The organism is Sulfurimonas sp. (genome assembly GCF_028714975.1).
GTDB lineage: Bacteria > Campylobacterota > Campylobacteria > Campylobacterales > Sulfurimonadaceae > Sulfurimonas.
Window position 1 is genome coordinate 1 of sequence record NZ_JAQTLH010000004.1, and the last position, 230,686, is coordinate 230,686.

The 230,686-nt window shown below is 36.9% G+C and carries 233 protein-coding genes, 6 tRNA genes and 1 other RNA gene (1 of these 240 cut by a window edge); 140 read left to right on the forward strand and 100 right to left on the reverse strand.

Features of this window, described 5'->3' with window-relative positions; genetic code table 11:
- Positions 1-308 precede the first annotated feature (308 nt).
- Both PHQ93_RS04630 and PHQ93_RS04635 read left to right on the forward strand, forming a co-directional pair.
- Positions 309-1,007: a Bax inhibitor-1/YccA family protein gene (locus PHQ93_RS04630; RefSeq protein WP_299941468.1), complete on the forward strand. Its 699-nt coding sequence runs from the start codon at positions 309-311 to the stop codon at positions 1,005-1,007.
- Positions 997-1,398, forward strand: coding sequence for a thiamine-phosphate pyrophosphorylase (locus tag PHQ93_RS04635; RefSeq protein WP_299941471.1), 402 nt, complete (start codon positions 997-999; stop codon positions 1,396-1,398). The genes PHQ93_RS04630 and PHQ93_RS04635 overlap by 11 nt, the downstream gene beginning before the upstream one ends.
- Positions 1,399-1,581: 183 nt before the next feature.
- Here PHQ93_RS04635 and PHQ93_RS04640 read toward each other — a convergent pair whose 3' ends face one another.
- From PHQ93_RS04640 to soxC, 5 genes are all read right to left on the reverse strand, one after another.
- Positions 1,582-2,589 carry an MBL fold metallo-hydrolase gene (locus tag PHQ93_RS04640; protein ID WP_299941474.1) on the reverse strand — a complete coding sequence of 336 codons (1,008 nt, stop codon included), beginning with the start codon at positions 2,587-2,589 and terminating at the stop codon, positions 1,582-1,584.
- Between the two features lie 113 nt (positions 2,590-2,702).
- On the reverse strand, positions 2,703-2,996 hold the full coding sequence (gene soxZ / locus PHQ93_RS04645) for a thiosulfate oxidation carrier complex protein SoxZ (RefSeq protein WP_299941477.1): 294 nt from the start codon (positions 2,994-2,996) through the stop codon (positions 2,703-2,705).
- 58 nt (positions 2,997-3,054) lie between these two features.
- Positions 3,055-3,510 carry a thiosulfate oxidation carrier protein SoxY gene (soxY, locus tag PHQ93_RS04650; RefSeq protein WP_299941480.1) on the reverse strand — a complete coding sequence of 152 codons (456 nt, stop codon included), beginning with the start codon at positions 3,508-3,510 and terminating at the stop codon, positions 3,055-3,057.
- A gap of 41 nt (positions 3,511-3,551) precedes the next feature.
- Positions 3,552-4,688 carry a c-type cytochrome gene (locus PHQ93_RS04655; RefSeq protein ID WP_299941483.1) on the reverse strand — a complete coding sequence of 379 codons (1,137 nt, stop codon included), beginning with the start codon at positions 4,686-4,688 and terminating at the stop codon, positions 3,552-3,554.
- A 9-nt stretch (positions 4,689-4,697) separates the two neighbouring features.
- The gene (gene soxC, locus PHQ93_RS04660) at positions 4,698-6,038 is read right to left on the reverse strand and encodes a sulfite dehydrogenase (protein WP_299941485.1); all 1,341 of its coding nucleotides are present in this window, start codon (positions 6,036-6,038) and stop codon (positions 4,698-4,700) included.
- A 262-nt stretch (positions 6,039-6,300) separates the two neighbouring features.
- On the opposite strand from soxC, the gene PHQ93_RS04665 reads away from it, so the two are divergent.
- The gene (locus tag PHQ93_RS04665) at positions 6,301-6,741 is read left to right on the forward strand and encodes an MOSC domain-containing protein (RefSeq protein ID WP_299941488.1); all 441 of its coding nucleotides are present in this window, start codon (positions 6,301-6,303) and stop codon (positions 6,739-6,741) included.
- Positions 6,742-6,870: 129 nt separating this feature from the next.
- Here the strand turns inward: PHQ93_RS04665 and PHQ93_RS04670 are convergent, their stop codons facing one another.
- From PHQ93_RS04670 to PHQ93_RS04685, 4 genes are read right to left on the reverse strand one after another with little or no spacing between them, the layout of a single operon-like run.
- Entirely contained in the window at positions 6,871-7,551 is a 681-nt protein-coding gene (locus tag PHQ93_RS04670) for a methyltransferase domain-containing protein (RefSeq protein ID WP_299941491.1), read from the reverse strand.
- Positions 7,548-8,345, reverse strand: coding sequence for a metal ABC transporter permease (locus tag PHQ93_RS04675; protein ID WP_299941494.1), 798 nt, complete (start codon positions 8,343-8,345; stop codon positions 7,548-7,550). Before PHQ93_RS04675 ends, PHQ93_RS04670 begins: the two co-directional genes overlap by 4 nt.
- A gap of 1 nt (position 8,346) precedes the next feature.
- Positions 8,347-9,111 carry a metal ABC transporter ATP-binding protein gene (locus PHQ93_RS04680; RefSeq protein ID WP_299941496.1) on the reverse strand — a complete coding sequence of 255 codons (765 nt, stop codon included), beginning with the start codon at positions 9,109-9,111 and terminating at the stop codon, positions 8,347-8,349.
- Positions 9,108-10,034, reverse strand: a complete 927-nt coding sequence (locus PHQ93_RS04685; RefSeq protein ID WP_299941498.1) for a metal ABC transporter substrate-binding protein — start codon at positions 10,032-10,034, stop codon at positions 9,108-9,110. Before PHQ93_RS04685 ends, PHQ93_RS04680 begins: the two co-directional genes overlap by 4 nt.
- 109 nt (positions 10,035-10,143) lie before the next feature.
- Between PHQ93_RS04685 and secG the strand changes: the two genes are divergently transcribed.
- From secG to murU, 8 genes are all read left to right on the forward strand, one after another.
- Complete coding sequence (secG, locus tag PHQ93_RS04690) at positions 10,144-10,476, forward strand: preprotein translocase subunit SecG (protein WP_299941501.1); 333 nt, start codon at positions 10,144-10,146, stop codon at positions 10,474-10,476.
- Between the two features lie 96 nt (positions 10,477-10,572).
- On the forward strand, positions 10,573-11,130 hold the full coding sequence (gene frr, locus PHQ93_RS04695; protein ID WP_299941504.1) for a ribosome recycling factor: 558 nt from the start codon (positions 10,573-10,575) through the stop codon (positions 11,128-11,130).
- A 15-nt stretch (positions 11,131-11,145) separates the two neighbouring features.
- Entirely contained in the window at positions 11,146-11,754 is a 609-nt protein-coding gene (gene pyrE, locus PHQ93_RS04700; protein ID WP_299941508.1) for an orotate phosphoribosyltransferase, read from the forward strand.
- 15 nt (positions 11,755-11,769) lie between these two features.
- A complete protein-coding gene (locus tag PHQ93_RS04705) occupies positions 11,770-12,867 on the forward strand; it encodes a glycoside hydrolase family 3 N-terminal domain-containing protein (protein ID WP_299941511.1) in 1,098 nt (365 codons plus the stop codon).
- Positions 12,867-14,336 (forward strand): sodium:solute symporter, encoded by a 1,470-nt coding sequence (locus tag PHQ93_RS04710; protein ID WP_299941514.1) that lies wholly within the window; start codon positions 12,867-12,869, stop codon positions 14,334-14,336. The genes PHQ93_RS04705 and PHQ93_RS04710 overlap by 1 nt, the downstream gene beginning before the upstream one ends.
- On the forward strand, positions 14,329-15,435 hold the full coding sequence (locus tag PHQ93_RS04715) for an anhydro-N-acetylmuramic acid kinase (RefSeq protein WP_299941517.1): 1,107 nt from the start codon (positions 14,329-14,331) through the stop codon (positions 15,433-15,435). The genes PHQ93_RS04710 and PHQ93_RS04715 overlap by 8 nt, the downstream gene beginning before the upstream one ends.
- On the forward strand, positions 15,428-16,366 hold the full coding sequence (locus PHQ93_RS04720) for a phosphotransferase (protein WP_299941520.1): 939 nt from the start codon (positions 15,428-15,430) through the stop codon (positions 16,364-16,366). The genes PHQ93_RS04715 and PHQ93_RS04720 overlap by 8 nt, the downstream gene beginning before the upstream one ends.
- Entirely contained in the window at positions 16,363-17,025 is a 663-nt protein-coding gene (murU, locus tag PHQ93_RS04725; RefSeq protein WP_299941523.1) for an N-acetylmuramate alpha-1-phosphate uridylyltransferase MurU, read from the forward strand. The genes PHQ93_RS04720 and murU overlap by 4 nt, the downstream gene beginning before the upstream one ends.
- On the opposite strand, the gene PHQ93_RS04730 is transcribed toward murU, so the two are convergent.
- Positions 17,012-17,158, reverse strand: a complete 147-nt coding sequence (locus PHQ93_RS04730) for a hypothetical protein (RefSeq protein WP_299915811.1) — start codon at positions 17,156-17,158, stop codon at positions 17,012-17,014. The two genes, murU and PHQ93_RS04730, sit on opposite strands and share 14 nt — an antisense overlap.
- A gap of 113 nt (positions 17,159-17,271) precedes the next feature.
- Here PHQ93_RS04730 and PHQ93_RS04735 point away from each other — a divergent pair, with 113 nt between their 5' ends.
- On the forward strand, positions 17,272-18,258 hold the full coding sequence (locus PHQ93_RS04735; RefSeq protein WP_299941526.1) for a lytic murein transglycosylase: 987 nt from the start codon (positions 17,272-17,274) through the stop codon (positions 18,256-18,258).
- 143 nt (positions 18,259-18,401) lie between these two features.
- Here the strand turns inward: PHQ93_RS04735 and PHQ93_RS04740 are convergent, their stop codons facing one another.
- The 5 genes from PHQ93_RS04740 to PHQ93_RS04760 form a co-directional block, all read right to left on the reverse strand.
- Positions 18,402-18,644, reverse strand: a complete 243-nt coding sequence (locus PHQ93_RS04740; protein ID WP_299941529.1) for an iron oxidase oxidoreductase — start codon at positions 18,642-18,644, stop codon at positions 18,402-18,404.
- 114 nt (positions 18,645-18,758) lie between these two features.
- The gene (locus PHQ93_RS04745; RefSeq protein WP_299941531.1) at positions 18,759-19,595 is read right to left on the reverse strand and encodes a D-hexose-6-phosphate mutarotase; all 837 of its coding nucleotides are present in this window, start codon (positions 19,593-19,595) and stop codon (positions 18,759-18,761) included.
- Positions 19,574-20,860: a sugar MFS transporter gene (locus PHQ93_RS04750; protein WP_299941534.1), complete on the reverse strand. Its 1,287-nt coding sequence runs from the start codon at positions 20,858-20,860 to the stop codon at positions 19,574-19,576. Before PHQ93_RS04750 ends, PHQ93_RS04745 begins: the two co-directional genes overlap by 22 nt.
- Positions 20,850-21,680 carry an HAD-IIB family hydrolase gene (locus tag PHQ93_RS04755; RefSeq protein WP_299941537.1) on the reverse strand — a complete coding sequence of 277 codons (831 nt, stop codon included), beginning with the start codon at positions 21,678-21,680 and terminating at the stop codon, positions 20,850-20,852. Before PHQ93_RS04755 ends, PHQ93_RS04750 begins: the two co-directional genes overlap by 11 nt.
- Complete coding sequence (locus tag PHQ93_RS04760) at positions 21,677-23,305, reverse strand: cation:proton antiporter (RefSeq protein WP_299941540.1); 1,629 nt, start codon at positions 23,303-23,305, stop codon at positions 21,677-21,679. Before PHQ93_RS04760 ends, PHQ93_RS04755 begins: the two co-directional genes overlap by 4 nt.
- A gap of 140 nt (positions 23,306-23,445) precedes the next feature.
- Between PHQ93_RS04760 and PHQ93_RS04765 the strand changes: the two genes are divergently transcribed.
- The 7 genes from PHQ93_RS04765 to PHQ93_RS04795 all read left to right on the forward strand — a co-directional run bounded on the left by PHQ93_RS04765 (position 23,446) and on the right by PHQ93_RS04795 (position 34,208).
- Positions 23,446-25,074, forward strand: coding sequence for a CTP synthase (locus PHQ93_RS04765; RefSeq protein WP_299941542.1), 1,629 nt, complete (start codon positions 23,446-23,448; stop codon positions 25,072-25,074).
- 13 nt (positions 25,075-25,087) lie between these two features.
- Entirely contained in the window at positions 25,088-26,692 is a 1,605-nt protein-coding gene (gene recJ, locus PHQ93_RS04770) for a single-stranded-DNA-specific exonuclease RecJ (RefSeq protein WP_299941545.1), read from the forward strand.
- A 204-nt stretch (positions 26,693-26,896) separates the two neighbouring features.
- The gene (locus tag PHQ93_RS04775) at positions 26,897-28,426 is read left to right on the forward strand and encodes a DUF3373 family protein (protein WP_299941548.1); all 1,530 of its coding nucleotides are present in this window, start codon (positions 26,897-26,899) and stop codon (positions 28,424-28,426) included.
- 329 nt (positions 28,427-28,755) lie between these two features.
- Positions 28,756-30,231, forward strand: a complete 1,476-nt coding sequence (locus PHQ93_RS04780) for an FAD/NAD(P)-binding oxidoreductase (protein ID WP_299941556.1) — start codon at positions 28,756-28,758, stop codon at positions 30,229-30,231.
- 299 nt (positions 30,232-30,530) lie between these two features.
- Positions 30,531-30,854 carry a cytochrome C gene (locus tag PHQ93_RS04785; RefSeq protein ID WP_299941558.1) on the forward strand — a complete coding sequence of 108 codons (324 nt, stop codon included), beginning with the start codon at positions 30,531-30,533 and terminating at the stop codon, positions 30,852-30,854.
- A 155-nt stretch (positions 30,855-31,009) separates the two neighbouring features.
- Positions 31,010-31,984, forward strand: coding sequence for an MBL fold metallo-hydrolase (locus tag PHQ93_RS04790; RefSeq protein WP_299941561.1), 975 nt, complete (start codon positions 31,010-31,012; stop codon positions 31,982-31,984).
- A gap of 85 nt (positions 31,985-32,069) precedes the next feature.
- Positions 32,070-34,208 (forward strand): hypothetical protein, encoded by a 2,139-nt coding sequence (locus PHQ93_RS04795; RefSeq protein ID WP_299941563.1) that lies wholly within the window; start codon positions 32,070-32,072, stop codon positions 34,206-34,208.
- Here PHQ93_RS04795 and fliI read toward each other — a convergent pair.
- Entirely contained in the window at positions 34,195-35,505 is a 1,311-nt protein-coding gene (fliI, locus tag PHQ93_RS04800; RefSeq protein WP_299941566.1) for a flagellar protein export ATPase FliI, read from the reverse strand. The genes PHQ93_RS04795 and fliI overlap by 14 nt on opposite strands.
- 27 nt (positions 35,506-35,532) lie before the next feature.
- Entirely contained in the window at positions 35,533-36,117 is a 585-nt protein-coding gene (gene folE, locus PHQ93_RS04805) for a GTP cyclohydrolase I FolE (protein WP_299941568.1), read from the reverse strand.
- Positions 36,118-36,615: 498 nt separating this feature from the next.
- Between folE and PHQ93_RS04810 the strand changes: the two genes are divergently transcribed.
- Positions 36,616-37,683: a sulfatase-like hydrolase/transferase gene (locus PHQ93_RS04810; RefSeq protein WP_299941571.1), complete on the forward strand. Its 1,068-nt coding sequence runs from the start codon at positions 36,616-36,618 to the stop codon at positions 37,681-37,683.
- Between the two features lie 94 nt (positions 37,684-37,777).
- On the opposite strand, the gene PHQ93_RS04815 is transcribed toward PHQ93_RS04810, so the two are convergent.
- Positions 37,778-39,700, reverse strand: coding sequence for a ribonuclease J (locus tag PHQ93_RS04815; RefSeq protein ID WP_299941573.1), 1,923 nt, complete (start codon positions 39,698-39,700; stop codon positions 37,778-37,780).
- Positions 39,675-40,475: a 16S rRNA (adenine(1518)-N(6)/adenine(1519)-N(6))-dimethyltransferase RsmA gene (gene rsmA, locus PHQ93_RS04820; RefSeq protein WP_299941575.1), complete on the reverse strand. Its 801-nt coding sequence runs from the start codon at positions 40,473-40,475 to the stop codon at positions 39,675-39,677. The genes PHQ93_RS04815 and rsmA overlap by 26 nt, the downstream gene beginning before the upstream one ends.
- A gap of 208 nt (positions 40,476-40,683) precedes the next feature.
- Between rsmA and hisF (PHQ93_RS04825) the strand changes: the two genes are divergently transcribed.
- From hisF (PHQ93_RS04825) to rlmN, 3 genes are read left to right on the forward strand one after another with little or no spacing between them, the layout of a single operon-like run.
- Entirely contained in the window at positions 40,684-41,445 is a 762-nt protein-coding gene (gene hisF / locus PHQ93_RS04825) for an imidazole glycerol phosphate synthase subunit HisF (RefSeq protein WP_299941578.1), read from the forward strand.
- On the forward strand, positions 41,442-41,984 hold the full coding sequence (locus PHQ93_RS04830; RefSeq protein WP_299941581.1) for a purine-nucleoside phosphorylase: 543 nt from the start codon (positions 41,442-41,444) through the stop codon (positions 41,982-41,984). The genes hisF (PHQ93_RS04825) and PHQ93_RS04830 overlap by 4 nt, the downstream gene beginning before the upstream one ends.
- The gene (rlmN, locus tag PHQ93_RS04835; protein WP_299941584.1) at positions 41,981-43,051 is read left to right on the forward strand and encodes a 23S rRNA (adenine(2503)-C(2))-methyltransferase RlmN; all 1,071 of its coding nucleotides are present in this window, start codon (positions 41,981-41,983) and stop codon (positions 43,049-43,051) included. Before PHQ93_RS04830 ends, rlmN begins: the two co-directional genes overlap by 4 nt.
- 508 nt (positions 43,052-43,559) lie before the next feature.
- On the opposite strand, the gene PHQ93_RS04840 is transcribed toward rlmN, so the two are convergent.
- Positions 43,560-44,480: an RluA family pseudouridine synthase gene (locus PHQ93_RS04840; RefSeq protein WP_299941587.1), complete on the reverse strand. Its 921-nt coding sequence runs from the start codon at positions 44,478-44,480 to the stop codon at positions 43,560-43,562.
- An 82-nt stretch (positions 44,481-44,562) separates the two neighbouring features.
- Here PHQ93_RS04840 and purB point away from each other — a divergent pair, with 82 nt between their 5' ends.
- The 6 genes from purB (at position 44,563) to PHQ93_RS04870 (ending at position 52,031) form a co-directional block, all read left to right on the forward strand.
- On the forward strand, positions 44,563-45,891 hold the full coding sequence (purB, locus tag PHQ93_RS04845) for an adenylosuccinate lyase (RefSeq protein WP_299941590.1): 1,329 nt from the start codon (positions 44,563-44,565) through the stop codon (positions 45,889-45,891).
- Positions 45,892-46,035: 144 nt separating this feature from the next.
- On the forward strand, positions 46,036-48,402 hold the full coding sequence (locus PHQ93_RS04850) for a ribonucleoside-diphosphate reductase subunit alpha (RefSeq protein WP_299941593.1): 2,367 nt from the start codon (positions 46,036-46,038) through the stop codon (positions 48,400-48,402).
- Positions 48,399-48,761, forward strand: a complete 363-nt coding sequence (locus PHQ93_RS04855) for a hypothetical protein (RefSeq protein ID WP_299941596.1) — start codon at positions 48,399-48,401, stop codon at positions 48,759-48,761. The genes PHQ93_RS04850 and PHQ93_RS04855 overlap by 4 nt, the downstream gene beginning before the upstream one ends.
- A 73-nt stretch (positions 48,762-48,834) precedes the next feature.
- Positions 48,835-50,220 carry a Do family serine endopeptidase gene (locus PHQ93_RS04860; RefSeq protein ID WP_299941598.1) on the forward strand — a complete coding sequence of 462 codons (1,386 nt, stop codon included), beginning with the start codon at positions 48,835-48,837 and terminating at the stop codon, positions 50,218-50,220.
- Positions 50,221-50,229: 9 nt separating this feature from the next.
- Positions 50,230-50,652 carry a thioredoxin TrxC gene (gene trxC, locus PHQ93_RS04865; RefSeq protein WP_299941600.1) on the forward strand — a complete coding sequence of 141 codons (423 nt, stop codon included), beginning with the start codon at positions 50,230-50,232 and terminating at the stop codon, positions 50,650-50,652.
- 101 nt (positions 50,653-50,753) lie between these two features.
- Positions 50,754-52,031, forward strand: a complete 1,278-nt coding sequence (locus PHQ93_RS04870; RefSeq protein ID WP_299941602.1) for a citrate synthase — start codon at positions 50,754-50,756, stop codon at positions 52,029-52,031.
- 10 nt (positions 52,032-52,041) lie between these two features.
- On the opposite strand, the gene PHQ93_RS04875 is transcribed toward PHQ93_RS04870, so the two are convergent.
- The 4 genes from PHQ93_RS04875 to ruvC all read right to left on the reverse strand — a co-directional run bounded on the left by PHQ93_RS04875 (position 52,042) and on the right by ruvC (position 55,684).
- A complete protein-coding gene (locus PHQ93_RS04875) occupies positions 52,042-52,353 on the reverse strand; it encodes a pyrimidine/purine nucleoside phosphorylase (protein ID WP_299941604.1) in 312 nt (103 codons plus the stop codon).
- A gap of 143 nt (positions 52,354-52,496) precedes the next feature.
- On the reverse strand, positions 52,497-53,462 hold the full coding sequence (locus PHQ93_RS04880) for a PAS domain-containing protein (RefSeq protein WP_299941606.1): 966 nt from the start codon (positions 53,460-53,462) through the stop codon (positions 52,497-52,499).
- A gap of 90 nt (positions 53,463-53,552) precedes the next feature.
- A complete protein-coding gene (locus PHQ93_RS04885) occupies positions 53,553-54,875 on the reverse strand; it encodes an ATP-binding protein (protein WP_299941610.1) in 1,323 nt (440 codons plus the stop codon).
- 329 nt (positions 54,876-55,204) lie between these two features.
- Positions 55,205-55,684, reverse strand: a complete 480-nt coding sequence (ruvC, locus tag PHQ93_RS04890; RefSeq protein WP_299941612.1) for a crossover junction endodeoxyribonuclease RuvC — start codon at positions 55,682-55,684, stop codon at positions 55,205-55,207.
- 109 nt (positions 55,685-55,793) lie between these two features.
- Between ruvC and dnaA the strand changes: the two genes are divergently transcribed.
- The 5 genes from dnaA to queF all read left to right on the forward strand — a co-directional run bounded on the left by dnaA (position 55,794) and on the right by queF (position 62,637).
- Positions 55,794-57,104, forward strand: coding sequence for a chromosomal replication initiator protein DnaA (gene dnaA, locus PHQ93_RS04895; protein WP_299941615.1), 1,311 nt, complete (start codon positions 55,794-55,796; stop codon positions 57,102-57,104).
- 166 nt (positions 57,105-57,270) lie between these two features.
- On the forward strand, positions 57,271-58,338 hold the full coding sequence (gene dnaN, locus PHQ93_RS04900; RefSeq protein ID WP_299941617.1) for a DNA polymerase III subunit beta: 1,068 nt from the start codon (positions 57,271-57,273) through the stop codon (positions 58,336-58,338).
- A 181-nt stretch (positions 58,339-58,519) separates the two neighbouring features.
- Positions 58,520-60,832, forward strand: a complete 2,313-nt coding sequence (gyrB, locus tag PHQ93_RS04905) for a DNA topoisomerase (ATP-hydrolyzing) subunit B (RefSeq protein ID WP_299941619.1) — start codon at positions 58,520-58,522, stop codon at positions 60,830-60,832.
- Between the two features lie 15 nt (positions 60,833-60,847).
- The gene (locus tag PHQ93_RS04910; RefSeq protein ID WP_299941622.1) at positions 60,848-62,260 is read left to right on the forward strand and encodes a GGDEF domain-containing protein; all 1,413 of its coding nucleotides are present in this window, start codon (positions 60,848-60,850) and stop codon (positions 62,258-62,260) included.
- Positions 62,260-62,637, forward strand: coding sequence for a preQ(1) synthase (gene queF / locus PHQ93_RS04915; protein WP_299941625.1), 378 nt, complete (start codon positions 62,260-62,262; stop codon positions 62,635-62,637). Before PHQ93_RS04910 ends, queF begins: the two co-directional genes overlap by 1 nt.
- On the opposite strand, the gene PHQ93_RS04920 is transcribed toward queF, so the two are convergent.
- The gene (locus PHQ93_RS04920) at positions 62,626-63,861 is read right to left on the reverse strand and encodes a CCA tRNA nucleotidyltransferase (protein ID WP_299941628.1); all 1,236 of its coding nucleotides are present in this window, start codon (positions 63,859-63,861) and stop codon (positions 62,626-62,628) included. The two genes, queF and PHQ93_RS04920, sit on opposite strands and share 12 nt — an antisense overlap.
- A 175-nt stretch (positions 63,862-64,036) precedes the next feature.
- Between PHQ93_RS04920 and typA the strand changes: the two genes are divergently transcribed.
- The 5 genes from typA (at position 64,037) to PHQ93_RS04945 (ending at position 68,708) form a co-directional block, all read left to right on the forward strand.
- A complete protein-coding gene (gene typA, locus PHQ93_RS04925; RefSeq protein ID WP_299941632.1) occupies positions 64,037-65,839 on the forward strand; it encodes a translational GTPase TypA in 1,803 nt (600 codons plus the stop codon).
- 115 nt (positions 65,840-65,954) lie between these two features.
- Complete coding sequence (locus tag PHQ93_RS04930; RefSeq protein WP_299941634.1) at positions 65,955-66,215, forward strand: hypothetical protein; 261 nt, start codon at positions 65,955-65,957, stop codon at positions 66,213-66,215.
- A 112-nt stretch (positions 66,216-66,327) separates the two neighbouring features.
- Positions 66,328-67,350: a ribonucleotide-diphosphate reductase subunit beta gene (locus tag PHQ93_RS04935; protein ID WP_299941637.1), complete on the forward strand. Its 1,023-nt coding sequence runs from the start codon at positions 66,328-66,330 to the stop codon at positions 67,348-67,350.
- Positions 67,337-68,077 (forward strand): carbon-nitrogen hydrolase family protein, encoded by a 741-nt coding sequence (locus PHQ93_RS04940; protein WP_299941639.1) that lies wholly within the window; start codon positions 67,337-67,339, stop codon positions 68,075-68,077. The genes PHQ93_RS04935 and PHQ93_RS04940 overlap by 14 nt, the downstream gene beginning before the upstream one ends.
- The gene (locus tag PHQ93_RS04945) at positions 68,061-68,708 is read left to right on the forward strand and encodes a protein-L-isoaspartate(D-aspartate) O-methyltransferase (protein ID WP_299941641.1); all 648 of its coding nucleotides are present in this window, start codon (positions 68,061-68,063) and stop codon (positions 68,706-68,708) included. The genes PHQ93_RS04940 and PHQ93_RS04945 overlap by 17 nt, the downstream gene beginning before the upstream one ends.
- A gap of 15 nt (positions 68,709-68,723) precedes the next feature.
- Here PHQ93_RS04945 and PHQ93_RS04950 read toward each other — a convergent pair whose 3' ends face one another.
- Positions 68,724-69,398 carry a hypothetical protein gene (locus tag PHQ93_RS04950; protein WP_299941642.1) on the reverse strand — a complete coding sequence of 225 codons (675 nt, stop codon included), beginning with the start codon at positions 69,396-69,398 and terminating at the stop codon, positions 68,724-68,726.
- 146 nt (positions 69,399-69,544) lie between these two features.
- Between PHQ93_RS04950 and PHQ93_RS04955 the strand changes: the two genes are divergently transcribed.
- The 5 genes from PHQ93_RS04955 to PHQ93_RS04975 all read left to right on the forward strand — a co-directional run bounded on the left by PHQ93_RS04955 (position 69,545) and on the right by PHQ93_RS04975 (position 73,556).
- Complete coding sequence (locus PHQ93_RS04955) at positions 69,545-70,378, forward strand: FAD-dependent thymidylate synthase (protein ID WP_299941644.1); 834 nt, start codon at positions 69,545-69,547, stop codon at positions 70,376-70,378.
- Positions 70,379-70,382: 4 nt separating this feature from the next.
- A complete protein-coding gene (locus PHQ93_RS04960; RefSeq protein ID WP_299941646.1) occupies positions 70,383-70,595 on the forward strand; it encodes a hypothetical protein in 213 nt (70 codons plus the stop codon).
- A gap of 106 nt (positions 70,596-70,701) precedes the next feature.
- Complete coding sequence (locus PHQ93_RS04965; RefSeq protein WP_299941649.1) at positions 70,702-71,259, forward strand: alkylphosphonate utilization protein; 558 nt, start codon at positions 70,702-70,704, stop codon at positions 71,257-71,259.
- Positions 71,260-71,299: 40 nt separating this feature from the next.
- Positions 71,300-72,463 carry a GGDEF domain-containing protein gene (locus PHQ93_RS04970; protein ID WP_299941652.1) on the forward strand — a complete coding sequence of 388 codons (1,164 nt, stop codon included), beginning with the start codon at positions 71,300-71,302 and terminating at the stop codon, positions 72,461-72,463.
- Positions 72,464-72,482: 19 nt separating this feature from the next.
- Entirely contained in the window at positions 72,483-73,556 is a 1,074-nt protein-coding gene (locus tag PHQ93_RS04975; RefSeq protein WP_299941655.1) for a dGTP triphosphohydrolase, read from the forward strand.
- Between the two features lie 53 nt (positions 73,557-73,609).
- Here the strand turns inward: PHQ93_RS04975 and rpsU are convergent, their stop codons facing one another.
- Positions 73,610-73,822, reverse strand: a complete 213-nt coding sequence (gene rpsU / locus PHQ93_RS04980) for a 30S ribosomal protein S21 (RefSeq protein WP_294879578.1) — start codon at positions 73,820-73,822, stop codon at positions 73,610-73,612.
- Between the two features lie 442 nt (positions 73,823-74,264).
- Between rpsU and dnaG the strand changes: the two genes are divergently transcribed.
- A complete protein-coding gene (dnaG, locus tag PHQ93_RS04985; protein ID WP_299941657.1) occupies positions 74,265-75,917 on the forward strand; it encodes a DNA primase in 1,653 nt (550 codons plus the stop codon).
- Here the strand turns inward: dnaG and PHQ93_RS04990 are convergent.
- Positions 75,907-76,923 (reverse strand): hypothetical protein, encoded by a 1,017-nt coding sequence (locus PHQ93_RS04990; RefSeq protein WP_299941660.1) that lies wholly within the window; start codon positions 76,921-76,923, stop codon positions 75,907-75,909. The genes dnaG and PHQ93_RS04990 overlap by 11 nt on opposite strands.
- A gap of 90 nt (positions 76,924-77,013) precedes the next feature.
- Here PHQ93_RS04990 and PHQ93_RS04995 point away from each other — a divergent pair, with 90 nt between their 5' ends.
- The 9 genes from PHQ93_RS04995 to PHQ93_RS05035 all read left to right on the forward strand — a co-directional run bounded on the left by PHQ93_RS04995 (position 77,014) and on the right by PHQ93_RS05035 (position 88,568).
- The gene (locus PHQ93_RS04995) at positions 77,014-78,273 is read left to right on the forward strand and encodes a DEAD/DEAH box helicase (protein WP_299941663.1); all 1,260 of its coding nucleotides are present in this window, start codon (positions 77,014-77,016) and stop codon (positions 78,271-78,273) included.
- Between the two features lie 51 nt (positions 78,274-78,324).
- Positions 78,325-79,305 carry an argininosuccinate synthase domain-containing protein gene (locus tag PHQ93_RS05000; protein ID WP_299941666.1) on the forward strand — a complete coding sequence of 327 codons (981 nt, stop codon included), beginning with the start codon at positions 78,325-78,327 and terminating at the stop codon, positions 79,303-79,305.
- A gap of 44 nt (positions 79,306-79,349) precedes the next feature.
- On the forward strand, positions 79,350-79,766 hold the full coding sequence (locus PHQ93_RS05005; protein ID WP_299941668.1) for a hypothetical protein: 417 nt from the start codon (positions 79,350-79,352) through the stop codon (positions 79,764-79,766).
- 88 nt (positions 79,767-79,854) lie between these two features.
- Entirely contained in the window at positions 79,855-81,414 is a 1,560-nt protein-coding gene (locus tag PHQ93_RS05010) for a flagellar hook-length control protein FliK (protein WP_299941670.1), read from the forward strand.
- 148 nt (positions 81,415-81,562) lie between these two features.
- Complete coding sequence (locus tag PHQ93_RS05015; protein WP_299941672.1) at positions 81,563-82,228, forward strand: FlgD immunoglobulin-like domain containing protein; 666 nt, start codon at positions 81,563-81,565, stop codon at positions 82,226-82,228.
- A gap of 10 nt (positions 82,229-82,238) precedes the next feature.
- Complete coding sequence (locus PHQ93_RS05020; RefSeq protein WP_299941675.1) at positions 82,239-83,498, forward strand: flagellar hook protein FlgE; 1,260 nt, start codon at positions 82,239-82,241, stop codon at positions 83,496-83,498.
- Between the two features lie 130 nt (positions 83,499-83,628).
- Positions 83,629-86,415: a flagellar hook-basal body complex protein gene (locus PHQ93_RS05025; protein ID WP_299941677.1), complete on the forward strand. Its 2,787-nt coding sequence runs from the start codon at positions 83,629-83,631 to the stop codon at positions 86,413-86,415.
- 48 nt (positions 86,416-86,463) lie between these two features.
- A complete protein-coding gene (purT, locus tag PHQ93_RS05030; RefSeq protein WP_299941680.1) occupies positions 86,464-87,627 on the forward strand; it encodes a formate-dependent phosphoribosylglycinamide formyltransferase in 1,164 nt (387 codons plus the stop codon).
- 2 nt (positions 87,628-87,629) lie between these two features.
- Positions 87,630-88,568: a D-2-hydroxyacid dehydrogenase gene (locus tag PHQ93_RS05035; protein ID WP_299941683.1), complete on the forward strand. Its 939-nt coding sequence runs from the start codon at positions 87,630-87,632 to the stop codon at positions 88,566-88,568.
- On the opposite strand, the gene PHQ93_RS05040 is transcribed toward PHQ93_RS05035, so the two are convergent.
- Complete coding sequence (locus tag PHQ93_RS05040) at positions 88,548-88,709, reverse strand: hypothetical protein (protein WP_299941685.1); 162 nt, start codon at positions 88,707-88,709, stop codon at positions 88,548-88,550. The two genes, PHQ93_RS05035 and PHQ93_RS05040, sit on opposite strands and share 21 nt — an antisense overlap.
- 1 nt (position 88,710) lies before the next feature.
- Here PHQ93_RS05040 and PHQ93_RS05045 point away from each other — a divergent pair, with 1 nt between their 5' ends.
- The 5 genes from PHQ93_RS05045 to PHQ93_RS05065 all read left to right on the forward strand — a co-directional run bounded on the left by PHQ93_RS05045 (position 88,711) and on the right by PHQ93_RS05065 (position 92,606).
- Entirely contained in the window at positions 88,711-88,965 is a 255-nt protein-coding gene (locus PHQ93_RS05045; RefSeq protein ID WP_299941688.1) for a DedA family protein, read from the forward strand.
- Positions 88,966-88,993: 28 nt separating this feature from the next.
- Positions 88,994-90,601, forward strand: coding sequence for an FAD-dependent oxidoreductase (locus tag PHQ93_RS05050; protein WP_299941692.1), 1,608 nt, complete (start codon positions 88,994-88,996; stop codon positions 90,599-90,601).
- Positions 90,591-91,292: a 2Fe-2S iron-sulfur cluster-binding protein gene (locus PHQ93_RS05055; RefSeq protein ID WP_299941695.1), complete on the forward strand. Its 702-nt coding sequence runs from the start codon at positions 90,591-90,593 to the stop codon at positions 91,290-91,292. Before PHQ93_RS05050 ends, PHQ93_RS05055 begins: the two co-directional genes overlap by 11 nt.
- 154 nt (positions 91,293-91,446) lie before the next feature.
- The gene (locus PHQ93_RS05060; protein ID WP_299941698.1) at positions 91,447-91,944 is read left to right on the forward strand and encodes a YajQ family cyclic di-GMP-binding protein; all 498 of its coding nucleotides are present in this window, start codon (positions 91,447-91,449) and stop codon (positions 91,942-91,944) included.
- An 11-nt stretch (positions 91,945-91,955) separates the two neighbouring features.
- The gene (locus PHQ93_RS05065) at positions 91,956-92,606 is read left to right on the forward strand and encodes an AsnC family protein (RefSeq protein ID WP_299941701.1); all 651 of its coding nucleotides are present in this window, start codon (positions 91,956-91,958) and stop codon (positions 92,604-92,606) included.
- Between the two features lie 7 nt (positions 92,607-92,613).
- On the opposite strand, the gene PHQ93_RS05070 is transcribed toward PHQ93_RS05065, so the two are convergent.
- Positions 92,614-93,900: a sensor domain-containing diguanylate cyclase gene (locus PHQ93_RS05070; RefSeq protein WP_299941704.1), complete on the reverse strand. Its 1,287-nt coding sequence runs from the start codon at positions 93,898-93,900 to the stop codon at positions 92,614-92,616.
- A gap of 137 nt (positions 93,901-94,037) precedes the next feature.
- Between PHQ93_RS05070 and PHQ93_RS05075 the strand changes: the two genes are divergently transcribed.
- A tRNA-Ser gene (locus PHQ93_RS05075) sits at positions 94,038-94,125 on the forward strand.
- A gap of 155 nt (positions 94,126-94,280) precedes the next feature.
- Here PHQ93_RS05075 and PHQ93_RS05080 read toward each other — a convergent pair.
- Together PHQ93_RS05080 and PHQ93_RS05085 are read right to left on the reverse strand one after the other, a co-directional pair.
- On the reverse strand, positions 94,281-94,574 hold the full coding sequence (locus PHQ93_RS05080; RefSeq protein ID WP_299941706.1) for a type II toxin-antitoxin system RelE/ParE family toxin: 294 nt from the start codon (positions 94,572-94,574) through the stop codon (positions 94,281-94,283).
- 1 nt (position 94,575) lies between these two features.
- On the reverse strand, positions 94,576-94,875 hold the full coding sequence (locus PHQ93_RS05085) for a type II toxin-antitoxin system Phd/YefM family antitoxin (protein WP_299941709.1): 300 nt from the start codon (positions 94,873-94,875) through the stop codon (positions 94,576-94,578).
- Positions 94,876-95,024: 149 nt separating this feature from the next.
- On the opposite strand from PHQ93_RS05085, the gene PHQ93_RS05090 reads away from it, so the two are divergent.
- Both PHQ93_RS05090 and PHQ93_RS05095 read left to right on the forward strand, forming a co-directional pair.
- Positions 95,025-97,823 (forward strand): SUV3 C-terminal domain-containing protein, encoded by a 2,799-nt coding sequence (locus PHQ93_RS05090; protein ID WP_299941712.1) that lies wholly within the window; start codon positions 95,025-95,027, stop codon positions 97,821-97,823.
- 87 nt (positions 97,824-97,910) lie between these two features.
- Positions 97,911-98,480, forward strand: coding sequence for a hypothetical protein (locus PHQ93_RS05095; RefSeq protein WP_299941715.1), 570 nt, complete (start codon positions 97,911-97,913; stop codon positions 98,478-98,480).
- Here PHQ93_RS05095 and PHQ93_RS05100 read toward each other — a convergent pair.
- From PHQ93_RS05100 to PHQ93_RS05115, 4 genes are read right to left on the reverse strand one after another with little or no spacing between them, the layout of a single operon-like run.
- The gene (locus PHQ93_RS05100; RefSeq protein ID WP_299941718.1) at positions 98,458-99,267 is read right to left on the reverse strand and encodes a hypothetical protein; all 810 of its coding nucleotides are present in this window, start codon (positions 99,265-99,267) and stop codon (positions 98,458-98,460) included. The genes PHQ93_RS05095 and PHQ93_RS05100 overlap by 23 nt on opposite strands.
- Positions 99,268-99,300: 33 nt before the next feature.
- Complete coding sequence (locus PHQ93_RS05105; protein ID WP_299941721.1) at positions 99,301-99,822, reverse strand: YgjP-like metallopeptidase domain-containing protein; 522 nt, start codon at positions 99,820-99,822, stop codon at positions 99,301-99,303.
- A complete protein-coding gene (gene dbpA / locus PHQ93_RS05110) occupies positions 99,810-101,180 on the reverse strand; it encodes an ATP-dependent RNA helicase DbpA (RefSeq protein WP_299941724.1) in 1,371 nt (456 codons plus the stop codon). The genes PHQ93_RS05105 and dbpA overlap by 13 nt, the downstream gene beginning before the upstream one ends.
- Positions 101,180-101,371, reverse strand: a complete 192-nt coding sequence (locus PHQ93_RS05115) for a YwbE family protein (protein ID WP_299941728.1) — start codon at positions 101,369-101,371, stop codon at positions 101,180-101,182. The genes dbpA and PHQ93_RS05115 overlap by 1 nt, the downstream gene beginning before the upstream one ends.
- A gap of 88 nt (positions 101,372-101,459) precedes the next feature.
- Between PHQ93_RS05115 and PHQ93_RS05120 the strand changes: the two genes are divergently transcribed.
- The gene (locus tag PHQ93_RS05120; protein WP_299941731.1) at positions 101,460-101,666 is read left to right on the forward strand and encodes a hypothetical protein; all 207 of its coding nucleotides are present in this window, start codon (positions 101,460-101,462) and stop codon (positions 101,664-101,666) included.
- On the opposite strand, the gene PHQ93_RS05125 is transcribed toward PHQ93_RS05120, so the two are convergent.
- From PHQ93_RS05125 to PHQ93_RS05135, 3 genes are read right to left on the reverse strand one after another with little or no spacing between them, the layout of a single operon-like run.
- Positions 101,663-101,920, reverse strand: coding sequence for an EscU/YscU/HrcU family type III secretion system export apparatus switch protein (locus tag PHQ93_RS05125; RefSeq protein WP_299915027.1), 258 nt, complete (start codon positions 101,918-101,920; stop codon positions 101,663-101,665). The genes PHQ93_RS05120 and PHQ93_RS05125 overlap by 4 nt on opposite strands.
- Complete coding sequence (locus PHQ93_RS05130) at positions 101,917-103,188, reverse strand: flagellar hook-length control protein FliK (RefSeq protein WP_299941734.1); 1,272 nt, start codon at positions 103,186-103,188, stop codon at positions 101,917-101,919. Before PHQ93_RS05130 ends, PHQ93_RS05125 begins: the two co-directional genes overlap by 4 nt.
- Before the next feature lie 2 nt (positions 103,189-103,190).
- Positions 103,191-104,372, reverse strand: a complete 1,182-nt coding sequence (locus PHQ93_RS05135; protein WP_299941737.1) for an MFS transporter — start codon at positions 104,370-104,372, stop codon at positions 103,191-103,193.
- Positions 104,373-104,563: 191 nt separating this feature from the next.
- Here PHQ93_RS05135 and PHQ93_RS05140 point away from each other — a divergent pair, with 191 nt between their 5' ends.
- From PHQ93_RS05140 to PHQ93_RS05150, 3 genes are read left to right on the forward strand one after another with little or no spacing between them, the layout of a single operon-like run.
- The gene (locus tag PHQ93_RS05140) at positions 104,564-105,478 is read left to right on the forward strand and encodes a DUF234 domain-containing protein (RefSeq protein WP_299941740.1); all 915 of its coding nucleotides are present in this window, start codon (positions 104,564-104,566) and stop codon (positions 105,476-105,478) included.
- On the forward strand, positions 105,474-107,570 hold the full coding sequence (locus PHQ93_RS05145; protein ID WP_299942073.1) for a Tex-like N-terminal domain-containing protein: 2,097 nt from the start codon (positions 105,474-105,476) through the stop codon (positions 107,568-107,570). Before PHQ93_RS05140 ends, PHQ93_RS05145 begins: the two co-directional genes overlap by 5 nt.
- 6 nt (positions 107,571-107,576) lie before the next feature.
- The gene (locus PHQ93_RS05150; RefSeq protein ID WP_299941743.1) at positions 107,577-108,101 is read left to right on the forward strand and encodes a GNAT family N-acetyltransferase; all 525 of its coding nucleotides are present in this window, start codon (positions 107,577-107,579) and stop codon (positions 108,099-108,101) included.
- On the opposite strand, the gene PHQ93_RS05155 is transcribed toward PHQ93_RS05150, so the two are convergent.
- The gene (locus PHQ93_RS05155; protein ID WP_299941746.1) at positions 108,102-108,854 is read right to left on the reverse strand and encodes a TIGR04219 family outer membrane beta-barrel protein; all 753 of its coding nucleotides are present in this window, start codon (positions 108,852-108,854) and stop codon (positions 108,102-108,104) included. It abuts the gene before it with no gap.
- On the opposite strand from PHQ93_RS05155, the gene PHQ93_RS05160 reads away from it, so the two are divergent.
- A complete protein-coding gene (locus tag PHQ93_RS05160) occupies positions 108,853-109,029 on the forward strand; it encodes a hypothetical protein (RefSeq protein WP_299941749.1) in 177 nt (58 codons plus the stop codon). The two genes, PHQ93_RS05155 and PHQ93_RS05160, sit on opposite strands and share 2 nt — an antisense overlap.
- Positions 109,030-109,208: 179 nt before the next feature.
- On the opposite strand, the gene tpx is transcribed toward PHQ93_RS05160, so the two are convergent.
- From tpx to PHQ93_RS05190, 6 genes are all read right to left on the reverse strand, one after another.
- The gene (gene tpx / locus PHQ93_RS05165) at positions 109,209-109,712 is read right to left on the reverse strand and encodes a thiol peroxidase (protein ID WP_299941752.1); all 504 of its coding nucleotides are present in this window, start codon (positions 109,710-109,712) and stop codon (positions 109,209-109,211) included.
- Between the two features lie 118 nt (positions 109,713-109,830).
- On the reverse strand, positions 109,831-110,808 hold the full coding sequence (tsaD, locus tag PHQ93_RS05170) for a tRNA (adenosine(37)-N6)-threonylcarbamoyltransferase complex transferase subunit TsaD (protein WP_299941753.1): 978 nt from the start codon (positions 110,806-110,808) through the stop codon (positions 109,831-109,833).
- On the reverse strand, positions 110,805-111,872 hold the full coding sequence (dxr, locus tag PHQ93_RS05175) for a 1-deoxy-D-xylulose-5-phosphate reductoisomerase (RefSeq protein ID WP_299941754.1): 1,068 nt from the start codon (positions 111,870-111,872) through the stop codon (positions 110,805-110,807). The genes tsaD and dxr overlap by 4 nt, the downstream gene beginning before the upstream one ends.
- 1 nt (position 111,873) lies before the next feature.
- Entirely contained in the window at positions 111,874-112,629 is a 756-nt protein-coding gene (locus PHQ93_RS05180) for a phosphatidate cytidylyltransferase (protein ID WP_299941756.1), read from the reverse strand.
- Positions 112,630-112,668: 39 nt separating this feature from the next.
- Positions 112,669-112,974, reverse strand: a complete 306-nt coding sequence (locus PHQ93_RS05185) for a hypothetical protein (protein ID WP_299941759.1) — start codon at positions 112,972-112,974, stop codon at positions 112,669-112,671.
- 129 nt (positions 112,975-113,103) lie between these two features.
- On the reverse strand, positions 113,104-114,429 hold the full coding sequence (locus PHQ93_RS05190) for an NFACT family protein (protein WP_299941762.1): 1,326 nt from the start codon (positions 114,427-114,429) through the stop codon (positions 113,104-113,106).
- Between the two features lie 259 nt (positions 114,430-114,688).
- On the opposite strand from PHQ93_RS05190, the gene PHQ93_RS05195 reads away from it, so the two are divergent.
- Genes PHQ93_RS05195 through PHQ93_RS05205 form a run of 3 tightly spaced genes read left to right on the forward strand, consistent with a single transcriptional unit; the run spans position 114,689 to position 117,537 of the window.
- Positions 114,689-115,282: a cytochrome C oxidase subunit II gene (locus PHQ93_RS05195; RefSeq protein WP_299941765.1), complete on the forward strand. Its 594-nt coding sequence runs from the start codon at positions 114,689-114,691 to the stop codon at positions 115,280-115,282.
- Positions 115,279-116,919: a cbb3-type cytochrome c oxidase subunit I gene (locus PHQ93_RS05200; RefSeq protein WP_299941767.1), complete on the forward strand. Its 1,641-nt coding sequence runs from the start codon at positions 115,279-115,281 to the stop codon at positions 116,917-116,919. The genes PHQ93_RS05195 and PHQ93_RS05200 overlap by 4 nt, the downstream gene beginning before the upstream one ends.
- A 21-nt stretch (positions 116,920-116,940) precedes the next feature.
- Positions 116,941-117,537 (forward strand): hypothetical protein, encoded by a 597-nt coding sequence (locus PHQ93_RS05205; protein WP_299941769.1) that lies wholly within the window; start codon positions 116,941-116,943, stop codon positions 117,535-117,537.
- 4 nt (positions 117,538-117,541) lie between these two features.
- On the opposite strand, the gene PHQ93_RS05210 is transcribed toward PHQ93_RS05205, so the two are convergent.
- On the reverse strand, positions 117,542-119,509 hold the full coding sequence (locus PHQ93_RS05210; protein ID WP_299941772.1) for a GGDEF and EAL domain-containing protein: 1,968 nt from the start codon (positions 119,507-119,509) through the stop codon (positions 117,542-117,544).
- A 125-nt stretch (positions 119,510-119,634) separates the two neighbouring features.
- Here PHQ93_RS05210 and PHQ93_RS05215 point away from each other — a divergent pair, with 125 nt between their 5' ends.
- From PHQ93_RS05215 to PHQ93_RS05280, 14 genes are all read left to right on the forward strand, one after another.
- Entirely contained in the window at positions 119,635-120,051 is a 417-nt protein-coding gene (locus PHQ93_RS05215) for a hypothetical protein (protein WP_299941775.1), read from the forward strand.
- Positions 120,052-120,082: 31 nt separating this feature from the next.
- On the forward strand, positions 120,083-122,023 hold the full coding sequence (locus PHQ93_RS05220) for a TonB-dependent receptor (protein ID WP_299941778.1): 1,941 nt from the start codon (positions 120,083-120,085) through the stop codon (positions 122,021-122,023).
- Between the two features lie 9 nt (positions 122,024-122,032).
- A complete protein-coding gene (locus PHQ93_RS05225) occupies positions 122,033-122,845 on the forward strand; it encodes an ABC transporter substrate-binding protein (protein WP_299941781.1) in 813 nt (270 codons plus the stop codon).
- Positions 122,842-123,567: an ABC transporter ATP-binding protein gene (locus PHQ93_RS05230; protein ID WP_299941784.1), complete on the forward strand. Its 726-nt coding sequence runs from the start codon at positions 122,842-122,844 to the stop codon at positions 123,565-123,567. Before PHQ93_RS05225 ends, PHQ93_RS05230 begins: the two co-directional genes overlap by 4 nt.
- Complete coding sequence (locus PHQ93_RS05235; RefSeq protein WP_299941787.1) at positions 123,560-124,522, forward strand: iron ABC transporter permease; 963 nt, start codon at positions 123,560-123,562, stop codon at positions 124,520-124,522. The genes PHQ93_RS05230 and PHQ93_RS05235 overlap by 8 nt, the downstream gene beginning before the upstream one ends.
- Positions 124,519-126,135, forward strand: coding sequence for a YcaO-like family protein (locus tag PHQ93_RS05240; RefSeq protein ID WP_299941790.1), 1,617 nt, complete (start codon positions 124,519-124,521; stop codon positions 126,133-126,135). Before PHQ93_RS05235 ends, PHQ93_RS05240 begins: the two co-directional genes overlap by 4 nt.
- Entirely contained in the window at positions 126,132-126,560 is a 429-nt protein-coding gene (locus PHQ93_RS05245) for a hypothetical protein (protein ID WP_299941792.1), read from the forward strand. Before PHQ93_RS05240 ends, PHQ93_RS05245 begins: the two co-directional genes overlap by 4 nt.
- A gap of 56 nt (positions 126,561-126,616) precedes the next feature.
- Entirely contained in the window at positions 126,617-126,973 is a 357-nt protein-coding gene (gene arsC, locus PHQ93_RS05250) for an arsenate reductase (glutaredoxin) (RefSeq protein WP_299941794.1), read from the forward strand.
- 106 nt (positions 126,974-127,079) lie between these two features.
- Positions 127,080-127,301: a hypothetical protein gene (locus tag PHQ93_RS05255; RefSeq protein ID WP_299941796.1), complete on the forward strand. Its 222-nt coding sequence runs from the start codon at positions 127,080-127,082 to the stop codon at positions 127,299-127,301.
- A complete protein-coding gene (locus tag PHQ93_RS05260; protein ID WP_299941798.1) occupies positions 127,298-128,623 on the forward strand; it encodes a DUF4041 domain-containing protein in 1,326 nt (441 codons plus the stop codon). The genes PHQ93_RS05255 and PHQ93_RS05260 overlap by 4 nt, the downstream gene beginning before the upstream one ends.
- 10 nt (positions 128,624-128,633) lie before the next feature.
- On the forward strand, positions 128,634-128,990 hold the full coding sequence (locus tag PHQ93_RS05265) for a hypothetical protein (RefSeq protein WP_299941801.1): 357 nt from the start codon (positions 128,634-128,636) through the stop codon (positions 128,988-128,990).
- Positions 128,920-129,432 (forward strand): hypothetical protein, encoded by a 513-nt coding sequence (locus PHQ93_RS05270; RefSeq protein ID WP_299941804.1) that lies wholly within the window; start codon positions 128,920-128,922, stop codon positions 129,430-129,432. Before PHQ93_RS05265 ends, PHQ93_RS05270 begins: the two co-directional genes overlap by 71 nt.
- A gap of 45 nt (positions 129,433-129,477) precedes the next feature.
- The gene (locus PHQ93_RS05275) at positions 129,478-130,299 is read left to right on the forward strand and encodes a hypothetical protein (RefSeq protein WP_299941807.1); all 822 of its coding nucleotides are present in this window, start codon (positions 129,478-129,480) and stop codon (positions 130,297-130,299) included.
- A 95-nt stretch (positions 130,300-130,394) separates the two neighbouring features.
- Positions 130,395-131,186 (forward strand): Fic family protein, encoded by a 792-nt coding sequence (locus PHQ93_RS05280; protein ID WP_299941810.1) that lies wholly within the window; start codon positions 130,395-130,397, stop codon positions 131,184-131,186.
- Here the strand turns inward: PHQ93_RS05280 and PHQ93_RS05285 are convergent.
- Entirely contained in the window at positions 131,173-131,328 is a 156-nt protein-coding gene (locus PHQ93_RS05285) for a hypothetical protein (RefSeq protein ID WP_294881648.1), read from the reverse strand. The two genes, PHQ93_RS05280 and PHQ93_RS05285, sit on opposite strands and share 14 nt — an antisense overlap.
- Before the next feature lie 367 nt (positions 131,329-131,695).
- Here PHQ93_RS05285 and PHQ93_RS05290 point away from each other — a divergent pair, with 367 nt between their 5' ends.
- From PHQ93_RS05290 to PHQ93_RS05330, 9 genes are all read left to right on the forward strand, one after another.
- Positions 131,696-131,827, forward strand: coding sequence for a hypothetical protein (locus PHQ93_RS05290; protein WP_299941813.1), 132 nt, complete (start codon positions 131,696-131,698; stop codon positions 131,825-131,827).
- Positions 131,828-131,951: 124 nt separating this feature from the next.
- Entirely contained in the window at positions 131,952-133,337 is a 1,386-nt protein-coding gene (locus tag PHQ93_RS05295) for a cobyric acid synthase (protein WP_299941816.1), read from the forward strand.
- A gap of 68 nt (positions 133,338-133,405) precedes the next feature.
- A complete protein-coding gene (locus PHQ93_RS05300) occupies positions 133,406-133,699 on the forward strand; it encodes a nucleotidyltransferase family protein (protein ID WP_299941819.1) in 294 nt (97 codons plus the stop codon).
- The gene (locus tag PHQ93_RS05305) at positions 133,696-134,040 is read left to right on the forward strand and encodes a DUF86 domain-containing protein (RefSeq protein ID WP_299941822.1); all 345 of its coding nucleotides are present in this window, start codon (positions 133,696-133,698) and stop codon (positions 134,038-134,040) included. Before PHQ93_RS05300 ends, PHQ93_RS05305 begins: the two co-directional genes overlap by 4 nt.
- Positions 134,041-134,330: 290 nt before the next feature.
- The gene (locus tag PHQ93_RS05310; RefSeq protein WP_299941813.1) at positions 134,331-134,462 is read left to right on the forward strand and encodes a hypothetical protein; all 132 of its coding nucleotides are present in this window, start codon (positions 134,331-134,333) and stop codon (positions 134,460-134,462) included.
- 126 nt (positions 134,463-134,588) lie between these two features.
- A complete protein-coding gene (locus PHQ93_RS05315) occupies positions 134,589-135,092 on the forward strand; it encodes a bifunctional adenosylcobinamide kinase/adenosylcobinamide-phosphate guanylyltransferase (RefSeq protein WP_299941825.1) in 504 nt (167 codons plus the stop codon).
- A complete protein-coding gene (locus PHQ93_RS05320; RefSeq protein ID WP_299941828.1) occupies positions 135,089-135,814 on the forward strand; it encodes an adenosylcobinamide-GDP ribazoletransferase in 726 nt (241 codons plus the stop codon). Before PHQ93_RS05315 ends, PHQ93_RS05320 begins: the two co-directional genes overlap by 4 nt.
- On the forward strand, positions 135,811-136,356 hold the full coding sequence (locus PHQ93_RS05325; RefSeq protein WP_299941831.1) for a histidine phosphatase family protein: 546 nt from the start codon (positions 135,811-135,813) through the stop codon (positions 136,354-136,356). Before PHQ93_RS05320 ends, PHQ93_RS05325 begins: the two co-directional genes overlap by 4 nt.
- A 32-nt stretch (positions 136,357-136,388) precedes the next feature.
- The gene (locus tag PHQ93_RS05330) at positions 136,389-137,444 is read left to right on the forward strand and encodes a nicotinate-nucleotide--dimethylbenzimidazole phosphoribosyltransferase (protein ID WP_299941834.1); all 1,056 of its coding nucleotides are present in this window, start codon (positions 136,389-136,391) and stop codon (positions 137,442-137,444) included.
- Positions 137,445-137,446: 2 nt separating this feature from the next.
- Here PHQ93_RS05330 and PHQ93_RS05335 read toward each other — a convergent pair whose 3' ends face one another.
- The 7 genes from PHQ93_RS05335 to PHQ93_RS05365 form a co-directional block, all read right to left on the reverse strand.
- Positions 137,447-137,701, reverse strand: coding sequence for a Txe/YoeB family addiction module toxin (locus tag PHQ93_RS05335; protein WP_299941837.1), 255 nt, complete (start codon positions 137,699-137,701; stop codon positions 137,447-137,449).
- The gene (locus PHQ93_RS05340) at positions 137,701-137,952 is read right to left on the reverse strand and encodes a type II toxin-antitoxin system Phd/YefM family antitoxin (RefSeq protein ID WP_299941842.1); all 252 of its coding nucleotides are present in this window, start codon (positions 137,950-137,952) and stop codon (positions 137,701-137,703) included. Before PHQ93_RS05340 ends, PHQ93_RS05335 begins: the two co-directional genes overlap by 1 nt.
- 69 nt (positions 137,953-138,021) lie before the next feature.
- Positions 138,022-138,228, reverse strand: a complete 207-nt coding sequence (locus PHQ93_RS05345; RefSeq protein ID WP_299941844.1) for a hypothetical protein — start codon at positions 138,226-138,228, stop codon at positions 138,022-138,024.
- Positions 138,225-139,979, reverse strand: a complete 1,755-nt coding sequence (locus PHQ93_RS05350; protein ID WP_299941846.1) for a Na/Pi symporter — start codon at positions 139,977-139,979, stop codon at positions 138,225-138,227. The genes PHQ93_RS05345 and PHQ93_RS05350 overlap by 4 nt, the downstream gene beginning before the upstream one ends.
- A 64-nt stretch (positions 139,980-140,043) precedes the next feature.
- The gene (locus tag PHQ93_RS05355) at positions 140,044-140,949 is read right to left on the reverse strand and encodes a DMT family transporter (RefSeq protein ID WP_299941849.1); all 906 of its coding nucleotides are present in this window, start codon (positions 140,947-140,949) and stop codon (positions 140,044-140,046) included.
- 31 nt (positions 140,950-140,980) lie between these two features.
- Positions 140,981-142,813: an ATP-binding cassette domain-containing protein gene (locus PHQ93_RS05360; protein WP_299941852.1), complete on the reverse strand. Its 1,833-nt coding sequence runs from the start codon at positions 142,811-142,813 to the stop codon at positions 140,981-140,983.
- 10 nt (positions 142,814-142,823) lie between these two features.
- Positions 142,824-143,357, reverse strand: coding sequence for an alpha/beta hydrolase (locus PHQ93_RS05365; protein ID WP_299941855.1), 534 nt, complete (start codon positions 143,355-143,357; stop codon positions 142,824-142,826).
- Positions 143,358-143,492: 135 nt separating this feature from the next.
- Between PHQ93_RS05365 and PHQ93_RS05370 the strand changes: the two genes are divergently transcribed.
- The gene (locus PHQ93_RS05370; protein WP_299941858.1) at positions 143,493-144,884 is read left to right on the forward strand and encodes an HD domain-containing phosphohydrolase; all 1,392 of its coding nucleotides are present in this window, start codon (positions 143,493-143,495) and stop codon (positions 144,882-144,884) included.
- 35 nt (positions 144,885-144,919) lie between these two features.
- On the opposite strand, the gene PHQ93_RS05375 is transcribed toward PHQ93_RS05370, so the two are convergent.
- Both PHQ93_RS05375 and gltX read right to left on the reverse strand, forming a co-directional pair.
- Complete coding sequence (locus PHQ93_RS05375) at positions 144,920-145,837, reverse strand: sensor domain-containing diguanylate cyclase (RefSeq protein ID WP_299941861.1); 918 nt, start codon at positions 145,835-145,837, stop codon at positions 144,920-144,922.
- An 81-nt stretch (positions 145,838-145,918) separates the two neighbouring features.
- Positions 145,919-147,307: a glutamate--tRNA ligase gene (gltX, locus tag PHQ93_RS05380; RefSeq protein WP_299941864.1), complete on the reverse strand. Its 1,389-nt coding sequence runs from the start codon at positions 147,305-147,307 to the stop codon at positions 145,919-145,921.
- Positions 147,308-147,398: 91 nt separating this feature from the next.
- Here gltX and PHQ93_RS05385 point away from each other — a divergent pair, with 91 nt between their 5' ends.
- The 4 genes from PHQ93_RS05385 (at position 147,399) to ppsA (ending at position 151,779) form a co-directional block, all read left to right on the forward strand.
- Complete coding sequence (locus tag PHQ93_RS05385; RefSeq protein WP_299941867.1) at positions 147,399-148,235, forward strand: peptidyl-prolyl cis-trans isomerase; 837 nt, start codon at positions 147,399-147,401, stop codon at positions 148,233-148,235.
- The gene (locus PHQ93_RS05390) at positions 148,236-148,673 is read left to right on the forward strand and encodes a dCMP deaminase family protein (RefSeq protein WP_299941870.1); all 438 of its coding nucleotides are present in this window, start codon (positions 148,236-148,238) and stop codon (positions 148,671-148,673) included.
- A gap of 3 nt (positions 148,674-148,676) precedes the next feature.
- Complete coding sequence (locus PHQ93_RS05395) at positions 148,677-149,219, forward strand: iron-sulfur cluster assembly scaffold protein (protein WP_299941873.1); 543 nt, start codon at positions 148,677-148,679, stop codon at positions 149,217-149,219.
- A 175-nt stretch (positions 149,220-149,394) separates the two neighbouring features.
- Positions 149,395-151,779 (forward strand): pyruvate, water dikinase, encoded by a 2,385-nt coding sequence (gene ppsA / locus PHQ93_RS05400; protein WP_299941876.1) that lies wholly within the window; start codon positions 149,395-149,397, stop codon positions 151,777-151,779.
- 290 nt (positions 151,780-152,069) lie between these two features.
- Here the strand turns inward: ppsA and PHQ93_RS05405 are convergent, their stop codons facing one another.
- The 4 genes from PHQ93_RS05405 to PHQ93_RS05420 all read right to left on the reverse strand — a co-directional run bounded on the left by PHQ93_RS05405 (position 152,070) and on the right by PHQ93_RS05420 (position 156,746).
- A complete protein-coding gene (locus tag PHQ93_RS05405) occupies positions 152,070-152,486 on the reverse strand; it encodes a hypothetical protein (protein ID WP_299941879.1) in 417 nt (138 codons plus the stop codon).
- Positions 152,487-152,608: 122 nt separating this feature from the next.
- Positions 152,609-153,142: a hypothetical protein gene (locus tag PHQ93_RS05410; RefSeq protein WP_299941883.1), complete on the reverse strand. Its 534-nt coding sequence runs from the start codon at positions 153,140-153,142 to the stop codon at positions 152,609-152,611.
- Positions 153,142-153,948 carry a TIGR04255 family protein gene (locus tag PHQ93_RS05415; protein WP_299941886.1) on the reverse strand — a complete coding sequence of 269 codons (807 nt, stop codon included), beginning with the start codon at positions 153,946-153,948 and terminating at the stop codon, positions 153,142-153,144. The genes PHQ93_RS05410 and PHQ93_RS05415 overlap by 1 nt, the downstream gene beginning before the upstream one ends.
- Positions 153,949-154,175: 227 nt before the next feature.
- Positions 154,176-156,746: an HAD-IC family P-type ATPase gene (locus PHQ93_RS05420; RefSeq protein WP_299941889.1), complete on the reverse strand. Its 2,571-nt coding sequence runs from the start codon at positions 156,744-156,746 to the stop codon at positions 154,176-154,178.
- Between the two features lie 105 nt (positions 156,747-156,851).
- Between PHQ93_RS05420 and PHQ93_RS05425 the strand changes: the two genes are divergently transcribed.
- The 8 genes from PHQ93_RS05425 to PHQ93_RS05460 all read left to right on the forward strand — a co-directional run bounded on the left by PHQ93_RS05425 (position 156,852) and on the right by PHQ93_RS05460 (position 162,500).
- Positions 156,852-157,121 carry a hypothetical protein gene (locus PHQ93_RS05425; RefSeq protein ID WP_299941891.1) on the forward strand — a complete coding sequence of 90 codons (270 nt, stop codon included), beginning with the start codon at positions 156,852-156,854 and terminating at the stop codon, positions 157,119-157,121.
- 61 nt (positions 157,122-157,182) lie between these two features.
- On the forward strand, positions 157,183-158,442 hold the full coding sequence (locus PHQ93_RS05430; protein WP_299941894.1) for a hypothetical protein: 1,260 nt from the start codon (positions 157,183-157,185) through the stop codon (positions 158,440-158,442).
- A gap of 215 nt (positions 158,443-158,657) precedes the next feature.
- Positions 158,658-159,536, forward strand: coding sequence for a metal ABC transporter substrate-binding protein (locus tag PHQ93_RS05435; protein ID WP_299941897.1), 879 nt, complete (start codon positions 158,658-158,660; stop codon positions 159,534-159,536).
- Positions 159,533-160,279 carry a metal ABC transporter permease gene (locus PHQ93_RS05440; RefSeq protein ID WP_299941900.1) on the forward strand — a complete coding sequence of 249 codons (747 nt, stop codon included), beginning with the start codon at positions 159,533-159,535 and terminating at the stop codon, positions 160,277-160,279. The genes PHQ93_RS05435 and PHQ93_RS05440 overlap by 4 nt, the downstream gene beginning before the upstream one ends.
- Complete coding sequence (locus PHQ93_RS05445) at positions 160,276-160,587, forward strand: hypothetical protein (RefSeq protein ID WP_299941903.1); 312 nt, start codon at positions 160,276-160,278, stop codon at positions 160,585-160,587. Before PHQ93_RS05440 ends, PHQ93_RS05445 begins: the two co-directional genes overlap by 4 nt.
- On the forward strand, positions 160,580-160,906 hold the full coding sequence (locus PHQ93_RS05450; protein WP_299941906.1) for a DUF309 domain-containing protein: 327 nt from the start codon (positions 160,580-160,582) through the stop codon (positions 160,904-160,906). The genes PHQ93_RS05445 and PHQ93_RS05450 overlap by 8 nt, the downstream gene beginning before the upstream one ends.
- A gap of 14 nt (positions 160,907-160,920) precedes the next feature.
- Positions 160,921-161,673: a DUF481 domain-containing protein gene (locus PHQ93_RS05455; RefSeq protein WP_299941910.1), complete on the forward strand. Its 753-nt coding sequence runs from the start codon at positions 160,921-160,923 to the stop codon at positions 161,671-161,673.
- Between the two features lie 32 nt (positions 161,674-161,705).
- Complete coding sequence (locus PHQ93_RS05460) at positions 161,706-162,500, forward strand: mechanosensitive ion channel domain-containing protein (RefSeq protein ID WP_299941913.1); 795 nt, start codon at positions 161,706-161,708, stop codon at positions 162,498-162,500.
- On the opposite strand, the gene PHQ93_RS05465 is transcribed toward PHQ93_RS05460, so the two are convergent.
- Positions 162,497-163,600: an MFS transporter gene (locus PHQ93_RS05465; RefSeq protein ID WP_299941916.1), complete on the reverse strand. Its 1,104-nt coding sequence runs from the start codon at positions 163,598-163,600 to the stop codon at positions 162,497-162,499. The two genes, PHQ93_RS05460 and PHQ93_RS05465, sit on opposite strands and share 4 nt — an antisense overlap.
- A gap of 110 nt (positions 163,601-163,710) precedes the next feature.
- Between PHQ93_RS05465 and PHQ93_RS05470 the strand changes: the two genes are divergently transcribed.
- The 5 genes from PHQ93_RS05470 to PHQ93_RS05490 all read left to right on the forward strand — a co-directional run bounded on the left by PHQ93_RS05470 (position 163,711) and on the right by PHQ93_RS05490 (position 169,709).
- The gene (locus PHQ93_RS05470; protein WP_299941918.1) at positions 163,711-164,199 is read left to right on the forward strand and encodes a PAS domain-containing protein; all 489 of its coding nucleotides are present in this window, start codon (positions 163,711-163,713) and stop codon (positions 164,197-164,199) included.
- Complete coding sequence (locus tag PHQ93_RS05475) at positions 164,168-165,487, forward strand: methyl-accepting chemotaxis protein (protein WP_299941920.1); 1,320 nt, start codon at positions 164,168-164,170, stop codon at positions 165,485-165,487. The genes PHQ93_RS05470 and PHQ93_RS05475 overlap by 32 nt, the downstream gene beginning before the upstream one ends.
- 153 nt (positions 165,488-165,640) lie before the next feature.
- Positions 165,641-167,137 carry a DUF4080 domain-containing protein gene (locus PHQ93_RS05480; protein ID WP_299941924.1) on the forward strand — a complete coding sequence of 499 codons (1,497 nt, stop codon included), beginning with the start codon at positions 165,641-165,643 and terminating at the stop codon, positions 167,135-167,137.
- 29 nt (positions 167,138-167,166) lie between these two features.
- Positions 167,167-167,790 (forward strand): transglutaminase-like cysteine peptidase, encoded by a 624-nt coding sequence (locus PHQ93_RS05485; RefSeq protein ID WP_299941927.1) that lies wholly within the window; start codon positions 167,167-167,169, stop codon positions 167,788-167,790.
- The gene (locus PHQ93_RS05490; protein ID WP_299941930.1) at positions 167,787-169,709 is read left to right on the forward strand and encodes a LapD/MoxY N-terminal periplasmic domain-containing protein; all 1,923 of its coding nucleotides are present in this window, start codon (positions 167,787-167,789) and stop codon (positions 169,707-169,709) included. The genes PHQ93_RS05485 and PHQ93_RS05490 overlap by 4 nt, the downstream gene beginning before the upstream one ends.
- Before the next feature lie 17 nt (positions 169,710-169,726).
- Here the strand turns inward: PHQ93_RS05490 and PHQ93_RS05495 are convergent, their stop codons facing one another.
- On the reverse strand, positions 169,727-170,167 hold the full coding sequence (locus PHQ93_RS05495; protein ID WP_299941933.1) for a hypothetical protein: 441 nt from the start codon (positions 170,165-170,167) through the stop codon (positions 169,727-169,729).
- Positions 170,168-170,336: 169 nt separating this feature from the next.
- On the opposite strand from PHQ93_RS05495, the gene pta reads away from it, so the two are divergent.
- The 7 genes from pta (at position 170,337) to PHQ93_RS05530 (ending at position 176,729) form a co-directional block, all read left to right on the forward strand.
- Positions 170,337-172,418 (forward strand): phosphate acetyltransferase, encoded by a 2,082-nt coding sequence (pta, locus tag PHQ93_RS05500; protein WP_299941936.1) that lies wholly within the window; start codon positions 170,337-170,339, stop codon positions 172,416-172,418.
- Positions 172,415-173,617 (forward strand): acetate/propionate family kinase, encoded by a 1,203-nt coding sequence (locus PHQ93_RS05505; protein ID WP_299941939.1) that lies wholly within the window; start codon positions 172,415-172,417, stop codon positions 173,615-173,617. Before pta ends, PHQ93_RS05505 begins: the two co-directional genes overlap by 4 nt.
- 233 nt (positions 173,618-173,850) lie before the next feature.
- Entirely contained in the window at positions 173,851-174,057 is a 207-nt protein-coding gene (locus PHQ93_RS05510; RefSeq protein ID WP_299941942.1) for a hypothetical protein, read from the forward strand.
- On the forward strand, positions 174,047-174,364 hold the full coding sequence (locus tag PHQ93_RS05515) for a hypothetical protein (protein ID WP_299941945.1): 318 nt from the start codon (positions 174,047-174,049) through the stop codon (positions 174,362-174,364). The genes PHQ93_RS05510 and PHQ93_RS05515 overlap by 11 nt, the downstream gene beginning before the upstream one ends.
- A gap of 129 nt (positions 174,365-174,493) precedes the next feature.
- Positions 174,494-175,117, forward strand: a complete 624-nt coding sequence (gene upp / locus PHQ93_RS05520) for a uracil phosphoribosyltransferase (RefSeq protein WP_299941948.1) — start codon at positions 174,494-174,496, stop codon at positions 175,115-175,117.
- Positions 175,118-175,120: 3 nt separating this feature from the next.
- Entirely contained in the window at positions 175,121-176,008 is an 888-nt protein-coding gene (locus tag PHQ93_RS05525; protein WP_299941951.1) for a class I SAM-dependent methyltransferase, read from the forward strand.
- 64 nt (positions 176,009-176,072) lie between these two features.
- Complete coding sequence (locus PHQ93_RS05530) at positions 176,073-176,729, forward strand: carbonic anhydrase (protein ID WP_299941953.1); 657 nt, start codon at positions 176,073-176,075, stop codon at positions 176,727-176,729.
- Here the strand turns inward: PHQ93_RS05530 and asnB are convergent, their stop codons facing one another.
- Together asnB and PHQ93_RS05540 are read right to left on the reverse strand one after the other, a co-directional pair.
- Entirely contained in the window at positions 176,730-178,535 is a 1,806-nt protein-coding gene (gene asnB, locus PHQ93_RS05535) for an asparagine synthase (glutamine-hydrolyzing) (protein ID WP_299941956.1), read from the reverse strand.
- The gene (locus PHQ93_RS05540) at positions 178,535-179,125 is read right to left on the reverse strand and encodes a class I SAM-dependent methyltransferase (RefSeq protein WP_299941959.1); all 591 of its coding nucleotides are present in this window, start codon (positions 179,123-179,125) and stop codon (positions 178,535-178,537) included. Before PHQ93_RS05540 ends, asnB begins: the two co-directional genes overlap by 1 nt.
- 126 nt (positions 179,126-179,251) lie before the next feature.
- Between PHQ93_RS05540 and PHQ93_RS05545 the strand changes: the two genes are divergently transcribed.
- Positions 179,252-180,202, forward strand: a complete 951-nt coding sequence (locus tag PHQ93_RS05545; protein WP_299941962.1) for an NAD(P)-binding domain-containing protein — start codon at positions 179,252-179,254, stop codon at positions 180,200-180,202.
- A gap of 8 nt (positions 180,203-180,210) precedes the next feature.
- Here the strand turns inward: PHQ93_RS05545 and PHQ93_RS05550 are convergent, their stop codons facing one another.
- From PHQ93_RS05550 to topA, 5 genes are read right to left on the reverse strand one after another with little or no spacing between them, the layout of a single operon-like run.
- Entirely contained in the window at positions 180,211-180,615 is a 405-nt protein-coding gene (locus tag PHQ93_RS05550; RefSeq protein ID WP_299941965.1) for a thioredoxin family protein, read from the reverse strand.
- A gap of 5 nt (positions 180,616-180,620) precedes the next feature.
- Complete coding sequence (locus PHQ93_RS05555) at positions 180,621-181,784, reverse strand: cation:proton antiporter (RefSeq protein WP_299941967.1); 1,164 nt, start codon at positions 181,782-181,784, stop codon at positions 180,621-180,623.
- Between the two features lie 8 nt (positions 181,785-181,792).
- Complete coding sequence (locus PHQ93_RS05560) at positions 181,793-182,635, reverse strand: biotin synthase (RefSeq protein WP_299941970.1); 843 nt, start codon at positions 182,633-182,635, stop codon at positions 181,793-181,795.
- Positions 182,628-183,152 carry a metallophosphoesterase family protein gene (locus PHQ93_RS05565; protein ID WP_299941972.1) on the reverse strand — a complete coding sequence of 175 codons (525 nt, stop codon included), beginning with the start codon at positions 183,150-183,152 and terminating at the stop codon, positions 182,628-182,630. The genes PHQ93_RS05560 and PHQ93_RS05565 overlap by 8 nt, the downstream gene beginning before the upstream one ends.
- 7 nt (positions 183,153-183,159) lie before the next feature.
- A complete protein-coding gene (topA, locus tag PHQ93_RS05570; RefSeq protein ID WP_299941975.1) occupies positions 183,160-185,376 on the reverse strand; it encodes a type I DNA topoisomerase in 2,217 nt (738 codons plus the stop codon).
- A gap of 208 nt (positions 185,377-185,584) precedes the next feature.
- Between topA and PHQ93_RS10730 the strand changes: the two genes are divergently transcribed.
- The gene (locus tag PHQ93_RS10730; protein ID WP_367278375.1) at positions 185,585-188,011 is read left to right on the forward strand and encodes a flagellin; all 2,427 of its coding nucleotides are present in this window, start codon (positions 185,585-185,587) and stop codon (positions 188,009-188,011) included.
- 129 nt (positions 188,012-188,140) lie between these two features.
- On the opposite strand, the gene PHQ93_RS05585 is transcribed toward PHQ93_RS10730, so the two are convergent.
- The 16 genes from PHQ93_RS05585 to fliD are packed head-to-tail and all read right to left on the reverse strand — an operon-like array spanning position 188,141 to position 204,712.
- Positions 188,141-190,138, reverse strand: coding sequence for a 6-hydroxymethylpterin diphosphokinase MptE-like protein (locus tag PHQ93_RS05585; RefSeq protein WP_299941978.1), 1,998 nt, complete (start codon positions 190,136-190,138; stop codon positions 188,141-188,143).
- Between the two features lie 9 nt (positions 190,139-190,147).
- Positions 190,148-190,900 carry an imidazole glycerol phosphate synthase subunit HisF gene (gene hisF, locus PHQ93_RS05590; protein ID WP_299941981.1) on the reverse strand — a complete coding sequence of 251 codons (753 nt, stop codon included), beginning with the start codon at positions 190,898-190,900 and terminating at the stop codon, positions 190,148-190,150.
- On the reverse strand, positions 190,894-191,523 hold the full coding sequence (hisH, locus tag PHQ93_RS05595; RefSeq protein WP_299941983.1) for an imidazole glycerol phosphate synthase subunit HisH: 630 nt from the start codon (positions 191,521-191,523) through the stop codon (positions 190,894-190,896). The genes hisF (PHQ93_RS05590) and hisH overlap by 7 nt, the downstream gene beginning before the upstream one ends.
- The gene (locus PHQ93_RS05600; RefSeq protein ID WP_299941985.1) at positions 191,513-192,649 is read right to left on the reverse strand and encodes an N-acetyl sugar amidotransferase; all 1,137 of its coding nucleotides are present in this window, start codon (positions 192,647-192,649) and stop codon (positions 191,513-191,515) included. Before PHQ93_RS05600 ends, hisH begins: the two co-directional genes overlap by 11 nt.
- On the reverse strand, positions 192,646-193,602 hold the full coding sequence (locus PHQ93_RS05605) for a class I SAM-dependent methyltransferase (RefSeq protein WP_299941988.1): 957 nt from the start codon (positions 193,600-193,602) through the stop codon (positions 192,646-192,648). Before PHQ93_RS05605 ends, PHQ93_RS05600 begins: the two co-directional genes overlap by 4 nt.
- A gap of 24 nt (positions 193,603-193,626) precedes the next feature.
- Positions 193,627-194,181: a GNAT family protein gene (locus tag PHQ93_RS05610; RefSeq protein ID WP_299941990.1), complete on the reverse strand. Its 555-nt coding sequence runs from the start codon at positions 194,179-194,181 to the stop codon at positions 193,627-193,629.
- On the reverse strand, positions 194,178-195,476 hold the full coding sequence (locus PHQ93_RS05615) for a DegT/DnrJ/EryC1/StrS aminotransferase family protein (protein ID WP_299941992.1): 1,299 nt from the start codon (positions 195,474-195,476) through the stop codon (positions 194,178-194,180). The genes PHQ93_RS05610 and PHQ93_RS05615 overlap by 4 nt, the downstream gene beginning before the upstream one ends.
- Positions 195,473-196,423, reverse strand: a complete 951-nt coding sequence (locus tag PHQ93_RS05620) for a Gfo/Idh/MocA family oxidoreductase (RefSeq protein WP_299941993.1) — start codon at positions 196,421-196,423, stop codon at positions 195,473-195,475. The genes PHQ93_RS05615 and PHQ93_RS05620 overlap by 4 nt, the downstream gene beginning before the upstream one ends.
- On the reverse strand, positions 196,420-197,436 hold the full coding sequence (locus PHQ93_RS05625; protein WP_299941995.1) for a hypothetical protein: 1,017 nt from the start codon (positions 197,434-197,436) through the stop codon (positions 196,420-196,422). Before PHQ93_RS05625 ends, PHQ93_RS05620 begins: the two co-directional genes overlap by 4 nt.
- Entirely contained in the window at positions 197,436-198,470 is a 1,035-nt protein-coding gene (gene pseI, locus PHQ93_RS05630; protein ID WP_299941996.1) for a pseudaminic acid synthase, read from the reverse strand. The genes PHQ93_RS05625 and pseI overlap by 1 nt, the downstream gene beginning before the upstream one ends.
- Positions 198,451-199,839, reverse strand: a complete 1,389-nt coding sequence (pseG, locus tag PHQ93_RS05635) for a UDP-2,4-diacetamido-2,4,6-trideoxy-beta-L-altropyranose hydrolase (RefSeq protein ID WP_299941999.1) — start codon at positions 199,837-199,839, stop codon at positions 198,451-198,453. The genes pseI and pseG overlap by 20 nt, the downstream gene beginning before the upstream one ends.
- Positions 199,840-199,853: 14 nt before the next feature.
- Positions 199,854-200,399 carry a Uma2 family endonuclease gene (locus PHQ93_RS05640; RefSeq protein WP_299942002.1) on the reverse strand — a complete coding sequence of 182 codons (546 nt, stop codon included), beginning with the start codon at positions 200,397-200,399 and terminating at the stop codon, positions 199,854-199,856.
- A 33-nt stretch (positions 200,400-200,432) separates the two neighbouring features.
- A complete protein-coding gene (gene pseF, locus PHQ93_RS05645; protein WP_299942005.1) occupies positions 200,433-201,128 on the reverse strand; it encodes a pseudaminic acid cytidylyltransferase in 696 nt (231 codons plus the stop codon).
- The gene (pseC, locus tag PHQ93_RS05650; RefSeq protein ID WP_299942008.1) at positions 201,128-202,255 is read right to left on the reverse strand and encodes a UDP-4-amino-4,6-dideoxy-N-acetyl-beta-L-altrosamine transaminase; all 1,128 of its coding nucleotides are present in this window, start codon (positions 202,253-202,255) and stop codon (positions 201,128-201,130) included. The genes pseF and pseC overlap by 1 nt, the downstream gene beginning before the upstream one ends.
- Positions 202,256-203,263, reverse strand: coding sequence for a UDP-N-acetylglucosamine 4,6-dehydratase (inverting) (pseB, locus tag PHQ93_RS05655; RefSeq protein ID WP_299942011.1), 1,008 nt, complete (start codon positions 203,261-203,263; stop codon positions 202,256-202,258).
- A gap of 57 nt (positions 203,264-203,320) precedes the next feature.
- Entirely contained in the window at positions 203,321-204,712 is a 1,392-nt protein-coding gene (gene fliD, locus PHQ93_RS05660) for a flagellar filament capping protein FliD (RefSeq protein WP_299942014.1), read from the reverse strand.
- Positions 204,713-204,887: 175 nt separating this feature from the next.
- Here fliD and fliS point away from each other — a divergent pair, with 175 nt between their 5' ends.
- Together fliS and PHQ93_RS05670 are read left to right on the forward strand one after the other, a co-directional pair.
- A complete protein-coding gene (fliS, locus tag PHQ93_RS05665) occupies positions 204,888-205,250 on the forward strand; it encodes a flagellar export chaperone FliS (protein ID WP_299942017.1) in 363 nt (120 codons plus the stop codon).
- Positions 205,250-205,504 carry a hypothetical protein gene (locus tag PHQ93_RS05670; RefSeq protein ID WP_299942019.1) on the forward strand — a complete coding sequence of 85 codons (255 nt, stop codon included), beginning with the start codon at positions 205,250-205,252 and terminating at the stop codon, positions 205,502-205,504. Before fliS ends, PHQ93_RS05670 begins: the two co-directional genes overlap by 1 nt.
- On the opposite strand, the gene PHQ93_RS05675 is transcribed toward PHQ93_RS05670, so the two are convergent.
- Together PHQ93_RS05675 and PHQ93_RS05680 are read right to left on the reverse strand one after the other, a co-directional pair.
- Positions 205,499-206,194 carry an SDR family oxidoreductase gene (locus PHQ93_RS05675; RefSeq protein WP_299942021.1) on the reverse strand — a complete coding sequence of 232 codons (696 nt, stop codon included), beginning with the start codon at positions 206,192-206,194 and terminating at the stop codon, positions 205,499-205,501. The two genes, PHQ93_RS05670 and PHQ93_RS05675, sit on opposite strands and share 6 nt — an antisense overlap.
- The gene (locus PHQ93_RS05680) at positions 206,191-206,724 is read right to left on the reverse strand and encodes a hypothetical protein (protein ID WP_299942023.1); all 534 of its coding nucleotides are present in this window, start codon (positions 206,722-206,724) and stop codon (positions 206,191-206,193) included. Before PHQ93_RS05680 ends, PHQ93_RS05675 begins: the two co-directional genes overlap by 4 nt.
- A gap of 71 nt (positions 206,725-206,795) precedes the next feature.
- Here PHQ93_RS05680 and PHQ93_RS05685 point away from each other — a divergent pair, with 71 nt between their 5' ends.
- Positions 206,796-207,134, forward strand: coding sequence for an Hpt domain-containing protein (locus tag PHQ93_RS05685; RefSeq protein ID WP_299942025.1), 339 nt, complete (start codon positions 206,796-206,798; stop codon positions 207,132-207,134).
- 43 nt (positions 207,135-207,177) lie between these two features.
- Positions 207,178-207,275, forward strand: an RNA gene (ffs, locus tag PHQ93_RS05690) — signal recognition particle sRNA small type.
- Between the two features lie 83 nt (positions 207,276-207,358).
- Here ffs and PHQ93_RS05695 read toward each other — a convergent pair.
- Positions 207,359-207,586 carry a hypothetical protein gene (locus PHQ93_RS05695; RefSeq protein WP_299942027.1) on the reverse strand — a complete coding sequence of 76 codons (228 nt, stop codon included), beginning with the start codon at positions 207,584-207,586 and terminating at the stop codon, positions 207,359-207,361.
- A 67-nt stretch (positions 207,587-207,653) separates the two neighbouring features.
- On the opposite strand from PHQ93_RS05695, the gene rpmI reads away from it, so the two are divergent.
- Positions 207,654-207,845, forward strand: coding sequence for a 50S ribosomal protein L35 (gene rpmI / locus PHQ93_RS05700; RefSeq protein ID WP_299914933.1), 192 nt, complete (start codon positions 207,654-207,656; stop codon positions 207,843-207,845).
- 107 nt (positions 207,846-207,952) lie between these two features.
- The gene (rplT, locus tag PHQ93_RS05705; RefSeq protein ID WP_299942029.1) at positions 207,953-208,312 is read left to right on the forward strand and encodes a 50S ribosomal protein L20; all 360 of its coding nucleotides are present in this window, start codon (positions 207,953-207,955) and stop codon (positions 208,310-208,312) included.
- Positions 208,313-208,338: 26 nt separating this feature from the next.
- On the opposite strand, the gene PHQ93_RS05710 is transcribed toward rplT, so the two are convergent.
- From PHQ93_RS05710 to PHQ93_RS05735, 6 genes are read right to left on the reverse strand one after another with little or no spacing between them, the layout of a single operon-like run.
- Positions 208,339-210,033 (reverse strand): response regulator, encoded by a 1,695-nt coding sequence (locus PHQ93_RS05710; RefSeq protein ID WP_299942031.1) that lies wholly within the window; start codon positions 210,031-210,033, stop codon positions 208,339-208,341.
- Positions 210,033-212,009, reverse strand: a complete 1,977-nt coding sequence (locus tag PHQ93_RS05715) for a methyl-accepting chemotaxis protein (protein WP_299942032.1) — start codon at positions 212,007-212,009, stop codon at positions 210,033-210,035. Before PHQ93_RS05715 ends, PHQ93_RS05710 begins: the two co-directional genes overlap by 1 nt.
- Before the next feature lies 1 nt (position 212,010).
- Complete coding sequence (locus PHQ93_RS05720) at positions 212,011-212,298, reverse strand: hypothetical protein (RefSeq protein ID WP_299942033.1); 288 nt, start codon at positions 212,296-212,298, stop codon at positions 212,011-212,013.
- A 54-nt stretch (positions 212,299-212,352) separates the two neighbouring features.
- Positions 212,353-213,537, reverse strand: coding sequence for a replication-associated recombination protein A (locus PHQ93_RS05725; RefSeq protein WP_299942034.1), 1,185 nt, complete (start codon positions 213,535-213,537; stop codon positions 212,353-212,355).
- A gap of 2 nt (positions 213,538-213,539) precedes the next feature.
- A complete protein-coding gene (locus PHQ93_RS05730) occupies positions 213,540-214,508 on the reverse strand; it encodes a pseudouridine synthase (protein ID WP_367278377.1) in 969 nt (322 codons plus the stop codon).
- Positions 214,505-215,467: an SIS domain-containing protein gene (locus tag PHQ93_RS05735; protein ID WP_299942036.1), complete on the reverse strand. Its 963-nt coding sequence runs from the start codon at positions 215,465-215,467 to the stop codon at positions 214,505-214,507. The genes PHQ93_RS05730 and PHQ93_RS05735 overlap by 4 nt, the downstream gene beginning before the upstream one ends.
- A gap of 83 nt (positions 215,468-215,550) precedes the next feature.
- Between PHQ93_RS05735 and PHQ93_RS05740 the strand changes: the two genes are divergently transcribed.
- The 3 genes from PHQ93_RS05740 to PHQ93_RS05750 are packed head-to-tail and all read left to right on the forward strand — an operon-like array spanning position 215,551 to position 218,453.
- Positions 215,551-216,285 carry an ATP-binding protein gene (locus PHQ93_RS05740; RefSeq protein WP_299942038.1) on the forward strand — a complete coding sequence of 245 codons (735 nt, stop codon included), beginning with the start codon at positions 215,551-215,553 and terminating at the stop codon, positions 216,283-216,285.
- Positions 216,286-216,287: 2 nt separating this feature from the next.
- Positions 216,288-217,652 (forward strand): NAD(P)H-hydrate dehydratase, encoded by a 1,365-nt coding sequence (locus PHQ93_RS05745; protein WP_299942040.1) that lies wholly within the window; start codon positions 216,288-216,290, stop codon positions 217,650-217,652.
- Between the two features lie 21 nt (positions 217,653-217,673).
- Positions 217,674-218,453, forward strand: coding sequence for a thiazole synthase (locus tag PHQ93_RS05750; RefSeq protein ID WP_299914922.1), 780 nt, complete (start codon positions 217,674-217,676; stop codon positions 218,451-218,453).
- On the opposite strand, the gene PHQ93_RS05755 is transcribed toward PHQ93_RS05750, so the two are convergent.
- From PHQ93_RS05755 to PHQ93_RS05765, 3 genes are all read right to left on the reverse strand, one after another.
- On the reverse strand, positions 218,450-219,364 hold the full coding sequence (locus PHQ93_RS05755) for a diguanylate cyclase (protein ID WP_299942042.1): 915 nt from the start codon (positions 219,362-219,364) through the stop codon (positions 218,450-218,452). The genes PHQ93_RS05750 and PHQ93_RS05755 overlap by 4 nt on opposite strands.
- Positions 219,361-224,082 (reverse strand): PAS domain S-box protein, encoded by a 4,722-nt coding sequence (locus tag PHQ93_RS05760; protein WP_299942044.1) that lies wholly within the window; start codon positions 224,080-224,082, stop codon positions 219,361-219,363. Before PHQ93_RS05760 ends, PHQ93_RS05755 begins: the two co-directional genes overlap by 4 nt.
- A 78-nt stretch (positions 224,083-224,160) precedes the next feature.
- Positions 224,161-224,457: a hypothetical protein gene (locus PHQ93_RS05765; protein WP_299942046.1), complete on the reverse strand. Its 297-nt coding sequence runs from the start codon at positions 224,455-224,457 to the stop codon at positions 224,161-224,163.
- 160 nt (positions 224,458-224,617) lie between these two features.
- Here PHQ93_RS05765 and PHQ93_RS05770 point away from each other — a divergent pair.
- From PHQ93_RS05770 to PHQ93_RS05800, 7 genes are all read left to right on the forward strand, one after another.
- A tRNA-Pro gene (locus tag PHQ93_RS05770) sits at positions 224,618-224,695 on the forward strand.
- 23 nt (positions 224,696-224,718) lie between these two features.
- Positions 224,719-224,795 (forward strand) — tRNA-His (locus PHQ93_RS05775).
- 43 nt (positions 224,796-224,838) lie between these two features.
- A tRNA-Arg gene (locus PHQ93_RS05780) sits at positions 224,839-224,915 on the forward strand.
- Positions 224,916-224,929: 14 nt separating this feature from the next.
- Positions 224,930-225,006, forward strand: a tRNA-Arg gene (locus PHQ93_RS05785).
- 24 nt (positions 225,007-225,030) lie between these two features.
- Positions 225,031-225,114, forward strand: a tRNA-Leu gene (locus PHQ93_RS05790).
- Between the two features lie 240 nt (positions 225,115-225,354).
- Positions 225,355-225,933 (forward strand): DUF4337 domain-containing protein, encoded by a 579-nt coding sequence (locus PHQ93_RS05795; RefSeq protein ID WP_299942047.1) that lies wholly within the window; start codon positions 225,355-225,357, stop codon positions 225,931-225,933.
- Positions 225,926-226,510: a hypothetical protein gene (locus PHQ93_RS05800; protein WP_299942049.1), complete on the forward strand. Its 585-nt coding sequence runs from the start codon at positions 225,926-225,928 to the stop codon at positions 226,508-226,510. The genes PHQ93_RS05795 and PHQ93_RS05800 overlap by 8 nt, the downstream gene beginning before the upstream one ends.
- Before the next feature lie 27 nt (positions 226,511-226,537).
- Here the strand turns inward: PHQ93_RS05800 and PHQ93_RS05805 are convergent, their stop codons facing one another.
- Both PHQ93_RS05805 and PHQ93_RS05810 read right to left on the reverse strand, forming a co-directional pair.
- Complete coding sequence (locus PHQ93_RS05805; RefSeq protein WP_299942051.1) at positions 226,538-227,044, reverse strand: hypothetical protein; 507 nt, start codon at positions 227,042-227,044, stop codon at positions 226,538-226,540.
- 140 nt (positions 227,045-227,184) lie between these two features.
- Positions 227,185-227,835, reverse strand: a complete 651-nt coding sequence (locus PHQ93_RS05810; protein ID WP_299942053.1) for an MqnA/MqnD/SBP family protein — start codon at positions 227,833-227,835, stop codon at positions 227,185-227,187.
- A gap of 103 nt (positions 227,836-227,938) precedes the next feature.
- Between PHQ93_RS05810 and PHQ93_RS05815 the strand changes: the two genes are divergently transcribed.
- The 4 genes in view from PHQ93_RS05815 to PHQ93_RS05830 are tightly spaced (at most 22 nt apart) and all read left to right on the forward strand, a layout consistent with a single transcriptional unit that may run on beyond the window.
- Positions 227,939-228,160, forward strand: coding sequence for a MoaD/ThiS family protein (locus PHQ93_RS05815; protein ID WP_299942055.1), 222 nt, complete (start codon positions 227,939-227,941; stop codon positions 228,158-228,160).
- 3 nt (positions 228,161-228,163) lie between these two features.
- On the forward strand, positions 228,164-228,601 hold the full coding sequence (locus PHQ93_RS05820) for a molybdenum cofactor biosynthesis protein MoaE (protein WP_299942057.1): 438 nt from the start codon (positions 228,164-228,166) through the stop codon (positions 228,599-228,601).
- A complete protein-coding gene (locus tag PHQ93_RS05825; RefSeq protein ID WP_299942059.1) occupies positions 228,598-229,809 on the forward strand; it encodes a molybdopterin molybdotransferase MoeA in 1,212 nt (403 codons plus the stop codon). Before PHQ93_RS05820 ends, PHQ93_RS05825 begins: the two co-directional genes overlap by 4 nt.
- 22 nt (positions 229,810-229,831) lie before the next feature.
- Positions 229,832-230,686, forward strand: partial view of an OprD family outer membrane porin gene (locus PHQ93_RS05830; RefSeq protein ID WP_299942061.1) — the 5' portion only. Its footprint extends 645 nt past the window's final position; 855 of the gene's 1,500 nt are visible here — the first part of the coding sequence; its start codon is at positions 229,832-229,834; the stop codon falls past the right edge of the window.

The following is a 230,686-nucleotide window of genomic DNA, read 5'->3' on the forward strand; positions in this document are numbered from 1 at the left end:
TGCTTAGTTTTCAATGATCTCAAACTATCTAAAAACCTCTACTTAAGGCTTCTTCAGGTCCTAAACTTTAGGTCTCTGTGTTTGTGGATGGGAATTATAGACAAATGATTCTTAGGAGAGGCTTAAAACATCGCAAGTGTTTTAAAAAGATTTTTAAAATGTTAAGTTTGTTAAGTTTTTGTAATACTGTTTTCTTATAAACTCCCCTATTTACTTGTCTGTTGCTATTTATTAACTCTTTATGTATAAAATTCTTAAACATACAAATATGTAAATTATTTTGTATTACATATATAAAGGAAGAAAATATGGGACTTTATGATCGTGATTACGCAAGGGGAAATGCATCTACTTATAGCAGTTATGTTAAAAGTGAAGCAGAAATTGTTTCTTTTGTAAAAGAGACATATAAACTTTTTGCAGCCTCTATGATGGCTGGAGCTGTTGGGGCTTATGTGGGTGTTCCTATGGCCGGAACAATTCAAGCATTCTTTTGGCCTCTGTTTTTCTTAGAGATGGGTTTATTGATTGGTTTACATTTTGTAAAACATAAACCGGGCATTAATTTAGCCGTAATGTTCGGTTTTGTATTTATGACTGGACTTATGCTTGCACCTCTGTTGTCTCGTACTCTTGGAATGAGCGGTGGAGCTACTATTATAGGAAACGCGTTTGCAATGACCTCTGTTGTATTTGGGGCAATGAGTTTTTATGCAATTAAAACTACAAAAGATTTTACGGGATATACAAAACCTCTTATGATTGCTTTATTGGTAATTGTCGGTTTTTCTATTCTTAATATCTTTTTAGGCAATCCAATATTACATGTAATTATCTCAGGTGCTGTTGTTGTACTATTTAGTATTTTGGTAATCTTTGATACGCAAAATATTATGCAAGGCGGTTATGAAACTCCGATTGACGGTGCAATTGCTCTGTACTTAGATTTTTTAAATATCTTTACTGCCCTGCTGCAACTATTTGGTATATTCGGAAATGACGAATAATCAACTTTCACCCGAACTTTTTCGGGTGATTGATGCAAACCTAAACCGCCTCAGAGAAGGAATCAGAGTTGTTGAAGATATCGTGAGATATAGAGACAATAACAAAGAACTCGCTCAAAAACTAAAACTACTAAGACATAAAACAAAAATCAAAGAAACGCTAGAGTTACTAAAAGAACGTGACAGTGTTAATGATGTACTTCGTTCAACCATCAAAAGTGAATTAAATCGCAGCGATATCTCTTCTATCATTATTGCAAATTTCAAAAGGGCAGAGGAGTCTGCAAGAGTGCTCGAAGAGCTATATAAACTCTGTAATGCCGAGTATAGTGAAAACTTTAAATACATCAGGTACGAGCTTTATACGCTTGAAAAAGAGATTTTGATTTAATTAACTGACTTTTGCGTAACATCAGTAGACTTCTTGCAAAACTTAAAAACTAGATTCCAAATGACCAAAGGAAATACCCTTGCGGTACAAGTTTGGAATGACGAAGTATAGGTGTTTTTAGGTGAAGAAAATTTATGCGGGTAGAAAAAAGCGCCTGTAGAGGCGATTTGGTCTAAGACCAAATCACTTCTTATCAAGACCCATATCGAATTCTATAAATGCTCTTGATACATTTGCTGCATTTAACATATCATACAGAGCCTTATCTTTAAACTCTTCTAACGGCACTGCTTCAACAATTCCCGTCTCGTCTATACCTTTTTTGATAGCATCTTGAACTCTATCTCTTGTAAGAGTAAAATATTGCATCGCTTCATCGGCAGCAGTTTTATCAATTACAAATCCATGACCCGGAATCATCGTAGTCCATGGTAAGGAGTTCATTTTTTCAATAGCTGCAATTTCACCTATAACAGAACCGTCTCTGTTTGATGTAACCCTTCCGTTCATAACCAAGTCTCCGGCAAAGATAACCTTGTTATCCGGCATATATAAAAAGTAATCCTCTTCAGAGTGACCGTTGCCTACCGGAACATATTCAAAATTAACGCCTGAAATAGTAAACTTAATTGTCTCTTTATGCCATTTATCAACCGGCACAATTTTTGTTCCTCTAATAGCATTCTCTGTTAAAGTTTTGAACATTCTTGTTTGGTCGCCGACTTTATAGTTTTTGTTTATAGACTCAGGTCCTATAATTTCTGCTCCATGAACTTCTTTATAGTAGTTATTACCTAGCCAGTGATCATCATGCTCATGGCTTAATATAATAGTTTTTGGAGGTAACTTAGCAATTTTACTCATTGCCTCATAAGCCTGTTTAGCGTATACATAAGATGCACCCGTATCCCATAAGACATAGCTGTCATTCGTTTTAATATAGCAGGTATTTACCATATTTCCGCCGTTCTCTTTTGTAGGAACTTCTAGCGCTCCAAAGAAACACCAAACATTACTGCTAACTTGTTTTGGCTCTAGTTTATAATCAAATTCAGGAGCCACTGCCGGAGCAGCTTTTTCAACTTTAGCACTCTCTTGTGCTTTATTTTTATTATCCGAAGAACATGCAGTCATTATCGGCAGTAAAGCGATTGCCGAGAGTATTAACGGACTAGCTATCTTTTTTAACATAAGATTACCTTTTTTTTTAAATTTATTCTCTGTAAGAATAGAGTTGATGTGTTACACAACACATCAAATTTACTCTTAATAAATTTCCCTCAAAAGAGGGAAATAAGCTAAAATTACTTAATCGCTTCTTCAGCTTTTTCAGTTTTACCTTTGTTGTCAACAGTTTCAACAACAATTTTATCACCGGCTTTAGCACCTTTGAATTTAAACATAAAGTAAGGGTCTTTTGATAAGAATGGTCCCGTTGATGCTTCCCATACAACCGCTGCACCTACTTTAGCAGTAATGTGTGTGATATAGCTCTCTTCAATTTTCTTTGTTGCAGCTTCTTCTTTACCAGCCATTGGACTCTCAAGTAATAACTTGATTTCTGTTTCGTCACCTGTTAATTTTGCTTTTATTTTCATAGTAATCCTTTTTTTATTTTTATTTTATTTTGCAACTATATGAGAAATGGGGGTTATATCAACCTCCACATCCACCGATAGAAACTTCTACTTTTTGTGCTGCCGAGTATAACTTGCCGTCTTTACCTTTTCCAACAATCGTAACTTCTGCAGTTTTTCTCATTTTGATTTTAGTCATCATATCCATAACACCGTTATCGCCCATTTCAAAAACAGCAACCGCACTTCTAGGGTTTGCATCTTGAAAAATAGCAATAGTTGTAAGAGGTATAGATGATTTGATACCGATTGGCACTGCACCACCGTTTTCAGCAAGCTTTGGAGCTTTAATTTCAATTTTACCTTCAGTAGCAGCAGATGAACCGAAAAGTGCCTCTATAGCTTCTTTACTTGTTGGAGCTTCCCAAGCTTTTGGAGCCGTCGTTCTAAAATCAGTAGCAGTTAAACTAGATGGTAAAACTGATACAACAGCAGCTGCAGCTGCACCTAAACTTAAAAATTTTCTTCTTTGCATTTCTTTTCCTTTATGTAGTGTTTAAGTAGATCTAGCAAGCTTTACTTGCTAGATTCTACCATATATTTAACAATATCTTTGACTTCATCGTCACTCAAATTCATAGCTCCACCCTTTGGAGGCATACCGCCAACTCCATTGATAGCATTATGATTTACCTTATCCATACCTTTTTCCATAGCTTTTGCCCAAGCAGCTTTAGCTCCGACAGCCGGAGCGCCCATTGAGTCTGTTTTATGACAAACTGCACAAGACTTCTCATACGCTTTAGCAGCAGGAGATGAAGCAGCACCTTTTGATGCATCTTCTTTTGGAAGATCTCTCACGGTTGTATATGGAGGTACAACAGCCGTAATCTCGTTTGCAATTTTTGCTACAGACTCTTTTCCACAGTTAGTCATACAACGAGTACCCGTTACGGCACCGAAGTTTTTAGGATCTTTATAGAAAGCTCTTACATTTTCAACACCTTTTGGTCCATCAATGTTTGGATAGAAACCATTACGGTTTGGCATAACAATCTTTTTAAAATTCTCTTTGTTAAGCTCTGTAATATCTTTACCGTCTATTTTAACACCGTTCTCTGCTAAGAGATAAGCTGTCATAGCATATAACTGATTTGGCGTATAGCTTTTTGGATGTGCATACGGCATAGCGTCGCGGATATACCAAATAAGTGTACTTGCCTGTGGCCAATATGAACCTATTGTTCTGTTTGGAGCATCTTTACCCGGACAAGTTCTTTGGTTTTTAAGTGACTCTAGTGTTCCACCCGTTAGAGTCGGATACCCTTTACCGCCTGCACCAAACTCACCATGGCAAACTGCACAATCTTTATCATAAAGTTCAGAACCCTCTTCTGCCGTACCGGAACCTTCAGGTAAACCTGTGCCATCCGGCATAATATCGACATCCCAAGCTTTTAACTCATTTGGAGTCGGTGCTCTACCAAAGTTAACACCTTTAGTCGACTGCTCATTTACTTTATATGCAGTATATGAGCCGTTGCTTCTTTTATAAGTTACACCACCGTCTAAAGCATCTTTAGTAGCTTTATAAATACCTGCAGGAGCAGCTTCAGTTTTACTCTCAGTAGCAGCAAAAGCACTTGTAGTTAAAAGTGTACTTGCAATTACAGAAGCCCCTAAAGCAATTAATTTATTATTTAATCTAATCATCATCTCTCCCTACTTTGGACAGTTGTCTGTTCGAACTTGAACATTATGAACTGAACCGTCTTGTCTAACTTCCCAAGTACAAATTGAGTTTCTGTGATAAACACCCTCTAATCCCATAATTGCTTTTTCTTGAGTAATTGACGGTTGAACATAACCGGCATCATCTACTGCACGAGATTGCATAAGCAACGGCTTACCTTCATATTTGTACATATAAGAGAATCTTGTCCATGATTTAGGAAGAACTAGCCCTTTAAGACTTGCTTTAACATAGTTATCTCCGCCGTCAAACGATATATCTACGGCAGTTATAGTTCCGTGTCCGCTCCAAGCAATACCTTCAACCTCAACTAAATCACCTTTTTTAAGGTCTGACCATGGTTTTTCAGGACATGGATTTGTAATAATTGAGTTTACTTCTAATGGATAGAAGTGTTGGATTGCTTTACCGCTCGGCATTAACGCCGTATATTTAGAAGTCTCTTCTTTACAGTACCAAGGTTCTGTTCCAAACTCTAAACGCTTTAAGTATTTAACACATAAGTTAGCTTCCCAGCCCGGTAACATTAAACGAACAGGATATCCTTGTTCCGGTCTAAGTGCTTCACCGTTTTGTGCCCAAACAATCATAGCATCGTCTAAAACTTTCTCAATAGGAATCGTTCTGCTCATCTCTGAACCGTCTGAACCCTCTGCTAACATCCATTTTGCAGTCGGCTTAAGACCGATTTCATCAAGGATAGTTTTTAGGCGAACACCAGTCCACTCAGCATTACTCATCATACCTTTTACGAATTGTAAAGAGTTGAATTGTGGACCTTTCCATTCAGCAGCACCGTTTGCAGGACACTCTAAGAAAAGAAGTCTACTCTCAGCCGGATATTTTTTCAACTGCTCAAGAGTTAAAACAATCGGTTTTTCAACAAGACCGTGAATCATAAGTCTAAACTTATTCGGATCTATATGAGCTACACCGTTATGCGTTCTTGTAAAATGCAGTCCGTTTGGCGTAATAATACCTTCAAGTTCATGCAGAGGCGTCATTGAAACCGCAGCATGCATATCCCCCGCAGATGAAAGAAGAGCCGAAGTTCTTCTTACGACATTATGCTCATATGCCGATGGTATACCGTACGGATATTTATTAAGCTCATCACCTAATGTTGTCCCCCACTCCGTATGGTGAATTATGTTTTCATCATCAGCTAACAACTTTGCAGGTGCTAAAATATTAGCCGCCGCAATCGCGCTCACAGAATAAGCAGCAGTTCTTTTGAAGAATTCTCTTCTGCTTGATTGTTCTGCTTTATTTGTAGTAGTTTCTAAATTATTTTCAGAAATTTTACTCATTAATCATCTACCTCCTTCTCTTTAATCTTGTAGATTTTATGATATGCACAATTACATTTTATGCAAGATATAAAATGCAAGACGGGAAGATTATATATGAAAATAAATTAAATTGTCAAGGAATTTTAGTAAAAATGTAATAATTTTCTCACATTTTTATAATTATTCACACTTCTCTTCTTTTTTGGTAATAAATTTCTCACAAAGTCTACTAAAAAAATATGCTAGAATTTCATACTAATACAAAACAAGGTCTTTTTTTATGCCAAACAAAAAAGTCGGACAAATTTTAAAACTTTTTATCTCTACTGCCCAAAGTTCGCAAAGGGTCGAGAAACCAGTTATCTTGCTTGATGAGTTAGGTGTAATCGGTGATAAGTTTTATAATAGAGATAACGCTCGTTCTATATTATTGACATCAACGGATAGTTATGATTTAATCAAAAACTATGATATAGATATGCCGAGCGGATATTTAGGCGAAAATCTTTTAATGGATTACAACCCTTACTCTTTAGCTATAGGAACGCAGCTTAAAATCGGAGATACAATACTGGAGATAAGCCAAAACTGCACGATTTGCAATCATCTATCCGTAATAGATAAACGGATACCGAAACTTTTAAAAGATGATAGAGGAATTTTTGCAAAAGCTATACAAGGCGGAGAGATAAGTATCGGAGACACTATTTATATACTTTAGATAACTGAGACCTTAATACTCTTAGGCATTTATGCCGGAAGCTTTAGGGGGTTGCAAGGGACAAATTTGTCCCTGCCGGTAAAATGGGCTCGCGTGCCCTTTGGGTATTGCTCATTTTACTGCTTAACATCAATAGATAAAGACTACCTCAAACTCCAGATAGTTCAAAGGGTACTCATTTAGCAGCTTTTTGCTCTCTTTGTAACTTAATATTTTTCTTGCCCCGCTAACGCCGCTTCTCTTTATATACTTAAACATCTCTCTTGTCGATTCAAACTCAAGTTTATAGTTTACTACTTCAAACTCTGCGTCGAAATATTTTTTTTGAAGTTCATTTACCTCATCGGCACTTTTTAAAATCGACTCTATCGACGCCGTTTTATTTATGGTTTTAAAAGTATTTGCAGTAAAAATTGCCAAAGCAAGAGGCGCATTAAACTGCTTAATTTTGCCAAATACCCTATCTAAATCATCCGCCCACTGCAAAGCCGATGCGGAAAAAATAAAATCGTATCTATATGTAAGCAGCTTTTCAAATAACTTATCATCGTTAAAGTCCCCGTATATAAGCTCAATCTTTGATGATTTTGGATGCAAATCTAACATACCCTTGGCAAAATCAACACCGCTAAAGTGTTCATACTCCCAATTAATCGCTCTGCAAATGCTTCCGCTTCCGCATCCCAAATCCAAAATTCGTTTCGGTTTTTCATTAATATGGCTAAGAAGTTTTTCTACCACCCTGTTTTGTATAATATTGTAACTATTATAATGCGGTGCATATTTTGAAAACTCGGAGCTTATTTTCATTTTCTATTTATGATTAGAGATATTATAAAGATTACAAGTACGCACAAAACTATCGTAGCGCCTGAAGGGAGCGAGAAATAAAAAGAGAGCGTCATACCTGATACGACGCTAAAGAGTCCAAAAATCAGAGAAATAATTACAGTTTTTAAAAAACCGACTCTAAACTGTAACGCTGAGACGCTCGGGATTATCATAAGCGCACCTATGAGCAAACTTCCCACTACTCTGATGGAAAGTGCAATGATAACGGCTACTACGCTAACAAGCAGAAAATTTAAAAAATTTACTTTAATTCCGCTTGTTTGTGCCACCTCTTCATCATAGGCGATAAAATATAACTCTTTTGAGAAAAATAGCAGTGCGCCCAAAGAGAGGGTTCCAAAAATAGCAATAGTTACGACATCCTCGCTGCTTACGGATAAAATAGAGCCAAAAAGATAGGAAAAAAGAGAGTTGTTAAAGGCACCGCCGATGGAGACGATAATAACGGCAGCTGCTAATGAACCCGAGAGCAAAATAGCAAGTACGGCATCGCTGTAGAGCGAAAATGCACTTCTTAGATACTCTATAAGCCAAGCGGATATAATGGCAAACAAAACAGCCATCCATAAAGGATTAAAGCCACCCACAAGACCGACGGCAACACCGACAAGTGCTGAATGGGCAAGTGTTTCGCTAATCATCGAGTAGCGTTTTAAAACTACAAAAGTTCCGCTCACGGAGGCAAGAACGGCAATAATAATACCCGCTACAAAAGCTCTTTGCATAAAATCGTATTCAAACATTTCTAACATATTAATGCTCGTGCTTATGATTGTGAAGCAGATGGGCATCTATGCCATAAAGTTCGCTCATCTCTTGACAGCTTAAAAGTTGTTTGGGGTTATTGCATATAATAGCTTTTTCGTTTATGGTAAAAAGCCTTGCTATATCATCTGCAATTACGCCTATATCGTGCGTAATAAAAACTATAGTTATCTTATCTTCTTTATTTAATTTTCTAAGAAGCGCATAGAAATTTTTTTGCGAAGCCGCATCTACTCCGGTATTTGGCTCATCCAGTATCAATATTTCAGGTTTTGAAGCAAGGGCACGGGCAATCATAGCTCTTTGTCTCTGCCCACCGGAGAGAGTACCTATCATCTTGTCTTTTAAATCAAGTATATCCATCTTTGCCATTGCATCGTAAACAAGCTTTTTATCGGTTTCGCTAAAAGAGCTGAAAAATCCTCTCTGTGAAGTTCTGCCCATTTTTACTATATCCAAAACAGTTGCCGGAAAAGAGCTGTCTACATGCGAAGCGCGTTGCGGAACATAGCCGATTTTATGCCACTCTTTAAAATTTGAGAGCTTTTTTCCGTATATTTTCACTTCTCCGGTTGTCGGTTTTTCAAGTCCCAAGAGCATACGGATAAGCGTCGTTTTACCGCCTCCGTTTGGACCGATTATAGCAATATACTCCGAACGAAAAATCTCCAAAGAGATATTTGATAAAATTCTCTGACCTTTAACGATAAAAGTTAAGTTTTTGATATCGAATATCGGAAGATTAAATTTCATTTACACTCAAGTGCTTGTGATATCTTTTGCAAATTTTTTCTCATAATATCTTCGTAGCTTAATCCCGACTTTGCCTCATCCGCCGTGATGTTGCCGAGAGGTTGAAGAATATCAACCTTTACGTTTGCCTCTTTTGCTATACTCTTTATCGCTTTATCGCTTGCAAAACTCTCAAAAAATATAGTAGCTACTTTATGCTCTTTTACATGTGTTATAAGTTTTATCATATTTTTTGGACTAGGTTCGGCTTCAGGCGATAATCCACTAAGGGCTTCGACATGAAAACCGTATCTGTTGGCAAGATATGAAAAAGCGTCGTGATTTACTATAATCGTATCGAGCTTACAAGCAGAGAGCTTCTTTTTATAATCTGCATCGAGATTTTTTAACATATTTATATAATTATCTCTATTTTTTATATATAAACTTTTATTTTGCGGAAACAGTTGAGCAAGTTCCTCTGTGATACGCTCTGTGGCTTTTATCATATTTTGCAAATCCTGCCAATAGTGCGGATCAACGCTATTATGTTTATGGTGAACATCTCCGTGGTGTTCATGTTCACCGTTTGGCTTTTTAAGCTCAACATATTTGCTTATGTCGATGGCTCTATTTTTAAATTTAAATCCGCCTATCCACGGTTCTAAGCCTGCCCCGCTGTAGAGAACCAAATCGCTTTTTGATATTTTTATCATCTCTTTGGGTGATGGCTCATAACTATGAACATCTACTCCAAAAGGAAGAATCATAAAAACTTCCGCACTCTCGCCTGCAATATTTTTTGAGATATCATACAAAGAGAATGTACTGGCTGCGATAGTCGGCTTTTGAGCAATCTCCTTTGCGCTTAATGGAGTAATAAATATTATTAAAGATACAAAAACCGCAACTGCAGTCACTAAAATTCTATTTTTTAAATTCATTACTGTTTCCGATATTTTTTTGAAATTATAGCTTATTTTGCAACAATAAGTTTTTTTGGGTATAATTCGCCACTTTTTAAAATAGGGCGAAACCCTCAAGGATATATAAATGACAACTAGTTTTCTACTTATTGTTCAAATAATTTTAGTAGTAATGTTGGTAATTGCGGTACTTCTGCAAAAAAGCTCAAGCATCGGTCTTGGCGCATACAGCGGTTCAAACGAATCTGTTTTCGGGGCAAAAGGTCCAAACAGCTTTTTGGCAAAAACAACTTTTATTATAGGTTTTTTATTTGTCGTAAACACAATCACATTAGGTTATATGTATGGTTCAACTTCAACAAAATCGGTTGTTGATAATATAGTTGAAACAAAGAATATCGTAGCTCCGTCTACATCTGCGACTACACCGGCAAACAACGAAACTACACCTTCAAAATAGTTGCAATTTTTTTGCAGCTATAACTTCTTAAATTCTCTTTTTTAAATATTTCTTGCTACAATTGCACCAATATTTTTCATATACAAGGGAACAAAAATGCTAAACGAAATATTCAAAGAGTGTGAAGCAGAAATGAAATCAAGCCTAAACCATATGCTTAGAGATTTTAAAACACTTAGAACAGGTAAAATTACTACCTCTGTTTTGGATAATGTAAAAGTTGACTACTATGGAACAATGACTGCACTTGATCAAGTCGGCTCTATCTTAGTAGCAGATGCAACTACTATCGTTATAAATCCGTGGGAAAAAAATCTTCTTCAGCAAATTGAGAGCGCTATATCAAAAGCAAATGTCGGAGCAAATCCAAATAACGACGGCATTCAAATCAAACTATTTTTCCCTGCAATGACTGTTGAGCAGAGACAAGAGTCGGTAAAACAGATGAAGGGCATGGGTGAGACCGCAAAAGTTGCGATAAGAAATGATAGAAAACACTCAAACGATAAAATCAAAAAACTTGAAAAAGATAAAGCAATAACTGCCGATGAGTCAAAATCTGCTCAAGATAATATACAAAAAATAACCGATAAATTTATTGCCGAAGTTGAAAGTATATTAAAAACAAAAGAATCGGAAATACTAAAAGTATAATACAAGGAACTCTCTATGGATGTTAAGAAAATATATATGGACTCAAATGCTCTTTTAGAGGGGCATTTTAAACTAAGCAGCGGCAACCATTCACAATATTATTTACAATCTGCAAAAGTTTTAGAAGATCCAAAAACGGCAAAGCTTCTTGCCGATGCGCTAGCTCTTCAAATCAAAGAGAGCGGTTTAGAGATAGATACGGTTTGCGCTCCGGCTCTTGGCGGGCTAATCGCCGGTTTTGCACTTGCTACCGCACTTGATTGCCGCTCTATATTTGCCGAGAGAGTAAACGGGGAGATGAGTATCCGCCGCGGTTTTGAAGTAAAAGAGGGCGAGAGAGTTCTAATGTGCGAAGATATCATTACAACCGGCGGCTCCGCTATGGAAGCTGCAGAAGTTGTAAAGAGTCTCGGCGGAAAGATTGTCGGTGTTGCTGCTTTGGCAAATCGCGGTTTTTGTAAACGCGAAAACAGCATGGTAACTACAAAACCAAACTGTAAGCTCCCGCAAGACATTCCATTTTTTGCGTTAGAGGATTTTACATTTGAAATGTATGCACCCGAAGCGTGTCCAATGTGCAAAGACGGAAGCGAGGCTATAAAACCCGGCTCCAGAGGCAACTAAAATTAAGCGCTATCTGTGAAACCGATTGCACTTTTTTTAGCACTTCTGTTTTTTTGGCAAAATCTAGGCGCATCAGCCGATATACCTGAAGATAACGAGCTAAAAAAGATGATTGGCAGAATGCTTATCGTCGGATTTGACGGTGATAGTGTAGATGAGAATAGCAAAATAGTTTCCCAGATACAAAAATATGAACTTGGCGGTGTAATTCTTTTTGACCGTCACTTTCATGACAGAACCAAAACAAAAAATATCAGCTCGCCGCAACAATTAAGCACTCTTACTTCATCGCTAAAATCTTTTGCAAAAAAACCGCTTATCGTCTCTGTTGATCAAGAGGGCGGAAGAGTCGCAAGACTTAAACCTGCATACGGATTTGACGCAACGCCCTCAGCTAAAGTTGTCTCTGAGATGGATGAGTATATGACAAAGCATGTATACAACTCTCTAGCAAAAACACTCAAAAACAGCGGAATAAATTGTGATTTTGCACCCGTCGTTGATTTGGCGATAAACCCACAAAATAGAGTTATCGTCGGACTAAATCGCTCTTACGGAACCGACTCCAAAGAGGTTGCAAAATACGCAAAGATATTTATAAACTCCCTTAAAAATGAACATATTTTAAGCGTGGCAAAGCATTTTCCCGGACACGGTTCATCGCTTGGTGATTCGCATGAAGGTTTTGTGGATATCAGTAAAACTTGGAGCGAGGTAGAACTTGAACCATACAAAGAACTAATCAACTCAGGCATGATTTCTATGATAATGACCGCCCATGTTTTTAACTCGCAGTTAGATGAAAAGTACCCCTCTACGCTCTCACACAATGTAAACACAAAACTACTTCGGGACAAACTCCATTTTAACGGTGTTATTGTAAGCGATGATTTACAGATGGGGGCGATTTTGAAGCACTACTCGCTAAAAGAGATTGTTTCATTATCCATAAACAGCGGGGTTGATATGCTGCTTTTTGGCAATCAGCTTGCAACTCAAGACATTGATGAGCTTGTAGAGCTTATTTTTGCCGAGGTTAAAAGCGGCGAAATAAGCTACAGACGAATCTTGGAGTCAAACAAAAGAGTAGAACTCTTGCATAAAAGTTTCTAATGCAGAGTGCTTTTTCTACCCTTGACTGGCTTGTGTTTGGTCTCTATTTTTTAGTTTTAACCGTTACTTCGGTGATACTTAGCCGCACGAAAATAGAGTCGTCACGCGATTTCTTCATTACCAAACACCATATGTCGACATTTGCCGTTGCCGTTTCCGTAATTGCCACTTCTCAATCCGCCGCTACATTTTTAGGCGCTCCGGAGTACTCATATACTCATAACTTTACATTTATAGGCTTTTACTTCTCAGGAGTGCTCGGGGCTTTTTTTGTAGCTTTTGTGCTTGTTCCGAAATTTTACGAGATGAAAGCGGTTACGGTTTATGAGCTTTTAGAACTAAGATACGGGGAAAGCGCAAAAAAACAAGCAGGAGTTATGTTTTTACTAGGAAGAGTCTTAGCAAGCGGCGCAAGACTCTACATCGGCGCGCTTGCAATCTCTATGATTCTTTTTAACGACATAATATTTGCGCATGTAGCTATATCTATTTTCGTTTTAATGGCAGGTTCTGTCGCCTACTCATATTTCGGCGGTATCCGCTCCATCATCTTAAGCGATATTATTCAAGCTATTACCTACATTACTGCGGCGTTAGCAGTACTTATTTTTCTCTACTACTCGCTTGAAGATGTAGAGATTATAAAAACACTCCAAGAGCATGATAAGCTGGTGTTTATAGACACCTCATTTAGCGGAGAGTTTAGTCTTATAGGGCTTTTTGGCGGATGGCTTTTGCTAAATATCGCGGCTTACGGGCTTGACCAAGACCTGACTCAAAGAGTTCTTTGCTGTAAAAACAAAAGAGAAGCGACAAAGTCGCTCTTTATCTCGACGCTTCTAACGGTTCCTATCGTTATGATTTTTTTAACAATCGGTGCACTTTTATATGTTTTTTACCTTCAAAGCAGTGTCGTGCAAAATTTTCAGGGCGAAAAAATAACCATCTTTATGTACTACATTTTAAATGAGATGCCGGAGGGCTTAAGAGGCTTGGTTACGGTTGGAGCGGTTGCAACGGCACTCTCAAGCACAACCTCTGTTTTAGGTGCTATGGCATCGGTTGCGGTTGAAGATTTATACAGACCGTGGAAGATGAAAAGGGGCAAAGTAGCTGAAAAACATTTTATAAAAGCATCAAGATTTGCGGTACTTTTTTTCGCACTTGCTCTCTCTTTGATGGCGATAGGAAGTTACTTTTGGCAACGATACAGCAACCTTTCACTCATTAGTTTCGCACTCGGAGTTATGGCATTTGCCTATACAGGGCTTTTGGGTGTATATTTTTCGGCAATATTTACGACTCGTGGAAACCAAACTACCGTTCTTTTAGCACTTATTGGCGGATTTATAACAGTTTTAGCACTTCAACCATATACTTTCGGAATTAATTTAGGTTTTTCATGGCAGATAGTTATCGGAACTGCCGTAGCGTTTTTAATTACTCAAAGCGGAGCAAAGAATGGATGAATTTTACATCGGTGTAATGTCGGGAACAAGCCTTGACGGTATCGATATAGCTTTTTGCGAAATCAAACCGCATAGTTTTGAGCTGCTTTACTCTGCCGTATATCCTTTTGATAAAGAGTTAAAGGTTGACATCCTAAGTGCTATAAATGCTCCGATAACTCTAAAGACCATAGGTGAACTTGATACCCGTTTGGGCAAAATGTACGCTGATGCGATAGAGAGTTTTATATATGAGAAAAAGATAGATAAAAATAAAATAAGAGCTATCGGCCTACACGGTCAAACACTTTGGCACGAGCCAAACAGTAAGTACCCTTTTTCTATGCAGTTAGGCAATCCTAGTGTTGTAACGGCTCAAACAGGTGTTAGAGTTGTCAGTGATTTTAGACAAAAAGATATAGCGCTCGGGGGTCAAGGTGCTCCTTTTGCACCTGCTTTTCATAACTACCTATTTTCAAAACTTGAAGGCAATATCGCGGTGCTAAATATCGGCGGAATGGCAAATCTAACTATTCTAGGCGATGAACTTATAGGCTACGACACAGGCTGCGGCAATGTTCTTATAGACTACTGGGCTTCTCAAAATAACAATACTGCTTATGACGAAGACGGAAAATGGGCTAAATCGGGAACCGTAAATGCCGAGTTGCTTAAACTTATGCTAAAAGAGCCTTACTTTTCAAAAGAAGCTCCAAAAAGTACTGGTCGTGAGCTTTTTAACGGAAATTGGCTTAAAAAACAGCTTGAACTTTTCTCACTAAAAAGAGGAGGAAATTCTCATATAAAAAACAGAGATGTTCAAGCAACTCTTTTAGAGTTAAGCGTAAAGAGCATCGCAAATGAGGTCAAAAAAACCTCAACCGATTTGTTGATTGTATGTGGCGGCGGCGTTAAGAACTCTTACCTTATGGAGCGACTCAAAGATGAACTAAGCGGAATAGAGGTTGTTTCAAGCGATGAGTGTGGAGTTAGCAGTGAATTTATGGAGGCTATGGCTTTTGCATGGCTTGCTTATGAGAGAGTGCACAAAAGATGTGTTAAACTATCCTCCGTTACGGGAGCGTCAAAAGATTCTATTTTAGGTGCTATATATGAGTAAAATAAAAGAGTGGCTACAAACAACTTCTTACAAAAATTATACGATTGAGACTGCATTAGCAGATGCAAGTTTTAGAAAATATTACAGACTCAGAGACGGGGACAAAACAGCCCTTTTGATGGACTCTTCTTTGGAGTTAAACTCTTTAAAATCATTTTTAGATGTAACGATAAGACTAAAAAATGCGGATGTAAGCGTCCCTAAGATTTTTGAACAAAACATAGAAAACGGGTACATAATTTTAGAAGATTTCGGAACTACCCACTATTTGGATCTCTTAAGTGAAAATAACTTCAAAGCGTTTTACACGAAAGCCATCAATTCTATTTTAAAAATGCAAAAAGCGGATACGAAAGATTTGCCTCTATACGATAAAGAGTTTTTACATGCAGAGATGCAATTGATGCAGGATTGGTATATAGAGAAACTTCTTCGCGCAAAGCTAAACGAATCGCAAAAAGAGCTTATCGCAACTACGCTTGAGACTATTTCTGCCGTAGTTTTAGAGCAGCCTCAAGATGTTTTTGTGCATCGCGATTTTCACTCAAGAAATATCATGCTAAAAAATGATAAAAAAATCGGCATCATTGATTATCAAGACGCGATGAGCGGTGCCATAACCTACGACTTGGTCTCTTTACTCAAAGATTGTTATGTCGCTTACGATAGAAAAGAGATTAAAACTCTTGCATTGGAGTTTCGCGATAAAAAAGGGATTAAAGTAGATAATGAAACATTTATCAAATGGTTTGATTTTATGGGATTGCAAAGACATATAAAAGTGCTAGGCATATTTTCCCGCCTATCTCTTCGTGACGGCAAAAACGGCTATCTAAAAGATATCCCGCTGACACTCAAGTATGTTATAGATACGGCAAGCAGATACAGCCAAACCAAAGAGTTGGCAAATTTATTGAGCAGTATAAAATGAAAGCAATGATTTTGGCGGCCGGACGAGGCGAGAGAATGCGTCCGCTGACTGACAAAATACCCAAACCCCTGCTTGAGGTGCATAAAAAACCACTTATTGTTTGGCATATAGAAAAGCTTGCTTCTCTTGGTTTTAGAGAAATTGTTATCAATATCGATCATCTTGGAGATATGATACAAAAAAAATTGGGCAACGGCAGAGAGTGGGGAGTAAACTTAATCTACTCGGATGAGCAAAAAAGCGGAGCCTTAGAGAGTGCAGGCGGAATCATAAAAGCGCTTGGGATACTTGGAGATGAGAATTTTTTAGTAGTAAACGGCGATATTTGGTGCGACTATGAGTTTGAAAATAACTTTGATTTGAAAGATGATTTGGCGCATCTGATTTTAGTTCCAAATCCACAACACAACCCGCATGGAGATTTTGCTCTGCATAACGGCAGAGTTATAAACGATGCAGAACAAAAGTTTACCTTCTCAGGCATAGGATACTACAGCATAAAATTTTTTGATAACTTAGAGTGCAAAAAAACTCCACTTGCACCTCTGCTAAGAGAAGCGGCACAAAAGGGCAAAGTCGGAGGTTCTTTATATAATGGAAGATGGCATGACATAGGCACGCCGCAGAGGCTTGCCGAAGCAAACGCTATTTTTGTATAAACTGACCGCACCCTTTTGTCTCTGTGCCTTTAAATGTTTTATAATCTTTATTGCCGTCTAAATATGATTGGAAACGAGCGCACTCTTTGCTTTTTAGGCATATTTTGTTGTCGCAGGCTTTATCTACTTCCATATAGACTCCTTTGTTTAATTTTTTGAAATTATAACAAACATATCTATCAATTAATATGCATTTGATTTTAAAATGCTATACTAAAAATATAAAAATAGCGGGGTGAATTGATAATGATTAAAATATTTTTTGTGCTTTTGTTAAGCACTCTGCTTTTTGCAAAACATAATAGCTGTGAATTTCAAAACCAAAATTATACGGAAGTTTGTAACAAAGTAGTAGAAAACGGTGTGTCGTATGAGTATGCAAATAAATTTTTATTATCTTTTTTTAAAACACAAAAATTTGACGAAATAAGTTATGAGTACCTGCAGCCAAAATATATACAAGTTCATAAAAAAAATGAGAAAAAAGCGAACAATGTACTGGTTAAATATATACCCGAGATGGTTGAACATCTAAAAAAATATAGTGAAGTTTATGATTATGCCGAGGAAAAATATGGCGTAAACCGTGAGATAGTAGCTGCTATTTTGCTAAAAGAGACAAGGCTGGGAAAAATCGTGCCAAAACATGATGCGTTTATTGTTTTTAACACTTTAGTCGTGCGAACAAAACCAAACACGCAAAGAGAAAAGTGGCTCTTAAATATGGGCAAAACCAATATGGTATCTATCATCACACATTGTTATAAAAGAGGTGTAGAACCTGATGAGTGCAATCTGCCAAGCTCATACGCCGGAGCCGTAGGAATACCGCAGTTTATGCCCGATAGTTTTATATATAGCGAAGGATATAAAACAGAAATTGCAGATTTGACAAAGATGGAAGATGCAATCTTGTCTGCTAGTAAATTTCTCAACAAAAAAGCCGAATTTACAGAGCTTCTTGACTGGAATAAAATACCCGACATCGTAGATATCGAGTCAAAATGGTATGACTATGAGTTTGAAAATGAAGATGCTTCATTTGTTCATGCCAAAAACAAAGGTACCGATAAAGAGAGCAAATGCTTTACATGCGATAAAGAGGAGCTTAATTACTTAAGAGAGTACACAAAAAAAGTCTTGCGCTACAACAACTCCTCAAACTATGCAGTTGGCGTAATGCGTTTGGCTTATGAAGCGCAAAAAGGGCTTGTCCGTACAGAAGGAAAATAACCTAAAAATGCATTGTGTATACAAGGTAATAAATAAGCTTCTTTCATAACTAAAAGATTAGATTCCAAATTAAAATATTTTTTGTGCAAACTTGGACATAATTTAGAATCTAGGTTATGAAAAAAAGTAATATGGTTAGTTACTTATTTTTTCTCTTGAAATATCCTACACCAGCCATCAGGGCTAATTGAACCTTCAACCATCTTACATTCGTTGGTCTGCGGAAGAAAGTAGACACAATTTAAACATCTCTTTCCATCATTTGGAGTCTCTTGATACTTAAATGTGTCTTTTGGTACTTTTGCATACAGCGGAGTCGTACTCCATGTCACTAAACCCAACATAGCCATATATTTAAAAAAAACTCTTCGTGTTAAAACTTTCATAACAATCTCCTTGTCATTTATATTAACTTTAGTGCTACACTTTAATCATATTTTTCTTAAATTATAATGAATTATTATATATAAATGATTTTGGCTATGCTGCGAGAAAGGATTTTAGAAAATAGTAGCCTTTAGAACATGCGACTCGTTGGGTTTTATGACTCTTGCATCATCAAATGCATTTGCCGACTCTATACAGAGCATATTTTGGTAAGCATCATCTCTCATCGCACTCATTCTTTTACACTTCTCTATCCACGGATTCCATACGACAACGGACAATGAGCCATCGTTTTTGATGTGAATCTCTCTGTTTTTATCCCCTAAAACTATCTCGCTATCAACTTCTTGGTAAACTCTATCAACCTCTTGATTGAAGGCTATATCGCCGTTTTGCACTTCGTTTTTCCATGTCAGCGCATCCAAATAGGGCTTTTTATCTAACCCTTTAATAGATACCTGTGAGATATCCGAGATAGCAAAATAAGTATGAAGCGCTTGTGAAATTTCAAAAGATTTGTCATCTAAGTTTGTAGTTTTTAACTCCATCGTCAATCTATCTGAAATGGTAATTTTTAGCTCCAAAAGAAACTTATAGTACCACATTTTAAGCGTCTCTTCATTGTTAGAGAATCTAAAAGTAAGAGTTGTTGTTCTTTCGTCTACCTCATCGCCAAACACAAACTCCCACATAGAAATTCTTGCAAAACCGTGTTGAGGCAGACTTTTATCTTCATTAAACCCAAACCACGGCCAACACACTGGAACACCGCCGCGGATTGCCTTGCCGTATTCGAAATCACTTACTTCACTAAGCCAAAGAAGAGGCTCTTCACCCATTCTTGCATAGTGAAACAGATGTGCTCCCTGCAAAGCGACTTTTGCTTCTGCAACAGAATTTTTTATCTCTATATATGCAAAACCGTTTACTAATGTTTTATGAACAACCATTCACTTCCCCAAGATGAGATTTTATGTCCTTTGAGTGCGTAAAAAAGTATAAAAGTGTAGCAAACTATGCCGATTAGGTAGGTTGATTGCATATCACCGCTCACTTGAGCTATTTTGCCGAAGAGTAGCGGAAGTATCGCACCTCCTGCTATCGCCATGATTAACAGTGCGCTTCCCTTAGCCGTATGTCTTCCCAACCCCTCTAACGCCAAAGGCCAAATGGTAGGCCAGACAAGGGCATTTGCAAAACCCAAAAGTGCGACAAATGTTATAGTGTCAGGCAGAGTTCTCACTCCGCTCCAACCCCATAAAATCTCGCTGATTGTACTGCCTTGCGTTGATGAAGATGCAACACCGAGCAAAAACATCACTCCAAAGACACTAGAGAGCAGAAGCGCTTTTTCTTGTGAGAGATATTTGGGTATGAAAAGAACACCGACAAGATAGCCTAAAACCATAAAAATCATAGTAAAAGAGGTTAGGGCAGTATAGTTTTCTACGCTTAAATGTTGCCCGTAAAGCCCGATAGTATCTCCCGCGATTACCTCAATGCCGACATAAAAGAAGAGTGCAATCGCCCCCAAAACTACTCGTGGAAACTCAAATATATTCTTCTCTTCTTCTTGCGTCTCTTTTGGAAACTCAAGTTCCGGAAGCGAAGAGAATTTCACAAGTGCTATCAAGCCACTCAAAACTACCGCCATTATGATATACGGGGTTATAAGTTTTGAAGCCAGAGCCTCTTTTGCTTCGCTTGATAAATCCTCCATTGAACCGATGCCTGAGAGTATAAACGCGCTAAAAAGAAGAGGAACGATAACTCCGGCACTTTTATTTATAAGCCCCATTATACTTATACGCATAGCCGCACTCTTGATATCCCCGATGCAGACTATGTATGGATTTGAAGCAGTTTGCAGTATCGTAAGCCCTGTTCCCAGCGTAAAGAGTGCAGTTAAAAAAAGTATAAAACTTGCATTCATAGCAGCCGGTATAAAAAGAAGACTACCGACAACCATGACTGCCAAGCCCAAAGCCATACCGTTTTTATAGCCTGTTTTCTCAAGCAGATAAGCCATCGGAAGAGCCATAACTGTATAGGCGATGTAAAAAGCAAAAGTGACAAAGAGAGCTTGAAACTCGTTAAGGTCGCAAATGACTTTTAAAAAGGGGATGAGTGAGCCGTTGAGCCATGTAACAAACCCAAAAATGAAAAATAGAACTCCTATGATTGCCATAGGGACAAGCGTGGATTTACTTTGCACTTTTTAGACTTTTTAGATAGTGTGCAACTGCATCTTCATCGTTTGTATGAGGCAGAACGATATTTGCCAGTTTTTTTACACCCTCTTGCGCATTTGCAACCGCAACGGAAGTTCCCGCTAACTCAAACATACCGACATCGTTAAAATTATCTCCAAAAACAGTGAGTTTAGAGAGGTCAAAACCGATATATTCGCTCACACTCTTTATGCCGTGAGATTTATCTGCGTCTTTATGCAAAATTGTCAAAAAATAGCAGCCGACATAAGCTTCGGGTGCTAAGATATATTTCAAACTATCTCCAAAAATCTTCTCTATTTGAAGTGCAAGTTCTCGCAACAAAACCTCATCTCCAAAATAGACGATTTTAAAATTATCATCCATCGCACGAAGATTGCTCTGCTGATTGTGGTGATCGTCATTTTTATAATTTTTAAGCACCTCTTTTTGATGTGCATTTAAAACGGTAGAGTAAGAGAAAATTTCGCGCAGAGTGCCATCTGCCAAAGAGAGGATAAAAGGGTAGATACCCAGCTTCGCACCCTCGTCTATAATAGCATCCGATACCGCTTTGTTTATAAACTTTGTGTCTATTATCTTCTTATCCATAGTTGCTATTAAAGCCCCGTCAAGCAGTATCATCGGAGCATTTATTTGAACATTCTCTATAAACTGGAGTGTTTTTTTGTATGTTCTAGCCGTTGCAACACTCACGATAGAATTATTTGCCGTCTCATTCCAAATCTCTCTGGTAAATCCGCTTATAGAGAGATCGGTTCGTAAAAACGTATGATCCAGATCCGTTATAAAGATACTCTTCATTGCTTTTTTCCTCCGATTTGGCATGTCATCATTCGCTCAACCAATATACGCCCTATTTCCACTTTATCATCTACAATCGATGTTATCGGTAAATCTTGCAGATTCTCTTTATCCTCAAGTGTCGCTACTTTGACGACAAGGTTTACATCTTTTGTATGTTTTAGTACAGCTTCGCAGATAGCTCTTTTTTTCTCGATGTTATCAAGCGTTACAATTACCGCAACAGAGTTCTTGGCATGCAGAGCGTCTAATAAAGATAGCTTTGACATATCACCAAGATACGCCTCTTTACCCTCTTTTAATGCTTCTTGAACTTGTTTTGGGTTATTGTCTATGATAACATAATGCGCATTAATGAGATCAAGATTTTTTGCAACAAATTTTCCCGTGACACTATACCCACATATTATGACATGATCTTTGCGTGAAACAAAAGCAGAAGTATCCAATCCTAAGTATTGATAATTACTAATATAACTTACAAACTTATTTATTTTAGAGATAAAAAACGGTGTAATCACCATAGAAAAGATAACTACCAAAACAAAAAGAGACTCAAGCTCTTTTTCTAAAAGCCCTCCTACACTTGCTACGGCAAAAATAACAAATGAAAATTCTCCTACTTGCGAGAGCGCAAGAGCCGTCTTAAGTGAACGGGTATGTGACGAAGTGATACGCATTATCACATATGTTATAGCTGTTTTTGAAATAAAGATAAGAATAAAAGTCGTAATGATTATATCGATATGTTTTATGAAAAAGACAATATCTATCTTCATACCTACGACGATAAAAAATGTTCCAAGCAAAATATCTTTAAACGGGGCTATATCCGATTCGACTTTATGGTGGTACTTTGTCTCCGCTATAATCATTCCTGCTACAAAAGCTCCAAGGGAGTAGGTAAAACCCATAAATGAAGCCAAAAGTCCTGCACTTACTACAATAAAAAGGACAGAACTCATAAAAAGCTCATCTACTTCACTTCTAGCAGAAAAATGTAAAAGCCAAGTCATAACTCTTTTTCCGACAATAAAAAGTAGCCCTAAAACCAAAACGGCACTTATAAATGTATCTATCAATACCGTAGATATGGATTGTGTGCCTTTGCTTGCTAAAAATCCTAAAAAGATTAAAATAGGTATAACAGCAATATCTTGAAATATCAAAATTCCCATTGCTCTTTGCCCATAAGGGTTATTGATTTCTTTTGAGTTTTTTAAATAACTAAGCACAACAGCGGTCGATGAGAGCGCGATAGCAAGTGCAACTATAATAGCAGGAACGGTCGGAAGTCCAAAATAATAATAGGATACTAAAAAAATAAAGATAGCAGTGAGGCTTACTTGTAAAAAACCGTTAAAAAAGATCTCCGCCTTCATACTGTTCATTTTTGATAAAGAGACTTCAAGACCTATCGTAAACATTAAAAAAACGACCCCAAAATCTCCTATATGCCCAAGCATAGCAGAACTGCCATACTCTCGCAAATCAAACGCATAAACTATTATGGTACCGGTTAATATATAGCCTATAATCTGTGAAACACCTAGCCGTTTTAAAAGTAAGTTCAGTACCGTTGAGAGACCCAAAGCCACTACTATATATAAAAGTACAAAATCCATCTAAATCTTTATTTATTAAATTATCTGTTATTCTACCAAAATATTCTTATAGCCTACTATTTTTAAAGGATATTGATGTACTAATTTTAAGAGATACTATACTATAATCGCGTCTTTAATTGACATTTTGGAGCTATTTTATGACTAAATATATTTTTGTTACCGGTGGTGTTTTAAGTTCCCTTGGAAAAGGGATAACAGCGGCTAGTATTGGCACTTTGCTTAAACACTCAGGCAAACAAGTCGGTATGTTGAAGATAGATCCATACATAAATGTCGATCCCGGAACTATGAGTCCGCTCGAACACGGTGAAGTATTTGTTACAAAAGACGGAGCGGAGACGGATCTTGATATCGGAAACTACGAGAGGTTTTTAGACACCTCTTACCTAAAATCCAGCAACTTTACTACCGGTCAAGTCTACTCTACGGTAATCGAGCGTGAGCGTGCAGGCGGATATTTGGGACAAACGATTCAAGTTATCCCTCATATCGTAGGCGAAATCGTAAAACGCATAAAAGAGGCAGGAGAGGGTCATGAGATACTTATAGTAGAACTTGGCGGAACTGTCGGCGATATCGAAGGTCTTCCGTTCATGGAAGCGATTCGCCAGATGAAACATGATGACGAAGTTGAGGGAACTTTTTTTGTACATGTAACGCTTATTCCATTCATCAAAGCTGCGGGCGAGTTAAAAAGCAAACCGACTCAGCACTCTGTTCAAGAGCTTCGCCGCATAGGTATCACTCCCCAAATGATAATTGCCAGAAGTGAAAATGCACTGCCAAAAACTTTCAAGAAAAAACTGGCGATGAGCTGTGATGTTTCTGCGGATAGCGTTATAGAGGCACTTGATGCCGCAACTATTTATGATATTCCTATTACATTTTTGAGACAAAACATCCTAAAACCTATTTCAAAAGAGTTGGGTTTAGGTGAACTTAATCCAAATATGGAAAAATGGGACTCTCTGGTTAAAAAAATAGTTCAACCGAAAAATCGCATTGTTCTTGGTTTTGTCGGCAAATATCTTGAGCTAAAAGAGGCATATAAATCTCTAACAGAGTCCCTCATCCACGCCGGAGCGCATCTTGACACTCGTGTTGATATTCACTGGGTGGACAGCGAAGAGGTTGAAGAAAGAGGAGCCGAAGCACTGCTTAGCGATTGTGACTCTGTTTTAGTTGCAGGTGGGTTTGGAAACCGTGGTGTTGAGGGCAAAATCAAGGCTATCGAATACGCAAGAGTAAACAAAATCCCATATCTTGGCATCTGTCTTGGAATGCAGCTTACACTTGTTGAATATGCAAGAAATGTACTTGGATTTGAGGGCGCAAACTCTGTAGAATTTGATGCAAATACACCTTATCCGATGATTTATCTTATTGACAATTTCTTAGATCAAAGCGGAAACACACAACTTCGTACTCATAAGTCACCGATGGGCGGAACTCTTAGACTCGGAGAGTATCCATGTGACACCTTAGAGGGCTCGATTATACGCAAAGCTTACGGCGGAGCAAAAACGATTTTTGAGAGACATCGCCATAGATATGAAGCAAATCCGACTTACCGCAAGCAGCTAGAAGATGCGGGTATGATAGTTACGGGTGAGTCAAACGGGCTGATAGAGGCTGTTGAGATAAAGGATCATCCATGGTTTTTAGGTGTTCAATTTCATCCGGAATTCACATCAAGACTTCAGACTCCAAACCCGTCAATCTTAGCATTTGTTGAAGCGACTCTCAACATTTCGCGAAAAGAGTAGTTTACAACTAGATATGCGAAACTTTGATGATCTTCCCATCCTAAACAAATCAACTCTCTTTGAGTTGCTCTCACGGAGATTTGACACAGAGGATAAAAAACTCTCACAAATCCCCGACCCCGCCCTGCTTCATGATGCTCCAAAGGCTGCTAAAAAAATAGCAGATGCCATAAGGGATAAGAAAAAGATAACAATAGTCGGCGATTATGATGTAGACGGCATTGGTGCAACTGCAATTATGGTTGACTTTTTTAGACAAATTCCATATCCGCTGGATGCAATAATCCCAAACCGTTTTAGCGACGGTTACGGTGTAAGCCCAAACATCTTAAACAGAGTAGATACCGACCTCATCATAACGGTAGACAACGGCATAAGCGCCGTTGAAGCCGCAGAGATTTGCAAACAAAGAGGCATTGAACTCATCATTACAGACCACCATACACCGCCTGAGACACTGCCTCACGCTTACGCCATTGTAAATCCAAAACTCTCGGCATGCATATACCCGTTTGAAGAGATTTGCGGAGCGCAGGTTGCATGGCTGCTTCTTGGGCTTCTAAAAAAAGAGTTAAATCTCTCCATAGATATGAAAAGCTTTTTGGATATTTTATGTATCGCCATAATCGCCGATATCATGCCGCTTAAAGATATAAACAGAACTCTCGTAAAAGAGGGTTTAAAAGTTTTAATGAACTCCAAAAGACCATCTTCTATTATAATGAAAGATTTTTTAAATAAAAACCCTATAACTTCAGAAGATATAGCATTTCAAATAGCACCTCGCATAAACTCGGCAGGAAGACTGGAAGACGCAACTATTGCTTTAGAATTTTTAACTGCAACTACAACAAACCAAGCCTACAAGCAGTTTGAGAGACTAAACTCTCTTAACGAACAAAGACGAGAGAGCGAAGCGCAAACAACAAAAGAGGCTATAGAGATGGTAGAGAGTTTGCCCGACATCCCGCAAGTTATCGTAGTAGCACATGAAGATTGGCACGAGGGTGTAGTCGGAATAGTCGCTTCAAGGCTAGTGGATCGTTTTGAAAAACCGGCAATCGTACTAAGCATAAAAGAGGGTTTGGCAAAAGGAAGTGCTAGAAGTTTAGGAGATGTCAATATATTTGAACTCATCAAAGAAAACTCATCATATCTAAGCAAATTTGGCGGACATAAAATGGCTGCAGGACTTCTTTTGGAGGAAGAAAAGATTGATAATTTCAGAGATGCAATCAATAAAAGAGCTCAAAACATAGAACCGAATGATTTTTTACCAAAAGAGAGCGTGCTTGGAGTTTTAGATATTGATGATATAGACTTTGAACTGCTTACTATGCTTGAGAGCTTCGAACCTTTTGGAGAAGCAAACGCTCGCCCGAAATTTTTACTAAAAGATGCACAGATAGTCGACATTAAACTTATGGGAAGCGACAAATCACACTCAAAAATCACACTTAAAAAATCGCAAAATACGATAAAAACCCTAGAGCTGGTTGCATTTAGAACTGTTTTAGAGATGCCAAAAGATAAAAAAATTTCATGCAACTACACAATCTCAAAAAATGAGTTTAACTCCAAAGTCTCCATACAACTGCTCTTGAATAAAATTTATTAAACTTCTTGAATAACTAAAAAATTAGATTTCAAAACTTCCGTCATCCTGAACTCGCGTTCCCTTTGGGTATGATTCAGAATCTAGGTTATGAAGTCTATTATATTCCTTTATTTTAAAATAAGTTAATTTCATAAACGCGATATTTAAAACCATATTAAGCTTTAAAATTGTAACATTGATAAAATTATCACAAAAGGGATTTACATGAAAAAAATCGTTACGCTGTCGGCTATTGCTTTTTTGAGCACTGCGGCATTTGCGGTAGATGCTGATGTTCAAAAACAGATAGATGAACTCAACCAAAAAATAGAGCAGTTACAAAAAACTAACTCTTCTCAAGATAAAAAGATATCGGAAGTAAATGCACAATCTGCGCAAAACAATATAAAGTTCAATGTTGATTTTAGAACTTCATATGATAATTTACGCTATAAAACTGCAAGTGGAGAAACATTTTCAAACGATGCTCTTTACGCAAGCCGTTTATGGTTAGGTATGGGTTATGCTCCGACTGAAGATATGCTATTTAAGGGTCAGTTGGCTTACAATAAAGCTTTCGGCGCTAGCTACGGACAAAGAGGAACAGGTTTTGGGTTTGATACTTTTGACTGGGTTATAAATGAAAATCTAACAGATGACACTCTAAGAGTAAGAGAAGCTTATTGGTTGTGGAACCTTAGAACAGGATCTATCGGCTGGACGGCAAGTGTCGGTCGTCGCCCGTCTACAAACGGTTTCTTATCTAACCTAAGAGAAGATGATGCTAAAGCAAAATCTCCGATGGGTCATGTTATAAATATGGAGTTTGACGGCGCATCCGTAGCTATGAAACTAGATAGCTATGTTCCGGGTATGTATGCAAAACTTTGTCTTGGTCGTGGGTTAACAAATGCAACAGGTTGGGCTGCTCAAGCCGCTTCATATCTTGGCGTTCCTCCTAGCATGGGTGGTTCTAATCAGCCTACTAATTACACCAAAGATGGAAGTAATTTAGATAATGTAGATATGGCAGGATTTATCTTCGTGCCGTATGACAACGGCCAGTACTCAGTTGAAACTACATGGTATAGAGGATTTAATGTTCCAGGTTTAGTTGCAACAAACATAACTGTTGATGCTATGGGTAATCAAATACCGACTGCTTATGCAATGAAAAATACAGGTAATATGGATGGTGCGGCAATCTCTTTCAAAGCTGACGGTATCGGAGAGGGAATCAGTGACTTCTTAGATGAAACAACTCTTTTTGCATCAGCTGCTATGTCAAAATCACACCCAAATATAGATAATACTAGAGCTATAAATATGAGTGCGATGGGTATGGGAACTATGAATATGACCGGTAGTAGTATGCTTGGAAGCAATGAATCTGAGACTGGTACATCTATCTGGATTGGTGCCGTGATGCCTAACTTAACAGGCGGTAAATTCGGTTTAGAGTATAACCATGGCTCAAAATATTGGAGACCGTTTACTTACGGTGAAGATACTATGATAGGCTCTAAAATGGCTGTTCGCGGTAATGCTTATGAGGCTTACTGGTCTCAACCGATTATAAAAGATGTTTTCTCTATGCAAGTTAGATATACATATTTAGATTATAAATACACGGGTTCAAACGGCTTCTTTGGAGACGAAGGTACTCCAATGAGTATGTCTGAAGCAAAAGCAATGGGAATGGATCCTGTTGAAACTGCACAAGACATACGCGTATATTTCAGATATAGATACTAAAAAAATTAAAGAGCCGTTTTGGCTCTTTAATAAATTTCTCTTATAAAACGGCAAAATTAAAGAATAAATTCCCTTTATTATTCACTCTCAAACTCCTAACAGTAAAAAGTTAACTCAGAGTAACAAATTTATCAAAAAAGCTAAAATTTTCATCATCACTTTAACTTATTATAAATAAAATATATAATTATTCATTCAAACACTCAACTAAAATTTTGATACATTAACGCAAAATTAGGGGTAAAACTCATAAAAATAGTGGTATTTAAAACTCCCTTAAGCCTCAAGGCTGTAGAATTGATAACTTTATCACAGAAAAAGGAAAATAGATGAAAAAGAACAAAATCTTAGAAGAGATTTTAAAAGAAGTTGACAAGCATCCTGAGATTATGTCTCGCCGTGAAGCTTTAAAATATTTGACAATGTCTCCGTTGGCAGCATCTGTACTTGCAAGTGCAACTGTTGGAACAACAGCTGCAAGCGCTGCATCAAGCAACGCTAAGGGCAAAGTAGTTATCGTTGGTGGCGGTCTAGCAGGTATGAGTACTGCGGCACTTATAAGAAATACTGCATCAAATATCGAAGTTACGGTAATTGAGCCTGATCAATATTCAGTATCTTACCAACCGGGACAAACTCTTGTAGCTGCAGGTGTTTGGAAGAAAGAAGATATTATCTATAAAAGAGATGACTTTTTACCAAGCGGCGTTAAGCTTATCAAAGGGAGCGTAACTGCTTTTGATCCTGCAAACAACAAAGTAACGGTAGACGGTAAAGAAGATGTAAGTTATGATCAACTAATCGTAGCTACGGGTCTTATGTTAAATTACGGCGGAATTAAAGGTTTAGAGGGAGTAATTACTTCATCTGGAGAAAATTCAGTTGTAAGACAAAAAATCGGTAAAAACGGTGCTTACTCAATCTATTTCCGTGACGGTTCAGAAGATACTTGGAAAGGTATCCAAGAGTTAGTAGCAAAAGCAAAAGCTCACACTGGTACTGAAAAACTTCAAGCTCTATTTAGTATGCCTGCTACTGCTATCAAATGTGGTGGTGCTCCGATGAAAATTATGTATCTTACACACGCTCACCTAGAAAAAGCTGGCGTTGCTAATAAAGTTGAACTAACTTTCAACACAAACGGCGGAGCTTTATTTGGAATTCCTGAATACAATGCTGCTATCGTTAAGCAATTCGAAAAAAGAGGCTTTAAGTGGAATTTCTCTCATAACTTAGTTGAAATTGATACTGAAGCTAAAATTGCAACTTTCGATAAGTTCTGGAAAGAAAAAGGCGAATTTGACGAAGCTCTAGATGAGTATGTAATGGTTACTAAACATGATTACAAAGCGATTAAATACGATTTTATCCATGTAACACCTCCAATGAAAGCTTCTGATGAAGTTGCAAAATCTCCACTTGGCTCTGAGCAAGGATGGGTACCTGTTGAAAAAGAGACTCTTCAACATGTTAAATTTAAAAATGTATGGTCTTTAGGAGATGTTGCGGCACTTCCAATGACTAAAACTGGTGGTTCTGCTCGTAAAGAGTACAGAGTACTAGTTGAAAACATGGTAGCTTCAATGGAAGGCAAAACTACATTACCTGCTAAATTCGGAGGATATACTGTTTGTCCACTTATTACAGGTCTTGGCACTGTTATGCTTGCTGAATTCGACTGGAGCAAAAAACCAACTCCTTCATTCCCACTTGACCCAACACAAGAGAGATGGATATGGTGGTTACTAAAAGTTTATGCACTTAAACCGATGACTATGTACGGAATGCTTGCAGGTAGAGCGTAATTATTACCCTCTCTAAAAGCTTCTTCTAACAGCAAGGAATTTCCTTGCTGTTATCTTAGACACTCCCTTTTATATTTACATCTCTCCTTTTTTTATAAGCATCATCAAAAAGTTTAAATTTGTAACAGTTAAATAAAAAAATATATTTTTATCTGCAAAATCAACTAAAAAAACTCTTATTTATTACTTCAAACTATACAAATTGTTACACTTTATTATAAATATTATATTTTAATTTTATAATAAATATTATTTTTATTTTTTATAAGTTAAAATATCACAATTCAAAAGGAGATACAATGAATAAAATCGTAAAAGTTGCATTAAGTGCAGCATTAATTTTAAGTGTTGGCGCAACAGCTGCAAGTGCAGATGCTGATAAAGGTCTAAAACTTTATTCTAAAAAATTAAAAGATGCTTGTGGTATAAGCGGAGCAGCTATGGCCGGTAAACATACTCAAGGTCAATGGAACGAAATTAACAAAGGTGGAAATCTTGCAAAAGAGATTAAAACTATTTGTCCAAAAGCAAGTGATGAAGATTTAAACGATAAAACTCTTCCTCATCTTTATGATTTCTTCTACAAATTCGGAAGCGACAGCGGGAATGTTCCTTCTTGCTAATTGACTTTTAACTTCACTCCATGCTTTTTGCACGGAGTGAGATTTTTATACTCACTTCTTCTTTTAAACTTACATTTTTAACTTTTTCTTATATTATTAACTCTATATCAAGTATAATAACCGCCACAATAAATCAAACAACAACAGGAGATAAAATGAGAAAAGCTATATTTTTAGCTTCAGCTGCTATGATATTTTCATTATCACTCAATGCATTTACATTAGGAAAACTTGGTGATTATAAATTTGAAAAAGCAAACGATAATGTTTACATTATGCATGGACCCGAAAGAGAACCGAGTAAAGAGAACGAAGGTTTTATGAATAACCCTGCGGTTATAGAGAGTAAAAACGGGCTTATAGTAATTGATCCGGGCGGTAATTATAATGTAGGTAAAAAAATCCTTGCAGAGATTGAAAAAGTAAGCAAAAAGCCGATAATTGCCGTTTTTAATACTCACAAACACGGGGATCACTGGTTTGCAAATAAAAATATTCAAGAAAAGTACCCAAATGTGCCTATTTACGCTCTTGATTATATGATTGAACAAGTAAAAGATAACTCTGCCGAGACTTGGTACGGCATCTTGGATAGATTAACCGGCAACCTAGAAGGCACTAAACCGTTTGCTTTCCCGACTGCAGGTGTTGTAAATAAACAAAGTGTTGTGGTTGACGGGCAAACTTTTATTATGCGTCACTATGCAAAAGGCCATACGGATACGGATATATTGATTGAACATGTTAACTCTAATACGCTTTTTATAGGAGACAATCTTATAACCAACCGTTTCGGAGCATTTGACGATTCTTCAAATATGCATGACAATATCGAACTTTTAGAGAAAATTAAAAACAAACAAGACGGTTTTAAAAAATATAAACTCTATGTTCCGGGTCACGGGCGCTCAAGCGGTGAAATAAGCAAAACAATAGATCCGTTTTTAAATTACTTGAAAATAATCACTGCAGGTGCTAAAAAAGCATACAAAGCAGGTGTTGAGAGTTATGAAATAAAACCAGAAATTCATGAGCAACTAAAAGCTTACCATAAATGGGATGCCTATGAGGGTCAAATGGGCAAACACCTTATGAAAGCTTATGAAGAAGTAGAAGCATTAGATTTATAAAATATTTGAGCCGTTTTTACGGCTCAATCCCTCTCTTACCTTTAACTTTCAGTTCAAATACTACTTTTTTAATCTATAATATTTAATGCTTAAGATATATGAGTGCCAAAGTGCCAAATCCGATATTACCGAATTAAAAGTCTTAAACGGTTCCCTAGTTGCTTATAGTACCAAACTTCACGGAATTAAAATATTTGATTTTGATGAGTGTGAAATTAAAAAAAGCATTGCAAATATCTATCTTAATTCTACTGTAAACGCTTGTTCGTTCAGCCCAAACTCTGAGCTTTTTGCCTTTGTAAATAATCAAGTCATATATGTAATCGATATACTATCCAAAGAAGTTGTCTGCACAATTGAAGTAAACGGTGAAGATATAGAGATTATCAGTTTTGATTTATCTTCAAACTATATTATTGCAGGAAGTAAAGAAGGCAGGGTACTTCAATATAAAATAACTCAATCATCATTCCTCTCAAGACTCTGCTCTTTTCCGCATGATAGGTCTCTGCTAGATTCAAAAAACAAAGAGCATAAAAATTTTGTAAGTGCTTTTGCTTTTTATAAAAACAGATTTGCATGCAGCGGTTACGGCGGTGCTGTTTTTATAGTAGATCTATATACTCAAACAAATAAGAGTGTAATTACTCACAATAGAGCTCGTATCGATGCTTTGTGCTTTATTGATGAGAACACCATTATATGCGGCAGAGACGATGGAAAGATTGATATTTCTTCACTAACCGATACAAACAGTTACAAAAGCATAGTTACGCCGCTATCAAACATTAAACAAATTATTGTAATGCCAAACCCAAACTATATTATGGTTAGCGGCATATCCAATATAATTACAATCGTTGATATAAAAAATTTTAAAGTTGCCCACAGCAAATATATTGAATTTGATACAAAAATAAATAAAATCGCCATAGTAAACGGAAACTCATTAGCAGTTGCACTAGATAATAATAACATCATGCATGTTGAACTCCCCGGAATTGCAACATTAAAATCACTAATACTTCAGAGCTCTTTTGCAAAAGCTTTTGAGCTAATTGAGAGGGAGCCTATGCTTCAAGGCTCCAATGAACACAAAATGCTTGAAGAAAAGTTTGAAAAAAACTATGAAGATGCCACAAAAGCACTCATTAACCAAAATAACGCCTTGGCTATTCAAATTTTAGATATTTACAAAGATGTAAAATCAAAACAAACAAAGATAAAAGATCTTTTTTATGCGTTTAAAAACTATCTTAGATTTCAAACTCTATTTTTAGAAAAAAAATATGCTCTAGCTTATGCCCTCTGTTCCAAATTTGAACCGCTTAAAAAAACCGTTCAATACAAAAAAATGGAACAAATATTTAAGCTTGTTTTCGTAAATGCCCAAAGACATGTGATGCAAAATAATATTGCCGGTGCAAGAGCACTGCTGAGTGAATATAGTACGACTATGTCAAAAAAACCGCTTATTAAGCTGCTGCTTACCCAAAACAAAGAGTTTGTTGAACTCTTAAAAGCTATCCAAAAGAGAGATTTTCAAACTATTAACAAGCTGGTGAGCAAAAATGAACTATTTAAGCAAATTCCAAACTATATTGCCATAAACAACCAGATAGAGGATACTTTAGAGGAGATAGAGGTAAATATAAAATCCGGTGAGCTAGATAAAGCGAAAGAACTCTTACTTACACTAGAGGAAATCCCGCATGTAGCACAAAAAGTGGAAGAGCTGCATAAAAAATACAAATATGTCTCAATTCTTCAAAAAGCTTATGAAGAGAGTGATTTTAAAAGTTGTTATGAGCTTCTTGACATGCATAAATATCTAAAATCCGTAGAGTTGGGAGTGCTGCTGGAAAATCACTGGTCTAAACTTATAAAAAAATGCGAAGAGTACGCACTTGATGGGAACATAAGAGATATTAAAAAAACACTCGGCGAACTTATAAATTTGCATACCAGAAGCGATAAAATCGGGGATTTATTAAGAGTCAGCTTTCATACAAGAATCGGTATCTTAATGGGTAGAAAAGATTTTAAAGGTGCCGAGGCGATAATATATACTTACATTGATGTATTTGGCATAGACAATGAAATAAGCCTGATTATGAAAAAATTTGAAAAAATTTCAATGAGCAAACTAGCTTTAACACAAATTATGGAAGAGAGACCCTCAAGAGACAGCTGGAGGCACTCTAAAATCATTATGAAACATTAGTGATCTTAAAAAGGGCATTTAGCGTATCATTAAACTCACTTTTAACAGTTGAGCTTTGAGTTAAAAACTTCTCCATCTCACCCTTTTTGCTTATCGCTTCATCGAGCTCAGGGTCACTGCCTTTTAAGTACGCACCGATTCGGATTAGTACCTCATTCTCTTTTAAAATAGTATAGAGTCTTCTAAATTTTAAAACCGCCTTGAGATGTTCAGGCGAAATAATGTCATTCATAACCCTAGAGGCTGAATTTAGTATATGAACCGGCGGATAGATACCAAAATCGGTAAGTTCGCGTGAAAGTACTATATGCCCGTCTAAAATAGAGCGGGATTGGTCTGCTATGGGATCACTCATATCATCACCCTCAACGAGAACCGTAAAAAAGGCAGTAATAGAACCTTTGCCTTCCTCTTTTCCCGCACGCTCCATTAGTTGGGGAAGAAGTGTTAGGGATGAGGGCGGATAACCCTTTGATGTCGGTGGTTCGCCTAATGCCAAACCTATCTCTCTTTGAGCCATGGCGAACCTTGTTACGGAGTCCATGATAAACAAAACATCCAAACCTTGGTCTTTAAAAAATTCCGCCACGCTCATAGCCGCAAATGCACCGTATTTTCTCATCAAAGGAGAGTCATCCGATGTTGCTACTACTATTACGGTATTTTCCAGATTTCCGCCCAAATTTTTCTCTATAAACTCAGGGACTTCTCTACCACGCTCACCGATAAGAGCTACTACTTTTATAGGTGCATCCGCTCCCCTTACTATCATTCCCATAATAGTTGACTTCCCGACGCCGCTTCCTGCAAAAATACCTAGTTTTTGACCTTTTCCGCATGTCAAAAGCCCGTCGATACTTTTTACTCCTACACTAAAAACCTCATCTATCATTCCTCGTTTCATCGCAGCAATCGGAGCTTTGATAATTGGAGAGAGTTTTGTGTTATTTATACTCCCTTTGCCGTCAATAGGTCTCATAAAAGGATCAACCACGCGCCCTAGCAAAGATGAGTCTACAGGAATATTTAACCCTGTTTGATCTAAAAACACTCTATCACCGGAGCAAAATCCCTCAACAAAACTAAAAGGAGTAATGAAAAAGGTCATACCGTCTATCTCTGTAACCATTCCGATAGTCTCTTGATTTGTGTCGTTTGATACGATTTTTACTATATCGCTGATTCCGACTTTCAATCCGCGAGCGGTAATGACGGTTGCATTGATTTTAACAATTTCACCGAATGCGACCGAATATTTTTTATCTGAGATTTTTTCTTTAAGTGAAGAGAGAGGCATTAAAAATCTCCTTGATTTACAGCAGGTTTAATAACGCGAACCGTTAGGAGAGTTTATCAAAGAGAAAAATTCGCTTCTTGTTTTCTCATCTTTTTTAAACAGACCGCGAAGAGCCGAAGATGTTGTCGTTGAGTTGATTTTTTCAACCCCCCTCATCTCCATACACATATGTCTTGCCTGAATAACGACTGCAACGCCTTTTGGCACAATCGTATCCATAATCGCATCTGCGATTTGTTCCGTAAGCTGCTCTTGAATCTGCATACGACGCGCAAAAACATTTACGACGCGAGGGATCTTTGACAAACCGACTACTTTGCCATCAGGTATATATGCCACATGTACACGACCGATAATCGGCAAAAGATGATGCTCGCAAGTAGAGTAAAATTCTATGTCTTTTAAAAGAACCATCTCATCGTTTGAGCTGCTAAAAAGAGCAGATTTTAGTATCTCTCTTGGATCCTCTTTGTATCCGCCGAAAATAAACTCATAAGCTTTTTTAACTCTTTGCGGAGTTTTTAAAAGCCCTTCTCTGTTTGGATTTTCTCCGACATGAAGCATCATATATTTTACTGCATTTTCAAATTCTGTATCTTGCTTATTTGACAATGTTATGCCTTTTAGAGTTTTTATAAATGATAGGGTACCGATAAGTTGCTGAGAAGTATATTTATAGAAGTAGGACGTTAGTAGATTTAAAAATTTTAGTTAATATGTTAATATATTTTTTTAATTTAAAAATATAAACTTCTACGCAAAGGCAATCAAATCAAACTGCTATTTATCTCATTTTTACTCTATCTTCAAAACTATTTATACTTAACAGTTTTTAAAACCGAGTTTGAATTTTCGCTCTTAGAGTTTTTGATGCTATTTTCAACGGTATCTCTATTTTCAAAATTAAAGCGGTTTAAAATATTTATACTTATTATCCAAAGCTTCTATCTAGTTCATTTTATTTTTATCTCTTACTTTGGAAATCAGATTCAGTATACTGATATTTATCTATTTTTTACTCATATAACGGAGACTTTTGAAAGTGTTGCAGCCCTCTATGACATAATTTTCTACCCGCTGCTCATAGTTGGAATAACCTCATTTATCATAATGTATACTAGCTATGAGAAGAGTAAAATACCGACATTTTTACTATCTGCATTTTTACTCTTTCTTCTTATATTTCAAGATAAAATGCATGATGCTTCACTTTCACTCATAAAAGAGAGCATAAAGAGTATCTTTTTAAAAAAAGAGAAGGGCAATATCCCTGAGAGTGACGATAAGAACAGAGTACCTTTACATAAAACCGATAACAATATTATTTTAGTGATAGGCGAGAGCATGAGAAGCCGTGAAAATTTAAAAGAGAGATATGATATATTTGAAAATTACGGATACAAAACCATAAAAAGCGGAGCGACAAATACCGATGTTTCCGTGCCTCTACTCATAAACGGCGGTGTATCTCCGCAAAAGATAAATTTAGAAGACAATCTATTTTTACTGGCAAAGAAAAACGGGTATAAAACATCCTTTATATCTGCACAAAATGATAAAAGCCTGAAGTATATAGAACCATATCTACATAAAAAGCATATAGATACTTTTAAGATATTAGGTTCAAGAGACGATAAAGAACTTGTTTTTCATTTAAAAGATTTACTCTTAGAAGATAAAAACTTCATAGTACTGCAGATGCAAGGCGAACATAGTCCTTATATATACTATGAAAACTCCGACAGAAGCGATTCCGTTGAACTTAGATATCATAAATCTATGCAATATTCGGATGCCGTTTTAAATCAACTTATCAGCTATGTAAGCAGTTATTCAAAAAAGCCTTTTATTTTTATATTTCTCTCAGACCATGGAGAGTTAATAGGGCATGACGGAAAAACAGGGCATAACAGGTTTGAAAAAGAGATTTACTCCGTCCCGTTGGTAATCCATTCAAATTTAGAAACATATCTTGAGAAACTAGAGAGTCACGGTGATGTTTATGAGTTGATGTACCATTATCTCGGCTACTCAGAAGAGTTCAAGCTAAAAGAGAGAAAAAAGATACGAGTTTACGGAACGATGATAACGGAAGAGGACGGTTATGTAGATATAAAAATGAAAGATCCTGAATCATACCCAAAGGGCACGCGAGTTCAGGATGACGAAACCTTTTAGATTGCCGCGCTTCGCTTGTAATGACCGTCATCGCGAACAAAGTGAAGCAATCGAAGATATGCAAGAATTGATTCATGCATATCGGAAGCTTACGCTACATCACAAAAATATGAGGAACGATTAGCGGGTATTTTTTCATTTTTCTATAAATATGTTTTCTAACAACTTGGCGAAGATCATTTTCCAATGCTCTTGGGTTTTCGATCAATCCCTCTTTTATATTTACAAGGAAGTGTTCTAAAACATCTTCAATCTCTTTGGCAAAATATTTATCTTGTTTATCGGCAACTAAACCGAATGATGTAACATTTGGTTTTGATAGCATTGTAGAGTGTTGCCCGTCAATTTGAGCAACTATTACGACAATTCCGTCAGAAGCAAGTTTTTGACGGTCAATTACAATATCATCATCTATTTTATGATTATTTTGATTGTCAATATATACTTTTCCTGTTCTAACTGTTTTTACTTTTCTCATATATTTTGGAGCAATCTCTACGGTGTCTCCGTCATTCATGATATAAATATTTCTCTCAGGAACACCGCACATCATAGCAGTCTCTTTGTGCTTCATAACATGATTATACTCACCGTGAATAGGTAAAAAGAATTTAGGATTTACCAAACGAAGCATAAGTTTTTGCTCCTCTATGGAAGCGTGACCTGAAACATGGATATCTTTCTCATTTGTAACTTTAGCACCGGCTCGTTGCAGATGATTTAGCATTGCAGAGATAGAGCCTTCATTTCCCGGAATAGGGCGAGATGAGAGAACAATCAAATCGTTTGGTTTAATCTTTACATGTCTATGTTCTCCAATAGACATTCTAAATAGTGCCGAACTTGTTTCACCTTGTGAACCGGTTGTAACTATAAGAATTTCTTTGTCATTCATTTGCGAAACCATCTCCGGCTCTACAAAAATATTTTTCGGCAGTTTTATATAGTCATACTGCATCGCCACTTCAATATTTCTCTCCATTGAACGACCGATTACACAAACTTTACGACCATACTTTACACCATACTGGATGGCTTGATAAACACGGTGAATATTTGAACTAAAAGTAGATAAAATAACTCTACCCTCAGCTTTTGCAAATACTCTATCTAACGCCGGTGCAACGCTTAATTCCGACGGTGTCGGATTTGTGTTATATGAGTTTGTAGAGTCGCTTAGCAGACAAAGAACGCCTCTATCTCCATAATGCGCAAGTCTATGCAAATCTGCCGTATAACCGTCTACCGGAGTATGGTCAATTTTAAAGTCACCCGTATGAATGACCGTTCCGCAACTTGTTGTTATCGCCAATGATGATGAATCTACTATTGAGTGTGTCATATGCATCCACTCAACCTCAAAATCCTCACCGATTTTATATATTTTTCTTTTTTCTACAGGATTAAAATGTTGTCTGCAATCTTTTATATGATGCTCATCAAATTTATTTCCAATCATGGCTAAAGGAAGAGGCGTGCCGTATATAGGAAACTGCATCTCTTTATAGAGATACGGCATTGCACCTATATGGTCTTCGTGTGCATGCGTAATAATAACTGCTTTGATTTTATCTTTTATTTCACGAATATATGAAAAATCAGGTATCAAGATATCTACACCGTGCATATCTTCATCCGGAAAGCTCATACCTACATCCACCAATATTGCTTCGTTTTGAGTTTCAAATACCGTAATATTTCCGCCGATTTCACCAAGTCCGCCAAGCGGAGTGATACGAATTTTATCTCTTGAGTTTAAATCTAATTTATAATGCGGATTGAGTCTTTGTTTATGTGATTCTTGATTGAGTTCGACAAATGCTTTTAATTTTTCGTCTATAGGCGTACTTTGACGACGGCGACTGCTGTTTTTTGATACATTTTTGTTTTTATTGCCACTTTGTATATTTGGCGACTTATTGCTATTGTTATTGTAATTACTGTTGGGTTTTTTATAATGTTGTTTACGATTTTCTTGAGAAATACTTTCGTTAATTTCCTGATTCTCTTGTTCCATCCAAACTCCTTGTTAGTTTATAGAGTTGGTGATAGTCGCCGGTTGAGACTTGATGAGGACGAATCGTTTGTGTTAATCCAAGCTTCTCAAAAGCTTCTTGAAGAAGATTTTTTTCATACATTGCCGATAGATTTTTCATCAGAGTTTTTCGAGGCTGCGTAAATGCAACTCTTAGCATATCCTCAAAATCTTCATCACATCTATCGCTATTTTTTTGTATTAAAAAAACTGCAGAGTCTATTTTTGGCTGCGGTTCAAACGCTGTTGGCGGAACCTTTACGACAATATGTGCATCTCCAACACTTTGAGTTATGATACTCAAAGATCCAAACACTTTATCACCCTCATGAGCACAAAACTTCTCTGCAACTTCAAGTTGCACCATTACAAGTATATTTTTGCATTTTGGATCTGCGAGGGCTTTTAGAATTATATTAGTCGCTATATAGTATGGCAAATTTGCCACCAAATCATACGACTCTTCTATAAGTTCACTCTTCCAAGCAGTAAGAACATCCCCACAATGTATGTGAAGCTGCTTGGTTGCGATCTCTTTTTCAAACTTATTTTGTAACAGTTTACACAAATCGGTATCGACCTCAAAAGCTTCTACACTTTTGACATCTACTAAAAATTTAGTTAAATCACCTAAGCCAGGCCCAATCTCTACGATTTTATTATCGTTGTTGGGCATCGCTTCGACGATTTTTTGTAAAACAGTTTTATCTTTTAAGAAATTTTGTCCAAATTTCTTTTTTGCTACAATTTTTTCCATTGGGGAGCATTCTATACTATTTTTACTTATACTTAGTTAATATTTATAAAAAAAGTGACCTTTTCGTAACAAATGTTGCGATTGACTACAAAATATTGATTCTTAACTGCTAAATGTTTCATGTGAAACATTTTCAAGTTCAAAACTTCAAAACTAACTATAAGCCATAAATAAGTATAATTTTACAATATTATCAGAGGCTTTTATTTTGAATAACTACTTTGCAAAAAGAATTATCCCTTGTCTTGATGTTAAAGACGGGCGTGTTGTTAAGGGTGTTAACTTTGTCGGACTAAAAGATGCAGGCGACCCCGTAGAAGTTGCAAAAAGATATAACGAAGAGGGTGCGGATGAGATTACTTTTTTAGATATTACCGCATCAAGCGACAATCGTGATACTATCGTAGATATAGTCGCTCAAGTCGCACGCGAAGTTTTTATACCTCTAACGGTTGGCGGCGGCATTAGAAAACTTGACGATATTTACAAACTTTTAAATGTCGGATGCGATAAAGTAAGCGTAAATTCGGCAGCAATCAAAAGACCTGAACTTATCAACGAAGGTGCAAAAAGGTTTGGCTCTCAATGTATCGTAACGGCAATTGATGTAAAAAAAGTCGGCGATAAATATCATGTATATCTCAACGGCGGGCGCGTAGATACAGGGTTGGATGCCGTAGAATGGGCAAAAGAGGTAGTAGACCGCGGAAGCGGTGAGATACTTTTAACTTCTATGGATGCAGACGGTACAAAAGCCGGATTTGAGTTAAATATTACAGAGCAGATAAGCAAAGCAGTCAATGTCCCTGTAATTGCAAGCGGCGGAGCAGGGACAATGGAACATATAAAAGAAGCATTTGAGCACGGTGCCGATGCTGCGCTTGCGGCAAGTATCTTTCACTACAAAGAGATAGATATAATGGATCTCAAACGCTATCTGCACGCAAATAATATTCCGGTTCGTTTATGATTATATGTGCCGGAAATAACGAAACATTTGACTTTGCAACTCCGATGGGGGTAGGGCTAATTGAGACTACCGTAAATTTAACAAGACTTTGTCTATTTGACAAACCTGAATTTTTACTTTTCATAGGAAGTGCAGGGAGCTACGGCGAGCATCAAATATTTGACATAATCGAATCAAAAACTGCTTCAAATATTGAGTTGGGTTTTTTATCAGGCAATGCTTACACTCCGCTGGATAATGTAATCTCAGCTAACGAAACTAACAAAAAAGATGTTATAGTCAACTCTTCAAACTATATCTCCACAAACGAAGAGCTAACAAAAAAGTTTTTAAAACTTGGCATTGGCATAGAAAATATGGAGTTTTTTGCTGTTTTAAAAGTAGCACAAGAGTTTGATATTCCAGCCGGCGGAGTTTTTTGCATAACAAACTACACTAACAAAAACGCTCATGAAGATTTTATAAAAAATCACGAAGAGGCAAAAAAACTCTTGAGCGAGCATGTAAAAAAAAGAATCAAGGAATTAACCTCAAAATGAAACCATCACTACTTGATTTTACTCAAAAAGAGCTACTATCTCAAATAAAACCGTCATTTAGAGTTAAACAGATTTTTGGCTGGCTTTATCATAACTATGCACAAAATTTCGATGAGATGAAAAATATACCAAAAGCACTCAAAGATGAACTTGCCCAAAAATTTATCGTAAATCCTCTTAAAATTATAAAAAAAGAGGAATCAAGCGACGGTACCATCAAGTATCTTTTTGAACTTCAAGACGGCAAAACTATAGAAGCTGTTTGGCTTAAAATGAAAGAAGAGATTACGGACGAAGAGGGAAATATAACTCAAGAGTCAAAATACACTATTTGCGTATCTACCCAAGTAGGATGTAAGGTAGGGTGCGCATTCTGCTTGACGGCAAAAGGCGGATTTACAAGAGATTTAACAGCAGGCGAGATAGTCGCGCAGGTAGTAAATCTAAAGAGAGACAATAACCACAAACATAACAGAATGATAAATATCGTCTATATGGGAATGGGCGAACCTCTAGACAATCTTGACAATCTAGCAAAAGCAATAGAAATCTTTAAAGATGAAGAGGGTTTATGCATATCAGGCAAAAGGCAAACAGTTTCAACTAGCGGACTAAGCAACAAGATAGACAAGCTCGGAGAGTTGGATTTGGGCGTTCACATTGCTATATCTCTTCATGCAGTCGATGATAAGCTAAGAACTGAACTTATACCTATGAATAAAGCTCACAACATCGCATCCATTATTGAGGCGGTTAAACGCTTTCCGATAGATACTAGAAAAAGAGTTATGTTTGAGTATCTTGTAATAAAAAATAAAAACGATGATCTACTTTCTGCTAAAAAGCTTGTTAAACTGCTCTCAGGCATCAAAGCAAAAGTAAATCTAATCTACTTTAACCCATATCCGGGAACGGAATATGAACGACCAAACAGAGCCGATATGATAGCTTTTCAAGAGTATCTAGTAAATCACGGTCTCTTATGTACCATTCGTGACTCTAAAGGCATAGATATCAGCGCAGCTTGCGGTCAGCTAAAAGAGAAAACTCAAAACGAGTTAAAATGAGTTATGTCGAAATATTTCAAATTGTTTTCTTGGTAGTTGTTTTTGCGGTAGGTCTCATCGGCTTCATAAAAGCTGCTACTACGGATGATAAAAAAAGCGATTGATTAGCAAAACGACCAACACACCAGGGAGGTCGTTTATAAATATAATAATACCCTACTTTTCTTATAAAAAAATAATTTAAAAAAATCTCATTTCTTCTCTTAAAAGAAAATTTAGTCTAAAAAAATATTACTAATTTTATTCATTTGTGTAGTATTCACACATTGTTCTAAAATGTGAATAGCACTTTAAAAAAAGAATTATATATTTCAAAATTTACTGTTTTTTTAAGAATAAATTTAGATAAAAACAACCTGAAATCGCAAACTTTTATATAGCTTAAAGTGCCTATTTTAGGGGTTTGCAGCCATTTATTACTTTTAATTATCCAAATATTAAATTTTTCATAAAAGTTCTGTTTTTACTATTCACATAAAATCTGCGTATAAATGTTTCATGTGAAACATTACTCACTTATACCCATATTTTCAAAGCAAACTTTTTCAAAATTCACACTGCTTTTCACATTATATTTTTTACCGTACAGCTCAAACTCTAACTCATTTGCATGTAACAACAATCTTCTTGCTCCGCTTAACTTTACTCTTATGTCTCTATCCAACTCTCTGTCTAAATATTTAACGATGTTCTCTTCACTCTGTCCGTAAACCGGATCACCGACGATTGGATGTTTCACATGAAACATATGAACTCTTATCTGATGTTGTCTTCCGGTGTGCGGGGAGCACTCTATAAGCGTTGTATTTAGATGCTCAAAATATTTTAGCGGTTTTACAAATGTTAAAGACTCTTTGCCGCTTGGATCAACTTTTACAACCATTCTCACAAGAGCACTTTTTTCATCATCATATCGAAGCAGCGGAGCATCAATACGAAGTTCATCTTTTAACTCCCCATGAACCATTGCAAGATACTTCTTTTTCATATCTCTCTCTTGAAACATCATCTTTATATCGACTTCACTCTTTTTATCTTTTGCACACAAAACAAGTCCGCTTGTCTCCTGATCTATTCTATGGGCGATATTTGCATCCATTCCAAATTGAGCTTTTAGCTCATCTATAAGAGAGTATTCCGTATGTCTATTTTGAGGATGAATAAGCATACCGCTCGGTTTGTCAAAAACTACAAAGTTTTCATGCACTTCATGCGGCATTAAACCTTTTGAAATCGGTTCAAAATGGATAAACTCAAATTCGCCCTCTAAATAGTCTGATGGCTTCGTAATCGGAATACCGTTTACAAGAACTCTTCCGACTGCTATATATCTTTGAATGTCTCTTTGAGAGTATCCCAATTCTCGCTTGAAAAAAAGAAAAGCACTCTCTCTTTGGGAAGCAAACATTTTTTTAATTACAAATGGCAATATTTAATCCTTCTATTAGCGTATTTTTTGTAAAATCATTAACTTACTAAAAGAGAAATTTTACAATAATCAGGTTGAATAAATGATAGAGAGATACGCAAGAGAAGAGATGAGTTCAAAATGGACGATGCAGGCAAAATATCAAGCTTGGCTAGATGTAGAAAAAGCGGTTGTAAAAGCTTGGAACAAACTGGGTCTTATTCCTGATGATGATGCAAAAAAAATCATCGACAATGCCGGATTTGACATAAAAAGAATAGATGAGATAGAAGCTGTTACTCGCCATGACCTCATTGCATTTACTACAAGCGTGTCTGAAACACTAGGAGAAGAGAGCAGATGGTTTCACTACGGAATGACAAGCTCCGACACGGTAGACACCGCCGTAGCACTTCAGATGAAAAGCTCACTGGAACTGATTATAAAAGATGTAGAAATGGTTATGGAGTCAATCAAAAAAAGAGCGTTCGAGCATAAAATGACTCTAATGGTCGGAAGAAGCCACGGTATCCATGGCGAGCCTATAACATTCGGTCTTGTGTTAGCCGTTTGGTATGATGAGATGGCTAGACATTTAGAGAACTTAGAACAAACATTTAATGTAATATGTGTCGGGCAAGTAAGCGGAGCAATGGGAAATTTTGCTCACGCTCCGCTTGAACTCGAAGAGTATACTTGTAAAGAACTCGGTCTAAAACCTGCACCTGCCTCAAATCAAGTTATTCAAAGAGACAGATACGCAAGACTTGCAACGGCGTTAGCACTCTTAGCTAGTTCTATTGAAAAATTTGCGATTCAAGTTCGCCACTGGCAGAGAACCGAAGTTTATGAGTGTGAAGAGTATTTTGCAAAAGGGCAAAAAGGCTCATCGGCAATGCCGCATAAGCGCAATCCGATACTAACGGAAAATATAACAGGTTTGGCAAGAATGATAAGAGCTTACGCTATACCTGCAATGGAGAATGTAGCACTTTGGCATGAGAGAGATATATCTCACTCTTCAACTGAGAGATTTTGGCTTCCTGATAGTTTTATAACAAGCGATTTTATGTTACACCGCATGAATAATGTTATAGCTAACCTAACAGTTTATCCGCAAAATATGATGAAAAATCTAAACCTGACAGGCGGGTTAGTATTTTCTCAAAGAGTTCTTTTGGAACTTCCGCTAAAAGGCGTTAGTCGTGAAGACGCTTACCGCATAGTTCAAAGAAATGCGATGAAAGTTTGGGAAGAGATACAACAAGGAAAGCCTACGACAAACGAAAAAGGCGAGAGCCTATACCTAAACCACCTCTTGGCAGATGATGAGTTAAGAGCAAGTCTGAGCGAAGAGCAGATAAGAGATTGTTTTAACTACGACTATTACACTAAAAATGTAGACAAAATTTTTGCTAGAGTTTTCAAGTAAAAATGACATAATTGTGCTAATATTTCTTTAGCAAAAAATAGACTTTCATAATTTAGATTCTGAATCAAGTTTGGAATCTAATCTTTTATTTATGAAAGTCTAATAAAAAACTTATAGCACTCTATACACTCATAGGAAGTTGAAATGATAACAATTATAAAAAGAAACGGCAGAACTGAAAAACTAGATATCACTAAAATTCAAAAATATACTTCTGCCGCTGTTGAAGGTCTAAGTAATGTTTCTCAAAGCGAGCTAGAAGTTGATGCACAAATTCAGTTTCGCGACGGCATTACATCTAAAGAAATACAGCAAACGCTTATCAAAACTGCAGTCGATAAGATAGACATAGATGCTCCAAACTGGACATTTGTCGCATCAAGACTCTTTTTGTTCAATCTTTATCATGAAGTAAACGGCTTTACGGGTTACTCTTCACTTAAGAGCTATTTTGAAAGAGGCGAAAAAGAGGGAAGACTGCTTTTGGGTTTAAAAGAGATGTATAACCTTGAAGAACTGGAAAAACATATAAATCCAGAGCGCGATATGCAGTTTAACTATCTAGGCGTTAAAACGCTTTACGATAGATACCTCATAAAAGATAGAAACTCAAATCCCATAGAGTTGCCGCAACATATGTTTATGGCGATTGCAATGTTCTTAGCACAAAGAGAAGCCAAAAGAGAGGAGTGGGCTATCAAGTTTTATAACATGATTTCAACATTTGAAGTTATGTTAGCAACTCCGACTCTAAGCAATGCAAGAACAACAAGACATCAACTAAGCTCATGTTATATCGGTTCAACTCCTGATAATATAGAGGGGATATTCGACTCTTACGCTGAGATGGCGATGCTCTCAAAATTCGGCGGAGGGATCGGCTGGGATTGGACAAATGTTCGTTCAATGGGCTCATACATCGACGGACATAAAAATGCAGCGGGCGGAACTATTCCGTTTCTAAAAATCACAAACGACATAGCAGTTGCGGTTGATCAGTTGGGTACACGAAAAGGTGCTATCGCTGTTTACATGGAACCGTGGCACATCGATATAAACGACTTTTTGGATTTGAAGAAAAACTCAGGCGAAGAACGCCGTCGTGCGCATGATCTTTTTCCGGCACTTTGGTTAAACGACCTCTTTATGCAGAGAGTTGAAGAAGACGGTATCTGGACGCTTTTTGACCCTTATGATGTAAGAGAGTTAACAACGCTTTACGGTGAAGAGTTTAACAAAAGATATAGAGAGCTTGAAGCAAACGAGAGCATAATCAAAGAGAAGATAAAAGCTAAAAATCTCTGGAAAAAGATACTGACATCATATTTTGAGAGCGGTAGTCCGTTTTTATGTTTTAAAGACAATGCCAACAGAGCAAACCCTAACAACCACACGGGTGTTATAAGAAGTTCTAATCTTTGTACTGAGATTTTTCAAAACACAAACCCTAACCACTATAAAGTAAAATTTGTTTTTGCAAACGGCGAGAGTGTTAGTTATGAAGAAGATGAGATTATAAAAGTCGATAGCGGTTTACAAAAACCGGCTAAAAAAGTAACGGCACTTGACTCACTCGGCGGCAGAGAGATTTATGTAGTTGAAAAGGAGAAAGTAAACGGCGACACAGCTGTTTGTAATCTAGCTTCGGTGAACCTCTCCCGCATAAATACTAAAGAGGATATTGACAGAATTGTTCCTATTGCAATCCGCGCTTTGGATAATGTAATCGACTTAAACTTTTATCCGATTGAAAAAGTAAAACGAACTAACATGAAAACCCGCGCGATAGGTCTTGGTGTTATGGGCGAAGCTCAGATGTTAGCACAAAAAGGTATAACTTGGGGAAGCCAAGAACATTTTGACAAGATAGACGAAGTTATGGAAGCTGTTAGTTTTAACGCTATCTCTTCATCTTCCGACATAGCACTTGAGAAAGGATTTTATCCTGAGTTTGAAGGTTCTAAATGGAGTAAGGGTGTTATGCCGATGGACTATGCTAATGCGGAAGTTAAAAACCTTATTGACCGCGGCGGACTTTTTGCTTCATCTTATGAGTGGGAAGAGCTTCGTGCAAAAGTGAAAAAGCAGGGTATGAGAAACGGTTATCTGATGGCAATCGCACCGACAAGCTCTATCTCTATATTAACCGGAACTACTCAGGCAATTGAGCCGGTATTTAAGCGAAAGTGGTTTGAAGAAAATCTATCAGGACTTATTCCCGTTGTCGTGCCTGAACTCTCTCCCGAGACTTGGGCATACTATACTCCTGCATATGATTTAAACCAAACGGTTCTAATCAAAGCCGCAGCAATTCGTCAAAAATGGATAGATCAAGGTCAAAGCCTAAATATCTTTATTACTCTTGATAAAGCAAGCGGAAAGTACCTAAATGAGATCTATATGTTAGCTTGGAAGTTAGGACTAAAGTCTACCTACTATCTTCGCTCACAATCTCCCGAAATGGCAAAAGATGTAGAAGACAGAAGTATGGAGTGCGCAGGTTGTCAATGAAACCCCTTTTAGATAGAAATTTAACTCCATTTTTAAAGAGATTTGATGGCTTCATAGATGCAGAGTTTCGCTCCATAGAAATCGTCTCTCCTACTACCGTTAAAATCACTCTAGCGGCACAAGACAGTGCCAGAGCATTTGACTGGATAACGATAGAGTTGAAATTTAACGGTATAAGCGATGCAAGACTGCTTGATAGCTCAAAACTTATGCATATAGATATGAGTAACGGTATAACTTTAATATATGCAGAAAATCAGTTTGTTTTTGGAGTCGGAGATTATAACTACTCAAATATAACGGACTCCATATGTTATATAAAAGCTATTTCATTAAAATATTTAGAAGGCGGATTTTAATAAAATTTTTTGTTAGTAATTTGTAAACCGTTTATGATATAAAATATTCTCATTTAATTTTAAAGGAATTCAAATGAGAAGATTGTTTTTATTATGCTCACTGGCACTAACACTCGTTTACGCAAAAGATAGCGTTGAGTTTAAATACGCACCGAAAAACCTTGAAAGAACTTACCCCACTGCTCAAAATCAGATACTCTCTTACAACAATGTTTTAGAAAATGTAAGAACAAGTATCGTTAATATTTCTATAAAAAAAGAGGTAAACAGCAATCAATTAGGTGCAAATCCTTTTTTTAATGACCCGTTTTTTAAAGAATTTTTCAAAGGATACGGAGATATTCCGCAAGATAGAATTCAACAAGCATTAGGTTCAGGCGTGGTAGTTTCACAAGACGGCTACATCGTAACCAACAATCATGTTGTTGAGGGTGCAAACAAAATCATAGTTAACTTAGCAGGCGATAAAAAAGAGTATGAAGCTAAACTTATCGGCAAAGACGAAAAGAGTGATTTGGCTATCATCAAAATAGAGGCAAAAAACCTAAATGCCGTAACATTTTACGACTCCGACAAAGTAAAAGTAGGCGATGTGGTTTTTGCACTCGGCAATCCGTTTGGAGTCGGTGAGACTATAACTCAAGGAATCGTATCGGCAACGGGCAGAAGCGGTGTAGGAATTGTAGAGTATGAGGATTTTATACAAACGGATGCATCTATAAATCCCGGAAACTCAGGCGGAGCGCTTATAAACTCTGCAGGACACTTAATAGGAATTAACTCGGCGATTATCTCAAAATCGGGCGGAAATGTAGGAATTGGTTTTGCAATCCCCTCAAATATGGTTACAACCGTAGCAACAAGCTTAATAGAGAGCGGTAAATACACCCGTGCATATCTAGGAGTAAATATCTCAGATATCAGCGATGATATGAGTAAATTTTATAATGATAACTACGGAGCCCTCATAACAAGCGTAGAGGATAACTCACCGGCTGCAAAAGCAGGGCTTAAAAGAGGGGATTTAATTATTGAAGTAAACGGCAAAAAGATAGGAAGTGCAAGCGAACTCAAAAATACGATAGGTTCATACGCTCCATCTAAAACGGTAACCGTAAAGTTTCTAAGAGATAAAAAAGTAGATACGAAAAATGTAATGCTGGCAACACTTGATAACAAAACTCTAAACGGCGAACTTGAGTACAAAGGCTTAAAATTAACTCAAATTAACCCTACCCATAAACAACAACTAAACATTACCATTAACGGTGTATTAGTCATCAATGTAGATGAAAAAAGCGAGGCTTACAGTGCAGGCGTGAGAAAAAATGACATAATCATACAAGTAGAAGATAATGAAATCGCTACCTTAGACGACTTTAAAAGAGCAACTGGCTCAAAAGATAAAAAAAGAGTCTTTATCTATAGAAAAGGCTATATATTAGCCATCGTACTTTAAGGAGACTTTATGAGAGTCGTATGTCCGCATTGCAAAAGCGTCAATAATGTTCCGCAAAGAGACTCTTACGCAAAAGCTAACTGTGGAAAGTGTAAAAGTTCGCTTTTAGATACAAAACCCATCGAGTTAACAAGTGTTAACTTTGACGAAATCATCGTAAATAGCGATATTCCCGTAATAATAGATTTCTGGGCACCGTGGTGCGGACCATGCAAGATGATGGCTCCAAATTTTGAGAAAAGTGCAACAAAATTTCCTCTCAAAGCACTCTTTGCAAAAGTAAACACGGAGAATGAACAGCATCTAGGAGCAAGATTTGGGATACGAAGCATCCCGACTATCATAATTTTTAAGAGCGGCAAAGAGGTACATAGAGTTTCAGGCGCTTTGGATGAGGCAAGTTTAACCAAGCTTGTTGCACAATTTATATAGTATAATTATTTAAAGCCTCTGAACAATTGTCGAACTAGATCCTGAATGACCAAAGGATCTAGGTTATGGAAGAAGTTTACTATCAAAAAAAGGGGTAGATTATGAGCAGAGATACAGTAACACTAACAAACAATCGTGACGGTAAAAGTTATGAGTTTCCGATATTGGATGCGACGGTAGGTCCATCCGTAATTGATATTTCAACTCTCTACAAAGAGACTAAAATGTTTACTTATGATGAGGGTTACACATCCACCGCATCTTGTAAATCCGACATTACATATATAGACGGTGATGCCGGAAAACTTATGTATAGAGGGTATGACATAGCATACCTTGCAAATCAAAAAAGTTTTTTGGATACCGCCTATCTTCTTTTAAACGGCGAACTGCCGACTAAAGAGGAGCTTGATAATTTTACTCTGGAGATGAAAAAACGCTCATTCGTGCACGAGGGGATTAAAAAGCTCTTTGACTCTTTCCCAGACGGCGCACATCCGATGGCAATTCTCTCAGCCGGTGTCTCCGCACTCTCAACATTTTACTATAAACATTTAGAGATAAAAAATAAAAGAGAGTATACTGAAATGGCGAACAGAATTGTTGCCAAGATTCCTACACTTGCAGCTTTTTCATATAGATACTCTAACGGCTTGCCTATTATATATCCCGATATGAACAAAGGGTTTACGGAAAATTTTCTATATATGTTAAGAGCCTACCCTCACAGTTATATAGAGTTAAAACCTATAGAAATAAAAGCTCTTGACACTATCTTTACTCTTCATGCCGACCATGAGCAAAATGCATCAACCACGGCTGTTAGAAATCTAGCCTCAACAAATGCACATCCTTACGCAGCCATAAGTGCCGGCATAGGTGCTTTATGGGGAAAAAGCCATGGTGGAGCAAATGAGAGCGTTATTCGTCAACTAGAGATGATAGGAACGGTTGATAGGGTAGATGAGTTTATTGCACGTGCAAAAGATAAAGATGACCCGTTTAAACTGATGGGATTCGGGCACCGTGTATATAAAAACTTTGATCCTCGTGCTACCATTCTTAAAAACCTCCGCAATGAGCTTATGGAAGAGTTAGGCATAAGCAGTGAACTTGTCGAAGTTGCAAATAAAATAGAGAAGATTGCTCTAAGCGATGAGTACTTTATAAGCCGCAGTTTATACCCAAATATCGATTTTTATTCAGGACTTATTCTTCAAGCGTTAAAAATTCCAAAAGAGATGTTTGCGGTTATATTTGTAATAGGCAGAACACCGGGCTGGATTGCGCAGTGGAGTGAGTTAAGTCAGCAAAAAACTATAAAAATTGCCCGCCCTAGACAATTATATACAGGTCCAAAAGAGAGAACTCCGGATTAATAATCCGGAGTTATTTTATATATGAACAGCAGTAATCCGTAACAGTTTTGATTTTTAAATCAAATGAGGAGTTCGCAGGCACGCTAAATGTCTCAGGCGTGTTTAGAGTTTTCCACTCCTCGTTTGGCAGTCTTATCTCCAAATCTCCGCTCATTATCTCCATGATTTCGGCAGCATCTGTTCCAAACGAATAATCACCCGGCATCATAATACCGAGAGTTTTTTTACTACCGTCCGCAAACTCAACCGTTCTGCTTGTAACTTTTCCATCATAGTAGATATTTGCTTTTTTTACTACCGTTACATTTTCAAATTTTGACATATATTTTTTCCTTAATTTTATTTCATAAAATGAAGAAAACCTCCATTTATTTGTTTACAAAAAGGAACAAGTCCCTTTTTGTATCGCTAGCCGCTATGGCACTAAAGAGCCTCTTGCGAGGCATATTTTTTTGAAATTATATCTTATTCCCAGTCCAACAATCTCTGTTGACCTTCTAAACCTCTAATGTGAGTAACATCTTGAGAAACTTCTATAACGCCTTTGTAGTTGCCCTCATCGTCTCTGATAGCAAAGTAACGTATGTGAATAAACTTGCCTTTAAAAGTTATCCAAAATTCTGCCTCGTCTCTGCGACCTGCTTTAAACTCTCGCAAAATCATTAAAACTTGGTCAACGGATTTTGGAGGATGGCAAAATTTTACCTCACGACCGATAATTCCCGCACTTCTTGGAAATACTCTCTCATCTCCGCGGTTATAAAAGATAACGATGTCATTTTCATCAACATAAGTGATATCAACCGGCATAAACTTCAAAAGCCAGTTAATCTGCTCAGGCAGCATGTAACCCTCATCCAACTTTATTCTATTCTCAAGCGAAAAAGGAAGTTTTCTTTTCTGTTTGTCTTGAGACGGATGGATATATTCGCCCTCTACATGCGGAGGATACGCTGCAGGTGCTTTATCAAACATCCAGCCTATCTCTTCATCTCCGGCTCTCATCTCTTTCCAGTCCTCTTCGTCCAACATATTCATAGCATTTGGCAAAAGTCTTCCCTCTTCAACCTGCATAATATGTTCTAGGCTTCCAAAAACTCTCTGTAACTGCTGCATTAGTGCGGGCATATTTTTTTCTTCAACCAAAGCTCTTGCAGTTTTTATTTCTGCTCTTATGTCATCATGAAAAGCCCACATATTTTGTGACGGACTAGTCCAGCCGTACTTTTCAAGATATGGAAAAAGTTGGTTCTCTTTTCTTGCAAAATGTTTTTCAACAAGACAAAGTTTTTTAAACTTATCTTCAAACTCTTCAAAATTTTCTACTATATTGATGCTGATGATACTTGAGATTAACCCTCTCATAAGCATATTTTCTTCCAAATATACTCTAACCGGATGTCCATCCGGTAAATTTAGATATGGATTCATAATTTTTCCTTAATTTATACTGTTTTAAAATTATACTGTTTTAAAAAATTTACTCTTTGATATAAAACAAGAGTGAGATCTCTTATTAAATTATTTTTTAGTTTCAAATTCTTCTTTAGTTATAACTAAAAAAAAGCGTTTTCTTTCATCTTTGACATGTACAGATTTATTTATTAGTTGCTGTTGCACTTTTTTCTTATCTACTTTATTTCGCCATTTGCACTCTATAAAACAGATATTTTCATCATCGAACGCCACTAAGTCAATCTCCTCTTTGTTACTCCACCATCGCCCGATTTTTGTAGGTACAAACTCTAAATATTTTAACGGTTCAAGCAATATCTCTTCATGTATAACATCTTCAAACGCAAAAGATACAAACCTATCGTTAAAATTTAGTTTTATCTCTTGCAAAACCTGCTCAGTTTGATTTATCTCAAGATAGTTGTAGTTTTTATAAACATAGTAAAACCAAAAATTTAGAAATTTATCTTTGATTTTATATCTTCCAAGTTTACTTTTAAGCGGATTAGACTCAGTGATTGGCACCTCTTTTTCTAAGATGTCAAGCTCAATAAGTTTGCCAAGATATTTTGGTAGATATGATGAATGCAGTTTCAAATCCTTTGCGATGCCTCCTACTTTTGTATTGCCTTTTGAGATGCTCTCTAAAATGGAAAAGTAGCTTCCTGCATCATTTATCTCTTGTTTGAGTAAGAAATTTCCTTCACTGTAAAGATAAGAATTTTTATCCAAAATATTATCAACTATATTTTGTTCAAAACTTTTGTTTTTTTCATACATTTGAAGATATTTTGGGATAGTTCCAAATGAAGAATATATCTCCATAAGCTCTGTTTTTTTCATATTTGGCAAAAACTCTTTTAAGTACCTAAATTTTATGGCTTTTAAATGAATATTTGTTGTTCTTCTCCCATAAAGCGGAGCGTTGTAGGCTAAAACTTCAGAGTGCATCATAGAAAAAACAGAACCGCATAAAATGAGATGTATATTTGATTTACAAAGATACATATCCCATGCTTTTTGTAAAACAGAAGAGAAACCTTTATCAAGATAGCATAGATTTTGATACTCATCTATAGCAATGATGAGTTTTTTTTCCAACTTAAGTGTAGAGATAAACTCAAAAACTTCTTCAAAATTTTTAAATGATAAGTTACTGGCATAAGGAAGAGCAGAGAGTTTTACAATCTCTTTTACAAATTTTTCAAGCTGCCCGTCAAGGTTGGATTCAGTCGCATAAAAATAAATATGAGGCTTGTTTTGAATATATTTACCGATGAGAGCCGTTTTACCGACTCTTCTTCTGCCATAAATAACACTAAATGAAGCCATTTGTTTAGCATACTCGCTCTCTAGCGTTTGAAGTTCATCTTTTCTATTTATAAACATTATGACAACCTTTATTATGATGTATGTCATAATAATACATGTATGTTTAAATTACTTTTAACCGAACTCTTTAATTAAAAGATAAGTAAATATCGCTCTTACCAGTGATACCCTATTATGGTTGCTACTACGAATCGCATTATGAGTGTCAACGGCAGAGTTAAATTCGGCAAATTTTCGTAAAAAATCCCATTCTAAATATCCTTTAAATTTTATTTATTTCACTATTTTTAGCAAAATTTTACAAAGTATATATATATTAGATTAAGCTTAAAACCAAATATAATTGGAAATAATAAAAATTTAGATTTGAGAGTGTTGATTAAGGGTTATTGCAGTTTTAGTCTAACTCTTTGCGAGTGTGTTATAGCAACGGCAATCGCATCCGTGATATCAAGCGGTTTTATCTCTTTTTTTATGTTTAAAAGTCTCTTTGCCATAAATGCAACTTGCTCTTTCGTTGCTTTGCCGTTTCCGGTTAGTGCTTGTTTAACCTGAAGTGCTGTGTACTCGTTAAACTGCCCAAACTGCTGAAGAAGCATAAGCATTATCGCTCCGCGGAATTGGGCAAGTTTTATAGTTGTTTTTGGGTTATGCGCATAAAAAATATCTTCGATTGCTACTTCATCTATCTTATGATTTTTAAATATACTCTCAAAAGCTTCAACCATTTGCGGAATCTGAAACTGCAGCTCCTCTGCTTTTATCTTTATAAGCCCAGCCTCAACTAAAGCTATCTTTCCTTTTTCCAAAGAGATAAGAGCATAACCCATTTTTCTAGTACCCGGGTCGATTCCTAAAATTATCATTTAATACTTTCACATGTTATAGACGAGCTATTCACATAGTTTTAACTTTGTTTATGGGAATTATAGCTATTATTCACATAAATATATAAACACCTATAAAAGGCTTTTTGTGAATATCGGTCAAAAAATTTTACTTCTGCTTAAAGAAGAGATACCTGAAATAGAATACAATAGATATATCAAACATCTCGTTTATGATACGAAAAAATCTACTAATGATACTGCTATCTTTTACGCACCGAACAATTTAGTCTTAAACTGGATAAAAAACAGATATAGTTCAAAAATCAGACACCTCTTTGAAGTGCATGAATCTTTAATCCTAAATGTAAAAATTGTATTAAAAAATCAAATTGAAGATAAAAAAGTAGAAATAAAAAAAGAGCAAAAACCCCAACAGCACTCGCTTTTAAACCCATCTCATACATTTGAAAATTTTATGGTCGGCGGTTCAAATCAGTTTGCATATGCAACAATAAAAAGTGTAAGTGAAAAACCAGGTGAACTTTATAATCCTGTTTTTATTTATGGAGGTGTAGGTCTTGGAAAAACTCACCTTATGCAAGCAGCAGGCAATGTTTTGCAAAATCAAGGAAAAATCGTTATTTACACCACGGTTGAGCAGTTTTTAAATGATTTTATTCGTCATGTTAGAAATAAAACAATGGAGAGATTTCAAGAAAAATATCGTAAATGCGATGTTCTTTTGATAGATGATATCCAGTTCTTAAGCAACAAAGAGGGGATTCAAGAGGAATTTTTTCATACTTTTGAAGCACTTAAAGGTATCGGAAAACAAATTATTTTAACAGCCGACAAACATCCTAAAAAAATAGCCGGACTTGAAAAAAGACTTCAAAGCCGTTTTGAACACGGGCTTGTTGCAGATATTCAACCGCCTGAACTTGAAACTAAAATAGCAATTATTGAAAATAAGTGTAAGATAAACAAAGTCATCCTTACAAAAGATATTATTCACTATATCGCAACCGTTATAGAGAGCAATGTTCGTGAAATTGAGGGAATACTCTCAAAACTTCATGCATATTCACAACTTATGCATGTTGACATAGATTTACAGTTTACGAAAAATGTATTAAAAGACCAACTCCAAGAAAACCGCGCTAATCTTACTCTTGACATTATTACGCAAAATGTTGCAAAAGATTTAAATATTAAACCAAGTGAAATTCGTTCAAAAGGCAGAAGTAAAAATTTAGTTTACGCCAGAAGAATAGCTATATATCTTTGCCGTGAACTAACACAAAATACTATGCCGCAACTCGCTCAATACTTTGGAATGCAAGATCATACGGCAATAAGCCACACACTTAAAAAAATAAACGAACTAATACAAAATGATGAAGATTTTAAAGTTAAAATAGAAGAGTTGACAAATAAAATTACATCATCTTCTTAAAAAATAAAAAAAAAGATATAATTGCTAAAGTGAACAAATGTGAATGAAATTTTAAAGATTCATCACATTTACAAATACCTTAAAATAGGGATGAAACGGCGATATTCACATTATCACTTTCACCTACTACTAATACTATAATTTTATATAATAAATAGGGATTCTAATGAAGATAACAATACAAAAATCTGTCATTGAAAATATACTAATTCACGCTCAACCGTTTTTAGAAAAAAAAGATACCTCACAAATCACATCCCATATCTTAATAGATGTTTTGGATTCAAAATTAACCGTAAAAGCAACCGACTATGAAATAGGTTTACAAATTTATACTGACAATATAAATATTACCGAAAACGGAACAGTTACGGCAAACGGTAAAAAATTATTAGATATTATTAGAATTTTAAAAGACGGCAACATTAACTTAGAAACTAAAAATGATATGCTCTATATCTCCCAGTCAAATTCAAATTTTAAACTGCCGACTTTTTCTTACAAAGAGTTTCCTCTATTTCCTGTCTATGAAGGAAAACCTCAAATTTCAATCAACTCACATCTGCTTATAGAATCACTTAAAAAAGTGACCCCGTCGATTGACAGCAATAATCCTAAATTTGAACTAAACGGCGCTTTAATCGATATAAAAAGCAGCGGTATAAACTTTGCTTCAACCGATACTAGAAGATTGGCAGTCGTTAATATAGAAAATCAAAACAACAACGAGCTCTCTATCATCATTCCAAAAAAAGCAATTATTGAAATTCAAAAACTCTTTTTTGACAATATTGAACTCTATTATGATGAAACAAGTTTGATTATTCACTCAAATCAATACACTTTTTTTACAAAACTTATAAATGGAAAATTTCCTGAATATTCAAGAATAATCCCAAAAGAAATATCAAAAACTTTAACACTGCCAAAAGCAGAAATGATAGAGTCACTTAAACAAATTACGACTATTTCTACTGATGTAAAAATTACTTTTTTAAACAACTCCATTGTTTTTGAATCATTAAGTGACGATAACATCGAAGCAAAAACAGAAATGAGTTATGAAACCGGCTTTTCATCTCCGTTTGTTATTGCGATTAATACTAGATATCTTTTAGATTTTCTAAACAGTATAAATAACTCAGAATTTAGTATCGGTTTAAATGAGAGTAATTTACCGTTTGTTTTAAGTGAAAATAATTTTAAAACCGTAGTAATGCCGATAGTTATATAAATTCTAATTAAAAAGATTTTAGATTACTTCGTCATTGCGAACAAAGTGAAGCAATCTAAAAAAAAATTATAAAAAAAATCCTTAATCCTCTGTTTTTAGCCTATAAAACTTCCTTTTAGAATAAATTAGATAAAATAGCTTTAATTATGTCAAATATGTTAAACGAAATATGGAGTATTAAATGGAACAAGATTACGGCGCTAGTAATATTAAAGTCTTAAAAGGACTAGAAGCAGTTCGTAAAAGACCCGGTATGTATATCGGCGATACCGGTCATCGCGGTTTACATCATTTAGTTTATGAAGTTATTGATAACTCTATAGATGAGGCAATGGCGGGACATTGTAATACGATAAATGTAACTCTTACAAAAAACGGAACATGTAAAGTATCGGATAATGGACGCGGTATTCCTACAGATATGCACCCGACTGAGGGGATGAGTGCGGCTACCGTTGTTTTAACCGTTCTTCACGCCGGCGGTAAATTTGATAAAGACACTTATAAAGTTTCAGGCGGTCTTCACGGTGTCGGTGTATCGGTTGTAAATGCTTTATCGTCTGATCTTAAAATGACGATTCATAGAAACGGTGAAATATTTGAGCAAGATTTTAAAAAAGGGATTCCGCAAGAAGTTTTAAAAGTAATAGGGACTACTAAAAAAACCGGTACTACCATAGAATTTTCTCCGGATCCGAGTATATTTACCGAAACTATAATTTTTGAGTATGAATATTTAGCTCGAAGATTTAAAGAATTAGCTTACTTAAACCCGTTTATCACTATTATTTTTAAAGATGAAAGAGTAAATATTTCACAAACATACCACTTTGAAGGCGGTATTGCTCAATATGTAAATGATTTAAATAAAAAACAAGAAGTTGCAAAAGTTTTTGAATTTAGCTCAAAAATAGAAGATATAGAGTTTGATATAGCGCTTATGTACAATGATACTTATGATGAAAAAGTTTACTCTTTTGTCAATAACATAAGAACTCCAAACGGCGGAACGCATGAAGCCGGTTTTAGAGCAGGTTTAACTCGTGTAATATCAAATTATAATGCGCAAAACGGTGCGGCAAAAGAAAAAGATGTAAAAATAAGCGGTGAAGATACTAGTGAAGGTCTTATTGCCGTTGTTTCCGTACGTGTTCCTGAACCGCAATTTGAGGGACAAACAAAAGGCAAACTTGGAAATACTTATGTAAGACCGTTAGTTCAAAAGTCTACATATGAACTTTTGAGTAAATATTTTGAAGAAAATCCAATCGAAGCAAAAGCGATAGTTGCAAAATCACTGATGGCGGCACGCGGTCGTGAGGCTGCTAAAAAAGCTAGAGAGCTTACTCGTAGAAAAGATTCTATGAGTGTAGGAACACTTCCGGGAAAACTTGCAGATTGCCAAAGTAAAGATGCATCTATCTGTGAACTTTATCTGGTGGAAGGTGATTCTGCTGGCGGTTCTGCTAAAATGGGTCGTGACAGAGTATTTCAAGCTATTTTACCGCTTAAAGGTAAGATTTTAAATGTTGAAAAAGCAAGACTTGATAAGATTCTAAAATCTGAAGAGATTACCAATATGATAACGGCTATGGGCTGTGGAATCGGTGATGAATACAATGAGGATAAACTTCGTTATCATAAAATAATTATTATGACCGATGCGGATGTCGACGGAAGCCATATTCAAACTCTTTTACTTACATTTTTCTTCCGTCATTTCCGTGCCGTTATCGAAAAAGGGTATCTATATTTAGCTCAACCGCCGCTTTACCGTTATAAAAAAGGTAAAAAAGAGATCTATTTTAAAGACGATCGTCAAATGAATGATTTTCTTATTGAAAACGGTATTGAATCTTTAGAAGAGCAGAGTGTCGGACATAATGATTTAGTTTCATATTTTAAAATGGTTGACCACTATAGAGGTTCGCTTGAAGCATTAGAGAGAAGATATGCATTAGTTGATTTGATTCGTTATTTTATAGAAAATCCTGATTTAATAGGTTTAGATATAAAATCTATGTATGAAAAAATTGAACAATTTTTAACTGAAACCGGAAATAATATTTTAACAAAAAGTATTAATGAAGAGTCGGTTCATATTTTTGTTCAAACAAAGGGCGGAATGGAAGAGTTGCTTATAAATGATGATTTATTTGCGGCTCCTCACTTTTGTGAAGCAAGTTTTGTATATAGAAAAATAAAAGAGTGGAATTTAGACTTTAAAGATGATGTTCTCAATGTACTAAGCAGTGTTACCGATTATGCAAAAAAAGGTGCATATATTCAACGCTATAAAGGTCTTGGAGAGATGAATCCGGATCAACTTTGGGAGACTACAATGACTCCTGAAAACAGAGTTTTATTACAAGTAACAATTGATGATGCGGGACTTGCGAGTGACACTTTTACTCTATTTATGGGTGATGAAGTTGAACCTCGCCGTAATTATATAGAAACACATGCTAAAGATGTTAAACACTTAGATGTTTAACATTTAAATATTCAAATGTTACTTCCGCAAACTAAAGAGAGAGAGTACCGTTTTAAGTTAGCGCTTAGAATGGGTCTTCCTATTTTTGCTCTTGTCTTTGCTCTTATTTCTCACACATTTATTTCAAGTAAAGAGAGTTTAAACACCTCTTTTTATGTTGAATCTATACTAATTCTATTTTTTAGTATATATTTTATTTTTCATCTTATATATAAAGGTTTTGACACAAAGATAACCGACAATGTATCAAAAGCTTTTACTAGAGAGTATATGTATGAGTGTCTAAAAAAAGAGTTAAAAAATTCTAACGAATATACGCTTTTACTTATTAGTGTAAATAATCTATATGAGATAAACAGTCGTTACGGCATAAAAAACGGCGATAAAGTTCTTTTTAAAACACTTAAATGGATAGGCAAATATCTCAAATCCAAAGATATAGTTAATTTTCCGATCGGACGTATAAAAGGCGGTGATTTTATAATAGGTCTAAAGGGAAATAAGAGTCAATATAAAACAGTTATGGAACTTATGTGCCTTAAGAGCGATGAGTTTAAAGTAGATGATATTGAAGTACAGATAACCGGCGCTATAAATGATATAAATCTTTCAAATAATCTTGATTATTTAATTGAAAATCTTTTTGAACAACAAAATAAAAATAAAAACTCTAAATTTACTGTTACGGATATAAATGATGAAATGAATCCGAGTGATTTAGAATATTATGTAATTAATGCTATTAAAAAAAGAGATTTAATAATTTTTACACAAAATATTTTTGAAAAAGAGTCTAGTGTATTTAAAGAGTGCTTTATTAAATTAAAAGCACAAGACGGCAAGGTATTGCATCCAAAAAGCTATATAAAAGTTTTAAATAAACTTAGACTTATGGCTGATTATGATTTAATAGTTTTAGAAAAAGTCATAGAGATGTGCAAAAAATCGGATAACGAAAGATTTGCCGTCTCTATATCGCCTACTTCTATTCGAAATCCGATTGTACTGGCTAAAATGAAAGATCTCTTTTATAAAAATAAGTGCTCGGAAAATAGAATCATATTACTATTAAATGAGAGTGAGTATTATCCAAGGATAGAAAAATTTAATGTTATATTGCAGCAGCTAAAAGATTTGGGAGTTATGATAGCCGTTGACAGGCTTGGCTCTTTACACACAAGTTTTTTATATTTAAGAGATTTAAATATTGATATAGTTAGGTTTGATTTTTTTTATACAAAAGATATAAGCGAGAAAACACACAAAAATATCCTTAGCGGTTTTAATGTTATGGCTCATGAAAATGGAATTAAAACTTGGATTAAGATGATTGAAAATGAGGATGTTAAAGGTTTGGCAAAAGAGTTGGGAGTTGATTATTTACAGGGTAAATATTTAGCACCGTTAGAAAAATTTAAGGAGTTATGATGAAATACGGTGAAAAAATTGTTAATGAGTTTGACGTAGAAAAAGATTTGGAAATTTGGCCAAACGAACATAAAAGAAACTATCTTATAAAGATGACGCTTCCTGAGTTCTCTTGTCTTTGTCCAAGAAGCGGTTATCCCGACTATGCAACGATATATCTTGAATATACGCCGGATGAATGGGTAGTTGAACTAAAAGCGATAAAATTATATATAAACTCTTTTAGAGATAGACACATATCACATGAAAACAGTGCAAATGAAATTTATGATGTTTTGGAGAGAAAATTAAAACCCAAATATATGAAAATTGTGGCAGATTACAACCCAAGAGGAAATGTTCATACAGTCATAGAGATTGACAGTTCAAAGCTTTAAATACTCTTTTAACCAAAGCATTGCCTCGTTATGATTTTTAAATTTGCCATGCATTTGAGCCTCATAGGCTTCATCTAGTATTTTTGAAAATTTTGGCGAGGCTTTAAGCCCAAGTTTCAAAATATCCCTGCCCATTAAAAGAGTAGGAAGCTTCTCTTTTAATATATTTAACTCTTTGGCTCTTTTATAAATCTCTTCGCCGGCTCTGTAAACTTTTTGGCTGTTTTTAGCAAAATAGATTGAACTGTTTAAAATTAAAAGTTCGTCTATATTTACTTTTGCAGCAAGCTTATAAAGCAGATAATCATCCGTAGAGTTTTTGTATATATTATCTATTTCGTTATTTGCCTGAACTAGATTAATAACTCTCTTTAATAACTCTTTTTCGTCCGTTAGTTTTAATATAAAATTTTCTGTTTGAGTTAGCTCAAAGTTATAACAAAGCCCTGCTAACATTAAAACAAGATTTGTTTGATTGTTAGTCGTTAGCCGTTTTGCTATCTCGTCAATTACGGAGATATTATCAGTGTATATATCAGTGCCGAACTCTTTTAAGAGCTTAAATCCGTATGAGGGTTTTTGTGATTTTAAAAGAAGTTTTTTTATCTCTTCAAATATTCTCTCTTTTGGCAGTTCGGCTAACAAATTTTTAGAAATCATATCTTTACAAGTAAAAAATAAATTATCTTCTATTTTCAGGTCGAATCTAGCACAAAATTGTGCGGCTCTTAAAACCCTTAAAGGATCCTCTATAAAACTTTTTAAATTTACCGCTCTTAGTATTTTATTTCTTAAATCGTCTGCCCCGCAAAAAGGGTCTAATAATTTTTTTTCCTCTACATCGTAGCCGATGGCGTTGATTGTAAAATCTCTTCTTGAGGCTGCAGTTTTAAAGTCAAGATTTGAGTCTATCTCTACATCAAATCCGCGATGTCCCGACTTAATTTTATTATCTATTCTAGGGAAAGAAAAATCTAAATCATAATCTTCAAATTTTAGTTTACAAACTCCAAAACTTTTTCCGACAACATTAACATTTCCAAACTCTTTTAGTATATCTTCGAGCTTTTTAAAAGATATCTCTCCATACACCTCGATATCAATATCTTTTGACTCTATTTTTAGCAAAGAGTCTCTGATAAATCCGCCTACAATTATAGGTTTGATATCGTAATTTTTCAGTTTGTCAAATATAATATTTAATTTACTAGGATAATTAATCATATTAATCCTAAAAATATATGGCGCCTTGTGTATATTTGCTTCATTGTTTTGCCTATTTTGTGCTCTATATGTATTATATCACTACTTTTACGCAGATATAACATTTATTTGGGTATAATCGCGAAAATTTTATCTTGGTTTCATTATTTTTTAAGGAACCAAAGAAGGAAGCCTTGTGCAAAAGATTAGAAATATTGCAGTAATCGCCCATGTTGACCATGGTAAAACTACATTAGTTGATGGACTGCTTGAGCAGTCGGGAACATACGGTGCTCATGAGCAACATGATGAAAGAGCTATGGATAGCAATGACTTAGAAAAAGAGCGTGGTATTACGATTTTATCTAAAAATACGGCTATCCGTTATAAAGAATTTAAAATCAATATCATCGATACTCCGGGTCACGCGGATTTCGGTGGAGAAGTAGAACGCGTTTTAAAAATGGTTGACGGCGTTTTAGTTCTTGTTGATGCTTATGAGGGTGTTATGCCTCAAACTAAATTCGTTGTTAAGAAGATGTTAGCACTCGGTAAAAAACCGATTGTCGTAATTAATAAGATTGATAAGCCTTCAGCAGAGCCGGAACGCGTTGTTGATGAAATGTTTGACTTATTTGTTGCTATGGGTGCAACTGAAGATCAACTAGACTTCCCAATCATCTACGCAGCTGCAAGAGACGGTATCGCAAAACTTGATATGAGCGAAGAGGGTGGCGATTTTCAATGTATTTTTGAAACAATCATAAATAAAATACCTGAACCTGAGGGCGACAGAGAAAATCACACACAGGCTCAAGTTTTCACACTTGACTATGATAACTATGTAGGTAAAATAGGAATTTCTCGTATTTTCAACGGTGTTATTAGAAAAGGTGACAATGTTATGCTTGCAAAAGCTGACGGCGAGCTTGTAAAAGGTAAAATAAGTAAACTTATCGGTTTTCATGGACTTAACCGTATGGAAATTCAAGAAGCTGAAGCAGGTGATATCGTTGCATTCGCAGGTTTAGAGACTGTTGATGTCGGAGATACTATTTGTGATCCTGCGAACCCGATGCCGCTTGATCCGATGCATATCGAAGAGCCGACTTTGACGGTTATTTTTTCAGTAAACGACTCTCCGCTTGCCGGTCAAGAGGGTAAGCATGTGACTTCAAATAAGCTCAAAGATAGACTAGAGTTTGAAATGACAACAAATGTTGCAATGAAACTTGAAGTTGTAGGCGAGGGTAAGTTTAAAGTTTCAGGTCGCGGTGAGCTTCAAATAACTATTTTGGCTGAAAATATGCGTCGTGAAAATTATGAGTTTGGCGTATCTCGTCCTGAAGTTATCGTTAGAGAGATTGAAGGCGTTAAATGTGAACCGTTTGAGCATTTAGTTATCGATGTTCCTGAAGAGTTAAGCGGTACTGTAATTGAGCGTCTCGGAAAAAGAAAAGCAGAGATGAAATCTATGATTCCTATGGGTCAAGGCTTCCAAAGAATCGAGTTTGAGATTCCTGCTCGTGCATTGATTGGATTCCGCGGACAGTTTCTAACAGACACTAAAGGCGAGGGTATAATGAATCACTCTTTCTTAGAGTTCCGTCCATACAGCGGCAGCGTTGAGTCAAGAAGCTATGGTGCGCTTATATCTATGGAAGACGGTGATACGCTTGCGTATTCACTATTTAACATACAAGATAGAGGGGTTCTTTTTATCGGGCCGCAAACAAAAGTTTATGAAGGTATGATTGTTGGAGAGCACTCTCGTTCAAATGACCTTGTCGTAAATCCTATTAAAGGAAAAGCACAATCAAATGTTCGTTCAAGCGGAGCAGATGAAGCGATTAAACTTATCCCGCCTCGTGATATGTCGTTAGAGCGTGCATTAGAGTGGATTGAAGATGATGAATTACTTGAAGTTACGCCTAAGAGCATTCGTATCCGTAAAAAATTCTTAACAGAGAGTGAAAGAAAAAGACATACTCGTAAGTAATTCTTTTTTACACTAAAAATAAATACCTCCTACACACACCAAGAGAGCTTGGCGTGTGTAAAACTTCTTCATTAATAATTTAACTATGTTATACTTTTAGTAAAAAGGATAAAAGATGGATGGATTATTGTACCCAATCTCTTTGCTTGTAGTTGTTTTAATAGCTTTCTTTTTTTATAGAAATAACAGTTTTAAATTGCTGCTGCTGACTTTGGCAGTCGGTGTATATATCATCTACTCTCATGAGACCGGAAATACGGTAACAAATCTTAAAAATGAGGCTGTTCAGTCCATTGACAAATCCGCCGGCAGTTTTAGCAAATCTCACGGTGCAGAAGGTTATAATGAGAATAAAATAAAAGAGACTGTTAAATGATGAAAAGTACCTGATTGTTTTAGTTTGCAATTTATTATTTCTAGTTAGTTCTATTTATCAAATTAAAATCTTCATAAAGATACAATACCAAACTAAATTTTCGGAGTAGATTATGAACAGAAAAAAAATATATAATCCCCAGTCGAATGAAAATGTAAACGAGAGACGAATATTCGGCGGAAATCCTACCGGAATATTTGAACTAAATGACATAAAATATCAGTGGGCTTACAATCTTTGGGAGATGATGTTAAATAACACTTGGTTCCCAAAAGAGGTCGATATGACCCGCGATGTGAGTGATTATAAACATATTACCGAGATGGAAAAAGATGCGTATGATAAGGCGCTTTCACAGCTAATTTTTATGGATTCATTGCAAACAAATAACATAATGGATAATATAAATCCTTATGTAACGGCTCCTGAAATTAACCTCATATTGGTTCGCCAAGCTTATGAAGAAGCACTCCACTCTCAAAGTTATGCCGTTATGGTTGACAGCATATCCGTAAATTCTAAAGAGATATATGATCTTTGGCGCCGCGATATGATGCTTAAGTCAAAAAACGACGCAATAGCAAAAGTTTATGAAGAGCTTTCCAAAAATCCTACCGAGCATAATTTCGTAAAAGCCTGTTTTGCAAATCAGATTTTAGAGGGAATCTACTTTTACAGCGGTTTTGCGTATATATATACGCTTGCTAGAAGCGGAAAAATGCTGGGTTCTGCACAGATGATCAGATTTATCCAAAGAGATGAAGTTACTCACTTGGTTTTGTTTCAAAATCTGATAAATTCTCTTAGAAAAGAGCGACCGGATCTCTTTAGCGAGCAGTTAAAAGAGGAAGTTATAGCGATGTTTAAAGAAGCGGTTGAGCTTGAAGTTGCATGGGGAAAATATATAACGCAGGGGCAGATTTTAGGATTAACGGACGCTATTTTGGAGCAGTATATCCAATATTTGGCAGACGACAGACTCTCAAGTGTCGGATTTGCAAAACTTTATAATGTGACAAATCCTATAAAATGGGTTGATGATTTTTCAAAATTTAACGACCAAAAAACAAACTTTTTTGAGGGAACCGTTGCGAACTACTCAAAAGGAAGTTTAAGCTTTGATGACGACTTCTAAGAAGAGCGGGTATAAACTCTACTCACTTCTTTTTGCTACCGTAAAAGATTATAACGCTAACTTACAAACACTTTTGGAGTTAGTCGAAGAAACATCAAAAAAATCTCTTATTGTCGCTCCTGAGGTTTGTTTAACCGGTTTTGATTATGAAAACTATGACAAAGCGGTTAAGTTTTCACATATAGCAAACGAGAAGCTCAAAATTGCCTCTAAAGACAAAATTATTATACTGACTATGCTTGAGAGAAGGGGTGAAGAAGTTTTTAATTTTGCCAAGATATTTTTTAACGGCGAAATTGTTTATGAGAGAGCAAAGGCAAAACTTTTTCGCTTCGGCAATGAACATAAATATATGTCCGAGGGAAGTGATGAGGATATCAAGATTGTCGAGGTTGAGGGCATAAAGATAGGTATTTTAATCTGTTTTGAGCTTCGTTTTAAAACACTTTGGCAAAAACTGGAGGGATGTGATGTTATTGCGGTTCCTTCTTGGTGGGGAGTTTTAAGAACAGAACACTTTAAGGTTATAACGCAAACACTTGCCATTATAAATCAGTGTTATGTCGTTGCAAGCGATTCACAAAATATAGATTGCACGAAAATGAGCGGAATTATAAGACCGCACGGAGAAGATGAGAGAAATGAGAACAGAGCTTGCTTAGAGGTAAGTTATGATAAAAAAGAGATTATTTCGATGAGAAAATATATGGATGTCGGCATTGGATAGAATTACAGCAACAAAAACCGCAAAATTAGCCGATGAGTGTCATAAAATATTTCCTCTAAACGAGAGTGTAAAAAATGCAATTGCCAAAACAAACAGAGAAGAGTTTGTTCCGTTTGGGTTTAAACAGAGCGCATATAAACTAGACGCTCTGCCTATGGGTTCTGCCCAGTGGATAAGTTCTCCTTTGACGGTTGCGAAAATGACGCAGTATCTTGAGCCGAAAAAAAATGATAGAGTTTTAGAGATAGGTTGCGGAAGCGGTTATCAAGCAGCCGTACTTTCGCATATATTTCGCGGTGTTTTTACAATTGAGAGGATAGAATCTCTGATGATAGAGGCAAAATCCCGCTTTAAAAAACTTAGTATTAATAATATCCATACAAGAATTGACGACGGGCAAAACGGATGGGTTCAGTTTGCCCCTTATGACAGGATTCTGTTTTCGGCAACGGCAAAAACTATACCGCAAAAGCTTTTTGAACAGCTAAGCGAGGGCGGGATTTTAGTAGCTCCTATGCAGGTCGGCTCAAGGCAGATCATAACCCGTTTTAAAAAAGTAGGCAACTCTTTGCAAAAAGAGGAGCTGGAAGAGTGCGACTTTGTCCCTATCGTGAACGGAATTCAGAAGTAAAATTAAAGAGCGCCTCTAAAGAACTTCAAGTTCTGCTTTTATTTTATAGCTTAGAGGTTTTAGTTTATTGATATTGTCGTAGTTTGCTCTTTTATATGCTTGATTTATCTCTTTAAAATAGAGTTTATAATGGTTCATATAGTTAAATAGGAACTTTTCGACTTCATCATCGAGATAAAGCTCGGTTATCGTAACCGTCATTTCGTTCCATATATTTTCAAATCTCTTCTCAAGAGTCGGACTTGGTTTTTTAACAAAATCATTTTTGATGCTGCTTAGTTCTCTCCAGTGTGTTATCAGTGTATAAAATCCTATATTGGAGATTCTTTTATTGAATGTTTCCAGTTTATCGATAGTTTCGACATAGTGGCTATTTAAGGTCGGTGCCTCTTTTTGCAGGCTATCTGCAATAACATTAACAAGATCTGCATAGGTTTGAAGATCATTTTTTAGTTGGCTTTTATTCTCTTTTGAAATATCGAGATTTTCAATTTTTTTCATAATCGATACGATATTTGATTTGTACGGAGATATTTTATCGTATTCTCCACGCCAAATTATAGAGTTTGCGTCATTAACATTTTGTCTAAACTCTTCTGCAATGTTTGAGTGTTTTTTGTTATCGCTGCTAAGTGTAAACATAGACGCGTTTAATGTTGAAAAGATTAATATGTATAGTAATAGTTTCATATTTACTCCTTCGTAAATTTTTTAAAATATTATGTTCATTTTGTTACGCTACGGTTACGCCGAAATTAGATGTTTACTTGATATTTTTTGATTATATGAAGCTTTTTAATTGTAAAATAATAGTTAGCATAAGTTAGGATTGATGTATGGAAGATGTATACGGTATAAAATATTCAAAACCTGAAGTAATCTTAATGCAAGATACGGGTATAGGAGTAGCTGAAGCGGCAGCTAGAACTTGTTACGACTCATTTGAAAACAGCGAAAATGAGGCTATTAAATACATTGAAAAAAATATGCCTGATAGCGCTACATGTAAAAAGATAAACGATATAGAGGAGTCGAATCTGTTAAATGATTTGGCTTGGACACATTTTCATCACTCTATTTTAGAGCATGCAAATTTAAGTTTTCTTATAAGAGGAACAAGCAGAGGCGTACTTCAAGAACACGCTCGTCATCGTATACAAGCTATAAGCGTTAGAAGTACGCGTTACACTATGAGTTCTGTTATCAATGCTTTTGTCGCTTCGCAGGCAACCAATAACAGAGACTTTTTTATATCTAAGGTTTTGGGTTTTGATATGCTTGTCACATGCGATGAAGAGTATAACAAAATCGAAATCGGTGCAATGTATGATAAGCTAAAGTATCAGTCAAAAACGGTAGAAAGTTTTAACGAGATAGCCGTAGCAAAAAGTTCGTTCTCTCTTTTAAATGAGTTTACTGGCGACTCACAAGCGTTGTTTGATGCACTTGAGAACGGAAAAAAGAAACGAAATGTCGGTGATGCGTTTAAGCATATAGTAACTGATAACTTTAAAGTTGATATGGTCGTGACATTTAATCTAAGAAGTCTTAAAAACTATTTTACGCTAAGAGATAGCGGTGCGGCATACTTTCAAATAAGATGGTTGGCACAGGAAATGATGAAAAAAACTCCGTCAAAATATTTAGATTTGATAATAAAAAAAGGATAATTTTATGTGGAAATATATTTTAATAGCTAGTTTTTTATTTAGCGGGTGTACACACTTTGAATTTAGTTTTGCTATGTGTGATAACATCGGATCCGAACAAAATCCTGAGATGATTGAGAAGTGCAGAAACTACAATGAAGAAGAGGCGCAAAAAGCCTTTAATAAAACAAAAACGAAAACTTCGACTAGCGAAGATGCTTTAGAATTTAAAAAATAGCTTTAGTGCCCGTGCGGCTAGCGAAGCAAAAGGGACTTGTTCCTTTTGCGGACAAAATAGGGATAAGGTTCCCTTTAATTTATTTCATAAATTTAAGGAAAGAATAATGAATACAGAAAAAGAGTTAATGAGTAGAAGCGGCGGTGTATGTGAACTTTGCAAAAGCAGTGAGGGGCTTAGTGTTTTTGAAGTTGCTCCATCAGACGCAAGTGCAGAGCAATCTATATATGTATGTTCTACATGTAGAGACCAGATAGAAAATCCTCATAAAATGGATGAGGCGCACTTTAACTGCTTAAATGACAGTATGTGGAGCGAAGTTCCTGCCGTCTTAGTTATGTCGTATAGACTTTTAAAGACTCTTGGAAGAGAAGATTTGGTTGATATGATTTATATGGAAGATAGTCTTAAAGCTTGGGCAGATGCCGGAGCTGGGAGCAACTCAAGCAATGTAATCGTCAAAGATTCTAACGGTGTTGTGTTAAATGCCGGTGACAGCGTCGTTATCATAAAGGATTTAGAGGTAAAAGGCGCCGGTTTTACTGCAAAAAGAGGCACAACCGTTAGAAATATATCTATACCCTCAGATGTTGCAGATCATATAGAGGGTCGCGTAAACGGAACTAAAATATACCTAAAAACAGAGTTTTTGAAAAAAGCGTAATTTAATCCCGTGCTAATTAGCCGTATATAAAAAGGTATATATGAACTCTTTAAAACCAATAGCCGTAAATGTATCAATTCCTCTTTTTATATCTTTGGCATTTGGTTCTATGGTATTTTATGAAGCTAAAATACCAAAGATTATATTTAGTTTGGTTCCATATCTTTTTTATGCTATCAGTGCACTCATCTTATGGGTATCGTGGCATTTTAATCGCAACAGATTTATATTTATAATTATTCCGCTTTTGTTGATACATATCGGATTTGAGTATTTGAATCCTAAAATGGCTACGGATCTCTTTCTTTATAGTTCTATGTTCTATCCGATTCATCTTCTTATATTTTTATCCTTAAAAGAGCGGGGATTGTTCTCAATCTGGGGAATTTTAAAGATTGGTTTTTTCGTAGTTGAGTTAGCTGTTGTTTTATATTTTGTTATTTATCCGAATGCGGATTTTATAGCTGTTTTAAAGATGAAACTCTTTGCACTCTCTTTTTATCCGCTTGAAGATTTATGTATGGCTATTGCTATTTTTGTAGTTTTCGTAATGAGTATATTGGTAATGTTTAATAAATATATATTATATAATAGCTCATTTTTAGTCATAGCGGTAACATTTTACATGGGGTTGTACTTTATAAAAATCCCATTTGCATATAAGCTTTCGCTTTTGGCAATAGGCGTAATTATATTTATTTTACTTATTAGAGAATCTTACCGTCTGGCTTTTTATGATGAACTTACGGCTTTGCCCGGAAGAAGAGCGTTAGTGGAAGATATGGCAAAATTAGGCATGAAATATTCGCTTGCAATGATAGATATAGACCATTTTAAAAAATTTAACGATACATACGGGCATGATACGGGCGATGAGGTTTTAAAGATGGTAGCTTCAAAGTTGGCAGATGTCGGCGGAGGCGGGAAAGCTTATAGATACGGCGGAGAGGAGTTTGTACTGCTTTTCCCATCAAGAGAGGTTGATGAATCCTACACACATACGGATATGTTAAGAGATATTATCGAAAAGAGTCCGTTTAAGGTTAGAAATAAGCAGAGTTCTAAAACGATATATATAAATATCTCATCGGGAATCGTACAAAAAAGTTCTAAAGACAAAGACCCGTTTGCGGTAATGAAAAGAGCAGATGATGCTCTTTATAAAGCAAAAAAAGCCGGAAGAAACCAAGTAGTAAAAGCATAAAATAAAAGGCAGTATCGATATGAAAGCATATGAGAGATTTCACAAAATAGATGATGATTTTAGAAACCCGTTTGCAAGAGATAGGGACAGAATTATTCACTCAAGCAGTTTTAGAAAACTCGAGTATAAAACGCAGGTTTTTTTAAATCAAGAGGGTGATTTTTTTCGTACACGCCTTACCCACTCTATAGAAGTTTCACAAATTGCCCGTTCTATAACTTCTCATTTGGGGTTGAACGAATCATTGGCGGAGGCTATCGCACTGGCGCATGATTTGGGACATACGCCGTTTGGTCATATAGGCGGAGATGCGCTTGACGAGTGTCTGAAAAATGACGGTTTTATAAACGGTTTTGAACACAACTTTCAAAGCTTTAGGGTCGTATCTTCATTAGAGAAGAGATATAAAGCTTTTGACGGACTTAACCTAACTTTTGCAACACTGGAGGGAATTCTTAAACATTCCTATCCTTATAAAAAGAGTTTTTTGCCGCCTTTAATCCATGAGCAGTTTAATTTGGATACCCATCCAAGCGTAGAAGCTATGATAGTAGATCGTGCAGACGAGATTGCCTATATGAGTCACGATATAGATGACGGGATAAACTCGGGACTTATAAGTTTTAGCGATTTAAGCGAGAGCGAACTTATACAAGAGATTTTACATAAAGTTCAAAGCGAGGGAATAGAACGAAGCGAAGATGAGATGTTTCGCTACCGTTTTAGTTCACACTTTATCAACCATCTTATCTATTCGCTTATCCAATATTCAAAAGAGAGAATAACCATAGACAGAGATGAGCATAGTGTAGGGTTTGAACCGAAACTCGAAACAGAGATAAAAAAATTAAAAAAACTTCTATTTAATAAACTTTATCAACATAAAGATATTATGGTAAAGATGTTTGCAGGAAAACAGGCTATAAAAGGGCTTTATAGCGGGCTTATGGAGGAGCCGAAAATGTTGCCTGAGTTCTATTTAAAACAGTTGGAGAGTAAAAAAAAGCATAGAGTTATTGCCGATTATATTGCCAGTATGAGCGATAGACACGCTTTATCGTTTTATAATGAGATGTACGGGAAATTATATTAAAAAAGTTTTTTTGAAGTAGTTTTAAAGGATAAACACAGCCCGAAGGCTTATGTTTAGAGGCGTGATTCGTAGCGTCTCATCATATAAAGACGCTTAAGCATTTTCTTACGAGATGCAATTAAGAATTTCTTGCGTTTTTCAGTTTTCGTCTCATGGAAACGACGAGCGCGAACTTCTGTAACGATTAAGTTACGGTCAGTTTGCTTCTTGAAACGACGGTAAGATGCATCAAAATTGTCATCACTGCGTAGTACTATACCAGGCATATCACATCACCCACTTTCTGTAAAATTTGAACTCGAATTGTAGCATAAATATCTTCATTTAACATTTTATTGGATAAATTTGTAAATTTCTTTTTAAAATTGATACAAATCAAGGCGCATAAGTTTTAAATCGGATAAAATTCCTCCGATTTAAAACTTAGAGCGTAATGCGTTCTTACCAAAGGAAACAAAATGAAAAAAGTCATTTTAACGGTTGTATTAATGTTGGGTGTCCTCCAAGCAGATAGTATCGTACATTACGATACTCAAGATACAAATGCTCCGGTTAGCAAGCCTAATCATCCAAGCACAGATATTTACTAATATCTAAAAATTTTATTTCTCCTTCTAAAACAGGTTCTCCCTTAATAACCTGTTTTAGTGACATATGCATAAATCTACTCCAAACTCTCTTTAACTAACTATTTTGTATAATAACTTTATGATTACCCAAGATTCCATAGAAGCCTTAAAAGCGCGCCTTGATATTGTTGATGTTATAGGCTCTTATCTGGAACTTAGAAAGAGCGGTGCAAATTATAAAGCGCCATGCCCTTTTCACGGCGAAAAAACAGCTTCATTCGTAGTAAGTCCATCAAAGCAGATATATCACTGTTTTGGCTGCGGTGCAGGCGGCGATAGCATCAAGTTTGTTATGGAGTATGAAAAATTAAATTATCCCGAGGCAATAGAAAAACTTGCTTCATCATATAACTTCTCACTTGCTTACAGTGATAGTAAAAACTCTAAACCCCGTTCTATGCTTATGGAAAAAGTAAACGAATGGTATCAATATCTGCTTACAAAAAATCCTGTTGCACTCTCTTACATCAAAGAGCGCGGTATTTATGAGAGCAGTGTCGAGAAGTTTGGCATAGGCTATGCGCCGGATTCCAATGCAACGATAAACTATATAAAATCTCAGCTTTTTAGTATGGGCGAAGCTCTAGAGATGGGTATTATAGGTTATGAAGGCGGAAAAAACTTTGCAAGATTTATAGAGCGCATAACATTTCCTATTCACTCTGCAAACGGAGCTATTGTCGGTTTTGGCGGTAGAACCATAACGGGACATCAGGCAAAATATGTAAATTCTCCAGAGACTCCGTACTTTAATAAATCTCGACTTCTTTATGCTTATCATCACGCAAAACAAACAATTCACAAAACAAAAGAGATAGTTATAACAGAGGGTTATCTTGATGTTATTATGCTTCATCAAGCCGGTTTTACAAATGCCGTTGCTACTTTGGGAACAGCACTTACTCCCGAGCACTTACCCGTCCTAAGAAAAGGCGAACCGAAAATCATTATGGCTTATGACGGAGATAAAGCCGGACGCTCTGCGGCACTAAAGGCTTCAAAACTTTTAAGCATTAGCGGATTTAGCGGCGGTGTCGTGATTTTTAAAGAAGGGCTTGACCCTGCGGATATGGTAAACAGCGGTGCGATAGAGGAACTCTCAACTATGTTTAGAACTCCTCAGCCATTTATAGAGTTTGTTATAGATGAAATTTTATCGCTCTATAACCTCTCTGATCCAAAAGCCAAAGAGAGTTGTATGCAAGATGCAATCGGATATCTAAAAACTCTCTCTCCTATGCTTCAAGACAGATATAAAACATATTTGGCTCAACGATTAGGAATAAATCCTTCATTTGTAAGGCTGGCTAACCAAACTAACACTAACCAAAACAAATCGGTTATTGATAGCAGCCGTCATAGGGATATGTGGGAGCTTACTCTTGTTAAAACAGTTTTAGAATATCCGGAGTTTGTTAATCAGATATTGGATGTTTTAGACCCCTCACTTTTGCAGTTTCACTCATCCGAGTTTGCTTTAGCGCTTAGAGGAAAGTTTGATGAGCCTTCTCTTATGGCAATATCGGTAGATGAGAAGATACTCTCGCTTAAAGATGAAGAGGCACTTAAAGCTGAACTTATTGCATTTTTAATAAAACATTATGAGAGAGAGTATAAAAAAGTAAATTTACAAACAGATATCACTTTTGAACAAAAAGCTTTCTATATTCGTAAATTTAAAGGGAAAATTTCACGGCTTAAGCGTGGGGAACTCGTAGCCTTTAAGAGTTAGGCTTAGAGTCCTCTTGAGGTTTACGCGCTTTTATAGGTATTTTTCTTCCGACGCTTTTGGGCGCTTCAAACTTATCTTTAGGTGTTCCGTCGTAACGATGATTTCTATCTCCGCTTTTACCTGAAAATTTTGCTTTTCCGCTTTCATCCTTACCTAGAAACTTATTTGGTTTTCTATCTTTTTGGTCGTCTCTTTTAGGCTTATCATATTTTGGTTTATCAAAAGGCTTGCGTTCAGAACTCTCGCCATCTCTTTTCGGTCTATCATATTTTGGTTTATCAAAAGGTCTGCGTTCAGAACTCTCGCCATCTCTTTTTGGTCTATCGTATTTAGGCTTGTCAAACGGTTTACGGTCAGAACTCTCGCCCTCTCTTTTAGGTCTGTCGTACTTTGGTTTGTCAAAAGATCTGCGTTCAGAACTTTCACCCTCTCTTTTAGGTCTGTCGTACTTTGGTTTGTCAAAAGATCTGCGTTCAGAACTCTCGCCGTCTCTTTTTGGTCTATCGTATTTAGGCTTGTCAAACGGTTTACGGTCAGAACTTTCACCCTCTCTTTTTGGTCTGTCAAAAGGTTTTTTTACTATTTTCATTTTTTCTTGAGCTTCATATTCAAAACCGGCAACAATCTCTTGTTTGATAACTCTTCCAAGAAGCGTCTCTATCGGGTAGAGCTGTTTTTGTTCATCAATATCCAAGAGTATTATCGCACCCTCGGTAGCTTTAGCCAATCTTGCCATATAAACAATAGCGGTAGATGGTAAATTGTAGCTAATAAGAAGTTCACATTTAAGTTCGGGCAATTTTATCAGCTCTTTGTCATTAAAAACTTTGACATTACTAGCAGTTATAGCCTCTTTTACAGACTCTATATCCTCTGCCACGGCGACAATAATATCCAGAGCGCTGTTTTGAGTTATCAATAAGTTAAGAAGTGATAGTTTTTTATCATTAGGACATGGATGAATACGGTGTTTATTGTGTTTTAGAGCTATGGGGTTGTCTGACATAAGAAGTCCTAATAAATATATATTTGTAAATTATATCTCACATTACCATAAATTATGCTATTATGTATAAATATTACAATCAGGATTATAATGTCATTTACTACACTAGGTTTGTCAGCTCCTTTACTAAAAGCTATCGAAGATCAAGGCTATAGCGAGCCGACACCCATTCAAAAACAGGCTATACCGGTAATACTTAGCAGAAGAGACATTTTAGCCGGTGCTCAAACGGGAACAGGCAAAACTGCGGGTTTTACTCTGCCGCTTCTTGAACTTTTAAGTAAAGCAAAATCTACAAAAACGAAACATTGTGTAAGAGCATTAATTTTGACACCGACTAGAGAGTTGGCTGCCCAAGTGGGTGAGAGTGTCGAGACATACGGAAAATATCTTCCATTTACTTCGGCGGTAATCTTCGGCGGAGTCAAAATCAATCCACAACTCACAAAGCTCCGCAGCGGAGTCGATATAGTTATCGCTACACCGGGGCGACTTTTAGATCATATTTCGCAAAAGAGTATAGATTTAGGAAGTGTTGAATTTCTTATACTTGATGAAGCGGATAGAATGTTGGATATGGGTTTTATAAACGATATTAAAAAAATATTGGCAATTCTTCCAAAACAGAGACAAAATTTACTCTTCTCGGCTACTTACTCAGATGAGATTAAAAAACTCTCGGACAAATTGTTAAATTCTCCGGCTCTTATAGAAGTAGCACGCCGAAATACCGCTTCAGAAAGCGTAAAACAAGCGGTTTATCCGGTTGATAAAGAGCGCAAGCGGGAACTTTTGACATACCTTATAAATGAGGGCAAATGGAAACAGGTGCTTGTATTTACTAGAACAAAACATGGAGCAAACAAGCTTGCAGGTCAGCTTGAAAAAGATGGGATAACTTCAGCCGCCATTCATGGAAACAAGAGCCAAAATGCGAGAACAAAAGCTTTGGCGGATTTTAAAGATGGTGAAATCAGAGTTTTGGTTGCAACAGATATTGCAGCCAGAGGAATAGATATAGACCAACTTCCGCATGTTATAAACTATGAACTTCCAAATGTTCCTGAAGATTATGTTCACAGAATCGGGCGAACCGGTCGTGCGGGGCGTGAGGGCGAAGCGATATCTTTGGTTTGTATAGACGAACACGAGTACCTTGCAAATATAGAAAAATTAATCAAAAATGATATTCCTAAAGTGTGGTTAAAAGATTTTAAACCGGATCCCTCTATAAAAGCAGAACCGATAAACCAAGGGGGTGGACGAGGTTCAAACTCAAGAAACAGACCTAGCAATAAAGCATCTCAAAATCAATCACAAAACTCTTCGGGCAGAAGAAGAAATAAGTAGTGTATAATTCTATAAATTAAAATTTATTTATTACACAAACAAGGGAAAAAGATGAAAGCAATCGCGCTATTTAGCGGTGGGTTAGACTCAACTTTGGCGATGAAGCTTATAATAGACCAAGGCATAGAAGTTTTGGCGGTAAATATTAATACGGGCTTTGGAAGTACAAAAGATAGACTTGAGCATATGCAGAGTATGTGTGACCAAGTCGGGGCAGAGTTGAAAATTATAGATATAGAGAGTGAGTTTTTACAAGATGTGCTTTTTGATCCAAAATATGGGTACGGTAAAAATTTCAACCCTTGTATTGATTGTCATGCAAAGATGTTTGCCGTGGCAAAAAGAGTTATGGAGTCGGAGGGCGCATCATTTTTGATAAGCGGTGAAGTTATGGGTCAACGACCTATGAGTCAAAATAAAGAGGCTCTTCAAACCGTTTTAAATGAGAGTAATTGTAATGGATTGCTTTTGCGTCCTCTCTCTGCAAAAATGTTAGCTCCTACGATAGCCGAAATAGAAGGCTGGGTAGATAGAGAAAAACTAGAAGGCATTACGGGAAGAAATCGAGACAGACAGCTTGAGTTGGTTAAAGAAATCGGTTTGGATAATTTTGAGAGTCCGGGCGGCGGATGTCTTTTGACTGATGAAAATTTTGCCAAAAAGATGTTTGACTTTATAAAATATGATACATTTGAAGTTAGAGATATTAAGCTTATGAAATTCGGTCGCCATCTTCGCCTAAGAGAGGGTGCGAAACTGGTAATCGGAAGAAATCAAGATGAGAATGTTCATCTGCAAAATATAGAAAATGACAAATATTATCATATTAAAACGCTCGGTCTGCCGGGTCCGCACTCAATGTTAAGCAAGAGTGCAACACAAGCAGATAAAGAGTTGGCGGCAAAGATAATTTTGACATACTGCAAAACAAAAGAAGGTACGGATTATACTCTGTCGTATGACAAAAAAGAGGAAATTCAAGCAACACCGTTTGCTTCAAGAGACGAGATAAAACCATATACCGTAATGTAAAATTTTAGGTATACTTTAGTTAAATTTTAAAAGTGAGGTGAGAGATGGCAGGCGTGCGTTTTACATTTGATAATTTTAAACAACTTCTTGATTTGACTATAGGTTTGGCAGAGAGGCTGGATGAGAATCGTGCAGAGAGTTTTACTCTATTGTATTGTGATTTTTCAAAAGTTGAACAATCGGTTATAGAGAGTTCGCTTGAACAAATTTTGAGAAATTCGGATGCTATCGTAAGTAGTAATTCGGATTACTTTTTTATACTTCCGTATACTGATAAATACGGAGCCGGTATTGTTAAAAAAATGTTTAGCGAATTTTTCAGTGCAGATTTAAAATCATGCGTCGTAAGTTATCCTGTAGATGGAGAAACGTCTAAAGTATTAATCGAAGAGTTAATGAATATCGCCGACACAAAATATAAAAATAATTTGAGATGCTTAAGTAATTTTAATCCTTACTAGTTTTTTTGTTTAACGACATATCTTTAATGTTGGAATAATTTATGCTTCAACTCCTAAAATCTTTGTAAAAAGGTAAAAGGAGCGGGTAATGATTTTGTTAGATATGAAAAGTAGTAAATCCATCTCTTCACCTCTGAATCTAACAGGTTTAAATGATAAAACAGATGTGTCATTCTCTGATCTTTTAAAAGGTATAAAAGAGGGTGAGCTTATTCAAAACGGCTCTTTGGTTTTATCGCTTGGTGCCGATGAAAAAGTTGTAAAGTCGGTAGAACCTCTTTTAAAAACGGATGATCTCTCCTCTTTTTTAACAAATGAAGATAAATTGCTTTTAAATAAAGAGCAAGAGTTATTGGAGCTAAATCCGAAACTCACCGCTACGCTTAGTTCTGCAGATGTAAAAACATTGATAGCAGATGCAAAAAATTATCTCAAAGAAACAATCCAAAATAGTGACGGCTATAAAAACGCAGAGATAAAAGAGCTTCCAAAAACTCTTAGCGGTTTAATAGAAGCTGCTAAAAAATTCGGTATTGATATAAGTAAAATAAGTATTGAAGAGGTTAAAACCACTGTTAGTACCGATATACAAGCCGCAAAAAGCGAAGTTTCAACAAAAGCGCTAACCGACACAAAAGATGAGATTTCGACAAAAGCGGTAGTTGACGCAAAAGATGAGATTTCAACAAGCGTGGAATTTGATGCAAAAGATGAAGTTTTACCAAAAAAAATTGTTCAAAACACAAAAGCTTTACAAGTAAACGAGAAACAGGTAGTTGCAACAGTTGATAATACTCAAATAACTCAAGAACAACTATCAAACGAAATAAAAAATGATGATAAAGTTGTACAAGTTCAAAGAGAGATAAAAGAGACTCCTCTTTTTAAGGCGCAGACCCTAAGCGAACATACGACTACTGAGCAGATAGTTCAAACTAAAGCAAATAATTCACTTAAAGCAGATCAAAAAACATCAAAAGATAAATCGGACGAAACACTTAAACTTCTTCTTCGCGATGAAAAGGCATCCATCGCCGATGCTTCATTAGCGGTCAATTTCTCAGCTGCTGCTAAAGCAGATATATCCGGTATAGCAAAAGAGGGTACAAAAACATTAGAGCAACTTTTACAAGGTGAATCTTCCGTTGCCGAGCAAAGTCAACCGACTATAAAAACAGATGTGCCTACAACCCATAAAGCCGATAGTTTTGAAGTGAAAATAAATGAAGCAAAACAGATGATTAGATACCTTTCAGATGATGTAAAAAATGCTATAGATGAGTATAAATCTCCTTTTACAAGAGTTAAAGTCCAGTTAAATCCGCAACATTTAGGCGAGGTTGATTTGACCATAGTTCAAAGAGGTAAAAATCTGCATGTAAACATCAGCTCAAACAATACTGCTATTAATACTTTGGCGATAAACGCAAATGAGTTAAAAGTGCAACTCAATAATAGTGGAATAAATAATGCTACATTAAATTTTAGTAACGGTTCACAAAATAGCGATACAAATGCAGGTGCAGGGCATCAACAGAAACAAAATGAGCAAAAACGCGCTCATGAAGAGTATAACTATTTTGAAAATGAAGAGATAGGCGAAGAGATTTTAAGCTCTTTAGAGATTATCGTTCCAAGATATATATAAACAGATTTATGAAATAAAATTTTTGACACGATAGTGTCAAGCTTTAGTGCCACAGCGGCTAGCGAAGATGGTGGAATTACTTCCGGCATCGTTTAAAACAAATGGAGGGTTTCCTTCATTTTATAAAATAAAATTAAGGAGAAACCCTATGGCAATCACATCAACAGGCTTAAATGCCGCTACAAATGCAGAGTATGCTGCTTCAAACAAGACTAAAGATAAGTCGGTTTTAGGAAAAGATGATTTTATGAAGCTTTTGTTGGTTGAGCTTCAACATCAAGATCCGACTGAACCGATGGATAGCGAGAAAATTTTAAATCAAACATCGCAGTTGGCAGGCTTAGAGGCTACCGAGAATACAAATAAAGCACTTGCGGCTCTAGCTGCTTCTATGAGTAGCTCACAGCAGTTTAGTACGATTTCCGCAATAGGAAAAACAGCAGATTTGGGAAGCAATGCCATAACGCTGGACAAAGGAAAAAGCACTAATTTTGAGGTTTACTTTCCGGATAATATAAAAAAAGGAACTATAGATATATTGGATAAAAACGGAAACAAAGTAAAAACGCTAGATGTTGGCACAAACAGCAAAGGCGTATATAAATTTGAGTGGGATGGAACAAACCAAAATAAAAATGCAGTAGACAGCGGGATATATTATGCAACGGCTTCATATACAAATCCGGCCGGAGATGCATTAAAAACCAGAGTCGGTGCTTATCCGATAGAGTCCGTAAAGTTTGATAGCGGAAAAACTTATGTTAAATTAGGCTCTAGCTATGTTCCGCTAGAAAATGTAAAAGAAGTCTACTAAGGATTTTTTCATGATGACTCAAGCTTTTTATACGGGAATAAACGGTATACAAACGCATCAATCAGGTATTGATGTTATTGCCGACAATTTGTCAAATATAAGTACCGTCGGGTTCCGCAGTTACAGTGCGGAATTTTCATCATTATTTGAAGAGGCATTAAATACTTCCTCCGGTTTATCGAGCATAGACAGCGGTATCGGGCTCGGTGCAACGCTGAGTAGTGTCTCTATGAATGAAGATCGCGGCTCTTTTATGTTGAGTGATAGAAGTACTGATTTGGCTATCTTGGGTGACGGTTGGTTTGGTATTCAAAGTAACGGAAGATCTATTTATACTCGTGATGGAGCTTTTACATTTGATGCGAATAGAGATCTGGTAACCAATGACGGTTACTATGTGCTAGGAACGATGGGGAGTAATATAACCGACGGTGTTTTGACTGAACAATTAGCCGAAGTTGGACTCGGTGAAGCTTCCGCTCAAGAAAAACTTCGTTTTCCCGAAAATCTGCTTTTTCCGGTTCAACCGACAACCGAAGTAAAGTTTCAAGGAAATTTAAGCGTTGAAAATACGACAAGAGTTGTAAGTGCAAAAGCTATTGATGCTAAAGGCGATAAAAACAATATAAGATTAGAGTTTACTCAGGTAGATCCGCAGGTTGCACCGGGAATTCAATGGAATGTCGTAGCTACTTCACAAAGCTTGGACGGTCAGAAGATATATGATACACAAACCGGTGTTGTCAAGTTTGATGAATCGGGTGCATTAATTTCAAATACGCTATCGACGATAGACAATAACGGTGCAGCCGTAAATATAAATGCAGGCAGCGCATATGACGGTATAACATCAATTAGCGGCGAGTTTTATGCTTCAAGCTCATCAAACGGAATCGAAGCGGGAGAGCTTGCCGGTTATGATATAAATAGAAACGGTGAAATAGTAGCAACATTTACAAACGGAATACAAAGCAGTGTCGGAGCTATAGCGGTTTACCATTTTGCAAACGACAGAGGTTTGGAAAAAGTAAGCGGAACTAGATTTGCAGAGTCTTCAAATAGCGGTAAACCAATCTTTTTTAAAGATGCTCAAGGCAAAAATATAGTCGGAACCGATATAACTAACTATAAACTTGAGAGCTCAAATGTAAAAATCGAAGTAGCTCTAAGCGAAATGATTATTATGCAAAGAGCATATGATGCAAACTCAAAATCCATAACGACGGCAGATGAGATGATGCAAAAAGCTTTAAGCATGGATGCATCATAAATTTGGAACACAAAATGCTACTGATATTTACTATTTAAAAAAAAATTTACCTTAAGTGCTTTGTGCCGATAGACTATCTAAACAGAGTAAATATCTGCTTGATGTTATAAATTAATTAAAAGGAACTAACATGTTGAAATCACTCTATTCAGGTGTATCCGGACTGCAATCACATCAAGTTGCGATGGATATTGAGTCTAATAATATCGCAAATGTCAATACCGTAGGTTATAAGTATTCTCGTGCCAATTTTTCGGATCTTCTTGCTCAAACTAAAGCCATAGCTACTGCTCCTCAGGGCGAGTTGGGCGGTAAAAATCCGGTTCAAGTCGGGCTTGGATCTACGGTTAGTTCAATGACTCGTATATTTTCACAGGGTTCGGTACAAAATTCGGATAAAAATACCGATGTCGCTATTCAGGGTGACGGATTTTTTATCATCTCTCCTGATGGCGGAAATACTTATAAGTATACCCGTTCCGGAGACTTTAAATTTGACGCTACCGGAAATTTTGTCGACAATAACGGATTTATTGTTCAAGGATGGCTTAGAGATTCAAAAACCGGACTTGTAGATGCAACGGCACCGATTACAAATATAAATATTCCTCCGGGACTTACGACTCCTGCAGAACCGACACAAAATGTTGTCATCAAAGCAAATCTTGCTTCAGGACCTCTTATAGATACATTTTCGGCTGCGTATAGAGTTCCTGCCGGAACACCAAATAGCATTACAAACCCCGGACAGGGAGACGCAATTGATGCAAACGGAAATGTTATTGAAGCGGATAATATGGGCGTTATGTTCAATGAAAAAGGTGAGGCATTTAGTCTGCAAGCAGGTCAAGGTGTCTGGGCATCTTTTAAAAATTCTGAAGTTGTTTCAGCCGCTCAAGTGCAGGCATCAAGCTATGCATCGGGAACGGTTGTAAGTGATGATGCTCTTACGGATGCTTCTTTAAATATTACGATTGACGGGGTAAATGTTGTAGTGACTGATGCTGCTATTGCAGATGTTCATACTGCCGCTGAAAACGGTGCAAGATATGTAACTGCTATCAATAATACACTCACCACGGCCGGTAAAATAGGTATAACGGCTGCATATGACAACATTACGGGACAAATTAAAATAACCAATACAAATGCGGCACCTATTGCTATGACGGTTGCTGCGGCAGGGGCAAGCGGTCTTGTCGCTACACCCGTAATAGGCGGAAATCAGCTTAATATTACATTTACACTTGATAACGGTGATACAAAAACAATCACGACTTCGGGCGGAACAGGTACGGAGAGTGCAACGCAAAATGCCGTAAGATATGTATCTGCAATTAATGCACAGACATCTACAACGGGCATAACAGCTTCTTATGATACCGTAAGCGGCAAAATTACGTTAGTAAACCCAAATAACAGCAACCTTTCATCGCATAATATTAAATTGACAACAGTGGGAGCAAATGATAACAGCGGTTTTGCTGCAGCAACAAGCGTAACAGCCTATAAATACCAGTATGACTCAAGCGGTCCGGATGCATCTGTAAATATGGATAAAAAATTTACAACTATTGCTGATTTGCGCTATGCTATGGAGCAGCAGGCTCGTACTATAATTATTACGACACCTGCAACAACTTCGGTAACTGTCGGCGCATCAGTTGCAAATAATTCATTACAGCTTGATATAAATGGAAATACAATTACAATACCTACTACGGGAGCTGATACTGCAGATAATAATGGGGTATATTATGCGGCTGAGATTAATTTGCAGTTGGCTGGATACGGTATAACGGATATAGCGGCAGTTTATGATAACACGACAGATACGTTAACTATACAAAATTATAATATAACGGTACCGGCAATAATAAATAATATTACAGAGGGTGAAGCAGCTTTAACAACATTCGTAGATCCGACTACTATTCTTGTAGCAACAGAAAATATTACTCTTAATAATATTGAGCTAAAAGTTAACGAACAAGGAAAATTTGAGCTTTCAAACCCTGGCGGTTCTGCAGGTGATTATGATATCAACTTGGCTATTACTGGGATTAATGCAAGTAGTATTGCAGGCGGCGGTATAACTGAAAATACGCGTTTTACAAGAAGTATGGAAGCACTTAATGCAACGATTCCCACAGGAAGTACGGGAAAAGCCTTTTCGCAAAGTTTTAATGCTGCAACACATTCGGCAAGTATAGATATCTTTGACTCGCTTGGAACAAAACATACGCTCCGAACAGAGTATAGAAAACTTGCAGTAGATGCTGAAACAGGGAGCACATGGAGTATGAAAGTGAGCGTGCCTGAGCCGGCAGTTATTGATACGGAAGCACCATTGAATGAGAAAATGGGTTCTATAAGATTTAATAATGACGGATCGCTTGCAACATATACACCGCCGAATGTCTCTTTTACGGCAAATAACGGTTCTGCACCAAATCAGCAAGTGGCGTTGGAACTAGGAACCGCAAATGGCTTTGACGGTATGACGAGTTTTGACTCAAAATCATCAACATCAGGTATCTCTCAGGATGGTTATACAGGTGGGGATTTGGTTGGAATCAGGATAGATCAGAGCGGTACTTTAGTCGGTTCATTTAGTAACGGTAGAAGTTTCGGTTTGGCACAAATCGGTATGGCGAAGTTTACAAATAACGAAGGTCTCTCAACCGAGGGCGGAAATGTTTATATACAAACTGCCAACTCGGGCGATCCGATTATCGGAACTGCCGCAACGGCAGGTCGCGGATTTATGCAGTCGGCTGCGCTTGAATCATCTAATGTTGATTTGTCTCGTTCATTAACACAGCTTATAATTATTCAAAGAGGATATCAGGCAAACGGTAAAACTATTACCACTTCCGATGACCTTCTTGAGACTTTAATAGGTCTAAAACGATAATTTAACTCTACTTTGTTATAATTCCTTCAAATTAATGAAGGAATTATCATGCGTTTTTCTGCTCCTCTTAAATCAAACTCAAAAAAAGTAATGCTTCTAGGTTCAGGTGAACTTGGTCGTGAAGTGGCTATTGAAGCTCAAAGACTCGGTCTTGAGGTAATAGCAGTAGATAGATACCAAAATGCTCCCGCTCATCATGTGGCACACAGAAGCTATGTAGTAAATATGCAAGATAAAAACGCTCTTTTAGAGATTATCTACCGCGAAAAACCGGATTTTATCCTTCCTGAAATCGAAGCTATAAGTATAGATGCTCTTTTTGCCGCAGAAGATAAAGGCTACAATGTTATACCAAATGCTTCTGCTGTTAGTAAAACAATGAACAGAAAAAACATCCGCACTTTTGCGGCTGAGGTTTTGGGGCTTAAAACAGGACCGTATGAGTTTGTAACAACAAAAGAGGGCTTAAGAGAAGCGGCTCTTCGTATGGGTTTTCCATGTGTTATAAAACCTGTTATGAGCAGTTCCGGACACGGTCAAAGCGTTGCAAGAAGCATAGACGATATCGATGCTTCATGGGAGATGGCAAAGGAAGCTCGCGGCGATGCAAGTGAACTTATAGTTGAGGCATTTATAGATTTTGATTATGAGATAACGATGCTAACAGCTAGAAACGGTAAAGAGACTGTTTTTTGCGAACCGATAGGGCATGAGCAAAGAGACGGTGATTATGTCTTCTCATGGCAGCCGATGCAGATGAGCGAGTTGGCAAAAGAGAGGGCGCAAGAGATGGCTAAAACTATTACCGACGGTCTTGGCGGTCGCGGTATCTTTGGAGTCGAGTTATTTGTAAAAGGGGATGAGGTTTATTTTAGTGAAGTCTCTCCTCGTCCGCACGACACGGGAATGGTAACACTCATCACGCAGTCTCAAAGTGAATTTGCGCTTCATTTAAGAGCAGTACTCGGTCTTCCGCTTGGATTTACATTTTACGGTGAAGGTGCAAGTGCCGCATTTAAGTCGGAAGTTCATAACTACGCTCCGGTCGTCGATGTAGATGAGACTCTATTTAGCGACAACAGTTTTGTGCGAATCTTTGGCAAGCCTGAAGCTCACAAAGGCAGAAGACTTGCAGTCGCACTTGTATTTGACAAAGTAGAAAAAGCACTTGAGAAAGCCAGAGAGTTGATAACAAAAGTAAAAGACGCGTAGTTATGAAAATAGTTCTACTCGATACTTTGACTTTTGGCGATACGGATTTAAGCGCTTTTTATGAGCTGGCGGAGGTAGAAGTTTTTGCTACGACTTCAAAAGAACAAACACAAGAGCGTATAACTAACGCCGATGTTATAGTTACTAACAAAGTTGTTATAACCGATGTGCATATGTCAAACGCTCCAAAGCTAAAACTTATTTGCGTTGCGGCAACAGGTATGAACAATGTCGATTTGGAAGCTGCAAAAAAAAGAGGCATTGAGGTGAAAAACGTTTCAGGCTACTCGACGGCTTCGGTTATTGGGCACACTTTTTCTATGCTTTTTTATCTTGTAGGGCACTCTAAATATTATGATGAGTATGTCAAAGACGGTTCTTATTCAAAAAGCCCTATTTTTACGGATATAACAAAACCGTTTTTTGAAGTAAAAGGCAAAAAATGGGGAATTATCGGTTTGGGAACTATAGGTCGTGGAGTTGCAGCCGTTGCAGAGGCGTTTGGTGCAGAGATTTGCTACTTCTCTACAAGCGGTAAAAACAGCTCAAAAGATTATACGCAAGTAGAACTAAACGAACTTCTTAAAAGTTGTGACATCATCTCTATTCATGCACCTCTAAACGAGAAAACGCTCAATCTTTTAGGGTATGAACAGTTGTTAATGTGTAGAGACGGAGCCGTAATTTTAAATCTTGGACGCGGCGGAATCATCGATGAGGAGGCAGTTGCACGCATTGTGGATGAAAAAAATATCTATTTTGGTTTGGATGTCTTAAGTCGTGAACCGATGGAACAAAATCATCCTCTTTTGAATGTGAAAAACAGAGATAATCTCTACATAACGCCTCATATAGCATGGGCTAGTGTTGAAGCAAGAGCAAAACTCATTGAGGGAGTAGTGCATAATATCAAATCTTTTTTAGAGCAAAATCATAGCTGAGATAACACTTTTTTTATCGGCTTTTTTGGCGGCAACTATTTTGCCATTTAGCTCTGAAGTTGCATTTCTTGCGGCTTTGGCTAACGATATGTCAAAAGCAAATGCGCTTATCTTCGCTTCGAGTGGAAATATTCTTGCCATAATGCTAAACTATTTTCTGGGCTTATGGTTTTATGAAAAAACCAAAACAAAACTTCTTTCTTCAAAAATAGGAACAGCGGCGTATAACCATGGACATCGTTACGGCTACTATGCACTTTTGTTCTCGTGGCTTCCGATTATCGGCGACCCGCTAACACTTGTAGCCGGAGTTGTTAGGCTTAGGTTTGTTTGGTTTGTTATAATAGCGGCAACACTAAGAGTTGCAAGATACTACGCGCTAACGCTTGTGGTATAATGATTATATTTTATAGATAGGCATAGATATGAATCGCGTAATAGTTATAGGTGCAGGCGGAGCGGGACTCGTTGCCGCATTAAGCGCCCATGAAAACGGTGCAAAAGTAACGGTTATAACAAAAGAGTACCCGACAAGAAGTCAAACGAGTATGGCTCAAGGCGGTATAAATGCTGTTTTATCGGATGAGGGCGGCGATAGCGTAGAGGCACATATACAAAATACTCTAAAATCTGCCAATGGTTTGGCAGATGAAAAAGCAGTCAATTTTATGTGCAAAGAAGCCCCAAATGTCCTCAAGTGGCTAGATGGCATCGGAGTACCTTTTAGCAGAACAAAAGAGTCACAAATTGCCCAAAGAAAACTAGGCGGTGCAGCAGCTCCAAGAGCCTGTTATGCGCAAGATTATACAGGTCTGAAAATCCTTCATACACTCTATGACAGATGCCTTGAAGCGGGGATTGAGATTTTAAACGAACGCTATCTGTTAGAGTTTATAACAAGCCAAGATAATAACGATAAAAGTTATGTTTGCGGTGTTAGTGTACTCAATAAGCGAAGCGGCGAAGTTGAAGTTTACGAAGCAAGCAGTGTCATAGCGGCAACCGGCGGATATAGCAGAGTTTATCATAATTACTCGACAAACTCCGTCTCTACAACGGGTGACGGAGTTGCCTTAGCTTATCGAGCAGGAGCGAGGCTTAGCGATATGGAATTTATTCAGTTTCATCCGACGGCACTTAAAAACTCTTCCATTTTGATTTCCGAGAGTGCAAGAGGTGCAGGTGGGTATCTGCTTAACTCAAAAGGCGAGCGGTTTGTAAATGAACTTTTGCCTCGTGATGAAGTAGCACGCGCTATTGATGATGAGATAGCAAAAGGGTATGATGTTTTTTTAGATATTCGTCATTTGGGAACAGAGTTTATAGAAAATGAACTTCCGCAAGAGGCAAAACTTGCAAAACTTTATGAAAATATCGACCCATCGGTTGAACTCATCCCAATCAAACCCGCAGCACACTATACGATGGGCGGTATAGAAGTAGACGAAGAATCTTCCTCATCTATAAGCGGGCTTTTTGCAGTCGGGGAGTGTGCAAATCACAGAGTTCACGGAGCAAACAGACTTGGCGGAAACTCGCTTTTAGAGCTTGTGGTATTTGGCAAGCAGGCTGGAAAGAGTGCAGCAAGATATGCAGACAGTTTTGATAAAAAAGTAGATTTATCGGAGCAAAAAAAGAGTTTTGAAGATAAAATCGCAAAGATAAAAGAGTTTTCAAGTGAGATAAATTTTTATGAAAAACAAAGAGAGTTGGGCGAACTTTTTTATAAAAATTTCGGTATAAAAAGAGAAAAAACGGCTATGGGGACTCTGCTAAATGAAGTAAAAGAGATGAAAACGGCTCTGTCGAAGATGGGTGTGAGTGATAAAACAAAAGAGTATAACACAAACCTTATAGAGTTTTTGGAGTTTAAAAATGTATTGGAGTTAAGTGAGCTTATTTTAATCTCTGCTATAAGCAGAGAGGAGAGCAGAGGAGCGCATTTTAGGGTTGATTTTCCTTCACTTGATAATGAAAAGTTTCAAGCTCATACGATTATAGATAGAGACGGGGCGCTTAGCTATGAAGATTGATATTGAAAGAGAGAGAGTTGTTTGTTATGAACTAAAGACAAAAAACCAAACTCTGCTAGAAGCACTAAATGATATAAAGACTACGCAAGACGCATCTCTTGCATATAGCAGCGGCTGCAGAAGCGGCGTTTGCGGAAGCTGTGCTGTAAGGGTAAACGGTAGAGAGGTTTTAGCCTGCTCGTACCATATTCAAGACGGTGATTTAGTAGAGCCGCTAAACAACGCTCCCGTTATTCGTGACTTGGTCGTAGATATGGACAGAGCTTATAGTTTTAATGCAAAAGCAAAAGCTTGGCAGAGCGGTATCGTAGATGATGTTTTGCTCTCACATGAAGATGAAAAACTAAATGAAGTGCAGAGCGATTGCATATTGTGCGGTTCATGTTATAGCGCTTGCCCCGTTTATGCACAAAATAGTGAGTTTCTAGGACCGTTTTCGCTAACAAGAGTTTGGAGATATGTTAGCGATAAAAGAGAGCAAAACAAAAAAGAGAAGATTGATAACATTCAAACAAACGGTGTTTGGGATTGTACACTTTGCAACGCATGTACGCTTGTCTGCCCGCAGGGGATTTCAAGCAAAGCAGATATAGAAAAACTAAGAGCAAGAAGTGCTATGTTTGGCTATATAGATCCCAATTTCGCTTCTTTTGGTTTTGGTGGCGGATTTGACGGAAGTCCGACATTCTAACATACCATTTGATGTTACACACTGAAACGAACGCGTCCGTTTCAGTGGCATGGACTAAAGTCCCTACAACCCCCTAAAGCTTTTCGCATTCATGCGAAAGAACTAACATCGTTTTATGTTATAATTTATAACTATTTTACAAAAGGTTTAAAAAATGGCAAAAGAGTACTCATTTGATATAAGTGCAAAGATAGATATGCAAAATTTTAAAAATGCTATAAATTCTGTGGATAAAGAAGTTGCTAACCGTTACGATTTTAAGGGTACGACTTATGAAGTTGACTTTAAAGAGAAAGAGAAACAGTTAGTGTTAGTAGCATCAAGCGATAACAAACTTGACGCTCTAAAAGATATTGTTATAACAAAACTCTTAAAACAAAATCTCTCTTCAAAAGTTTTAGAAGAGCAAAAAACAGAAAATGCCAGCGGTAACAATAGAAAAGTAACTTTTAAAATTGTTGATTATATCGATTCAAAAGAGGCTAAGAAAATAGTCGCAGAGATAAAAAACCTAAAACTCAAAGTAACAGCACAAATAGAGGGTGACTCTATAAGAGTAAAAGGGGCAAAGATAGATGATTTACAAACCGTAATCGCTAAGATTCGCTCTATGGAGTGGGAAGCGCCTTTAGTTTTTGAAAATATGAGATAAGGGGATATTTTATGCCAAAACTATCTATTTCCGATGCCGCAGAGCAACTAGGCGTATCAAGAGAGGCGATTCATAACCGTATCAGAAGAGGCTCCCTGCAGAGCGTGGTTGAAAACGGCGTAAAGCTTGTTATCGTCGACGATGAAAAGAGCGCTCAAACGGTATCGAGAAAAATGGATAATAAAAAATTACCCAACCAGACGGATGAGAGATATTATAAATTTTTAGAAGAACAGAATGTAAAACTTCAGCAAAAAGTAGAAACTCTTGAGGGCGAAACAAGAACTCTAAGAGATCAAAAAGAGCGTATGCTTATAGAAGAGAGAATAAAGATTGAGAAAATTTATAAAGAAAAAGATGAGCAGTTAAAAAATATAATCAACGCAATCTCTTCGAAATTCATGTTAAACAGTACAAAAAATGATACTCAAGATGAGCTTTTTGAAGCAGAAATAGAAGAAAAAACCGATGAAGAATCTTTAGAAAATAGAAGGCTGATATCTTTAAATAAATATCTAAAGAGCGGAGATTTTTCAAAGAAAAAAATCTCAAAGATAAAAGAGAAATTTCAAGAGAAAGCCAAAGATGATTCCAGAATCATAACGATAGGCAAAAAGTACTATATAGATGTTCAAAAGTATGACTATAGTGATTTAATGTAACGCTATATTAACAGTGCTCTATCCTGTTTCTGCCGTTATGTTTAGCAGAGTAGAGTTTTTGATCAGCCGCACCGATATAGTCGTCTAAAAAGTGCTGTTTATAGTGAATTTGCGGTGTAACCTCCACAAAACCGATACTTACACTATGTTGAACGGCTTTGTTGTCAATCTCTAAAAAGTTATCATAAAAATCTTTGCGGATTTTTTCTAAAACTGCCAAGCCTCTGTCTTTACCGATAGCAGGAAGCATGATGACGAACTCTTCCCCGCCGTATCTAATTATGATATCGGAGTTACGAATATTTTTTTTCACGATTTCAACAAAATGGACTAAAACTCTATCCCCAAAAAGATGTCCGTAAGTGTCGTTTATGGTTTTAAAATCATCCAAATCGCACATAGCAAGGATAAACGGGTTGCTTGTAGCCATAGATAGTTCGTACTGATTTTTAAATATATTTTTTAAGCTATGTCTGTTTAGTGCATTTGTCAGAGGGTCTTTTATAACTTTGTTATTCATCAAAATATTATCGATTAGTGCAAGTTCGGTTCCGATACTCAAAGATAACATCTCACACTTTTCAAGATAGGTGATAATTACGCGATCTTCTTGCGTGGAGATGTTTGAGCGAATTTTTTTGGCAAAAAGATGTAGAGTGTTGTGCATATTTACGATAGTGTTATATTTTGAATTGTTTTGAATAATTCTTTTCCCATCATCATGCAGCCATGTCCCAAAATTACACATTGTTGAGTCTAACTCCGGAAAATTATCGACATTTTTATTATTGATACAATCCGCAAGGTTTGAGAGCCAGACTAAGTGAGATTCATAGTGAGCTAAAATATTTTTTTCCATTAAATCTGAGAGTGAGGATATGCGGACATTATTTGTCAATTTTAGATTGCTTGCATACTCTTGCAGATATACAGACGCTACTTTGTTGTAAATATTGTTAAACAGTTGAAATAGATCTGCAAAGTTTGAGTTTATGGAATTTTTATCAATTTTATTTATTAAAACATTTTTTAGGTTGTTTATCTCATTTGCTATGACAATATAGTGCGCATCTGAAGAGATTTGATGTTTTGCAAGAAGTTCAAACTGCTCTAGCAGTTGTTCCTCTTCAAATCTAGCGCAGATAGTTTTAATAATATTTTTATAGTATGACACATGCAATCGTGAATTTTCATCATCATCTTTGCTTAGAAGACAATAGGTAGTATACTTATCTATAAACTCTTCTAAGATATTTTCTGCATCTTTAAATAATTTTGAAAAATCATATACCATAATTTTGCCGCCTTGTAGAAAGTATAAATAAATTTTATCATAAAGATTTGATTGTATCAAAATAACACTTTAAACCTACTTTTACAAAAGTATTACTTAGATTAAGCCTTGGAAGTGTAAAATTGCACTTCCACAATGGACAGTTGGGAGAGTGGTTTAATCTAGTCGCCTGGAACGCGGCCGTAGCGAAAGTTACCGAGGGTTCAAATCCCTCACTGTCCACCACCTTAAAATCAATCCTCTAGAATAAGCATTTTTAATCTTTTAAAAATTTACTGTGCAGTTTTTGTGCCCTAACATTTGAGAAGTCCAAAGTATGTCTTCATTATTCATTAGCATTTGACTAGCAAATGTATGCCTCATCTGATAAAGATTTGTTCTTAAATTCTATTAGCTGCTTTTTTATAAACTTCCATACTATCTCTTTTGCCTACAGCTATAACAAACACTTCTATTTTGTCTTCAATTATTTTATAGACTATTCGTACTCGTTTATTGTCAACATAGACTTTTCTTAGTCCTGCAAGATTATTATTGGCTTTATTTCCAAGGTCATTACCTACGAGTGGATTTTGAGCTATTTTCAATAGCTTCTTAAATACAAGAGCTGTAGTGCTATTCCCCAATTCCTTTAAATCCTTGCTAACATCTTCATGAAACTCGATAGCATACATATTAGTTTAACTTGTCTAAATCTATATTAAAAGATTTTGCCATTTCTTCAAGTGAAATAGTTTTGTATGGCTTGGAAGTTCTTTCTTTGACTATATTATAGATTTCTTGATGCTCAAGCAGTTCTAAAGCCTCACTCATTCTTTCATACTCATCTTTTGAGATTAAAACAGCTTCAACTTTATTGTTTTTAAGTATTGCAAACTTATCCATAGTGCTATCTTTGATTTGAGATAAATAACTTCCAAATTTTTTCGCAAACTCTGATGATGGTATTAATTCATTTGTTGCATAAGTTACCATAGCTTAATTCCCCTTGATATATTCCGTAATATTATACGCAATTGTAACATATTTTTGGATATAAAAGAATTGTTTGTTTAATGGGGTCATTCCAATTGGAATTATTTTTAAATATGTTCTTTGTTAAATCCTTTTGGTTACAATAATATATGGCAAAGAAAAATAAGAAAAATTCAAAAATAAACCAAAAAATAAAACACTATTTTGACGATGACCCGTTTGATGTAGGGGTTGCGAGGGTCAGTTCGCAGACACTAAGCGAGCTTTTTACGACTCTTGGCATATACGATATCGACCAAAGCAAAGATATGCTTGTAAAAACGGCAAGAATGATGTGGAGTGAGGCGGATAATGATTTTCGCGCAGACATTTTAAAGTTTTTTGCGCATGAGGGCAAAATCTACAAATCTACGACTCCAAAAGAGTCAAATCCAGATAGAGAAGATAAGATAGATATGCTTATAGGCGAGTTGGATGTTAGCCACGAAGAGGCTGTATTGCTTCATGAAGCGTTTGCGGATGTAAGAAGCAAAAAAATCACCATCGAGAAGATGGAGTCTAAGCTTCGTCACATTCGATACAACCTAAAAAAAGAGCGGATTCAAAAGAGAGTTGACGGCGTTTTTGACATTGACGACTCTTTAGAGTTTAACGCCTCTCTTCATTATGTTCTTTACGGGCAAAATTTTCATAAGATACTCACGCTAAATACAAAAGCGTATGAGTATGACTACCTGCAAAGCGGTGATGAAGAGTTGCTTATAAAAGAGATATTGGAAGAAAAAGAGCGTGTTACGGAGAAAAAACAGCAGGAGATAGAGAGTTTTATAAAAAATCTATCAGATCCTCATCCGTATCTAACCCAAAAAGAGTTAGTAAGTGCGATTCGTGCAACGCCGCCAAAAACAAAGGTTTCATATCCGCTTTTAAAAGAGAGTATTCTTTTGGGCATTCTCTCCAAAGAGCTTGGCGAGATTGAACTTGAGCTTCATGATGAGGAGCTTTTGATTGCTTTTGAGCAGAGCTGTAAACTTCCCTATATAAACAAAGAGCAGCCTTACACTTTAGAACTGCATATTGAGCTAAACTCGCTCCTTGAGGATATTTGGAAGAGTAACAAACTTGATTTTAGCCAAGTGATAAACGAATCCAAACAAGAGCATGAAGAGCAGTTTTTAAGTGATTTGGCATCTTTGGTTGAAGAGTGCGGCTCTTATGCGGCGCTGCTTCATCTAAGCCGTGAGGCACTGTATGCTAAAGTTTATGAAGTATTGCTTGAACTGTTGCCGACATCACTAAATATCTCGCCGAAAATTGCACGAAAAACCGTTAAAAGATTTATACACTCTATCCAAGATGAGATAGTTAAAAAGCAGAGATATACCTTACTTGCTCGAACCATAAGAGATTTTAAAAACCTTTTTCCGCTTGCAAGAGATATGAGAAGAAAGCTCACTCTTCACATAGGACCGACAAACAGCGGAAAAACATATCAGGCTATGCAAAAGCTAAAAAGTGCGGATACTGGGTACTATCTGGCACCGCTTAGACTCTTGGCGTTAGAGGGCTATGAGGATTTAAGGGATAGCGGTATAAACGCATCTTTGATTACGGGTGAAGAGCAGATTTTAGATGAAGATGCAACTCACATAAGTTCGACTATCGAGATGGTAAATTTTGATGTCGATGTAGATGTCTGCGTAATCGATGAAGTTCAAATGCTAGACGACCGTGACCGCGGTTGGGCGTGGGCAAACGCTATCATAGGCGCACCCGCAAAAGAAATTATAATGACCGGTTCACCGAACGCAAAAGAGGCTATTGTCGCACTTGCCGCATATTTGGGCGAAGAGCTGGAGATAATAGAGTTTGAGAGAAAAAATCCGCTTACCCTTTTGGAATCTCCTGTGCATGAAAAAGATGTAGAAGAGAGTACGGCAATCATTGCTTTTACCAGAAAAGATGTTTTAAAATTAAAACAAACATTCTCCAAATATTTCAGCGTTAGCGTTGTTTACGGAAATCTCTCTCCTGAGGTCAGACGCGAAGAGGCTAGAAGATTTAGAAGCGGCGAGACACAGATTTTGGTTGCTACCGATGCAATCGCAATGGGGTTAAATATGCCCATCAAAACCATACTCTTCTCAAAAGCCGAGAAGTTTGACGGTGTAAACGACAGAAGCCTGCTGCCGAGTGAAATTCATCAGATTTCGGGTCGTGCGGGAAGATACGGTTTGCATGAAAACGGATATGTCGGCGCTTTAAGCGCTGATGTTTTGAGCATAATAAAAAAGAATTTTCACAAAGAGGCAAAAACTATAACTATCCCTTTTAAAGTGATGGCAAACCTCGATCACATCAAGCTTGTGGGAAGCATACTAGAAGAGAAGTCGCTGCATGAGATTTTAAAGTTTTTCGTAAAAAATATGGAATTTGACGGTCCGTTTGTGGCAACAAACTTAGATGATATGCTAGAGGCATCTATTTTAGTTGACGGTTATGATTTGGATTTAACTACAAAGTATCATCTGGCATGTGCGCCGCTGACCCTAAAATCTCCATATATCACTGCAGCTTATGAGAGTTACTTGATGGCGTTGGAGAAAAAAATGCCCGTAACATATACAACTCCGCCGCTTATGGGAAGCTATGCACAAACAACCGATGAACTGCTCCGCGCAGAAGATATGGTAAAAGAGATTTCGCTCTATCTATGGCTAAGTTATAGATTTGGCGACTACTTTGTAGATGCGCAAAGAGCAAGAGCATCAAGAGGGATTTTAAACAAATTTATAGAAAATTCGCTTCAACAGGGTCAACTTGCAACAAAATGCAGAATGTGCGCCGCACCGCTCCCGCCAAACTCGCCCTACGGCATTTGTCAGGCATGTTTTAAGAAAAACTATGCAGGACGCGGGGTGAGTAATAGAGGGTATAGAAAGAACTAAGTTGTTTATGACAAAATGCAATATTTTTTGTTAATACTTATTATAGATAATATCTTTAGATAAATTTAGTTATGTTTGAGTATACCAATGATAGAAAAAGAGCTTATTCATATGCTAGTCAACCACAAATTTTTAAACTCTTATCCGCTTGTAGGTAAAAAGATACTTATCATCGGCACATTCAACCCCGATGTGCCTTGCAATAAAGCAGAATTTTTTTACGGCAGAGCTCAAAACCATTTTTGGGATCTGCTTCCCTCCATGTTTGGCAAAGAGAGCTTCAAGGGTAATGTACAAAAACAAAAAGAGTTTTTAGAAACATACGACATCGAGCTAAGCGATTTGATACTTTTGGTTAATCTAAATGAAGCCGATATCTGCAACTACGGCGATGACAAACTAAAAGATGTCAAGGAGTACAACACGGACAATATTTTAGAGATTTTGAAAAAAGGCAAGACAAAAGAGGTCTATTTTACGAGAAAATCATTTGATAAAAGTGTAGAAAATATAAAAACCGAGATATATAAAATCAAAGATTTTTGTGATAAAAACAGCATAAAATTTAGATTTTTACCTACGCCTGCGCGCTTTGCTGTGAGTGAGAATAAGCGTCAAGAGTGGCGAGAGTGTTTTAGCTCCCGACCCTTTTTATAAATGTTTTTATGCTTTCGCCGTCATTTTGAACGATTAGAGTAAAGTCGTACTCTACCCCTTTAATCTCCGCGCTTTTGGAAATAGCATCCAGTTTTTTTAGCATGATTTGTGCATTTTTTACGGTATCGACAAGATAGATAAGTAAAAAAGTATCGTCACTCCAGCGAATAAGCATATCATCTTGGCGGGTAATGCTTTTAAAACGAGTCGCCAAAGCCTTTAGAGCACTCTCATCATCTCTAAGGTTAGAACCGTCTTTTTTACTCACTTGAATTAAAACGGCACTCATTATCTTTTCATTGAAAACGGCTGCATCTTGGTAGCTTTGCGCTATTTGCAAAAAGTAATTTCTGGCATAGGCACCGCTTTTTGCATCAATGTTTGCACGGTTTTCAATCATAATGCGTTTAATCAAAGTTTGTGTTATGTCCGTAAACACGACAATAATATACTCTTCTATTTTATTGATTCCAACGGAAAAAGCGTGCGGTTCATAGTTTGGCGTCATCATGCTCACAACTCTCTCAATCTCCGGCAGTTCCAAGACAGTATCAAACCAACTGCTGCTGCCATTGATTTTATCCGCATGAAAGTAAGATGGGTGCGGAACAAAATTGCTAACAAACGAGCCAAATTCCGATTTATACTGCTCCAAAGATGAAACTGAAAAAAATTCTTTAAAAGCTCCGTTTACCAAAATAGGCTCATCATTATAAAAAATAATAATCAAATCTTTTTGAGAATCTACGACACTTTGAATAATGGCTAAGCTAACATCTTCTCTCATGAAGCGCTCCTATATGATTTTAATTTTAAATACTCAGCAACTTTGATTCCACTCATCTATCTTGCCTTTTATATCCATTTGTGTCATATAGAGCCTCAAATCAAACTCTACCTGATGATAAGAGGGTTGCATATATAGGCAGAGATTGTAAAATGCTTTGTTATGCTCTTTTTCTCTAAAGTGCGCCAACTCATGCACGACTATCATCTCTAAAAATTCTTGCGGCACGCTTTTAAACATTGAAGCTATGCGAATCTCATTTTTGCTTTTGAGCTTTGAGCCTTGGACTCTTGAGATAAAATGGTGAGTGCCTAAAGCATTGTGAATAACATTTATTTTGCCGTCATAAAGAACTTTGCTTAAAGTCGGCGCATTTTTCATATGAGAGTTTTTTAGTTCATTTACATAGGTAAAAAGCGCTTTGTCTGTTTTTACGGTATGCAAATTTGGATATCTGTTTTTAAGGTGCTGGGCTAATTTATCTTGTTTTATCAGCTCTAACACCTGTTTTTTTGTAGCTTCCGAGTAATGTAGCAGATATTTTAAAGAATCCAAACCGAAAACTTCTTCCCTTTGATTTTTCCGTTTTTTAGCTTCTCGTGAGCCTCATCTATTTTACGGGCTTCGATGGCTACATAGCTCTGTTTGTCGTAGATATCTATCTTCCCGATAGAACTTCCGCTTAGTCCTGCTTCACCGGTTAATGCACCAAGTAAATCTCCTGCACGGACTTTATCTTTTTTACCGCCCTCAATAACCAGCGTGATATTTTGCGGTTTCATCTCAAAACCGTTTACAACTTTTAAAGACTCGGGATCTTCAAAAAGACGGCTCTCGTTTTTGTACTCATCAGCTTTGTCCGCTTCATACGGACTTATAAGAGTAAACGCCAAACCTTCCATGCCGGCTCTTGCAGTTCTGCCTATGCGGTGAGTGTAGGTCTCTTCAGAGTGAGGCAGGTCATAGTTTATAACCATGGATAGCTCTTTTATGTCAAGCCCGCGTGCTGCAACATCGGTTGCCACTAACACGGGGCAACTTTTGTTAGCAAACTGGACTAACACATCGTTTCTCTCATACTGCTCCAAATCGCCGTGAATAGCGAGTGCATCAATCCTATTTTTTTGCAAAGTATCTGCAATCTCCGCAACTTCCGCTTTTGTGTTAGCAAAAACTATAACATTTTCAGGTTTAAAATTGCTCAAAATATTTATAACAGTTTTTAATTTTTGAGAGTTTTGCACCTCGTAGAAACGCTCTGTTATCTTGTTGGCAACTTCTGTTGAGGTTGTTTTTACATTTAGAGCATCTTTTTGTATAGAAGCGCTGATACCCATTATCTCATCCGTATAAGTTGCAGAGAAAAGAAGCGTTTGTCTCGTCTTTGGAACAAAGCCCAAAACCTCGTTTATCTCTTCGCTAAAACCCATATCTAACATTCTGTCCGCTTCGTCAAGCACGAGCATATCGACATCTTCAAGAGATAGTGTCTCTTTTTTGAGGTGTTTTAAAATCCGCCCCGGAGTACCTACTATGATGTGCGCACCGTGGCGAAGCGAGCCGAGTTGCGGACCAAAAGCAGTTCCGCCGCATAGAGTTAAAATCTTTATGTTGTGTGAAAATCTAGCAAGCATTCTCAGCTCTTTTGCCACCTGATCTGCAAGTTCACGAGTCGGGCAGAGTATGAGTGACTGGACTCTGAACTTTTTAACTTGGAGTTTATGAAGCAGACCTATGCCAAATGCGGCTGTTTTACCGCTTCCTGTTTTTGCCTGAGCGATTACATCTCTGCCCTCAAGTATAAACGGCAAGCTCTCCTCTTGAATCGGTGTCATCTCTTTATAACCTATCTCATTTAGGTTATGAAGCATCTCTTTGCTAAGAGGAAGGTTTGAAAAATCTTTTTTATTCATTAGTATATTTCCTTTACTCGTCCGACTTCACGATTCATAAGGCGGACTTTAATGCCGTGAGGATGCGTTGCAGATGAGGTTAAAATGTCGCGGACTATTCCATGTGTAAGTCGTCCGCTTGCCTGATCTTCTTTGAGTACAATCGCCACATTCATACCGCTTTTTATATTTGCTCTTTTTGTGCCGCCCATCTTTTGTCCTCTAAATTATATATGTAATTATAGCTATTTTCCTCGTTATGTTAAAATACATTAAAAATTTGCAAAAAAAGGAGAATTTATGGAAGAAACAATCGAGGATTTAGAAGAGGAGCTGCAAAAAGCACTCACCCAAATAGACACAATAGCGGTAAAAGTTCAACTAAAAGAGATTGGTACATTTGAGGGCTTTATGGAAAGCGAAAAATATAAAAATAGAGTTGTCGAGATAGGCTACAAACTAAAAGAGTTGGGTGTAGATATAACAACTATGCCGGAGTATAATTAACTCACCTCTTTTTTTGTTATCTTGTATATAAAGCTAAATACTTCCGCAACTGCTTTGTAGAGTGCTTGCGGAACTTCTTTGTCCAACTCTACTTTTGAGAGAAGTTCGATGAGGTCTTCATCTTTTCTTATAGGTAAGTTGTGAAGCTCGGCTATTTTTATGATGTTTTCAGCGGTGTTTCCCTGCCCCTTTGCAACAACTCTGGGAGCATTTTCTTTATCTTTGTCATATCTAAGAGCAACGGCTTTTTTCATGCTTTTACCTCAAATCCCAAATCAATATGATTATAACTGCTCTCATAGGGTGAATTTTTTTTGAGTGTATCAAAAATGCGTATTTCTTTTGGCGTGATTTGCGACTCTATAAGAGCTGAGCGAAGAAGAGAGATATTTTCTTTTACAATATTTTTAAATTCACTGTTATCCGAGTAGATGTGAATGTTGATTTGATTTTCTTCATAAAGAGCCAATTTTAGTTTTAACTCTCCGTACTCTTTTAGTTTTAGGTCGATATCGCAATAAAACCTATCCTCTTTGTCTTTTTTAATGTTGATATTTCCCTCTTCAAGGCTATCCCAAGAAAAAGGCAGATAGAGAGACGATGAGTTTGAGAGATGCGAAAGCAGTTGATAGTAATCTATTTGAAGAGATAATTTATCTACAAGTTTTAACAATTCACCCTGATTTGGATGTGAAGAGTTGGCAATTTCTTCACCCGCTTTTAGCAAAATCGACTTCAAATCCTCAGATAAAATCTCTTTGACGCTCTCATGCGTTGCTAGCTTTTGTGGATTTTTAAACGGAGCCAATTTAGATGTGATTGTAGCCGTCTCTTTTAAAAAAATAGCCTCAGCTTTTGATGTTTTTGTAGTTTGTTGCAGTGTCTCTTCAACTTTCGATAAAACTCTCTCAACCCCTTTTGCCAGCTCCTTTAGAGCCGCCGAATCATCTTTTGGGGTTTGCAGAAGTGCCGTATTTGAAGCATCTCTTAAAATCGGATTTGCTAGCAGTTCTTTGATATTTTGGCTCAATAATTTTGCATTAGGCGTATCGATTTTTGCAATATTTTTCTCAAGAGATACCAGCAAATTTTTTAACTCTACTTGTGGATTTTGCACATTTTTGAGTTTTGATTCTAAAAAAACACCCGAATTTTGAATTTTCTCTTTTAAAAGAGGCTCACTAAGCTCTTTAATATCTATAAGAAAATTTTTTAGCGTCGTCTCAATGGGAAGAGGATTTTTCTCGGATTTTAGAGTGTTTAGCAAATCTTTTACGGTACTAGTGACATTTCCGAGATCTTTAAGCGTAGGGTTATTTTTTGCAAGTTCTAAAAGAGTTTTATCTCCCTGTGAACTCTGCGCACTGCCTTGAAGTAGAGAGCTTAGTATGGACTTGAGGTCTTTGTCTTTTGAAATCGTCTCAATCTCGCTAGGAGATGCCTCTTTTAAAACTAACGCTAACGCTTTGTTAGTGTTTGGCACGATAATATCAAGCTGCTTGTTAAGTGATAAATTAATCATATTTAAAGTATATCATTTTTTATTCTCAGCTCAAACTTCTTTCTAAACAAGAACAGAAGCAGTGCCAATGTTATTGCAAAGAGCGAGGCGATGAAGAACGGTAGGCTAGCACCGTATCTGTCCCACAGCCAACCGCTAAGAACAAGTGAAATAAATGTACTCACTCCAACGGCAGTATAGTAAACGCCGTAAGCTGTCGCCTTTAGTTCAGTCGGTGTCGTGTCGGATATGACTGCTTTTGCGAGCGCATTGAAACCCCCTGCAAAAAAACCGTAAATCCCAAACCCAAGCCACGCTCCTAAAACACCTCCTGAAGCCATTGCTAATGCACCTAAACCAAATGCCGCATAAACCGCCGATAGTAGCGTTGCTTTTCCGTACTTATCCGCCATTTTCCCAATCGGTATAGCAAATATGGATAAAATAAGATTGTAAAATGTGTATGCAAGCGGTATCATCGCAAGCGCCATGCCGTTATCTGATGCTTTTAAAATCATAAACGAGTAGTTCATTGCAAAAAGGCTAAAGAGACTCTGAAATCCAACCAGCCAATAAAAAGGCGAGCTAAGAGCAGACGGTCGAAATCTGCTTATAGGAGCCGGAGCAAAAGGAGTGTCGGTAACAAAAAGAACAAGAATAATCAGAGAAATAACGCCCGGAATGAGGCTTAACGCAAATACCGTGCGAAATGAAGCTTCACTCTCCCCCAGATAGTACAACAGCCCAAAAGCGCTCAAGCTTCCCGCAACGGCTCCTGCACTGTCCATCATTTTGTGAAAACCAAAGACAAAACCGCTGACCTCTTTGGGGGTCGAGTGGCTGATAAGCGCATCGCGCGGAGCGGAGCGGATACCCTTTCCTACTCTGTCTGCTATGCGAATAGTTGCAATCATCGCAGCACTTTGGGCAAAAAAAGCAAAAGGTTTGATGAGGTTTGAGAGTCCATATCCAAATACGGTAAGCCCTTTTCGTTTTCCAAGTCTGTCCGAGTAAAAACCGCTAAGCGCAATCAAAAGTGCAACACCAAGCTCCGCAACTCCTTCAATAAACCCTATCTCACCCTTAGTAGCGTGAAGAAAACGATCAAGAAAAATAGGCAGAAGCGGAAGAATCATCTCGGTTGAAAAGTCTGTAAAAAAGCTGTTAGCGCCAAGAGCAACTATGTTTTTGTTAAGTGCGGACACGATAATCCTTTCTTTAAAGATATGAAAGTATTTTTAAAATCACTCTATAATAAAATTTCATAAACTAAATATATCATTTTTTGATACATTTATCGGTATTAATTATGCCAGTGGTGTAGTAAAGTCAAGTTGTTGCCATTTTTTTACGCATAATTCAAGTATAATTTCAAAAATCAACCAAAGGCTTTCTTATGGCAAAACATCCCTCACTATTACAGCAGTTTCGCTCTTTTTGTTTTCAAAATAAGCCGCAAGATTTGGAACGCTCTATTGAGTATTTTTCTGTTTTTGGAGGAATGAGCTGGAGTGTTGATATGAGCAAACCGCTTGAGGAGTTGATTGAGAGTAAGGTTTTGAAAAATTACACCTACATTCATGGGGATATTACAAAGATTACGCAGAGCGATAAGGTGAGCCATTCACTCCTAAGTGCCGTTGCAGCGGGAGACGGAAGAGTTCACTCCGCACTAAAGAGAGCTAGAATCTCAAGGGCTGAAGGTGAACACGCCATTGACACGCTTTGTAGCAAAAATCTCCTCAAACGGGAATTCTCGTTAGAGTCTCCGCCTGACTCGGATGAAAAAATTGATGATAAACTAAACTTCAACACGCCTTTTATGCGTTTTTGGTTTGCTTTTATCTCGCCATATTTTAAAAGTATCAAAGAGGGTGATTTTAAAGAGGCAAAAGAGCAGTTTGCAAACCGTAAAAGTGAGTTTTACGAGCTTACTTTTAAAAAACTCTCCCAAGAAGTTATGAAAAAAAGCTTTAAAGATGACACTATCGTAGAGATAGGAAGTTATTGGGATAGAAATACGCAAATCGACATTTTGGCAAAAACTTCTTCGGGCAAAATCATTGCCGCCTCTTGCAAATACTCCAACCAAAAAGCAAAAAAAAGTGAATTTACAAAATTAAAAGAGCAGTGTGAGGCGGCAGAGCTTACACCCGATATCTATGCCATTGTCTCAAAGGGCGGTTTTTCAAATGAGCTAAAAGCCCTAAAAGGTGAAGACTTAAAACTATTTGCACTTAAAAATTTTAAAATTCTTATAGAAGATTTGAGCGAAAAAGATTTTATAGAATGTGTGGGAAAAAGATATTAACACCTTAGTAAATTTATTAATCAAAAAAACGGCTCTTAAACGAGAGCATGTAGAAAATATTTTAAAACTTCTTGATGAGGGTTCGACTATCCCTTTTATAGCCCGTTACCGCAAAGAGATGACAGGCGGTGCGGATGATGAAGTGCTTCGTGAGTTTGAGACTGTATATGTCAGTGCCAAAAAACTCTTAGAGAAAAAAGAGGAAGTCTCAAGGCTAATCGCCGAGAGAGCGACTTTGAGCGAGGCTATAAAAAAGAGCATAGATGAGGCTGATAGTTTGCGTGCTTTAGAGGATATTTACCGTCCATACAAAGAGAAGAAAAACTCCCGTGCCTCAACTGCCATAGAAAACGGACTAACACCTCTTGCTAACATGTTAGAAAAAGCTGTTTTGAGTGTTGATGAGTTTAAATCAAAAGCAAAAGAGTTTGTAAAGGGTAGTGTTGGATCCGTAGATGAAGCAGTGCAAGGCGCGCAAGATATTTTAGCAGAGAGATATGCAGATTTGCCTCGCGAGCGAGAAGCAATTAGAGGCAATATGCTTCGCCACGGTGTTTTAGAGGTTAAAAAAACAAAGAATTTTGACGAGAACGGAGTGTTTAAAAACTTTGTCGGTAAAAGCGAAAAAGTTGCTTACATTCCGTCTCACCGCTACCTTGCCGTTATGCGCGCAGTTAACGAAAAAGAGCTATCCGTAAAGATAACCATAGATATAGAGCGCCTAGAGGCAAACATCAAAGAGTACAAAATCCCTCGCAATGCTTCAAGTTCAAAAGAGCTGCTTTTTGAAGCATACAAAGATGGGCTAAAACGGCTTTTGCTTCCATCGCTTGAGAGAGAAGTCCATGCCGAGTTAAAAGAGAGAGCCGATATCGCGGCAATATCTGTTTTTGGCAAAAACCTAAATCAGCTTTTAATGACTCCGCCTGTTACAAAGAGAGTTATTTTAGGAGTTGACCCCGCTTTTAGAACGGGGTGCAAACTGGCTGTTATAGATGAAAACGGCAACTACCTTGAGTCGTGCGTAATCTACCCGACAGAGCCTCAAAGGGATTATGAAAACTCTAAAAACAAAGTGCTAACACTAACAAACAAGTATAAGATCACGGGTGTGGCTATCGGAAACGGAACAGGCTCACGCGAGACTCAAGAGTTTTTTGCCCGCATCAATAAAGAAGAGGGCGCGAAGCTAAACTATACGGTTGTCTCAGAAGCCGGAGCATCCGTTTACTCCGCTTCAAAGATAGCTTCGCAGGAGTATCCAAATCTTGATGTAACTATAAGAGGGGCTATCTCCATAGCACAAAGGCTGCAAGACCCTATGGCGGCGCTTGTTAAAATAGACCCGAAATCTTTGGGTATCGGGCAGTATCAACACGATGTAGACCAAAAACTTTTAGAGAAAAAACTGACCGATGTTACGCAAGATTTGGTTAACCGAGTGGGTGTAGATATAAACTCAGCCTCAGCTTCACTTCTCTCTTATGTCGCAGGCGTAGGCGCAAAAGTGGCTCAAAATATCATCGCTTTTAGAGAAGAGAATGGGGCATTTAAAACAAAAGAGCAACTTTTAAAAGTAAAAGGTTTGGGCAAAAAAGCTTATGAACAGGCTGTCGGATTTATTCGTATAAAGAACTCTAAAAATAGTTTTGACAACAGCGGAATTCACCCCGAGAGTTATGAAGTTGCAAAAAAACTTCTTGCTCTTGACTTGGCAACTGTTGATGTTAAAGAAAAAGCAAAAGAGCTAAGCGTTGGAGAAGAAACACTTAAAGATATCATAAAAGAGCTTTTAAAACCTGGTTTTGACCCTAGAGAAGAGTTGCCCCCGATTCCGTTTAAGGACGGCATAACGGATATTAAAATGCTAAGTGTCGGTAGTTTTGTCTCAGGCGTTGTCAGAAATATTGCAGATTTTGGCGCATTTGTGGACATTGGACTGAAAAATGACGGGATGATTCATATATCAAAAATGAGTGCAAAAAAAATTTCTCATCCGCTTGAAGTTCTTTCGCTAAACCAATATCTGCCTCAAATCGAGGTTATCTCAATAGATGAAGAAAAAGGAAAAGTCGGACTAAGTCTGATATAAAAAACAATGAAACCAACACTATATTTTCTAAGATCTTCGGAGCAAAAAATCGCAACCGATATGCTTCACTATGCCTACCGACTTGATGAGACGGGTAAAAAAGTTCAAGATTTTGCTGAGCTAGACATCTACTGTAGATTTTACGGACTGTCCTCAAAAGATCTTGGGCTTTATGCTTTGAGTGAACATAAAATCGCAGGTGCTGCTTGGATACGACTTCTAAAAGAGGATCAACCTCCGATTCTGACCATCGGTGTAAAACCCGAGTTTAGGGGAATGGGTATCGGCTCTGCGATGCTAGAGCAGCTCTTCTTAGAAGCCGGAGCGCTTTTTGAGAGAATGAGTGTGAGTGTTTTAAATAACGAAAAAAGTGTCGGTTTTTTTAAAAAGCATGGGTTTGTAGAAGTTGAAAACTCTTTGAGCAAAAGCCCTGTTGATGGCTTGGAAGTTATAACAATGGTAAAAGAGTTGCCAAAAGAGAGAGTCGTGCGACCGACCGACGGTTACGACCCTCAAAAATGGATGGATTAGTTAAAAGCGAAACATTAGACCCGCATAAACACCTGAAAAGTCTATGTCTAGTTTTGCATCAATACTATCTTCGTTGATATCTATCTTTTGAACTCTGTAACCAATCTCTACGGCAGGCTTGATAACAGGGAAGAAACCTAGTGTATAATCAACTTTTGCTCTTGCATCATAAACCGTAGAATTGCCCGTTGAGATATACTTTATATCCGCTTCAAGACCGATATCCGTTGATGGAATCTGAACTCTTGCTCTTGCATACAGTAAAGGGATAGGAAAAATTACGCTGTCGCTATATCCTGCAAATGGAGCTGAGGGAGCAGCTCTGTAAGATGCGTTAATGATTTTGATATCAAGACCCAAATCAAGGGTAATCCAAGCGGTGTTGTCAAGAATGTTATAGTACGGGATGATGTCATACTGTTTCATATCGTAAGAGAGCGTAGTAGAAGCCGAAGTGATGGTAAAATCTTTGAACTGACCGCTTGCCCTGCCGCTATCTTTTAAACTTACATACTCTAGCCTAAGATTTGGCAAAACAGGAATGGGATGTTTGATAGCTGCCCAAATATAAGGAGAAGTTTCTTCTTTTTCGCTTGAAGTATAAAGACCGTTTGCACCGCTCTCAGTGTAAGTTGCAGTGCCTTTTGGGGTTTGCATCCACGCACCCGCACCCATTTCGACTCTCGTAAAATCAGCCATCACACTTGAAGCTAAAACAGCCGTGCAGGTAAGTGTATATAAAATTTTTTTCATGTTGAAAATCCTTAAAATAGATAGGATTATTGTAGCAAATTTAAACTTGATTTATAAAGGGCGAGAAGCCCTAAAAGAGAAGGAGAAAAAAGAGGTACCGGTAAATACCTCTTTTGTAAAACTATCTAGGAGAAGAGATAGTTTATTGAAATTATCTTTGGAGTTATATCTGTAAAATGTTCTTAGTTGTTGACTTTATGTACTTTTTTAAAAAAAGAGCATAAAATACCTTGAAATTCTCGAAAAACATGTTTTTCGTAGCTTTAGGGGGTTGCAAGGGACATTTGTCCCTGCCGCTAAATGGGCTCGTGTGCCCTCACTTTTGGGTATTGCTCATTTAGCGTATAACATAAATTAGTTAGCTGCAGCGATAGCAGCGTCGTAATTTGGCTCTTCAGTGATTTCAGGAACTATTTCTTTGTAAGTTACGATTCCATTCGCATCAACTACGAAAATCGCTCTACAAGTAACGCCTGCAAGAACTGAACCGCCAAGAAGTACACCGTAAGCGTTAGCAAAATCTTTGTTTCTAAAGTCAGATGCAACAGTTAACTTATCAATTCCCTCAGCTGCACAAAATCTTCCCGATGCAAACGGTAAATCCATAGAAACAACAGTAGTTTTAACACCTTCTAGCTTCGCAGCTCTTGCATTAAAATTACGAGTTTCAGTAGCACATACGCCTGTATCTAATGATGGAACAACGATAATAAGCTGTTTAACGCCTTGAGCGCCGCCGACTACTACATCAGCCAAACCAGCTGAATTTACAACAGTAATTTCCGGTGCTTTATCACCAACATTTACTTGATTTCCTAAAAGTTTTACTTCTACGCCTTTAAATTTTGTAGTTGCCATTTTCGGCTCCTTTTGTTTTTTTTATTTTAACTTTTTATTGATAAAAGAAGTATATTTTAAATCGGATAATTTTACTCTTAATTAGAAAAAGAGTGTTTAATGCTAAGCACATTTTAAGCTAAATGACACTTTTTGGACAGATTTCAAGCTCATCAATCGAGCTAAATATCCCCTTTTCATACATCTCTACGGCAACTCTACCTATCATCGCTGCATTATCTGAGCAGTACTTCAACTCGCTCAAAAGCAGAGCTGCATCGTAAGGTTTTAAAAGCTCCTCTATGGCAGAACGAAGATAGAGATTTGCGCTAGCTCCGCCGACTATGGCAAATGTTTTTGGCGTAACATCTTTAAAATACTTCTTGAGTTTTTGTATGATATGAGACACGGCAATATGCTCAAATGATGCGGCTATATCCTTATAGTCGTTCTCGTTTGCATCTTCTACGGCAAGTCTAACCGAGTTTTTTAACCCCGAATAAGAAAATGCGATGAGAGGAGATTGATGAAGCGGAACCGTAAAGTTATACTTTTTTCTATCTCCCTCCTTTGCCAACTTTTCTATAACCGGTCCTCCCGGATAACCGAGATGCATCATCTTAGCCACTTTGTCAAAGCTCTCGCCAAAACTATCATCCATACTTTTTGCAACCGTTTTTATCTCTTCTAAACTCTTTACTTCCATTACCTGCGTATGTCCGCCTGAAACCAGTAAAACCGTCAAAGGAAAAACCGCCTCTTTTTCTATAAATAGAGAGTAGATATGCCCGATAAGATGATTTACGCCGATTATAGGGATATTTAGCGCAATAGAGACAGCTTTTGCCATAATCACGCCCTCAACAAGAGTAACGCTTAATCCGGGAGTCGTAGTAACCGCGACCGCTTTTAAGTCACTAAAATATGCTCTGCACTCCTCTAAAATCTTAGGAAGTGCCTCCGCATGCAGTCTGGCTGCCAGTTCGGGAACAACACCGCCATAAACCGAGTGTTCTAACTCTTGAGATATCTTTTTATGAAAAAGAAGCTTTTTTGTGGCAATTTCTGTTATCGCGATAGCGCTATCGTCGCATGAGCTTTCAATTGAGAGTATCATTTTATTCTCACAAAAGCTCTAACTTCTTCATCAAGAGCAAATACATCATCAACGCTTTTTGGCAAAGTGTCAAACTTTTCGTAAGCTCTTATAACCGTTTTTGCTATATCCATAAAACCTATTTCGCGAGATATGAACTTCTTTATTGCGGCTTCATTTGCGGCATTTATTACAACTGCGCGTGAGGGATTTTTTAGAAGTTCCTCTTTTATCTGCCAAATCGGGTATCTATCCGTAGTTATCTCGCGAAATTCAAGAGAGCCGACTTTTAGCAAATCTACATGCGGGAGGATATTTTCTTGCATCTTGCCATTAAGTGCAAAAGCGATAGGAAGCTGCATGCTGGCATTTGCAAAGTGAGCGGTGGTTGAGCCGTCTTTGAAGTCGATGAGCGCGTGAATAAGTGACTTTGTCTCGATAATTGCATCATATTTGCCCTCTCCAAAAAGCCATCTTGCTTCTAAGAGCTCAAATATTTTGTTCATCATTGTCGCGCTGTCTATCGTGATTTTCTGCCCCATTGACCAATTTGGGTGTTTTTGAGTGTCCTCTAGTGTTGCGTTTTTGAGTCTGTCTATCTCCCAGTCGCGAAATGCTCCGCCGCTTGCGGTGATTATCATCTTTTCTACGGGGCGATTTTGCATCAAATACCAAAGTCCGAAATGTTCACTGTCTATGGGTTGGATTTTGGTTGTGTCTATAAAAGCACCACAGGCAACGAGTGACTCTTTATTTGCAAGAGCCACTTTTTTGCCTGCTTCAAGAGCCGTAAGCGTTGGACGAAGACCCAAAAAGCCTACAAGCGCGTTTACGACCAACTCACTCTTTGACTCTTCTATAACTCTTAAAATCGCTTCTTGTCCATAAAAAATATTGTTATGGTTTACTCTATGAATATCTTCTTTATTTGCGACAACGACTGTTTTTGGGTTGTGTTCTTTTATCTGTTTGTTTAAAAGCTCTATGTTGTTGCCTGCAACAAGCACCTCAATTTCCATTGAGAATTTTTTTGCAACTTCAAGCGTATTTACGCCGATTGAACCGGTAGAGCCGAGCAGTATCAAATCAAACTAGCCCGCGAAGAAGTACCAACATTACGATACCGCCAAAAAGATAGCCGTCTATTCTATCTAATACACCGCCGTGACCGGGTAAAATACTTCCGCTGTCTTTTACGCCTGCTTCTCTTTTGAGCAAACTCTCAAACAAATCGCCGAAGATTGAACTAAGAGCGACCATAAAAGAGATGACGACGGAAACGCCCAAATCTACGATAGATAAACCCACAAACATTCCACCCATCGTTGCAACCGCCACTCCACCGAGCGCGCCTTCGAGCGTTTTGTTCGGAGAAGTAGGGCTAAACGGGGTTTTACCCATGCTTGTACCAACCGCATAGGCGCCGATGTCGGTTAGAGCGACAATCACTAAAAGCCACAAGAGAGAAAGAACTCCATACCCTTGGTACATTGATAAGATAAAAAGCATCCCTGCGGTCGGATAGATAAACGGGAGAAAATTTTTCCAGCTTAAATTTCTATTATAAGCAACGGCGCCCGCATAAGCCAAACATGTTAAAATAAAAATGTCATCGCTGTGCGGATATATTGCCGCAAGCAGCCAAACCCCGACGGCAAAATAGACTAAATCGTTATTTTTTATATCAAATAGTCTCATCGCTTCGTAAAATGCCAATATGTAGACCGCTCCCAAAAAGAGCCACATAAGAAAAAAGTTATCTACAAAGCCTATTATAAGCACTCCAACAGCTAATGCTATACCGGTGATTAGTCTTTCTTTTGAGACCATAAATACATTCATCGCTTTTCCTAGTAAAATATTAGAAACTATTATATCCAATCACACTTTAATATCTAATATATGTAAAGGCGGTTGAACCTCTTTTTCCTCTTCTATTTTCTTATGTTTTTTATTTCTTGCATTCTCTTGATCCGCTTCATTTTTTTCATGTTCACGGTCGGGATCAACTTCATAGTTTTCTTCCGTCGGGCGAACTTCAAGAACTTCTATCTCTTTTTCTTGTGCCGCAGTTTGCGCTACCATATTTTGAAAATCCACACGGCTGTTGTGAGCGGTAGCAACCGATGCAACGCTCGGGGTTTGCTGATTGACATATATCGCATTTGCTACTAGTCCTACCGCCATCTTTTTTTTCCCTTAATTTTACTTTGTAAAATGAAAGGAACCCTTCATTTATTTGTCCGTAAAAGGAACGCGTCCCTTTTACTTCGCTAGCCGCTGTGGCACTAAAGCTTGCCACATAAAGTGGCAGAATTATCTCGTATCTATTTCTATGGTTTTATACTTATTATAAAGCACATTCGCACCGCTTTGGATGGTAACTTCTCTTCTTGGAGTATAATCGACCAAATATCTATCTTTTTGAAACATTGTAAAATCTACGCAGAGTCTTGCAGCTCCATCTATGACACTTTGCGGAACATTTTGTTTATCCGTCGTAATGATTACATGCGCTGAGGGTCTCTCTTTCATATGAAGCCAGATATCTTTTGCACGGGCATTTTGAAGCAGTTCAACATTTCCTTTTTCATTTTTTCCAAGGCTTACTTTATAGCCGTCTATCCAAAAAGTCTCAATCGAATCGTTGGTTTTTACTTTTTTGGCTTGTATGTTTTTTGGAAAGAGAAGCTGGATTTTTGCGACATCTTTTGCCTCCTCAACCGTATGAATAAAGAGTTTCATATGTTCTATCTTACAAAGCAGAGAGTTTTTTTCTATATGCATATGCGCAGCTCTCTGTTTTGCTTTTTTACTTCGCAAAAATAGCGAATTTGCCATCATAGCGACTGAAGAGAACTCTTTGTGAAGTTCTATTTTAACCTTTGTTCCGTCATAATCATCTACTTCTACAACTCTTTGATAGGGTTTTACATTGTGCATATTTGCTAAAAGCAGATTTCCAAACCGGTTATATTTCATCGCTTCGGCTTCTAGCTCGTTTTCATCATCTAAAGTATCGGATAGTTTTTCTAACTTTTTTAGTTTTTTATTTAGGAGCGAGATTTTTTGTTTTTTTAGACTAGAGAGCTTATCTTGCATCTCTTTTGCATACTCATCATACAAAAACTGCTCAACATCATCAAGCGGATACTCTTTTGCCTCAAAGGGAGCCTGTAAAACATCTAAAAGTTTTTGCCCGACTCTGACTTCACGAAATGAGGAAAATAGATCAACATGCCTAAGCGCTTCAAGAACTATCTCATTTTCATCCAAGATAATCACATTAGTATATTTTCCGGTAAATTCAAACTGCAAAAAGGTAATCTCTTCTTTGTAAGCAGAGGCAACGGAAGTTTTAAATCTTATTATCTTATCGCTATTTAAAAGGTCTATGTTTAGGATGTTTGCGCGGTTAAATCGTTTTGCCAAAAGTACATCAAACGGGGCATTATAGACTTTTGAACGCGCATAAGAGGCACATTTGAATATTCTGGAGTTTGAACGCTGCATCTCAAAATAGAGCTCATCGTCTCTGTCAAACACAATTTTAATAATGGTGTCGCTAACCCTATAAATAGCTGATATTTTTGTAAATTTTTGCAGGTAAGCCGTTATCTGTTTTAGGTGTGAAAGTTTCATAAAAAGATTTTATCATATATAAGCTCTAAAAACAGATTGCGGCAGTTGTCATTTAGATTGCTTCGTTGAGATTGCTTCACTTTGTTCGCAATGACGAAGGGGGGGGGTGCAATGACGAAAGGGGTTTCAATGAAAAACATGACATCTTATGAAGTATTAACATCCAACTTATTGATTAATATTTATACAATAAACTGATTTCTAAATTTATAATAAATGATAAAGTTTCAATATTAAATTTTTTATTTAAGGAGAAAAAATGACCGATTCGGTTGATGTGTTAAATATGCTAAAGCTTGTATATACTTTATACACTTTAGCGGTAATCTCGCTTATCGGCTGGTTTGCACTGGGTGTAGTAAACCCAAAGGGCAAGCCCCGTATACTCAAGCCCGCTACATTTTATACTTATGTAGGTGCGCTTATAACAGTCGGTGTGGCAATTCACATTGTTACATTTAACAAGATTCCATGGGTGGAGATAGACTTTAAAAGAGACTCTCTCAAAGCCGCTCAAGTCGTAAATATAACGATTGAAGATCACAAGTTTATGCTTCCTAGCCCAAAAATAGAACTTAAGTGCAATGAGTATGTTTTATTTGATGTCACAAGTAAAGATTTGACATACGGTTTTGGTATTTTTAGACAAAACAACTCGATGGTTACGCAGATGCAGGTAGTTCCGGGAAGCAAAAACGACCTTATGTGGAAGTTTGGCAAAAATGGCGTATATCATTTAAGATCTACTGAATATTCGGGTCCAAAAGGCGCAAATATGTACATCAAAGATGTTTTTGAAGTCAAAGGATGTGCCGAAGACGACAAATATTCACAAAAAGGAGGAAGTTTATGAGTTTTTTAAATAGTTTAATAAACGGTCATGAGGGCGGACTTAAAACCGACGGTTTGACGCCTACCCAAAAAGTAACCCTAAGAGCGGTAATAATCGGGGTTCTTTACTACGGTTTATCGGCGTTAGAGGGAATGATGATGAGAGCGCATGCTATTACTCCGCTACCGATGCTTGATAATTCACACTACTTTTCCGTTATGACGGTTCATCCGATAGTGGGAATTTTCGGCTCGACTTATCTCATAGTATTTGGAGCATTTACGTTTTTGGTGCCGTATCTGATGAAAAAACCGTTGTACAGCATAAAGCTTGCAAACGCGACTTGGATACTGATTGCAATTGGTGCTTTGATGGCTTGGCTTGGCGGATTTATATTTCACTATGCTCCGCTTTATACGCTCTACTGGCCGCTTCCTGTTGATTTTTCACAGTTTAATGCGGTTGGCGGACTTGTCTTTATAACGGGTGTCGCACTTATTATGATAGGGACTTTGGGCTTTATCTACAACATTTTTGCAACTGTTTTTTATACCGAAGAGGGTCATGAGAAACGACCGTTTAAGCCGCTTCTTATCTCTGCTTTGGGGATTGACGGGATGCTTAATATATTGTACAAAATGACGGGTCGTGAGCCGTATGCAAAAGAGCCTGCGGTTTCACTTCCGGTTGTGGCTATTTTTCGCGGAACGATTGATACTTTTCTTGATGCGCTTGTGATTTTGACATGCGGAATTTTAATCTTAGTATACATTATCGGTGACCTTTCAGGTGCTTCTATGGACTACACATCTGTTAATGCGCTGCTTTACAAAAACTTTTTCTGGTGGGGACTTGACTTAATAGCAGATGGTTTAGTGCTTATTTATATAGCAGGTTCTTGGTATCTTTTAGCAATGCTTATTACGGGTAAAAAACTTTTTATGCAAAATATCGCAAGAGCGGCTCTTTTACTTGAGCTAATCGTTTCATGGGCTGTTTGGTCGCATCACTTACTGGCAGATCAAGGTCAGTACAATATGATGAAACTTGTAAGCGGTGAGATGGTAACGGCGTTTGAGCTTGTAACGCAAGGTATAGCGATTTTCATTACGCTTGTTACTTTATGGAGTGCAAGACCGTTAAAAATGAGCAATGAGCTAAAATTTTTACTTGGCGGTATTTTAGGTTTTATGTTGGCGGTTCCTGCGGGAATCATTCAAGCGGATATGGGATTAAACAGAATTTTGCACAACACTCAATGGGTAGCAGGACCTCACTTCCATGTGGCAATACTTGTAGGGCTTACAATGACGCTTTATAGTGCTATCTATATCCTATGGCCGACGCTCACAAACGGCGTGAAGTTATATAGTCAAAAAATGGCATCTTACCACTTTTGGGCACATTTAATCGGCGGTATCGGAATGGGTGCATTTATGGGAATGGCTGCGATGGACGGGATGTTAAGAAGAACTCTTTACCTAGAGGGCGAATACCAAACATATATGATACTAGCGGGTATCTGTGGACTTTTACTCCTCTCTGCTTGGGTAGTGTTTTTGTTAAATGTTCTTATGAGTATAGGGTTAAAAGGGCTTTTGGGTATCTTTAAAAAATCAAAACTTCAAACTAAAGATTTGGTTCCACAAGAGGCATAAATAAATTATGGAGCTTATTAAATGGTAAATATAGAAAAAATATCAAATCAAATCCTAAACGATGGGCTTTACAATACACTTCTCTTTGAAATCAAAGAGAGTGTGCCTACACACAATATCACTCCAAAAATGGTAGAAAGAGCACTTATAAAAAATCCGTCACTTATACAGGAGTACAAAGAGATAAACCGTCAAAGTGAGATCTCAAGTATTCAGGTAAAAAAATTGGCTATCAAAGATGAAGATAGTGAAACGATTGCTAATTTTAAAACAGAACTAAACCAAAATATTCAGATTCTAAAAAATCTTGAAAATTTTGAAACGGATTCTAAAAACAGCGCTTATGCCATCTGGATTGGGAGTGTGGGAGTTACCGTTTTGTTTATGGTTCATAATATTATCGCTCTCTTTAGCGAACTATATGTAGAAGCTCCGTCTCTTGTCTATGGCTCTTACGCAGTTATTTTGTGCTTAACATATATTATGTACCTAAAAATAAAAAGAAATCACGACACACAGCATGGGATATTTCAAAATGTTTACGCAAAGACGCAAGAGATATTGCAGGATGGGCTTGAAGCCTCATATTTTACACGAGACGAGGTGTATGAAAAGTAAAAAATTATTTTTGTAACAACTTCTCCATTTCATCAAACGGAAGCGGTTTTGAGTAGTAGTAACCTTGTATGGAGTCTATTTTGTTCTCTACCAAAAAGTCAAGTTCATCTTGTGTCTCTACGCCTTCTGCCAATATTTGTATATTTAACTCTCTTGCCAAGAAGATAACCGTTTTAACGATAATCTGATTTTTCGGCTCATTTCTTATATTTGTCACAAAAGATTTATCAATTTTTAGTTTATCAATCGGAAGATTTTTCAGATAAGAGAGAGATGAGTACCCCGTACCAAAATCATCCATTGAAATATGAAATCCCAATCCTTTTAACTGCCATAGTAAATTTATCGCAAGTTTTGGGTTTTCCAAAACAGAACTCTCCGTGATTTCTAGCTCTATCCACGATGCTTCACACCCTGTCTCTTCCAGTATATCTTTAAGAGTATTTATAAAATCCAAATGTGTAAGCTGGCGAGCGGAGACATTGATAGCTATTTTACTATTTAATATTCCAAGTTCACGCCATTTTTTAACCGTTTTAAAACCGCTTTTTAGTACAAAATTTCCTATCTCTACTATCAATCCGCTTTTTTCGGCTATGGGGATAAATACATCGGGAGGTATCATTTTATCTTGATATTTCCATCTCAAAAGTGCCTCAGCACCTATAATTTTACTTGTTAGCGGGTTATTTTGAGATTGAAAATAGAGCTCAAGTTCACTGTTGTTTATTGCTTGTTTTAGATTTGTAACTATTTGCGTATAAGCTATTGCATCTTTTTTAAACTCGGCATTATAAAAACTAAATCTGTTTTTACCCATTTTTTTAGCGTTATACATTGCCGTATCTGCCGCTTGATAGAGCTCTTCCATACTTTTTGCATCATCAGGATAAGAACAGATACCGGAACTAGCCGTAATATAAACATCTATCAAATCTATTTTAAAAGGCTTGTTAAGATTATCGTGCAGTTTCTGCATTAAAACAATTATCTCTTCTTTATTGCTTGAATTTATGATGATTCCGAACTCGTCACCGCCCATACAGGCTATAAAAGCAGTAGAGTCAAAAACCTTTTTAAGAACTTTAGAGACTTCAAAAAGGAGTTTGTCTCCGAAGCGGTGACCGTATGAATCGTTGACTATTTTAAACTCATCAAGATCAAAAAGGATAAGATAAAAAGGTAGATTTTCTAAACATTTTTCAGTTAAAACTTCACTAATATGCAGTCTATTTGGTAAATTGGTTACTAAATTCATATGTGAAAGATTATAAAATTTATCTTTAGATTCTAAAAGATAGCGTTCATATTTTTTTTGATCGGTAATATCTCTTGATATTCCGAATATTCCGAATGTTTTATCCTCTTTATCTAAAAGAGGACCTTTTGTAATCAAAAAAGTTTTTCTAATACCGTCGTTTGTTACTATCTCTTCCTCTTTTGTATGTATCTTGCCATCGGCTATAACGGCTTTGTCATCCTCTTTTAATTTAAGAGAGTCTTGGTGTGAAAAAAGCATTTCGTCACTCTTGCCTAAAACATCTTTTAGCGGTAGGTTTATCATTTTAAGTGCAGTATCATTAAAGAGTATGTATTTTCCGTCTAAATCTTTTGCAAAGATGGCATTTGGAGAGCTGTTAACAAGCGTAGTTAAAATGATTTCATACCTTACGAGTTCAATCTGAGAAGCTTTTGCAATTTCTTTTGCTATATTGCACGCTTGGGTTTGTTCTAGACTTTGAACACATTGCAGATGCATATCTTGAAAAAATTTAGAACTTAAAAAAAATAGAACTACGGCAGTTAGAGAAACAAAAAACCATCCTTTATATGTTTGCAGTATAGTAATTGTATCTGCATCATTAGTTAAAGATGCAACGGCAGCGTCAGATAAAAATATCCACAGCACACTGACTGTAAAATAGATTATAGAGATAAGAAATGCATGTTTAAGATTTTTGGAATCATTCATCTGTATTTTTTAATTCTTTCATTTTACTGTTTTTATAGCACTATTATACACGATGATTTAAAACTAATCTTATTATTTAAAATAATATTTGTTATACTTGCGAAAAACTAAGATATAGGATATTTGTGAAACTTCCAAAAGGCTTTGGCAAAAACTACTTTACGCTAAGAGCGATTACGGCAACTTCTAACCAAGTTACGCTAAATGCCAATGCGTCAAGAGTGCAGAGCTTTCATATGTTAAATTTTTCAAGCGATGAACTTGATGCAGAACTAGAAGAAGAGGAACTCGCCGCCACACTTTGTACGCTTTCCCTCTCTTTAAAACCTTGCCACTGCAACTGTTATTACTTTAAACGCACAAAAAAAACGCTGCGACTACACCCTTTTCAAAAACTAAATCTTAACTACTTTAAAAACCTAAACAACGCTATCTCTCCGCCATTATCATTAATTGAACCAAAAAAGATTGCCGCGCTTCTTGCAGAAGCTCGCAATGACAAGTACCGTCACTGCGAGGAACGAAGTGACGCGGCAGTCTGAATTACAAAAATAATAATTATGGAAAATAACAATGAAAAAAAAGATACTTTTATCACTACTGGCTTCAAGCATATTAGTCGCTCAAAACATTGAGTTAAAACCCTTGGATATCACATCAACGGCTATAAAAACGGATGAGTTAAAATCAACCGATGCCGTAGAAGTCTACACGGCGGATGATATCCAAAAAGCTCATGCTCAAAATCTTTATGAGTTTTTAAATCAGCAAACATCCGTTAGTACAATGCCCTCTTACGGAAACCCGTTTTCTCAAAAGCTGGATATGAGAGGATACGGAATGGGTGATGGCTACCAAAACATCGTCGTAACGCTTAACGGCAGAAAAATCAACAATATCGATATGGTAGCACCTCTTCTAAGCGCTATTTCACCCGATTCTATCGAAAAAATAGAGATTATAAAGTCCGGCGGCATAGTTGCCTCTGGTGACGGGGCAAATGCAGGTGTTATAAATATTACCGCCAAAAAGAACAACGACAAAGAGGTTGCATTTTACGGCGGAAGTTACGGCAAAACGGACGGCTCTTTTTACTTGGGTCACAGCGATGAAAAATTCTCGATAAGTGCCGGCGGTGAAGCGCAAAACAGCGATGGGGTTCGTCATATTAACGACAGCGGCGGCAAAGATGAAAACAGATTTAAAACAGCCGCCTTTAATTTTGCGTACAATCCTACCAATGAGTTGGAATTAAGAGCAGGTGCAGCGCTTGTGAGAACGGATGTAATCTATGCAAGCTATTTAACGCTTGACGAGTACAAGAATGACCCAAAACAAGCGGGGGCTACAAACTGGGGAGCATCTAAACAAAAGTTTGACACGGATGCGGTAAATGCGGGCTTTAGTTACTATTTTAGTAACAAACTCTCTTTAAATGCAGATGCAAATCATGAGGAAAAAACTTCTAATTATGTGACTTACTCCTCTGTTGCCGATTATATTTATAACTCCGCAAAAACCACGCTTAATTACGATGGCGAAAATGTAACTATTTTGGCGGGTTTTGATATTTTTGACGGAAAAAGAGAGTCTCATGCAAATAGTTATAGAACAGAAAATGAAACCGCAAAAAAGAACTTGGCATCTTTTTTTATAAGCAATTTCAAATTTGACAACCACTCCCTAAAAGCCAGTGCAAGGGTTGAAAATGTAGAGTACAGATACGATGACGCAAGCAACGCTTTAAAAGACAACCACTCGCTTTTTGGGGCTGAACTCGGTTATAACTACACTTTTGACAAAGCAAATTCTGTTTTTTTAAACTATGCCCATGCTTATCAAGCTCCTGATATCGACAGGTTTTTTAACAGAGATTGGTTTGGAACCGTCACTTTTAACGGCTTTATAAATCCTATGAAAACGGATAGTTTTACGCTTGGATTTAACAACATCACTCCCCTAAATAAGTTTAAGATATCGCTTTTTTATGTTGATTTAAAAGATGAGATTTACTACTTTGCCGATCCGACTTTTATGAACTCGAAAAATACCAATATAGACAAATCATACAAATACGGTTTAGATATTTATGACAAATGGCTAATTACGGATGAGTTTAATATAGCACTGAACTATAACTATGTTAAAGCGGTTATAGACAAAGAGCTTGAAGGCGGCAACGACTACTCAGGTAACGATTTGCCGGGTGTTTCGAACCATAACATAAAAGCGACTCTAAGCTATCTTCCGACTAAAAATACTATACTTTCTCTAACACAGGTGTACCGTTCAGAGGCTTATGCGGCAAATGATTTTAACAACAACTTCGCACAAAAACAAGATGCTTACATCCATACTGATATATCGGCAACTTATACGAGGGATAATTTGGAACTTTTTGCTAAAATAAACAATCTGTTTAACCAAAAGAACGGTTTGTGGATACAAGATAATGCTATCTATCCTATAAACTTTACCACAACTGCAATTGCAGGATTTAAACTAAAAATCTAAGGATACCGTGTGAGTATAAAAACTCTTTTTTTAGTGTTGTTTTTTACGCTCACGCTTTTGGGCAATGAGAGAATAGTCTCTCTCAGCCCGTCAGTTACGGAAATAGTTTATGCACTAAAAAAAGGTGATGCTCTCGTTGCTACAAGTGAATACTCACTCTACCCAAAAGAGGCTCAAAGTCTGCCTATCATCGGTGGGTATTCAAACCCGAATTTAGAAAAAATCATCGCACACTCTCCAACTTTGGTAATCGGACAAGATTTTAACAAAGAGACTTTAGAGAAGTTAAAAAGATTCAATATAAAAACTGTAATGCTTAAACTCCAAACCATTGACGATATAAAAAATTCCATACAAAAACTCTCAAACGAGTTACAGGTAAATCCAAAAACTCTAATAGACGACATAAACAATTCAATAAATAACGCTCCTAAAAGTAAAAAGCCACATACGGTTATGATAGTTTACGGACTGCATGAAGATTTAAGAAGCGGCATCTATATAGCGGGAAGCGAGATATTTTTTAACGACATCATCTCGATATGCAAAAACACTAACGCATATAACGCTAACCAAACTAACCAACCTGTTTTAAGTTATGAAAATGTTATAGCATTAAACCCCGATCAGATTATCATACTTCACTCAAATGCCTCAAACGGGTTGGTTGACAAGCAAAAAGCACTCGACACATGGCACTCACTCCCGACTAACGCAAGTAAAAACAAACGCATAACGGTAGTCGATGAGAGTTATATAAACATACCCTCACACAGAGTCGCTCTTAGTATTGAGAGACTCTGCAATGAGATGAACAGATGATTGAGCTAAAATCTCTCTCGTGCAGTTACTCCAATGAGAGTATCTTAAAAAATGTAAACCTGAGTGTAGAGTCGCACTTAAGCATACTCGGTGCAAACGGTTCGGGCAAAAGCACTCTGGCTCGCGCGATTTGCTCTTTGATAGAGTACGACGGAGAGATACTCGCAGACGGGATAAATATCAAAAACTTGTCATATCAAGAGAGGGCAAAAACAGTCGTTTATATCCCTGCAAAACTAGAGATTTACGACTCCTTTATAACAGTGCAAGATTTTGTGCTGCTTGGGAGATTTGCTTATAAAAAAAGCTTTTTTGAGTACTCAAGCGAGGATAGAAAAATAGCAGATGCAAACATCAAACTCTTAGGTCTTGAGCATCTGAAAAATCACACTTTAGTTTCGCTAAGCTCAGGGGAACAGCAGCTCTCTCTCATCGCTGCGGCTCTTTGCCAAGAGAGCAAAATCATCATTTTTGACGAGCCGACGGCAAACCTTGATCCCCGCAACTCTTTGGTAATAGCAAAATATATAAAAAAGTTAAAAGATACGCACCAAATTATTCTTATCACGCATGATTTGCATCTTGCTTCTTTCATCGGCAGTCCAATCGCTTTTATAAAAGATAAAAACGCTCACTTTTACGAGGATGATTTTTTTGACGATGAGGTTTTAAGGGAGCTTTACGGAGTAGAGTTTTGCTCATTGGCGGTAAAGTATGAGTAAGTTTTTGGTATGGTTTTTTTTAATAGCTATTTTTGTTATCTCGCCGTTTATCGGTGCAGTGCCGCTTGAGATAAACGAGGTTTTGGATTTTTCAACTCTTAGCTCAAAGATATTTTTTGAACTAAGGGTGCCGCGGGTTTTGTTTGCTTTTTTTGCAGGCGTCATACTTGCTCTTAGCGGACTTCTGTTTCAAACGCTCTTTCGTAACGCACTTATGACGCCTTATACTCTGGGAGTTTCAAGCGGCGCCGTTTTGGGTGCGGGAATTGCCATAAAACTTGGGCTTGGAACTCTGCTATTTGGCATAAGCGCTGTTCATCTTTTTGGATTTTTCGGAGCAATTTTAACGGTGTTACTGCTTCTTTATCTGGCAAAATTTCTAAAAAATGCCCAACATGAGTCGCTTTTGCTCTTAGGAATTGCCCTTTCGCTCTTTTACACCTCTGCTCTTATGATAATCTTTTATCTCGGAGATGCTATTCAAAACGATATGCTTATCCGTTTTACTATGGGTTCGCTCTCTATCATCGGATGGCAAAATCCGCTTATAGTCGGTTTAATCGCCTCTCTTTTGACTATGGTTATCTATATCTACCGATTTGAGCTTCAACTTTTGGGTATTTCGGATGAGAGTGCAAAACTAAAAGGCTTGGATACAAAAAAAGCAACGAGAGTGCTTCTGCTAATCTCCTCCTTTGCCGTAGGTACGCTTGTCAGCATAAGCGGACCCATCGGTTTTGTCGGGCTTATAACTCCGCATATAGTTTTAAAAATCTACCCATCAACCATATATGCCAGAATTTTTAAAACCGCACTCTTTGGAGGCTTTTTTTTGGTTTTTTGTGACACAATTACAAGATCGTTACAGACACAAAGCGAAGTACCGATAGGGATTGTTACCGCTCTTATCGGCGGACCGTTTTTTATATATCTGATTATTAGGAAAAAACAGTGAAACTTTTATCAAAAACCGCTCCCTTGGAGGAGTCAATCTCAAAAATGCAAAAAGTGTTGGAGGATGTCGGCTGTAAAACTACGATGTCTAAACAAAAACATCCTCTTGATAACTGCTACTCCGTAAATCTAAGCTCCGCCGAAGCGCCAAATCATATCTACTCAAACGGAAAAGGAATCCTTAGCGAGGCATCAACGGCAAGCGCTTTGGGCGAATACATTGAGAGACTTCAGACAAATAATTTTTTTACGGATTTTTATCTGCCTAAGCGAAAGCATTATCCCGACGAAGCACTATTTGAGTTTGGCGATGACTATCTTAGTGAAGAGCTTTTTGATATTTATGACCCGGATGGTGAACTCAGCGGTGATGATTTGGTTGACTATAACAGCGACTTTTCGGATAAAATAGTTGCTCTGCCTTTTAAAAAACTCCTCAGTGACGAGAGAGTCTATTTTCCCGTAAATATCTTAAATAATCTCTATGTCAGTAACGGACTGGCTGCGGGAAATACGCCAAAAGAGGCGCAAATCCAAGCTCTTAGCGAGATATATGAGCGGTATGCAAAATTGGAGATTATCAAAAACGCTTACGCACTGCCGAAATTTCCCGATGAAGTTGTTAAATCTTATGAGAGAGTTTACAAAGACCTTTTGGCACTTAGGGAGTCAGGCTACATCGTAGAAGTCCTTGATGCCTCGCTCGGCGGGAAGTTTCCGGTAACTGCCATTTCGCTGATAAACCCGAAAAATGCAACTCTTTTTGTCTCTTTTGGAGCGCACCCGATACTCGAAGTCTCTTTGGAGAGGACAATGACGGAACTTATGCAAGGGCGTGATTTAGAGAGTCTTGATACATTTGAAACCCCGACATTTGATATGAGCATAGTAGCCGATGGCTTTAATCTCGAATCCCATTTTGTTGACTCAAACGGAAAACTCGGGTTTGGTTTTTTAAGTTCTGTTAAGAGTTTTGAGTTCGCAACTTGGAGATATGACGGCATAGAAGATGAGTTTGATTTTTTGGTAAGTATCGCAAAAGAGATGGAAAAAGAGATATATTTACGGGAGTACGACTATCTTGGATTTTACTCCTGCCAGATTATTATCCCGAGTATTTCCGAAGTCTACCCCGTACAGGATTTGACCTACAACAACAAAAACAGTGGTAAAACTATCCGTGATATGGTTTTAAACATTAGCGAATATGACCCTGAGGATATTTTAGACATGGTTGAATCGCTTGACGACTCTTTGAGTATGGAAAAGTACATAGGCGTTATCTTTAAAAACAACTTCACAATGGCGGAGTTTAAAGCGCAGATATATCTGCTTTTGGATGATGCTCAGCAGGCACAGGAGCTTTTAGAGTTTGGAGCAAACAGACTCGGGCATGTAGTTGCGGAGCTGATTCGTATGGATGACGAGGGATTTGATTTTGAAGATTACAAAGAGGGATTGTTTAATATTTTTACTCAAGAGAGGGTGGAATATGCCCAACGCATACTCCAAAAAGAGGAGTTGTTCATAGATATAACGCTGCATAACGACTACTATAACATGTTAGCGATGTACGATAGGCTTGAGAGCAAAAAAAGAGGAATGATTTTATGAGTTATGACGAATGGTTCAAACAACATGCAGATAAACATAAAAAAATTGTTGATAAACTTGTCGCAAACGGCTACACAAAAGAGCAGATAATCGATTATTTTGAGTATGAAAATATGGCAAAAGAGGAGATTGATTTTTGTCCGCTTTACAAAGATAACAAGAAGTGCCACGAGATGGAGAAATTAAACTGCTACCTTTGCGGATGCCCGAATTTTAGGTTTAATGATGAAGGGCTAGGAGAGTACAATGAGTTTAAAATCCTAAGCAGATGCGAAATAAACAACGGCGAAAAGTTCGCAGGCAAAGGCGTCATCCACCAAAACTGCTCAAAATGCACCGTCCCTCATCATAAGGCTTATGTGAAAAAGAACTTTGACCTTGATTGGAAAAAAATTATGAGTGGGTGTAAGGCAGCTAAGCAGTAGGTTTATATTAGATTCAGGATCTAGAGTGTGTAAAATCAGATAAAAGGAGTTAAAAAATGAGTGAAATAACAATTTGGCATAATCCAAAATGCTCAAAATCCCGTGAGGCGATGGAGATTTTAAATAACGGCGGATATGGGGCTAGTGTAGTTAAGTATCTGGAGGATTCCCCTGATGAGGTGCAAATTAGAGAAGTTTTAAAAATGCTTGGAGTATCTGCAAGAGAGCTAATGAGAACAAAAGAGGAGTTATATATAGAGCTAAATCTAGCAGATGAGCTTGATGAGGATAAGCTGATTTTAGCGATGGTTAAATACCCAAAACTTATTGAGCGTCCTGTGATTATTAAAGGTGATAGAGCAATTATCGGGCGCCCAAGTGAGAAAATTATAAAATTTTTAGATGAGCTTTAAACTGCTATTGTGCGTTATATAAATTTATATAAAAGGTTCTAACCTTTCAACTTTAGTTTGTTATGTTTTAGGTAAAATTGATAAAAATATTTTTAAAGGTTAGATATTGTCTATATTTCAAGCTTCAATTCTCAAAACATATAAACAAGATGAATCTTTAGTTGCAAAACGCTGGAGTGCTTATCAAAACTATTTAGCAAAAATAGAGTTTATAAAAACAGTAAAAGAGGAAAAATACCAAGACGGTTTTCTGCATGATATCTTTGAGGAGTGTTTAGGCTACACGCTTAAAACGATTAATCCCACTAATGTAAGGTTCACATTATGATTTCATATACCATCATTATTATTCTCTTTGTTGCTATTGGTTATTTATATTGGCAAAATAAAAAGAAACTTGAAAAATACTCAGCAATCATCGATCTTGAATTGGAAGTAGAAAAAATCAAAAAACAAATAGATAAAACTAGTATTGAGTTTAATGACCTGCGAAGCGAGTATAAAACAAAATTACAAATAATGAGGGATCTTGAAAAAGAGTTGGAAAAAGTAGAAGAAGAGTATGAATTGACTAGCTATGGATTCTATAAGCCAACATATATTTTTGACACATCGGAGCGATATAAGCAGGAACTCGATCTCATCAAAGAAAAGCAAAAACAGATGATACAAGCCAAGACAGCTGTGATGTGTTCTACTAACTGGACAGTAGATGGAAATAAGAGAGAAGGGCAGAAAATGACAGATAAATCTATCAAGCTAACCCTCCGAGCATTTAATGGCGAATGTGATGCAATCATCTCTAATGTAAAGTGGAATAATTATAATACCATGCAAGAGAGAATTAATAAGGCGTACGAAACCATAGATAAGCTCAATGAGTCAAATAAAGTGAATATTGCCTACCAATACCTACAATTAAAGCTTCAAGAACTGAAATTAACACATGAATACCGTGAAAAAGCGCAAGACGAGAAAGAAGAACAACGTGCTATCCGTGAACAGATGCGTGAAGAAGAAAAAGCTCAAAAAGAACTCGAAAAAGCACAGCAAGATGCTGAAAAAGAAGAAGCGCAATACCAAAAAGCATTGAAAAAAGCCCATGAGCAGCTAGCTGGTGCGAAAGCTGAAGAGTTAGGAGCACTTGAGGGTCAAATTAAAGAACTCGAAGTAAAACTTGCTGAAGCTGAAGCGAAAAAAGAACGTGCTCTTTCGATGGCACAGCAAACCCGATCAGGGCATGTTTATGTTATTTCTAATATTGGTTCATTTGGTGAGAATGTTTATAAAATCGGTATGACACGTCGGCTTGAACCACTTGATCGTGTTCGTGAACTTGGAGATGCCTCCGTACCATTTCTTTTTGATGTTCATGCAATGATCTATTCTAAAGACGCACCAAAACTTGAAAGAAGTCTTCATGTAATCTTTAATGATAATCGCGTAAATATGGTAAACGGAAGAAAAGAATTTTTTAATGTGTCGTTAGACCTTGTTGAACAAGAGGTTAAAAGATTAGGCGAAACGATTGAATTTACAAAGATTGTTGAAGCGAAAGAATACAATGAGACAATCTCAATGCGCAATGCAGGTACTCATCCTACAGTTGAGGATATAGCAGATGATGATCGTTTTCCTGATGAACTTTAATTAAAACATGATGATTACAGATTCACTTTCAAAACCACAAATAATGCTCCTTCAAAGTATTTTAAAAAATGTAAATACAACAATCAGAAAGCAAACAGTTGAAGCATTACGCTGGCGAGGTTACATAAATAACGATGAATTGTCTTTAACACAAAATGGATTCAATAAAGCCATTGAGAGCTTGCCATTGAAAGAACAGTGTTATTTTTTAAATATCCAACTTCAAGATATTTCACTACAAAGAGAAAGTAAATACCCTGAAAATGATGCAAAACTATACTTTGAAAAAGAGGGCTTTGACAGCTATAGTATTGGATATTTTAAAAGAAGCGTACAGAGAAAAGTATTCATTTGCCACAGCTCATGAAGTCAACACTATTTATATTACATTGTCACCATTCGTACATTTAGCTTTGTTGGGCAAAGAACTTGTTAAACAGATTATTTTAGAATCAAAGAAAAAAGTGACGGACGAAAATATTTTGGAATATTATCAATATGTAATAGAATATTTGACAGAACAAGAGTATAAAGATATTCGTTTAGCAATGGATATTGAAACAAAAATATCACTGGTAGCTAATAGTATATTGAAAAAAGAGCATTTTATCGAATATATTGATAATTATTTAATTGATACTGGTTGGACTGATCTTGTTTTACTAAAAGACCAAAAAATTCAACTTGTAGAAATTAAGACAACAGATAAATTACACATGAGTCAAATAATACAACTACAGAACATTCAAAAATATCTCCCATATGAGATAAAGATTGTTAGACTAAAAAATCTGAACAGGCTGAATTAAAATGAGTAAACGATATGATGGAATATCGATTGTGGATAGTGCTTCGTGACAAAAGATCAATTATTTCAAAAACTAGATATTGAGCATAAAGAGTTTACCGATGAATTACTTGAAATAAATTTTTATAAATCTTTAATATTAAATGCCAAAAGAACTAAAGTACAAGAATTAGATAAACAAAAAAAGATAGCTAAAACAATCATAATAGATAATAAGTCATTAGAAAATGAATCAATGTTTATGACAAATTTTATGTATAAAGATATGAATGGTTTTTATAAGTCATTAGGTTTCGTAGAGAAAAATATAGATGAATTAATGGAATCAATAGAATTTTATCATAACAAGCAATATCAATGGATTCTGGTTGATATTTTTGAGCTATATATTAAGTTTATTGAAAATAGTTATAAATTATTAGAAGAATATGATGATAGTATTTTTATTGCTGACAAAAAAAAGAAAGCATATTACACTATTATAAATGAATTAAGAGAAAAAAATCATCCAAGATTTGAAGACTTTGAAAGTGGCAAATTTTTTAAGAAAGAAACTAACTATCGTTTTTTTATGCAGATGATAAAAGAATTTCGAGATGCAATAGTTCATCAAAGAGGAAACAATACTAGCATTGATTACATTTATAATGAAATGAAAAAATATGTGAAAATAGATGATAATTTCAAAAATACAATATCTGCTTACTTTGGAACAGAAAAGTATCAAGATATGATATGTTTAAATGAAATCTATAAAAATGAGCATAGCTCTTTGGATAGATTAGGGTATTTAATGGAGATAATGATTGTCTATTCTAGTTTTATTTTAGATGAATTTAAAAGATTAATAGAATTTAAAAATGGCTAGAGCTTATTATAGACTCCCACGCAGGAGCATGGGAGCGAGGAACAACCATTGCTTATCAAGAGAATATAAAATTATTAAAGAAAAAGCTGATTAATATGACAAAAACAAAATATTTACTATATGCTTTCAAGCTGAAAAAAACTAAAACATACCAATATTGGTATGAGAGTGATAGTAAATATTTTAGTGAAAAAAAACCTCCGTTAAGCATCTTAAACGATAGAACAGATGAGTGTAGTTTTATAGATGATAAGGATATTACTAAAAACCCTTGGAATAATTGGGATAGCAAAAACATACAAACTATTACAACATCAAAAGGTGTTTGTATTAACTACTTAAAATCAACAAATCAAGATTTAATTCAAAAAGAAGAAGATTTAAAGCTCTTAGAAGTTTATGATTATTTGGTAGATAACCTTGATATATCAAAATCTTTCAATTTTAACACCATTAAAAAATGGCATAAAGCGATTTTTGAAACTATATACCCTTTTGCCGGTGATTTAAGAACTGTTGAGATGCGCAAGGGTAGCGGAGATGAAGCTTGGTGTTGGCGATTAGAATTTTTAGAGGCTATTCCTCAGCTTGATGAGTTAATTGTAAAGATTAGTAAAACTAACTATGATGATATAGATATAATTACCTTAGATTTGGCTCAATTTATTAGTGAGTTTCTTTTCATGCATCCATTTAGAGAAGGTAATGGCAGGCTGAGTAGATTGGTATGTGATATTATTTTGGCTAAAAATGGTTTTCCAATGATAGGATTAAATTTAAAAAATGGCGATAACTATATTCAAAAAATTCATCAAGGCTATAATTGTAATTATGAACCTATGAGAGAGTTGTTGAAATCAAAAATTGAGGAAATTATGAATGGATAAGCTTATAATGCTCTTTAAGTTCTTTTTTTGTTGTTTTAGAACCTTCAACCTTAGCAGAAGTATATACAGAATTTACAATCATTGTTTGTTTTTTAACAGAAGAAGAAAAATAGTTATTTGTGTTTGCGATAGTTCTTTTCATAATAACAACTCCACATTAAATTCATATCAGAACAATTTAAATACAGCATTTATAGTTCCATATATGTATTTATATTATAAGTTTGGTTATAACATAGTTAAGCAAAAAGTTAAATAAATATATAAAGAGTTTATGTTCCAAAATGACACAAAATAGGATAGAAAAATAACCTGAAATATGCACTCCAACGCAGGAGTATGGGAGTGATGGAAAGGTGTAACGCATATAAATAAGTTACACTCAGCATAATATAATCTTAAAAAAAATTGCTACTTACAAAACGATAAGAAGCATAAAAGTTAAATCGGATAAAATTACTCCGATTTAAAATAGTAGAGGGTAAAGCTCTCTTACCAAAGGAAACAAGATGAAAAACATCATTTTATTAATCGCTCTTACATTAGGTGCTCTTCAAGCAGACAACATCGTAACTTACGATACAAACAACGGTAATACAGAAGTTAGCAAACCTAACCATCCAAGTCAAGATCTTTACTAAGATTAGTAAAAATCTTTAACTTTATACTCCATCCGCCTTATGGATGGAGTTTTTCTCTCCTCTTTTTTACATAAATCTTCACATAAACTCAGCAGTATAATCCTTTTTTAGATAAAATAAAAAAATGAACTCACTTAGCATATTCGGCACAAGCAGTGATGCCGGAAAATCGACTCTTAGCTTTGCTATAACCTATCTTCTGCACCATCGCGGCATCAGCGCGGCACCTTTTAAAGCTCAAAATGTATCTAACAACTCGCAAGTAACGGATGATGGGGGCGAAATCGCCATTCCACAGTACTTTGCCGCAGAAGCAATCGGACTTAAAACAACTTCGTATATGAACCCTATTTTGCTAAAGTCCGGCGGAAAATCAAAAGCACATATGATTATTAACGGTAAAAGTGTCGGCAACAAAGATGTTTGGGAGTATTACCGCGATATAAAAACTCTACAACCCATCGTAAAAGAGGCGTTTTTAAAGCTCAAAGAAGAGTATGATTGTATTGTTGCCGAGGGTGCGGGAAGTCCCGTTGAGCTAAACTTGATGGATAAAGACCTATCAAATATCTTTGTAGCAGATGAGTTTAACACAAAGATTATTTTAGTGGCGGATATCCAGAGAGGCGGTGTTTTTGCCTCAATATACGGTGTTTATAAACTGCTTCCGAAAAAACTGCGTGAGAATATTATAGGCGTGATAGTCAACAAGTTTCAAGGTGATATGACTCTTTTTGATGAGGGAAGAGTCATCATAGAAAAGAAGTTTGGCATAAAAGTTTTGGGTGTCGTACCGTTTAAACCTTTCAATCTCGGTTTTGAAGACAGCGAATCTATAATGAACTATATTCAATATACAAGCAAAGCAAAGATAAAAGTAGGCGTTATAAAACTTCCGCATATCAGCAATTTTACGGACTTTGAGCCTCTTGTTGTGGACAAAGAGGTAGAGCTGGTTTTTATATCAAACGCGAGCGATATAGCTACTTGTCAGGTCGTAGTTTTACCGGGAAGCAAAAGAGTGGTTGATGATTTGTTGTGGCTAAAAGAGCGGGGATTTGAGAGGGTTTTAAGCTCAAAAAAACAAAAAATAGTAGCCATTTGCGGCGGTTATGAGATGATGTTTGAGAGAATTTTAGACCCTGACGCGGTAGAGTCCGAATTTAAAGAGGTTTTTGGTTTTGGGCGGATAAAGGGCGAAGTTGTTTTTGCCAAAGAGAAGATTGTAAAAAAAGGGTGCTACTATCTTTTTGGCTCAATGATAGACGGATACGAGATACATAACGGAGTAGCAAAAAAGAGAGTCGTAAAGAAAAAAAATCTCTATGCAACATTTGTGCATGGGATTTTTGAAAACGATGAGTTTCGTTACAGACTATTTTACAAAATAGATAAAACCTATGAGGGATATAATTTTAAAGAGTACAAAGAAAAAGCAATAAAAGAGTTCGCAGGGCATATAGACAAATATGTAGATATGGATTTTATACAAGAGGCACTTGTTCTTTAGCTTTAGTTTGTTATGTTTTAGGTAAAATGGATAAAATAGTTCATAGTAAAATTTAAAAGGGGTTGTAAATGGTGTCTTTGGATTATGTAAAATCGCATATGAAAGGGTTAAAACCTTATTTAAATGAAAAATACAGCATTTCTGATATTTATATTTTTGGCTCCTTTGCAAGAAATGAACAAACCGATGAAAGTGATATAGATGTCCTTGTTGATTTTCGTAAAACCCCTGATTTGCTTACCTTTATTGAGATAGAAGAGTTTCTTAGCAAAAATTTGCATCATAAAATAGACTTGGTTCCAAAAAGAAAATTAAAAGCGCAGCTAAAAGAACAGATTATGGAAGAAGCCATAGCAATATGAAGAGAAACTATTTGCTATTTTTGGAAGACATAAGCAAGAGAATAGAAAAAATCGGCTCATTTATTAACGGTATGACTTATGATGATTTTATAAAAGATGATAAAACTGTTAGTGCTTGCATAAGAGAGATAGAAGTTATCGGTGAAGCTACAAAGCAGATACCAAAAGAGATTACCGACAAATTTGAAGAACTTCCTTGGTCGTTGATGGCTAAAATGAGAGATAAACTTATTCATTGGTATTTTGAAATTGATGAAGAGATAATCTGGAATGTAGCTGTAGATAAGCTTCCGCCTATAAAAAAGCAAATAGATAAAATAATAGCGCAAAGCGAAAAATAACTTTTCTCAAACAACCTAAAATGAACCATCTCACGCAGGAGAGACTGTGAAAGAACTTCATTTCTTTTTATGCATACAATACAACTTAATATCGACAAGAATATTGATGAAAATAGGTTTTTGCAGCTACTTTAGGGCAAACAAGTCTTTCTATCATTGCTAAAAGTATAAACCAAACCTTAAATAAAACTGCTACTTTAAAAAGCATAAAAGAGTTAAAAGTTAAATCGGATAAAATTACTCCGATTTAAAATAGTAGAGGGTAAAGCTCTCTTACCAAAGGAAACAAGATGAAAAACATCATTTTATTAATCGCTCTTACATTAGGTGCTCTTCAAGCAGACAACATCGTAACTTACGATACAAACAACGGTAATACAGAAGTTAGCAAACCTAACCATCCAAGTCAAGATCTTTACTAAGATTAGTAAAAATCTTTAACTTTATACTCCATCCGCCTTATGGATGGAGTTTTTCTCTCCTCTTTTTTAAACATAAATCTCTCTTAAAAAACCTCATTTTTTTGTTTCATTGGATAAAATTTCAAAATGAAAACTAAAAAAGCACTCTTTATCGGCGGCACTAAAAGCGGGAAATCACTAAATGCCGAAATATACACGCTTAAAAATTCAGCCATAAAACCTATCTATCTTGCAACTAGCGAGTTTATGGATGAGGAGATGCGGCGTAGAGTGGATGAGCACAAACTTCAAAGAAGTGAAGAGTTTGAAACGATAGAAGAGCCTCTAAAACTCTATGAAGCGATTTTAAAACAAAACAGTACTGTTTTAATCGAGTGTGTTAGTATATGGATAAACAATATGCTATATCATGGCTACGGTTTTCTTGATATGAAAAAAGAGTTAGAGAGCGTTTTGGCGCTTGATAAAAGTATAGTTTTTGTACTTAACGATGTCGGGTGCGGAATCATTCCCGATAACGCTCTTGCACGAGAGTTTATAGATATAAGCGGAAAGCTCTCTCAACTAATCGCAAGCAGATGTGACGAGGTTTACCACACGATTGCCGGTATACCCGTGAGGATAAAATGAGAGATATTTTTAAAGGTTTTGCACTCGCAATGTCGATGTTAACAACTGTTCCTTTTTTTAAAATCCACGATTTTTACAAGGGCATTAATGGTTATGCCGTTATGTTCTATCCGCTTGTGGGCGCTGTTTTAGGTGCTGTTTTATGGGGTGTTTACTCGGTTTTAAGTCCGTATGTTGCCTTAACACATCTTGGCGTTATCATCTTTGCTCTTTGGGTTTTACTTACCGGTGCGCTTCATCTTGACGGTTTTAGCGATACGGTAGACGGGCTGTACGCTCCTAAAGCCAGAGCCTTGGAGGTTATGAAAGACTCACATGTCGGTGGAATGGGAATGATAATAAGTGTTTCGTTTTTGATTTTAAAAGCCTCAACCTTGGCTCACTTTCAAGCCTTTTATATTCTGCCTCTTGTGCTGCTTCTCTCAAGACTAAACGCTGTTTTGGCAATCTACTTCTATCCATATATCAGTCAAAACGGTATGGGAACTTTGGCAAAAGCAGAACTTACAAAACCGCAAATGCTTATCGCACTTTTTTACTCAATTTTAGCAGTTCTATTTTATAACAAACTGCTTCTGCTTGTTAGTGCTTTGTTAGTTTTGTTTGTTATAAAAAGCTTTTTCATTAAAAGATACGGCGGATTTACGGGTGATATCTACGGTTTTACTATTGAGGTGAGCGAACTCATTCTTTTAAATCTTCTACTCTTTGGCTTGGCATGAGAATAACCTTGGTTCGCCACGCCGAAGTGGATGAGAGATATAAAAACCGTTATAACGGGCATAATGATATAGGTTTGTCAAAAAATGGCGAAATTCAAGCAAGAAAAGTTGCAAAAGAGCTCGATACAATGGAGTTTGATGCAGTTTTTTGCTCAGATTTGAGGCGTGCAAAAGAGACACTAAAATACTCTATCCATTCAAAAGATGCCTTTTTTTCGGACAAGTTAAGAGAGAAGTCGTGGGGTAGACATGAGGGGCTTAGTTTTGATGAGATTATCGCTCAAGGCGAGATAGAGTATATAAATTTTTTACAGTGGATAGAAGCGCTTGACGGTGAGCCGCATAAGGAGTATATCAAAAGAGTGGAAGAGTTTTTTTTGTTTTTTTTACCGTCATTAAACAAAGAAAATATTTTAGTCGTAACTCATGCAGGAGTTATCCGTGTTTTACTGAGCATTGTTAAAAAAATAACCTTAGAAGAGGCGTTTGGCATTAGTGTTGAAAACGGCTCTTTTATGGTGTTTGATTTTAAAAGTGTGTAACATCAGTTAAAAATTTTATAAAGGAATAAAAATTGAAAACATATAACATATTTACAAATGAGCCTGATTCACTGCCATGCGGCAGGGCTGATTTTTTACTAGCGGCATCCGTTACGAAAACTTGCGAGATTGAGGGAATTACTCAAGCCGGGATTCCGGGAATGATTCCTCTGACACCTACTCTTGATGCGGAGTTTATCATAAATGAGAGGGTTTACTCTTTGGGTGAACTTGCCGAAACTCCCACAGGTGTGCCGACTCCGGCAATCATAACAAGAGCGGTGCATAACTTGGTACCCTTTAGCGCAACCGAGATTCTTGATTTGGGACTGCAAATAATTCCGCAAAATTCTATATGTCATAGTTTTAACATACTGCCCTCAAACTCAATAGCTTTGGGAGCCGACATAGACGCAAAAGCCGTTTTTAGAAAAGGAATGGCAGCGGGAGAGAGTTACGAGCTAAAGGGAAATTATCTGATTTTAGGCGAATCAACCCCAAGCGGAACGACAACGGCAACGGCGACTGCCTTGGCACTCGGATATGATTGCAAAGATGACTTCTCTTCAAGCTTTTTACATGTGCCAAACAATGTAAGAAACGAGACTATAAATAAAGCTCTCTCCCTGATAAACGATGAGATGAGCAATTTTGAAAAGCTCTCCGTCGTGAGTGATAATATGCTTATCTTTTGTGCCGGTTTTTTGATGAGCGCGTCACGAAGATTTCATATAGTGCTAGCAGGCGGAACGCAGATGGCGGCATGTCTCTTGGTGGCTGATAGACTTAGAGAGGATGTGCTTATGAGGGTAAAGCATGAAAATATAACTCTTGCAACAACTTCATGGGTGGCAAATGACAAAAACTCGGATATAGCGCATATTTTATCTCTTTTAAGTTATAAGCCCAATGCCGTGTATACCAGTTTTTCATTTGAAAATGCAACCATACCGATACTCAAAAAGTATGATGAGGGCGAAGCAAAAGAGGGCGTAGGAGCGGGAGCCGCACTTGCTTATGCCTATGTAAATGAAGTTGATAACGCAAAACTTTTAGAAGCGATTGAGCGTATTTTATACTCGATGTAATTTTAATAGTGATATCTGCATTGTGCGATTAAAATGGCATCGCTTGTAACTTTATAAACTAATCTATGCTCTATTGTTATTCGTCTTGACCAGTAGCCGGACCAATTATATTTTAATGCTTCCGGCTCCCCAATACCCTTAAACGGTTCTCTTTTTATTTCTTTAATAAGAGTATTTATTTTTTTTAAAATATTTTTATCTCTTTGTTGCCAATATAAATAGTCTTCCCAAGCTTCATCGGCAAAAACAAGATTCATTATTCTATAAGCTCTCTTTGTGTGCCCAACCCTGCTTCAAGTTTTGAAATTGCGCTATTAAGTCTTGTTGCATTTGTTATACTTTGCATTAAGTACGCCGTTTCTTCTATGGATTTATAATCTTCAAGAGAAATCATAACAACAGGTTCCTTGTTCTGTCTAGTAATTATAACAGGCGTATGATTCACAACAACACTATCCATTGTTGCTGCTAAATGCTGTCTTGTTTCTGAAAATGAAATCGTTTGCATTTTACCTCTTTTGATTTTATATGTACACATTTTAGTACATATAGCTTAAATTATTGCTTAATAATATTTCTAAACTCTCTCAAGCAGCTTTTTTAGTATGTAGAGTTTAGCTTTTAAGTCTTGCGTCTCTTCGTCATTTTCGGCGTTTTTTATCTCTACCTTTGTCTGTTCTATTTTTTTAAGAAGTTTTTCTTTTAATTTTTCCTGCTTTTTTTCATTGGTAAATTCACTAAAAAATAGTTTTTCAATCCCCTTAAACACTTTATTTATCTTCATCTCTTCGCTCCCAAAGTTCTGATATCGATATCTTTTATCCACAATATTGTAGCAACTTGTATCAGTTTTTGCGTAACATCATATGCAAAGGCACTATCGTTTATAAGCGATGTAGCCATTTTTGAGTCAATCTTATTTTCTCTTATAAGCGCATCGATTCGACTGTTTTTTATATCATCTAGTGCTTTAGTGTTCTCTTTTAAAAGCTCAATCGAAGATATAGTATCCAAATCATCATCGTGCTCTTTTAGTTTTTCTATAGCATCTATAGTCTTAGCTATATACAACCGTAAGTTATTATACTCCTCTTGGATATATGTGTTTCTTGATTTTGAGTAGTATGATATGTTTTTTTGCAAGTCCCGCATATTTTTCATAGCCTCTACGATATCTCTTGAAGCAAGCTTTAGGTTATATACTCTATCTTGATCTTCTTCATTCATGTTTTCTTGAGAAAGCGTAGCATAGTGAATTATCTCCCCGTAGAGTGATTTTATCTTGTTTGCATAAGACTCGTTTATATCTTCATCTATGCTCATATCGGAATTTTTAACGGCATTTGCTATATCCGTACTTTTAATAAAATCATGTCGATGCAAAAACATTGAGTGTGATATGGCTTCAATTGCACTATCGTAAAGATGAATCGTCTCTTTTCTTATGGATTCTATTGCGGCATGCGGCACATTGATAACTACATTGTCAAGATATAACGGCTTTGGAGTAAGTTTATTCTCTTCCAAAAAGAGCGTCTCAAGATATTTTACAAATTGATGCATAAAAGGGGATATCAATATAACCCCAAGAATATTAAAAATAGTATGATAAAGTGCTAGTTTCATACCGTAATTATTATCTGCTATACCTATTTTTGAAGCTAAAAATATTACAAAATCGCTTAATTGATATAAAAAAATTACTGCAACAACGGCTGTTACGGCATTAAAAATAAAGTGTGAAAGCGCTACTCTTTTGCCGTTTGCATTTGATGCTATAGCCCCTAAGACGGCAGTAATCGTCTTGCCTATATTTGCTCCGATGACGAGCTCAACCGCATTTATATAGATGATTTGATTTGTTGCAAGCGCCGTTATGATAAGTGCCATTGTTGCGGCACTAGAGTGCATAATAACAGTTGCCGCAACTCCAAGCGATACATAAACCAAAGCACCGAAATAGCCCTCAACCGCAAATTTTGACAAATCAAATCTGCTCTCTAAACCTTCAAATCCATCTTTCATATAATCAATACCCAGAAGAATAAACCCCAGCCCTAGCACTATTTTTCCGATTCCCTGATAATTTTTATTGCTTGAAAATTTTAAGGCTACTCCAAAAATAATCAAAGGCATCGCATAAGTCGCTATATCTATTTTTACGCCTAAAGAGGAGATTATCCATGCCGTCGTAGTTGAGCCGACATTTGAGCCGAATATTACACCCACGGCACCGCTTAGAGTGATAAGCTCTGCACTTAAAAATGAGATAATTATTATAGAAATCAAAGATGAACTTTGTGTGATAGCTGTTGCTATAACACCTGTTCCTATAGCTTTTGGGATAGTGTTTGTACTGACTTGTAAAACTTTTTCCAATAACCCGCTGTTAAATAGCTTAAAACCCTCCTCCATAAAAAGCATACCTACAAAAAATATAGCGACACCGACTATAATAATTTTATAGTCATCATTATAAAAGAGTATAAAAGCTAAAGCTAATAAAAAAAACTGATAATAATACTTTTTTAACATCGATAACCTTTTGTATAATTCAATATACTACTATTTTTTCTTTTGATTAAAGTTTAGGGTATATCTACTCAACAATTACTGAAACTTTAGAAGTTCTCCTCATATTAAAAAGAAACACCGCCGCAAAGGCTAATAAACATCCGATAATTGTCGAGAGAGCCAATACTTCATCATATACTATTAAACTAGAGACAATCGCGCCGATGGGAACTATAAACATAAATACACCCGTTTTATGCGCTCCGATTTTACCGGCTGAAACAAAATAAAGAGCGGTACTAAATGTTCCGGGAATCACCCCTATAAATGCGATGGTTATCCAAAACATACTATCGTACGCCCCAAAATCAAACGGACTATGAGGCAGAGCAAAAAGCATATTTATAAAAGCCGTGATACCAAAAACAACAAAAGTATAAAACATCAAATCTGCTCTTTTGGCGGCTTTTTGAGATATTATCGTAACAAGAGACCAAACAACGGCACATCCGAGAAAATAGGAACTTTGTATATTTAAAAACGCAAATCCGTCAAATGGCACGCGAAGAAGAGTAAGAGCGCCTAAAATGCCTATAAAGAGAGCAGTTATCTGCCTAAGAGAAACTTTTGTGCCTAATATAGGTATGGATAAAATATAAGTAATGATAGGAGCCAGAGATGTTACAAGCGTACCACCGTATCCCGCTTGACCCTCTGCAAGACCGGCAAAAAAAAGATAGTTAAACAGCGAAGTCAGTACCCCCGCGCTAAGCATATACAAAAAACCTATTCTATCCGTTTTAAGCGGAGTTTTTAAAAACCAAACGATGGGAATTATGCTTATAAAAGAGATGGCATAACGCCAAAATGCGGCAACTTCGGCAGTTGAATGTTCCGCCGCAACCTTACCAGCTGTCCACGCAATACCCCAAAACAGCATAGCAATAATCATCCATATAAAATATTTTGTACTGTTTTTTGTATCTTTCATTAAAAGAACTCCAAATTTAGACAGTCAAACTTTAATCCCCAATCTCTGCTATTTTCTTGTCAAAATCCTCTGATATCGTGTCAAATTCATTTTGTAAAATCTCCAAGAGTTCAAACATCTTCTCTACCTCTTTTTGCTCCATCGCTACAAGTTTTGAAAACTCGATGATTTTAAAACTGTCTCCTTTGCTTGAAGCCTCAAGGAGCTTTTTTTGATGTGATGCAAGCGTCTCCTCGCTTTTTATGATAGAAGCTTCAAGTTTTTCTATTTTTTTCTTTATGGGTGAGACGAGCTTGTTTTTGTTTCTCACTAAATCGGCTTTTGTCTTTTTATTATCTTTAAAACTGTTTTTTGGTTTTTGTTTAACAAAATCATCTTCCTCTTCTTCCCAACCCATTTTTTCTAAGAAGAGATCATATCCGCCGTCAAAATATTCTGCACCGTTTCTTGTAAAGATGATAAGCCTATCACAGACACGGCGAAGCAACTCCTCCGAGTGGGTTACGATAATTACGGAGCCCTTAAAATTTTGGATTGCCACGGTTAGAGCCTCGATAGAGTCCATATCTAAGTGGTTTGTAGGCTCATCAAGGAACAGAAGATTTACATCGCGAGCCAAAATCTGCCCAAGCATTACACGGCTTTTTTCGCCCCCTGATAGAAGCGAGACTTTTTTATCGGCACTATCTCCGCTAAACATCATAGCACCTGCGATACCGCGTATGGTTTGCGCGGAGAGTTTTGTATTTGCAGAGTGGATTTCATCTAAAACAGTACTGTTTGGATGCAGTCTTGCGATATTTGTTTGACCGAAGTGTGCAAACGCGGTAGTCGGGTGCATATGAACTTCGCCGCCAACTGCTTTTAGCTCCCCTGCAATGGTATTTAAGAGAGTTGATTTACCTTTACCGTTTTTTCCGATAATACCGATTCTTTCTCCTTTTTCAAGCACAAAAGAGATATTTTTAAACAATATATTATCCGGCGTGTAGCCAAAACTTAGATTTTTTACATCAAGCAAAACTTTTGCGGGCGTATCTTTGTAGTTAAAATCAAATTCAAGCGTTGAGTCATAACCCAAATCTTCAAGCAAGTCCATCTTCTCAAGCTGTTTTACTTTTGATTGCGCAAGAGCGGCGGTTGAAGCACGCGCTTTGTTGCGGGCGATAAAATCCTCAAGCTCTTTTACCTTTTTATCTTGTGAAATCTTCTGCTTTTCATAAAGCTCTTCGTTTGCTTTGAGTTGGTCGTAAAATTTATGCGTATCGCCCTGAATGATATTTAGGTTTCTGCGGATAATTCCCATTGTATGCGTTGTAACCCCGTCCATAAAATCTCTATCGTGGGTGATGATGATAACTTCGCCCTCAAATGCTTTTAAAAAGTTTTTTAACCATCTAAGAGAGAGGATGTCGAGATAGTTTGTCGGCTCATCCAAAAGCAGTAAGTTCGGTTCGGTTACTAAAAGCTTTGCAAGGTTGATACGGATTTGATAACCGCCTGAGAATGAGAGCGGATTTTTATCCAAATCCTCCTGAGTAAAGCCCAAGCCAAAAAGGATTTTTTCCACCCGATAGATATCGTACTTCATATCCTCTTCAAGTGCAAGTGCCGCTTCTTCTCTTAGCGTGCTTTCGCTAAACTCAAGATACTGTTTAAGTGCGCCTATCTTATACCCTTTTGGGATAACTATTTCACCTACATCCGGTGTCTCTTCGCCGAGTATGAGTTTAAAAAGGGTTGACTTTCCGCTACCGTTTCTACCTACAAGTCCGACTTTATTGCCGGAGTTTAGTTTGAAATTAAGATTGCTAAAAAGCTCTTGTTTGCCGAAATTTTTTGAAATATTTATTAGTTGTATCATATTTTATTTTTTACCTTTTTATCTCTTCTAATATCCACTGCCACTCGCCGTAACCGCTAGAGGCATTTATATGCCCTGCGTTTTCTAAAACTTTCATCTCTATACCAAGCGCTTTTTGAAGTTCTGCTGCCTCATCCCTACTCATATAGGGGTCATTTGTCGATGTTACAAGCAGAGACTCTTTTGCATAAAGCTTTGATGGTATTTCACAAGGAAAAAAACTCTCCAACTCTTTAATGTCACACTTAAAACTCGGCGGAACTACAAGAAAAAGTTTCTCAATCACCGGTAGTTTTATCTCATTACAGATGTGAAACCAGAGTATATTTGCGATGGAGTGGCAAACTACTACGGTAGGTTTAAACTCCTCAATCTCTTTGATTAGCTCTCTCATCCACACATCTTTTTGTGGAAAATCGACATCGCTAAACTTTAAAAAACTGACACATCCGTAATCTTTTGCAATCTCTGCTGCCAACCAACTCTGCCAGTGGGGAAAGTCGCTTCCGCCCCAGCCGTGCAAAATCAAAATCTTCTGTTTCACTCTCTATTCCTGTTAAAATTGCCAAGTCGACTGCACCGATGCAAATTTTAGTGGAAGTATACCAAATATGATAAAAGAATCGGATAAGCTAAAGAACTCTATAATCAAACTAAGAATTATTTAAAAGGTATAAGGGTGGAGAAGAGAAGTATTAAAGTAATTACCGTAACCCGCTTACTGCAGGTTTTTATTGTTGCTACATTGATTATAGTTTCTATAGTTCTTTTAAGTTACAGAAGTTTTTTTCAGTTTATAGTAGAAAATAAAATCCATTCAATTTCAGAAATTATAAAAGCCGGTTTGACATCGCACATGAAAGCCGGAATAATGGATAAACGAGACTATTTCTTGGATGAAATATCTTCGGTTCATGATATAAAAACTATTAAAATTATTCGCGGAGATGCAGTCATAAAAGAGTATGGCGAATCAACCTTGTCCGAAAAGAAGCTAAACAGTAACCTTAGAGCTATTTTAGAAAAAAAAGAGGTATATATAGAGTGGAGAGATATGCAAAGCAGCGTTAAATCGGTTGTTCCTTATATCGCAAATTCCAGCTGTCTGCAGTGCCATCATGTCAAAGAGGGTACGGTTTTGGGCGCTGTAGATATTGAAATGGAGATTGATGCATACCAGAACTTTGTCATAAAAAACAGTTATGTGATTATTGCAGCTCTGCTTTTATTTGCGTTAGCCGTAGTGTTTAATATGTTTCATGTCATTGAGCGTTATATAAGCAAACCTCTTTTAGATATTATCGATGAAACTAAAGATGCTTATTTTTTACATAAAAATATAGACAGCAATAAGTATGAAAGTAAAGAGTTTGAGGATGTTGCATTAAGCGTAAATAATTTTAACAGAACCGTTATAGAAAAAGAGAATGAGCTAAAATATAAAAACAAACAACTTCAACTTTTAAATGAGGAGATAGAATCGACTCTAAAAGAGACTATGCTAATGATAGGAAAAATAGAGGAGATTCGTTCATTTCCTACAAGCCAACACACAAAACGAGTTGCCACGCTAAGCACAATAATTGCAAAAGAGTACGGATTAAGCGATGAGCAGATAAAACTCATAGAGATAGCATCGCCTCTTCATGACATAGGAAAAGTCGGAATCGCCGATGCTGTTTTAAATAAACCGAGCGGATTGACTCAAGATGAGTTTAATATTATTAAGTCCCACTCTCTTTTTGGATATAACATTTTAAAAAATTCTAAACGAGAGATACTAAAAACTGCGGCTTTAATTGCTTATGAACATCATGAAAAATATGACGGAACCGGTTATCCGCAAGGGCTAAGGGGCGAAGAGATTTCTATCTATGCGCGCATTGTTGCGATTGTAGATGTTTTTGACACTCTGCTCTCTGAGCGAGTATATAAAGAGCCATGGCCGGTAGAAGATGTCGTTGCCTTTTTAAAAGAGCAAAGAGGCAAGCAATTTGAGCCGAAACTGGTAGATATATTACTAGAAAATATTGATGAGTATGTAGAGATGCATAGAGATTTGTCAATATAAAAGCAACTCTATTTATGGTATGCGGATTAAAGGTTTTATGTAAAATATAAAACCTTATTTCTACCGTTCTCTTTTACGTTATACAGCATCTTATCCGCAGCCGATATCAACTCTTCTTTACTGCCGCAAGTATGTGGATACATAGTTGCCACTCCTACACTTGCGGTAAGCGTAGGTATAACTGAAGAGTTTTTATTCGGGATGCCTAAAGCACGAATATTATCAATCAAATCATTCATCATATCAAAAGAATTTTCGGCAGTAGTATCACCGAGCACTATCGCGAACTCTTCTCCACCGTATCTTGCACAAAGGTCGGCAGGTCTATGTGTAAATTTTTTAAGCACGGCACCGACTCTTTTTAAGCACTCGTCTCCCGCTTGATGTCCGTAGGTATCATTTAACGACTTAAAATGATCAAGGTCGATAATTGCCAGCGAAAGAGGCAGCTTTAACCGCGCGCAACGCTTCCACTCGTTATCCAAAAATTCATCAAAATATCTACGATTGGCAATATCGGTAAGTCCGTCAATACGAGATTGGTTTAATACTTTCTCTTCGGCTAATACTCTTTCTGTGATATTTTCATGTGAAATAACATAATACTCTTTATCTTCTAGCCCAAACGGTATAACTCTCATCATAAACCATCTCTTTTCATACGGGCTGTGACACGGATATTCAAAGTAAAAAAAGTCTTTTACTTTGTTAATAACATCTCTTATACCCTCGGCTGCTTTGGCTCCAAGTTCATCGCCGCATGATGCAGATTTGTCACACTCTTTGAGATAATTAATCTTATCCCAAACATTATGCATCGAGCAATTATTGCTTTCCCCAAATGCAATCCAACTCTTATTAACATACACAATCTTCCCATCTTTATCAATTACGGAGATATGTTGCGTTACCGTGTCAAGAACTGACTTTAAAAATTTGTGCGAGTTTATCATGATAAATCCTTCAAAAATTACATTGCCGATGTTGTATTTTACTGCAATATTTGTAATTTTTGAGGTAGAAGTTTTAATTATTTAACTGTGAGCAGTTATTGCCTTATCTATCCTTGAAATCGTTTCGTCTTTACCGATTATCGCCATTACACTGTCAAGTCCCGGTCCGCTCATTTTTCCTAAAAGCGCAACGCGAAGCGGCTGACCGATTTTACCAAAACCGATGCCCATCTCATCGACAACTTCTTGCATTAAGTGGTGGTAATCACTTGGCAGATGAAGTTCACTTGAAGCGATTACCTTCGCTTTGAAATTATTTAAAACCTCTACGGCATCACCTTTAAATGATTTCTCAACAGCTTTTTCATCAAAAGTTGCAGGAGCAATAATTATCTCATTTACGAGCAGTGCCATCTCTTTAAGCGTTTTTGCTCTCTCTTTTAGGGCATCGAGTAAAATCTCTTTTTTATCATGTGAAGTAAGCAGCAAACCGTACTGCTCAAGCATCTCTGCCAACTCACTGTTTGGAGTATTTTTGATATAGTGAGAGTTTAGCCAGTCAAGTTTTTCCGTGTTATAGATTGATGCTGATTTATTGATGTTTTTAGGGTTAAAAAATTCCATCATCTCATCCATCGAGAAAATTTCCTGATCTCCGTGACTCCATCCAAGACGAACTAAAAAGTTTAGAAGTGCTTGCGGAGTATAGCCCATCTCTTTATATGCCATAACATCGGTTGCACCGTCTCTTTTAGAGAGTTTTTTACCCTCGTGGTTATGAATCATCGGTACATGGTAAAACTTCGGTACTTCAAATCCGAGTGCCTCATAAACCACTATCTGTTTTGGCGTGTTTGAGAGGTGGTCATCCCCGCGGATAACCTCTGTAACTCCCATAAGATGGTCATCAATCGCTACGACAAAGTTATAAGTCGGCGAACCGTCGCCTCTTGCAATAACAAAATCATCCAAAATATCTTCAGCTTGAAAAGAGATATCGCCTTTTACGCCGTCACGAACCAAAATTTCACCGCTAAGAGGCGCTTTTATGCGGATAACAGGCTCTATGCCCTCCGGCGGAGTGCCTGTAAAATCACGATATTTGCCGTCGTATTTCGTCCGTTCTTTATTTGCCATTTGAGTCTCTCTAAGCGCGTCTAGCTCCTCTTTTGACATATAGCATTTGTAGGCTTTTCCCTCTTCTAAAAGCTGTTTGATATAAACTGCGTAAATATCATCTCTTTGCGACTGATAAATTATCTCTCCGTCATGCTCTAAACCCAGCCAATGAAACGCTTTTACAATCGCCTCTGCAGCCTCTTGTGAGTTTCTAGCCTTATCCGTATCTTCAATGCGAAGAAGAAACTTCCCGCCGTTTTTTCTAGCCCAAAGATATGAAAAAAGAGCCGTTCTTAAACCGCCGATGTGCAGATAACCGGTAGGACTTGGAGCAAAACGAGTTACAACCATAAAAAAACCTTTATAAAATAGTTGTCGAATTTTAGGCTATTATTTGTTAAAAGCGGGTAAAATACCTATCTTAAATTTTACAGGATTTTCAATGTATAAAATATTTTTACCTCTTCTTTTTAGCGCAATACTTAGTGCTGAGTTAATTAACGGTGTCAGTGTTATCGTAAAAGGGGATATTATCACTCTTTATGATGTCAAAGAGGAGATGCGTGTATTAAATGCCAATTCAACGATCGCGACCGACTCTTTAATAAGAAAAAAACTTGAAGCTTCAGAGATAAGCGAGAGAAAAATCAGCGTAACAAGCAGTGACGTTTACGATGATATCAAAAAAGTAGCAGCTGCAAACAAGATGGGCATAGATGAGTTTTATGAGGCAGTGAGAAACTCAAACGGTTTTAGTTCCGCAGAGTTTAAAGAAAAAACAAAAGAGAAACTCCTCTCTCAAAAACTCTACTCCGCTATAGCTTACTCATCGATTGATACACCAAAAGAAGATGAGATAAAAGAGTATTATGAGCTGCATAAAGAGGATTTTTTGCATCCGGTCGCTTTTAAAACTACAATATATAGTTCACAAAACAGGGATGCTCTTCAAAAAAAGATAACCTCTCCTATGTACAACGCTACCGATGTAAGAGTCGAAGAGCAGACACTTGCGTTTGAAAGAATTTCGCCGGAGTTGGCTAAATTGCTTCAAAATACGCAAATAAACAGTTTTACTCCGATAATATCCGAACCAAACGGCTCTTTTGTAAGCTTTTATCTAAAAGAGATTCAAAATCCAAAAGAGACAAATTATGAGGGTCTTAAAAATCAGATAGTCAATCTGATTATGGAGCGAAAGAGAGAACAAGTTCTAAGCGACTACTTTGCAAGACTAAGAGGAAATGCGGAGATTCAAGTTATCAGAGAAGTAAAATAGATGTTAAGTGATGAAAATTTTATAAAAATTGCACAAGAGATTGCGACGGCTTCAAAATGCGTCTCTAAACAAGTAGGTGCGGTGATTGTAAAAGACGGAAGAATACTCAGTACTGGCTACAACGGCACTCCCTCAGGATATATAAACTGCCGTGAGCACTGGAGCGGAGAGTATACCGCCGAACATCACGAATGGTCAAAAACTTATGAGATACACGCGGAAATGAATGCAATCATTTGGGCGGCAAGAAAAGGGATTAGCGTAGAGAGTGCGACTATCTATGTTACGCTTGAACCGTGCAGCGAGTGCAGTAAAAACTTAATCGCAAGCGGTATAAAACGCATTGTGTACTTAAAACCTTATGAGCATACGCACTCTGAAGTAATCTCAAAATTTATCAAAGATAACGGTGTAATTATAGAAAAACTCGGGGAGTAAAAAATGGTTGAAGATAAAGAACTGCAGGCAGAAATCGGTAAACATCTTATGCAGCCGGAGAATTACGGTAAGCTTGAAGATGCAGATTGCGTAGGAGTCGGAATAGACCACGCTACAAAAAGTTATGTGATTATGTACATAAAAAGAGATGAGAAGTTTATAACTGATATAAAATTCGGTACAAACGGCACGCAAGATACGACAACGCTCGGCTCGCTTTTTACCGAGATGATAAAAGGCGATGAGATAGCAAATGCACTAGAGACGACTTCAACACTTGAGAATGAACTAAAAGAGAGTTACGCTTCTCTTCCTGCTCCAAAGGTCGATATGTCAAAGCCTGAAGGTGAGCAGGTTGAACGCATCTCAACCGAACATCAAGACAGTGCAAATATGGTTCTTACCGCTTTTCGTGCCGCAATGCGACATTATGACCGCAAACAAGGCGGCATAAAAGAAGATCAGTTTGAGATGAGCATATCAAAAACATGTCCATATTCGACTACCGAGTGTCATTTTGTAAAAAAGGCAAGCGACCACTCGTAAGGTTTGTCGCTCTTTTTTATCTACCGTAACTCTGCCCTTGCTAATTGAGCTTTCTGAACAAACATAGATTGCTTCGTCGTAAACTCCTTGGCACATGACCATCTTACATTATGAATCTAATAGCCGATTTTATGATAGTATATACAAATAATTTTCATATCAGAGGGCTTTTCTTATGCAATACATACGCTTTTTCAATGAACTTGGCATCGGTGATGTTCCGATGGTTGGCGGTAAAAACGCTTCGCTTGGAGAGATGTACCAAAACCTAACCCCAAAGGGCGTAAATATTCCAAACGGTTTTGCCACCACAAGCGATGCTTACTGGCTTCTTCTTGAAGAAAACGCCATTAAAGATAAAATTGCTCAGATACTGAGTGATTTGGATATAACCGATACAGATAATCTTCAAAAACGCGGACTTGAAGTCCGTACCCTTATCTTAAACTCACATCTTCCAAAAGTGCTTGTTGATGAACTTCTTGAAGCATATAAAATATTATCAAATCAGTATAACTCACAAAATATCGATGTAGCGGTTCGCTCATCCGGAACTGCCGAAGATTTGCCCGATGCCTCTTTTGCGGGACAACAAGAGACTTTTTTAAATGTCAACTCAAAAGAAGCATTGCTTGAGAGCGTATTGCGTTGTTTTGCTTCACTGTTTACCGACCGCGCCATCAGCTACCGCACAAGCCGCTCTTTTAGCCATTTCAAAGTTGCTCTCTCCGTGGGTGTGCAGAAGATGGTACGAAGCGATATCTCTTCAAGCGGGATTATGTTTACCATAGACACCGAGAGCGGTTCAGAGAATCTCATACTCATCAACTCCATCTGGGGGTTGGGCGAAAATGTGGTAAGCGGGCGAGTAAATGCGGATGAATTTTTTATCTTTAAACCTACTCTAAAAAATGGAATCGACACTATTTTAAAACACTCTTTGGGAAGTAAAAAAGAGAAGATGTTATACAGCGAAGATACACGCACTCTAAATGTCGTAACAACGAAAGAGGAACAAGAGAGCTTCTCCATAAATGATAAAGAAGTAATAGAACTTGCCAAGCAGGCACTTATCATCGAAGAGCATTATAAACGACCGATGGATATCGAATGGGCAAAAGACGGAGGCGACTCTAAGCTCTACATCGTTCAGGCAAGACCGGAAACCGTAATGAGCAAACAAAACAAAAGTATGACAAGTGAACAATATTCACTTAACGCAAAAGATGCAAAAATTTTAACATCGGGACGCGCAATCGGTGAAAAAATCGGTACGGGGAAAGTAACCGTTATAAATGATACTACCGAATTTGCACGCTTTAAAGAGGGTGACATCTTAGTAGCAGATACGACAAATCCCGACTGGGAGCCTGTTATGAAAAAAGCTTCGGCAGTCATAACCAACCGCGGAAGCCGTACATGTCATGCGGCTATCGTTGCGCGAGAAATAGGCGTTCCTGCCGTCGTCGGATGCGGCAATGCAACGGCAGTTTTGCAAGATGGACAAATAGTAACCGTCAGTTGTGCCGAGGGTGATGAGGGGCATGTGTATGAAGGCAAACTTGAGTACTCCATCAAAACGATAGATATGAGCAAACTTAAACCTACAAAAACCAAACTTTTTGTAAATGTCGGAAATCCTGCAGAGGCTTTTAACTTTGCAAAAATGCCAAATGACGGAGTCGGACTTGCCAGAATGGAGTTTATTATGAACAACTCCATCAACGCTCATCCTATGGCGCTTGTTGATATGCACAAAGGAAAAAGTGTTAAAGATGAGGATAAAATCCGCTCTTTTATGATTCCTTGCACTGATGAAAAAGAGTTCTTTTTACAAAAAATCAGCGAGGGTGTAGGAATGATTGCGGCTGCTTTTTACCCAAAACCGGTAATTATAAGAACAAGTGATTTTAAAAGCAACGAGTACCGCGGTATGACGGGCGGTCTTATTTATGAGGCAGAGGAAGAAAATCCTATGATAGGCTTTCGCGGTGCGAGCCGTTACTACGATGATAGTTACCGTGAAGCATTTATGTGGGAGTGCGAGGCATTAAAGAGAGTGCGTGACGATATGGGGCTTACAAATATTAAAATAATGATTCCGTTTGTCCGCACACCCGAGGAGGGCAAAAAAGTTATAGAGATTATGAACGAGCAAGGGCTTACTCAAGGCAAAAACTCTCTTGAGATCTATGCAATGTGCGAAATTCCCGCAAATGTTATACTTGCCGATAAGTTTTTAGAAGTTTTTGACGGCTACTCAATCGGCTCAAACGACTTAACTCAACTGACTCTTGGGGTTGACAGGGAGAGCGCAAAAATCGCCCATATATTTGACGAGAGAAACGAAGCGGTTAAGAGAATGCTACAAATGGCTATAGAGGCATGCAAGAAAAGAGGAAAATATATAGGCATCTGCGGACAAGCACCGTCTGATTATCCGGAAATCACGGAGTTTTTGGTACTTGGCGGTATAGACTCCATCTCGCTAAATCCTGATTCGCTCTTTAAAATGCATCAAGTGGTGAGTGATTTGGAGATAAGCATATCTAAAAAGTAGATTGCCACGCCTCTTAAAGAGGCTTGCAATGACGGTCATTGCGAACGCAGTGAAGCAATCTCTATTTGTTTAGATTATTCAGAGGATTCAATTTCTTTCTAAAATACTTTTCAAGCTCCATCACCCCAACCAGTGTCAGAGCGATAAGAAGTAGTGTTGTCCACATCTCTAAAATAATAATTAACTGATAAAGTAGCCTGTTATGACACTTGTGACCAATAATACAAAAGAGTTGAAAATCTAAAATTTGATAATTGGGTGTAAGTTATGCAGGCTACTTTTAAACTATTCTACTTTGGAATAGGAACAAGTTTAGAAAATGTTTCTCTCAAGAAAATCCTTAATAAATTTTTACCACTCTTTGAAGTTACGCCAATACTACAAATATCGGCATGTGAAAGCAAATCAATCATTGCCGTATCGTATATTGCCATGGCTCTTTTTGAGTCTAAGATGCATTCACGAATAGTTTTTGCTTGAACTGTAATATAGCCATGATATCCGTGTATATCTTTTTTCTTATTGTTGCCAATCTCAATAATTTTGGTAGTATCTACTTGATTGCACCGTAAAACCGAAAGCCCTTTGTTTAATATGTCGTCAAATGCCAAAGTAGTTAGACTCCCAGTACTTATATCATAATGATGTGGCGAGAAGATATTTCGTGCCAATCCTTCATCATCTTTTACCACTCCACAAGAGTACAAACTAACACTTTCCTTCTCCCATTCTAAAGATTGTTCATAATTTTCAGTCAAATAATGGCATTTTTTAGAGGATGAGTCAGGATTGCTAAAAAAATCCTTTGCAGATTCCAAAGTGACAATCCCTATACATTTCTATTAATATTAGAAATTCTTGTTGTTAAATCACTTGAAAAAGCATTGTGTATTATTTTATCCTCTTCGATAAAAGGAACTTTACCTTTCATATATACAAATGTGTATGATTCTGAATTATCACAAGTTATTTCAGCATATTCGTTCCCATTTTCCCAATAAAAACCAATTTCAGCCGAGCCAGATAACATTATTTTTGGTGCTTTAAATGCATAGCTTTGAAATTGTAACAATAGTTTCTCACCTGCACTGATGATATCAAAAGTTGGTGCTTTTCCACCATAACCATCCCAATCATATTGTAAAGATAAATAACTATGTAATGTGTTTATAGCATTTATATATTCGTCACTAAAAATCAGGTCTTTAGATTTCGATATAGAATATATTGGTTTAAATGATGTACTTGTATCTTTTGTCTGTGCTTCGATGCCTACGGGTGGAAAAGTAGGTATATTGATTTGTGTAGCTGGTGTAGATAAAGCCATTACTGTTGAAATTACTGTAACACTAGTACTAAACATTACTTACACTCCAACTGAATTCTTGTACAAATTTCTGATGATAATAAATTACACATTACTTCTTTATTTAAAAGATGATTTTGCTCAATGATTGGTTCAATTGCACTGATGACATCTGATGAGTTAGTAGAAACTGGAATTAAATTTGAGCAAGTTGTTTTATGATGCGTTTGTATAACAACTTTAGGACTCATTTTTTCATCTAAAAAATAATTCATGTTAATATTATTTAAATTTTTATGCTCATGATTTAAATAATACCCTTGGTGAATGTGCCAAAAATCATCTTTAGACCATATGTGGTTCGGAATAAAATCATTATTTTCTCTAAATAATTCCTTTTTCCAGTCTTTTGAAGCGTCAGAAATTTTGAACTCATCAATATATTCTATTCCAATTTCCTGAATGTTATTGCCCTCTAGTGAAGGCATGAAGAAATCTATATATTCTTTTGCTGTAGCCCATACTTCATCCCATCTTGTATAATCACTACACCCAATAGTTAAAAAATTATTTGCTAAATTAACAAACCATTTTTGTCTTCCATCGGGCAACAAAGTGTCAAATATAACTCCATTCACCATTGGAGAGTGTATATGTTGTGGTTGTTCTATCATACCGCCAATCTGAAAACTGATCATATTCTGTGGCTGACATCTCGGTAATTTGGCAATCATATCAGGAGCATTTTGATAATTAGTAATGACATTTTTAATAACAGTATCATTTATTTGTGCCGATAAAACAAATATAAATGCGACTTTTTCAATGGCATTATTACTATTTTGAAGAATAATATTCTTCATTCAAATTACCTCTTTTTTTATAATTTCATTGCTTTTCAATGATTTTAACATATAAAGGATAAATAGTTGCTGCTAAAAAATCAAATTATCAAATTTTGATAACTTGATAGAATAGGCTACTTTTAGTGATTTTCGCATAAATACTCAACTCCTTTTAAAATTAACTTATTCCAAAGGGTTACATCGGATGTTCTACTCCCTTTGCCAAAGTAGAAAAGAAACTATCTTTATGACGAGTATTTCTTTCTAAAATATTTTTCAAGCTCCATTACTGCAACTAATGTCATAGCAATAAATAGCAGTGCAGTCCACATTGCTAAACTAACCGGCTCAATACTCAGCAGTGATTGCATAAAAGGATTGTACATTGATATAATGTGAGCACCTTGAGCGGCTAAAATAGATACCCATAAAAATTTATTTTGAAAATGATTTATTTTAAAAATAGAATTATTTTCACTGCGTGAATTAAATATATGTACATTTTCAAACAACACCATTAAAAGCAGTGTAAGATTTCTTGCCGCATCCTCTTGATAACCAAACTTAAGCAAGGTATAAAAAAGAGCAAATGCCGAGACACCCATGTAAAGACCGCCGACAACCACTCTGCTCATCATAATTTTATTAAATATAGGCTCTTTTGGGTCGCGCGGTTTACGCTTTAGTATCTCCGGTTCAGCTTTTTCAGTAGCAAGAGCTACATCTTGAAAGCCGTTTGCAACCAAATTTAGCCATAAAAGCTGTACCGGAAGCAGCGGAGTAGGGATAAAAAACAGCATTGAGAGCAAAATAAGAACTATCTCTGCCAATCCCGTAGCTATTAAAAGATGGGTAACTTTGCGAATATTGTCATATGCCACTCGTCCCTCTTCTACACCATTGACAATAGAGTTAAATGCATCATCCGTCAAAATCAAATCACTTGACTCGCGCGCAACATCCGTACCGCTTTTTCCCATTGCGATGCCTATATTTGCAAATTTAAGAGCCGGTGCATCATTTACACCGTCTCCCGTAACTGCTACAAAGTGACCGAGATCTTGAAATGTTTTAACGATAAGCTGTTTTTGTTCAGGTGAGACTCGTGCAAAGACTCTTTTATGAGCAATCTCTTCTTTATGTGCTCCCCTTTCTATCCAGTGAGAGATTTCCACTCCGTCTATCACCTCATCTTTGCTAATAGCAATGCCAAGCTCTTTTGCTATAAAAAATGCCGTATTTGGATGATCACCGGTTACCATCACAACTTCAATACCCGCTCTCTCGGTAGTTTTTACAGCTTCTTTTACTCCATCACGCAAAGGGTCCGTGATGGCGGCAAACCCAAGATAGACATAACCTTCTTTGGCAATTTCGCTCTCATTGCTTGCTTTATACGCCAAAGCGATATTCCTAAATCCTTTAGCAGCCCACTCATCCACTTGTTTTAAAATATACTCTTTCTTATCATCATTCATTTCACACTTGCTGATTATAACCTCCGGTGAGCCTTTTATAAAGTGTAATTTTTTATACTCTATCTCATAACTCGCGGCAGAGTATTTATTTACAGGCTCATAAGGCACACTGTTTATAGCTTTAAGGGTTTTATGTTTTTCAAAGAGCGACTCATCCAAAGCAAGTGCATATCTCGCTAACGCGACATCAACCTGATCTCCAATAAAAACAAACTCATCACTCTCTTTGTGAAAAGTTGATTCATTACATAAAATTGCTCCAAGAAGCAGATATTCATTGATATGTTCGCTTGGGTTATATGTTTGTTCAGGTGTTACAAAATGCTCGACACTAAGACGATTTTGAGTCATTGTTCCGGTTTTATCACTTGCGATAAGCGTACAAGAGCCGAGTCCTTCAATGGCTGAGAGTCTGCGGACTATGACATTTCGTCTGCTCATAACAGCGCTTGCAACACTAAGCGCCACCGTAATAGCTACCGGAAGTCCCTCGGGAATGGCAGATATAGCCAGTATTACCGTTAAGAAAAATATATCTTTAAGCGGCATTTCTTGATAAATTCCGAGCATAATTATTAATAATGCAACCCCGCCGATCATCTTAGATATATTTACTGAAAATATCTCCATTCGAAGCATTAACGGCGGTTTTGCAGTTTTGGCGGTGGCAAGAAGCGCGGCTATTTTACCGACTTCTGTTTGGTTTGCGATAGCCGTTACTACTCCGATTGCACGACCTTTTGTAACCAAAGAACCTCCGTAGAGCATATTTTGTCTCTCGCCTATGGGCTCATCGGCATTGGTGGAGATATAAGCGGGATTTTTATTTACATCAATAGACTCACCGGTAAGAAGAGACTCATTTACTTGAAGTTCATTGGTTTCTATAAGTCGTATGTCAGCGGGTACCTTAACACCTGATTCAAAAAAAACAATATCCCCGACCGTAACATCTTCGCTTGATATTTCAACTCTATGACCATCTCTTAAAACATTGACAAAAGTTTTGATTACTCTCTTTAGAGCATCGGCTCTCTCACCGGCAATGTACTCCTGATATGCTCCGACTATCGCATTTATGCTAAGCGCAACCATTATAAATCCGGCATCGCCAAACTCTTTAATAGCTAATGAAACACCGGCAGCCATTAACAAAATATAGATAACGGGGCTTTTAAACTGTTCTACAAATATCCAAAAAAGAGTGCGTTTTTTAGCTTCTTGTAAAATATTTTTTCCGTAATGTTCGCTGCGAGAGAGAACTTCCTCTTTGCTCAATCCATCTACACTGCACCCTAAATCTCTAAGAGTCTCTTCTACGCTTTTAGTATGAAACATAAAATCCTCCCTCACCGTTTTATATATGCATTATCATAGTTTCTACTAGCTTAAACTCGACTTCACTTGATATATATAAAATAAAATTATGATAGAATTTCACTAATGAAATTTAATTTACTCCTATCAATACTCTTTGCTATTGTCACAAGCTTTGCCGCTATCCACGAAGTAGAGCATATCAAACAAAACAGCGATAGTTCCTCATGTTTGATTTGTACGATTAACGGCAATCTTGTCTCTGCCGATGCAGTTACGCTTACGGCAGATATCCAGCCTTTACACTTTGAGAAAATAACACAAGACAATTCGGTTTCATACTCATATACAAAAATAAACTTCAATCAAAACCGCGCCCCTCCTAAAATATCCTAAAACAAAAAAATAAAAAACCTTACAAAAATAAAAAAATATTATCGATTAGGATAAAAAAATAATGAAAAAAATATTATTGGCAAGTGCACTTTGTGCAACTTTGGTTTATGGTGAAGCGGCAAAAGTACTGCCTGTAGAAAAAAGAACTTTTGATCAATCAAAATATATTCCCGATATTTCGGCTATTTTGGATTTCTCTTATGTGAACAACAGCGTAGGAAATGATGAAATTGCTCACTTAGAACTTCCGGGCATAGCTCACGGGCTTTTAGGAGAACATTCCCACGGTAGTTCAAATCATGCAACTTACAACTCAAAACAGGGTTTTAACCTAAACTATGCAGAAGTCGTACTCTCAAGCAATGTTGATCCGTTCTTTAGCATGGACGCAGTTTTTCACTTTAGCAAAAACGGCGTTGAGGTGGAAGAGGCTTATTTTACGACTACGGCTTTGGGCAACGGACTAAGAGCAAGAGGCGGAAAACTCAACTCAAATTTCGGATATTTAAACGCACAACACCACCACTACTGGGATTTTGGAGATATGCCGCTTGTTTATGAAGCATTTTTAGGAATGCACGGCATAAATGAGCTGGGTGCCCAAATCCAGTGGACGGCTCCGACACCGTTTTACCTAATGGCGGGTTTTGAAGTGCTTCAAGGCGAAAATGAACAGATGTTCGGAAACAAAACCATAGGCAATGTTGAAAATCCGATAGCAAAAGGGGATAATGCACCATCGCTTTATGTCGGATATGTTAAAGCTTCTCACGATATAGGAGACACCACTATTTTTGGAGGAGTGTCTTATGCACAGGGAAGTTCAAGAGTAGATCATAGCGAAGATGAAACACCGTATGTTTTTAGCGGAGATAGCAAACTCTACGGAGCAGATTTCGTAGTTCTGCACTCTCTTAATTCGTACAGCTCAATAAAATGGCAGAGTGAGTGGCTAAGCAGAGAGATGGGTGGGATTCAATACAATTTAAACCCGATATCAAGCCCAAATATAAATAAAAAGCAGAGCGGTCTCTACTCTCAACTAATCTACACGCATGACAAAAACTGGAAAACGGGTGTGAGATACGATACAATCTATAAAAACGATGTAAAAGAAGACGGCATAGATGCTAACAAACCCAATGACTTTAAAAAGTACTCTGCGATGATAGAGTACCACACAAGCGAATTTGCCCGTTTTAGATTACAATATAATCGTAACAATGCCATGTATAATGAAAATGGAGATAAAGTTGATGTAAACTCAATTATACTTCAAGCAAATATCTCTATCGGTGCACATGCGGCTCACTCATTTTAATTAAGTGTTCTAAACAAAGAGAGATTGCTTCGTCGCAAGCTTCTCGCAATGACGGTCACTCAGATTGCCGCGCTTCGCTCGCAATGACAAGCGTGACAATCTGGGTGACTGAATGGGTGTCATTGCGAGCTTCGTTAGAAGCGCGGCAATCTTACTAACTCCTAAACTCATGCTTTGGAGTTTATATAAAAGCCCAATAATACAAAGGCAAAAAAATGAAAAAATTTATAACACTACTAACACTTCTGCCGCTAACGCTGTTAGCCCATCTTGATATTGCCGTTAGTTACCCTTACATAGGCGCTTTGACAAAAACAATAGGCGGTGAACATATAACTACGACTGTTTTAGCAAAAGGAAATTGGGATCCGCACTTTATCATTCCTCGTCCCTCGCTTATAGCAAAAATGAGAAATGCGGATGCGCTGATTATGAACGGCGGACAACTAGAAATCGGCTGGCTGCCTCCGCTCATTAACCGTGCGGGAAATCCAAAAGTAGATACTAATGCTAAAACTTTTCTAAATCTCTCACATCATGTGGCACTTCTCAATAAACCAAAAGAGGTAGATAGAAAAGACGGCGATATTCACCCCGACGGAAACCCGCACTTTCACCTAAATCCGCAAAATATTTTACTTCTTGCCGGCGTAATAAGAGATTTTTTAATCTCAATAGATACGGAACATAAAGCCATATATGAAAAAAACTACACTGATTTTTCGACTGCATGGAGCCAAAAGATGAAAATTTGGAGCGAAAAAATGAAAGAGAAAAAAGGTCTAAAAGTTATCCAGTTTCATGACAATTTAGCCTATTTTAACAATGTGTACGGACTAACAAATATCGGTACTATCGAGCCTCTTCCGGGGATTCCGCCATCTTCAAAACATACTATTGAGATAATCGAACTTATAAAAAAAGAGCAGCCTTGCTGCATTTTGCATGATGTTTACCACTCAACAAAAACAGCTGAATTTATATCTGAAAAAACCGGTATAAAAGTAGTTTTAATGCCTCACGATATTGAAGCATTAGAGAATATTAGCGATTTAAGTTCGCTGTTTGACCATCTAACAAGTGCAATAAAATGATAGATATTTTACTCACCCCCATAGCCTTGGTTGTTATTTTAGTTATGCTTCACTCCTACTTCGGCATGGAGATTTTAAAACGCGGTATCATCTTTACAGACCTTGCTATTGCTCAGTTTGCCGCACTCGGTTCATCTGTTAGTTTAGGCTATTTTCATGAAGAGCACTTCTATATCTTAACTCTTAGCTTTGCTCTTTTTAGTGCATTTCTTATAGCCTTTGCATCTACGAGAAAACTGCACTTAGAGGCTTTTATAGGCATACTTTATGTTTTGGGAGCAAGCGGAATTATGATGGTGCTCTCCCATTCGGCCGAGGGGATGGAGCACTTCAAGTCGCTTCTTGCAAGCGATATACTCTTTACGCCTCCGAGTGAAGTTCTTAAAAGCGGTATTATCTACTCATTTATCGCTATTGCGCTCTACTTTTTATATCCGAAACTAGACGGTTTTTTAAAAGAGCTTCTCTTTTTCTCGCTATTAGCCATAACCGTTACATCTTCGGTCGCACTTGCGGGAGTTTTTGTAGTTTTTGTGCTTCTTATAGCTCCGCCGTTTGTAGCAATTTCGTTAGAGTTTAAAAGACCTCTGCTTTATAGCTTCTTTTTTGGATGGTTTTTTGGCATAAGCGCGATTATTATCTCATACTTCTACGATTTGCCGACCGGTTATAGCGTAGTATTTTTAGGCGCCGCTTTAACGGCAATAGCAGTTTTGGCAACATCTAAAAAGGCAAATGTATGAGTTATCCGAATGAATGGAATCAGAGAGAATTTTTGCAAAACAAAAAGAGACTTGAAGCCGAGGGCATAAAAGTTCTGCTAATTGATACTATTTTATCGCCGATTGAAAATGCGGATACGGTAGTTTATAACCCTTATGAACTGCAAAAAGAGCCAAAAGGGAGCGTTTTTGTTTTTTACTGCGATAGCGGAAAAAGCACATTGGAGAGACTTAAAGAGTATAAAAATAAGTTTCCCCTGCATCACTGCATTTCGTTAAAGGGCGGCAGAGGTTATTGGCGCATAAATATGACGGTTTTTGATGATTGAACATAAAAAACACCTAAATAACTTCATCCAAAATCTGCGTGATGAAAAATTTTATGATGCGCATGAGGATTTGGAAGCTATCTGGTTTACCCGAAGATTTGAAGAGTCCGACGAGATAAAACTGTTAAAAGGTTTCATAAATGCCTCCGTTAGTTTTGAACTCTTAAAAAAAGGCAAAGCCGAACCATCCCAAAGAGTTTGGAAAAATTATCTAAAATACAGAGATCTGATCCACTCCGTAAACTCCCCCTATATAGACAAATATCATCAAATAATAGAAGAGATAGAAAAAATCAAGAAGAGTTTTATAAACTTATAGGTAAAATCCTATCTATGAAAACACCTATATTAATCACACTTTTATCGGCACAATCTCTTTTTGCGTTAGTCTCGATTATCCCCGTTGAGATAGGAAAGGAAGTCGGCTTTTCTAATATAGCCGAAGCTTCGCTTGAAACAACAAGGGGAAATACGGATACGGATAGCTACAAAGCCTCTTACAGATCAACTTACGATAACGGAGAGAGCTTTGTTACATGGGCAGAAGCTTCCGGCGCATACGGCAAAGCAAACGGAGACGAAAATACAAATAAAGTTTTTGCACATGCAAGATATATACATGCAATTACCAGAGAATCCGTAAGAGCCGAGGTATTTACACAGTACCAAAACGATATGTTTATGAATATAAAAAATAAGATTTTATACGGAACGGGTGCCAGATTTAAGATTTTGGATGAAGCACGCGATGCCAGAGGTTATATCGGTCTTGGCGTTTTTCATGAAAAAATAGATTATAGAAATCCGACTATCAATCCGTCTGAAGAAAATATAAGATTAAACTCATATTTTTCTTACTCTATTGATTTAAATAACAAAACATCCGTTGCTTATACTCTCTACTTTCAGCCTAAAATCGATAATATCGGTGATAATATTCAATTGCATGAGTTTGAATTAAAGGTCAATGTATATAGAGATGTATTTTTAAAATTTAACATTGCCTATACTATGGACAGCGAACCTCCTATAGGCATTAAACGATATGATTTTACTCAAAATACCTCTTTCGTTGTAAAATTCTAAATCTTTTTAATACACTTTTTTAAGGATAAAAAATGGAAATATCAAAGTACGCTGATTTAGCGGTTATGTATATAAGCGAGTACGGATTAAAGATTATTGCCTCAATAGCTATCTTTATTATCGGTAAAATGGTTGTAAGAAAAGTTACGGCACTTATAAAAACATTGATGCATAAAGCAAAAGTCGATAATACTTTGGTTGAGTTTTTATCAAATGCTATCTATTTTGTGCTGCTTATAGTTGTTATTTTAGCTTCGTTAAATACGCTAGGCATAAATACTACATCATTTTTAGCAGTATTTGGTGCGGCATCTTTGGCAGTAGGTCTAGCACTCAAAGATTCACTCTCAAACATCGGTGCAGCCGTGCTTATAATCATCTTTCGCCCTTTTGGAGTCGGAGATACTATAGAAGCGGCGGGAGCTTCCGGTAAAGTTGAAGAGATAAATCTATTCTCAACCATTATGGTTATGCCCGATAATAAAACCGTAACTATCCCTAACTCCAAAATCATAGGCAGCAATATCACAAACTACTCAAGCAAGTCTACGCGCCGTGTAGATCTTATTTTTAGTATAGAATATCGTAATGACCTCAAACTTGCAAAAGATATAATGTTGCAGGTTATAAAAGAGGATAATAGAGTTTTGGAAGAACCCGCTCCATTTGTAGCTGTCGGCGAACTTGGTGATAAGGGTGTAAACTTTGTGTTTCAAGTTTGGGTAAAAACCGAAAACTATTTGAATGTTCGTTTTGATATGAACGAGAAAGTCAAGCTTGCATTTGACGCACATGGAATATCCATCCCGGTTTCTCAAAACCCTTAACTATGCTTTTTCGTAACTCCCCAAAGATATAAAAAGTAGGTTGAGGCAAGTGCGATAAGCGCCGCACTTAAAAAAAGATAGTTTGGGTAGAGTTCGTAAACGTACCCAGCGATTAGCGCACCCAAAAATGCTCCAAAACCGTAAGTTATACCTGAGAAAAGCTGTTGCGCTAAAGATTTATGCTTGTAGAGATAAAAGAGATAGCTTATAGTAGCCGAGTGAAAGAGTGCAAAACTTAGTGCATGCAGAGCTTGCGAGAAAAAAAGCAGGGTTATATTATCCGGAAACATAAACAGCAATAGCCATCGAAGAACGGTTGCAAAGGTGGTGGCTTGAAGTATTAAGAGCAAATTTTTACGAAGAAGAGCGCCTTGAAAATAGAGCATAAATATCTCAACGACTACGCCGAAACTCCACAAATATATCGCTATATCCAAGCTTACTTTATGGTCGGTTACATAGATAGTGAAAAAGTTATAAAATGAACCGAAACTCACCTGCATAAGAGTAAGCCCTATCCACAATCTCCAATCTTTTAAAATGTTTATATCGTTGGTCACTTCTTCACTTTTATCTAAAAGCGTATCTGCTCTCTTTGCTATATTAAACGCTACCGCCGAAGTGATAAAAGTCAAAACTAAAAGGTAGACAAGAGCAACATCGGCAGAGCTTAAAAATTTTACCAAAACAAGCGCTACTAAGATAAAGCCGACCGAACCAAAGAGCCTAATCTTGCCGTATCTCTCTTTTCCGAGATACTTTAGCGATATAAGTTCAACATAGGGAAGCACGATGCTAAGACCCACGCCTAAGCTAACATTTGAGAAGAGCAGCTTGTAAAAACTATCAAGTGAGAAGTAAAAAGAGATTGTGCTCAAACACATTATAAAAAGCGCTATATTAAAAGCACTTCTATTGATTTTCAGCCCCTTTATAAAAGCAAACGGAACCAAAAACCGCACAAGCGGAGCCGCCGCAAATATAATGCCTATGTCACTAGCCGAGTATCCGGACATAGATAACACTTTTGGCAAAAAGATTATATACACACCAATGATTGAGAAGTAAAAAAAATAAAATGTTGCTAGTAAAATTGACATACGGGATTATATCTTAAAGATATAAAAGATATCATATAGTTTTTACTTATCTAAAATAGATAAGACAATAATTTAGCAATAAATTTTATAAAAGCTAAAAGGGAGTTTACATGTTAAAAGTAATGAAAGATGAAGATTTTATAGTCTCAAAAACAGATATAAGAGGGCGCATAATATACTGCAATAAAATCTTTATGGATATGGCGGATTATACGGAAGAGGAGCTGCTTGGAAAAGCTCACAGTATTATAAGACATTCTGATATGCCAAAAGCAGTTTTTAGATATCTTTGGGAGATGATTCCGAAAAAACAAGAGGTTTTCGCGTATGTTCTAAATAGAGGCAAAAACGGCAATGACTACTGGGTTTATGCAAATATAACGGCGACACTTGATGAGAGAGGCAATATCGTCGATTACTACTCGGTTAGAAGAAAACCAAACAGTAAAGCTCTTGATGTCATCATACCTCTATATAAAAAGATGCTTGAAGTAGAAAAAAGCAGCGGAGTTGATGCTTCGTTTAAAGTTTTAACAGATATTTTAAAAGAAAAAGGAGTAAGTTACGATGAGCTTATTATCTCTCTTCAAAACCAATAAAAACAAAGAAAAGCATGCTCAAATGCATGATGCGATTATTAGCGTCTTAAAAGATGCAGCAAACGGAAAACTCAGCGGAAGAATTACGGGTATACCGAATGATAACTCAAAAGAGTCTGCATTTGCTTGGACAATCAATGATGTTTTAGATCAGCTTGAAGCATTTATGAGAGATGTTGAAACTTCTATAGAGAGTGCTGCTGAGGGCAAAACATATAGAACAACAAATCCTGAAGGTCTACACGGCGCATTTCACTCAACCTCTGAAAAATTAAAACTGGCAATCTCTTCGGTTGCAGTGGGGTATGAGACGAAAATCAAAGGTGAACTCTCAGATAAACTTAGCACACTTGGCGGAGGAATGGCTAGTGCGCTAGAGGTTATACAAAAAGATATTATACTTTCTCAAAACGGCTCTGATGAGATTACGAAAGTTTCGCAAAAAACTGCAGATCTCTCCTCAGAAAGCCTGCAAAGCGTTCATGAGATTAGCGAGAAATTGGGAGTTTTACTTAACTCTATCACATCATCACATGAAATAATCATAAATCTTGAGCAGAGATCCCGTGATATCTCGAATGTTGTAGGACTTATCAAAGATATAGCGGATCAGACAAATCTGCTAGCACTTAATGCCGCTATCGAAGCGGCACGCGCCGGAGAACACGGCAGAGGATTTGCAGTTGTTGCCGATGAAGTAAGAAAACTTGCGGAACGCACTCAAAAAGCAACACAAGAGATAGAGATAACTATATCTACTCTTCAGCAAGAGGCTAATGAGATGAGAAGCAGCTCGGATAATATCTCTGAGATTGCAGAGGAGTCAAACAACGTTATACATAATTTTCAAAAAACATTTGAAGAGTTAAACTCAAATGCAAATAAATCATCGGAAATCTCTGTTACAATGAACAACCAGCTCTTTACGACACTGGTAAAAGTAGACCATATCATATACAAATCAACGGCTTACTCGTCGGTGTTAAGTTTTAATGCGGATAAAGCGTTTGTAGACCATAAAAATTGCCGTATGGGCAAATGGTATTTAGGCGTCGGCAAAGATAAATTCGGACATACGAAATCATTTGTAGAACTAGATAGCGTGCATGCCAAAGTTCATGATTCGGTTTTAAAAAATCAAGAGTTTGTAAAAAACGGCACCGTGTTAAAATCAGATCATCCAAAAATTATTTTTGAAAACTTTAACGAAATGGAAAATGCATCTAGCATATTATTTAAAAAATTAGACGATATGGTTGAAGAGTTTAGGAAAAATAGTAAAAAATAATTATTTACTTACTATTTACTTATAATTAATACAATTTTACATCTCAAATATGTTTAACCCCTTTCGTACTTGAGATGGATATAACCTATAAATTATTTTAATTATCCACTCCTTCTCCCCTTTTGGGCTGGATAATTATGTTAAACTTCCGTTATGAAAATCATTTTAACGACTCTAAATTCAAGATTTACACACACTTCCATAGCTCTTAGATATCTCTATGCAAACTTAAAAGAGTTGCAAAATGACGCAAGAATCATAGAGTTTAGCATCAATGACGCCATCCAAACCATAGCTGAAAAACTACTTATCCACTCACCGCAAATCATCGGCATCGGTGTTTATATATGGAATGTCTCACAAGTTAGCGAACTTATCCACATTATAAAAAAAATCTCTCCAAACACAAAAATAGTTCTTGGCGGTCCCGAAGTATCGCATGAGCCTTTTAGGGTAAATTTGGATAACGCCGATTTTATTATTCAGGGCGAGGGAGATGAGGCTTTTTATGGACTCTGCCGTGATATTTTTGATGACAAACCGACTAGCAGAATTATAAAGATGAGTATGCCCTCACTCAAAAACATCGAACTTCCGTATAGATTCTACACGGATGACGATATAAAAAACCGCTACATCTATGTCGAAGCCTCAAGAGGCTGTCCTTTTGAGTGCGAATTTTGCCTCTCATCTATGGATGAAAAGGTAAGAGCGTTTGACATAGAACTTTTTTTAAGAGAGCTTGAACTTCTCTGGCTTCGCGGGGCTAGAAATTTTAAGTTTATAGATAGAACTTTTAACTTAAATATAAAAACAGCAAATATCCTGCTTGACTTCTTTTTAGCAAAAGAACCTCCTTATTTTGCACATTTTGAGGTCGTGCCCGACCATTTTCCGGAATCATTAAAAGAAAAAATTACTAAATTTCCCCACGGTGCACTGCAGCTTGAAATCGGTATACAAACCCTAAATCCGACTATCGCAAACAACATCTCAAGACCTCTAAAGCTAGATAAAATCAAAGAAAATATCCGTTTTTTGGAAAATGAGACAAACGCCCACATACATCTTGATCTCATAGTCGGCTTACCTGGTGAGTCCATAAAAAGTTTTGGAGCAAATCTCGATGAACTTGTGAGTTTAAGCAGTTGTGAGATACAAATCGGTATACTGAAAAAACTCTCGGGAACCTATATAAACCGTCACGACATAGAACACGGCATGATTTATAGCGATATCCCTCCATATGATGTTTTGCAAACTTCACAACTCTCGTTTTTTGAGATTCAAACTATGAAAAGATTTTCAAGGTTTTGGGATCTTACTTACAACAGCGGTAACTTTAAAGAGAGCATAAAGCTGATTTGGCAAGATGAGAGCGTATTTGAGAATTTTTATAATTTTAGTTTATGGATTTATACAAAGACCGATTCTACGTGGCAAATCTCGCTTCAAAGACTAGGCGAGCTGCTCTTTGGATATCTTTGCGAAGTTAAAAAAATAGATGCTAAGTTTGTTGCAAAAAATATGCTTGAGGATATGATGAGGCTGGAGGGCAGAGTAGTTCCAAACTACCTTATGCCTTATGCCGATAATTTTAAGCCAAGCAACAAACACGGGACATCTGGTTTTAATAAAAGGCAGCAGTAAAGTCAGATTTTTTTGATATAATTATTGCTATGCTGAAAATAAAAGTGCTTATATTATTATCACTATTTTTTACGAATATCACATGGGCGGATGAGCCTTATGTAAGCGAGTCGCTATTAAATGAAATCGGTGAGAAGTACAAAATACTTGCAAAAAAAAGATTTCTTGCTCTTCAGCAAACCCTTGATTCTGTAAAAGGCAAGAGTGATTTAGAAAAACTAGAAGCGGTAAATAATTTTTTTAATGAAGTCAGATACGCTTCGGATATGAAAGTTTACGGTAAAAAAGATTATTGGGCTACGCCGTGGGAATTTTTGGGTAACGATATGGGAGATTGCGAAGATTATGTGATAAGCAAATATTTTGCTCTAAAATATCTCGGCGTTGACTACAAAAAACTATTTTTTACATATGTTCATTCCACAAAATTTGATGAACCGCACATGGTTCTAACCTACTTTGAAACACCCAAAAGCGAACCGCTTATTTTAGACAACTATAACCGCAAAATATTTCCGGCGTCACAGAGGAAAGATTTAACCCCGATTTATAATTTCAACGGCGATATACTTGATGAAGCCGGTAAAGGGAATGAAAAATCTCACAAAAAGTGGGATGAACTAAAGCTCAATATGCAAAGGAAAAAAATATGACACTCTACAAACAGACGGCTTTATTGTTATCACTATTTTTATTAATTATATTGTCGACGGTTTTGGTTTTAAACTTTCAAAGTGCGAACAAAGGCGTTCAAGATAGACTTTACGAAGATGCCAAAAATACGGCAACTTCCCTAAGCCTCTCGATGGGAAATGCAAACGGCGATGTCTCCATTATGTCGACAATGATGAACGCAAATTTTGATAGCGGAAACTACCGCTATATTACTCTCGTTGATGTTGACAAAAACACTCTTTATGATAGAAAAAGCGAGAGCGATGCCAAAACAATTCCAAAATGGTTTAAAGAGCTAATAGACCTGAAAGCACCGACTGCATACGCAAATGTCTCTGCAGGGTGGAATCAAGTCGGAATACTGCATGTACAAAGCGACACGACTTATGCGTACAAACAGCTTTATGCTATTTTTATAGACCTGCTTATCTCTTTTGCCGTTATCGCTGCTACCGGTTTGACTACTCTTAACTTACTGTTGCATGCTGTTTTAATACCTTTAAAAGAGGTGCAAAAACAAGCTGCGGCAATTACGAGAAACGAGTTTATTATCCAACGAAATATTCCTTATACCAAAGAGTTGGCGGATGTCGTTTTGGGAATGAACAACATGGTTGCAAAAGTCAAAGCTATGTTTGACAAAGGAAACGAGGAGTTAAAAGCACAAAAAGAGCTAGAGTATATAGACCAAAATACGCAGCTTAAAAATCGTAAGTACCTCATAGACAGACTTCCGGCTTATTTAAAAGTAGATGCCTCTTATGAGGGCGGTTCAAATATGCTTGTAGCCGTTAGCGGAATGATTGAGGCAAATGATAAAATCGGTCATCAAAATGTTGATAAACTCTTTGTAGATATCGCAAATATTTTTAAAACTCATACTAAAAATATTAAAGATTCAATTATTGCAAGAATGAATGGTACTGAATTTTCACTTATATTGCCTAACTGCTTTGGCGAAGATGCTTTAATATTGGCAAAAAGCATACAAAACTCATGCAAAAGCGTTATTGATGAAGCAGGGCTTGACTTAAACGAAACGATTATCTCCATAGGAATTTATGAGTATAATCATAAAAATAGTATAGCCGAACTGTTTGCACACTCCGACAATGCACTTGTTATTGCAAAATTCAACCATGAAAACGATCATATACATATTGAAAAAGCAGAGAGTGCCGTTGAAGTAATGGGTAAAGAGGCTTGGAAGCTTATTATAAATAAAGCTATTGAAAAAAATAGATTTAGCTTTGTTTCATGGAGCGTTATAGATACGAAAGCTAAAAAACTTGCCCATAATGTTCTAAGCATACATCTTGATTTAGACAAACACACATCTTATTCGTATGCTCAATTTATGGCTCCGGCAATCCAATCGGGATTGTGCAGCAATGTTTATAAAAAAGCCGTTACCATGCTCTTTAAAAATTCCAGCATGCTTCTTGGCGCTTCAACCTACTCTCTTAGATTACCGCATGAGTATTTAGAAGATGCGGGTACATATCACAATCTAAGCGAACTTCTTCGTGCAAATGCGTCGATGCTGCCTTTTAAATTGATTATAGAACTGCCTGATAAACTCGTTCGTCAAGATTCGAAAAACATTAGAGAGTATATAGAACTCTTTAGAAGATTCAATATCCAAGTCGGTATATTTGAGTTTATCGGAGAGAGCGGTGATTATCAATATTTACAAGATGTAAGACCTGTTTATATAAAAGGTGAAGGCAGCTATTTTCTAACTCAAAGTGATCAATCTCTCTCGGCTCTAAGACTTATCACGGATACCGTAGGCATCTCGCTTATAGCCGTCGGCGTTATGGATATCGAAACATTGGAAAAATTAAAAAACAGAGATATTCATATAGTTCAAGGGTATGTAACGGAAATTATCTAAAGATGCCTCTAAAAACTCTAGGTTCCTCTAGAGTTTAGACCTCTTGCTATGGCTTCGTTTATCTCTTTTTTATACTCAGTATTTAACTTTTCCAACTCTCTGTCGAACTTTATTATTATATTTTTATTTGTATTTGGATGTTTGCATATAGTAGAGAGTATATCTGCATAAATATCAAAATTTGGATGAGGTCTAATACCTGCTTTTTTATCGATGACTCCATAATATTTTATAATAAGATCAAGCGTTTCACCGAGTCTTTTTTCGTCTGTTTTTTTATTTTTTATAATATTTTTTAAAGAGATTAAATCCGGCTTTATCTCTTCTACTGCATTATCGTCGTCTAGTTTTTTTTGAGCTTTAGACCTTCTGCCTGACTCAAAAAATAGAAAAAAGATTAACACCGCCAAGATTGCAACCAATCCCATAATGGATTTGATAATTAATTCCGGTTCCATTGCTACTGCTTTTCCTTGGATTATATACCATATTTGTTAATGGTGGACTTAAAAAGTTGCTACTTACAAAACGATAAGCCTAAAAGTTAAACTCCGCTATATTTATCATTACAGCCGCTTTTAACAAAAAAAATCCTACTATTTAACATATTGATTTTTAGGTGCAAACATGAAAATAAAATCGCTCTATATATCCGCGCAAGAGAAAAATGTCGGTACTCTTTTTGTATCTATGGGAATGATGGAAGTGCTAAAGAGAAACTTGCACAGAGTTGCTTTTTTTCGTCCTATAATTCTTTCAAAAAATATTCGCGACAAAGATATTGATTTTATTTCAAAGAGATATAACCTTGATGTGAATTATGAAGATGCTTACGGTTTTGATATAGATTATGTTGAGGGTATGATTGCTTCAAAGCGCACGGATGAGCTTATAAATGAGCTAATTGAGAAGTTTAAAAAGCTCGAAGAGAATTATGACTTTGTTCTTTGCGAGGGGATTCGGAGGGCATTTTTGACACCTACGATAGATTATGATTTAAATATGCTTCTTGCGCAAAATTTCGGTTCGTCAATCATAAACATTATAAATGCAAAAGATAAATCAGTACAGGATATTTACGAAAATATATTGATAGAGAATGAAAATTTATCGGCTCATGACTGTTCCCGTTTTGCTACATTTGTAAGCAGATTTGATGATAAAGAGTACCTTGAACTCAAACAAAAGCTAGAGGGTGACGACTCAAATATTTATATTTTAAAAGAGATAAAAGAGTTGGATATACCTACGATTGAGGATGTCATAGAGGTGCTTGATGCTAAAACGGAACTCATATTTGAAAACTACAATACTAGAATCGTAAGAGGTTTTAAAATAGCGGCACTCGGCGTTGATAACTTTTTAGACCGGATACAAGAGGATGATTTGGTTATAGTTTCGGCGGACAGGTCGGATATCGTATTAGGAATTATCGGTGCGTTTTACTCAAATCAGTATCCAAAAATAAGCGGAATTCTCTTTGTGTCTAACATTCGGCTCCATCCAAATATACAAAAGATAATATCGGGGCTAAAAAACTACAATATTCCTATCTTATCGGTACATACGGATACCTATGAAACTGTAAAAAAATTATCTCATATCTACTCAAAACTAAGAGTAAGCAGTGAGAGGAAAATAGCTTTAGCACTTGGACTTTTTAACTCAAGCGTAGATATAAAAGCCATAGAAGCAAAGATACAGACGCAAAAAAGCGAAGTTATGACTCCTATGATGTTTGAGTATAAACTCTTTGAGACAGCGCGTCAAAATAGAAAAAAGATAGTTTTGCCGGAGGGCACCGACGAGAGAATTTTAAGAGCGGTTGAGATAATTCTTCGCCGTGATGTAGCGGATATCATACTTTTGGGAGACGAAGATGAGATAAGAGAAAATTATCAAAGATTTGGGCTTGATTTAAGCAAAGCTACTATCATCGACCCTAATAAATCAAATCTTAGGGAGGAGTTTTCGCACCTTTTTTACGAGATGAGAAAAGCAAAAGGACTTACTCTTCAAAATGCCAAAGATGCAATGACACATCTAAACTATTTTGCAACGATGATGGTGCATTTGGGATATGCCGATGCTATGGTAAGCGGTGCAATTCACGCGACTGCAGATACCATAAGACCGGCTCTTCAAATCATAAAAACCACTTCAGATGTTAGTCTAGTTTCAAGTCTCTTTTTTATGTGCTTAAAGACAAAAGTTTTGGTTTACGGCGATTGCGCGCTTAACCAAAATCCAAATGCCGCCGAACTCGCTCAAATAGCACTCTCTTGTGCAAAAACCGCACTTGCTTTTGGGATTGAACCAAAAGTGGCGATGCTCTCATACTCAACGGGAGAAAGCGGAAGCGGAGAGGATGTAGAAAAAGTAAGAGAGGCTACGCAAATCGTAAAATCTATCCGCCCTGACTTGGAGATAGAAGGTCCTATCCAGTACGATGCGGCGATTGATAAAGAGGTGGCGATGATAAAACTTCCAAACTCAAAAGTAGCGGGGGAAGCTACCGTCTTTATATTTCCGGATTTAAATACGGGGAACAACACTTACAAGGCTGTTCAACGCTCAAGCGGTGCCATAGCCATAGGACCGATTTTACAAGGGCTGAAAAAACCCGTAAATGATCTCAGTCGCGGATGCAGTGTTTCCGATATCGTAAATACGATTTTAATCACGGCAATTCAAGCGGGGCAAAAATGAAAATCGCAGTTATAAACTCGGGAAGCTCTTCTATAAAATTTCAACTTTTTTCTATGCCAGAGGGTGAGATTTTGGCACATGCTTTGGTTGAAAAAATAGGCGAAACAGGCTCAAAAAGCATATTTGAGTACGGTGATAAAAAGAGAGAGATTACGACTGCCGTAAAAACACATCATGATGGTTTAAAGCTCATAAATACGCTCTTGAGGGAGCATCACATCGTAGAGCATTTCAGCGAACTTGATGCAATAGCCCATAGAGTCGTGCACGGCGGAGAGAGTTTTAAGAGTGCCGTTTTAATAGATGATGCGGTTATAGAGAAGATAAAAGAGCTGATTTTGCTCGCACCGCTTCATAACGGAGCAAATTTGGAGGGGATTTTAATTAGCAGAAAAAAAGCTCCGAATGTGCCTCAAATAGCAGTTTTTGATACCGCATTTCACTCAACCATGCCAAAAGAGGCGTATCTTTACGCGTTGCCTTATGAGGTGTATGAAAAGCACAAAATCAGAAGATACGGCTTTCACGGAACATCTCACTCCTATGTTATGAAAGAGGCGGCAAAGGAGATGAAAAAAAGTCCAAAAGAGCTAAATATGATAACGCTTCATCTTGGAAACGGCTCTAGCGCATGTGCCATACAAAACGGCATAAGCGTAGATACATCTATGGGTTTTACTCCGCTTGAGGGGCTTATGATGGGAACAAGATGCGGAGATATCGATCCTGCTATAACACTCTATCTTCAAAGAGAGGCGGGCTTTGGCGTAGACGATGTCGATGCTCTTTTAAATAAACGCTCCGGACTTTTAGGGGTTTGCGGGAGTATTGATTTAAGAGAGATAGAAAAAAGAGATGATGAACTCTCCAAAACGGCTATCGAAATGATGGTGCGAAGAGTTAAAAAATATATAGGCTCTTATATGGCTCTGCTTGGAAGCGTAGATGCGTTAGTATTTACGGCAGGAATAGGCGAAAATTCACATACTCTAAGAGCAAAAATCTTACAAAATTTAGAGGTATTAGGAGTAGAACTTGATGAAGAGGCAAATAGACAAAATGCCCTTCTAATATCAAAAAAGTCAAGCAAAATAAAAGTTTTTGTTATAAAAACAGATGAGGAGCTAGAGATAGCAAGGCAGAGTGAGGAGGTGTTGAGAAAAACACAAATAATATATCAAGCGGAAAAATACATCTAAATTATGCAATAACTTTTGAATGGTATAATTATGTTTTTAGATTGCCGCACTTGTCATTGCGAGCGAAGCGCGGCAATCTCAATGATTACTATAAAAACAAAAGTGAATATTAGAGTTTTAAGTGGTGCTGGTTATAGCTTCACTTCTTTATCGGATAAATAAAAAACATTTACTTAGATGATATTGAACTAACAATGCTATAATTTTATAAAGTTTATATCAGGGGGATTTTTATGCAAACTATACAGTTTCAAGTTGAAGATAGTTTATATAATGAGATAGTTAAAAAAGGTATTAATGTTCAAGATGAGTTGAAAGTTGCACTAAATAAAATCTTGTATAAAAAAGAGTATCAAATTGCTGATGAGATAAAACAAGCAATGAATGAAGTGAAGCAAGGCAAAACCAATTCTATTCAAAAGTTATTTAGTGAACTTTGATACATCTTCACTCTTTGACAAACAATCTAAGCAACTATCAAAAAAGTTTAATCTTTTTAAAAGTGATTTAGAAAATTTTGTCAATAATTTTGAAGAGTACCACGCAACCGCTACAAATATAAAAATCAACCTCTTTAAAATTAGATTATCAAATAGCAATAAAAACAAAGGCAAAAGTGCAGGTTATAGAATTTACTACTATTTGAAAGTAGATGAGATTGTATATCTGCTCACTATCTACGATAAATCACAAATACAGAGCATTAATGAAAATATACTTATTGATTTGATAAAAGAGTTTGATTAAAAAGTATTTAAAAATCCCTCTACATACCAAAGGTACAAGTTTTGACTTTCTCAATAAAAATATAAAAGTTGTTGAAAAAATAGAGTACAATTTAACAAAAGCTTATTTCATTTTACAAGGGAAAAAACAGTGATTTATGAACTTTCAAATCCGGTTACAAAGAGTTTGATTACACATCTAAGAGATCAAAAAAGTGATGCTATTCGCTTTAGACACACAATCGCAGAACTTACAAAACAGCTTGTTTATGAGGCGTTAAAAGAGTTTGAGTTAGTACAGAAGAGCATAACGACATGGAAAGGTGAGCAGAGTTTCGGTGCTATTGATGAAACAAATATTATTGTGGCAACGGTGCTAAGAGCCGGTATGCCTATGTTAGATAGTGCCATAGATCTTCTGCCTGACGCAACGGCAGGATTTTTGGCTATGAAGAGGGATGAAGTTACTCATAAAAGTGTTCTCTACTATGACAGATTGCCTGATTGTAAGGGAAAAACTATCATCTTGGTTGATCCGATGGTAGCAACGGGCGGTTCAATGATGGATGCGATAGAACTTATCAAGGGCAGAGCTCCGCTAAAGATAATTACGCTAAATATTATAGGCTCGCCTGAGGGCTTAGAAAAGGTAAGCGCGGCATATCCTGAAGTGGATATTTACATCGCGCAGATTGATGAGCGGCTAAACAGCGACAAATTTATAATCCCCGGGCTTGGAGATGCCGGTGACCGCTCTTACAATACCGTTGAATAAATAATGGTTATTGATTTAAAGAAAAAAAGCTCAAGAGAGATAATCGAGTGCTTTGAAAATATAGATATAAAAGGTGGCGAAATCGCTACGGTTGAACTCTTGGACTCCGACATAGAGAGTTTCGGTTATAAAGCTTTTGTCAATTTGGCACAGCTTTTTTTTATGAAACTTTTAACTCCGATAAAAAAAGATGAAACGACTACGATTTTAAGATTTCAAAAACTCAGTTTTGAGAGTTCTTTTCATGAGAGCGAAGATAAAAGCAGTGAAAAGTACGGCGTAGAGAGTGAGTTTTTTACGATTGATAAAACAAAGCAGTTTAGCTTTTTATACCATTATCAAAAAGCACTGGAGTTTATAGTCGTTAAGAGCAAAAAAAGAGTTTTAAACCTTGGCGTAAATCGCGGAGATGAGTTTAGGGTTATAAAAGAGATGCTTGATGGCGAAGAGTTTAAGAGTATAGAATTTGTCGGGATTGACTACTCAGCTTCCGCAATAGAGTATGCAAAAAAAGATTTTTTAGCGGATAAAAATGTAGAGTTTATTTGTCACGATATAAATGAGCTTGAAGATTTGAATTTGGGGAAATTTGACCTTATTATCTCCATAGGAACACTTCAAAGTTCAAATATAAACTTTAACGCTGCGTTTATGTCTATATATCAAAATTACTTAGAGAGCGGCGGAGCTATTATACTTGGTTTTCCAAACTGCAGATGGATTGATAGTGAGATGGTTTACGGCGCAAAAGCTCCGAATTATAGCTTCAGCGAGCTTAGTTTGGTTCTAAAAGATATACATTTTTGCAAGAAATATCTGCAGCAAAAGAAGTACAGAGTGGTAGTTACGGGGAAGGATTATCTCTTTTTAACTGCGAGAAAAATAGTTTAAGCATCTTGTATGTTATTTGTTTTGGATATAATTTCGGACTAAAAACTCTCTAAAAGGCTTATATATGACTTACAATGATATGATTTTAGGAAATGAACTCTTTCAAAAGAGTTACTTTAAGGCTTACGAAAAAGAGTTTTTGCAACTTGCACAGAAGGGTCAAACTCCAAAAGCACTCTATATAGGTTGTTCAGACTCTAGGGTATTGCCAAACTTAATTACCAGAAGTGCTCCGGGTGATCTGTTTGTCGTAAGAAATGTCGGCAATTTTGTCGCACCTTATAAACCGGATGAAGATTTTCACTCAACGGCTTCTGCTATCGAGTATGCAGTTAGCGTTTTAGAGGTAAAAAATATAATCGTTTGTGGACACACAAAATGCGGTGCGATAGAAGCTATCCATACTAAAAGCTGTGCAAGTAATCCGGAACTTGTTCATACTAAAACATGGCTCACACTTGGTGAAAGTGCAAAATCACAAGCAATTTTAGCTTTGGGTCTGCATGCAGATAAAGAAGCTTTATATCGTCTTACGGAAAAACTATCCGTTATATCTCAACTAGAAAATCTTTTAACTTACCCGTCTGTTAAAAAGAGGGTTGATAACGGAGAAATAGCGATTCACGGCTGGGTTTATGATATAGAGAGCGGTGAGATAGAGTATTATGACCCTGAGAGTTCGCAGTTTCTTCCGCTTAGCTCACTTAAAGTTGAAGAGTAGTCATAACAGATATTTTTTAATCCAAACACTCAAAACATATAAGCCCCAAATATGTTGCTTGAAGCCTCCTGATGAGGCTTTTTGTATATGTTCATCCAAAATCTCTCTTTTAAATATGCCTGTTTGCTCATTTACCTCTTTTATGAGAGTGATTTTTCCACTCTCTATGATGTACTCCATATACGGGTTTGAAAACCCTTTTTTTCTGCGTGATAGTATTTTTTTATCTACAAGCGGAGCTACAACCGACTTTAGAAGTGATTTTGTAACTCCATCCTCGTAACGAAGTTTTGGGTCTATGCTAAAGACGAGCGATACCAGTTTATGGTCTAAAAACGGAGTGCGTGACTCGATACCGTGAGCCATACTCACACGGTCGAGTTTGCTCAAGAAATGCTCAGCTTGAAAAAGATGTAAGTCGATGTAGCTGTACCAGATACTCTCATCCGTATGCGAAGAAGCCTCAAACCTATCTCTGTAATTTTTTAAATACTTGAGCGACTCGTTATCTCTTACATTTCTTCTCATGGCGACATTTTTTTGCAAATCCGTAAAATTTTCGCCGCTTGTTCTAAAGAGCAGGGTTTCATCAAAAACTCTTTTGTATCGCTCCCACTCTCTGTTCATGGAGAAATTCGAGTGAAAATAACCGCTTAACCAGTTCTTGTTTTTAAGTTTTGAGAGATTTTGGATATCTAAAAACTCAAAATATTGTCTATATCCCAAAAAGAGTTCATCGCTTCCCTCACCGCTTAAAACTACTTTATAGCCGTCTTTTTTTATTCTCTCAAAGAGCAAATAAAGAGGAACTGCGGCAGGGTCGTTTAGCGGCTCATCAAGCGCATCAAGGGTTTTATCAAGTGCATCTAAAAATTCACTTTGCAAAATCTCAACCTCTTGGTTTTTTACTCCTAAAAGCTCTGCACTCTCTCTTGCATTTTGCCTTTCATCGTACTTTGCAAAATTTTTGTATCCCAAAGTGTAGGTTTGCAGATTGACTCCGCCCTTTAGAGCATACGCATTTATGGTCGCACTGTCAATCCCGCCTGAGAGCAGAGATGCCATCGGTACGGCAGAGTGAAGTCTTATATTTATGGATTCTTCAAGTCGCTTTTGCAGTAAAAAGACTGCTTCGTCTTTGTCGGTAATGAGGTTTGGTTTTGCATCAAGCAGGTCAAAATATCGTTTTATTTCAATATGCCCCTCTTTAAAGGTAAGGTACTCTCCCGCAGCCAATTTTTTTATTTTTTTAAAAAAAGTAAATGGCGGAGTCGGAGCCAAAAATGATAAGTAGCTAAGAAGTGCGTCGCTCTCCATCTCTACTTTTTGTAAAAAAGGTATGAGGGCTTTTATCTCGGAAGCAAAAACAAAGGCTTTGTCATGCGTAAAAAAGAGCGGTTTTTTACCGAGTCTATCGCGAAAAAGGTAGAGTGTTTCATCATCCAAAAGTGCGATGGCAAACATACCGCGTAAATGTGTTACAAACTCTACTCCCCACTTTAGATAGGCTGCTATGATTACCTCGCCCTCACTCATGGTTTTAAAGTTAAACTCGCCTGCTAACTCTTGTTTTAACTCTTTAAAGTTGTATATCTCTCCGTTAAACGAGAGTAGAATCTTTTCATGCAAAAGCGGTTGGTTAGAGTGTGAATGGGTATCGGTAATGCTTAGTCTTTGGTGTGCAAAAAAGAGATTTTTTCTTTGTACGACTCCGCAAAAATCGGGTCCTCTATGGGCAAGCGTGCCAAGAGCTTTTTTGGCTAAACTCTCATCATACTCACCTAAAATCCCAAAAATCGCACACACTAGAGCACTTCTTTTAAAAACATAACGGTTATATCGTCTTGCATATAGTCATCTCTAAAAATAACCTCTTTAACACCCAAATCACTTGCCATCTTATCTATCTGTTCGGTTGTGAGATAGTTATAAGTTTCGCTCTCTTTTTCGCCGTGAAGAACATTAAATATAAAACCGACTCTGCATGATGAGAAGCAGTTTCGCACGAAAAGATGTGTCTCAAAATCCTCTAAAACATTCATAGCGCCGCTGCAGATATAAAAGTCGGCAGACGGAAGTTTATCGGTGCAAATATCTGCGACTACTATCTCGCAACCTGTGTTGTTTAAGGCAATTGCGTACATCTCTTCAAGAGAATCTATACCGATGTACTCTTTTGGCGCTCTTTTCTTTTTTAACATATAGAGATACAAATCGCCAAATCCGCATCCGGCATCGGCAATGCTATGTTTGCTCATATCTTTGGGCAACATCTCTAAAATAATATCAAATCTCATTTTTTGAGACTCTTTTGAGTGCCAGTTTACACCCTTAGCCGTTATGCCGTATTTTTCTATAGCAGTCGAATAGAATGTTTTGTTGTCAATACGAGGCATGGTTAAAAAGATTCATAATGTGATTTTCCAAAAAAAGAGATTTAATTTTGAAATTATAGTACAAAATATATTTAGATTGTTTTTTTGTTATGTTATTATACATCTATTAAGCGATAAGGAATAGTTATGAGTCATATGTATAATCTTGCAATCATAGGTGCCGGACCGGCTGGGATTGCAACGGCGGTGGAGAGTTACCTGCAAGGGATTAGAGATATTGTTTTACTGGAAAAAGACCAAAACCACAACTCTACGATACGCAAATATTATAAAGATAACAAGAGAGTCGATAAAGATTGGAAGGGTCAAAAAGTTGAGCTTGACGGCAGAATCTACTTTGTAGACGGAACAAAAGAGACGACTTTGGACTTTTTTGATGAGATTTTGACAAACCACTCCGTCGAACTTAAAACACATACGGAAGTTCAAAGTATAAAAAAAAGAGACGGATATTTTGAAGTTTTTGTAGCAGGCGGAAGCATAAGCGCAAAATATGTGGTTGTAACTATCGGCAGAATGGGAAAACCGAATAAACCTGACTACAAGATACCTTTAGAGATTAAAAAGAGAGTCGCCTTTACACTTGATAGTTGCGTCGGAGATGAGAAAATTTTAGTAGTAGGCGGCGGAGATAGCGCAATTGAGTATGCGGTTGATTTGAGTACAAAAAATGAGGTTACAATTTGTTATAGAAGAGAGAGTTTCAGACGGGCAAATCCGACAAATCAAAATGATATAGCAAATGCGATAGCGCATAAAGAAGTAGAAGCAATGTTGGGAGTAGATATAGACTCACTAGAGGATGAGGATGGCAGAGTGAGAGTGATTTTTAGCGAGCGAGAATCGCAAACATTTGATAGAGTTATCTATGCAATTGGCGGAACGACTCCAAGCGCATTTTTGGCAAACTCGGGCATACATGAACTTGACGGCAAACCCGTACACAATGAAAATTATGAGACAAATATCAAAGGGCTTTTTGTAGCAGGAGATATAACGCAGGAGTCCGGCGGAAGCATAGCTCTTGGACTAAATCACGGATACGCCATCGCTTGTTATATTCAGAAAAATAATTAGAGAATTTTTTACTCCAACTGCTCTAAAAGATTTAAAAATTCGGCTTTATCGGTAAAGCCGATATTCTCGTAAAATGTTTTCTGTTCATTCGGTTTTACAAAAAAGACCGCCGGAACCATCGGGGCATTTAGATATTTTGGGAAATCGCTCTTTGATTTATTTAGGATAAGAGGGATGTATTTGGATTTAATCGTACTATCTACGGTTTTGTCGCTCAGCGTCTTTTTTTCAAACTTACTGCACCAAGGACAGTAGTCGGTTACCATCAAAACCATAAGATTTTTATTCTCTTTTTTTGCTCTCTCTAGTGCCGTTTCGTATTTTGTCTCATACCCCATCTCTTTGGCAAAATCTTTATATCCCTCACAAAATGCAAGAGAAACAAGTAGAACAAGTAAGGCTAATTTTTTCATTTTATCTACTCAACTTTTGTTTTATATATGTAAGAGATCAAAAATTTCAGTAAACTCATGATGATTACGCCCGAGAGCATACCTGCTACTATGAGTGATAGATACTCATTTTTTGATATAAGTGTTGCTTCATGGGCTATGGTTGCAATAGCAATTATAAATGTCAGCGGCATCGAGTCCCCGAGTGCTAGTAGAAATGTTTCAACAGGATTAAGATGTGAGCTGTATGCAAGATAGGAGCTGACAACTCTTACAAAAACTAAAGCACTTAAAATAAGCAGTGCATGGTAGAGAATTTCGGTGCTAAAGATTAGATTTAAGTCCATCGTTGTTCCGACATAGATAAAAAATACGGGAACTAAAAAGCCAAATCCGACTTTGTGCAGTGTATGAGGCAAATCTTTTTTATGCTCAAAAAAGTTAGCTATATAGATACCGGCAAAAAAAGCGCCCAAAACCTTGTCAATATGGAGTATTTCCATGATGGCGATAAGTACTATAAATAGTGCGGCACTGATTCTTACACTCTCAACTTTAGAGTCGTCTTCGGGCATAATGAGCGTTTTTAATTCAGGGAACCACCAAAATAAAATATTTAAAAGTTTGAAAGAGTGGTAGATGAGAAACAGCACTATAAAAAAGATGGATATATTTTTAAAGAGCTCAAAACCTATACCGTTATGTATGTATGACTCATAGATAACGATGGCGGATATACTGATTATCTCACCTATTACGCCTACAATGAGAACGATTTCAAGCCATTTGTATTTTTTGCCGTACTCATTGATAAGAGCCATAATCATTCCAAGAGATACGATAGGGATGATAACTATGTAGACGGGGTTTAAATCAAAAAGTATGTATATGCCGATAGAGAGTGAGTAGAGGGTTATAAAGTAGACAATGGCGCTCTTTAGAAGTTTTCCTCTTTGTGCAACAAAGTTTTTTAGGTTTATCTCAAGTCCGGCTAAAAACATTAGATAGAAAAACCCTATCTTTGCTAAATATTTAAAAATCTCATTGTTTGTATCTAAAAATCCAAACCATACGGCTAATGAACCAAGTAAAATCTCTACTACGACTATCGGAAGCTTTGTGATTTTTGAAAAAACAGGAGATATTACAAGTAAAAAAGCTATTCCGATAAAAAGTATAGAGCTACTCATTATTCAACCTATACACCCTTCGCAATCCCGAGATTTAAAGATTTTAACATCTCCAAATCTTGGCTTATTGCGCGCCCGCTTGTTGTAAGGTAATTTCCTATAACAATCGAGTTTGCACCGTGAGAAAAAATCTCTTTTTGTCTCTGCCCAAACATCAGTTCTCTTCCGCCTGCAACCATTATTCTCTGTGCATCGGCAATGATGTCTCTTGTTAATCGTATAAGTTCTAAAGCTTCATCAATCGTGAGAGGATTAGGCTGCAGTTCTAGGGCTTTGTTATGATGGTAAAAATTTATCGGAACGGATGTAGGATTTAGGGATTTTAGCGACTCTAGCATTGAGATTCTGTCCTCATGGCTCTCTCCAAGCCCAAAGATACCGCCGCTTATAAGAACTAAACCTGCTTCATTTACATTTTTACACGTCTCATATCTCTCATCCCAAGAGTGGGTCGTACAGATTTGCTCATAAAACTCTCTTGAAGTCTCAAGATTATGGTTGTATGCTTTTATGCCTGCTTTTTTTAAGATTAAAAGTTGTTCTATATTTGCCGTTCCGTTGCATGCGATTAGTCTGAGTTTTGGCAGTTCTTTTGTTAAAATCTCTGCAATGTTGCAGACAAGAGAGAGAGTTTTATCGTTTAACCCCTTATCGGATGTGACCAGACAAAAACCTAAAGCGCCGTTCTCATAAGCTGTTTTTGCCTCCTCTAGGATAAGCATCATATCTTTTTGCTTGTATCGCTCTATGTCAGCTTTGTATCTAACGCTTTGAGAACAAAATTTGCAATCTTCATTGCATGTTCCGCTGTTTATGTTACAAATCGAGCATAAGAATATCTCGTTATTCATTTTCTTCTCTTTTGAAGTTAAATTCTTGCTTTTCAATACTATCACTTTTATTTGTTCTTGTATAAAGCGTTACTATAAACTCACTCTCTTTTACCTCCAGCATTGCCCATTCCGAGATAGGTTTGTTTCTTGCGCAAACTTCTCCGGAGTTTATAAATAGAGTGTTGTTCATAAACTCTACGCTTGATTTATGCGTATGACCGTATATAATGACATCTGCATCGGGAATCAAGTAAAACGGCAGATGCATAAGTTTAAAGTTTGTATTTGCAAGTCTAAAGTAGTAAGGTTCTTGAACTAAGTGATACTCAGAGTGGTATTCTGCCAGATGTGCATCGTTGTTTCCATAGACGGCTATGTATTTTACACCGCTATCTTTGAGTAGTTTTAAAATATCAAGTTCTACAATATCACCTGCATGAAGGATAACTTCAGCACCGTCTTTTATGAGAGTATCAATCGCACGGGCAGCTTTTTTAACCTTTCTGTGCGTGTCTGAGATAATACCTATCTTCATAGCTTTTTTACTTTATATCTTCTATAGGAGTTTTTGCTTTACACTTGATACACTCATAAACCTCTTTGCCTCTGTAAACTCTTTGTGCTAAAACACCATCGCAACCGGATTCTTTGCATTTTATGGTTGTCGGTTCAAATTTGGAGATAAATTTACATTTCGGATAGGCGGCACATCCCCAAAACGGACCGCGTCTTGAGTTTTTAAGGCTTATCTCTCCTCCGCACTCAGGACATGGCGTAAGACTTACTTTTGTCTCAACATTTATGCTTTTTGTATTTTTGCACTCAGGATAACCGCTGCATGCTAAAAATTGACCGTTTCTGCCGCTCTTTAGCACCATATCTTTGCCGCACTTCTCACACACTTCACCGCTTGATTCCGATGGGGTACTCTCTTTTTTTTCACCTTCGACCTGCTCGGTATATTTACACTTCGGATATGCGCTGCACGCTATAAACTCTCCAAATCTTCCGGAGCGAAGAAGAAGCTCCTCCCCGCACTTAGGACAAGCACGCCCAAGAGGTTTGGTTACTTTTAGAGATGTTATACTCTCTTTGCCCTCTTTGACCTTTTCATCAAAAGGGAAGTAGAAGTCGCTTAAAAGTTTTTGCCAGTCATTTTGTCCCTCTGCAACTTCATCAAGCTTCTCTTCCATATTTGCCGTAAAACTTACATCAACGATATTTGCAAAATTTTTCTCCAGCATCTCTGTTACCGTAAATGCCATATCCGTAGGGATAATCTGCTTTTTCTCAATCGTTACATAGGTTCTGTTGCTAAGAGTTGCGATTGTCGGAGCGTAAGTTGAGGGTCGCCCGATTCCTTCGCTCTCCAGTTTTTTGATAAGTGCCGCCTCCGAGTAGCGAGCCGGTGGTTCCGTGAAGTGTTGCTCAGGTTTAACGCTTTGAATAATCGCACCCTCTCCCTCTTTTAGAGCCGGTAAGAGTTTATCTTTGTCTTCGGCTCCCGTGAGTGCGTAAAAACCGTCAAATATTAGTTTTCTCCCGCTTGCTCTGTATTCGTTCTCTTTTCCGCTAAATATGATACTTTGCTGCTCAAAAACGGCATCATTCATCTGGCATGACATAAACCTCTCGTAGATAAGGCGGTAAAGCTTTATCTCATCGGGCTTTAAAAAACTTTGCGCAATCTCAGGAGTAAAGTCAAGCGTAGTAGGGCGTATAGCCTCATGCGCCTCTTGCGCTCCCTTTGCTTTTTTGGTGTAAACTTTAGGCTCAGACGGAAGATATTTTTTTCCAAATCTACTCTCAATAACACCGCGAACGGCATCAACCGCTTCTGCTGCAAGGTTAAGTGAGTCCGTTCTCATATAGGTAATCACACCGCTTGTTCCGTTTGGAGTTTTTACACCCTCATAAAGCACTTGAGCTACCATCATAGTTTTTTTAGGAGTAAAGCCCAGTTTGCTTGAAGCGACTTGCTGAAGAGTTGAGGTCATAAACGGTGGAGGCGTTGCGCTTCTTCTCTCTTTTGTTTCGATGCTTGAGATGACAAATGTATCATTTTTTACGCTTACAGTTATTGCATCTGCCGCAGTTTTGTTCTCAATGGAGAGTTTTTGGAGTTTTTCTCCCTTGTGAGAGATAAGCGCTGCTTCTATATCTTTTTTAAATAGCGTATCGATAGTCCAATACTCTTGCGCAACAAACGCTCTTATCTCTCTTTCACGGTCTACTACAAGTTTTAGAGTCGATGACTGAACACGCCCTGCCGAGAGACCTTTTTGGATTTTTGAACTAAGAAGCGGAGAGAGTTTGTAACCCACAACACGATCAAGCAGGCGGCGTGCCTGCTGTGCATTTACCATATTCATATCTATTTTGCGAGCGTTTTGCAGTGCGTTATTTATGGCAGTTTTTGTTATCTCGTGAAATACGATTCTAGGAAGTTCTTCGGGATTTTTATCTATCGCGTGAGCTATATGCCAACCTATTGCTTCACCTTCGCGATCCTCATCGGTCGCGATATATATCGTATCACTCTTTTTTGCCAAATCTTTAATCTGCTTTACCGTAGGCATATTCTCTTTTGCAACGCTATATGCGGGTATGAGATGGTTTTTTTCATCTATCGTGATTCCAAAACGAGCTTTTGGAAGGTCGCGTATATGACCTTTAGATGCGATAACCTCATACTCTTTGCCTAAAAAGTTTTTAATAGTCTTTGCTTTAGCGGGTGATTCGACGATAATTAAGTTCAAATAGATTTCCTATATATATAGTATAGTTGTTTTAAGTTTGGAAGTGTAGCAAAAAAAGTATAAATAGAAGAAATTGAGAATCTTTTAAAAAAAATATCTAAAAAAATTAAAGTTATTTTTTGCGGTGTCGATTTAGTTCTCATCAAGGCAAGGATGCCTAGATAAAAATTAAACTAGAGCAAAAGGCTCTACCCTAAAAGGATTTAAAATGGGATTTAGAATTAATACAAACGTTGCGGCAATGAGTTCACATGCAAGTGCGTTAATGAACAACAGAAACTTAGATAATTCATTAAATAAATTATCTTCAGGTCTTAGAATCAATAAAGCGGCGGACGATGCGTCTGGTCTTGCTATCGCAAACTCACTAAAAACACAAGCTTCTTCACTCGGTCAAGCTATCAACAACGGTAACGATGCTATCGGTCTTATCCAAACTGCTGATGGTGCTCTAAGCGAATACTCAAATATCCTTGATACTATCAAAACTAAAGCTGTTCAAGCTGCGTCTGATGGTCAAAACTCGGCTTCTCGTTTGGCTATTCAAAAAGATATAGATCGTTTGTTAGAAAACCTAAATACGATTGCTAAAACAACTTCGTTTAACGGTCAAAAACTTTTATCAGGTACTTTTACAAATAAAGAGTTCCAGATGGGTTCTAATTCAAATGAGACTATCAAAGCTTCTATTGCTTCAGCTGAAACAAGTCAAATCGGTCAAACTAGCCGTGCAACGTTAAGTGTTGCTCAACTTGGCGAAAACCAATTTACACTTAAAAGTGCTACAAGCGGTAAAGAGATAACTCTAGAGTCTGTTAATCTTCAAATGAACAATAATCCGGAAAATGGTATGGGTAAAATTGCTGATATCATGAATAAATATAGTGCTGAGACGGGTATCTCTGCAAAAGCGGTTGTTACAACAACAACAGGAACAGCTATTAAAGCAGGCGTTACGGGAGCTGATTTTTCTATTAATGGTATAAATGTCGGTGCTGTAAATGTGTCTGCTAATGATAGTAACGGAGCCCTTCTAACAGCTATCAACGGTAAATCAACAGAGACAGGTGTTTCTGCAACTAAAACTGAAGATGGCAAGATAACTTTAACATCAGCGGATGGTCGCGCTATAAGTGTAACAGGCAATATTGCCGGTGTTATGGGAAGTACTGCTGATGAAATGAGTACTGTTGGACATCTTGAAGTAGTTCAAGCTGGCTCGTCAACATTTCAAATAACTGGCTCACCTATGGGTACGGCAGTTGGTGAAGATATGGTTACAACCGGAACTATGACAACAGTTCAAGATTCTACTCTTGCTATTGGTAGTGTTATTGTTTCAGGTGCCGTTTTGGCAGCAGGTTCAACAGTTGGAGTTGCATTATCTTCTACTGAAGCTCAAGCTCTCTTCTCTTCAACTCAGGATAGTACCTTAGCAGTCGGTTCTGTTATAGGTTCAGGTTCTAAAATTGAGCATGGAACGACTCTTGGAACAACAATTACAACAAGAGAAACTGTAACGCTTACAGCAGATATGCTTCTTAAAGCAGGTTCAGTTCTTGGTTCTAACAGTGTATTCGATGCAGGTACGGTATTACAACAAGATATTACTGTTGCAAATGTACAGTACAAAGCGGGAACAACACTTGTTACCGATTTAACATTGACATCATCACTTACTCTTTCAAAAGATATGGTTATGACTATAGATATTCAAAATCAAAATGCTGCAGTAGCTTCTGGTAGTAAACTTTTAGCAGGTACAGTATTAGGTGAAGATATCACAACAACTGGTACATCTACAGTTTCAACAGAAATGGTAGTTAAAGCCGGAACATCACTTCTAACGGGAACTATATATGCGGTTGGTTCAAAAATGGGTGACAACGTAACTATTTCTGGAGATAAAACAACTACAGATGTAACTGAACTTAAAGTAGGTTCAACAATCGGTAGTGGTTCAACACTTAAAGAGAACTCAACTATTGGTGGTGAAGTTCAATTAAGAGCAGCAGTAGTACTTAACCAAGATATGGTTGTAAAAGCCGGATCACTTCTTGTTTCAGATACTACACTTAAAGCCGGTACTATTATCAACCAAGACTTAACTGATGCACAAGTTGGTGGTGGTGCAGGTTCAGGACTTAAAGCCGGTACTGTTTTAGGAACAGATATAACATTAACTGATGATGTATATGTTACTAAAGACTTTAACATGCTAAAAGGTAAATCAGGAACAAATGCTACATTAGCTCTTGGTTCAAAACTTGCAGCAAACGGTGGAGATTCAAATAGTGTTACAATGAGCGGTGAGGAGTTTACAAATCTCTCAGATATTGATGTAACTACACTTAAAGGTGCTATGAAGGCTATAGATACTGTAGGTGCGGCTATGACAAATCTTGATACGATTCGTTCAGATTTGGGTTCTGCTCAAAACCAAGTTGTTTCGACTATTAACAACATTTCTGTAACGCAAGTAAACGTTAAAGCGGCTGAGTCTAACATTCGTGATGTTGACTTCGCACAAGAGAGCGCAAACTTCTCTAAATTTAACATTCTTGCTCAATCAGGAAGTTATGCAATGAGTCAAGCTAATGCTGTTCAACAAAATGTAATGAGATTGTTACAGTAGTAATTCTCTCTTTACTTTACGATGGTGCGGGAAACCCCGTACCATCTTTTTAAAACTTCTTTTTTTACTTCACATCAACAACAACTTAACTCTTTACTACGAAATAGCTTTAAAATATTCAGGCGGATTTTATCTCAAGTAGCTCTCAAGCTTGGTAATATAAAGATGTGACATTTTAAGTAGCTGTGACATTAAAATAGCATTGATTTGTACTACATGTTTGTTTGGAGTAGCTAACTCTTTTGTGTTGAAGAGATCAAAAATATAGCTTGTAACAATAGAAAAATACTCATAATATACCTGTGCCAAATCAGATCTTGTTTTGTACTCCATGTCGCTTATATCCCAAGAAAATTGTGCTAGAGAGTTTAGATAAATTCCGGCATTTGCAAACTTCTTTTTTTTATATGCTTTGATAATTTTTTCAAGTTTTTTTGCTTCTTTTATCTGATAACGAATCTGTCCTTTGTCTTCATCGTTAAAATCATCAGAGCCGATGGATTTAAAAAAGTCACCAAGCTCATCATGAAGCAGCTCTTTGTCAAGTGACTCAAGTGTATTCCATTCGTAGTCTTCAAACTTTAGTGGTTTAAGCCCCTCAAGGTAGGCACCGTCACTTAGATTGTAGAGATGATGAAAATCGCGTTTTAACATATCGGTAAAAATACCCACTTGTTCGATTGAGATTTTATAAGCTGAGAGAGTAGGGACGCTCTCTTTTAGATTCCCTTTTACATAGTCTATTGATGCGTTTGGGTCTAGAGATGCAGTTTTGTCGTTATACTCTCCGGTCGTTTGAAATGGGTGAAAATCACCGTGTGTTTGCATTGTATCACTATCAAGAGCCAAATCAACCCCTAACATAAATAGATTTGTTGCACCAAATACTAAAGATAGACCGTAGGCATACTCACCAACGCTTGGAGCGGATAGGCGCCCAAAACCTTTTTTGTAGAGAGAGCCTTGCTCTATAAAGTGAACTTTTGAGCGATCAAATTTATGCAGGGTCGCCTCATCAACATTTGAGGCAAGGATTATTTGAGCACCTTTAAAATACTTATCTGCATCTAAGCCCTCAAATAGCAAAGAGCTGTTTTCACCCGGATCTATATGTATAACAACATCGGGGGTTATATTTACACGATTGAGCAGTTTACATGTTGAAAGGGCAGAAACAACGATAAAACGATCACGATTTGCAACGACCCAATCTAGATTTTTTGAAGTAGATGGTCCGGAAAAAAGAAGAAGTACGGGTTTATTTGAAAATACATTATCTTTATATATCTTGCTAACATTTAAAAAGTGATAACCTTGTGCCAAGTAGCGAGGAGAGTTTATAAAGCGAAACAACATAGCGCTATATCCATAGTTTATGTAGCTTTGAGATAGAACATGTGTTTGGAATCGTTGAAGTTCTAGCTGATATTCAGTAGTAAAAGGTATGTGCTTCATGTGAAGGTTGTAGTTATTACCTTTATTTAAAAACTCTAAAAAGTTTTCTCTCTCTTGAATCTCATCATCCGTAATTGATAAAAATAGATATTGCTCTTTAAAAATCTCTTCATAATCAACAACAAAAAGTGAGAGGCGGAATGTTTCAAGATTTTTCTCTTTGATAAAAACTACTTGAGGGTTTAACTTTTTAACGATTCCTTCGAGATGAAGACCAAGACCGACACCTAAAAAGATGATTTTGTGGACGCGATTCATCTCTGTATCTGATGAAGCATACTTTGAAACATAGTTGATAATTTTTATAGTTGCCCATAAAGAGTTATGAAAAGAGAGTTCGCTTTTATCTATCGCATCTGCCTGCTCATCAGTTGCATAAACAAATTTTTGCCCTTTAAATACGGCTCCAACTCTTTTTAAATCTATGATATTAACCATTCGTTTGGCTGCTTCTAGGCTGTTTTGTTTATATAAAAACTCTTGACTCTCAAGTTCTAAAATATCAAAATAGCCCTCTTCTTTATGCTCAAGGGCATATTTTTCGATGTATCTTCCTTCCTCAATAAGAAGATTTAAAAGATTGATTTTGTCAAAAACCGCCTTGTGATTATTCTCAAGATAGTCTAAATTTTTTTGAAAAGTTTTCAGTGCTTTTAGTGTGATGTCATCCATAATTTATCCTTATAATATTCTAACTGAGTAGTTTGATTTTTTGAGTTCTTCTTTTATCATTTGCGGTGTGTATTGCGTAAAATGAAATATATATGCGGCGGCCAGTGCATCTGCGCCATTTTGCAATGCCTCAACCCCATCTTGCGGTTTTCCCATGCCTCCATTTATGATAATTGGGATGTGAAGTGTATCTTTGAAGAGTTTTAGAAGTTCTATGTCATATCCAAGTGTTGTTCCTTCATGGTCAACTGAAGTGAGCAGAATCTCTCCTGCACCTTGTCTTTCATACTCTTTAGCCAACTCTATCGGGTCAATCTCAAGTAAGCCATCTTTTTTGTTAAATACTCTGTAGTTGCCGGCTACTTTTTTTATATCGATAGAGCAAACTACACACTGTGAGCCGAATATGGTTGCTATCTCTTTAATAAAAGCGGGATTTTTAATCGCTTCTGAATTTATGCAGACTTTATCTGCACCCGCACCTAAGACGGTATAAACATCTTCTATGGTTTTTATACCGCCTCCGATAGTTAGAGGCATAAAACACTCATTTGCCATGTCTGTAATTATCTCTGTGTTGATGGGCTCATTGTTGAGACTCGCATCAATGTCTAAAACTATAAGCTCATCAACATTTCTAGCGTTATAGATACGGACTGTGGCAGTTGGATGTCCTATAGTACGAAACGAACCAAACTGTATGCTCTTAACAAGCTGCCAATTTTTAAGTAAAACGCATGGGATGAGACGATGTTTTAACATATTGATTCTTTTGTCATTTGTGCAAAATTTTTGATTATTTTAAGACCGTAAGTTTGGCTTTTTTCGGGGTGAAACTGAGTTGCAAAAATATTTTCTTTTTGTATGGCACAAGCAAACTCTATACCGTAATTAGAGTAGCCTATGACATGTTTTGGCGGTGTATCAAAATAGTAGGAGTGTACAAAATAGAAGTCGCTATGGTTTGGTATCTCTTTAAATAATGGAGATGGGTTGTTAAAATCAACACTATTCCATCCTACATGCGGTACTTTTAGAGGACCGTCTTTAAATCTTTTAACATCTGCTTCTATCCATCCAAGTCCGTTATGCTCTCCAAACTCATAACCTTTTTGAGCGATAAGTTGCATACCGAGGCAGATTCCAAGAAAAAGTTTTTTATGCTCTAATATTTGAGTATTTAAAAGTTCTACTAATCCCAAACTGTTTAGATTTTGCATAGCATCGCCAAATGCTCCAACCCCAGGTAAAACAATATGCGATGCCTCTTTTATAATTGAGTGTTCATTTGTGATTGTTGCACTAAAACCAACTTTTTCAAAAGCTTTTTGCACTGAACGCAAGTTCCCCATGCCATAATCTATAATGATGATATTAGCGGACAATATATTCCTCTTTTCGCACTAGCGAACCATCTATATCCTTGAGAAACTTTCCGTTTGCATCTCTTTGAAAAATTTTTTTGTTAGTAAATGAGTCAACTATAACATCAAACTCTTCACGCGAAAAACCGGTATATTTTAAAAATTCATTTAAGGCTTTCATTGGTGGAATTCCATCATATTTGTTGACTAATCTCACTGCCTCTTCGCGTGAGATATAGCCAAGTCTTACATCAAGACAGGCATTGTCAGATGCTCTGCCAAAACCGTATTTGACATATTTTAGGTAGTCATGCACATGGTTGCTATAACAATCAAGATTTTCAAAATTTTCATATGTTGTTTCAATTCTGGAGTCTGAAGTGCTAAAACCATATTTTTTGGAAGTTTCGAGTATTTTTCTAAGATCCCATTTGAAGTAGTAACCAAGAAAAAGTCCGCTTAGTCCAACGCGGTGAACTTCTTCATCTTCCGGATAGAGGTAGAGTGCTAAATCTCTCTCTTGTATGCCGTCAACGCCTATCATGTCGGTTGCTCTATTTCCAAGAAGTCCGCCAAACTCCTCAAGCCATTTTCTATCAAGATATGGATTGTTTTTACTTGCAGCAGGACCGCCATACTCTATCTCAGAACTCTCACCCCAGATAAGCAGCGGTATGTTGAAGTTAACTGCGATATGAGCAGGCGTTGTAAAGATTCCAAGATGGTTTGGCCATTCACAATCCCCAACTCTTAGAGTTGCCTCTTTTATCATTGATTTGTAAACTTTCGGATTTCGTTTTATATGGATTAGATCTACTCCGAGATTATTTAGATTTGCAAGGTTTCGACGACCCACTTCTGTTGGAATAGTCGGCTCAAAACAGACACAAAGCGGATTTAGACCTAGTTCCAACATTGTTATGACTTGAAATGTAGAGTCCTTGCCGCCGCTAACTCCTATTATGCAGTCATAGTGTTTGTTTTTTTTATGTTTTCTAATGAGTTCTAAAAACTCTTTTTTTCTCTCATCCCAATTTATCTCAAAATCTTTAGCTTCTTGTGAGCGACATGCATCACATACCCCATCTTCATTAAAATGTAAATCCGGTTTGGTATCAGGCATTACACATTTTGTACAAAATTTCATGATTTTTTCTTTAAAACAAGTTGCATTTTGTAGCCCATCTTTTGCCCGTGCAGCCACTCTTCATCAAAACCAAAAATAGTTTTAGTATTGGTTGTATCCCCAAAATATGGGTCATCATAGTTGAGATAATTGTTCATAACTCCTATTTCAGAGATTACCGTCTCAAAGGATTCTATGCTAAATCCACACTTGGAGACTAGTTTTTCGATAGCCTTGAATGAGTAGAGATTAACATGTTCTATACCATCAAACATATTGCATTTTTCTTGAAGCATTTTTGCGGCCAAAGAGTCTGCACTTGGAATTTGTAGAAAAATAACCCCATTTTCACTAAGTAAAGGTCTCATCTCATTTAGGTAGATTTCTCCATCTTTTAGGTGCTCAAATACATCCCATAGTGTTATAGCATCCATTTTTACGTCAAGTTTAATATTTGAGAGCAAGTTATTGTAAATAGTATGACCTTTAGATTTTGCGTATGCAGCTTCTTTTTCGTTTAACTCCACTCCAAATGTTTTGAAATCATTTTTTTTAGCAATATCTAAAAAACCACCGGCAGAACAGCCAATATCAAGAATATTTCCTTTTTCCGTTACTTTTTCAATTGCACGAAGTCCTTTGGAGTATAGCTTGGTATAAAATTCACTGTCGTTTGAAACTATTTCACTCTGAAAATCATGATTATTGCGATAATGATTCTCTAAATGCTCATCTTTGAAAACCGGATTAAGATAAATCATTTTGCACTCTTGGCATTTTACATATCTTCCGCCGTCTTTAAAAAATAAAAACTGCTCATACTCTGTTTTGCATGTTGGGCAAGTTCTCTCTTCAAGGAGTTCTTCTTTAAAACCGTCTGTGTTTTTGCTAAGATAGATTTTTCGTTTTTCCATATTTGCGTGATGCATTTTTAATCGTTCTTGATGAATCTCTTTTGGTATTTTATTTTGCATAATTTCTCCTATGAATAGTTTTATTTAAGATTTGTTGACGGTATTAAATTCGTTTTTTAAAATACTAAATCTAATCGTATCATGGTACTTGCCATTTTTATAAACTTCATCTCTACAAACACCTTCTTGAATCATTCCAAGCGATATTGCCAAGTGTTTCATCGGTTCATTGTTTTGCATTGTACCACAATAAATTCTATGTAAGTTCATTGTGTTAAAACCATGGTTTAACATCATCAAAGAAGCCTCTTTTGAATAGCCTTTTCCAAGAAACTCTTTATTCCCTATCATTACGGAAAATTCTGCACTCAGATGCAAATATGAAATTGCGAAAATGGCAATATTTCCTATATGCTTATCGGTTTGTTTATCTATAATAGCTAACATAATTTTGTCTTTTTGCAAAGAGAGTTTAGAGATATATGCTTGAGCATCCTCTTTTGTATATGGAAAAACATGATGTTCACTATATTGACAAATAAATTCATCGTTTAACCAAAGAGGATAGTCACCATCGCAATCTAACTGTGTTAAGCCTCTTAAATAAATATTTTTACCTACTAAAAACGGATTTTTCATAAAAGTTCTCCTCTATTTTCCCAAACTTTAACAAAAGCTTTTACAACATCGTCCATATCCTCTTTTGTCATAGGCGGACGCATAAGTTCATGAGTAAATAGTTTATCAAAATGGAGGGATTCACAAACAGGGCAATCACCTTTTTGATAAGTTTGATTTGAGAGATTAAACGGATAGCCTTTTGAGCCAAAAGCGATTTTATGGGCAAAGACTGGTTGCAAATATATAGGTTTTACATAACCGCAGCCCATTAATACATCGCTGTCATCCCGCATAATAGTTCTTGGAAGCTCTGCTTTTACGGCCTCAATGAATCTATTTCTATGGACTCCGATTTTTGTGCCATCAAGTTCAAGCGGATGAACATAAAACGAGTGTATGCAGTTTTCTCTGATTTTTGTTGTTTTTATGAACTCAAGCTTTTTTAACTCTTCGTTTAGGTAGGTTACATTTTTAATTCTTTGCGTCAGCAGGAAGGGAAATTTTTTAAGCTGTTCCCTTGCGATTGTCGCTTCTATCTCGGTCATTCGGAAGTTAAAACCAATCATATTTACCAAATCATTCGGACTCTCAAAACCCTTGTTTGCTATGACTGACTCCGCATGGTTTCGTATGAGTTGGAGTTTGTCTGCTAGTTTATCATCGTCTGTAACTATGATACCGCCTTCTCCTGAGTGGATATGTTTGTGGTAGTTTAGCGAGTATATGCCTATATCGCCCAGCGTTCCCGCAAATTTATTTCCATATTTTGCCCCCGGTGCCTGAGCGGCATCTTCTATAACTTTTAGGTTATATTTTTTTGCGATAGCATTGATGGCATCGGCATCATAAGGTTGTCCAAAGATATCCACTACGATGATGGCTTTTGTGCGAGGGGTGATTTTTGCCTCTACGCTTTTTGGGTCTAGACAGTAGGTATCCTCTTCAACGTCGGCAAATACCGGAATACCGCCATAAAAAAGAGGCGCGATAGCCGAAGCGGACATTGTATATGGACTGACTATAACTTCATCGCCTGCCTCTATGCCGCATGCACCGACGGCACAGATAAGTCCTGAAGTAGCAGAGTTTACGCTTATGGCATGCTTTGCGCCAAAATATTCTGCCCACTCTTTTTCTAAACTTTTAACTTCATCTCCGCCGTAAAAATCACTATGCCAAGCACCCAGATATGTTGAGAGTTTGCCGCTTCTTAAAACCCTTAAAACCGCTTCTTCTTCCTCTTTGCCTATGTTGTTGTAAGCCGGAAACGGCTTAATCCTAAGCTTTTTACCGCCGTTGATAGCTAGTTTCATAATGCTCCTTGAAGTAAATTTTCTCTTATTTTTAGTAGTTTAGCGCTTAACTTCAGATGAGATTCCATCTGCTCTTTAGAGTTCTTCTTTAGTAAAAAATTTAGGCTGTTTTTTGCGTAATATTGCAGAGTGTTAGGGTATTCTTTATAGAGAATAAGTTCTTTTGTACCATTTATTTTTTTAGACTCTTTCGCTTTATAAACTTTTATTTCAAATCCTGATTTATGGATTTTTATAACGCCTCTTTGGCAGATTATTTCCATCTCAAAAAGAGAAAATTCACTACCGTCGAAGTTTGTTAAAACACCGTCTGCCGTTTTGGTCTGTATCCAAAAAGAGCCGTAAGCATCGCCCTCCAAGATAGTTGCATTCATCGCTTTAAAATCCGTAATCTCTCCAAAAAGATGCTCAACAAGGCTAAGTACATGTGAGCCGTTGTGATAAAGCCCTTTATTTACTCTTGAGCTAAACTGTAAAACTTTTCCTAGTTTTTCTTTTAATATCAGCTCTTTTACTCTGTTTATAGATGGGTCAAAACAGCGTATGAAATTAATAAGCAGATTCGGATTTTTCTCATGTATAAGGCTATATATTTTGTAATACTCATCAAGGTTAGAGACAAAAGGTTTTTCACAGATGATATGTTTTATTTTTGTATTTGTAAGAATTTCTTGCAAAATTTCATAGTGTGAGGCCGTATTTGCGGCAATTACAACTATATCTATTTTTTCATTTTGAAGCATTTCGTTTACGCTTAGATATGCATGAATATCTCTTCCCCAAATATTACGAAACTTCTCTAAATTATCTCTGTTTGTATCGCAGCATGCTATGAGTTTTGTTTTTTTTGAATCTAAAAATGCATGGGCGTGAGTTAAAATGGCATCCGAAGAAGGAGTATCATAAAATCCGCCGATATTTCCGCACCCGATTACTGCAGCATTCATTTTTTCTCATTTGCTATTTTTTTAACCATACTAGCAAAATCAATTCCAAAAGATTTTATCTCTTTTAGAGAATTTTTTGTTTTAAAATCGGCAAGTTTTAGATTTTCAAAAGTTGTGATTTTGTTCTGTTTAAAAATCGGCACGACACACTCTCTTTTTAAAGACGGCATAAATGAGATAGAGAGTTTTCCAATAGCCATCGCCTCAAAAAGCACAAAACCATCGATTCCTATAATGATTTTGTTTTTGCAAAGCGACTCAATCAGCGGAGTTTCATACGGATTTTCAATCTCTATGTTGAGGTTAGGATATTTTTGTATAAGATAGTCGTATTTTTGCGTTTCATCGGATGGATGAAGCCTTATTGTTAGGTGAGAAGTTGAAAAATTATCCATATTTTTGCATATCTCTTCACATACCCTAAACTCATCAAATCCCCAATAATTTTCATCCCCAAATGTCGTATAAGCAACTTTTTTTGTAGGCTCGCTGATAAAAAGCAGAGAGTTTCGCTCCTCTATTTTGCCCATTTCAAATATCTTTATATCATCCAAGAGATTGTCAAATCTAAGTTTTATGATATTTGAAAACCCGAGGTCTTTAGCCATTTCATACCCATACTCATCATTTAGAGTTGTAAAATCAGCTAAATTTTCTTTCCAAAATTCTTGCGGATATCCAAATCTTTCTCTATAGTTTACCCAATGTTCCAAAAATGCAATGGAAGGAATATGGAGCGCTTTAGCTATTTTTATAAACTCTAAGTGTGTTTTGTTTTGCCAGCTTGTTCCCACCAGCACAATATCTGCGGAGATTTTTTTTAGCTTATCTGTAATGTTGCTATTTTCATCAATTTCTATAATAGGAAGTTTGGCGTTTTGAAAAATCTTAAACGCAGGGGAATTTTTGTATACAAAAAAATACCATACATACTCTTTTTCATACTTTTTTACGATAGAGAGAAGATTGTTGCTCGGACCGCTGTCATTAAAAAAAGATGCAATTTTTAGCATTAAAAACTCTCTTTTTTAAATCTTTCGCCAAACTCATAATCTTTATCCGCCGCCTTTCCTAAAATATCTTTTAAATGTTTTGGGTGGGCGCCATATCCGGGACGCACACTTCGAATGTTCGTTTCTGTAAAGATTTCACCTTTTTTTATATCTTTTGCTACATAAAGGCTTCGTGAAAATTGACGGCTTTTTTGCTTCTTAGGCGTCATACTATAGTCAACTTTTCCCAAAAGTTTTTCTGTACTCCTTATTGCCTGTACCATCTCGCTAAACTCTTCTTTATCTAGTGAAAAATCGGCATCGGCTCCGCCTATACTTTTATCAAGGATTAAGTGTTTTTCTATCACTTTTGCTCCAAGAGTAACTGCAACTACGGGTGCAATAAACCCAAGAGTATGGTCGGAAAAACCGCTTATCACCCCAAAAGTTTGTGCTAAATTTGGGATGGTTAAAAGGTTTGCATCTTCAAGCGGTGCAGGGTAGGCACTTGTGCAGTGAAGGAGTATAATGTCGTTATTACCTTCATTTTTGCATATTTCAACTACTGCTTGAATCTCATCGATGGTTGCAATCCCTGTTGAAATAATGATGGGTCTGCCCTTGCTCGCCGCAAAGCGAACAAGTTCATAATCGGTTATCTCAAAAGAGGCGATTTTATATGCAGATGGGCTGAACTGCTCTAAAAAATCAACTGCACTCTTATCAAAAGGAGTTGAAAATATATCGATTCCAATCTCTTTTGAATAAGCAAAAAGCTCTTTATGCCACTCCCATGGAGTATATGCTTCTTTGTATAAATCATATAGTTTTTTACCGTCCCAAAGCGTACCGCCTTTGATGATAAAATCATCTTTGTTGCAGTTAAGTGTTAGTGTATCTGCCGTATATGTTTGAAGCTTTATAGCGTTTGCGCCTATCTCTTTAGCCGCTTTTATCGTATCAAGAGCGTTTTGCAAACTTCCGTTATGATTTGCAGAGAGTTCGGCAATGATATATGTGCCGTCTTTTTGTAAGTTAAAATTTCCTATCTTCATTTCTAAGCTCCATATAGATTATCTCTTTATCGTTTATAGTCTCTCTTGCCGCTTCTTTAAAATGAAACTTTTTATACAACCCTATAGCTCTTTCGTTGTTGCTAAAAACTTCAAGTTTTAACTTATGAAGTTTGAGTATATCAAAAGCGTACTTTATACATGTCTCTTGAAGCGTGCTTCCTGCGCCTTTTGTTTTTTTAAAAGGGTTTGCATATAGTCCGAAATAGGCGGAGCTATCTTTAAAATCTATTGCCATAAAGTCTATAACTCCTATATATGCGCCCTCTTTTTTTACTGCCATGTAGAGTTTTGATTTTGAAGATTTTAGCGATTCTATATATTTTAGATGTTCTTCTAGCGTTATATCTTCTTGATTAAGCATCCACTTTTTTACGCTATCATCATTTCGCCACTCCAAAATCATTTTTTTTTCTTCAAGAGTCAAATCAACAAAATTAATAAGCTCTATCTCTTTTATTTTAGCAATCGCATCTTTTACTTTTTTAGCGTTAAATTTTTTCATTACGCTATAACCGTTTTTCTTTAGATAACTATACATCTCTTTTTGATTTTGGGCTGTTTGGATTGCCAGAAAAGGTTTTTGCATAAAGTAGACCTCATTTGCGGTTACACTTGGGGTAATGATGGCAAAATCGCTTTTTCTTACTAGTTTTGCCACTCTGTTACTATTTATATGTAAGGTTATCCACTTTTTACCTTTTGCATACTTTTTTAGCTCTTGAAGGTTTTTATTTGCCGTAGTAGTTACTACGACGGCTTTTATATTTTCAAATTTTTGAAGAATTTTGAGTATTTTTGGGTTTAGGTTTTGCGTATCTGCTCCGCCCATTGCCAGAAAAATAGTTTTTATCGGATTATAGAGGGTAGAGGTTTTTTTCTTTTTTTCTTTTCTAAACTCATCTCTGATAAGGGTGTATTTTGCTCCGCATCTAAGTTCACAGCCTTTGGGAACTAGATTTTTATATTTTTTTTCATCTGCATAGATATTGTGGTTTAAAAGTATATCGCAGTAGTGTTTTTCGTATGTATCGTCTAAAACCATGATTTTTAATGTCGGATTTTGAGCTTTTAGCTCTTTTTCATACTCTGTATCTATACCGTAGTGGTCAATAACGATTAGTTCAATAGATTCTTTTTTGATTAGATCGGACAACTCTTCTATGTCATTGCTTTTTAAAAGATTTAGTTTATAACCCGATTCTATAACTTTATGGTTTATATTTCCATCTAAATCTTGTGAGGCAAAAAGTATATCTGCATCTCTAAACTGTTTCGCCAAAACCAAATCACGCATAATATGACCTGTACCGATAATACTAGATGAGTCGGCTCTAATGAGGATATTCATTTTAATGAGTAATACTACCAAATCTTACTAAAGTCAAATGTGATTGTCTTGGAGCACTCTTGTATCTCAAACTCTACGCTCTCATCGCTTGCATCTGCTATTTTGATATATCTTCCCTCATGAAGCCTATATACCTTTGCCATGTTTTCATCCGGATTTACGATGATATAGTACTCTACACCCTCTTTTTCATAGATGTTAAATTTTATACCCGTATCTTTTTTGGCAGTGGATTTTGAGAGAACTTCAAAAATGATTTTTGGCGCTTTTGTGATGTATGCTTCATTTTTTGGTATATGGCAAATCACGCTGTTGTCTGGCTGAAGAATTGTGTCTTCGCTTATTTTCCAATCAATCGGTAGGAGTGCTTGACAAGCTTTGCATCCATCAAGCGCCTCATCCAAATAACGACCAATTTTATTGCTAATACTTTGATGCTTTATCATCGGGGCGGGACTCATGGCGTATGCCACACCGTTTATCAACTCCCAATTACCCTCCCAAAGTTTATACTCTTCATAAGTGTAGTACGGAAAATCTTCAATTTTTAGTGCGCCCATAAGCAACTCCTATGTTTTGGTTTATTTATTGTACTAGATTTTTGTTAAAACCTCATACATAAACTCCGCTCTCTCCCAATCTTCAAGCGTGTCGATGTCTTGGACTAAATGGCGAGGTAAAATAATGGGAATGCTGTCTTTTGCGAACATTATCTCATTTGATGTTTTGTTGAGTTTTGTCCAGTAAAATTGTCCGGCATCTTGATATGCTTCTTCCAAATCTTGGCTTCTTTTATAGTAATTTTGCGGCCAAAACATCTCGCATCTGCCGTTTTCATCTACTTTAAAAGTTCGCCAAATCGGAAAAGGCATAGAAGTAGCCGAAAAAGCGTTAATAGCATCGGAATTTTTAAGCGCTTCAAACCCCTCTACCAGATATTTTGATTGTAAAAGCGGAGCGGTAGCGTAAATAGTACACTCATAGTCATACTTTTCGCCTCTCTCTCGCAGGTAGGCTAAGGCGTGGTCAATCACATCTTTGGTATTTGTAAAATCATCGCTCAGCTCTTTGGGGCGTAAAAACGGAACCTCCGCACCATACTCTTTTGCTATCTTTGCTATCTCTTCATCGTCGGTCGTAACTATGACTTTCTCAAAAAGATTAGATTTTAATGCGGCTTCTATGGAGTAGGCAATGAGCGGTTTGCCAAAAAAATCTCTTATATTTTTTCGTGGAATCCGCTTGCTTCCGCCTCGTGCAGGTATTATAGCAATAGCATTTTTTTTCATTAAAAGCTACACCCTTTATCTGAATATTTATGTAAAATTTCTAAAAATGTATCCGCAACAAACGAAGCATCTTCTTGTGTCATCTTTTGATGGCATGGAATGGAGATCTCGCTTTTGTAAAAATCATCTGCAACTTGCAGTGAGATATTGCCAAAATGTTCTTTGTAGAAACTGTTTTGATAGATGGGTTTGTAGTGAACCTGTACACCGATACCTCTCTCTTGAAGCTCTCTAAAAATATCCTCTTTTTTGCAATGAAACTCAGGGTTTAGAATGATAGGGTAGAGATGTCTTGAGCTAATCATATTTGATGGGATTTTTTGAGTGATAAAAAATTTTTCGTCTTCAAATCTCTCATCGTAGTAAGCAGCAATCTTATTTCGTGTTTTTACAAAGCTCTCAAGTTTTTTGAGCTGGCTGATTCCTAGCGCTGCGGCGATTTCCGTGAGTCTAAAGTTATGACCTAAACTTACCATGTCGGAATTCCATAACTCTTTTTTAATCATGCCGTGTGAGCGAAAGAGCCTTAGTTCTTTTGCCCATTCGTCATTGTCGGTTAAAACAGCTCCGCCTTCGCCGGTTGTTATCGGCTTTATGGCGTGAAAACTAAGAATTGTCATATCGGCGAATGAGCCGATTTTTTGTCCCTCTACACTTGAGCCAAGAGCATGAGAGGCGTCATCTATAAAAAGAAGATTATATTTTTGCGCAATATCGGCTATTTTTGACATCTCAAGAGGTTTTCCCGCAAAATCAACCCCCACAATGGCTTTTGTTCGTGGAGTTATAAGCTTTTCGATTAATCTTTCATCCATATTTCCGTCAAGCTTTATATCGCACCAGATGGGTTTCGCACCAAGGGAGACGAACATATTTGAAGTAGCTACAAAACTTAGGGGAGTTGTAATTATCTCATCATCTTTTTCTATTTTGCAAACCGTATAGGCTCCAAGAAGCGCAGAAGTTGCAGAATTAAAAACAACGGCATGTTTAGCCCCTGTATAGCTGCAAAGCGCTTTTTCAAACTCTTCAACTTTTGCGCCCTGAGTTAAAAATGGACCCTTTAAAACCTCTACAACCGCGTCGATATCGTCTTGCTCTATTAGTTGAGTAGAGTATGGAATCATCTATATATCTTTATCTCTGGTTTGTTCTATCTTAACGATTAACTCTTCATGAGTCAGCCAAACCGCGTTATTACCGGAGTTGTACTCAAATCCTTGAATTACACTTTTGCCAACTTCACCGATAGCATTTTTAGAAAAATCTGTTATTTTTGTAAACTGAATAGTCGGTTTTATAACATAGTGGTCATCAAATTCAAGTGTTAAGTGGCTATCATCGGATGGACACATAATTTCATGAAGTTTCTCTCCCGGGCGAATTCCTATGATTTTGTGTGGTAAATTTGGAGCTATTGCTTTTGCCATCTCTGTTATCTTCATGGATGGAATCTTTGGAACAAATATCTCTCCGCCTTGCATTCTGGCAAAATTTTTAAGAACAAACTCCACGCCGTCTTCAAGAGTTATAAGAAATCGTGTCATTTTTTCATCAGTGATAGGAAGCTCTTTTGCGCCGTCGTGAATTAGTTTTTCAAAAAAAGGCACAACTGAACCGCGAGAACCTATAACATTTCCATATCTAACAACAGAAAATTTTGTCTCTCTATCGCCTGTTAAATTGTTGGCTGCAACAAATAGTTTATCGCTTGCCAGTTTTGTGGCACCGTAAAGATTTACCGGATTTGCTGCTTTGTCTGTTGAGAGAGCTATGACTTTTTTGACATTTGCCTCAAGTGCCGCATCTATAACATTTTGCGCACCCATAATGTTTGTTTTTATACACTCCATTGGATTGTATTCAGCAATCGGCACATGCTTTAGAGCTGCTGCATGGATAACAAAATCAACTCCCCGCATGGCTTTTAGAAGTCTTTTTTCATCTCTTACATCGCCTATGAAGTATCTCATGCATTCATCAGTGAAGACTTGAGCCATCTCATACTGTTTGAGTTCATCTCGTGAGTAAATAATTATCTTATTGGGTTTATATTTTTTCAAAAGAAGCTCTGTATATTTTTTTCCAAAACTCCCCGTTCCGCCTGTAATAAGTATATTTTTTCCATTAAACATGCTAAGTCCTCTTTATAATACAAGATTTAAAGCAATAAGAGTACCATATTGAATATACTAGTTTTTAGAGTTTGCTTGTGAATCTATCAGCATTTTTAGTGATGAAAATTGAGAATTCAGCTTGCTAATCATAGAGTCGTAAGCAGCAAATTTGGCAGTCATTGTTGCATAACGGCTATCAAGTGATTTTTGTGCAGACGTTTTGTTTTTTGTTAGACTTGTTGCCTCTGTTTTTAAGCTTTTTTCATAGTTGCTTAGTAGTTTATCTGCACCTGTGTAATTTTTCATTTTATCATCTATGGTTTCAAATATACCCGTTTTTTCAACCCCTTTGCTATCCACTCCACCTGAAAAAAACAGCCTTACCGCAGTCGGATCATCTCTTAGTTTGCTGTCTAAAACTGTTTTATCAAAACTCATTTTTCCATTTTCATCCGTTGTAATCCCGAAGTTAGATAAAGAGTTGCCGTCTGAGCCAAACGCTGTTACGGTTTTTGCCAAATCTCTTGAAATTGATTTTATGAAGCTGTCTTTGCTAAATATCCCTTCAGTACTTTTTTCTTTGTCACTTGCAGTCATATCTTTTAGGTTTGACATAAGCGTGTTATAGCTGCTTACAAATAGTTTCAATTCATCTGTAACCGGCGAGTAATCACTGGCTATATTAACATTAGAGGAATCTCCCTCTTTTTTTAAGGTTATATTTAAACCATAAATTAAATCATCTATATTATTTGTCGGTCTTGTGGTTGTGATGCCGTTATATTTAAAAGTTGCATCGGAAGCAGTTTGTATCTTTTGGTAACCGTTAGGATTTGTTGTTGCATTATAAGCGTTAAATAAAGCTGCATTTAGAAAACCGGCTCCACCGCTTCCATCCGTATCTGTTATGGTTAATGCTTGAGCGCTTCCCGTCTCTTTTGAAGATATGACTAAGTTGTATGCTCCATCACCTGTTTTAAGCACGGAAGCAGAGACACTATCTCCTGCAGTATCTGTTATAGCTTGGGCAAGATCTTCAAGCGTAGTTGTAGCAGTGTAGGCAATATTAAAACTATTTATCTTAAGCACTCCGGCACCTGAGGCAATTGAAGTAGTCTTGTCTGCGACAGCACCGAGTTTTGTTATATCTTTTTTTGCAAGTGTAACTGTTTCAAGTGAAAATGATTCAACATTTGCCCCAGAGTTTACGGACACTTCAGCACTTCCGCTGACATTTACGCTTTTTTTGTCAAAAACAGTGTCATACTTAAGAGTTGAGCTGTTTGTACCTAAGCCGCTCATAAGCGAAGAGAGAAGCTTATAAGCCTCTTGTTTTTGGGTATTTAAAGTAATTTTGCTCTCGATAGGTTTTATGGTTCTTCCTTGATCAACATTTTTTAGCTGATCTAAAACATCTGCGGTTAAAACCCCAGAACCAATTCCTAATGAACTTACAGTTCCAGCCATCTCAAATCCTTTAAGTAAGGTTTTTTAAAACCCATTTTATATGTAATATAGCTAAATCGGCTAAATGCAATTATAATTTAAATGCTTTTATTATATAGAGCTTTTTTATATTTTTGGTTAAAGAAATAAAATTTTTGTCGATATACATTCTAATAAACAAATTAAGGATTTAAAAATGTATGGTAATGTAGCTCATAACATTTATTCGCAAAATAATGTAGGGATAGAGTCTCCTGCAAAACTAATAGAGATGCTCTACGAGGGAGTACTTCGTTTTAATGCTCAAGCAAAAAAAGCTATAAAAGACGGTAATGTTGAGAAGAGAGTTTATTGGATAAACCGTTCAACAGCGATAATAACAGAGCTTATAAATGTGCTTGATAAATCTCAAGGGGATATTTCACTTTATCTTGAGGGGCTTTATAAATATCAAATTCAACTTTTAACATTTGCCAACATGAATAGAGATGAGAGCAAACTTGACGAAGTCAGCAAAGTTTTTAAGTCTCTTATAGAAGCGTGGAGAGAGTCAAATTAATGTGGCTTGAGGAGTTGCAAATTGCTATAATCGAAAAAGATGCGCAAAAAATAGATGAATTGGTAAGTGTTCCGCTCAAATTTGACACTACTGATGAAATGAAGAGCGCCATGTATCTTTTAGCTGAAGCCTCCAAACTGTTACATGAGTTAAAAGAGGAGACAAATCAGACGATGATACAGCTTAGAAAAAATATTAATTTTTTAAACTCAACTCAAGAACAAACGCCAAGTAAATTTGATGTTTGTTCATAGCTTTTTTTTAGCTATTCCAAAATTTAAACTTCTTAGGGTGTATTCGCTTACAACAGCACCTTTTCTCATACTAAGTATGTGCTCAACCGCGTCGGCAATATCCGAAACGAGGAGTTTTTCATCTTCATTTGCACTTGTTTCAAATCTAAGCTCATTATAAAAATTGCTCTGGGTCATATCTGGGTTTATATTTGTAACGCTTAGTGCACTTTTCCTCGTCTCTTCAAAAAGAGAGTCCCCAAATGCTTTTAATCCGCTTTTTGTAGCACTGTAAACTCCTGCAAATTTGCTTGACTTTAGCGCTTCTATGGAGTTTATATTAATGAGATAGCCGCTGTTTTTTTTCAAATCACGCAGCAGAGCGTTTGTAAGCAGCATGGGAGCGGTGAGATTTAAAAAGACCATATCGGTAATGGTTTTTGCACTTAACTCTTCATGCGGCTCAAATCTGCCAAATCCTGCGCAATTTATCAGTATATAGATATCTTTGTTTGAGAGATTTTCACATATTTCAAGGCTTGAGGCTTCGTTTGACAAATCTGCTTGCAGCGGTTTAAAAAACTCACTCTCAAAATCCTCTTTTTTAATATTTCTGCTTACGCCGATTACTTCATAACCGAGTTTTAACAATCTTGCCGTTATCTCTTTGCCGATTCCGCTGCTAGCACCGGTTACTACAACTTTTTTCAAGCTTCAACCTCTCTCATAATCTCATCAATTACACTAAAAATCAATTTTTTGCTGCCCTCTTTTGTAACCTTGCTTGGCTCAAAATGATCACTTACCACTTTATAGATATAGCGGTTTTTAAACCCTTTTGTCGCTGCAAAAAAACCAAATGATTCCATATCGGCAATCTCATATAAATCTTGGTAAACTTCACTCTCTTTGCATGTAAGCGTATTTAAAATATTTTCATCAATTATATATTTTTTATCTTCATACATTATAGAGCCTATCTTTAAAAGCTTACCGATTTTATGTTTTTTATTTGCTCCGCAGATACCTACATTTATGAAAATATCGCTTTTTTGCGGTTTACAATTTTCAATAATCGCATATGTTGCGTTTTTTGCATTATCAACACCTATGCCGCTAATAATCAGCTTTAAATCTTTACCTTCAAAAAGAGTAAAATTACCGCATTTGGTTTTGGCTAACTTATATTTATCCACAAATGCCTGTGCTTCCGATTTTAGTGCCATTACTATATATAACATGCAACATTGTATCAAAATTGTTATTTTTTATGCTAAAATCATGTTAAAAAAACTAGCATTGGAGTGTGGATATGCCTATTTTAGATGCAGATTATTCAAATATAGACCATGAAGAGATGGCAATATCGATAGGACTTAAACCAAAACATGTTCCGATGTTAATCGCTAGTTTTTTTGAAGAGACGGAAGCGATTTTAAATACTCTTAAAGAGTCTATAATTATAAGAGATTACCACAATATAAGATTAAATGCACATGCTATAAAAGGAAGTGCAGGAAATCTTAGATTTAACGAAGTGTATGAGATGGCAAAAGAGATAGAGTTTGCAGCTGCCGAGCAAAAGAACAATTTTGAGTATGAGAGTTATCATCAGGCTATCAAGAGCGCAATCGGAACAATTTCGATTTAGCTCTTTGTTATTTTAGCTTTTTTAGCTATAATTCCGTCGCTTCTCTTTAGACCTGTGCAATAGCATTTTGAGACATTGTGTCAGGGTAGGAATACAGCAGCACACCTTGATGTGTTATGTGCCGCAGGTATCTGGAGAGAAGTACTTTTTTAACACTGCTTCTGCTAAATTTCTTCAAATAAAAATAATCAAACCTTTAAGCAATGTGATATAGCTAAGAGAGCTCAATCTTTTCTATGTTTAGAAATCCCGCATGCCTGATTTGGTTTTGGCGGGTTGTTTTTTAAGTAGGTCAAATCTTCTAGAGTTTGTGTCAAAACTCTCTTTTGCTGCAGCAGAGGAAGCATACGGTTGTCTTTTTCATTCATCGGTAAGCTCATATCTTGTAGAATAGCTTCGACTTCTTTATCTAAATCTTTGAGTGCGTTGTTGATATGTTTAATAGAATTCATGGCATTAGTATAGCAAAATTTTAAAATATTTGGGTATAATTGCGCTCCAATTTATAAAGGAGTTTCGATGCCAAAGATGAAATCTGTTAAAGGCGCTGTAAAGCGTTTCAAAGTTAAGAAAAACGGTACAGTTAAACGCGGTACAGCGTTTAGAAGCCATATCTTGACAAAACAAGATTCAGCGACTCGTACAAAGCAACATAGACCAAAAGTCATTGCTAAAGTTGATGAAAAAAATGTAAAGGCTATGATTAACTAATTTTTAGTTAATTCATTTAATCTCCAAACTTAGGTTTGGGCAAGTCCACCAAAGTCGTGGCACCTTGAGCACAAAAAGTGACTAGGTAAAGAAAAAAAAGGAAAAATATGCCAAGAGTAAAAACAGGTGTTGTTCGTAGAAGAAAACACAAAAAGATATTAAAATTAGCGAAGGGTTTTTATAGCGGACGCCGTAAACACTATCGTAAAGCAAAAGAGCAGTTAGAGCGCTCAATGTACTACTCATTCCGTGACCGTAAGCAAAAGAAACGCGATTTCCGTAAACTGTGGATTATCCGTATCAATGCAGCTTGTCGCTTGAATGGTATGAACTACTCTTCATTTATGAACGGTATTCACAAATCTGGCATCGAACTTGACCGTAAAGTTCTTGCTGATATGGCGATGAACGACGCAGCGGCATTTAGTGCAGTTGCAGCAGCATCAAAAGCAGCATTAGCGAAATAAGTTAAATTTGAGGCGTAACTAAAAAGTTACGCCTCATCTTCTAGTCTGTGTAAAAAAAGCACTGCATTGCCTTTTGAGTTATAGTATATTCCCAGTGACGATTGTCTTGAAATAAAAACCCCTCGACCGTTAAAGTTCTTCTTATCTCTAAATATTTTGCTTAGTATCTGAGTGTCAAATCCCGCTCCTTCATCTTTTATAAGAGTAGTTATATATTTTCTTGAGCTGTATTCAATAGTATTTACGGTTACGGTTATCTGTTTGTCGCACTTTTTTTGCAGCATCTCAAGTGTCGTAAAATAGTTGTCTTCTTCTAAAAGTCTATGTTTTGTTTCAGAGTCGATACCAAGATTGCCGTGTTCGTAAGCATTCATAAAAAGCTCCGTAAAAACAACGCCTGCATTGTATGATAGTTTATAGTTGTTTGTAAAATTGCTCCAGATATCGGCGTACCAATCATTCGCTTCATCAACTGCGTCAAGAGTACTTTCAAATGTTCTCTTCATATGATTAACATAACTGTTTAAAGTTAATTGATTTATGAAAACAAAAGTCATATCATCTTCTTGAGTATCTATCTTCCAGAGTAATTTTTCTCTAAATTCATCTTTTGTAAAAGATGATAAAAAATCCTCTTCTATAAAATCCATATATAATTTGTTATCGTATCTGACGCTGTTCTCTACGACGCCGTCACTGTAAAAAAGAAATTTTATGGCTTTTGAGATATCTACGGTCGAGATTGAAATATTTTTTGTATATTTGCATATCGGCGGATTGTTCGATTTTATCTTGATTATCTCATTATCGGCGTTTTGTGCAAGTGAGGGCGGCATGGCAAATTTTGCATACTCCATAGTAAGCTCTTTGTGGTCTATCACGATAAAATCAATAGAGAGAGCCTCTTCATCAAGCAAGATAGGTTTTATATACTCCAAAGAAGCTTCTAATAGAGTTCTAAAATCAAAGCTCTCGATACTCTTATCGATTATATGATTTACGAATGAAGTCATTAGCATTGAGCTTAATGATGCAGACAACCCTTTTCCCATCCCGTCTACGATAAAGTAAAAGACTTTATCGTCGCTTATTTTTCTAGCGCTGTAAGCATCCCCGCTTAAAACATCAAGCGGCTTGTAGAAAAAATCTATAAGCGCAAAGCATTGTTGGTTGTCAAGCATTTGATAGTAGAAATCATTTCTAAGAATATTTAGCTCTTTAGAAAATGCCAAATCTTCTTGGTAAGAGTTGTACTCCTCTTTTTTTTCAAGCTCTTTTAGCTTTTTTTCGCTTTGCTCTTTTATATAGTTGTTGGCAATTAGGAGTTTGGATACATTCTCAATCGACTGCATTACTTCGGCAGTAACTATGGGTTTTTTTAAAAAATTGCTTACATTAAGTTGGAGTGCTTGAACTATGATATCAACATCTTGAATGGATGAGACTAAAATGATTGGGATATCTTTGTCAATATTTCTGATTTTTCTGATCATCTCTATGCCGTTTAGCACAGGCATATCATAGTCACTGACAACTAAATCTATATCTTCTTTGCAAAATCTCTCATAGCCCTCTTCACCGTTGCTTGCACAGACGACCTCTTTTACCAAATCTTCAAAAAGGGAGCGGTAGATGAGTTGTGTGGATTTGCTGTCTTCAACACAAAGAAGCGTTGAAGATTTTAGATACTCTAAGACTGAGTTGTTTATGTCGGTTAGCATTAGATTTTAAATTTACTTAGTTCGTTTTGTAATCTGTTTGCATCTTGGGCCAGTTTTACGGCAGCGTTATCCACTAGATTTCTATGCTCCGTATTTTTTTGAGAAATCTCTATAACTTCATCCATATTACGAATCAGCTCTTTAGTTTTTGTAGCTATATATGTGCTTTGATGCATAACATCGCTAGATTTTTCGGTTGTAACAGAGAGATTTTGTTTTGTCTCGTATGAAGAAGAGATTAATTCTTGTGCAGAGTGTGCTATATCGCCCATATCTCTTGATGTTTTTTGAGTCTCTTCTGAAATTTCAATAACATTTTGTGTGATAAGATTAACATTTGCACTAATCTCACTAAGGCTTTTTTGTGTTCTCTCTGCAAGTTTACGGACTTCATCCGCGACAACGGCAAATCCTCTTCCATGCTCACCGGCTCTTGCCGCTTCAATTGCGGCATTGAGTGCCAATAGGTTTGTCTGATCTGCTATATCGGAGATGATTGCTAAAACATCTTTGATATTTCTTGCCTGCTCTGTAAGTGAAGAAACTTTTTGAACCAACTCTTGTTGGTGTTCGCTTCCGTCTTCAATCGCTTTTACGACAGAATCAAGCTTCTCGATAAAACCGTCTAGCACATCAAATGTTTTTTCCAAATCTTCGGTAACCGTTATAGAAGCCTCTTCGATAGCATCAAGTCTATTTCCGACTTCAGTTACTAAAACATTAATACTTCCAATTTTATTATCTGTAAATTTGCCGTTTTTTGTAAGTTCTTCAACTATGCTGTTTAGAATCTTGCTCTCTTTTGATGTTGTTGCAGAGACATCTTTTGCCTCATAAACACTCTCTTTAAAAGCCATAATCATAACATGCAGGGCTCTTGAGATTTGAGAAATCTCATCTTTGCCTTCGACAATAACTTCACATGTTAAATCCAGATGGCTAGAGACGCAGTCTATCTTTTCTAAAGAGCTGCGAACACTTCTGTTTACACCTCTGCTGATTATAAAAATTATTATAAATATCACCACGGCAAAAGCGGAGTAACTGCCCAAAGCAATTGTCGCATTTGTAATAGAAGTAGACTTAAGTTCATCTATAAGGATGCCGTTTTGTTTTGCCAGTTCGTCATCAACCTCTTTTAAAAGGTTTATCTTATCGGTTATGGTTTTAAACCATACAACGCTGTCAACTCCAAATCCACCCTCAAAAGCTTTTGCTTTTGCTATCTCTCTCATTTTGTTTACTTCGGCAACGATAGGAGAGTTTATTTTTTGATTATATAGTGTTTTTGAGCTCTCGGTAGCCATTGATAAGTAAGCATCTATAAAGGCATCCTGCTCGGCAACAAGTGTAACCCATTTTGCAAATACGCCCTCACCGAATTTATCTGCGGCAAAAGTGCTGCTAAGCACAGCTCTTTCAATCCCTGCACGCTCTTTTGATTTTAAAAAATTGCTGTATGCGCTAAGAGCTTTGACTAACTCTTGAGAAGCTGCTGCTTTTGCACTGAGTGAAACTATGTTTAAAATCTTCGTATTCATATTTGTATAGTAAGCGACTTCATCTTTTACACTGATTGAAAGAGAGTCGATTGATGAGCGAATTTGCGCTATTTTGCTCATATCCGAATCAAAAGCCGATATTTCGCCCTTTAGCTCTTTTGGAAAAGAGTCTAAGTCAAGAGTTTTTATATATGCTTTTAGATTTTCATACTCTTTTGTCGTATCTGCTCTTTGTTTTGGCAAAATATCGCCGAACTGCTTTCCGCCTGAACCGAGAAAGCCTGCGCTTGAACCTCTCTCTTTTTGCGTTTCATGAATAACAAGGCTTAGTTTTTGCGAGAGAGCATTTAACTCTTGCGATTGTGTAATCGTGAATTTGTCGTTTATCGCCTTAGAAAGCGCTATCCCTATGATAATGAGTGCAAACGAAATTACTATTGCCGTTATTAAGTTTAGTTTATATTTAATAGTCATCTTAACTTCTTTTTGCTTTAAATGTAGATGCTAAATTCAGATCATCCAAAAGATTTAAAAGCTGCTCGTTCTTTACATTCATATGTATATCTATGTTGTCTTTTAGAACAAGTTTATTAAAATAACCTATTACCGAAGATGTTATCGAGAGAGAATCAAGTATATTGATATTTATATGTTTATGTTGGGCTACCATAGCGTCAACGCTCTGTTTAATATTTTGAAAATCACTAACGCTCTTAATATTGCCCTTGATTACAAGACTGTTTGACGATACTTCCAACTCCATACTAACCCCTTATTTTTTATGTATTAGAATAGTTTATATCTTTTATGATTAAAATCAACTAAAATCGGAAATATTTCTTAGCCATTCCTTAATTTTTTTCTCATAACCGATATCTTTTAGTTTGACTAAGTTTAGAGGTTTAGAGAGATATTTCTGTTTTACATATCCTCCGAAATCGTGCGGATATAGATACCCTTCATTTCTCTGCGTTATATTTTTCGGGATATCCAGCATAACACCGCTTTTTATGGCACTTATGGCATCGTTTATAGCCAAATAAGCAGAGTTTGATTTTGGTGAAGAGGCAAGGTAGATAACGCACTGTGCTAAAATGATTCTAGCCTCCGGATAACCGATTTTAGCAACACTCGTCATAGCGGAAGTTGCAAGAGTGAGGGCTTGGGGATTTGCATTTCCTATATCTTCGCTGGCAAGAATAACAAGCCGTCTTGCTATAAAATCGGCACTCTCTCCGCCCTCGATGAGTCTTGCAAGATAGTATATAGCGGCATCCATGTCTGAACCTCGAATGGATTTAATCATGGCACTCGTTAAGTCATAATGAACGCCTGCTTCGCTGCTTCCCGCACTTAGCGCATTTGGTCTGAGAGATTTTAAGAGATTTAGCGTTATATGTGAGTCTATATTTGAAGCAAACTCCAAGAGTTTTAACATCGAGCGGGCATCGCCGCCGCTGCTTGCTACTAGATACTCTGCCGCATCTTCATCGCATACCAAAGAGGTGCAAGAAAGCGCTCTATGAAGCAGTTCTTTTAATGCTTCATTTGAGATGTAGCAGAGTTCAAAAAGCATGGAGCGGGAGCGGATAGCCGAAGTGAGCGAAAAGAACGGATTTTCGGTTGAAGCGCCGATAATCAAAACCGAGTTGCTCTCCATAACAGGCAACAAAACCTCTTGCTGGTTTTTAGCCAAACGGTGTACTTCGTCTATAAAAATAAGCGGTTTTTGCAGAGCGTTTTTATACTGTTCAAAAATTTTTCTTAGCTCTTCGATTTTTATGCTTGTGGCATTAAACTCGTAAAACGGCATATCCATTACTTTGGCGATAATTCTGGCGATGGAAGTCTTGCCGCAGCCGGAGGGTCCAAAAAAAAAGCTGTGACCTAGCATATTTTTTTCGCATAAAACTCTAAGAGGAGCACTCTTAGCGCTTAAATGTTCTTGCCCGATTATCTCATCAAAAGATTTGGGTCGCAAAAGATGAGTAAAATCTGCCAATTTTACTTCTTTTTGGTTGTTTTTTTATCTTTAAAGTTCGTTTTTTTGTCATCTTTAAAACTAGGTTTTTTACCGTCTTTAAGGGCGCTTTTTTTGTCATTGTCTCTAAAGCGTGGTTTCTTTTCATCTTTAAAGTCTGATTTTTTACTCTCTTTAGCGTTTGGTTTTTTCTCATTTTTGAAATTTGGTTTTTTCTCTTCTTTAGAGTCTGACTTCTTCTCTTCTTTTAAAAATTTTGCCAGTGCCGAGTATTCGCTTCTATCCAAAAATCTAACTTTACCCGTAGGAAGGTTGTTTAGTTTGATTTCTGCAAAACTAATTCTTTTTAAATCTACTATTTCGGCTCCAAAATGGGCAAAAAATCTTCGTAGCTCTCTGTTTTGCCCCTCGTTAAGTGCTACTTTTAAAATGGAGTAGTTCGGCTGATTTTTTTGAATTTTATACCCTATAAAAGGTTTAAATTCCATTGCCATTACTTTAGAGTGGCTATGTCCGCCGGCAGTTGCATCTTCAAGAGTCATGCCGTTTAACATGGCATCTTCCATATCAGGAGTAACTTCACCTTTGATTTTTATCTTATATATTCGCTCTAAGTCTGACTCCATAAGTGCAGAGGCAACTTTTGAAGCATCGCTCAAGAGAAGCAAACCCTCTGAAGCGTAGTCAAGTCTGCCTACGGGAATATAGTGCTTATACTCTTTAGCTAAAGTGTCGTAAATAGTTCTTCTGCCTTTTGGATCGCTTTTTGTTACGAGTTCACCTTTTGGCTTATTGTAGACGATTACCGTGTATTTATCTCTCGGAGTGACTTGTTTGCCGCTGACATAAACGATATCTACACCCTCATATATATCGGTAGCAGGGTTGGTTTGGATCTCTCCGTTTATTCTAACGAAGCCCTCTTGTATGACTTTGTCCGCCTCTCTTCTTGAGTAGCTTGAGTGGTGTGCGATGTATTTGTTTAATCTCATGAAATGCCTTTTTCTATCAAAGTATGGATATGAAGCACGCCATGAACTCTCTTTTGTTTATCCGTTACAACTAAAAGCTGTATCTTCATCTCTTCTATAAGTACAAGTGCTTCACTTGCAAGTATATTTTCATCCTCTATGGTCTTTGGATTCAGTGTAGCATACTTTAAAACACTATCTTCAAGCGAAAAATCCTTACTCATCAAAGCTCTGCGGATATCTCCGTCACTAACAAGTGCTAGAAGTCGATTTTGCTCATCGGTAACTAAAACCGTTCCGAGTCTGCCCTCGCTAATCTTTACAATCGCATCTTTTAGCTTTGTATCTGCATTGATAAGAGGCAAATCTTTTGTTCTCATCAAATCTTTAACTTTTACAAAAAGTTGTTTTCCAAGAGACCCGCCCGGATGAAATGAGGCAAAATCACTCTTTTTAAAGTTTTTTGCTCTCATAAGACAGACGGCAAGTGCATCACCAAGAGCAAGAGTCAGGGTTGTTGAGCTAGTAGGTGCAATGTTGAGCGGACACGCCTCTTTTTCAACCACAACATCAATAACCAAATCGCTGTATCTTCCAAGCGTGGAGTTTTTATCTCTGGTCATACCGATAAGCGGAGTGTCAAATCTTTTTATATGCGGAAGTATGGAGCTTAGCTCTTCGCTCTCTCCGCTATAGCTAATCGCTAGAACAACATCATCTCTGCCAATCATCCCTAAATCGCCGTGAAGCGCTTCCGTGGGATGAAGAAAAAAGCTAGGGGTTCCGGTTGACGCAAAAGTTGCCGCCATTTTAGCGCCTATTAGTCCGGATTTTCCTACACCCGTAACAATGAGCTTTCCTCTGCATGCGAGAATGATTTCAACTGCTTTGTCAAAAACATCATCGATATTTTGAGCACTATCCAATAGTGTTTGAGCTTCGATTTTTAGGGTTTCTTGTGCTATTTGTTTGTAATTCATATTGTAATTATACCTTTTTTTTGGGTATAAAACGCAGAGTTAATTTGGTATAATATTTGTCAAAAGATTTTAGAGGAAAAAAAATGAGAGATATATTAGGAAAATATGTAAGCAGTATAAATACATTAAAAGTTGAAGAGAGAGTTTTATATTTTAACACTTTAATTTTAGCAGAAGAGGGCGCAGGTAAAACAAACCTTGCATGCAAGATAAGAAATTATGTAATCGACAACAATGTTGCAACACTATACCTTGATTTTTCTAACTCCGATGTGGACAATATAGAGTTAAGATATAAAGATGAACACTTTAACTATATAAGATTTGATGAGAGTGATGAGTTTCAAGAAGAGTTTAATAAACTAATCGATGCTAAAAAGCATATCTATATGGCAGTTGATCCGGCTTACTTTTCAAACAGAAGAGATATAAAGAGTAAACTTACGGAAACTCTTCAGATAAAAGGGCTTTTAGATAATTATTACTACTTTTTTCACGATATCGAAAATTTAAACGGTTTTTATACAAAATTTGAAGACTTTTTGCTCTATATGTTAAACTTTTTAAATTTAAAGAAGTATGGATTGACTTTTTTAACGCAGCCTCACTCGACATTTGAAAACCCGCAGATAAAACTGCTCTTTACTTTCTTATACCTTGGAAAATGTTCAACTTTTGAGTATTTTAACACGGCAAATTTGAAAAAATTACCGAAAAACAGATTTTTTTATCAGTATAGAACAAATTATAAGACGCTTTTGTTTAATGATATAAAGAGCAACATAGTTAAAATAGATGAGTATGTTTTTGAAGTGTAGTTATGCAAAAACTTTTTGATGAGGTGGCATCTTTAGATAAAAGATGTTACGAAGAATTTTTTTTAAGCGAAGATATTTTAATGGAGCATGCGGCTAGCGGTATGGCTCTTTATATTCGCGATAACTTTAGAAAAAATTCAAAAATAGTCGTAGTGTGCGGGAGCGGCAATAACGGAGCCGACGGAGCCGCACTTGCGAGACTTCTGCACAAAACTTACGACATCTCTATCTTTTGGGCAAAAAAACCTGCTTCAAAGATGGCGTTTTTGCAACAAAACCGTGCTCTTAGCGTAGGCGTTAAAGAGATTACAGAGCTTGAAGATTGTGATGTTTTGGTTGATGCTATTATCGGTACCGGTTATAGCGGTTCCCTTAGCAGTGCGTTATCTACACTCATTGAAGAAATGAACTCAGTAAATGCTTTTAAAATTGCATGCGATATTCCATCGGCTTTTGCCTTTAGAGCCGATGTTACGCTGACGATGGGTGCTTTGAAAAAGAGTATGTTTTTGGATGAAGCAAAAGATATAGTTGGGGAGATAAAAGTTCTTGATTTGGGTGTGAGCAGAGAGATTTACGAAAAAGAGAGTAACTGGAGAGTTCTTGATTTGGAGGATTTAAAACTTCCAAACAGAACAAAAAAAGATTCTCACAAGGGAAGTTACGGACACTTAGCGCTTGCATCGGGGGAGAAGAGCGGTGCGAGCATTATGAGTGCTCTTTGTGCTTTGCGTTTTGGAAGCGGTTTGGTAACGCTTGTAGGGTTTGAAAAGATAGAGATACCGCATACTCTGATGTACTCTCATGAAGTGCCAAAAGGAGCAACTGCTTTGGCATTGGGCATGGGTCTTGGTGTAGAGTTTAGCGAGCAAGAACTTACTAAATTTTTAGATAATTCACTTACACTTATCGCCGATGCGGATATTTTTTGTATGCCTATCGCCCTAGAGATATTAAAAAGAGAAAATGTGGTTATAACCCCGCATCCAAAAGAGTTTGTCTCACTTTTAAAAATTACGAAAATTGCGGATATATCGGTTGATGAGTTACAAAAAGAGCGGTTTAAATATGCCGAGTTGTTTTGTAAAAAATTCCCCGATGTCACACTTCTTTTAAAAGGTGCAAATGTTATCATCGGTAAAAATGATAACTTTTTTATAAATCCGCATGGAACGCCGTCACTTGCAAAAGGCGGAAGCGGAGATGTTTTAAGCGGTCTTGTCGCCTCACTTTTAGCTCAAGGTTATGAGTGCTTGGATGCGGCAATAAACGGTTCATTAACACATGTTAAACTTGCGCTAAATTACAAAGGTGCTGATTTTTCACTCACGCCTGATGATTTGATAGATGAAATAAGTAGATTATAAATTGATAACTAGGAATAAAAAATGAAAGATATACTAAAAATCGGAAAATATGAACTTGGTTCTCGTTTAATTGTCGGAAGCGGAAAATACAAAGATTTTCTAACCACAAAAGAGGCGACACTTGTTAGCGGGAGTGAACTTATCACGGTTGCGGTTCGTCGTTTAAATATAACAGACCCGGATAAAGAAAATCTCAGAGATACATTTGCAGGTACGAATGTTAAATTTTTACCAAACTCTGCAGGATGTACGACGGCAGAAGAGGCGATAACGACTTTTAGGCTTACGAGAGAAGCTACGGGAATTGATTTAATCAAACTAGAAGTTATCGGAGACACTCAAAAAACTCTCTATCCAGATGTGCTTGAGACTATAAAAGCTTGTGAGATTTTAGCTCGTGAGGGATTTACGATTATGGCTTATACTTCGGATGATCCGATTATGGCAAAGAGACTTGAAGATGCGGGGGCGCACGCGATAATGCCTCTTGCAGCTCCCATCGGAAGCGGACTCGGAATCCAAAATCCGTACAACATCGTCTTCATTCGTGAAGCCGTGAGTGTTCCCGTAATAGTCGATGCGGGAATAGGGTGTGCAAGCGATGCCGCTTATGCTATGGAGCTCGGAGCTGATGGAGTTTTAACAAATACTGCTATTGCAGGAGCACAAAATCCTATAATGATGGCAGAGGCGATGAAACATGCAGTAATAGCAGGACGAATGAGCTATCTCTCGGGAAGAATTGCAAAACGCCCTTACGCAACTGCCTCTTCGCCTATGAATGGATTAATACAGTTTTAAAACCCTGCACAAAATCTATTTCTGCCGCTCTCTTTGGCGCGGTAGAGTTCATCATCTGCAATTTTTAGCAGCTCCTCTTTAGATATAGTTTCATTTTCCTCTTTGATGGCAACCCCAGCACTTATTGTTACAAAATTTGTCACAGGAGAATACTCATGAGGTATTTTAAGCTCGGCAACGGCATTGACTAAAGACTCTGCAACTTTTTTAGCTCCATCTTTATCTATATCTTTTAACAGAATAATAAACTCCTCACCGCCGTATCTTGAAACTGTATCAGTTGGGCGTTTTAGAGTTTTTCTTAGAGTCGTAGCTACTTTTGCAAGGCATTCGTCTCCTTTCCAATGTCCGTAGTTATCATTGTAGAGCTTAAAGAAATCGATATCTATCATTATAACGGCGAGACTTTTTTTATCTCTTAAAACCTCTTTGTGCTTCTTCTCAAGAGTTTCATCAAAGTATCTTCTGTTTGGGATGCCTGTGAGGCTGTCACACATTGAGAGTTCTTCTAGTTTATCGCTTTTGAGTTTTAGATTTATATGATTTCTTACTCTGATTTTTATGATTGCAGGATGAAACGGTTTTTTGATGTAGTCAATCGCTCCTAACTTTAAACCATACTCTTCGTCCGTCGTATCATTTTTGGCAGTTACAAATATAACGGGAATATTTCTAGTATCTGAAGAATCTTTTAATTTTTTACAAACTTCATATCCGCTCATTTGCGGCATCTCGATATCCAAAAGAATGAGATCAGGCTTCTCTTTGCCTCTTGCTATATCAAGTGCTCTTTGACCGTTTTTTGCTATTTTAATTTTATAGCTGCTTTGAAGCAAATCTGATAAAATAGCAATATTTGCAGCCATATCATCGACTATTAAAATAGTTGGTATATAGTCATTTTCTCTCATATATTCCACTCTTTCATAATATCATAAGCTCTGTCGTAATCAAACTCATCCATTGCGTTTGCCCACGATTCTAGTTCGTAACTGTTCACTCTATCTTTAAGAGCATCAAAAAGTATCTGTTGTATATGCATTTGTATCATTGTCCCGATTTTAACATCTTTTAGCGTTTCTTGAAATAAATTTTTCAACTCCTCACCATTTAGTTCTGTTTTTTGCAATGCCGTGTGTATATCCGGATGTATTGATTTGATTTTTATCTTTAGTTCATCCATCGCCGTTTTTAGATTATATATATTTTCTTCAGAAATCTTATCGCCTCTTTTGTAACTTTCGTTTATTGTACTGCATATTGATGCCAGAGCTTTTGCACCTATATTGCCGCTAACTCCTTTTAGAGCATGGATGAGTGCTTTAGCAGATAAATCATCTTGAGATATTAGCTCCGGCAGATTTTTAAAGTCACTCTCAAGCTCTATAAGAAACCTAGATAAGATTTTATTTAGCAGTTCTTGGTTTGAGTTTACGATGCTTAGGGCATGCTCCATATCAAGAACCGTATCATCTTCTTGCGCACTGTTTTGTTCTTTTAATTGAGCGATTATCGATACATTGCACCATTTTGCTACGGTTTGAAGCATCTCATTGCTGTCAATCGGTTTTGCAAGATGGTCGTTCATGCCGGCATTAAGCACTTTTTCTCTATCTTCTACCATGGCAGCCGCCGTTAGAGCAATTATAGGGATGTTTTTATCGTGTTCTCTAATGATAGTCGCAGCTTCGTATCCGCTCATAACCGGCATCTGCAAATCCATAAGTATGATATTGAAATGGTTTGGTTTTGATAAAAATAGAGTAACGGCTTCTTTGCCGTTATTTGCCACCTCAGTATTAACTTTAACTCTTTTTAGTATGGCAAGAGCTATCTCTTGGTTTATCTCATTATCTTCTACCAGCAAAACATTTATATGACTTAAATCAGGATAGCTTTGCGGCTTATTTGAGATAGTTTTGTTTAGGTTGTCTGTTATATTTAAATCATTTTGTTCCCATGAGAGGATGCCTGCTTTTATATCAAAACTAAAAGTTGAACCGATTCCGAGCTTGCTACTAGCAGAGAGTTTTCCGCCCATTGCTTCAACCAGTTTTGTGGAGATTGAGAGTCCAAGACCCGTACCGCCGTATTTGCGTGTGATAGAGTTATCGGCTTGAGAAAACGGTCTAAAGAGGTTTGAAATCTGCTCATTTTTTATACCGACTCCAGTATCGCTAACGCTAAAACCTATAACTGCGCCAAACTCTTCTCTCTTTTTAAGCTCTATTGATACCGTTACACTTCCTTTAGCGGTAAACTTTAGTGCATTGCTTAGTAGATTTACTAGTATTTGATTTATTCTAAGTTCATCTCCAACTATCATTCTAGGAACGCTGTTTTTCAGTTCAAAAAGCAGCTCCAACCCTTTTCCGGCAGCACTTTGCATAAAAAGCGCTTTTAGCTGTGATAGCACATTTCCCAAATCAAACTCTTTATGCTCAAGTTCTAGTTTGTTTGCCTCTATCTTTGAATAATCCAAAATATCATTAATGATTCCAAGAAGCATCTTTGATGAACCGTTGATTTTATATAGATAATCTTCCTGTTTATCATCCAGATTTGTATCCAACATAAGTTCGCTAAGTCCCAAGATAGCGTTCATAGGTGTTCTTATCTCATGGCTCATATTTGCCAAGAACTCACTTTTTGCAATATTTGCTTTCTCGGCTTGCTCTTTAGCCTCTTTTAGTGCTTTTTTATCTCTAATCTCTCCGGTTACCTCTCTTTGTACTCCAAAGTGTCCCGTAATCCTGTTTTGATTGTCGTATAAGCAGGTATAGTCCCCGTTTATAACCATATTCGTACCGTCAAGTTTTTGCTCATTCGTATCGATATGCCATGAACCTCTATCAAAAAGTCCTCTCCATATTCTACGCCCATCTTCTATGTTGTGCTCAAAAAAATCTGTTGGAGTGAAACCTAAGAAATCTTCCCTCTTTGCTCCATACTGAGATAGCATGGCATCATTTATTTTTGTGACGTGCTGATGTTTAAATACATAGTCAAGCGCTTTCTCTTTATCTACGGAGTCATTCCACTCAATAGGCTCATCCAGCATCATAAAGAAAAATCCGTACATTGATTGTTGAAAGAAAAGATTTAAAAGTTTTTCACTGCTTTTAAGCTCCTCTTGCGCCATTTTGAGTTGAGTTTGATCAAAGAGATATCCGTGAATTGAAATAGCATTTGCATTCTTGTCTCTTACCACACGCGTAAAATCATAAAACCATCTATAACTGCCGTCTTTTAATCTTAAACGATATGACTGTTCATAAGTATCTATATGCTTTTCTATGTTGTCAATTACCTCTTGCAGGCATTTATCTAAATCATCGGGGTGAAGCAGGTTTGTGTATAGGAATGAAACATCCATCATCTCCTCAGGAGTATAGCCCAAAATAGCCGTCACATTTTTAGAGATATAACGAATAGGCCAATTTTGCGATACTTCCCACTCTATAGTGATAACAGGACCGCTTGAGAAGAGATCTCGCTCCATTTTTAGTGCTTCTTCTGCCAATTTTCTAGCCGTTATATCTTGATGTGTTCCGGAGATAACCAGAGGCTTGCCGTCTTCGCTCCACTCAGAAACCTTTCCTCTATCCAAAACCCAAACCCAGTGACCCTCTTTGTGTCTCATTCGGCTCTCGCACTCGTAGTAATCAGTTTCACCGTTAAAATGTCTCTCTAGCGCTTTTTTTGACTCTAACAAATCATCGGGATGGGTATTTTCTATCCATGTATCTATGGATGTAGGGAAAAGTTCTTCAAGCGTATAGCCGATTATCTCCGCCCATCTTTCGTTATATATTACATTGCCTATTTCGATATCCCACTCCCATGTACCGACATTTGTCCCTTCTATAATAGCGTTAAGTCGCTGCGTTTGAAAACGAAGATCTCTTTGGTATTTTTTCATTTGAGTTATATCTCTGTGAACACTCAGCAGGTACGGTTTTTCTTGCAGATAGATAATTTGTACAGAGACGGCGATATCTAGCATCACTCCATCTTTTGTACGATGTTTAGTCTCAAAGGTGCCTGCTCCGCTTGCAAAAATAGTCTCAATATGCTTTTGAATCTCCTGCGGATTTTCGATAGCTTCGTAATCTTTTATAGAGAGTTTTTCAAACTCTTCTGCGCTATATCCAAGCTGTTCGTGTGCAGCTCTGTTAAACATATACGGAAGCTTGGTTTGCGGATCGGTTATAACTACGGGATCGGGAAGAAACTCAAAGAGCATTCTAAAGAGGCTCTCGCTTCTTTTTAACTCTTTCTCTTTTTTGATAAACTCGCTAATATCTCGAAATATTACGATACCGCCACCGTTCTTTGCCGGTGCTATCGTAAGATTTACCGGAAAAAAAGAGCCGTCTTTTTTTATAAACCACTCTTCGCACTCTCTAGTTATGCCGTCTTGCTGGGTTAGATATATCGGACATTCATGTGAATCATACTCTTCATTTGTCGGCTTACGGTGATGAAAAAGCAGATGCTGATCTTTGTATAAAACCTCTTTTTCACTATATCCAAGCATTTCAAGCGCTTTTTTATTTATCCATGTACAGTTTCCGTCTTTATCAACCCCGTAAACGCCCTCTCCCATATTTGATAAGAGCGATGAGAGGAAGTTTTTTCTCTTTGTCTCTGTTATATAGTAGAGTAATCCTAATAGTAAAAGGATAAAAATAGCAAAAATCTCTTTTTTGTATTGATTTACGATATCTGCATAACTGACTTTTTGAATTTTATCAAAAGGAGGAAGTCTAAGAGCACGAGACAACTCCTCTACTTCAAGATAGTCGGCAGGAAATGTGTATCCGTGAATCCCTCCCTCCTCAATTAATTTTGTAGGTTGAAGCGAGAAAAGAGCTGCCATAAATGACTTAACGCACTCTTCATCGACATGCGGCAGAGAAAAAACAGGCCACTCAGGATAGAGTCTTGTTGAGACTTTGTAAGGGTGATTTGAGTTTATTTGCTCATTTATGACTCTGATATCATCTTTTTTTATTTCATTTGAGGCAATCATCTCCTCTAAAATGCCGTCTCTTATAAACCCTACATCAGTTTTTCCGCTTAAAACAGCATATACAGTCTCTTGATGAGAGCCTTTAGTCTCTATGATGTTTTTACTTATTTTTGAAATATCGATATCATTTAGATAGAGTTCGTAAGTCTGAACTCTAAAACCGCCCATATGTTGTTTACTTGGGGTAGAGATAGTTTTGTTTTTTAAATCTTTGAGAGTTTTAATCTCGCTATCTTTTTTTGTGATTATAACGCCGGCGAGTTTGTTTGTAACAACACCGTTTTTAAACCCTTCTAGTGTCGCGAGGGCTCCGCTTAGTTGATAGCTTTGTCTTATTTGTAGAAAATGAGCAGGGTTTGTCGTAATAATATCAAGCTCATTGTTTTTGATCTTTCTATCTATCTCATCTAGGGTTAAAAGCTCTAAAACTACACGATTGTCAAGTTGTTCATTTAGATAATCAACAAGTGGTTGATACTGCTTGCGTGTACCCTCAACCCCTTTGTAGGCAAAAACACCAAATCTAATTTTCTCTCCGCCATAACTATATGTAAAAAAGAAAAACAGCATAACAAGAATGGATATTTTTTTCATAATTTCAACTTAAAAGTATTTTATAGATTCTCTCTATTACTTTATATTACAGCTACTTTTATTAAAATATCTGTAAATTTATACAGTTTCTATCTTTTTAGAGAGATGTGTCATAAGCAGTAACTGTCCCATTCCCTCAAAAAATTTTCTCGCACCCTCGTTTTTAGACTCCATTGCTTTTTGCAGAGCCGCTAAAAAAGCCGCTTTTGATGAGTCCGATGCCATCATAAAAGTATCTATGATATACTCAAATGAGAGAGTGTGAATATCTCCGTTTATATCAAAATCAATCTCTGAATTTAGATTGACGCTGTTTTTTGTTAAAAGTTCTTTGCACAAATGCTTAGCATCGTTATTGCAATAAATCCCACTCAAAATCCGCCCTTTAAAACAATATTTGAGTATTGTAACAAACAAATTTGAATAATTTAATAAAAATCTTTAAAAATATGCTCTTATGCTATTGACTTTTAAAAAGTAATTAACTATAATTTCGCCTCATTAATCAGCCGTTAGGTTGCTTTAATGTACAGGTCGGGGTGTAGCTCAGTATGGTTAGAGTACTTGGTTTGGGACCAAGGGGCCGAAGGTTCGAGTCCTTTCACCCCGACCACTTTTATATTTTTTAAAAACATGGTGGGATTAGCTCAGTTGGTTAGAGCATTGGTTTGTGGTGCCGAGGGTCACGGGTTCGAGCCCCGCATCCCACCCCATAATAAAAAAATATAAAAAAACTTAAAAATAATAAACTTTGTGGCGTTCGTGGCTCAATTGGATAGAGTTTCGGACTTCGGATCCGACGGTTATAGGTTCGAATCCTATCGGGCGCACCATTTTTATAATGTATGCGTCCTTAGCTCAGCTGGATAGAGCAATGCCCTTCTAAGGCATCGGTCAGAGGTTCGAATCCTCTAGGGCGTACCACTTTTAATTGTTAAACAACCATGTGCGGATGTGGTGAAATGGCAGACACGCTAGACTTAGGATCTAGTGCCGTAAGGTGTGGAGGTTCAAGTCCTCTCATCCGCACCATCTACTTTAAACTTCCTAAAATATAATACTTCAAAGACTCTTTAAAACACAGATTCAACAATTAAACGCAACAATCGTAGACTTTTATAGTATCCTTTAGAATAATCAATCCATTTAGCAATTTTACTCACACATTCAACAATAAAAAAAGATAAAAAGTTTATAATAAGAAAAATTTTAAAACAGAGCCGATAAGAGACTTTGTTTAGAGAATTCAATTAATTTAAAGGAGAAAATAGGATGGAGCATGGCGCAGTTGAAGAGCAACTAAAACAAGTTGAAGAGGCAATGGAGGAGATAAGGCACCATGAGGAGGAGGAGAGAGGATGGCTTTCATATGTATCCCTTAGCACCGCAATCATAGCTATCATCACTGCTTTAGCAGGTTTATATGAGTCACAAGTCACTGCAAATACTATTTTGAGCAAAAACGAAGCGGTATTATTGCAAAGTGAAGCATCGGACCAGTGGAGTTTTTATCAAGCAAAGAGCGTAAAAGGGCATATTTATAAGGTAAGCTCTGAACTTTTTCCTGAAAAAGCGGATGATCTCAAAGTAAAAGTGGCAAAATATGAGAAAGAGCAAGAGAGCATAAAAGCTGAAGCGAAAAAACTTGAAGAAAAGAGAGAAGCAAAAAATCTTGAGAGTGAACATTCTTACCACAAGCATCACATACTTAGCTTCGCTATTACTTTCTTACAGATATCAATCGCCATGGCATCAATCTCGGCGCTAACTAGAAATAAAAAGTTTTGGCTTGCATCTTTGGGGCTTGGCGTGACAGGACTAGCTGTTATGATAGGTGCAATAGTTGCGTAAAGTTATTTTATTTTGGCTATTTTTATCGTTTTGCACATCGCTGTTTGGATTAGAGACTATTGTATTTGTCAGGCATGGTGAAAAACCGTCCGGCGGGCTGGGGCAGATAAATTGCCAAGGGCTAAATAGAGCCTTAAGACTTCCGGATGTTTTGGAACAAAAGTTTGGAAAACCGACGGCTGTCTTTGCTTCAAACCCTGCTAAACAAAAGAAAGATAGCGGAGTTTTGTATGATTACATAAGACCATTGGCAACTATCGAGCCTACCGCTATCAGATATGGTTTGCCTGTAAATGTTCAGTTTGGTTTTTTAGAGGTTGCACCGCTGGTAGCAGAGTTAAAAGAGAGCAAGTTTAACGATGCTACTATCTTTGTAGCTTGGGAGCATCATCTAATAGTTGAAATAGTCAAGTCTATCGTACCGGAGGGTATAACAGTGCCTGCATGGGAAAATGGCGACTTTGACAGCATCTATGTCGTCCAAATCGATACTAATAAAAACAGCTATAAATTCTGGGTTGAGAAACAAGGACTAAATGATATGCCGACGCAGTGTGAGAAAGCGAAGTTAGACTAATTACTTTTGGATAAAAAAGCGTATCGGCTATTGCACTAATTCTTGAGTAAAGTTAATCTTCTGTGCTTCGTTAAACTTCTCTCTCGGTAATGCAAAAGTGCCGTTAGCTGCTTCTATAATCAGCTTGTTGTCTTTAAACGGTTTAATGCTGGAGATTCCGAGAATATGTAGATTTTCCAGTTTAAGTTGCGGTTTGCCGTTAAAGTCAGACGGTTTATAAGCAGCGGCCAATAAGCCTTTATTTGTGTTCGTTGTATCGGTTGTTTCAATATTTCTTGTGTTATTATCTGCTTTATCTCTTTCTTTAAGTTTTTCATAATATAACTCATTTGCTTTTTGCGCATTATCGTTAGCGGCTTTTAGCTGAACTTTCTCAATTTTTGTTTTTGACAATTCATATTCTGCCTTTCTAATACTATTCTTATCGGCCAATATATGGTTTCTTTCTGCCTTAATAGCATTTCTTTGATACATGACATCGACAAGATTTCCCGAATACAAATATAGAGGTAAAACTAAAAATATAAATTTCATTTCAAACCTTTAAATAATTATTTTTAACTTTTTAAACCAAACGATACAAAAAAGTATAACAAACTTAAACTTGATAATTTCTTATAGATTTTAATGATATATCACGGGATTTTGTTAAAAAGATGAGAGCCAAAGAGAGTTTATGCTTTTAAAGCTTCTTTATAAAATTTAGCAAGTCCTTTTTTGGCCTTCGTATCAAGACGGTAAGAGATATGTTTTAAGTAGTTTAATATGTTCTTTTGTGAGATTTCGGTTCTTGTCGAGGCTTCATTTAAAATGTATCTTGGGATTTTTATTCTGCTTTTTAAGAAATTTTTTTCAATTTTTTTATAAATTTTTTTATCTTTGTGATAGCATAAAAGCGCAAAAACAAAAGGCAGATTGTACTTTTCATTCCACATTTTCGCCAAATCTATATGAGGTTTGTTTTGCAGATAATATCTAAGCGCTTTGTCGCCTATTAAGACTTCGCCTTGTGCATTTAAAATTTTTGCAAGCACATTTGAAGTCTCCGATGCGGTATCATTTACATTATTTATATGTGGAACTACCAAAACGCTCAAAACCTCTTTTTTTGCAATTATTCCTAAATTTACATGTTTATGATTTTTTGCTTTTATGCTGGAGATAAAAGCGGCATCGACTCTGTGTGAGATAAATTTTTTGTTTGTTTTTGCAGGAACATCACGGTAGTAGTGCATACTCATACTCTCTTGAGCAGTTCTTGTAAATCGTTTCATAAAAACATGAAAAGGTAAAAGATTTAGATACTCGATTTTTCCAAAAACCACTCTCTTCTCCGATAGATATTTGGCAAAATTATACAGCTCTTAACTTATAAAAAAGATGAGTTTGATATAATGATAGCAATAAAAATAGTTATGGAGCGATATTTTGGTTACAGTAGAATTTTTAGGTCCGATACAAAAAGAGTCTCTGAAGTTAGAGATAGCGAACTTAAGCGAGTTGGCTAAAATATTGCAAAATGATGAAGAGATGCAGCCGTGGCTGGAAAACTCCGCCGTTGCGGTAAATGATATGCTTGTAAGCAGTAGAGACATAGAGCTAAAAGATGGAGATAGAGTTGCTCTTCTTCCGCCTGTTTGCGGAGGTTGAGTGATGCTTTATCTGTATGACGGAGCGCTGAATGTTCCACAAATTTTAAAAGATTGGTACGAGCAAGAAGCAAATAGCAACTACGGGGCATATATACCTTTTGTCGGAACGGTAAGAAGCGAAGACGGTATTGAGGGACTTAGTTTTGATATCTATGAACCCATACTTAACTCTTGGTTTGAGGCGTGGCAGAAGAGGGCAAAAGAGAGAGGCGCGGTTATAAAAATGGCTCACTCGCGTGGGGATGTGATGCTTCATGAATCTTCATACATTGCTGCCGTTTTTTCTCCTAAACGCCGTGTTGCTTTGGAGTTTATAGACGAGTTTGTAGAGGATTTTAAAGCATCGGCTCCTATTTGGAAATATGATTTAAAGGGCGGCAAAAGAATCTATGCGCTTGATCGTTCAACTGCTATAAAAGGGAGCGGAATCTTAAGATGAGTCTACTATCATATGAAACAAGCCAAAATATGTTGGATTTACTGCAGGTAAATTCTCAAAGAAGTCAGAATGTAGCGCTTAGTTCGTCTCTTGGAAGAGTTTTGTATGAAGATATCGTTGCAGAGTTTAACGATCCGCAATTTCCGACTGCTTCGATGGACGGATATGCGGTAATCCATAGCGATTTAGAGAGCAAAAGCATTGCTATTCTAGGAGACAATCCGGCAGGAAGCGATGAAAAGCGGACTATAAAAAGCGGCGAATGCATCAAAACTTTTACAGGTTCAAAAATGCCTCATGGTGCCGATACTCTTATTCAGATAGAAAATGTCACGGTAGATGGCGGAAAAATCATTATAAACGAGAGCGTTGCAAAAGGTTCATCCGTCCGTCCGATAGGTGAGGGGTACAGAGCCGGAGATGTGCTTATAAAAAAAGGCACAAAGATAGGTTTTGTCGAAATCGGCGTAATGGCGGCACTTAATCGCGTAATGGTAAAAGTTGCGCTCAAGCCTCGTGTCGCGGTTATTTCAACAGGAAGCGAGATCTTGGATTTGGGTGTCAGCAGCGATAACGAAGCTCAAATCAGAAGCTCAAATAACTACACGCTTGCGGCGCTTTTTGAGCAAGCAGGAGCAGAAGTAGTGCAGCTTGGAACGGTCGGCGATGACAGAGGCTCGATTATGCAGACATTTCAAAATGCTCTAAGTTGCGCCGATATTTTGGTAAGTACCGGCGGTGTAAGCGTAGGAGATTATGATTTTGTAAAAGATATAGTTCCTCGTTTGGGCGCCGAAGTGATTTACAAGGGTGTGGCGATAAAACCGGGAAAACATATTTTGGTAGCGCAAAAAGATGATAGATTTATTTTGGCTCTTCCGGGATTCGCCTATTCGTCAACAGTTACGGCTATTTTATATGTGTTGCCGCTTATTGCAAAGATGCTTGGTCGTGGCAGTGCATACAAAACGGTTGAGGCAAAACTTAGTGAAGATTTTACAAAAAGAAGCAGACTTACGGAGTTCACTGCTTGCAATGTTGAGACAATAGACGGTCAATATTTTGTAAATTTTAGAGATAAAAAAGTAGGAAGTTCGGCAATTTTAACAAATATGCTGCAAAATAGCGCTTTGATGATAACCGGCGAAGAAGATGGAGATCTTAGCAAAGATACTTTTGTAAATGTGATTTTGTTAGAGAATTTTTAAATTAGATGAAAAAGGGGTTAATATGAAATTATTGAAAATTAGTATTGCAGCGATGACTACATGTATGCTTGTTACTGCATTAAGCAGTGATGAAATAAAGCCAAAAAGAACTTTGCAGGGTAATATGGATGAGGTGTACAACACTCTTCCATCCTCTGCAAACAATATAAGTGAAGCGTTTACAAACGGTATGTTTTACGGTCGCCTTAGAACAAATATTTTTAGATATGATTGGGAAGCTCCCAATAATGCTTCCAATTCTGACAATAAAGCTTTTGGTCTCGGCGGCAGTTTGATCTATAAAACAGCTCCGCTCTCAGGTCTTAGTGCAACGGCAGGTTTTTACTACTCAAGCAGTCCGTTTGATTCTCTCCGTGAAGAAAATGCGGATGTAGGGTTTGTAAAATCGGGTAAAGACACTTTCAGCCGTTATGATGTTAGTAAGGAGGGTGATTGGTATATGGCAGTTTTGGCTCAAGCTTATCTGCAGTATGACATCTCAAAAACATCGTTTAAATTCGGTCGCCACTTTTTTGAATCGGCTCTTACTGCTTCAAATGATACAAAGATGATTCCAAATAGTTTTGAAGGTTTAAGTTTTGAATCAAAAGAGGTACCAAAAACAACTCTTAAAGGTGCATATCTGACTGCTCAAAAATTAAGAGATCATACGACTTTTCATGATGTTTTAACTTTTAAAGACTCTTCAGGCAACAGTTGGAACAACAATGATGATAGCGGTGTTCATAAGGGGCTAAGTTATACAAATTTTGTAGCAGCGGGAGAAGATCCGGAACATGAGCTGGTAATAGCAGCTATAAACAATAAATCTATTGAAAATTTAGAACTTGATGTTACCTACACGGCAGTTCCAAAT

Coding starts and splice junctions, on each gene's coding strand:
- rpmI (WP_299914933.1), top strand. CDS start 207,654: ATGCCAAAGATGAAATCTGTTAAAGGCGCTGTAAAGCGTTTCAAAGTT.
- PHQ93_RS05415 (WP_299941886.1), bottom strand. CDS start 153,948: ATGAAGAATATTATTCTTCAAAATAGTAATAATGCCATTGAAAAAGTC.
- PHQ93_RS05755 (WP_299942042.1), bottom strand. CDS start 219,364: ATGAGAGAAAATGACTATATACCAACTATTTTAATAGTCGATGATATG.
- PHQ93_RS05485 (WP_299941927.1), top strand. CDS start 167,167: ATGCTGAAAATAAAAGTGCTTATATTATTATCACTATTTTTTACGAAT.
- PHQ93_RS05140 (WP_299941740.1), top strand. CDS start 104,564: ATGGCAAAACATCCCTCACTATTACAGCAGTTTCGCTCTTTTTGTTTT.
- rplT (WP_299942029.1), top strand. CDS start 207,953: ATGCCAAGAGTAAAAACAGGTGTTGTTCGTAGAAGAAAACACAAAAAG.
- PHQ93_RS05355 (WP_299941849.1), bottom strand. CDS start 140,949: ATGAAAGATACAAAAAACAGTACAAAATATTTTATATGGATGATTATT.
- ruvC (WP_299941612.1), bottom strand. CDS start 55,684: ATGATAATTTTAGGAATCGACCCGGGTACTAGAAAAATGGGTTATGCT.
- PHQ93_RS04730 (WP_299915811.1), bottom strand. CDS start 17,158: ATGGAAGTAGATAAAGCCTGCGACAACAAAATATGCCTAAAAAGCAAA.
- PHQ93_RS04855 (WP_299941596.1), top strand. CDS start 48,399: ATGAAACCCCTTTTAGATAGAAATTTAACTCCATTTTTAAAGAGATTT.
- PHQ93_RS04885 (WP_299941610.1), bottom strand. CDS start 54,875: ATGTTTATAAATAGAAAAGATGAACTTCAAACGCTAGAGAGCGAGTAT.
- PHQ93_RS05095 (WP_299941715.1), top strand. CDS start 97,911: ATGATAGAAAAAGAGCTTATTCATATGCTAGTCAACCACAAATTTTTA.
- PHQ93_RS05005 (WP_299941668.1), top strand. CDS start 79,350: ATGGCAGGCGTGCGTTTTACATTTGATAATTTTAAACAACTTCTTGAT.
- PHQ93_RS04860 (WP_299941598.1), top strand. CDS start 48,835: ATGAGAAGATTGTTTTTATTATGCTCACTGGCACTAACACTCGTTTAC.
- PHQ93_RS05395 (WP_299941873.1), top strand. CDS start 148,677: ATGGTTGAAGATAAAGAACTGCAGGCAGAAATCGGTAAACATCTTATG.
- PHQ93_RS04930 (WP_299941634.1), top strand. CDS start 65,955: ATGGATGGATTATTGTACCCAATCTCTTTGCTTGTAGTTGTTTTAATA.
- tsaD (WP_299941753.1), bottom strand. CDS start 110,808: ATGATACTCTCAATTGAAAGCTCATGCGACGATAGCGCTATCGCGATA.
- PHQ93_RS04710 (WP_299941514.1), top strand. CDS start 12,867: ATGCAGAGTGCTTTTTCTACCCTTGACTGGCTTGTGTTTGGTCTCTAT.
- PHQ93_RS05300 (WP_299941819.1), top strand. CDS start 133,406: ATGGTGTCTTTGGATTATGTAAAATCGCATATGAAAGGGTTAAAACCT.
- murU (WP_299941523.1), top strand. CDS start 16,363: ATGAAAGCAATGATTTTGGCGGCCGGACGAGGCGAGAGAATGCGTCCG.
- PHQ93_RS05795 (WP_299942047.1), top strand. CDS start 225,355: ATGGAGCATGGCGCAGTTGAAGAGCAACTAAAACAAGTTGAAGAGGCA.
- PHQ93_RS05200 (WP_299941767.1), top strand. CDS start 115,279: ATGAGTTTTTTAAATAGTTTAATAAACGGTCATGAGGGCGGACTTAAA.
- PHQ93_RS05550 (WP_299941965.1), bottom strand. CDS start 180,615: ATGAAAAAATTAGCCTTACTTGTTCTACTTGTTTCTCTTGCATTTTGT.
- PHQ93_RS05230 (WP_299941784.1), top strand. CDS start 122,842: ATGATTGAGCTAAAATCTCTCTCGTGCAGTTACTCCAATGAGAGTATC.
- PHQ93_RS04740 (WP_299941529.1), bottom strand. CDS start 18,644: ATGAAAGTTTTAACACGAAGAGTTTTTTTTAAATATATGGCTATGTTG.
- hisF (WP_299941981.1), bottom strand. CDS start 190,900: ATGTTAAAACATCGTCTCATCCCATGCGTTTTACTTAAAAATTGGCAG.
- PHQ93_RS05020 (WP_299941675.1), top strand. CDS start 82,239: ATGATGACTCAAGCTTTTTATACGGGAATAAACGGTATACAAACGCAT.
- PHQ93_RS05530 (WP_299941953.1), top strand. CDS start 176,073: ATGACTTACAATGATATGATTTTAGGAAATGAACTCTTTCAAAAGAGT.
- PHQ93_RS05460 (WP_299941913.1), top strand. CDS start 161,706: ATGGAAATATCAAAGTACGCTGATTTAGCGGTTATGTATATAAGCGAG.
- PHQ93_RS05045 (WP_299941688.1), top strand. CDS start 88,711: ATGCTAAACTATTTTCTGGGCTTATGGTTTTATGAAAAAACCAAAACA.
- PHQ93_RS04830 (WP_299941581.1), top strand. CDS start 41,442: ATGATTATATGTGCCGGAAATAACGAAACATTTGACTTTGCAACTCCG.
- PHQ93_RS05375 (WP_299941861.1), bottom strand. CDS start 145,837: ATGATAAACTCGCACAAATTTTTAAAGTCAGTTCTTGACACGGTAACG.
- PHQ93_RS04990 (WP_299941660.1), bottom strand. CDS start 76,923: ATGTCAGACAACCCCATAGCTCTAAAACACAATAAACACCGTATTCAT.
- PHQ93_RS05585 (WP_299941978.1), bottom strand. CDS start 190,138: ATGGATGACATCACACTAAAAGCACTGAAAACTTTTCAAAAAAATTTA.
- pyrE (WP_299941508.1), top strand. CDS start 11,146: ATGGATGTTAAGAAAATATATATGGACTCAAATGCTCTTTTAGAGGGG.
- PHQ93_RS05695 (WP_299942027.1), bottom strand. CDS start 207,586: ATGAATTCTATTAAACATATCAACAACGCACTCAAAGATTTAGATAAA.
- PHQ93_RS05050 (WP_299941692.1), top strand. CDS start 88,994: ATGAATCGCGTAATAGTTATAGGTGCAGGCGGAGCGGGACTCGTTGCC.
- pseI (WP_299941996.1), bottom strand. CDS start 198,470: ATGAAGATAGGAAATTTTAACTTACAAAAAGACGGCACATATATCATT.
- PHQ93_RS05385 (WP_299941867.1), top strand. CDS start 147,399: ATGTATAAAATATTTTTACCTCTTCTTTTTAGCGCAATACTTAGTGCT.
- PHQ93_RS05730 (WP_367278377.1), bottom strand. CDS start 214,508: ATGAGATTAAACAAATACATCGCACACCACTCAAGCTACTCAAGAAGA.
- PHQ93_RS05205 (WP_299941769.1), top strand. CDS start 116,941: ATGGTAAATATAGAAAAAATATCAAATCAAATCCTAAACGATGGGCTT.
- PHQ93_RS05720 (WP_299942033.1), bottom strand. CDS start 212,298: ATGGAGTTGGAAGTATCGTCAAACAGTCTTGTAATCAAGGGCAATATT.
- PHQ93_RS04975 (WP_299941655.1), top strand. CDS start 72,483: ATGAAAGCATATGAGAGATTTCACAAAATAGATGATGATTTTAGAAAC.
- PHQ93_RS04815 (WP_299941573.1), bottom strand. CDS start 39,700: ATGGAACAAGAGAATCAGGAAATTAACGAAAGTATTTCTCAAGAAAAT.
- PHQ93_RS05760 (WP_299942044.1), bottom strand. CDS start 224,082: ATGAAAAAAATATCCATTCTTGTTATGCTGTTTTTCTTTTTTACATAT.
- PHQ93_RS05340 (WP_299941842.1), bottom strand. CDS start 137,952: ATGCAAACGATTTCATTTTCAGAAACAAGACAGCATTTAGCAGCAACA.
- PHQ93_RS05125 (WP_299915027.1), bottom strand. CDS start 101,920: ATGAAAAAAGCCGTTGCTCTTAGATATGACAAAGATAAAGAAAATGCT.
- PHQ93_RS05390 (WP_299941870.1), top strand. CDS start 148,236: ATGTTAAGTGATGAAAATTTTATAAAAATTGCACAAGAGATTGCGACG.
- PHQ93_RS04785 (WP_299941558.1), top strand. CDS start 30,531: ATGAATAAAATCGTAAAAGTTGCATTAAGTGCAGCATTAATTTTAAGT.
- PHQ93_RS05245 (WP_299941792.1), top strand. CDS start 126,132: ATGAGTTATGACGAATGGTTCAAACAACATGCAGATAAACATAAAAAA.
- PHQ93_RS05820 (WP_299942057.1), top strand. CDS start 228,164: ATGCTTTATCTGTATGACGGAGCGCTGAATGTTCCACAAATTTTAAAA.
- trxC (WP_299941600.1), top strand. CDS start 50,230: ATGAGAGTCGTATGTCCGCATTGCAAAAGCGTCAATAATGTTCCGCAA.
- PHQ93_RS04790 (WP_299941561.1), top strand. CDS start 31,010: ATGAGAAAAGCTATATTTTTAGCTTCAGCTGCTATGATATTTTCATTA.
- PHQ93_RS05435 (WP_299941897.1), top strand. CDS start 158,658: ATGAAAAAATTTATAACACTACTAACACTTCTGCCGCTAACGCTGTTA.
- PHQ93_RS05350 (WP_299941846.1), bottom strand. CDS start 139,979: ATGTTAAAAAAGTATTATTATCAGTTTTTTTTATTAGCTTTAGCTTTT.
- ppsA (WP_299941876.1), top strand. CDS start 149,395: ATGCAATACATACGCTTTTTCAATGAACTTGGCATCGGTGATGTTCCG.
- PHQ93_RS04875 (WP_299941604.1), bottom strand. CDS start 52,353: ATGTCAAAATTTGAAAATGTAACGGTAGTAAAAAAAGCAAATATCTAC.
- PHQ93_RS04920 (WP_299941628.1), bottom strand. CDS start 63,861: ATGATTAATTATCCTAGTAAATTAAATATTATATTTGACAAACTGAAA.
- PHQ93_RS05480 (WP_299941924.1), top strand. CDS start 165,641: ATGAAAATCATTTTAACGACTCTAAATTCAAGATTTACACACACTTCC.
- PHQ93_RS05100 (WP_299941718.1), bottom strand. CDS start 99,267: ATGAGAGAAGATGTTAGCTTAGCCATTATTCAAAGTGTCGTAGATTCT.
- PHQ93_RS04965 (WP_299941649.1), top strand. CDS start 70,702: ATGAATACAGAAAAAGAGTTAATGAGTAGAAGCGGCGGTGTATGTGAA.
- PHQ93_RS05315 (WP_299941825.1), top strand. CDS start 134,589: ATGAAAACTAAAAAAGCACTCTTTATCGGCGGCACTAAAAGCGGGAAA.
- PHQ93_RS05155 (WP_299941746.1), bottom strand. CDS start 108,854: ATGAAAAAAATTTTATATACACTTACCTGCACGGCTGTTTTAGCTTCA.
- queF (WP_299941625.1), top strand. CDS start 62,260: ATGAAATACGGTGAAAAAATTGTTAATGAGTTTGACGTAGAAAAAGAT.
- pta (WP_299941936.1), top strand. CDS start 170,337: ATGAAAATAAAATCGCTCTATATATCCGCGCAAGAGAAAAATGTCGGT.
- PHQ93_RS04745 (WP_299941531.1), bottom strand. CDS start 19,595: ATGGTTGTTCATAAAACATTAGTAAACGGTTTTGCATATATAGAGATA.
- PHQ93_RS05190 (WP_299941762.1), bottom strand. CDS start 114,429: ATGAAACTTTCACACCTAAAACAGATAACGGCTTACCTGCAAAAATTT.
- pseF (WP_299942005.1), bottom strand. CDS start 201,128: ATGAAAAAAAATGCTATTGCTATAATACCTGCACGAGGCGGAAGCAAG.
- gyrB (WP_299941619.1), top strand. CDS start 58,520: ATGGAACAAGATTACGGCGCTAGTAATATTAAAGTCTTAAAAGGACTA.
- PHQ93_RS04935 (WP_299941637.1), top strand. CDS start 66,328: ATGAACAGAAAAAAAATATATAATCCCCAGTCGAATGAAAATGTAAAC.
- PHQ93_RS04680 (WP_299941496.1), bottom strand. CDS start 9,111: ATGAAATTTAATCTTCCGATATTCGATATCAAAAACTTAACTTTTATC.
- PHQ93_RS05420 (WP_299941889.1), bottom strand. CDS start 156,746: ATGTTTCATACTAAAAGCGTAGAAGAGACTCTTAGAGATTTAGGGTGC.
- PHQ93_RS04795 (WP_299941563.1), top strand. CDS start 32,070: ATGCTTAAGATATATGAGTGCCAAAGTGCCAAATCCGATATTACCGAA.
- PHQ93_RS05310 (WP_299941813.1), top strand. CDS start 134,331: ATGAAAAACATCATTTTATTAATCGCTCTTACATTAGGTGCTCTTCAA.
- PHQ93_RS05060 (WP_299941698.1), top strand. CDS start 91,447: ATGGCAAAAGAGTACTCATTTGATATAAGTGCAAAGATAGATATGCAA.
- PHQ93_RS05115 (WP_299941728.1), bottom strand. CDS start 101,371: ATGGGCGGCACAAAAAGAGCAAATATAAAAAGCGGTATGAATGTGGCG.
- PHQ93_RS04910 (WP_299941622.1), top strand. CDS start 60,848: ATGTTACTTCCGCAAACTAAAGAGAGAGAGTACCGTTTTAAGTTAGCG.
- PHQ93_RS05410 (WP_299941883.1), bottom strand. CDS start 153,142: ATGTTTAGTACTAGTGTTACAGTAATTTCAACAGTAATGGCTTTATCT.
- PHQ93_RS04960 (WP_299941646.1), top strand. CDS start 70,383: ATGTGGAAATATATTTTAATAGCTAGTTTTTTATTTAGCGGGTGTACA.
- PHQ93_RS04720 (WP_299941520.1), top strand. CDS start 15,428: ATGAGTAAAATAAAAGAGTGGCTACAAACAACTTCTTACAAAAATTAT.
- PHQ93_RS05025 (WP_299941677.1), top strand. CDS start 83,629: ATGTTGAAATCACTCTATTCAGGTGTATCCGGACTGCAATCACATCAA.
- rpsU (WP_294879578.1), bottom strand. CDS start 73,822: ATGCCTGGTATAGTACTACGCAGTGATGACAATTTTGATGCATCTTAC.
- arsC (WP_299941794.1), top strand. CDS start 126,617: ATGAGTGAAATAACAATTTGGCATAATCCAAAATGCTCAAAATCCCGT.
- PHQ93_RS05065 (WP_299941701.1), top strand. CDS start 91,956: ATGCCAAAACTATCTATTTCCGATGCCGCAGAGCAACTAGGCGTATCA.
- PHQ93_RS04670 (WP_299941491.1), bottom strand. CDS start 7,551: ATGAAAATAAGCTCCGAGTTTTCAAAATATGCACCGCATTATAATAGT.
- soxC (WP_299941485.1), bottom strand. CDS start 6,038: ATGAGTAAAATTTCTGAAAATAATTTAGAAACTACTACAAATAAAGCA.
- PHQ93_RS05000 (WP_299941666.1), top strand. CDS start 78,325: ATGAAAGCAATCGCGCTATTTAGCGGTGGGTTAGACTCAACTTTGGCG.
- PHQ93_RS05440 (WP_299941900.1), top strand. CDS start 159,533: ATGATAGATATTTTACTCACCCCCATAGCCTTGGTTGTTATTTTAGTT.
- PHQ93_RS05265 (WP_299941801.1), top strand. CDS start 128,634: ATGATTACAGATTCACTTTCAAAACCACAAATAATGCTCCTTCAAAGT.
- PHQ93_RS05615 (WP_299941992.1), bottom strand. CDS start 195,476: ATGAAACTAGCTATCAACGGCGGTAAAAAGCTTAGGATTAAGCCGTTT.
- PHQ93_RS05610 (WP_299941990.1), bottom strand. CDS start 194,181: ATGAAAAATCCGTTTTTAGTAGGTAAAAATATTTATTTAAGAGGCTTA.
- PHQ93_RS05290 (WP_299941813.1), top strand. CDS start 131,696: ATGAAAAACATCATTTTATTAATCGCTCTTACATTAGGTGCTCTTCAA.
- PHQ93_RS05345 (WP_299941844.1), bottom strand. CDS start 138,228: ATGAAGATAAATAAAGTGTTTAAGGGGATTGAAAAACTATTTTTTAGT.
- PHQ93_RS05560 (WP_299941970.1), bottom strand. CDS start 182,635: ATGAATAACGAGATATTCTTATGCTCGATTTGTAACATAAACAGCGGA.
- PHQ93_RS05525 (WP_299941951.1), top strand. CDS start 175,121: ATGGTTATTGATTTAAAGAAAAAAAGCTCAAGAGAGATAATCGAGTGC.
- gltX (WP_299941864.1), bottom strand. CDS start 147,307: ATGGTTGTAACTCGTTTTGCTCCAAGTCCTACCGGTTATCTGCACATC.
- PHQ93_RS04765 (WP_299941542.1), top strand. CDS start 23,446: ATGACTAAATATATTTTTGTTACCGGTGGTGTTTTAAGTTCCCTTGGA.
- PHQ93_RS04995 (WP_299941663.1), top strand. CDS start 77,014: ATGTCATTTACTACACTAGGTTTGTCAGCTCCTTTACTAAAAGCTATC.
- PHQ93_RS04760 (WP_299941540.1), bottom strand. CDS start 23,305: ATGGATTTTGTACTTTTATATATAGTAGTGGCTTTGGGTCTCTCAACG.
- PHQ93_RS05605 (WP_299941988.1), bottom strand. CDS start 193,602: ATGCAAAATAAAATACCAAAAGAGATTCATCAAGAACGATTAAAAATG.
- PHQ93_RS05490 (WP_299941930.1), top strand. CDS start 167,787: ATGACACTCTACAAACAGACGGCTTTATTGTTATCACTATTTTTATTA.
- PHQ93_RS04675 (WP_299941494.1), bottom strand. CDS start 8,345: ATGTTAGAAATGTTTGAATACGATTTTATGCAAAGAGCTTTTGTAGCG.
- PHQ93_RS04630 (WP_299941468.1), top strand. CDS start 309: ATGGGACTTTATGATCGTGATTACGCAAGGGGAAATGCATCTACTTAT.
- pseB (WP_299942011.1), bottom strand. CDS start 203,263: ATGTTTAATGGAAAAAATATACTTATTACAGGCGGAACGGGGAGTTTT.
- PHQ93_RS04715 (WP_299941517.1), top strand. CDS start 14,329: ATGGATGAATTTTACATCGGTGTAATGTCGGGAACAAGCCTTGACGGT.
- PHQ93_RS10730 (WP_367278375.1), top strand. CDS start 185,585: ATGGGATTTAGAATTAATACAAACGTTGCGGCAATGAGTTCACATGCA.
- fliS (WP_299942017.1), top strand. CDS start 204,888: ATGTATGGTAATGTAGCTCATAACATTTATTCGCAAAATAATGTAGGG.
- PHQ93_RS05555 (WP_299941967.1), bottom strand. CDS start 181,784: ATGAGTAGCTCTATACTTTTTATCGGAATAGCTTTTTTACTTGTAATA.
- PHQ93_RS04635 (WP_299941471.1), top strand. CDS start 997: ATGACGAATAATCAACTTTCACCCGAACTTTTTCGGGTGATTGATGCA.
- PHQ93_RS05085 (WP_299941709.1), bottom strand. CDS start 94,875: ATGGTAACTTATGCAACAAATGAATTAATACCATCATCAGAGTTTGCG.
- rsmA (WP_299941575.1), bottom strand. CDS start 40,475: ATGGAAAAAATTGTAGCAAAAAAGAAATTTGGACAAAATTTCTTAAAA.
- PHQ93_RS05035 (WP_299941683.1), top strand. CDS start 87,630: ATGAAAATAGTTCTACTCGATACTTTGACTTTTGGCGATACGGATTTA.
- PHQ93_RS05055 (WP_299941695.1), top strand. CDS start 90,591: ATGAAGATTGATATTGAAAGAGAGAGAGTTGTTTGTTATGAACTAAAG.
- fliI (WP_299941566.1), bottom strand. CDS start 35,505: ATGCCTCTCTCTTCACTTAAAGAAAAAATCTCAGATAAAAAATATTCG.
- PHQ93_RS05195 (WP_299941765.1), top strand. CDS start 114,689: ATGACCGATTCGGTTGATGTGTTAAATATGCTAAAGCTTGTATATACT.
- PHQ93_RS05600 (WP_299941985.1), bottom strand. CDS start 192,649: ATGAAATTTTGTACAAAATGTGTAATGCCTGATACCAAACCGGATTTA.
- PHQ93_RS05090 (WP_299941712.1), top strand. CDS start 95,025: ATGGCAAAGAAAAATAAGAAAAATTCAAAAATAAACCAAAAAATAAAA.
- PHQ93_RS05735 (WP_299942036.1), bottom strand. CDS start 215,467: ATGAATTACAAACAAATAGCACAAGAAACCCTAAAAATCGAAGCTCAA.
- PHQ93_RS05080 (WP_299941706.1), bottom strand. CDS start 94,574: ATGTATGCTATCGAGTTTCATGAAGATGTTAGCAAGGATTTAAAGGAA.
- PHQ93_RS05475 (WP_299941920.1), top strand. CDS start 164,168: ATGAGCTTATTATCTCTCTTCAAAACCAATAAAAACAAAGAAAAGCAT.
- rlmN (WP_299941584.1), top strand. CDS start 41,981: ATGAAACCATCACTACTTGATTTTACTCAAAAAGAGCTACTATCTCAA.
- PHQ93_RS05210 (WP_299941772.1), bottom strand. CDS start 119,509: ATGAATGATTCCAAAAATCTTAAACATGCATTTCTTATCTCTATAATC.
- PHQ93_RS05510 (WP_299941942.1), top strand. CDS start 173,851: ATGCAAACTATACAGTTTCAAGTTGAAGATAGTTTATATAATGAGATA.
- PHQ93_RS05320 (WP_299941828.1), top strand. CDS start 135,089: ATGAGAGATATTTTTAAAGGTTTTGCACTCGCAATGTCGATGTTAACA.
- PHQ93_RS04880 (WP_299941606.1), bottom strand. CDS start 53,462: ATGAATCCATATCTAAATTTACCGGATGGACATCCGGTTAGAGTATAT.
- PHQ93_RS05740 (WP_299942038.1), top strand. CDS start 215,551: ATGAGAGATATATTAGGAAAATATGTAAGCAGTATAAATACATTAAAA.
- PHQ93_RS04950 (WP_299941642.1), bottom strand. CDS start 69,398: ATGAAACTATTACTATACATATTAATCTTTTCAACATTAAACGCGTCT.
- PHQ93_RS05180 (WP_299941756.1), bottom strand. CDS start 112,629: ATGAATGTATTTATGGTCTCAAAAGAAAGACTAATCACCGGTATAGCA.
- PHQ93_RS05465 (WP_299941916.1), bottom strand. CDS start 163,600: ATGTCAATTTTACTAGCAACATTTTATTTTTTTTACTTCTCAATCATT.
- PHQ93_RS04665 (WP_299941488.1), top strand. CDS start 6,301: ATGCCAAACAAAAAAGTCGGACAAATTTTAAAACTTTTTATCTCTACT.
- PHQ93_RS05620 (WP_299941993.1), bottom strand. CDS start 196,423: ATGAATGCTGCAGTAATCGGGTGCGGAAATATCGGCGGATTTTATGAT.
- soxY (WP_299941480.1), bottom strand. CDS start 3,510: ATGCAAAGAAGAAAATTTTTAAGTTTAGGTGCAGCTGCAGCTGCTGTT.
- PHQ93_RS05220 (WP_299941778.1), top strand. CDS start 120,083: ATGAAAAAAAAGATACTTTTATCACTACTGGCTTCAAGCATATTAGTC.
- PHQ93_RS05445 (WP_299941903.1), top strand. CDS start 160,276: ATGAGTTATCCGAATGAATGGAATCAGAGAGAATTTTTGCAAAACAAA.
- PHQ93_RS05360 (WP_299941852.1), bottom strand. CDS start 142,813: ATGATACAACTAATAAATATTTCAAAAAATTTCGGCAAACAAGAGCTT.
- pseC (WP_299942008.1), bottom strand. CDS start 202,255: ATGATTCCATACTCTACTCAACTAATAGAGCAAGACGATATCGACGCG.
- PHQ93_RS05235 (WP_299941787.1), top strand. CDS start 123,560: ATGAGTAAGTTTTTGGTATGGTTTTTTTTAATAGCTATTTTTGTTATC.
- PHQ93_RS05295 (WP_299941816.1), top strand. CDS start 131,952: ATGAACTCACTTAGCATATTCGGCACAAGCAGTGATGCCGGAAAATCG.
- PHQ93_RS04850 (WP_299941593.1), top strand. CDS start 46,036: ATGATAACAATTATAAAAAGAAACGGCAGAACTGAAAAACTAGATATC.
- PHQ93_RS05640 (WP_299942002.1), bottom strand. CDS start 200,399: ATGGGCGCACTAAAAATTGAAGATTTTCCGTACTACACTTATGAAGAG.
- PHQ93_RS05280 (WP_299941810.1), top strand. CDS start 130,395: ATGACAAAAACAAAATATTTACTATATGCTTTCAAGCTGAAAAAAACT.
- PHQ93_RS04945 (WP_299941641.1), top strand. CDS start 68,061: ATGTCGGCATTGGATAGAATTACAGCAACAAAAACCGCAAAATTAGCC.
- PHQ93_RS04685 (WP_299941498.1), bottom strand. CDS start 10,034: ATGAATTTAAAAAATAGAATTTTAGTGACTGCAGTTGCGGTTTTTGTA.
- dnaG (WP_299941657.1), top strand. CDS start 74,265: ATGATTACCCAAGATTCCATAGAAGCCTTAAAAGCGCGCCTTGATATT.
- PHQ93_RS05495 (WP_299941933.1), bottom strand. CDS start 170,167: ATGGAACCGGAATTAATTATCAAATCCATTATGGGATTGGTTGCAATC.
- PHQ93_RS05745 (WP_299942040.1), top strand. CDS start 216,288: ATGCAAAAACTTTTTGATGAGGTGGCATCTTTAGATAAAAGATGTTAC.
- purB (WP_299941590.1), top strand. CDS start 44,563: ATGATAGAGAGATACGCAAGAGAAGAGATGAGTTCAAAATGGACGATG.
- PHQ93_RS05130 (WP_299941734.1), bottom strand. CDS start 103,188: ATGATTAATTTATCACTTAACAAGCAGCTTGATATTATCGTGCCAAAC.
- PHQ93_RS04775 (WP_299941548.1), top strand. CDS start 26,897: ATGAAAAAAATCGTTACGCTGTCGGCTATTGCTTTTTTGAGCACTGCG.
- dbpA (WP_299941724.1), bottom strand. CDS start 101,180: ATGAATAAAAAAGATTTTTCAAACCTTCCTCTTAGCAAAGAGATGCTT.
- PHQ93_RS05470 (WP_299941918.1), top strand. CDS start 163,711: ATGTTAAAAGTAATGAAAGATGAAGATTTTATAGTCTCAAAAACAGAT.
- PHQ93_RS05040 (WP_299941685.1), bottom strand. CDS start 88,709: ATGGCAAGAATATTTCCACTCGAAGCGAAGATAAGCGCATTTGCTTTT.
- secG (WP_299941501.1), top strand. CDS start 10,144: ATGACAACTAGTTTTCTACTTATTGTTCAAATAATTTTAGTAGTAATG.
- PHQ93_RS04870 (WP_299941602.1), top strand. CDS start 50,754: ATGAGCAGAGATACAGTAACACTAACAAACAATCGTGACGGTAAAAGT.
- PHQ93_RS04810 (WP_299941571.1), top strand. CDS start 36,616: ATGTATACTAGCTATGAGAAGAGTAAAATACCGACATTTTTACTATCT.
- PHQ93_RS05540 (WP_299941959.1), bottom strand. CDS start 179,125: ATGCCTCGTATTGACAACAAAACATTCTATTCGACTGCTATAGAAAAA.
- PHQ93_RS05750 (WP_299914922.1), top strand. CDS start 217,674: ATGAAAGATATACTAAAAATCGGAAAATATGAACTTGGTTCTCGTTTA.
- fliD (WP_299942014.1), bottom strand. CDS start 204,712: ATGGCTGGAACTGTAAGTTCATTAGGAATTGGTTCTGGGGTTTTAACC.
- PHQ93_RS05805 (WP_299942051.1), bottom strand. CDS start 227,044: ATGAAATTTATATTTTTAGTTTTACCTCTATATTTGTATTCGGGAAAT.
- PHQ93_RS05455 (WP_299941910.1), top strand. CDS start 160,921: ATGAAAACACCTATATTAATCACACTTTTATCGGCACAATCTCTTTTT.
- PHQ93_RS05430 (WP_299941894.1), top strand. CDS start 157,183: ATGAAAAAAATATTATTGGCAAGTGCACTTTGTGCAACTTTGGTTTAT.
- recJ (WP_299941545.1), top strand. CDS start 25,088: ATGCGAAACTTTGATGATCTTCCCATCCTAAACAAATCAACTCTCTTT.
- PHQ93_RS05685 (WP_299942025.1), top strand. CDS start 206,796: ATGCCTATTTTAGATGCAGATTATTCAAATATAGACCATGAAGAGATG.
- PHQ93_RS05015 (WP_299941672.1), top strand. CDS start 81,563: ATGGCAATCACATCAACAGGCTTAAATGCCGCTACAAATGCAGAGTAT.
- PHQ93_RS04955 (WP_299941644.1), top strand. CDS start 69,545: ATGGAAGATGTATACGGTATAAAATATTCAAAACCTGAAGTAATCTTA.
- PHQ93_RS05425 (WP_299941891.1), top strand. CDS start 156,852: ATGAAATTTAATTTACTCCTATCAATACTCTTTGCTATTGTCACAAGC.
- PHQ93_RS05450 (WP_299941906.1), top strand. CDS start 160,580: ATGATTGAACATAAAAAACACCTAAATAACTTCATCCAAAATCTGCGT.
- tpx (WP_299941752.1), bottom strand. CDS start 109,712: ATGGCAACTACAAAATTTAAAGGCGTAGAAGTAAAACTTTTAGGAAAT.
- PHQ93_RS05670 (WP_299942019.1), top strand. CDS start 205,250: ATGTGGCTTGAGGAGTTGCAAATTGCTATAATCGAAAAAGATGCGCAA.
- PHQ93_RS05010 (WP_299941670.1), top strand. CDS start 79,855: ATGATTTTGTTAGATATGAAAAGTAGTAAATCCATCTCTTCACCTCTG.
- PHQ93_RS05715 (WP_299942032.1), bottom strand. CDS start 212,009: ATGACTATTAAATATAAACTAAACTTAATAACGGCAATAGTAATTTCG.
- PHQ93_RS05335 (WP_299941837.1), bottom strand. CDS start 137,701: ATGAATCTTGTTTTTGCCGATGAAGCTTGGGAAGACTATTTATATTGG.
- PHQ93_RS05625 (WP_299941995.1), bottom strand. CDS start 197,436: ATGCTAAAAATTGCATCTTTTTTTAATGACAGCGGTCCGAGCAACAAT.
- PHQ93_RS05710 (WP_299942031.1), bottom strand. CDS start 210,033: ATGCTAACCGACATAAACAACTCAGTCTTAGAGTATCTAAAATCTTCA.
- PHQ93_RS04755 (WP_299941537.1), bottom strand. CDS start 21,680: ATGAAGAGTATCTTTATAACGGATCTGGATCATACGTTTTTACGAACC.
- frr (WP_299941504.1), top strand. CDS start 10,573: ATGCTAAACGAAATATTCAAAGAGTGTGAAGCAGAAATGAAATCAAGC.
- PHQ93_RS05505 (WP_299941939.1), top strand. CDS start 172,415: ATGAAAATCGCAGTTATAAACTCGGGAAGCTCTTCTATAAAATTTCAA.
- PHQ93_RS05185 (WP_299941759.1), bottom strand. CDS start 112,974: ATGGCGGTAGGACTAGTAGCAAATGCGATATATGTCAATCAGCAAACC.
- PHQ93_RS05325 (WP_299941831.1), top strand. CDS start 135,811: ATGAGAATAACCTTGGTTCGCCACGCCGAAGTGGATGAGAGATATAAA.
- PHQ93_RS05160 (WP_299941749.1), top strand. CDS start 108,853: ATGTTGAAAATCCTTAAAATAGATAGGATTATTGTAGCAAATTTAAAC.
- PHQ93_RS05260 (WP_299941798.1), top strand. CDS start 127,298: ATGATTTCATATACCATCATTATTATTCTCTTTGTTGCTATTGGTTAT.
- PHQ93_RS04655 (WP_299941483.1), bottom strand. CDS start 4,688: ATGATTAGATTAAATAATAAATTAATTGCTTTAGGGGCTTCTGTAATT.
- PHQ93_RS05545 (WP_299941962.1), top strand. CDS start 179,252: ATGAGTCATATGTATAATCTTGCAATCATAGGTGCCGGACCGGCTGGG.
- PHQ93_RS05285 (WP_294881648.1), bottom strand. CDS start 131,328: ATGAAAAGAACTATCGCAAACACAAATAACTATTTTTCTTCTTCTGTT.
- PHQ93_RS05120 (WP_299941731.1), top strand. CDS start 101,460: ATGGAAGAAACAATCGAGGATTTAGAAGAGGAGCTGCAAAAAGCACTC.
- purT (WP_299941680.1), top strand. CDS start 86,464: ATGCGTTTTTCTGCTCCTCTTAAATCAAACTCAAAAAAAGTAATGCTT.
- PHQ93_RS05825 (WP_299942059.1), top strand. CDS start 228,598: ATGAGTCTACTATCATATGAAACAAGCCAAAATATGTTGGATTTACTG.
- PHQ93_RS05565 (WP_299941972.1), bottom strand. CDS start 183,152: ATGAAGATAGGTATTATCTCAGACACGCACAGAAAGGTTAAAAAAGCT.
- PHQ93_RS05305 (WP_299941822.1), top strand. CDS start 133,696: ATGAAGAGAAACTATTTGCTATTTTTGGAAGACATAAGCAAGAGAATA.
- PHQ93_RS05070 (WP_299941704.1), bottom strand. CDS start 93,900: ATGGTATATGATTTTTCAAAATTATTTAAAGATGCAGAAAATATCTTA.
- PHQ93_RS04780 (WP_299941556.1), top strand. CDS start 28,756: ATGAAAAAGAACAAAATCTTAGAAGAGATTTTAAAAGAAGTTGACAAG.
- PHQ93_RS04970 (WP_299941652.1), top strand. CDS start 71,300: ATGAACTCTTTAAAACCAATAGCCGTAAATGTATCAATTCCTCTTTTT.
- dnaN (WP_299941617.1), top strand. CDS start 57,271: ATGAAGATAACAATACAAAAATCTGTCATTGAAAATATACTAATTCAC.
- PHQ93_RS04940 (WP_299941639.1), top strand. CDS start 67,337: ATGACGACTTCTAAGAAGAGCGGGTATAAACTCTACTCACTTCTTTTT.
- PHQ93_RS04640 (WP_299941474.1), bottom strand. CDS start 2,589: ATGTTAAAAAAGATAGCTAGTCCGTTAATACTCTCGGCAATCGCTTTA.
- PHQ93_RS05150 (WP_299941743.1), top strand. CDS start 107,577: ATGAAACCAACACTATATTTTCTAAGATCTTCGGAGCAAAAAATCGCA.
- PHQ93_RS05680 (WP_299942023.1), bottom strand. CDS start 206,724: ATGTTATATATAGTAATGGCACTAAAATCGGAAGCACAGGCATTTGTG.
- PHQ93_RS04735 (WP_299941526.1), top strand. CDS start 17,272: ATGATTAAAATATTTTTTGTGCTTTTGTTAAGCACTCTGCTTTTTGCA.
- soxZ (WP_299941477.1), bottom strand. CDS start 2,996: ATGAAAATAAAAGCAAAATTAACAGGTGACGAAACAGAAATCAAGTTA.
- pseG (WP_299941999.1), bottom strand. CDS start 199,839: ATGAATATCCTCATTAGAGCCGACTCATCTAGTATTATCGGTACAGGT.